Here is a 188,558-nt window from a genome sequence, read left to right as displayed (position 1 = left end):
GACGTCGCCACGAACACGATCCCGGCCAACACCTCACGATCCCCGAACCGCCGCCGGCCACCACCCTGCGGCCGGGTCGGCTTCGACGGCACCACCCGCTCGAACAACTCCCACAACTCGTCCGGCACCAACCGCTCCACAAGCGTCGTCACACACCCCAGAATAGCGAACACGCCAAATGAAACGACTTCTTAGGTCCGAACGTGGGCCGCCGTGTGACATCACTCGTGGGTGGGACAAGGGAAGTGGGCGCGCCCGAAGAAGCGACGAGGCTGATGCCGCTGACCGACCAGGTATGGGCGTTCTCGGCGGTGTTCGTGCTCTTCGGCTTCGGCCTGGGCTGGCGTTCGCCGCCATGCCAGCGACGCTGAACGCGATGTGCCGTCCGACATGACGGGCGTCGCCAACGGCATGAACGCCGTACTGCGCACCATCGGCAGTGCGATCGGCGCGGCGGTCCTTGGTGCGATCCTCGGGAGGTGTCGGCGTATGAGGTGATGTGCACAGGTACGTACACGGTGGCGTGCAGGCGGGATGACGCGTGTGCCCGTGGCGGGTGGAGATTCGGTGGGATGCTGGGTGCCCGCTGATCGCCTTGGGGGTGGCGTGGGTTCGGGGCGTGCGTTGGTGGTGGGGATCAGCCGGTTCGGTGCGCCGCTGCCGGACGGTGAAGAAGTGCCGGTCGGGGATGCCGGGTGGGACGACCTGCCGTTCGTCGAGGCGGTGGTGCCGCCGGTCGCCGCGGCGTTGGCGCGGTTGGGCTTCAAGCCTGATCTGCACCCGAACCCGGACGCGCGAGCGTTGCGTGGGGTGGTGCAGGACGCGCTGGGGTCGGCTCCGGTGGTGTATGTGGCCTCGCACGGCCGGCGTGGCGCCAGGCGCGACCGGGTGGACGTGGTGCCGTCGTGCGGGCTTCCGGGGGCGGGGACAAGTGCCTCGCAATGGGTGGAGGACGCCCAGGAACTGGGCGGCGCGCCTACGTTGTTCCTGTTCGACCTGTGCCACGCGGGACGCGCGGCGGAGAACCTGGTGCACCGCACCGGCGGCCCGTTGGGTGCGTGGGTGATGGCAGCGTGCGGCAGCGACCAGGTCGCCTATGACGGGGTGTTCAGCACGGTGCTGGCCGAGGTGCTCGAGGAAGTCGCCGTCAACGGGCTGGGCACCGACCCCGGGCAACGCTACGTGTACTTCTCCGAGGTGGCGCGCCACGTCCGCCAACGTGTCCAGGCTCGATCGCGGTTCGTGCAGGACGTGGTGTGTTCGGCGCTGGACGCCGGCGCCGACGAGCCCGAGCTGCCGTTCTTCCCCAACGGCGGCTACAAGACGGACGCTGCCGCGCTTGCGCGGGTGGCGCCGAGCCTGCGGGGCTTCCTGGACGCGGCGGACGCGGCGCACTTCAGGGACAAGGCCGGACCTCGTTTCACCGGCCGTACCCGTGAACTGGAGTTGCTGGGGCCGTGGTTGGACGACGTGGCTTCCGGCGGACTTCGGGTGGTGACCGGGGCGCCAGGGGCGGGGAAGTCCGCGCTGTTGGGGGTGCTGGTCTGCGCCGCCCATCCGGAACTCGCGGACCTGGTGCCGGAAGTGCGGGCACGGTTGTCAGGGGTTGGGCCGGGGGTGTGTCCGTCGGTCAACGAACGCCTGGCCGCAGTGCACGCGCGCGGGCGCACCGCCGCCGACGTCGCCGCTGCGATCGCCCGTCAGCTGGATCTGGCACCGCCCGCGACGGGCGGGGAGCGGGACGGGGCAGCACTCGCGGCGCTGCTGGCCGACGTGCCGGAGATCCCTGCGCTGGTGGTGGACGCGGTCGACGAGGCCGCCGACCCCCAAGGCGTGTGCGCCTTGCTCGTCGCATTGGCTGCGGCACGCCGCGCCGACGGGCGAACGGCTGTGCGGCTGCTTGTCGGCGCGCGGCCGTGGCCGATCTTTCGCGCCCTGTGGGACTGCGCACGCGCCGGGGACGGCAGCGAGCCGCTGGATTTGGACAACGCAGACCCGGACGGCCTGCGTCGGGACTTGTCCGCGTACCTGGAGGCGGTCCTCGGCGAGGAGACTGCCTACCGCACACCTGCAATGCGCCCGGTCCGTGCAGCCCTCGCCCGCGCAGCCGCCGCCCGCCTCGCGCCCGCAGGGCTGCCGGCCCCGCCGACTACTGGAGGGGTTCCGCAGGAGCCGGTGCGGGCCGAGTGGGGCGCTCACTTGGTGGCTGCAGTGTTCGCCCGGTACCTCAAGACCATCCCGCCGCCGGCCGACGCACCAGCTGCTGCCGTGCTGGGCGGGTCAATCCCGGACGGGCTGCCCGAGGTACTGGACCTGGACTTGGCCGCCCGCCCCAACGGCCACCGCATCCGCGCGGTCTTGGCCGCCCTCGCACTCGCCCGCGGCGACGGCATGCCCGTCGAGGTCGCCCTGCCCCTGGTCCGGCTGTTCGCGCCGGACCTCGCCGCCGACCAGGTCCGCGACACCCTCGACGGCCTCGCCCTGTTCTACCTGCGCACCACCCCCGACAGCCATGGAGTGCTGCACTACCGCCTCTTCCACCAAGGACTCGCCGACCACCTGACCCGGCACCCCGCCCCAGCAGGCGGTCCCTCGCCCGCTCCGACCGTGGTCTTCGACCACCTCCTGGCCACTCACGCGCCTACCGACCGCGACGGCCGCCGCCGCTGGGACGCGGCCCCCGAATACCTGCTGCGGCACGGCGTGGACCACGCCCGCGATGCCGACCGACTCGACGACCTGCTCACCGACCCCGAGTACCTCGTCCACGCCGAACCCGCAGCCCTGGCATCGGCCTTCCGAAGCACCGGCACCGACAGCGCACGGCGTGCCCGCGCGGTCTACCTCGCTTCTGTCAACCACCACCGCGCTGTATCCCCCCAGGCCCGGCGCCACGTCCTGGCCGTGGACGCCTGCCGCAACGGGCACCAGCCGCTGCGGGACGCGTTCACCCACGATCAGCTGTGGCGTCCGCGCTGGGCCACCAGCCGCGCTGCTGCGCACCCCGCCCTCCGCGACACACTCGGCCACCAGGGCCCGGTGTGGGCGGTGGCGTGTACCAGTCTCGACGGACGACCCATCGCCGTCACTGGCAGCGACGACGGCACGGTGCGGATCTGGGACCTGACCGACGGACACCCCCTCGGCAAGCCGCTCACCGGCCACCAGGGCTCGGTCCGGGCGGTGGCGTGTACCAGTCTTGACGGACGACCCGTCGCCATCTCCGGCGGCAATGACGGCACGGTGCGGATCTGGGACCTGACCGACGGACGGCAACTCCATGAACTCCGCCCCCGCCGCCGGAGGCCGGTACTGGCGGTGGCGTGCAGCAGTCTCGACGGACGACCCGTCGCCGTCACCGGCGGCAATGACGGCAGCGTGCGGATCTGGGACCTGACCGACGGTCGGCAACTCCGTCCCCCCCTTACCGGCCACCAGGGCTCGGTCCGGGCGGTCGCGTGCACCAGTCTCGACGGACGACCCGTCGCCGTCACCGGCGGCAAAGACGGCAGCGTGCGGATCTGGGACCTGACCGACGGACGGCAGCTCCATGAACTCCGCGCCCACCGCCGGAGCCCGGTACTGGCGGTGGCGTGCACCAGTCTCGACGGACGACCCGTCGCCGTCACCGGCAGCAACGACGGCACGGTGCAGATCTGGGACCTGACCGACGGACGCCCCCTCGGTGACCCCCTCACCGGACACCAAGGCTCGGTACTGGCGGTCGCATGCACCAGTCTCGACGGACGTCCTGCCGCCGTCGCCACCACGTATGACAACACCGTGCACATCTGGGACCTGACCGACGGACGCCCCCTCGGTGACCCCCTCACCGGCCATCTCGGGTCGGTGTGGGCAGTGGCGTGTACCCCGCTCGACGGTCGATCCGTCGCTGTCACCGGCAGCGACGACGGCACGGTGCGGATCTGGGACCTGACCGACGGACGCCCCCTCGGTAGACCGCTCACCGGCCACCGGGGCTCGGTACTGGCGGTGGCGTGCAGCAGTCTCGACGGTCGATCCGTCGCCGTCACCGGCAGCGACGACGGCACGGTGCGGATCTGGGACCTGACCGACGGTCGGCAACTCCGTGGTTCCCGCCGCCGGAGCCCGGTACTGGCGGTGGCCTGCACCAGTCTCGACGGACGACCCGTCGCCGTCACCGGCAGCAAGGACGGCACGGTGTGGATCTGGGACCTGACCGACGGACGGCGACTCCATGAACTCCGCACCCGCCGCCGGAGCCCGGCACTGGCGGTGGCCTGCACCAGTCTCGACGGACGACCCGTCGCCGTCACCGGCGGCAAAGACGGCAGCGTGTGGATCTGGGACCTGACCGACGGACAGCGACTCCATGCACTCCCCACCCACCGCCGGAGCCTGGCACTGGCAGTCGCGTGCACCAGTCTCGACGGACGACCCATCGCCGTCACCGGCGGCAACAGCAACGTCGTGCAGATTTGGGACCTGCGGACCCGGTGCCTGACCGCTGCTTACCTGATGCCGGGCGAGGCGCACACGTTGATGTCCGCCTCGCCCGGTGTGCTCGTGATCGGAAGCGGACCGGACGTCATCGCGATCGACTTTGGAGGGAACCCGTCGTGACAACGGTGCTGGGTGTGCACGGGGTCGGGAACTACCGCAACCGCGAATCCCCGGAACAGGCCGCCGAAGCCATCGCCCGCGTCTGGCAGACGTCCCTCGCCAAGGGAATGCACCGCGCCGATCCGGCAGTACCAGTTCCAGCCATCACCATGGCCTACTATGCCGACCTGCTGCGCCGCTTTGGCCGCCAATCCGGCGATGACGACTGGACCACCTCGACCCGGACGAGATCGAACTCGCCGACCAGTGGTTGCGCCACAGCGGCCTCCCCGACGATGCCGTCCCCGCCGGCTGGTCCACTATCGAGGTCCGCCAGGCCGTCGAGACCCTCGCCCGCACCCGTGGCCTAGGAGCTGTACGAAGGATCATGGTCTGAGCCAGATGCGAATGGCGGCGACCTGGACGGTTCCTCGGTGGACGTAGGCGCGCTTGTCGTACCGGGTTGCGACGGCTCGGAACTGTTTGAGGCGGTTGATCAGGCGTTCCGCCGTGTTGCGGGTCTTGTAGAGCTCCGCGTCGAATCCGGGTGGTCGACCGCCGGCCGGGCCCTTGGCCAGGCGGTTGTTCGCCTGATCCGCACGTTCGGGAATCGTGTGACGGATGGCGCGTCTGCGCAGATGGCCGCGAATCGCGCGGGAGGAATCCGCGGTGACCGTGTCCGGCCTGGTCCGCGGTCGGCCGGGGCCGGGACGCGGATGCCGCGCATGACCTGTTCGAACCGCGGGGCATCGCCCGCCTGTCCGGCCGTGACGACCGGGCTCAGCGGTCGTGCCCGGCCGTCGGCGGCGAGACGGAGCTTGGTGGTGAGCCCGCCTCGGGATCGGCCGAGGGCCTCGTCCGGTTCGTCCCCGACGACCGCCCCTTTTGACCGTGCGGGCGCCGGGGACGGGTGTGTCGAGCGCCTGCCGCGTGTTGATGCGCGCGATCGATCGTGGAGTCCACGGCCACGTCCCACACGATCGCCGCGAGGACGCGTCGGGAGTGGCGCGGTCCGCCTCACGTTGCAACGTGGTGAGGATCCGCTCCCACGTTCCGTCCGCCGACCAGCGACGATGCCGCTCGTAGACCGTGCTCCACGGACCGAACCGCTCGGGCGGATCCCGCCACGGCACACCCGTCCGCACCCGATACAGGATCCCGTTCAACACCACACGATGCGACGCCCACCGGCCGCCCCGCCCCGGATTCACCGGCAACAACGGCTCCGGCAAACCCCACTCGCGATCCGTCAGATCACCACGCCCCATGAACAGATCAACGACCCGATCAACGGATGGTCACAAGATCCTTCGTACAGCTCCTAGCCGAAGGGTCACCCATTTCCGCAGGTCCGGGGGCAGAGGGGCGCTGGACGTCATCTGGGGGTGCCTTCCGTCGAACGTAGGAGCGGGGTTGGGCCGGTGCACGGGAGTCGGGCTCGGGTCTCGGCGCCGCTCATGAGCAGCAGTGAGGGAGTCAGTGCCTCGAAGGAGCGTCCCGCGGCGGCGTGTCCGGGCAGGGTGTTCCACGCTTCACCTGCCGCGCGCCAGCGGGTGTAGGGCTCGTCCAGGTAGTAGCGGCCGGCTTGGGAGCGATGCTCGGCGAGGGCCTTGATCTTGTCGTCGAGATGCTCGGTGATGTCGATCAACACCGTCGGGGTGAATCCCTGGTGGGGTGCGTGTGGGCGGCCGTGGAGGATCGTCGTGCACGAGGGAACGCGGGTCGCGGCGTTGAGCGCGGCGCGGGCGACCGCGTGATGGTCCTGGTGGTCGTTTCCGCCGTGCGGGGCGTGGGTGAGCAGCACGGTGCACCGGTGGCGGGTCAGCGTGTCCTCGATCGCGGAAACCAGCTCGATGTCGGGGGTGAGTGTGCCGTCGTCCATTCCGAGACATTCCACCATGATCCCGGTGTCGCGGAACGACTTGGCGTTCTCCGCCGGTCGTTCGGACGGAACTCACCCAAGATCGTCTCTCCCTCGCAGCATGTGCCCCGCGGCACGCGGGGCCGATCGGCGCTCGCGCCCCGGGCGCAGGACGTCGGCGTGCACCTGGGCACAGCATGCCGCGGCCGACATGGAACGGGGAGTGGATTCGCCCAACGAGGGACGACGGCCGGCCGTAAGGAGGAGCCCAAGGCGGCCGACATCGACCCCGAGCTCCGACCGGTGAACTTCGCCGCCGCCGCGCGCGAGACGGTCACCGACGTCGTCACCGTCGGCGCCGCTACGGCTTCAAGGCCACGGAGGAGGCCGGCGACACGACCCGGCCGAGCGACGCCTGCGCCGAACGTCGGCCGAGACCGCCGCCGCGTTCACGGCGTTTCCGACAACGAGCGGGGCGGATCCGCCCGTCGCAGTCCCGGGATCTCGGCGAAGGCGTCCAGGTACGCCAGACCTTTGGGGGTGTTGGCCGCGATCGACACCTCCACGAACCCCGGCACAGGACGGGAGATACCGGGTCCCTCCAAGGGGAGGACCTCGGCCACCAAGCCGTCGTTCATGAAGATCCTGTGACCGGGCCCCGGCCACCGCCACGCGCCGAAGGCGACCTCGGTCATCGGGGCGAGGACGTCCTCGAGCCGATCCCGCGGCACCTCGCCCCATCGTCGCGCCGAGCCGACACACATCGCCTCCTGCACCACCGCGTGGCGCAGGAACACCGACAGGCTCTCGTCGACCTCCTCCCACCCCTCGTAGAGCTCGCGGTCGTAGACGACGTCGGGATCGTCGAGATCGAACGCCCACAACCAGTCCCCGGTGGGGTCCGACATGAACGTGACCGCCCGACCCTTCGCCTCGATCCCCTCGGGATCGCGCATGTTCAACAAGCCGAAGTACGGTCGCGGGCCCGGCCAACGCGACACCAGACGGTGCAAGTCCCGCAACGGCTCCGGCAACCACCGACACGAAGCGGGCAGGTCACGCGGCGGCGCCTGCGGCGGCCCGCACCAATCGATCAGAAACCCGTCCACGTCGATGGTCAAAGGATCGATCATCACGCACTCATTGTGCCCGGGCCCGGAAGCCGCCCCCGCAACCGCTCGAACCCGGCACCCTCCCGCGCCCGTTCCTCGCCGGCCGCGCGGCACTTCCGCGCCCGGGTCGCTTCGGTCGCTGCATGTGCCGCGGCCGGGCGCGCGTGTCACGTCGTCGACGCCCCAGTGCGCTTCGACGTCGATCGCCCACCCCACCGAGTGACGGCCCGTCATCGCCGGCGCTCGGTCAGGGCTTCAGCGCGGGGGCTCGTCGGACCACAGGCGCGTCGTCGGCACGAGCGGCGGCGGGGGGCTCGTGTACAACAGGACGGCCAGGGCCTCCTCGACGCGGCCGAGGTCGACGAGGTGACAGGCGAGGTCGTGGCTGTTCCCGCGGTCGTGCCCCTGGAGGACGGTGACGGCCTCCTCGGTGCGCCCGGCGCCGGCGAGCAGGCGTGCGATGTCCTCCGCCGCGTACCAGGTGTCGCCTTCGGGGTGGGCGCGGGCGTGTTCGACCGCCTCGTCGACGCCGCCGCAGGCGGCGATCAGCGGCAACCGTATCCGGTACAGCTCCCACTCGTCCTCACCCCCGCGTCGGGCGTGGAGGGCATCAAGGTGGGCCAGGCCGTCGGCGGGGCGGCCCCGGTCGAGGCACAGCGCGGACAAGGCGTACAGAATCCAGTCGTCGCCGGGGTGGGCGTCGGCCCGGGCGCGCATCACGGCGATCGCCTCCTCTCCCCGTCCGTGCCGGGTCAAGAGCCGCGCGAGATCGTAGGCCGCGTTCGGATCCCGGGCCGCCGGACCGTCGGTCGGCCCGTACACGGCGATCGCCCCGTCCACGTCGCCGCCCTTCTCCAGCACCTCCGCCAACTGCCGTACGGCCTCCTCGTGTCCGTCGCACGCGGCGTAGGCGCGTAGTTCCTCGACCCGGCCGTGCCGGGCCAACAGGTCGGCGAGCCGGTCTCGGCCGTTGACCGAGACGATCCGCCGCCGGCGGAGCAGGGCGGTGGCCTCGTCGATGCGGCCCTGGCGTTCGCGGATCGTCGCGAGCAGGCTCAACGCCGTGTCCGAATCGAGGCCGCGGCAGCCCCACGGCCCGTCGCAGCGGTGGTCGGCCCGCATCAGGCCGGCGAGCAGCGCGGCCGCCTCCTCGTCGCGGCCCGCGACGCAGGCGACGTCGACCAGGGCGGTGGCGAGCACCCGGTCGTCGACATGCGGCACGAGCAGGTCGAACGCCTCCTCGGCGCGGCCGTGCCGGGCGAGCAGCCTCGTGTAGGCGTCCAAGGCCATCGGGTGTCCGGCCTCCATGCGAATCCGGGTGATGTCGATCGCCTCGGCCACGCGGCCCCAGTCCTCCAGCAACTCGGACGCGGCAACAACGGCCGTCCACCAGCCCGTTGCCACATACGGAGCGAGCACCTCCCACGCATCGGCCTCTCGGCCCGATCACCCCATATTCGTGCCCACTCCAACGCGCAGAACCACTGCCCGCGCGCGGCCTGCGCCTCCACCACGTCGGCACGGCCTCGTTCGAGCAGCCGCGAAACCAGCGCCGGCGGAATGCAGCCGGACTGTGTCCGGGCCCGGAAGTCGAGATCGGTGGCGTCCACGACCGGGCACCGTAGCGCTCGACCCCGACACCGGACCGACACCACCGACGACTTCGCATCGGACCGGTGGCCATCGGATGGAGCCCGATGATCGGCCGTGCCCCTGGCCGTTGGCCGAGTTGATCACGTTGGCGATTCGTGTCGACGAGGGGCACGACGCGCGGTGGCGCCGCGGCGGTCGCCGGAGAGCGCGCAGCTCCCGGACGGGGGCGGACCGCCAGGATGTGGGTGGTCGAGGACGGCGTCCTCACCGACTACGGCAAAGTCGGCGCGGACCGGTCGTTCACGACCGGGGCACGCAACACGTTCCCCGCCCGCAGGGGTTCCGACGTCGCACGCCGGTCCCAGGGTGTGGGCATGAGCGTTGGGGACGGCATCGCGTGGCTGCGCGAGGCCCGCGAGTTCGAGTCCGACCGCTGCGTCACGTTCGCCCGGGGCCTGGAGCCGTTGGAGCTGCTGACCCGTCTGGGGTGCGATCCGTCGAGGGCGGCGCCGATGGGGCTCGTCGACGCCACCGAGACGTACTTCGACACCGGGGTCGAGACCATCCGGGCCGGCGCCTCGCGCGGATGGGCGTACGCCGTGGAGACCGCCGGAGCCCGCGGATTCGAGGACGGTGTCCTGGCCGCGGTCTCGGCTGCCACCGAGGCGGTGCTGGTGTACGGCAACTGCAATCCCGTCGCGTACCTGATCCACGCCGAGGACGGCGAGATCGTGTGCGGCTTCGAGGCATACACCCCCGGGAACCGCTTCGGAACGGCCCCGACCGGCTCCTCCCCCACATGATCGCCGCCGGGCTCCTCACCCCGACGGCCCCACACTCGACGACGGCACCCAGGCGCGGGGATGCGAACTGCGCATGGCCGAGACGGTGTTCGGCCTCGACCTGCCCCACCACGACGTCGTCCACGGTCTGCTCCTCGCGGCCGGACTCCGCGAAGGACTCTCCGAACCCCTACCCGTCGACACCTCACCACCACAACCGATCCCCGACACCGGACCCATCACCCTGACGGCCACCGCCGTCGCCGAACCACCCGTCGAGTAGACGACGGCAAGGCATTCCCCGCCTCCCTCGATGCCCGGACGCCGACGCGGACCGCCCCCGAGGCGCCCAATCGCCGCGGTCGCCACCGAGCCGTCAAAAGGGCGGATCGTCGGCGCAGCCCTCGGCCTCCGCCCAAAGGCGGCCGTCGGCCACCGAACGGCGGAACGGGTCCGGATCGAGCATCCCGCGCAGGATGTGGGTCAATCCGGCGCCGTCGTGATCAACCCGGCCCAGCCAGGGCACCGAGACCATCACACGGTCGAGTTCGGGGGTTGCGCACGCAGCAAGGACGGCACGCAGGGTGTCGGGCACGAGATCCTCGACCAGACACAACCACCCCAGGGCGGCGCCCACCCGGACCTCGGCCGGGCGCGCGGGGTCCGACCACAGGGCGCGGGTGAAGGCGGCGGCGTCCTCGTGGCGGTGTTCCCGGGCCAACTGCGCGATCGCCAGGACCAGGCTCGCGCATACACGCGCGTGATCCTCGATCCGGAAGCGGTCGTGCAGGGCGGCGGAGATCTCCCCGGCCACGAGGCCGCGGCCAGGGCGTACGCGGCCGCCACCCGGATCTCGGGTCCGGGCCGTCCAGGAGCGCAATCACAAGATGCGCGTCCGCGGCGATCGCGCCGCGCGCCGCCTCCACGGTCCAGTTCTGGAAGTAGCCGCCCACATCGAAGTGCCCGTGGTCGCCGTCGGAATCGGCCACCCGCAACAGATCCGCGCGGGAATCCTCCTGACAATCACAGCGCGCCACCATCGCGACCAGGAACAGCGCACCCACCCGGGGATGCGCGCAGCGATCCGCAGCGATCCGCAACAGGAACGGCACCACCAGCGGCGCCACCGAACCCCGCGAGCCCTGATGACAGATCGATCCCCACAACGACCCGAACGACCGCTCCGCCGTCACGGCGTCGACGGAACGCACCCCCTCCAGGAGGTCGGGGACGTCCGCACCCGAACCGTAGGCGTGGGCGAACCGACCCCACGGCACCCGGCCGTAAACGAAACCGTCCCACACCCCGACCGACATCCGCGCCACCACGGTGCGCACGTCCCTGTCGGTCCCCTCCCACCGCTCCGACCAGTGCTCGTCCACCTGCTCCGCAGCGTTCCATGTCTGACGCAACGACTCGCTCCATGCCTCGTGCAACGCCTTGACATCGGCCCAGTCGCCCATCCCGCGCCCATCCCGCGCCGTTCCCCCGAATCCCCGCCCGGCGCAACCTCGACCCTCGACACGCCGTCACACGCCCCCGGCCCTCCCCGGGCCGGCGGATGCGCAGCGTAGCCGGCGCCACCGACACTCGGCATCGGACCACGAGGGGCGCAATACGGGAAATCCGTCACCGGTCGCGAGGAGGTCCGGGTACGGCCGGGCACATGAATCAATGGCCGGTGAACAGGCACAACCGCAAGGAGCGGAGCGCCGTGAGCATGCTCTGCCGCGTCCTCACGGGCACCGGCTCCATCGGGGATCTCCCCTGAACTCGGTTCGCGCCCGGACATCGGTTCCGCAGGGGCAAATCGTGCTACTGGTCGGGGCGAGCGTCGCGGGGACGCCGCGGTGCCTCCGCAGAAGCCTACGGCGATCGCCCCGGCGGTACGCGGCGATGAGAACCCGTGTTCACGAGGGACAGAGCTGGGTCGGCAGGCCGTCTGGGAGGCTGCCGCGTTCGTCGTCGGTGAGGTCGCGGCCCACGACGTTGCACAGGTGTCGCTTCCACAGCGCGGGGTCGAGGCGGACCAACCCCAGAACGCCTCCCGACGCGGGGCTGCGGAGCAGTGCCCTGCCGTCCCTGATGGCCGCCAGAAAGCCCTGGTCCTCCCCGAATTCGTAGCTCTGCCGGTATCCGGGGTCGTCCGCCTTGAGAAATTGTACGGAACTCAGGTTGGCCACGAAGTACCCGGAGCCGCCGGTGGCGCCCCACACGAACCGGTTCTCCTTCAGCGGGCCGAACGGGCCCGCCACCCTCTTCGCCGGTTTCCCGGGTGGGGCCGACCACACCTCCATCATGCCGCCCGTGGTCATCACGGACGCGTAGCGCGCGTCCTCCAGGAACGCGGCTGCGACGAGGCCGTAGCCGAGGTCCACGCGAAGGGCCTCGTTCTCCCTGCCCGTGCGCAGGTCGATGGCGTGCACCACGGGTTCGCCCTGCACGGTGACGGCGAGGTGGCCCGGCTCGCGGTGGGGGCCCACCGCGTAGTTCGGCTCGGTTCGGGTGGTGAGCCGCAGGTCGCCGAGGTCGAACGGCTGGGACAGGGCGCGGCCCGCCCGCGCGTCCCAGTACTCGACGCGTGTCCCGGAGACGGTAAGGAATCGATCGTCGTCGAGGAAGCGGAATTGCAGTAGTTCCGGCTTTCCGTCCTTTCCGACGGGTGGTTGCGCCGTGGTGAACTCGGCCACCGGGCGCAGCGTGGGCAAGGCGCGGACGGTGATCCGATTGCCGTTCGACACGTCGGCCACCAGCGTCCGGGCACGGTTGACCGCGAGTTCCTGCCGCGCGTTCGGGGGTGTCCGCGCCTCGATCGCGACCTCGGCGAGGGTGTTTTGCTCGCCTTCGGTCTCCGAGACCCTCAGACTGTTCCCCTTTTCGCCCACGCGCACCACCATCGTGCCTCCGTCGCCGAGCAGCTTCGGGGGCTGAAGGCGGTGCCCCCCGTCATGCGCATCGGCCACCCGATCACCGCGTTCTCGTGTTGGGTGGTGGCCATGACGGGCTCGCGCGCGGTCCCCAGAAGCGGCAGACCCGCATACATGTCCACGCCCGAGAAGAGCGAGGGGCCGAGGAACCGCTGTGCGGGGCTGTCGTCGCGTGTGTCGACGAGGTCCCATTCGTCGTCCTCGGCATGCACCGCGAAGCGTTCGCCCTTCGCGTCGATGACGGCTCTCGTGCACGAGGCGTCAACGGCGTGCCGACGAAGCACTCGTCCGTCTGCCACACGTACGGCCTGATAGTTGGCTTTGCCCGAAGTTTTGGGGTCATCGGTCTTGGTCTTTTGGCAGACGACCGTCACGCCGCCGTCCCCGGACACGCCGACGCCCACGAAGTCGATGTCGCCCGCCAGTTCGCGTGTCGTGCCCGCTGCGATGTCGACCGCGACCATCGACGTCGTCGCCGATCGCGGGCTGCCGGGAGTCACCAACGTGTTCCCGTCGGGCCCGAACCACACCTCGCCGACGTCGACCTCGTTCGGCAGTGTCCGCGGCAACCCCGTCTCCAAGTCCCACATCAGGACCCTCGACGTCGCCGATACCCCGACCAATCGGCGGGCGTCCGGGGAGAAAGCCGAGACCTTCATGCCACCGCCGGTACCCGAGGGGCGGTCCCGGAGGGAACCCTGAAGCGGATGCGCCGGTCCCACCGGTCGCTCCCCCGAGGACGTCACGTCGTGCCAGAACACCGCCCCGTCGTCCTCTCGCAGATAGGCGATCCGTCGTCCGTCCCGGCTGACCACGGGGGACAGGACGTTGTCGGCGAGGCGGAGTTGCTGCTGTCGGACCCGGCCCTCGGCGGACCGAAGGAACAGCGTTGCGCGGCCCCTGTCGGTCGTCACGAGCGTCACCGCGCCGTCGGTGCTCATGGCCGTCGCGGCGATCTTCCCTTCGACGCCGGACAGGAGCCACGCCGTGTCCCTCAGGTTCTCGTATCGGCGCATCAGCGCGCTGCGGGCTTCCTGTGTCGGCGCGGTCTCGTACGCGGCGAGGGCCGCGAGGGCGGCCTGCCCCGGGTTGGTCTTGGTGAATTGGTCGGATTCCATGTCGAAGCAGGAGCGTGGCAGGAAGCATCGGACACCGCAGAAGCGGGCTCCGCGCCGCCCCTCGGTACCGCGACCGCGTACGGCGGCCCCGGTTCTGGCGGGCGGCGGGGTGCCGCTGCGCGGCAGTCTGGATCAGACGGCAACGCTCTTGGAGCATGCGAAGCCCGACCAACTGGTGGAGCTGGTGTTGCCCCGCACCTGTGGGCGGCCCTCGCGGACGGCAGGGTCCCGGCGAACGTGTGCGTGGACGCGTGCATGACACTGCGAAACGCCTACGGCCAACTCGGGGTCCGGGCCGAACTGTTGCCGGTCGACCTGACGGTTCGGCACGAGAACGGAGACGGGACCCGGTACGGCTCGCTCACACCGAGTTGGACCGGGACTTCCTGGAACGGGCACTGCGTACTGGTGCTGCCGGACTCCGAGCGGTTCGTGGACGCCACCGTCGAACAGTTCGACGAGGTCCGTGAGATCGGCGCCGGACCGATGATCGGCAAGGTCGCCCTGTCGACCCACGACGACGGCACGATGTTGGAGCCCGGAGCGCAGGTACTTCTCCAACGCGGCGACCTCGTGCTCAAGTACACGATCGCCGGGCCGGAGGTGGTGGCCTCCATCGTGGAGCACCCGGAGGCGATCGCCCACGCCGACGGCCACCATCGCACCGGCGTGAACGTCGCCTCCCTCACCCTGGCCGCCCTGCGCGCCGACGGCGTACGCGGCCGGGCGATGCAGGCCCCCCACCCGCGATTGCGGGCCCTGCTGCGGGCAATCGGGGATGCTGCGTACGATGCCGACGAGAGCGGGGACGTGAGGTTCCGCCTGACCGACCGGACCGGTCGCGAGCAGTGGCTGCGACTGGACGAGATCCCGCTGCCGCCCACCGTCCCGCCCGCCTGGCCACGCTCGTAGCGGGCCGACCGTGCCCCGGGAGCCGGACGAGGCCGCAAGCCGGTCCGGGTGCGAGCCGGGCCCGATCGGCGGTGCGGCGTTGCCGAGCGGGCGACGCCCCTCGGTGCCGGCGGCCGGGGGCACCGCCCTCACGGCCGGTCGCGGGGATACCTAGACTGCGCCTGGTCCGCAGCCGTCCTCGTGTTCCGCCGACGGCGCGCAAACCCGGGGAGGTCGCCGTGATCATTCTGGATACGTGTGTTCTGACCAAACAGGGCCCGAACAGCCCGTTCTGGGAGTGGTCGCATGCCCTCCGACAGGACGGCACCCGGCGCGTGGCCCTCCCTGAGATGGTGCTCTTCGAGCTCCTGGCCCAACGCGAACGCGAGTACGAAGGCGCGTTGTCGAAGGCACGCGAGGCGCACAAGGCCCTGTGGGCACTGGACTTCGACCCGGACGACGCCGGCGCCCGCTGGGCCGCGCCCGTGACGCCGGCCCAACACGTGAAGCAATGGGAAACGCTCTACCGTCGCACGTTCGAAATCCTGCCCCTGACGCCGGAGGCCGCCAGGGAGGGCCTGCGCCGCGAGGCATACCGCGTTCCGCCCGCCAAAGCGATCAACAACGGCAAGAGCGCGACGGGAAGTCGGGACGCCGCGATCTGGATGACCGTGCTCGAACAGGCGCGGGCCCTTCCGGAGCAGGGCGTCGTCTTCGTCAGCGGCAACGCCAACGATTTCGGCCCCAACGGCACCCTGCTCCCGAGCCTCGCGCAGGAGGTCACCCGTGCGGGAACGACGGTCGAGTACCTCACCGACCTGAACGAGGTACTCGCCGAGTTCGCGCGCAAGGACACGCTGCCCGACGACGACCCCCGCCTGACGGCACGGATCGGGCATCCCTCGACGCTCGAATGGCTGCGCCACCACGTACTCTCCGAACTGGCACCCGATCGGTTCGAGGGCTACGTCGTCGACTTCGACGACCACGAGGCTCCGATGTCCGCGTGGCGCGACTTCCGCACGTGGCTCGCCGCGCCGGCGGTGCGCGTCCTCGCCTGGCGCGACGCGGCGACCTACGCGATGGGCGACGATTCCGCCGTCGCCGTCACGGTCAGGATCGTCGTCGCGGGTGTCGCACACCGCCTCGACTCCCTATGGGGGGATACGCAGGCGATCACGGCCTTCACCACCGACGTTCGCCTGCTCTTCGGCACCGACTCGCTCACCGCCCTGTCCGCGACACCCGGTCGCCCGTTCACCGACGACGAGATCGACGACGCCGGCACCATCGTGTCGACGATGCTCGACGGCCTTCCGGGACGAACGGATTTCCCGCCTCGCTGACAAGCGGGCACACGGCCACCCGTATCCGTCCCCTGTGCGTCGTGCCGACCGACACGGCCCGCGACCGCCCGGTCGGCCCCGGGAACGGGCCGTCCGGCGCGGGCGGACCGCCCACGGGATGGACCGGGTGGGCCGCACCGGGCCGGTCGGTACACACGATGCCGGCCGGTTCCCGGGCCGGGCGCGACGTCACCGGGCTCGTGTGCCTCGCGGTGCCGTCTGGATCACGGGGTGGTCGTGGGTTCGGCGAGGCGAGCGAGGTGATCGCACAGCCCGTCCAGGCCCGTGACGTCCAAGGGCTGGGGAACCTCGTGCAGAGGCGCGATGTGCGGCCCGTCGAGCCACCAGTCGATCAGCGGCCGGTCCGGGTGGGTCACCGTGACCAGGCGGGTGTCCTCGCGCGCCCTGCCCCATCGCACCCCCGGCGAGTTCCCGGTCGCGGCGAACGTCACCCGCTCCCACACCCGGTGGCATCACGCCGACCCACGGCGCGCCATCACACCCCCGCCCTCCCCGGAGCGGCCGGATACGCCGATCTTCTCCGGGGAGGCGTGGGACCCGTTCGGCGGATCACAAGGGTGTGCCCGGGCGCAAGGATCTTGCGGGGCTTCCGCCTTCGTCGCCGCGGGAGCCCCGGCCGTGCACCGCGTCGGGGACGGTGGCGAGCGGCGTTGGTGGCCGACGCCGGGTCCCTCGCGCGGACGTCGGGGCGCCACGCCCGTGGCGGGCCGACCGTGCCTCGAGGGCCGGACGCCGAAGTATGGGATCCGTGCCGCTCCGGCCGCCCGCGTCACCGCGCATGGCTCACCGGCCCGGCGGACGTGGTGGGGTCGGTGTCACTGCGCGGCAACCAGGTGGACGTGCAGGCCGCCACCTCCGGTGATCGGGGGCACGGGCGTGTCCGCGACCTTGACCGGGGCGGCTCCGGCGGCGTCGAGACGGGCCTTACTGAGCTTTGCGGATCCGGTTGTTGGTGTTCATCGCGTCAGGGCGGTTGCTGCAAGGAAGCCGTTGAGGAGTGTGGGGCGATGTTGGATGTCCCGCAGCCCTTGGCGTGCGACGGCGACGAGCTCGTCGAGGGTGCGGGCGCCGAGGTTGGCCAGGGGCCCGCTCTTCAGGTGCGCCCAACTACCTTCCACCGGGTTGAGGTCGGGAGAGTACGGCGGCAGGAAGACCAGGGTGAGCCAGTCGACGCGGTCGGCGAAGGCGCGCATCCGGCGGCTGCGATGACTGCCGAGGTTGTCCCACACCAGAACGATCGAGCGATCGAAAGTCCTGTGTATGTCCGGAAGTTGCCGGATCAGGTCCCGGTCGGTGACCGAGCCCGGGACCATGCGATAGAGGAACTTCGGCAGCCCGTTCGGTGGGTAACAGCACCAGCCGACCAGCGAGGTCTTCGGCCGTTTCCCCATCCGCACCCGCAGTGTCGGCGTGCGGCCCCGCGGGACCCAAGTGGCGCGGACCGGAGGCAACAGGGACAACGCGGTCTCGTCCGCGAAGACGATCACCGCACCCGTCCTCCTTGCGGTGGTTTCACCCGGGGCCACACCGTGCTCCTCCAGGTCGTCACCGCCTCCTCGTCCCGTTCCAACGCACGCCGGGCGGGCCGCTGTCGCGACCAACCGTGCGCTCCCAACAGCCGCCACACGCTCGACGGGGACGCGTACACCACGCCCGTGACCTGCGTGATCACCCGCCCGACCCGCGCGAGCGTCCAGATCTGCCCGGTGAAACCCGCCGCCTCCGGTCCGGCTTCCAGCACCGTCGCCACCTCGGCGAACCCCTCGTCCGACACCCGCCGGTGGGCACCCGGCGGGCCCGCGGAGCGCAACGCGTCCGCCCCACCGTCCACCCACGCGCGATGCCACACCGACACCGCCTGCGGCGACACACCCGACCGACGCGCCACCTCCGCCTGCGACACACCCTCCGCGAACCAACCAGCCGCCCGCAACCGCAACTTCTCCCGGCGCTCCCGCTCCGCCGGGGTCATCCCCGAGTTCCCCATACAACGGGTATGCCCACATTTGACACACCGTCAATCGGACTCAGAAACCTCAGTAGGTCGCGGGCCTGGTCGGATTGATCCTGGGATGGTCGTCCTGGGGCGCGCTCGTGCGGGCCCTCGTCCTCGCGTACCTGTGCGCGGCGCTGTACCTCCTCGGCCGCAGAGCAGTAGCACGCGCCGCGAGTGGCACGGCGATCGCGTTCGGGCCGTTCCTGTTGGGCGCGGCAACGACCGTCATCCTGAGCTGATCCGAGTTTGGTGGAGTCCCGGAAGCCGGGTTATGGTGCCCGGCGTAAAGGAGCACCACAAGCTATGCCAGCACCATGTAAATACCCCGATGAGCTGCGGGAACGGGCGGTCCGCGAGGTTCGCACCTCCGGGCGGCCGGTCGCGCATGTCGCTCGGGACCTGGCATCCACAAGGAGGCCCTGCGGAACTGGGTCCGCCAAGCCGAGGCCGACGCCGGCGAGCGCGGCGACCGGATGACCACGGCGGAAAGCGAAGAACTCAAGCAACTGCGCAGGGAGAACGCGGAGTTGCGTCGGGCGAATGAGATCCTCAAGGCCGCGTCCGTGCTTTTTGCCCAGGAGATCGACCGTCCCCGGACGAGGCCGAGCAGGTGATCGACCACCTGCGCGAGCGTGGCCTCGGGGTCGATCCCGTATGCCGGGTGCTGGACTTGTCGCCGTCGACGTACTTCGCCCGCCGGAAGCGCCCGAAGTCCGCCCGCCGACTGCGCGACGAACAGCTGATGCCGCTGATCGAGCAGGAGCACGCCGACTCCGGCGGCACCTACGGCGCGAGGCGGATTACCCGCGCCCTGCGCCGCAAAGGCCACATCGCGGCCCGATGCACCGTGGAACGCCTGATGGCCGAACTCGGCATCGAGGGCGTCATCCGCGGCCGCCGCCGCACCACCGCCCTCGAGCCGGCCGCGCCGCGCCCGCCAGACCTGGTCGACCGCGTCTTCGCGGCCGACCGGCCCGACCGGTTGTGGGTCGCAGACCTGACGTATGTCCGGACCTGGTCGGGGTGGGCGTACGTCGCGTTCGTCCTGGACGTGCACTCCCGCATGATCGTCGGCTGGCAGGCGCCGAGCACATGCGCACCGAACTCCCGCTGGAGGCTTTGGAGATGGCGCTGTGGCGGCGCCGGATCAAGAAGGACTCCGGCCTGGTCCATCACAGCGACCGCGGGTCGCAATACGTATCGATTCGCTACACCGACCGGCTCGCCGACATCGGCGCGTCCGCGTCGGTGGGCTCGGTCGCGGACTCGTACGACAACGCCATGGCCGAGGCGCTCAACGGCACCTTCAAAGCAGAGCTCATCGAAATGCAGGGCCCATGGCGCGACTTCGCCCAGGTCGAACGCGCCGTGTCCGAGTGGGTGACCTGGTACAACGACGAGCGCCTGCACTCGGGGCTCGACTACGTGCCACCGGTCGAGTACGAACAGCAATATTGGGCGAGCCAGGAACAAGACACACAGACCGCCTGAACAACCACAAACCGACTCTATAAAACCCGGGTCAGCTCACAGAGATGGCCAATCGTCGTAATGCCATGAGGAAGTTGTTCCTTGTCCGTGGTTGGTTGAATGCCGGTTCGGCGGCGGCCGCGAGTTCGCCGGCGCGCCCTCCGGCATCCTCGCGGCAGGAGTCGGTACAGCGAAATCCCAGAATGTTGGGAGTTTTCGGCAGGCGCTCGCCGAGCCGAGCCCGGCAGTGCCATCCGTGGTGACCACCGCTCGGGCAACGCTCGTGGGCGATCCGGTCGGGTGGGGTATCGCGGGCCGTGCGCCTGTTCGTGGAGGTGGTGTTGTGCCGAGTCCGCGAGCTGTTGGTGGTGGCGGTGGTGCTTGACGTACAGGGCGTCGAGGAGGGCACCCGGGCCGTGGACGGCGGTCCACGTGCCCGTGGCGGTGTCGAGGGTGGCGTCGAAGAGCACGGGTGTGGGGAAGTCCACTCCGGGGTCGAGACGGACCACCGGGACACCTCGCCTGTTCAGGCAGGTCACGACGTCGTCGGCGGTGGTGTCGTCGCCCGCGGTCGGCACCGGGACCGGCGCGCCCCTCGCAGCAGTCGCGTCGGTTCGCGCGGGGCCGGAACAGTATCGCGGGTGCGCCGTCGAAAGTGTGCATCCCGGCGGCGTCCACCCCGTCGCGGCGCCGGATCCGGCCCGAGCGGGCACGCCCGCGGTGGACGTAGCGGCAAGAGGTATCCAGATCCTGCTCGGTGAACGTGATGGCGTCCGACTTCTCGTGGCCGAAGACTGCTCCTCTTCCTCCGTATTGGTGGTGAGTTCGTCCCCGCCGAGGTAGAGCGTGGTCTTGCCGGCCTGGCGGCGGACGATGCGGGTGCCGTCGGCGTCGCAGAGGTACTCGCTCGGGCTGCCGGCGGGGGCAACCGAGGTGAGCTCGTCCTCTTCGTTCCAGTTGGTCGTGTTCGCCGGGTCGTGGGCGGGTGGTGTCGTCTACCGATCACGTGGGGTGGATGTCACTCTGGAGCGGTCGTGCGGTTGCGAGGGAGAGAGTCGTGCGGCGCCATGGCCGATTCCCTGGCCGCGTTGTCCCGCAAGACGCGCCCGGGTCGCCGGCGGCGTTCTCGGCGGAGATGCGGTGCAGAGCGACGGTCGATCGGCCACGTGCGCGACGCCATCGGTGGGATCGTCGCACGCACCCTGTACTGCTCGCCGCACCGCCGCCGCCCGGAAAACCCGTTGTCCGCGATCGGGCGTACGTAAGAGGATTTCGACATGCCCGAGGCCGCGTCCCACGGTTCCGTTTGGAATCCTTACCCCAAGATCTCCGCGAAGGCACAGCTCGGGATGACCGGGGGTCGGGAGTGGCTCGCCCAGGAGAAAGTGCACGGGGCGCACTTCGCGGTGGTGTGCGACGGCCTTGGCATCCGGCCCGCGAAGCGGCGCGAACTGCTGTCCGACGACCTGCTCGACGACTTCTTCGGCGTCAGCAGGATCTGGCCGGGGTTGTCCGTGGCCGCCGCACGATTCGCCACCGCGCTGCGCAGTGGGTCGGGCGATACGGCCGTGGTGACCATCTACGGTGAACTGGCCGGCGGACACTACCCGCACCCTGATGTTCCCGCGGATTCCGCGGTCGAACCGGTGCAGACCGGCGTCTGGTACACACCGAACCTGACCTGGTTGCTGTTCGACACGACGGTCGAGACCGACAACGGGCGTTGCTGGATCTCCGACCGTGCTCTGCGCGCTGCCGCGGCCGGTGCCGGGCTGCACTGCGTACCGACTCTCGCGCACGGTTCGCTCAACTCGCTTCAGCAGTTGCCGCGCGCGTATCCGAGCCTGGTTCCGGGCCTGTTCGGGCTGCCCGCACTCGTGGGCAACCTCGCCGAGGGGTACGTACTCAAGCCCGCCGGGGACTGGTGGGAGCGCAGCGACGCCGGGACGAAGGCCCCCTGTGCCCGCCCGGTGGCCAAGGTCAAGCAGGACGGTTTCGCCGAGGACGAGCGCTTCGCCGGTTCCCGCCCGTACCTCGCGCCACCCGAGGGCGCGGCCGGCGTGCCCGGGTGGCTCCTGGTCCAGGCGGCGGCTCTGCTCACTCCCACCCGCGCGGCTGCGGCGGTGAGCAAGCTCGGGCCACGTGCTCCCGCCGACGCAGTGGTGGAGGAGATCACCTGCGACGCGGCACAGGAGATCGCCGACGCGTTGGGTGGCCTGCCCGACGCGGACCTTCGCACCCTGGCCCGCGCGCTCGAGCCGGGAGCACGCGCCCTCACCCGCTTCGACGCCGACGAACGCCGGGCCGCCCGCTGAGACTGTGATCGTTTCGACTGCCACAGGCGTGACCATCGACGGACGTCGGGTGCCTACTGAGGTTTTCGTCGTGATGTCGTGGACGGTTGAAGATCCCTGCGGTATGCCGTGGATATGCGGTATGCGCAGGGTGGTGGGTTGACTTCCAAAGAGCGGACGGCGCGGGAGCGGGTGCGTCTGGATGCCGCGGATCGGTTCGGGCGGGGTGAGTCCAACGCGGTGATCGCGTCCGAGTTACGAGTGGCGCGGCGATCGGTGGAGCGGTGGCGTCGGGCCTGGAGCGAGGCCGGCGTCGAGGGCCTGCGGTCCGCGGGCCCGGCCTCGCTCCCCGAACTCGATCCGGCGCAAGTCGCGGAATTGGAAAGGGAGTTGGATCTGGGTCCGAGGGCCCATGGTTGGGAGGATCGGCGCTGGACGTCGATGCGGGTGAGGGCGGTGATCCGGCGCCGTTTCGGGGTGACGTACTCGATCCACGGGGTGTGGGACGTGCTGCGTCGAGCGGGGTGGTCGTGTCAACAACCGGCCCGGCGGGCGACCGAGCGCGACGAGGACGCCGTGCGGGGTTGGGTTCGGGAGACGTGGCCGTCGGTGGAAGCACCGCGGCGGCGCTCGACGCGTGGATCGTCTTCGAGGACGAGGCCGGGATGTCGATGACGCCGCCGCGAGCGCGCACGTGGGGTCGACGCGGGACCACACCGGTGGTGCGGGTGCGCGGCGGCTCCCGCGGCCGGGTCTCCATCGCCGCCCTGGCCTGCCACAAACCGGGCGAACGCTCCCGTCTGATCCACCGGCCCCGCCTCCACACCCGCCGAAAGGGCGAACGGAAGAGCTTCGCCTGGAGGGACTACCGCGACCCGGCCGTGCGCGCGCACCTGCAACTCGGCGGCCCGATCGTCCTGATCCGGGACAACCTCAACACCCACCGCGCCGCGGACCTGCGGAAGTACGCCGCCGACCACGACTGGCCGACGGTCGTCCAACCGCCGAGCTACGCGCCGGACCTGAATCCGGTGGAGGGGATCTGGTCGCTGGTTCGTCGCGGCTTCACCGGAAACGTCGCGTTCACCGACGCCGACCACCTGGTCCGCACGATCAGACACGGCCTCCGCCACATCCAACGACGCCCCCACCTCATCGAGGGATGCCTCGCCGAAACCGGACTTGTCATCCGACCCAGAAAGTCAATTCCAACCAAGCGACATCACAACGAAAACCTCAGTAGCTCAACCGGACGGCGTGACCGAGGACCACACGCCGAACCATTGCTCGGCGCCGTACTCCTCGAACCGCTTCACCTCGGTGAACCCCAGCTTCGCCGCGAGGCGCATCGCGCGGTCGTTCGCGGTCTGGACGGTGAGCACCACCGGCTCGCTGGGAAGCGCAACGGCGAACCAGTCGAGTGCCGCTGCGCACGCCTCGGCGGCGTACCCGCATCCCCACGCCTCCGGCAGGAACAGGTAACCGAGCTCGGCCTCCCCGCCATCCGGACGGACGCGAACCTGACGCTCTGCGTCGCGCCGATCGAGCGTGATCATGCCGATCATCGCCCCGTCGAGATCGATCACGAAGAGGCCAGGGCGCCGGCCGGGCACCTCAGGCACTGCGCGTTCGAGCTCATCACGTGGTCGAGGGCCACCGATGTAGGTGCCCACCTCCGGCGACGCGAACAGTTCGATGAACACCGCACGGTCTCGGGCCTCGGACTCGCGGAGCACGAGCCGTTCGGTCCTTATCGGGGCAGGTGGCCAGGCGCCGGGTCCGAGGTCAGTCATGGCGGGCAACCTATCGCACGCCCGTGTGAGTGATCCGAAAGAGACGGCCTAGGAGGTCGTTTTCATCCTGATTGCTCTGTATTTATCTAGTTTTTTAGGTGCCAGATCGTGGTGCCGGTGAGGCGGTCGGTGCGGGTGAGCCGTGTCGGATGAATGGGGCGACCGGTGGGACGGGATGCAACTTGGGCCTGTCTCGTCCCAGGACGCCCCATTGTGTGACCGTGTGCTTCCATCGCTCCCGTCGTGCGCCTGGGCACAGGCGACTCGTGGCGGTACGTGTGGAGCATGAGTGCGCGACGCCCGTATCCGAGTGATCTGTCCGATGCCCGCTGGGAGTTGATCGAGCCGGTGCTCGCCGCCCGGCGCTTCGAGCGCCGCGGCGGGGCACTGGACTTCGGCCGCCCGCCCGAGCACGACCTGCGCGAGATCATGAACGCGATCCTGTACGTGGACCGCACCGGGGTCCAGTGGCGCTACCTGCCGCACGACTTCCCACCCCGGGAGACGGTTTACGGATACTTCGCGAAGTGGGCCAAGGAAGACGTGTTCGCCCAACTCAACGGCCTGCTCCGGGAGTTGGTGCGACGGAGGGAGGCGCGCAATGCGGAGCCGTCGGCCTGCGTGATCGACGCGCAGAGCGTCAAAACCTCCACCAACGTCCCCGTCTCCAGCCAGGGTGTCGACGCCGGGAAGAAGATCGTGGGCAGGAAGCGGAGCATCGTGATCGACACGATCGGCCTCCTGCTCGCCGTGTTGGTTACGGGGGCCGACGTGCGGGACTCCACGGCCGGTACCCGACTGCTCGACCGGGTCGCCGCCGATCACCCCCGCATCCGCAAGGTCTGGGTCGACGGCGGCTACCGCCAACACCTCGTCGAGCACGCGGCCACCCTCGGCATCGACATGGAAATCTCCGCGCGCACCCCCGGGACCAGGGGATTCACCCCGATACCGAAGAGATGGGCGGTGGAGCGAACCTACGGCTGGTTGATGTTCCACCGCCGACTGGCCCGCGACCACGAAACCCTCCCCACCCGCTCCGAAGCCATGATTCAACTCGCGATGACCGACCTGATGGCCCGGCGTCTCACCGGCGAGGCCACCATCTCCTGGCGCAACCCGCCATCACAGGACCAAACACCATTTTCTGGATGAAACACCGGGAGAAAACGACCTCTTACTCACGAAACGTGATGCGGGGGCAGGCTGCGGTGGGGCAGACGAGGCGGCGGAGCCGTGCCGAGACGACCACCCGGCAGGCGTCGACAGGCACGTCCGTCACCGTGCGTTCATGGAAGGAGTGCACCCGATCGATCCGACCGACGTAATCCGGGCAATCCGCCCGGGCGCCAGGCGCCCGGGCCCGCACCCGGATGACCTCGCCCTCGTCGGCAACCGCTTCGACCACCAGCGGCGCAAGCCCTGAAAACACCACACCCACAAGCTCGTTCGCACTCAACACCTGCACGTGATCACGGACTCACAGTCCGTCACCACCGGATGTGAGACAGAGCCGTAAGTTTTACAGTCCCTGCGGAAAGGGCGTGTACGCCCGTGAGGGTCGGTCCCGCAGCGTCCGGTCCGGCGCCGGGAGCAGGGAAGTGAGTCTGATGAGACGTGCCGCCGTGTTGGCGTCGGTAATCGCCATGGTTGGGTGGGGGTGAGTGGTTGCAGGATGGTGCGGCACGACGTGCAGATGAGCGCGGACGGCGCGGTAGAGGTGCCGACTACACGACACCGGCCCAGATCCCGCGAGCGTGTTTGAGGTGTGTGCTCATCAGTTCGGCGGCCTCGTCCGCTTCTCCGGCCTCGACAGCGTCGAGCAACGCGTCGTGTTCCTGTGTGGACTCGAGGAAGTCCTGGGTGCCCGCGACGTGGTTCAGGCCGTACAGGCGGCCTTGGTCGCGCAGCTGGCCGACGATGGCGACCAGCCGGGGATTGCCCAGGTGGCCGAGCAGGGTGAGGTGGAGTTCCCGGTCTGTACCGAGGAAGCCGACCCAGTCCCCGGCCAGCGCGGCCTCTTCGGTGCGCGCGGCCAGATCGCGCAGGGGAGCGAAGTCGTCGACAAGTCCGCGAGCGGCGATCTCGCGGACGGCGGAGACTTCGAGCATCAACCGGATCTGGATGATCTGATCGAGATCGGCTTCGGTCACGACGCGGATTTGGAAGCCCCGGTTGCGCACCATTTCGATCAGGCCTTCCTTGGCCAGATCGAGCAGTGCTTCCCGTACCGGGGTGATCGACACCTGCAGCTGTTCGGCCATCTGGCCGATCGCGTACAGCGTCCCGGGACGGATTTCACCCGCCACGATCTGGGCGCGGATCACTTGGCCGGCGTCGTCGCGAAGGCTTTGCCGCCGCAGCCCGGTGCCGGGTGTGACCGTGGTGCCGGGACGGGACATAGTGGACCCCTTGGTCGTCGAAGCCGCGCGAAACCCAGCCGCCGCGGCGTATCCAAGGTATAAGGTATCGCAGGTCTTGCTCAAAAGGCGGGCGACAGCCCGGTCCTGAGCGGCGATTCCCACGGTTTTGAAGAGCGTTCGCCCGGTGGTCTCCGGTGCGGTTTCGAGCATCCCGGCCGGCTCGTGGATCCGGTGACGGGTGAGTGTGCCGGTCTCGAGTGCGTGGATGATCTCGCCGGCTTCGTCGGTGGCCGCCTCGATCTGTTCGACGACGACCAGGTCCGCGGTCGCGAGCAACTCGTCCGGCAGTTCGCGCATCGTCGGCTGGAACGAGCCGATCGCGTTGACATGTACTCCGAGCCGGCAGGGCGTCGGCCGGGAACAAGGGAGTACTCGACGAGGTCGCACACGAGACGATCTCGACGGCGGTCAAGGCAGTCGTGACGTCATCAGCACTCCGCAGGTGTACCCCGGGCAGTTCGCCTTCCAGCTCGGACGGGAGCTTCTCGGCGCGGGGGCGGTCCCGGTCGAACACGGTCAACGCGGTCAGCGGCCGGACAGTGTGCACGGCCCGGACCTGGTCCGGGGCCTGGGCTCCGGCGCCGAACAAGGGCATCACGGACGCGTCGCGGGGAGCGAGCGCGTCGGTGGCCACACCGGCGATCGCACCGGTCCGCAGGGTGGTGATCGCCGAGGCGTCGGCGATGATGCGGCCGTTGGCGCCCATCCGGGTCACGGTGCCGATGATCGCAGGCATGCGGTCGAGTCGGGCTTCGAGCGCTTTCACGGCCGCGGTTCCGGTCTGTTGGTGGAACGCCGTCGTCACCAGGACCCGGCCGTCGCCCAAAGCCAGTCGCGGTGGGCGGACGAACGAGCCTGCGGCAACCTCGAGCAGAACCTCGCGCACGGCGTCGATCGCACGACGCATCGGCCCCTGGCGCCGGACGTCCTCCGCGCTCGGTACCTCCTCTGACGTGGTCGTCATCGTTTCTCCTCTCGTCGTGGACCTGCTAAGGCTTGACACCTGAGGTGTAAGGTATTACACCTATCGGCAACGCCAAGTGAGGTGAGAATGGGTTCGAATCAAGTGGACGTCGCCATCGTGGGCGGCGGGGTCATCGGCAGCGCGGCCGCCTACTACCTCGCACGTTCCGGTGCCGACGTCATGGTGGTGGACCCGGCTCCGGGGCGTGGTGCGTCGGCGGGGAACGCCGGCCTCGTCGTGCCGAGCTACAGCCTGCCCATGTCCAACCCCGGTGTTCTGCTGGCAGGGGTCCGGTCGTTGTGGGGCGCCGATCCGGCCGCCACCCTGAGTCGTCCGCTGTCTCTGCGCACCTTGCTGTGGCTCGGGCGCTTCACAGTGGCTTCCCGGCCGGGACGCGCTATGCGCGATGCGCGACGGCTTGGTGAACTCGCCGCCGCGAGTATGAGGCTCTACGACGATCTCCTCAACGACCTCGAAGTGTGCTCGCATTCGTCCGGGTTCCTGCACGTTGCCCGCGATCCGGCGATCTGGCAGGCCGAACGGAAGGCCGCTTCGCGGCTGGCGGGGTTGGGAATCCGGCATGAGGTGCTCGATGCCGCCGCCCTCGCGAACGCCGAACCGGGGATGGCCGACGGATTCGCCGGCGCTGTTCGATTCCCCGACGATCGAGCCCTCGACCCCGCAGCCGTGACGAACGCGGTCCTGGCGGCCGCCGTGAGGAGTGGCGCGGTCGTGCGCACCGACCGTGTGGTGGGGGTCCGGATGCGGGATCGTCGGGCGGACGCGATCGAAACCACCGGAGGACCTGTTCGTGCCAGGGCCTTCGTGCTCGCCGCCGGCGCGGACAGTGCCGCAGTCGGGCGGCTGTTCGGCCTCCGGCTGAAGGTCGAAGCCGGTTACGGCTGGAGCCTGACGCTTCCCGCTCCGAATCGGCTGCTCGACCACGCACTGATGTGCGCGGACGACCACGTGATCCTCACTTCCACACCCGGCCGGCTCCGCCTCACCGGCGGCATGGAATTCGGTGGGCCGCCGGGGGCGCCCAAGGCGGAAGCCATCGCGAGGCTTCGCGCCGTGGCCGAACGCGCGCTACCCGCAGTGCGTCGGATCACCGCAGACGGAACCGCATGGCGCGGCGCGCGCCCCATGACCCCGAGCGGGTTGCCCGTGATCCGTCGCTTCGGGGGCGACTCGGGCAACGTCGTCGTAGCCACCGGCCACGGCACGCTCGGTCTGACCCTCGCCCCGGCCACCGGCCGGATCGTCGCGCGGCTTCTGGCGCCCGCGCAGAAAGGCAGTGTCGGTACGTCGTCCCGTTTTCTGTGACCTTCCCACCGGAGGTTCTGCCATGACCGCTCCTTCTCCTTCGCCTTCTCCTGCCCGTGCCCGGCTCGTTCTCGCCGTCTTGGTCCTCGGTATTTTCGCTTACCAAGCACTGGAAACCATGCTGGCTCCCGCGTTGCCACTCATCCAGCAGGCCGTCGGCGCCTCGACCCCGGCGATCGCGTGGGTGTTCACCGGTGTCCTGCTCGCCGGGGCGGTCGCCGCTCCGGTCATCTGCCGACTGGCCGACATCCGCGACAAGCGCAGGGTCCTGCTCGCGGTACTGGCCATCGTCTGTGCCGGAACGCTGGTCGCCGCACTGGCGACGTCGGTCTGGGTCCTGACCGTCGGCCAGCTTCTGCAAGGAGCCGGACTGGGACTGATTCCGCTGGCCATCGGGATGATCCGTGACACCCAGTCGCCCGAGCGGGTGAAGTCCGCGAACGGCCTGATCATCGGGGTCGCGGCATTGTCGACAGCCGTCGGACTCCTCGCAGCCGGGCCGATCGTGGCGAGGATGCCCTACACATGGCTCTTCTGGCTGCCTTTCGTACTCCTCGTCATCACGTTCGCCGTCGCGTGGTTCGTCGTCCCGCCGTGCCCGCCGGGCGAAACAGGCAGGGTCGACCTCACCGGTGCGGTGTTGCTCGGCGGTGGCCTCGCCGCCCTGCTCGTGGCGATCACCGGAAGATCGAGGTGGGGCTGGGTATCTCTTGAGGTCCTGGGTCTCACCGCGGCTTCGCTCGTCCTGCTCGCCGTGTTCGTCGCGGTCGAACTGCGGACCGAGAAGCCTCTGGTCGACCTGCGAATGCTCGCCGGAAGGTCGGTGATGCTGGTCTCTGCCGTGTCGTTCGCGGTCGGCTTCAGCAGTTTCGCGGTCTTCGTGCTGGTCCCGATGTTGGTCCAGCTTCCGGCCGAAACCGGGTACGGTCTTGGCGCAACGGCCACCCTGACAGGTCTTTGCCTGGTGCCTCTCGGGCTGGTCGGGACCCTCGCCGCCCCGCTGACCGGACGGCTTGAGCGCCGGATCGGCTCCAGGGCGGTGATGGTGCTGGGAACCGGGGCCCTCGCCGGGGCCAGCGCCGTGCTCCTCGGCGCGGGCGAGCCGTGGGTGATCTTCGTGGCGACCGCCGTTGCCGGCGCCGGTACCGGCTTCGGCATGACTCAGGCGATGAACATCGTGGTCGCCACGGTCCCGGCTGAACGGACCGCGAGCCTCACCGGCGTGATCTTCGTGATCAAGGCCGTCGGCGGTGCGCTGGGTGCTCAAGTCGGCGCGAGCGTTCTCGCCGCGGGAGGCACGCCGATCCCGAGCTGGGGCGATTTCCGGACCGCGTTCCTTCTCAGTGCGGCGATCGGCCTGGTCGCCGTCGTGCTGAGCTGGGCACTACCGGCGAAGGTCAACAGGACAGCTCAGGACGACGTCGTCCTGGCCGGCTGAAATACAACGCAATGGATAGGAGACCCATGATTCCCGACGACATCACGCGGTACCTCACCACGATCCCGGACTGGGCCGAGATCCCCACCGTCGACGGCCTGATCGGCGACCTCGAAACGCTGGCGGCCTCGAACGGGGACCTGTGCCGATGGCGGCGTTACGGGACAAGCCGTCTCGGTGATCCGCTCCGTGTCCTGTCGATCGGGCACGGTGAGCGGAACGTCCTGATCCTGGGTGGCCCGCACGCGAACGAGCCGTTCGGCGCTCTGACGGTCAGCCATCTGTCCCGGCTCGTGACCGAGCACGCCGAACTGCGCGACGACCTGACGTGGCATTTCCTGCCCTGGGCCAACCCCGATGCCGCCAGGATGAACGAAGGGTGGTTCGCCGGCCCACGCTCCATTCGGGACTATCACGAGCACTTGTACCGCCCGGCGCCGGTGGACGACGTCGACTACACCTTCCCCAACCTCTCCGAGAATGGTTACTACGACAGGCCGTTGCCGGAAACCCAAGCGGTGATGCGGATCCTGGAAGACCTGCGTCCGGTGTTCCAGTACTCGCTGCACAACTGCGATTTCGGTGGCGTCTTCTACCTCCTCGACCATGACGTACCGGGGCTCGCCGAGGATCTGCTGGCGTTCACCGGCCAGAGTGCCGTTCCCCTTGCGATGGACTCCGTCGTCGTGACGGGGCTCGACAGCCCCGGTAAGGGGGTCTACCTCTTCCCGCCCGCGGAGCTGATCGATGGCGGGATCGCCGAACTCGGCGGAACCAGCGGGCACTGGGCCGCCCGGTACGGGACCACCACCCTGGTCGCCGAGATTCCGATGTGGAACGACCCGCGTGCGGCGGACGAAACCGATTCCGGCCGGACGGTAGGCGAGGTGTTCGGTCAGGCGGCCACGGAGATGGCCGAATCATCGGACCTGCTCGCCGACCTGATGGCGGCGGTCCGCCCAGCGCTGCGCAGCGGATCACCCCTCACGGCCTCGGTCGAGTCACTGGCCCGGCTCGGCCCCTCGTTGGCGCAAGGAATGCGGGCCGCGGCCGAAGCGATGGACGAGCGGCCCGCCGCGGTCGGCGAAGCCTTCGTCGGCGCGATAACCCCGATCATGATCCGGATGCGCGGTCTCGGGCAGCTGCGACGGCTGCTGCGGGCCGAACTCGCCACCGGTAACCACGCACCGGCCCTCCGGGCGACCGTCCGGAAAGCCGACGAGTTGTTCGACCATGCCTGCCACGCCGCGGGCACGGTATCGGAGGGGAATCCCTTTCCGCTGCGGGACGTGGTCGCCGTCCAGGTGGGCGCCGGGCTGGTCGCCCTGCGGAGGATTCTGCAGGAGACGGAGTGACCGGCTTCCATGACGAGGTGATCGTCGGTGACGCCCACAACGATCTCCTGGTGCTCGTCGCACGCCGTCCACGAGAGGTCTGGGCTTCCTACTTCCGCGAGCGCTGGTATCCGCAGCTGCGGGGCGGCGGGATCGACATCCAGGTTCTGCCTGTGTTCATCGACGACGAGTTCCGGCCCGAGGGCGCGCTGCGGGAGACGTTGCGGATGATCGAGGCCGCGCACCGGCTGGCCGAGGGCAATGCCGATGTCGTCGCCCTGTGCCGGACGGGCGACGAGGTCTCCGCGGCGGTCGCGTCCGGTCGCATCGCGCTGGTGCCGGCGTTGGAAGGCTGTCCCCAGGTGGACGACGACATCGAACTCTTCCAGACCCTGCACCGGCTCGGTGTACGGATGGCATCCTTCACCCACTACGGGCGCACGATGCTCGCCGACGGCTCGGCCGAGAACGCCACCGGGGGCAGGCTCACCCGCGCCGGGGTCGAAGCGGTCGGCCTGCTGGAAGAACTCGGGCTGCTGATCGACGTCTCGCACGTCGGCAGGGCGAGTGTCGAGCACATTCTCGAGCTGGCCACCAAACCGGTGATCGCCACCCATTCCTGTGCCGACGCGGTATACCCGCATCACCGCAACCTCACCGACGAGCAGGTGCGCGGGATCGCGGCGACCGGCGGGATCGTCTGTGTCAACTTCTTTGCCGGCTTCCTCACCGATGCGAAACCCACGATCGAGCACCTGGTGGAGCACATCGCTCACGTGATCGCCATCGCGGGAGAGGACCATGTCGGCCTCGGCAGTGACTTCGTCGCCGAGTTGTTCGACGAGAAGATCCCCACCTGCGACCGGCCGCTCATGATCGAAGGTGTCGACGCCGAGACCTTGGTACCCGGCCTCGAAGGACCTGCCGGCATGCCACTGGTCACCGAGGCACTCGTCAGGCACGGCATGCCCGAGCCCGTCGTGGCCAAGATCGTCGGCGGGAACCTGTTCCGAGTACTCAGGGAGCTCACGTGAAAAACCTGTACAACCTGACGGTCCCGCTGCGTGACGGCGTTACTCTCGCGGCCGACCGTTACGGGCCGGCCGGTGACGCCCCGGTGCCTGCGATCGTTCTCGGCACGCCCTATGGCAAGAACGACCCGAGGCGGCCCGCGCAGACAAAACTCCTGGCGGCGCGGGGCTACGCGGTCGTGATCTACGATGTCCGCGGCCGCGGCGATTCGGACGGCGTGTTCGAGCCGTACCGGAACGAAGGCCCGGATGGCTATGACGTGATCGAGTGGGTGGCCGCTCAGGACTGGTGCGATGGCAACGTCGCGAGCTGGGGTGGTTCCTACTCCGGCCACGCCCAATGGCTGACCGCGCTGGAGAAGCCGCCGCATCTGCGCGCGATCGTCGCCTACGCGACACCCTCGGATCCTTTCGTGGACTTCCCGACCGGAACCCGGGTTCCGCAGGAGGTCTGCTGGTACCGGATGGTCGACCGTCGCGCCATGCAGAACGTGGCCGGATTCGATTGGGGCGCCGTCTACAGCCATCTCCCGCTGTACACCATGGACGAGGCCGCCGGGTTCGTCAGCGCCAACTGGCGGGCGGACATCGGACATGCCCCTGGCGACACCGAGTACTGGGCCCCGCTCGTCTACCAGACGAAACTGTCCGAAGTAGACGTACCGGCGCTGCACGTCACCGGCTGGTACGACGACGTCCAACCGGGAACGCTGCGGAACTTCGCGGCGATGATCGCGAAGGCACCCACGGAGGCGACGCGGCGCGCGCAACGATTGGTGATGGGCCCCTGGGGGCACGACGCCGGCCGCGCGGGCGGCCGGAAAATCGGTGACGTCGACTTCGGTGACCATGCCGAGGACGTCGATGTGACCGAACTCGAGGTGCGGTTCCTGGATCACCATCTGCGGGGTGTCGACAACGGCGTGGACCGGGAAGCACGAGCACGGTTGTTCCTGATGGGACGCGGGGAATGGCGCGACGCCGATGAATGGCCGCTGTCGGAAACCGTGTGGACGTCGCTGTACCTGCACAGCGCGGGTGACGCCAACACCCGTGGCGGCGGCGGGCGATTGACCCCTGAGGCCCCGGCGTCGGAGGAGCCGGCGGACACCTACCGGTACGACCCGGCCGATCCGGTGCCGTTCCTCACCGAGCCGACGTCGATGCAGATCGGCGGCCCCGACGATTACGCCGAGGTCGAAGATCGTGACGATGTCCTCGTCTACCTCGGACCGCCGCTCGGGGAGCCGCTGACGGTAATCGGTCCGGTCCGCGCCGAGCTGTTCGTCGGCAGCGATGCCCCCGACACCGACTTCACCGCGAAGCTCGTCGACGTCGGACCCGACGGTGTGCGGCGCCGCCTCTGCGACGGGATCGTCCGCGCACGCTACCGGGAGGGCTTCGCCACGGAGCTCGCTCTGCGGCCGGGCGAGGTGTATCGCATCGAGATCGACATGTGGAGCACCGCGCACGAGTTCGCCGTCACGCACAGCGTCGGACTGGAGATCTCGTCGAGTGCCTTCCCGAAGTACGACCGGAACCAGAACACCGGCGGATCGATCGTCCACGGCACCGAACTGCGGGTGGCGCACAACGAGATCCGGCACAGCCCGGCGCATCCCTCCCGCCTGATCCTGCCGGTGATCCCCTGACCGGTCGGTCTTCGGCGCCTGGCAATGAGCCCGGCGTGGCCTGCCTGCTGACGTGTGGGGCCGACGGTTTCCAGGACACCCCGGGTCACCTCCGGACGCGGGTCGCAGACCTTGTAGGAGAGGCTGTCGTAGTCACGCCGCCAATCCACCCGGGCCGCGGCGGAGCCGGCGTGGATCTCCGCCGCGAACACCCTGCCCGCCACCACCGTCAGAGGACGTCTCGCTCGCCTGAGTGATAGTTCGTGGATTGTGCCAGATTATGGTGCTTTTGCCGGTTGCTCGCTTCGCGAGATTGGAAATCATGGCGAGGCGGATCATGCTTTCGGAGTGCTCGGGTCCGGTCTCGTAGTCGCGGGCCGGCCGGCGGTGCATCATGATCCAGCCGAAGCTGCGCTCGACGACCCACCTCCGCGGGACGACCGGGAAGCCCTTGACCGGTGTGTTTCTCGGCACGACGTCGACGTCGATGCCAAGCTTCGCTCGGTGTTCGACGGCCTGGGTCTTGTAGCCGGTGTCGACCCGGGCCTTGGTGATCGTGGGGTGGGTGGCGGCGAGTCGTGTGAGGAGTTGCTTTCCGGCGTCGTTGTCCGAGGCGCCCGCGGCGGTGACCGTGACGAGCAGGAGAAGGCCCGGGGTGTCGACGACGATGCTGCGCTTGCGGCCGACGATCTTCTTCGCCGCGTCGACGCCCTGGGTCGCACTGGGCACGCCGGGAGCGGTCTTGATGCTCTGCGCGTCGATCACGCAGGCGGTCGGCCCGGCCGACCGGCCTTCCTTCTCGCGGACCACGCGGTGGAGTCGGACGCCGAGCCGCTCGATCGTGCCGTCCGCCGTCCGGGCGCCGAAGTGGGCGAACACGGTGGTGTGGGGCGGGAAGTCGTGCGGAAGGTAGCGCCAGGCATCCCGGTCCGGTTCACGTACGGGATCGCGTTCATGATCTCCCGCAGGTCGGAGATCCTGCCGCCGAGGCCGAGCGAAGTCTTCTGCCGTTCGGCCCGCCACGCGGTCGGGACCGGCTCCACCAGTGCCCAGCGGGCGTCGGACAGATCACTCGGATAGGCTTTGCGCTGCGGCGGGTTCGTCATAACTCCACTGGTACATAAGGGAGTTGGAGTCCGCCATCGCTCGTCCGAATGAACCGCCACGGACAATCCGCGACCTTCTCGAACCGGACAGGAGCTTTCGGATCGAAACGTGACGGATCGCGGTGGCCATGGCGTCCGGGTAACTACGGCGTATTGGACGAAAGCTTCATTTACGAAGTCTTCAGGCGAGCGGCAAAACCAACCAAACCTGCACGTCAACGACATGAACGTCCTCTGAGTCATCTCGGCGAGATCTTGGCCCTGCGCGCCAACCACACGGCCGGCGGCCACACGCTGCCGCGCGACGACCACCCCCCGTGGACGGGGACGCGGCGGGGGCGATCGCGGCCTTCGACGCCGGCGCGGGGGCCTGGCGGAAGGTGCTGCTGGGGATCGACGACGCCGCGCTGGACACCGTGGGGCCACTGCACCTACCCGCACGGCAGCGACCCGGCGGAGCCCTTCGTCGACATCGTGTGGTGGGTCAACCAGGAACTGCTGCACGCCGGAGCCGAGATCGCACTGCTGCGCGACCTCTGTCACGCACGATCCCGCGGAGCCCCGGCAGCGGTGATGACCCGCCTGCCCGAGGAAGGCGGCTCCCGCCGCGTGCAGCCCAGCCACACAGGAAGCCTTCGTCGCCGCTCGCCGGCGAGCGGCGCTACGCCCTTCCCTTGCGCTGGTCCCGGTCCCGGACCCTCGCGCCGCAGACCCGGGTAGATCGCCTCGGCGCGTTCACGGGTGGCGCGGGGCCGGGACTCAGGGGCGGCTCACCCACGACTCACCGGTGGCTCAGCACGTTGACAACTCGGCCGTTGGGGTCGCGGACGAAGAAGCGGCGTACTCCCCACTCCTCGTCCTGCAACGGGTGCACGATCTCCGCGCCGCTCGCCCGTACCGCCGCATGGACCGCGTCCACGTCGTCGACCTCGACGCTCACGTCGGGGACGACCGGCGCGGTCTTGTCGTGGGTCATGAAGGTGACCTGTGCCGTGGGATTGGAAGAGGAGGCGAGCGTCATCACCCAGCCCTGATTCATCACCTCCTCGAATCCGAGGAGACCGTAGAAGTCCCGACTCTCCGCCATGGCCTGTGATGGAAAATCGGGCATCACGCGGCGAATGGACATGGGCGACTCCTGGTGAGACAGGCCGGGGAGGGCAGCGAGGACTGCTCGCCGGCGGGCGGACACCGACAAGAGTGCCCGAAACCGCCTTCGCGGTCTTGGACGAATGGGAACGCCACGCCCAGCGGCCGACGGCAGTCCGTCCCGGGTTCACCGACCGATGGGCGAGGGCGAATCCGGAGGACTGCGCCGGGGGCTCGGGCGGGCTCTCGGTCCGGGCAGATCCAAGGGAGTACTGCGGCAGCAGGTCGACGGTGCCGAACCCCGCCTCGGCCCCGCCCCGGGCCGGGCGGCGAAGGGCCTCGTGGGCAGCCGGCTCGCCGACCCGGATCTCTCTCCCCGTCGATGTTGGCCCGTGAACTCGGCGTCTCCGTACGGACGTTGCACCGGGCGTTCGCGGCGGCCGAGGAGAGCGCCGCCGGGTACATCCGCCACAGCAGGCTCGAACAGGCCCGGCTCGAACTCCGCACTCGACGACCCGGCCGAGCATCTCGGAACTCGCCGCCCACTGGCACTTCGCCGGAAGCAGCCACTTCACCCGGGCCTTCAGGAGCCAATACGGCCAAACCCCGGCCGAGTTCGCGCGCCGAGCACCGGGAGCGGCTCGGCCTCGGTAGCGGAGACGGGAGCCGTGGCACGTGGGTGCGCGTCGTCGGGCTCGTGGCCCAGTGTGCCGGCGCCGTGGCGAGCAACGCGCGGACCCCGTCCCGATGCCCGGTCAGGACGCGCTCGGCCCGTCCGGTCGCGGGGTCCTACAGACGCACCGTGCCGTCGTGGCTGCCGCTTGCCAGGCGAGCCACCTGCGTTCGCGCGTACAGGGTGTGGGGCGCCCCGAGGTGGGCCGACCTCAGGTAGCACTCGCGCGCCTCGGCGACGCGGTCGGTTCGGGCCAGGAGGTCGGCGAGTCGGACGTGGACCTTGGCGTCGAGCTCGTCGTGCGCCACGAGGGCGCGGTAGTAGCGCTCGGCCGCGTCGATGTCGCCGGATTCCCAGGCGGCGCGTCCCCTGGTCTCAAGGAGCAGATGCATGTTCTCCGCGGCCGGAATGCCCTCGACCTGCCCGGGGTCGGCCGATGCCGCGACGGCGGTGACGGCGTTCTCCTCGGCGGCGTCGAGCATGTCCCGGGTCGAGCCGTGGTCTCCGTGGAGAAAGGGAACGAAGCTCAATCCCCGCCAGTACGCGCTGCGCAGGATCGCGCTCAACTGTGCCGGGTCCGTCGCCTCGAACATTGCGGTGGCCCGTCGCCCCCAGTGGTCGACGGCGGCGATCTCGGACGCCGCGCGGGCGTGGCCGACGAGCAGATTGATCGCGGCACCGATTCTCGTGCTCGCCGGCAACGTCTCGTCATCGGTCAGTCGGGTGGTCGACTCCCGGATTCGCGTCGCCGCGCCCGTCGGGTCGACACCGATCCTCAGGAACGCGCTGTCGCGCACCTGTGCCAGGCGGCACACCTCGAGGTTCGACGGATCACCGTCGAGGTGATCGACGATCTCGGTGAGCAGTTGCCAGAACCCGAGCCGAGCGAGTACCCGCGCCACGCGCAGTTGTCGCGTCGACCCGAGCCCCGCCCAGTGGTCGAGTTGCTCGCACAGGAACGACCACGGATCGGATCGATCCTCGGGAGGACAATCCCTGGGATCCTCCAGGAAGGCGATCTCGGGCGCGTCGAGCGAGATGAGCGCCCGCAATGGGCCCGGCGTGGAGACCTGATAGGCCGGCAACGGGTGGTCGGTCGGCAGTCTTCGACCCAGGTCCGCGGTCGCACGGGCGTGAATCGGGCCGTAGTCGCTGCGCATGTCGTGGTATGCGGCCAGCAGTTCCCCAGCGCGCGTCGGGGGTGCGTCGGGTGCATGGGTGGGCGCACCCCGAGCACCGCGACCCCGGCCAACGCGGCCAGGAACCCGTGCCTCCCACCACGCGGCGTCGAAACCGTCTTCTCCATACCGAGCACGCCACGAGCACGCCCCACCCCAGAGAGTCCGTACACATACTCAGCCCAGTACTCAAACGACGCCGCCGGCCCGGCCGACTGCGGCCGAGCCCCCCGCGTCGGTCGGGGTTCGTCGGTCCCGCCGGGTCGGCGAGCGGCTCGACGGCCCGGATCAGGGTGGTGCCGTGGTGACCGCGTCGAGGTCGCGCGACAGGCGCCATTGCGCCGAATCCTTCGACGGCCACAAGGATTCGGCGTGGGCGTCACGGTCTTTCGCCGACGACGTGACCGCCGGGATCGTCGGCCGGCACGACACACGCGCTGATCCGCTTGCCCACCGTTTCACGGTGCACCGCGAAGCTCCGACACAGCGCCATCACGATCTCCAGACCGTGCCGACCGATCCCCATGGCCCCGCAGCCCGCAATTCACACTCCGCCCGGCACCCGGCCACAGCCACCTGCACCACCGCCCGCCCGCACCCTGCCTCTCACCGCCTCAGCCCCACCGCCGACCCGGCCGGCCCCACCCCCATCTCGGCGGCCCAACGCCCGAGTCGCCCGCACTAGAGTTCGCTCGCGACGGGCCGAACACGCTCCGTCCACCGATAAGGAGAACCATGACGAACCCGCTGATCGCCGCCGTGGGCGGGCAAGAGCCGCACATCGATCCCGCCGCCTTCGTCGCCGCGAACGCGACGGTGGTCGGTGCCGTCACGCTCGCCGCCGGCACGAGTATCTGGTACGGCGCGGTGCTGCGCGGCGACGCCGAATCGATCGCGGTGGGTCCGGACACCAACATCCAGGACAACTGCACCGTACACAGCGACCCGGACTTCCCGACCGTGATCGGCGCGCGTGTGTCCGTCGGCCACAACGCCGTGCTGCACGGCTGCACGATCGAGGACGACGTCCTGGTCGGCATGAACTCCACGGTCCTCAACGGTGCCCACATCGGTTCGGGCGCCCTGATCGCCGCCGGGGCCGTGGTGCCCCAGGGCATGCGCGTACCGCCCGGCGTCCTGGTCGCCGGCGTACCCGCCAAGGTCAAGCGCGAACTCACCGAGGACGAGCGCGCCGGCATCAAGGCCAACGGCGCCGGCTACCGGTTCCTGGCCCGGGCCCACGACGAGATCACCTTCGGCTGACCTCGGGGCGGCCCCGCCGCCTCGCGCAGCCCTCGCTCGACTGCGGACAGCACGTCGGTCGCGGTCGTCCGGGTCGGGTCGACGTCCGAGGCATGCCCGGCGCACAGTCGGCGCCGGAGCATGAAAGCGCCGCAACTCCTGCGGGTGCGGTGGCACATCGTCACGAAACGCGGGAGTCGCCTCCGTCGCCGCCCCCGACGATGACCGCCTGTCGGGCCCACACGCTGGGGCAAGGTCGTCGAGGTCCGGGGCTCGGTAGGGGGATCGGTAACCAACCGGTGACGGGGCCGGCTTTCGGTGCGGTGCGGGCCGAGAGTGGCGAACACCCGATGCTCGTGGGCCGATCGCGCAGGGATCAGGGCGTGGCGTCTCCGGGGTCGGCCTGGCGGGCGAGGTCACCGGGCACGTCGTCGAGACTCGTGACGTCCAGAGGTTGGGGGTGTCGTGCAGGAGCGCGATGTGCGGTCTGCCGGGCGGACGGGCGATCAGCGTCCGGCCCGGGTGGGTCGCCTTGACCTTCGTCGGCGATCCGGGCGGCCCGAACACGGTGGGACGCGGCTCGGGCGGCCTCGCCGCCGCGGGTGCAGGATCGGCCGGTGGCGTGGGCCGGCGGGCACGGTCGGCGGGTCCGCGGTCCGGTCGATGTCGACGTGCGCGGTCGGCACCCGATCCACCGGTGTTGCGGGCCGGGCCGCCTCCGTGCGCGGGTGTGGGCAGTGGCTTTGCGGGTGGTGGTGTGTGTGGTGGGTCGGTCGCCCTCGGTCCGCCCCGGTGTGGATCGCGGTTCGCGCTCCGGGTGGGTGTGGGTAATCGCCGTGAGCACGGCGACGGCCTACCGGGCCCGTTCGGGCCGGGTACGACGGTTTGGAAGGACTCCGGCATGCCGGTGGCGATGTCGAGTTCGGTACCGTACCTCGAGAGCTTGTCTCCCGTGAACTGCCGGTCGCCACCTGCGGATTCGTCTGCGCCGGTGGTGCCCTGCCGGGGTCGGCCCGGACGAAAGCGGGCCGACCTCGGCAGGGCACACCGTCCTGTGCTCCGTGCATGGGCCCACCGCCTCACCGCGATTCAGGAGCACGCGTGCCCCCATCCCTGCCCGCAGGTCGCAGTGTTTCCATGCTGTGGATGGCGAGTGCCCTGTCCGCCGGGTCGACCTGGGTGATGCAGATCAGTCTGTTCATCCAGGTGTTGCATGCCTCCTCGCCGGCTACTCTCGCGGTGGTGGAGTTGGTCGGCACCCTGCCCGCGTTGTTGTTCATGGTGGCCGCCGGCACGCTCGCCGATCGCTTCGATGTTCGGCGGCTGGGAATCGGTTCGATGATCGTGCAGGCGCTCTGTGTCCTCGGGGTGACCCTCGTCCTGAATACCGGTGTCTGGCCGGCTGCGGGACCAGGTTGCGCGGGCGCACCGCGGCCTGGTGCACGCGGGTCAGTACGCCGAGGCCGTCCAGGACCCGCAGGGCGTTGGGGGGCGAGTTGGATGCCCGCGCCGATCTCGGCGAACTCCGGGGCCTGTTCGACGATGTGCGCGTCGAAGCCGGCGCGGGCGAGCGCCAGACCGGCGGTCATGCCGCCGATGCCGCCGCCGACGACGAGGAGGGGTATGTGTCGCATGGTGCTCACGACTCCTTGGTCCAACCGGCGACGAGCGGGGTGTCCGCCCCGATGGTGCCGGTGTCGTAGGCACCGCCGGGGTTGCCCAGGGCGGTGTCGCGCCCGGGCAGCGGCAGGGTGAAGAACGCGGCGTTGTCCCGGATCCAGACGGGGTCCGGTCCGCTCGCGGAGGCGACGATGGCGTCGACCGGGCATTCCGGGAGACAGGCGCCGCAGTCGATGCACTCGTCGGGGTTGATGTAGCGCTTGGTGGCGCCCTCGTAGATGCAGTCGACGGGACACACGTCGACGCAGGACCCGTCCAGCTCGTCGATGCATTTCTCGTTGATCACGTACGCCATGGCATCTCCTTCTTCGAGGGTTGGACGGTGTTCGGGATCAGCCGACGATCGGGACGGGCGCCCGATCGCTGGAGTGGCCGGGGAAGAGGTCCTCGTCGGGGCGCAGGCGGACGGCGATGTTGTTGACGGCCGTCGCGGCCTCGCCGAAGCCGACGGCCATGAGCCGGACCTTGCCCCGGTAGGTGGTGACGTCCCCCGCGGCGTAGACGCGGTCGACGCCGGTGGACATGTCGGTGTCCACCTCGATCTGCTGCTTGTCGACGCGCAGCCCCCAACGCGTCAGTGGTCCCAGCGAGGCGACGTGGCCGAGCGCCGGGATCAGCACGTCCGCGTCGACCCGTTCGAGGCTTCGGGTTTCGCAGTCGCGAATGGTGACCGCGTACACCGCGTGCTCGCCATGCACCTCGGCGATCTCGCTGTCGGTGAGGATGCGCACCGGCGAGGCCGTCAACCGCGCCACCGAGTGCTCGTGGGCCCGGAGTCGTTGCCTTCGGTGCACCAGGGTGACTCGACGGGCATGGGGGGCAAGGGCGTTGGCCCAGTCGACGGCGCTGTCGCCGCCGCCGACCACGACCACGTCGCGCCCCGCGTAGGTGTGCGGCGCGGCGACCACGTGGTGCACGCCCTCGCCGGTGTAGCCGGTCAGTGCGGGCAGTGGGCGCGGCGTGAACCTGCCGATGCCCGCGGTGAGCAGCACGGCGCCGGCGCGGATCTCGTGGCCGGCGGTGGTGCTCACGGTGACCGCGTCGGGCTGGTGGCCGATTTCGGCGGCGCCGTCGCCGAGCAGGACGATCGGCTCGGCGGTCGACGCCTGTTCGGTCAGCCGCGCCACCAGGTCCCGGCCCCGGATCGCCGGATGGCCGGCGACGTCGAGGATCTCCTTGTCGGGGTACAGCGCGGCCACCTGTCCCCCGAGGTGCGGCAGCGAGTCGAGCACGGTCACGCGCAGACCCCGCATCCCCGCGTAGTAGCAGGCGAAGAGGCCGGCCGGGCCGGCACCGACAATCAGCAAGTCCGTCTCCGACAACCGTCGTTGCCGCGATGCCTCGAATAGGGGTTCGTGCACGGTCGATCCTCCGTCCGCTCGCTTTGCAAGCGATGTCGCATGATACGGAACAGTGTTCCGTAATGTGATTTAAATCAGGGAGAAGGCAAGGGTTGAAATCTCTGCGCTACTGTGATCTCCGTGGACGAAGACAGCGGTCAGGCCAAGGAAGAAGCCCAGCCAGGGCGCCCTGCGGGGCTCATCGGCGCAGTCGACAACGTGCTGCGCCTGCTGCGCATGTTCGAGGACCACGAGATGGTCCGGGTCAATCAGGTGGCCCGCGACATGGGACTGTCCCGCTCCACGGTGCACCGGATGCTCGCCACGCTCGCCCACCACCACTTCGTCGAACAGGATCCGCTCTCCCGCGCCTACCGACCGGGGCCGGCCCTGATCGACATCGGCCTGGCGGTCGTCGAGAAGATCGACGTCCGGGCGCTGTCGCACGGCGCCCTGACCCGGCTGCGCGACGAGACCGGCGAAACGGTCCACCTCGCGCATCTGCGCGGAACCGAGGTCGTCTACATCGACAGCGTGGAGAGCACGCACGTCATGCGCACCGGCAGCCGCGTGGGCTGGACCCTGCCCGCGCACACCACCGCCGCGGGCAAGGCGCTGCTCGCGGAGTTGTCCGACGACGACCTGACCGCGCTCTACCCTTCGGGCGAGCTCGCGGCCCCGACGCCGCGCGCGGTCACCACGGTCGGTCAGTTGCGGGTGCAACTGGACGAGACCCGGCGCCGGGGCTTCGCGACCAACAACGCGGAGAGCGAGGACGACGTGTACGCGGTCGCCACCGTCGTCCGTGACAAGCGGGGCCGTGCCCGCGCCGCCATCTCCACGACCGCGCCACGATCGAGGGCCGGCGATCCATGGGTCACCGCCACGGCGGAGGCCGTGGTGCGCGTGGCCAAGGAACTCGGCGACCGGATCGGCTGATTCGCTGCGGCCCGCCCACCGACCCGCCGGGGCACCACCTGGTCAGCTCCACATGAGCGGGCCGTCGAGCGCGTCGCCCGACGCGGCGGTTTCCGCGTACGCGCGCGCTGCGGCCGGATGCAGCGGAAGCGGCGTGGCCGCCATGTCCGCGGGCACCAACGGCCGGGTCACCGGCGAGCGGTCGGCCGGCAGGTGGCTGTACTGCGCCTCCAGCGCCCGCCGCGTCTTGACCATGCACCACGTCGCGAGATAGGCCACGTCGTCCGCGAGTTCCTCCCGGCACAGGACGACGAAGTCCGAGAAGTCCAAGGTGCGCAGGTCCTCGGTCAATCCCGGCAGGTACCCGGCCTCGACGACCGCCGACGGCCAGCCCTCGGCGGCGAAGCCACGTAGGACTTCGTCTCCCCACGGCAGGTACCTCACCGGCCGGACCCGGTCGAGGCGCTGCCAGGGCGGCGTCATGATCGCCTCCTGGATCAGGACGTTCGCCTCGCCCGCGGTGAACCGCTCCAGCGCCGGGAACGGGCGCTCGTCGTAGCGGAAGTCGAGTCGGTCCGCATCGACGCCGGCGAGCGCGAGCGCCTTGTGCGCCGCGTAACCGATCAGGTTGACGCCGTCGTCCGGCGCGGTCGCCACGATCAACTTGCCTGTGTAATGGGCGAGTTCAGCCACGGACCGCACCGGTAGAGCCGCGTCCGCAGCGACGATCAGGCGGTCTCGCCGACCGAGCACACCCAGCGCGCGCAAACCTTCGAGTCGCCCGGCCCGTCCGGCCGTCAGCACCGCGGCGACGGGTGTCATGACACTGATGTCCGCGCTCCCCTCCCGCAGCGCCGTGATCGCGTCCAGTCCGCCGCGCCCGTTCCAGATGGCGAAGCGAGATTCCGCCGGCGCACGGTCGCCCATCTCCTGGGCGATCCATCCGCATATCCGGTGCATGTTCGCCTGGCCCCAGTCCCCTCGCAGGTGAAGGGTCACCGGCGTCGCGAGCCTCGGTTCGTCGGTCATCCCGACCTCCTTGCAGCATCATGATCATGTTCCATTGTATGGAACACTGATCCGTACTCTGCACCTACCGATCGAAGAAACACAAGAAAGCACTGTCATTTGTCCAAATCAGGGGCATTTTCTGAATGGAAGCTTGCAAAAATACTGAGTGAAGTACCAGACTCCGAGATGCTGTTCCACATAGTGCAACATCTCAAGTCAGAGGAGTTGTCGTGAGCGCCACCCGACAGATATCCGTCGAGGAGACCAGGAAGATCCCGCCTCCGGACCCCGATCGCGAGCCCCTCAAGGCGAACGTGTACGAACGCATGGCCAAGGCCGCCGCGCAACTGACGCCGCTGTTCCCCTACGACCACGCCGGCGCCATCGTCCCGTGCGGCAGCGTGATCATCGGTGGTCCCGGGCAGGACTACGGTCACTTCTTCCACTGGAACACCGCGTGCGAAGTGATCGTGTCGTACGGGTCCCAGGGGTCGGCGCTCGACTCCGGACAGGTCATGGCGGCGCAGAAGCTGCATGGCGTGAACTCCTTCCTGCGCGACCAGGAGGACCCGGATTCGTTCGGCGTCATCGTGGTCACCCAGCACCAGTCCCGGGACGGCGACCAGTCCGAGGCGATGATCGCCCGCTGTGCGAAGTGCGCGTCGGAGATCGTGCGCCACGCGTACGACGCGACGCCGTCCGGCCTGCCGGGGTTCGACGCCGAGCACCACGGCGGCGAGGACGATCCCGTACGCCAGTTCGCCACCATGGTCGGTTCGGTCGAGTTCGCCCGGCTGCGCAACACCGACGTGGGCCGCACCTGCGCGGAATGCGGCCACGTCAACGACGAGTTCCCGGATACGCCGTGGGGATGGGCCCGCCAGGTGGCGCAGACCCGAACCGCCATCCAGGCGCATCGCGTCCTGCGGGGCGCCGCGCACCACACCACTGCGTCCGAGGAGGTCGCCCGCCCATGACCCGCCGACGTCGCATGCTCCAGGCCCTCGAGGTCGCGCCCGAACTCGGCGACTACGCCGACGCGGCGGTGCTCCCGGCCGACACCGACCCGCAGCTCTATCTCGCGTACAACCGGCTGGCGCAGCCCTTCCATCTGATCTGTCAACACGACACCGTCCTCAGCCAGTTGTCGGGCGCGGTCGACGTGCATCTGCGCGAGAGTTCGGTGAACCGGTTCCTGATGGCGACCGGCGACCACGTGTACGTCCCGGCCGGCACACCCCACCGGATCGTCCCCCGGGAGGAGGGCGTGACCCTGCGCTATCTGCCGTTGGACGCCGGACGTCTGGGGGCGGCCTGGTTCTGCGCCGACTGCGGGCACGAGCTTGCGCGGTACGAGTGGGAGCACGACAACGACGTGCCCCTGACCCACTTCTACGCGGCGGCCTGTGCGCGTTTCACCGCCGACGTGGGCGCCCGCACCTGCAAAGCGTGTTCGGCGGTACACCCGGAGATCGACCTCGCGGTGTTCGATCGATCCGAAGCGGTCACCGTCTGACCTCGTGGGGCGAGCGGTGTCGACACGCGGGCCACGTTCGGTCGGGCCGGCACCGCTTCCCACAGGGGCGTTCTCCGCGTGGAGGTACGAAGGAGCGTTCGGGGCAACCCGGCGCCGGATCCCGTCGAACGCCGACCCCGGGCGGCGAGGGCTCCCGAGACAACTCATGCATAGCACTATAGGTATTAAGTTATGGGTTTCACCAGGTTGCGGCTAGGATCGCGGCATGACCGCCGTGGAGATGCCCGCCGAACTCACCCGCCTGGTGTGGACCCTCCATCGGACGTTGCGCGCGACCGCCGAGCCGCCGGACGGGCAGCACGTGCGCCCTCCGGCGCAGGTCGAGATGCTTCAACTGGTGCTCGACAGACCGGGAATCAGTGTCCGCGAGGCGGCCGCCGCGCTGCGCATGATCCCGAACAACGTGAGCAATCTGGTCACCCTCCTGGTCCGCGACGGCCTGCTGGAACGCCGACCGGCACCGTCCGACCGACGTCTGGTCGAATTGCATCCGACGCCGGAGATGCTCACCGGGGGGCGACAGGTCCGGTCCGGCATGGCCTCCCGAATCGCGGAAGCACTCGCCGACCTGCCGCCGGAGTCGATCGAGCGCATCCGCGCGGCGCTCCCGGACCTGTGGTCCCTGACCGACGGTCTTGCGTCCCCCGCTCCCGACACCCGCTGAAAGAACGGCGGAACCGTCCGGCGCCCTCGGGACGAAGACCGGCTCGCCAAGGACGACCTCGTCCGGATCGGCCGGTCCGCCGGCCCGGCCGACACCGACGCCGATCGCACCGTCCCCGCGAACTCGTCGACCGCCGGCCACGTTTCGACACTCGCGGGCGTCGACGGTCGCCGTGCCTGAACTCCCTGTCCCATGACGATCGGGCGCGGTCGTTCGGCGGCGCCCCGTCCCGATCGGATGCCCCGCCGTTCCCACTCCGTCGCCGTTCCGGTGAACGGAACGCTTTGACCCGCGCCCGGACCATCGCCGGCACGGTGTCACCATGGCCATCCCCGAGGATCCGCCGTCCGCCTCTTCCGGTCGCCCGCTGTTCGCTCTGTGCGCCGCCGGGAAAGCGCCCCCACAGCGGCGAGCACCATCGGCTGCCCGGCCCCGAGATCGGCACGGTTGGCCGTGCCCCCGGTTGTTGGGCCGTGCTCGGCTTCGTCTTCGCCGGGCGGCAAATCGCCCGTCCCGCCACGGAGTCGGGTGTTTGCGCCATGCCTTGTCCGTCATGCCGCCGCAACCCGGGCCCGGGCGCCCAAGCACGATCCGGGACGTCCCGCGCGTACCCGAGGAGCGGCATCGAACACACAGCTATAGAGAAATAGCTATTTTGACATAGCTATCTCGTGGAACCTAAGGTCGTGGGGTGTCTTCGACGGATCCCGCAGCCGAGGAGCGCCGGCGCATCGCATCCGGCCTGGCTGCGATCCTGCCGGTGCCGCATCGGACCATGGAGCGGAGGCTGATGGCGGATTTCGGCCGTTCGATGCCGCAGGGGGTGCACTCGGCGCTCCTGCGGGTGGCCGACGAGCACGAAGGCATCACCGTGCGCGAAGCGGCCGAGGATCTGCTGATGAAGCCCAACAACGTGAGCGCACTGGTCACGAAGCTCGTCGACGAAGGCATGTTGGAGCGGCTGGTGGATCCGGGCGACAAGCGTCTCGTGCGGTTGCGACCGACGGCAAAGGCTCGTCGTCGTTCCGCGGCCGTCGACGCACTCGTGACCGGGTATGTCGTGGGCGCGCTGCCCACGATGACCGACGGCGAGGTCGCCGCTCTGGGATCCGCGGTCGGCGCGCTGGCCGAGCTCACCCGTCGGGTCCAGCCCGACACCATCTGACCCCCCGGCCGCATCGAGCCGACGTCCGGATGTGTCCGGACCCTGTCGGTCTCCCGGTCGCGGAGCCCCGTGCCCCGGCGCGCCCCGCGTCGTCGCGCACCGAGTCGTCCCCCTTTTCCCTGGTGTGAATGTTCGACGTGTGCGTCTTCTGACCCGACGCACACGTGCCCGCCTGATCAGGAAGTCTTCGTTTCGCATGTCTTCAACCCAAGTGGGCCGCTCCGCCGTGCCCTCCCCCGGCCCGTCGCCGACCGCCCACGGCCCCCGCGCCAATCCGTGGCTGACGCTGATAGCCGTGGCCTTCGGCCTGTTCATGGTCGGCCTGGACAGTTCGGTCGTGGCGATCGCCAACCCGGAGATCGGCCGCGACCTGAACGCCTCGACCGCCGACCTGCAATGGGTCACCAACTCCTACCTGCTGGCTCTGGCCGCCGCGCTGATCCTGGGCGGCAAGCTCGGCGACCGCTTCGGCCGCCGGACGTTCTACCTGGTGGGCGTGGTCGGCTTCACCCTCGCGTCGGTGGCCATCGGGCTGGCCGGCTCGATCGAAGGCGTGATCGCGTTCCGCGCGGCGCAAGGATTCTTCGGCGCGCTGCTGATGCCCAACACCCTCGGCCTGCTGCGCGCCGTCTTCCCGCCCAAGAAGTTCGGTATGGCGGTGGGCATTTGGGCGATGGTCTCGTCGGTGTCCACCGCGATCGGCCCGATCGTGGGCGGACTGCTCGTCGAACACGTCAACTGGGAGTCCGTGTTCTACATCAACGCCCCGATCGGCGTGGCCGCCGTCGCCTTCGGCCTCGTGGTGCTGCCGCAGAGCAAGAACCCCACCGGACACCACCGGTTCGACATCCCCGGCGTACTGATCCTTGCGCTCGGACTGCTGCTGCTCGTCTTCGGCGTCGTCAAGGGCGAAACCTGGGGCTGGAGCGATGCCTCGACCATCGGCGTGATCGGAGCGGGGGTCGTCGTGTTGCTCGTGTTCGGGTGGTACGAGACGCGCATCGCGCACCCCCTGCTGCCGATGCGACTGTTCCGCAACCGGGCACTGACCATCGGCACCATCGTCACCGCCGTGAACTTCTTCGTCCTGCTCGGCGTGATCTTCTTCGTCATGCTGTATCTGCAGAACGTGCGGGGCTTCACCCCGGTCGAAGCCGGCGTACGGACCCTGCCACTCAGCCTCGCCTCGGTCGTCTCCGCCCCACTCGGCGCGGCGATCACCGAACGCCTCGGCGCCCGGGTGAGCATGCCGACGGGCATGCTGCTCCAGGCCGCCGCCGCACTCGGAATCCTCGCGTGGAGCGTCGACAGCTCGTACACACTGATGTGGCCCCCGTTCGTCGCGCTCGGCCTCGGCACCGGCATGGTCATGGCGGCCTCCTCGGACGCGATCGTCGGCAACGCACCCGTCCAGGACGGCGGCGTGGCCGGTGGCCTGCAGGCCACCGCCCTACAGGTCGGCGGCGCCCTGGGCACGTCCGTACTCATGTCCGTCATCAGCAGTCGTGCCGGATCGACGATGAGCGACGAGTTCACCTCCGCCGGAGTCCCGGCGTCGACCACCGAGGCCATGCTCGCCGCCAAGGACGCCGTGGCAATGGGCGTGGCACCCGTCTCCCCCGACATGCCCGCCCAGTTGCGTACCCAGATCATCGAGGGCAGCGGCCAGGCCTTCATGAACGGCGTACACACGGCGGCGATCATCGCCGCGGTCGTGTGTGCGGCCAGCGCCGCGCTCGCCGCTGCGGGCCTCGGCCGGCGCGACCCGAACCAAGGACCGGTCGCGCCGGCCATGCACTGACCCACCAACCGCCCGCTCCGCCGCGGACACGCCACACGCGGCACGGACGGGCACGGCTTCCGTCCACACGGAAGGTGAGTCGTCGTAGTGGAGGCCGCCGTACGTGGTGGCCGCCGCGCACGATGACCGACGGCAGGGTCGCCGCTCCGGGATCCGCCGTCGGCCCGCCGGCCGAACTCGCGCGGCGGGGCCGGCCCGGCACCGCCTGATCCCGCCGTAGCGAGCCGATGTCCGGACGTCTTCGGACTCCGTGCATCCCCGGCCCCGGAAGCACTGTCCGTGCTGCGGGCGGCCGCGCGCCACGGATTCGTGAACGGCGTACACACCGCGGCGATCATCGCCGCGGTCGTGTGCCTGGCCGGCGCCGCCCTCGCCGCCGGGCGGGCCTCGGCCGGCGCGACCCGAACCGAGCCCCGGCCGCCCCGGCCATGCACCGACCCACCGACCGTCCCGGCCCGCCTGCGGGGCGGGACGGGACGGCGGCGTGCATTCCGACGTGCAGGAAGTGATCGTGGTGGCTGTGTACAGCGGCGTTTACACGCATGCGTCGTCGCGAGACGGCTGCCCGGAACCCGAAACTCGGGGCCGGTCAGCCCGCCCGGTCCTTCGACAGTCTCGGGAACCCGGTACGGCGGGCCGCCACCGCCACGCCCGTACCCGCCAGGATCAGGGCAAGCGCAATCCATGGCACCGCCGCGATCCCGACCGTCGCCAGGATCCGACCGCCGACGATCGCACCCGTACCTATGCCGATGTTGAAGCCGGAGTTCAGCACGGCGTCGGCGACTTCCGGCGTCGCGGGGGCCGCGCGTACCACCGCCGCGTGCAGGAGTGTGGGGAGTGCCCCGAACGCCAGGCCCCAGGCCGCGACCGCCGCGACCGCCGCGACCGTGTGCCGGCCGGCGAGGGCGAGCGCGAGGACACCGGCGGTCAGCACACCCAGAGTGGTCAGCAGGGCGCCGCGTGGGCGACGGTCGACCGATGCCGCCGCGGCTCCGACGCCCACCGCGCCGGCCGCACCGTAGGCGAGCAATACCCATCCGACCGTGGACTCGCCGAGGCCGGCGCGCTCCAGCAGTCGCACGATGTAGCTGTACGCGGCAAAATGCCCCAGCATCACGACCGTCGTGGTGCCCGCGACGACCACCACGCCGGGTGTCCGGAGCACGTCGATCACGCGTGCCCGCGCGATCGATCGGTCACCGGGCAACGCGGGCAGGGTGCGGGCCGCGAGTACCGCGAGGAGGAGGGCCGACACGGCCAGGCCCGCGAAAGCTGTTCTCCAGCCGACCGCGGTCCCGACGGCCGTGCCCAGCGGTATGCCGATCGTCAAAGCCGCCGCTTGGCCCGCGAACACGATCGCCACCGCGCGGCCGACCCGGTCGGGGGCGACCATGCGGACCGCGTACGCCGCCGCCGTCGACCAGAACACGCCCGCGAGCAGCCCTCCGACGGCCCGGGCCACGAGGGTGAGCGGATAACTCCCGGAAATCGCCGTTGCCGCGTTGACCACCACGAACCCGACCAACGTACCGATCATCAGCGAGCGCCGCGGCCGGCGCCGGGTGGCCGCGGTCAGTGGTATCGCGCCGAGCGCCATCGCGTACGCGAACGCGCTCACCAGGAACCCGGCCGCGACTTCGGACACACCCAGGTCACGGGCCGTCGTCGGAAGGAGCCCGGACGGTAGCATCTCGGTCGTCAAGGCGACGAACACCGCCGCCGACAGGGTGAGCAGCCCACCCAGCGGCCATCTGGGCTCCGAGGCGGTCGACATGGCCGAATCGGTGGGCGTTGCCGGATTGTTCGAAGCAGTGGCCGCGACGGGCGCGGTCGTCGAGGGTTGCACTTCACTGGACATGGTCGGAACGCTAGGAGTCTCACATCGGTGTGAAGGTCAAATCCGGCGACGTGGGGTGGTGCGGATGAGGATCGGCGAGTTGTCGCGACGCACCGGCGTCAGCGCGCGGCTGCTGCGCTATTACGAGGAGCAGGGCCTGCTCCGGCCGGCCCGCAGCGAGAACGGCTACCGCGACTATCCGGACAACGCCATAGCGTGCGTCCAACAGATCCGGGGGCTGATCGACGCGGGGCTGTCGACGCGTGCATTGCGCTCGGTCATCCCGTGTCTGCAGGGCGCCCTGACCCTGCCGCCTTCGCCCGGGCCGGAACTCGTGGCGCTCCTTGACAACGAGTTGGCGCAGCTCGAAGAACGCATAGCCTGCCTGACCCACAACCGCGACGCGATCCGGGACTACCTGACCACATCCCGGTGACGTCCGGGTCGCTCGACGGCGTGCGTTGCGACGCGACCACGGCGGGTTCCGCGATCGGGTTTCGTCGGCCGGGCGCGCGGCCGAGCCTCGGGCCCGCCGTGTGGACGCGGTCCTCTCGGGGTGACCGCGGGGCGCGGGCCGCGCCCTGCGGTCACCCCGCCCGCAGTGCCTTCTGGTCGACACTGCCGAGAGCGGTGAGCGGCAGGGTCTCGCGAAGGCCGATGTGTTCCGGCGTCCAGACGCCGCCCTCGGCCCGGCGTACGTGGTCGGCGAGTTCGGTGGCAAAGACGACGAGTTCCGCCGGTGCCCCGAGGGTGTGGCTCCTCTGCCGAAATGACCTCGGCGTGCGGCTCCGGCACCGGTCGCGGCGTGGCGAGCGGGTACGGCGACCGCCCCGCGCAGCGTACCCGTGCGCCCCGGCCTGGCCGTGCCCGGGCAACGTGGTCGGTCGCGCAGGGTTCCGCAGTCCGGGTGGACCGAGGCGTTCGCCGGACCGGGTCGGGGCGTCCGCGCGGCGAGAGTCCGACCGGTCGGGACACCACGCCGCGCGTCACCAGGGTCAGGACGGCGAGAAGTCGTGCAAGTCCTCGTCCCACCAGTCGGGTTCCGTGTCACCCTCGTCCGCCTCGACCGGGTCGCGCATCCCGTCCTCGGAAAGATCGTCCGCGGGGTCCATGATCGGACGCGCGATGACGGCCGGCCGCAAACCACCTGCGGACTATCGGAATCTCGTCCGTCGGAACCCAAATCGTGTCCGGCGCTGGTTGCACCGGACCCGCGGAACGTTCGCCGCCACGGCGGTGTCGGGACGTTCGGGTCCCGAGCAACCGGCCGGCGTCGGCAGCGAGGCGCTGTCCAGTGGCGGGTTGCCGCGGTGTGCGGGCCCATGGAGGAGAGGCTTTTCCCGGCCCGGTGGAGCACCGAGTGGCCGTCGGGGGTCCACAGCTCGTCCCCGACGTGTGTGGTCAGGGTGTCGGTATCGGTGCGGGGCGCCGGATGGCAACGCTGTTCCCGCCCATGACGACTCCTACCGCGGTGAGACCGGTGCCTCCCGGCCTCATCACCGACTGTCTGTTCGCCGGACGAGGTCGTTGGCACCATGAGTCCTGTCGGCCCCGCTGGGCTGCGTGATCGTGCGGCCGAAAGCATCGTGGAGCTTCCGCTGTCGACCAGACGGGCGGCGCGTGTAGGACACGGAGGCAATCTGAACGAGGCCGGCTGCGCAGCCGGGATACATAGCATGTATGGATGCTCGATCTTCGCCAGTTTCAGGTTCTCCGCGCCATCGCCTCGAGCGGTTCGTTGGCCGGAGCCGCCCGCGAACTCCACTACGGACAACCGACCATCAGCTACCACCTCGGAGCGCTGGAGGCGCACTTGGGGGCCAAGCTGGTGGAGCGCGGTCCCACCGGGGCGATCCTGACGGACCTCGGCACGACGGTTCTGGAGCATGCGGGCGCTGTCCTCGACCGGATCGAAGCGGTCGAGGCGGATGTCGAGGCCCGGATGAAACACGGCGTGTCGACGCTGCGCATCGGCGCCTTCCACTCCGCGGCCTCGCGGTTGCTCCCCCGGGCTGTACGGGACGCCGCGATCGGTTCGGGTGTGCGCGTCGAGTTGATCGAGGCCGAACCACTCGATCTGGTCGCACAGGTACGAGCCGGGTCGCTGCACTGCGCCGTGATCTACGACATCGGTGGAGCCGAGGCACGATACGGCGCCGACATACGGGCCGAAACCCTGTTCGACGATCCGTACCGGGTGTTGCTCCCCGCGTCGCACCCTCAGGCCCGGTCGGTGGGTCCTGTCGATATCGAACTGCTCGCCGACGACGGGTGGATCGTCTCTCGCGGCTCGTACGACCCCAGCGACCAGACTCTCTTCGCGACGTGCCAGTCCCTTGGGTTCCGCCCCCGGACGGTGCTCAGGACCGATGATTACGGTGTGGTCCACGGCTTCGTCGCAGCCGGCACCGCCGTCGCTCTCGTACCCGAACTCGCCGTGGAGGAGGGGTACGACGTCGTCGTCCGCCCCGCCGTGCAGGTCCTCGGCTCTCGCAGCGTCCGGTTCCTCACCCCCCAAGGCCCACGGCCTGCTCTGGTGGAGCGGGTACGAGAGGAATTGCACCGCGTGGCATCGATCCGAAGGGTGCCCTGACCGAACCGCCCCACCGGGCAGCCGAACAACCGGCGGGTGACGCGCAGCCTCCATAGACCATATGGAGCGCTGTCGAAAGCTCCTCCATACCTTGTGGTGGCGCAAGGCTGTGAGGATTTGGGCCTGCGCGGTGGGCGCCGCGACGGGTGGGCGGGTCGGGCAAAGCGTGGTGTGCGCACCCGCTTTGGCGTACCCGTTCGCCGATCGACGGACCTGCTCCCCGCTCCGCACGGCGCCGCACCGCAACAAGTCGGCCCGGCGGCCCGTTCCGCATGATGCAAAGGACTCCCCCATGACCCGCTATGGCGCGATGTACGGCCCCGACGTCACATTCCTCGGTGTCCCTCCCTGCAACCTGGACGAACGCTCCACGTGGGATGACGCCCAGGTGGTCATCCTCGGCGCACCCTACGACGGCGGCACCTCGTACCGTTCCGGCGCCCGCTTCGGGCCCAAGGCCATTCGGCAGGCCTGCTACCTCGAACACGACGGCAGCCGGCCCTCCCTCGCGCTGGGCGTGGACGGACTTCTCGACCTGCGCGTCATGGACGCCGGCGACGTCATGATGTTCAGCGGCAACGCACAGAAGGCACACGCCGCGTTGGAACGGGCCGTGAACACCGTCTCGGCCGCCGGCAAGACGCCCCTCATACTCGGCGGCGACCACTCGATCGCCCTCCCGAACGTCACCGGCGTCGCACGCGCGGTCGGCTGGGGCCGGGTCTCGGTCATCCACTTCGACGCACACGCCGACACCGGCGACATCTGCCACGGTTCCCTCATCGCCCACGGCCAGCCGATGCGCCGCCTCCTCGAATCGGGCGCGGCCCGCAGCGACCGTTTCCTGCAGTTGGGCCTGCGCGGCTACTGGCCCGGCCCCGACACTCTGGAGTGGATGGCCGAACAGGGCATGCGCTCCTACGAGATGACCGAGATCGTGGAACGCGGCCTGGAAACCTGCCTGGCCGAGGCGTCACGCACGGCACTGGACGACTGCGACGGCGTCTACCTCTCGGTGGACGTCGATGTCGTCGACCCCGGCATGGCCCCCGGGACCGGGACCCCGGAGCCCGGCGGCCTGACCTCGCGCCAACTCCTGGACAGCGTTCGCCGCCTGGCCTACGAACTACCCATCGTCGGTGTCGAGGTCGTCGAGGTCGCCCCCGGCCACGACCACGCCGACATCACCGCGATGCTCGGCAGCCGCATCGTCCTCGAAGCGCTGTCCGGCATCGCCCGCCGACAGGCCGAGCAGAACGGCCGCCTGGAGACGTGGGACCGCGGGCGCCCCCTCCTCGAGCAGTACGACTCCGCCCACCGCGACTCGAACCGCCGGCACCGCGGAGCGGCGCGCGGGTGAACCGATCCGTCACACCGTGGTCGGCCCCACCGGGCCCGCAGCCCGCGCGCTCGGGGCACCCGCCCATGGTGGTTCCGCACCGTCTCCGCGACGACGCCGGGCGAAATCACCAGTCCGCACGCCGATGGCGCGCCCGTCGTCACGCAACCGGTCCCGTGCCGCCGCGGACACCCCACGCCCCGCCTTCACGACCCCGCACGCCCCGCTCGTCGTCACCTCCGCCCGAAACCGCCCGAGAGGAACCGAGACCTTGGGCAAGAGGAAGAAGAAGCAGGGCCCGACAACCGACGAACTCCTCACCGCCGCCTGGGGATTCACCTGCCCGATGTCGACCCGCGCCACTACCGGGTCGCGGCGCTGCTGTTCGTGAAGAACGCTCCGTCGTCGTCCGCCCACAGGGCGCGGCTCAGCTCGGCCATCAACGCGCCGTGCTGCTCCCACGCGTCGTGTCCGATCTCCACCCCGCCTGCGCTCGGACCGGGTACTCCGGCTGCCGAAGCCGCCGCGCGTCCACGACCCGAAGGGCGGCAGGCCACCGAAGCACGGACCCGAGTTCCTATCGGTACGCGGGTTCTCCGGTGCCCTTCCAGATCCCGCCGCGGCCCGCGCAGTACGCGTAGGACCACGAGCCATTCATCGGTACCCAAGTCCCCCAGGCAGGATCGCCGTCTCGACACAGAACCGTCGCACGCATTTGACCGGGGTACCCCCAGCACTGGAAACCCCAGGTGTTTTGGTCCGACCACTCCCGGCACCCGGAGCTCGCAGCAGTGGGAGAACTCGCCGGCGGCGTGGACGCGGTTGGCGGGTCGGCACTGGCGGTCGGGGCGGCGAGGCCGGCGAATGCGAGGGCAACGATCGCCGTACCGACGGCGAATCCGCGTTTCATTTCTTCTCCTTGGAGGGTTGTCGAATGGTCCGGCACGGACGATGCCGGACCGGTGCTCCGCACCACCGCACGAGCACGGGTCGTCGTTCACGAGCGGCCCCACCGGCGGTGCATGCCAACCCTCGGCCGCACATGGCCGTCCACGCCAGCCCAAGTCCGTTCGGAACATGTCCCGAACAAGCCCGAACCGCCGCGCGGTCGCCGTCCAACCGGGGCCTGTGACGAAAACAGCGCCACTCGCCGCGTTGCTCGCAAACCCCGGCGGTTTCGAGTCTTGTAAGACCGTCCTCGCGTACGCGGGCGTGCGAAGTACCCAGGACACGCCGACCAGGGGCGGACGCGCGACCGACTGCCGTTTACTCAAGTACTCAACATCCGAATCTTGGCCAACGCGAGGTCGTGTCGTGCGCAGCGGACCCCGGGCCCGGCGGCGGGGTTTCCGGAATATTCGGACGGCCCTACGCGTGCGCGCGAGTGGAAACCGTAGGACCACCTCGACGGCTCGACCTACGGGCCCGACACCGCAACCGCCCAGCTCGCCCCACGGCCGAGTACCGACGGCCCGCCCCGATCAAGGGGGTTCGGCGGCCTGGCCGGGGAGTGACCTCGAAGCGATCTTCAGACGGGTTGCCCCGCCCCGGTCCCACCAGCGCGTTCGCGTCCTCGGTTTCGAGACCACCCGCGTTCTTCGTGCCTGTGGGGGTGGCCGCTCTCGACGTCCAGGGTGGGCTCGGATCCCGACCTCGGCATCGGCCTGATGCCCACCCGGCACGGACCGCCGGCCCGATCCGACCCAGACACGCCCGCCAGGCCTGGCATGCCCAGCACGCCTGGACGAAAGTGTCGGACGGGTCCTGGCTCGGACACCGTCCCGGACAGGCTCGGACACTGTCCCGGACAAGATCGGGACGGATCGGCCGTTGACGCTCCTCGACGCAGTCGCCAACCGTTGTCTCGCCCCGGCAGCCGGCAGGCGACAGGCGACAGGCGACAGGCGACGACAAGCTCACCCGACCTCTGGGGTCCCCTGCATTCCATCCACACGATCTCGAAGGAGACAGATGCGCATCCGCTTCTCTTCGGCGGCCGTCAGCGCCGCACTCGGCACGGCACTCGCCCTCGGCATCGTCGCCGTCCCGGCACAGGCCACCGAGACCGCCACCGGCAAGGCCCTCTACGACGGGGTCTTCCACTCCGCCAACGACTCCGCAAGCCTCTCGCTGGAGCAGTACGCGGGAGGCCGATGGAGGCTCTGCGACGACGACCCCGACGGCATGCGGGCCCGGGCGCAAGTGCGGAACTCCAGCGGCGCACTCCTCCTCGACCTGACGGACTCCAACGGCTCCAACAACGCATGTGCCGATGGGTACATCTACCCGACCCCCCTACCCAACACGCAGTTGCGAGTGGAGGTCTGGGTGCAGAACGGGGCAGGCGGATCCAAGCGATACCCGTCTGTTTACACCTATTACTGGTAGTCCGAACCGCACGCAGTCCCCGCCGCGACCACCACGGCGGGGATTGCTCTCCTCCCTGCCACCCGAGCGATCACGAAGGAGTCCATGAGTTTCCGCAAACGGTCGCCACCATCGCATTCGGCACAGCCCCCGCCCTCGGCATCGCCAGCCCCGGCGCAGGCGACCGAGATCGGCACCGAGAAGGCTCCGTACGACACAGTCCTCCACACGTCCGACCACTCGGCGAGCCTCAGCTGGAACAAGGCGAGCGGCGATTGGAAGCTCTGCGACAGGTACGCGGGATCCGATGGGAGGGGCGAACCGGTTGCCGGATCGGATGCTGTCTGCGGCATGGGAGGTTCCGAACATGGTGGGGAACGCGGTGGTGGAAATCCGGATCGTCTTCGGTCCCCGTCGTTCGCGCGGGATGGTGGCCGGCTCGGCCTGCATGACGGGCTGCGAGTGGCAGCGGGCCGACGTTGCCCGGGTCGAGGGCGCGCTCCAACGCCGGGAATTTTTCAGTGAGTCGGCTGCACAGGCGGTTGATGCGGCGGGTGCGGTCGGCAGTCGGGTTGGCTCTGCGGTTGGTGAGGATCCGCAGTTCGACGGCGTGTGCGTCGTCGGGCCGCGAGACCGTCGGGTCGCGGCGCGTGCGGGCTTGGTCGGCGATGACAATGGCGTCCTTGGCGTCCGTCTTCCCGGTGCCCCGATAGCCGGCCGATGCCGATTGACCGCGAGGCCGAGGATGTAAAGCAGCTGCCGGCCATGGTTGAGCAGCACGCTGACGGCAAGGTGGCCATGCCGTCGGCGACGTCGACCGCCGGTACGGTGCCCTCGTCGACGGCCGGCACATCGACGAGCAGAGCCGGGCAGTTCCGGCTCGTCGGTCAACACGCGGCGCGACAACAGCCGCTTGCCTCGGCGCCCAGGACCACACAGTGGTGGTGGGTCTTGCCGATGTCCACGCCCGCCCGGATCCGGGGCACGGGGTTCCCCCGGTTCGTCGGTGTGTACTCGCTCCCGAGCAACGGGCCGTTCACGAATGAGGTCGTCGCCCGGAAAGAGGTCGAACTGATGCTCGCTTCCCGCGCGTTCAGTGATCGCCTCCCGCCGACCGTGAGCCTGCTCAGAGTCCGCGAAGTGCGTTCCAGAGGTCGTCGTATGCGTCCCAGCACTCGACGGTGCCGTCACTGTTGAGAGTGCCCATGTACCAGTCGTCATCGTCGACGGCCTTCACGACACAGAGGCCGTGGAAACCCAGGACGATCTCCGGCTGTAGGACCTCGTCCGGACCGGGCCGGCCCAAGTACGTCACGACCGGTGCGCTGCCGCCCTCCGGCGCCGACCAAACCCTCGCCCGCCAGGCGCTCCAAGAGCAGGTCCGGCACACGCTCCTGCAAGCCGTGGCCGGCAGTCGTTGCCGGAACCCGGTGAGCACCGTGAAGTCGAAGCCGGGGTCGGTGAGCTCCATACCCGGCAGGTACTTCACGTCGATCCCGGCCCGCACCGCATGCGCCGCCTGCCGGTCCGTCAGGTTCTCGACGAACTGCAGCACACTGACCAGGGCGAGTTGCCCGGGCGAGATACCAGGACGGCCGCGATCTCCGAACGCTTTGCGGAACTCCTCGTTCGAGAACACGGACCCGAGTCGGTCGCGGATCCGCATCGCGAGACACCCCTTCGGGAATGCGGCATGTGCGACCGCACTCGTCGTCCGCCTGCGCGGAACCACCGCGCCGGCCGGTCGACTGACACGCCTCCCCGCGGCCCGCACCACCACGATCGGATCCTGCAGCCGACGCGGCATGCCGTCATCTCGGCCGCCTCACGACGAAATCGAACGGCGACACGGTGTCATGCCATGTGACGATATCCGCAGCCCACCGAGGTGAGTGGGGGATGAAGGAACGATGGATGCAGTACGTCAACCTCAACGCGACGTCGAGCGGGCCGGCAGGGGTCATCAGTCCGGAGCCTGGCTCCGGATGGTCCGTCAAGCCCCGCCCTCGATCCTCGCCGACGCCCTCGGCGTCAGCCCCGAGACCGCGCTGCGTTACGCCCAGCGCGCCGGGACCGACTACCTCGCCTACGCGACGTTGCGCGCGCCCGCCGGACCCGACGACCTCTGACCTTCGCAGCATGTCGACGGAGCAAGCCCCCGATTGTCCGCTCGCGTTGCCGTCCGAACAGGCCGATGGTGGCCCGATTCCTGCCGTGGTTGAGGGCTGCTCCGCCCGGAACTCGGATGGCTACGGCGAGATCCCAAGTAGCAATCCGTAGTGAGCGGAGCCGCAGGGCTGCGTCGCTGTCATCCGTCGGCGCCGGCGCCGTGGGCGGATGCGGGCGCCTGCCGGAGGTACAGCCGGAACCCTTCCGCCTCGGGTTGGAATCCCAACGACGAGTACAGGCGATGGGCCCCGTCGAAGGCATGGCGCTTGTGAGACAGCAGTTGGACCTTGTTGCACCCGACGGATCGCGCGTCCGCGAGCAGCTGTCGCAGCATGGCGCCGGCGATGCCCCGGCGCCGATGCTCCGCGGCGACCACCACGGCTTCGACGAACGCCGTCGGCGCACAGGCATACGTGACGTTCGGCATCACCATCATCGTTGCCGTCCCAACCGGGTCGCCGTCGGCCTCGGCGAGATAGACGGTCAATTCGTCGGACCGCACCACTCGATCCCAGGTCTGCCGTTCAAGGCCGGAGGCAGACCTCGGTACTTCACCGCCCGGATCGCGACGGGCGTGCACGCCCAAGACAGCCATCAAGTCCTCGGCGCCTGCCGTCCGGACAACCAGATCGAACATTCGAACAGCATGCCCGTTCCCGACCGTGTCACAGGGGGTTTCGCAGCGAAGCCCTCTGGGCGGCTCGGACGCGAACACCGGAAACCCCGACAAGGAAGCCGGAATCGGCTACAGGAAGCTACTTCGGACCTCGCTGTAGCAACACGAGCTCCGGACCTACTCACCCCACACGAATAGCCGTCCTTACCGATAACTTCGTCGCCACCTGCGGTGACGCTCTCCGGGCCGTACGTGAAGCGGCTGCCGATGGCGAAGTCGCGGCACAAGAAGCCGGAGAACGTCCGCCGCTGCTTCAAGCCCTCCCCGGAGGCGATCGCGGAACCGACCCGCCTGCTCGCCCCGGGTGGCAACCGTAGTCGAGGCGCCGCGCTGTCATGGTGCGGTGTTCGAGGGAGCCGAGCCTGCGGGGCAGGGGCCGGTTCGGCCCGTGCCCCGCAGGCTCTGGGGCGAGGGCGATGGGTCCGACTGCCCGGGCCACGGGTTCCTGTCCGCGTCCTGGGACGGCGGTTTCAGTTGAGGCCGGTGAGGAACTCGCCGAAGAGGCGGTTGGTGGTCTCCGAGTCGTAGAGTCGCTGGAACTCGGCGCGCGCCAGGCGGCGGCGAAACTCACCGCGGTAGGAGACGTCTCCCGCGTCGTGCATGAGATCGGTGAACCATGCGGCAAACGCCTGGTAGTTCCACACGTGCTTCAGGCAGGTGGCGGAGTATGCCTCCAGCAGGGTCGTGTCCTGCTCCTTGACCTGCTTCAGGACGGCCGCGGCGAACACGTCGGCATCGTGCAGGGCCAGGTTCATGCCCTTGGCGCTCATAGGCGGCACGATGTGCGCGGCATCGCCGAGCAGGTACAGGCGGCCGTGGCTCATCGGGGCGTGGACGACACTGCGCAGAGGCACCAGCGTTTTGCTGGAGATCCGCCCCTTCACAGCGACCGGTTCACCGAAGCGTGCCTCGATCTCCTCCCAGATACGGTCGTCCGTCCACTCCTCGACGGCGGTGTCCAGGGGGCACTGGAGGTAGAAGCGGCTCGCCTGCGGGCCGCGGGCGAACTGGCCGGCGAATCCACGGTCGTGGATCGCCATCAGGGACTGGTGCTTGGCCGGAGCATCCGCCAGTACGGTCAGCCAGGCGTACCCGTACTCGTGGGAGTGGCGCGTCAGTTCCTCCTCGGGGATGCTCGCCCGGCTGACGCCGTGGTCCCCGTCGCAGCCTGCGATGAAGTCACAGGCAATGGTGCGTGTCACGCCTGCACTGTCGCGGTAGCGCACGCGCGGCCGAGGGCCGGTGATGTCCTCGAGTTCCACGTTCTCGGCCTCGAAGCGGAGATCGCCGCCGTCGCCGACGAACACGTCCATGAGGTTGCGCACGAGCATCTGCTGGGGGCAGAAGCGTCCACCGCCGAGGTCGTCGGTCACGTACCTGAAGGGCCGTGTCTCGCCGTCGATGCGGAAGTTCAGCACCGGCTCGAAGGGGACGCCGCCGACGACCCGGTCCTCCAGACCCCACTCACGGAACATTTGCGCCGCCCGGGAGTCGATGACACCTGCGCGCTGGCGCTGCTCGACGTACTCACGGCGTTGCCGCTCCAGTACTACGCAGTCGATCCCGCTGCGCAGGAGGAAGTTACCGAGAGTGAGACCGGCGACACCCGAGCCGATGATCACGACGGTGGTGTTTTCGTCCGTTGGGGACATGGATGGTGCTCCTTGTGTCGTGGTTCCGGGCGAGCCGCCTACGTGCTCACCGCCGCGCGGCGGCGGCCTGCGGAGACGGTCCACTCCGCGTGTTTGGCGCACGAGGGCCCGGCGGCATACCCTTAAGCGAAGTCTTCACTACGCATCATACGTAGTGTTCACTACGTTTGCAAAAGGGGTCCGGTATGCGCCGCGATGGAGCCGCCAACAGGGAGAAGGTCCTGCTGGCCGCCGAGCACGTGTTCGCCGAGAAGGGGGCCGCAGCCTCCACCGACGAGGTCGCTCGGCGGGCCGGGGTCAGCATCGCCACGGTCTTCCGGAACTTCGCCACCAAGCAGGACCTGATCGAGGCCACCGCGGTGCGCTACCTGGAGAAGCTCACCGACGAGGCCGTGCAGCATGCCGACGCCCCGGACGCCGGCAAGGCATTCGCCTCCTTGCTGAGGACCCTCGCGGCAGCGGGACCGGTGAAGATGACCCTGCTGGACCTTCTGCCGCCCCACGACGACGATGGAGAGGGCCTGTCGCGGCCGGTCACCGAAGCGGCCGACGCCTTCCGTGCGGCCCTCGACGGTGCGCTCCACCGCGCCCAAGCGGCCGGCGCCGCCCGGCCCGAAGTCACCGGCGACGACGTCTCCCTCCTCCTGCGCGCCCTCGCATACGCCACGAACCTCGGTGAAGGCGAAGCGCTCGACCGGGCCGTGGGCATCGTCCTCGACGGCCTGGGCGTACCGCGCTGACACCGGCTGCCTCCCGCCCACCCGGATGACGCGCTCGGCCCGAAGCACGCGTGCCGAGTGCAATGGCCCACCGGGTCTACGCAACCCGCATCACGGCAGCCGAGTAGCCGTCGGGCAAGACGGGCCATCGAGCAAGATCAATCTCCTCACTGCGGGCGTGGGCCAGGGCGGACAGGACGGCGCGGACGGCGGGGCTGTGCGGGTGGAGGCCAGGCCGAGGTCGAGGTCCGCGGGCGGCGTCGTGGGCGCCGAGCGACCCAGCCGCTCGGCCGCTCGGCCGCATCCGGGTCGACCGGGGCGGGGGTTCGCGCCAGGTGGCGGGTGAAGATCCCGGCGACCAGGAACGCGCCCCACTCCGCGCGGCGTTCCGGATCCGGGGCGAGGCGGTCGGCGACCGCGTGGGCGAGACGCTTGCGGATCGCGCACATCCGGGGCGCGCCGTACGCGAGGGTGTCGGCCGGACGGGCACCCACGTGATCCGCCAGGTCCGCGCGGACCTCGTCCGGTCGGGCATCGTCGAGATCCAGCGCACTACCCGTCGCGGCGGCACGCTCGAGGAGCGCGGCGAACATCGGCCACGGCCGCGTTCCCACCAAGCACACCCCGTCCCCGGCCGAAGCAAGGCACCAGCCTGACAGGCGACACCGGCCCCCACCCGCGAAAGGACGCAACCCGCGAAGTTCGAGGGTTGCGGTCCGGCCGAGAAGCGCGGCGGAGACGGAGACCCCGCTGATGGGGCCGGTCTCCAGGGCGGTCTGTTTGTTGATCGTCGAGTGTGGGTTGGCGGTGTCGGGCCGGCCCCGTCGCCGGTGCTCCGGCCAAGCCGGGGCCGTCGGCAGGGTGAGCTCGTCCGGGGGCCGGACACGGCTGCCGGACGCGGCTGTTGATGACGAGCCGGCGGTTGCCGATGTCGAGGTCGTCGAGCTGGTTGCGGCGGATCGCACCGGGTCGGGCGGCGTGGACGGCCGGCGAGACTGCGTCGACAAGGGCTGGAACTTCGACCATCTGTGCCGCCGCCCGCTCGGTCAGCCTGGCATCCGCCACCGCGTTGCCCGCATGTGCGTGGAGTCCTCACAGCGACTCGGCCGCCATCGCCGGGTGTCGCGCGCCGGCTGCCGTCGGTTCCACCGGCGCTACGCACGCCCCCTCGTGGTCGTCAACGGACTGTTCACCGACCCTTTTCTCGTCCGTTGGTGTTCGGCAGAGCCTGATCGAGGAGAACCTGTGCCGCTGCCCGTGCGTGCCGGCCATAGTCCGCTTCGCCCAGCACCATTGCGCGACTGGCCGCGCCGTCCGCGAGAGTGGCCAACTGCTCGGCGAGTGCGTCGGGTTCACGACAGCCCAGCTCCGTCACCAAGGCGGCGATGAGCCGCACCATCCGCAGTTTCTGGTCGCGGGCGTAGGAGTGGACCGCGCTTTCCGGGTCCGGGAACTCCACAGCGGCATCGATGAACGGACACCCACGAACCGGACCCGCGTCCGTCGTGAACTGGTCGAAGAGCATCAGGACCCGCTCCCGAGGGGTGAGGTCCTCACGGTCCAGCACACTCTCCAAGGTGGCGCCCGTCAGCACGAGGCCCTGCAAGTGGGCGATGACCAGGTCGTTCTTGGTCCTGAAGTGCGCGTAGAGCGTCCGCTTCGACACCGGTGCCTTCTCTGCCACCTGTTCCATGCCGGTCGCGTTGATCCCCTGGGTCGCGAACAGCCGGGCGGCGGCGGCCAGAATGCGCTCCCTACCTCCACGTCCCCGCCGTTGAGGCGCAGTAGCCGTTGCACTCATACAGGAAGTGTACGTTCACGTTTACTTTAGTCAAGGGTCCCACCGGTGCGGCGCGTCGCAGGTCCCTTGCCGGCCGGGGTGGAGCGGCCTGGTTACTCGGTGTAGTCGGCAAGGTGGGCCAAGGCAGCGGTGTCGAAGGCGGCGATGGGGTGATCGGTGGGGGTTGCGGTGAACAGGAGAGCGTTGGTGTACGTGTCGGTGGCCGGGGAGTGGATCGCGAACCCGCCGACCCTGTCCAAGCCGTACTGCCTCGGCCCCTCCGGGCGTCCTGGAACGGGACTCGGAAGTCGTCCCGCCGCCGCAGACATCCACAACTGCCGCGATCGCAGTAGGCGAGCCGGTCCCGGGACCGGCGGAGGTGGCTGCGGCGACCGGTCCCGTCCGGGACGAGCCGGCCGTCGCAGCCTGCCGAGGAAGCCGAATCGCCACGAGGCTTTCGACGCTCCGTCCTCGCCTGGCCCGGGCTCGGTCAGCCCAGGTGTCGCTCGAGGAACGTGATGCCTTCGTGGACCACCGGGGCGATGTCCGCCAGGCCGACGAAGCAGTGGTCCGCGTCGGGTATCGATCGCAGGGTGACCTCGCTGCCGCATGCGGCCAGTCGAGCGGCGAGTTGCGCGCTGTGTTCGTGCGGGACCACGGTGTCCTTCGTGCCGTGTTGCAGCAACAGCGGTGCGGCCACGTGGTCCGCGTAGGTGAGCGGGCTCGCCGAGCGCGCCAGCAGCGGCCATTGTTCGGGGCGCCCGCCGAGCAGCGCCTCGCAGGGATCGGGGCGGTGGGCCGCGCCCGGGGGCGGCAGTTCGTGGAGGGTGGACAGCAGGCTGGGCACGTTCGACACCCCGTACCAGTCGACCGCGGCCCGAACGGCGCTGCTGGGGCCGGTGATTCCCACGCTGCCTTCGAGGGGATGGTCCGGGTCGTCGGACGGGGTCAGCGCGAGGAGCGCGGTGAGATGGCCGCCGGCGGACTCGCCCCAGACACCGATGCGCTCGGGGTCGATGCCCAGTACGCGGGAGTAGTGGCGAAGGTAGCGGACCGCCGATTTGGCGTCGTGGAGTTGGGCCGGGAAGGGCGCTTCCAGGCTGTGTCGGTAGTCGATGGAAACCAGTGCGAGGCCGGCGTCGAGGATGCCGCCGAACAACAACTCCGGGGTGACCGTCGGCGGCGGGTAGCGCCGGTCGCCGTCCTGCCATGCTCCGCCGTGGATCCACACCACCACCGGTGCGGGCCCATCGCCGGCGGGCACCGCGACGTCGAGCAGGCACGGACGGTACCCGGCGGTCGCCGCGTAGGTGAGGCCCTCGTACCGCCGCACGCCCGACTCGGTGACCACCGGGTCGCCGGGCGGCAGGTGGGTCGGTGGCCGCCAGTTGTTCTCCTTCGGGTCCCACGAGGTTTCGGGCCGGGTTTGGACCTGGGTTTCGGACCGGGTCTGGATCATCGGTGCATCCGTCTTTCTGCTCGACACGACAGGCGGGGAAGGAACAAGGAGGGAACGCGAGGGAGCCGTTCGCGGCCGGCTCACGGCGATGTGGTGGCCTCGGCGCGGGGGCCGCCGATCCGGAGCAGGTCGCGGTCCGTCTGCCGTTCGCGGGCTGCGAGCAGGGCTCCGTACAGGGGTCCGTCCCGCCCGAGCCGCGCCGTGCTCACCTCGATCGTGTAGGGCCTGAATCGGCCCAGGTAGTGCGCGAGTTGGGCTCGCACCCCGTCCAGCAGGAGGGTTTCGGCGCGGGCCAGGGCGCCGCCGATCACGACCAGGTCGAGATCCAGCGGCGTACTGACGGCGGCGACGAAGGTGCCGATCGCCAGACCCGCTTCGTGCACGGCGGCCCGATGCGCGCCGTCTCCGGCGAGCGTCGCCCGCACGACGTCGTCCACGGTGTGCGGCGCGGGCTCGGCCGTGCGCAGCGCGGCGAGCAGGGCCCGCTCCCCGATCAGCGTTTCCAGGCAGCCGCGCGCGCCGCACCAACAGGCCCGGCCGTGCGGCTCGACGACGGTGTGGCCGAACTCGCCCGCCATGCCGGTCGCGCCGCGGTAGATGCGCCCGTCGAGTACCAGCGCCCCGCCGACACCGGCGTCCACCGACAGGAACAGGAAGTCGCGGCTGTCCACGGCTGCGCCCCGGTGGAGTTCGGCCAGTGCCGATAGGTTGGCGTCGTTGTCCGCGTGGACGGGTACGCCCACCACTTCGCCGATGTCGTGGGCCAGCGGCACGCTTCCCCAGTTGGTCGTCTGGTGCCATCCCTGTGGGATCAGGTCGCGGCCGGCCCCGTCGTCCTCGGGACGGCGAACCGGGCCCGGGACCGACACCACGCCCGCGACCGGGTCGATCGAGGACGGATCGCGCACCGCCAGCAGGCCCCGGGTCAGCCGGCCGATCGTCTCCAGTGCCTCGGAGTACGCACACGGGTGGGGAATCGGCGCCCGCGCGTCGAGGATTTCGTCGGTCGAGGACATCAGGCCCACCCTGATCCAGGAGCGGGCGAGGTCCACCCCCAGCACCCATGAGGAACGATGCGCGGCGAGCCGCACCACGTTGGCGCGGCGACCGTTGCGCACGCTGTGTTCCAATACCACGTGTCGATCACGGACCAACAGTTTGACGAGGTTGGACACGGTGGCCTCGGACAGGCCCGAGGCCACCGCGAGTTCCGTCTGCGACAGCGGCTTGGGGGCCAGACACTCCAACAGCCGGCCCAGGTTGCCCGCTCGCGGCGAGATTCGCGGGCCGCCGGCACCGGCCCGCGCACCGCCCACCGCGGTCAACTTCCCACCGCCTCCCTCGAAACCCGCTCCGCGTCGATCTGCGTCCCGAGCGGGAAATGACAGGCCACCCGGTGGTGCGGACGCACCTGCAGCGGCTGCGGCTCCTCGACGGCGCAGCGCTCCCGGGCGAGTGGGCAGCGGGTCCGGAAGCGGCACCCGCCGGGCGGCTCGATCGGCGAGGGCAGTTCGCCCGTGAGCAGGCCGTGGCCTTGCGTGTTCGCGCCGCGGCCGGGGACCGAGGCGAGCAGTGCGCGCGTGTAGGGATGGGCCGGGGCCGCGTACAGGTCGTCCACCGGCGCCTCCTCGCACAGTCGGCCGAGGTACATGACGGCGACCCGGTCGGATACGTGGCGGACCACCGAGAGGTCGTGGGAGATGAAGAGCATCGCCAGGTGCCGCCGGTCCCTGATGTCCAGGAGCAGGTTGAGCACCTGGGCCTGGACCGAGACGTCGAGCGCGGAGACGATCTCGTCGCACAGCAGCAGGTCCGGGACTCGGGCCAGGGCCCGGGCGATGCTCACGCGTTGGCACTGGCCGCCGGACAGCTCGTGTGGGCGCCGATCGAGCAGCGCGGTGCGCAGGCCGACCTGGTCGGCCAGTTCCCCCACCCGGTCGGCGATGCGTGCACGGTCCGTGTCGCCGGCGAGTTCGAGCGGGGTCGCGATGATGTCGCGGATCCGACGACGTGGGTTCAGGGACGCGATGGGGTCCTGGAACACCATGCCCACTCGACGGCGGTACGGGTCCAGTGCCTTGCCGCGCAGCCGGGCCACGTCTTCGCCGTCGAACTCGATGCGCCCGGAGATCGAGGATTCCAGCCGTGCGACGGCACGCGCGACGGTCGATTTGCCGCAGCCGGATTCGCCGACCAGGCCCAGGGTCTCCCCGGCCTGCACGGTCAGGTCGACACCGGCGACCGCTTCGAACAGGCGGCCCGCGTTGCGATACCGCACCCGTAGGTCTCGAACCGTCAACAGGGCGCGGTCCGCGCCCGTTTCGCCGTCGGTGTCGTGCTGCGGGCGGGTGCGGTCGGGGGTGTCGATGCTGCTCATGGGGTACTCGCTTTCGATACGTCGACACCGCCGGCCCGGCCGGGGACGACATCGACCGCCGGGTGTGGCGCCGACGGCTCGGGGAGCCGGCAGGCGACCCGGTGCCCGCTCCCCGGCGGCACCACCAACGGTGGCCGGGCACTGCGACATCGGTGGTCGGCGCGTGGGCAGCGGCTCTCGAAGGCGCAGCCGTCGGCGGTGCGGGTCAGGTCCGGGGGTTCGCCGCCGATGGTCGGCAACCGTTCGGCGCGCACGGAGTGCAGTCGCGGCGCGGTGTCCAGGAGGGCCCGGGTGTACGGCATTCGGGGTGCGGTGAGCACCGCGTCGGTGGCGCCGAGTTCGGCTTGTCGTCCGGCGTACACGACCATGACGTCGTCGGCGTGATCCGCGACCAGGTCCAGGTCGTGACTGATCAGGATCATCGCCATGGCACGTTCGGCACGTTGGCGGTCGAGCAGGCGCAGGATCTGCGCCTGGACGGTGACGTCGAGTGCCGTGGTCGGCTCGTCGGCGATGAGCAGTTCGGGGTCGCAGGTCAGGGCCAGCGCGATCATCACGCGCTGGCGCATGCCGCCGGACATCTGCACGGGGTACTGCCGGGCGCGTCGGGCCGGGTCGGGAATGCCCACGGTGTCGAGCAGTTCGACCGCGCGGGCCCGGGCCGCCTTGCGGCCCAGACCCAGGTGGCGGCGCAGGGGCAGGGCCAGTTGGCGCCATACCGGCATCACCGGGTTGAGTGCGGTCATCGGGTCCTGGAAGACCATGCCGACCCGGCGACCGCGCAGCGCGCGCAGCCGTTGCTCGCTCAAGCCGGTGAGTTCGAGGTCGGCGAAGCGTGCGGTCCCGGTGCGGACGGCGATGGCGGCCGGCGGCAGCAGGCCCAGCAGGCTCCGACACAGCACACTTTTGCCGGACCCGGATTCGCCGACCACGGCCAGGGTGCGTCCGGCGGCCAGGGTGAAGCTCACGTCGTCGACGGCCCGTACGGCGCCGCGCGGCGAGTGGAGGTGGACCCGGTAGTCGCGCACGTCCAGCAACGGCTCGGGTCCGGTGTCGGCGCTCGGCTCTGGAGCGGTTCGCGGTGTCTTGTCGAGACGGTTCACAACATCGCTCCGCGGGAGTCGAAGACGGCGGTCAGTCGGTCGCCCAGGACGTTCGCGCACAGCACGACCAGCACGAGCACGGCGGTGGGCGTCAGGGTGACCACGGGGTGTTCGGCGAGGACCTGTCTGCCCTCGGAGATCATGCCGCCCCAGGTGGGCGCGGGTGGCGGGACGCTCATCCCGAGGAATCCCAGGCCGCCCTCGATCATCACGCCGAGGCCGAACATGGTCACCGCGTACGTGACGACCAGGCCGATGATGTTGGGCAGGATCTCGCGCAACATCAACCGCGTGGCGGACATCCCCATCGCCCGGCAGGCGAGGACGAACTCGCGTTGTGCCAGGCTCAGTACCGGCGCCTGCACGACGCGTACGAAGCCGGGTACGAACAGCACGCCCACCACGAGGGTGACGCTGGTTGCCGAGGGGCCCACCGCACCGATCACCGCGAGCGCGAGCACCAGCGCGGGGAAGGCGAGCAGGACGTCCGCGAGCCGCATCACGATCGCCTGCGCCCATCCGGTGCTCAGGCCCGCGATCATGCCGAGCAGGGTGCCGACGACCGCGCCGATGGCGGTGGCGCCGAGTCCGACGGTCAGGCTCACTCTGGCCCCGTACACGATGCGCGCGAGGGTGTCCCGGCCCAGTGCGTCGGTGCCGAGTGGGTGTTCGGCGCCGAATCCGGCGGACAGCGCGGAGACGTCGGTGTGTTCGGGATTCTCCAGCGGCAGGACGGGCGCCAGCAGTGCGGCCAGCACGATCGTGCCCAAGACCACCGACGCCGCCGCGGTAGCGGCCCCCGGGCGGGCTCGACGGGTCGTCACCTTGTCCCGGTGGGTGGCCTCGGCGGTGGGCACGAGGGTGTCAACGGGCATGGCGAATCCTCGGATCCAGGAGGCCGTAGAGCACTTCGACGGCGAGGTTGACCAGGACGTAGAGCGCGGCGATCAACAGCACGACGCTCTGCAGGACGACGAAGTCCTTGGCTCGTACGGCGCCCAACGCGTAGGTGCCCAGACCGGGGATGGCGAAGAGTTGCTCGATCACCACCGCGCCCCCGATCAGCACGCCGAAGTTGAGTCCGACCAGCGTGACCAGCGGTAGCAGGGCCGGGCGCAGCGCATGCCGCAGCAGGATCTCGCGCGGGGTCAGTCCTTGGGCTCGGGCCGCCAGGATGTAGTCCTGCCGGAGGGTCTCGATCACTCCGTTGCGCAGCACCCGGAAGTACACGGCGGCCAGTCCCAGGGCGAGCGTCACCGCCGGCAACATCAGGCTGCGCAGGGTCTCGCCGGCCCCCTGCGCCAGGGGTGTGTAGCCGGTGGCCGGGGCCCAGCCGAGGCGGACGGCGAAGACGTAGACCAACAGCACGGCGATGGCGAACTGTGGTGCGGCGAGCAGGAACGAGGATGCGCCGTTGGCGATCCGGTCGGCCGGTCGGCCGCGGCGGTAGGCGGCCCACAGCGCCGCCGGGACGGCGATGGCCAGGGCCAGTGCCTCGGCGAGGAGCATCAGCAGCAGGGAGGGTTCCGCACGGTCGCGCAGCGCGGCGGAGACGCTCTGGCCGTTGAGCGGCGAGGTGCCCAGATCTCCGGTGAGGGCGGCGGTGAGCCAGTCCAGGAATTGCTCGATCGCGCTGTGGTCGGCCCCGATGCGGTGGTTGAAGGCGGCGGTCTGCTCCGGGGTCGCGGTCGGCCCCAGGACTGCGGCGGCGAGGTCGCCGGGCAGGATTCGCCCCAGGACGAAGGTGACGACCGCGACCGCGGCCAGGACGATCGCCGCCTGGCCGAGTCGACCGGCGAGGTAGCGTGCGTTCATCGGCTCAGCCACACGTCGGTCATCGAGAAGATGTCCACGCCGCGCGAGTCGGCGGGCGGCAGGTGTACCCGGTCGGAGCCGATGAACATGCCCATCTTGCGCACGACGGGAATGACCGGCACCTCGCGCGCGAGAGTGCCGACGATCTCCCGCGCGGTGGACAGGGCCTGTGCGTCGTCGGCGATCGGGGCGAGCTTGGCGAACAAGGCGTCCGTGTGCGGGTTCGCATAGCCGCTGAGGTTGCTGAACCCGCCGGAGACGAAACTGGGTTGGAGTCCGGAGACCGTTGTGGTGTCCACGAAGAACGGCCCCAGGAGGACGTCGAAGTTCCTTTGCTGGATGGCCTGGTTGAGGGTGGGGCCGGCCGCGGTGACCTTCGCGTCGACGCCGACGTCCTTCCACATCTGTTGCAGCAGCAGCGCCTGGGTCAGGTAGGCGGGCAGGTCGGGGGCGAGGATGTCCACCGACACGGGTTTGCCGTACTCGGCGAGCAGTCGGCGGGCCGCGGCCGGGTCGTAATCCGGCACGGCGATGCCCTGTTGTGCCGGGTTGTCGTCGGCCAGCAGGGCCAGGGCGGGCTTGGAGCCGTTTCCGTAGGCGGCCTTGTTGATCGCCTTGCGGTCGATGGCCGCGCTCAGTGCCGCGCGCACCCGCGCGTCGTCGAGGCCGGGGCGCTTGGTGTTGACGTTGAGACCCTCCGGTGCGAAGCCCTCGTTGAGTTGCACCTGTAGGTTCGCGCCGCGCGCCTGTTCGGCCAGGGTGGGGGTGGTGGCGACGGCCATGTCCAGCGTGCCGGACTGGACGGATTGCACGGCGCTTTGGGTGTCCGGGACGATCTTGATGAGGATCTTGTCCAGGTTGGCCTTTTCCGGGCGCCAGTAGGTGTCGTTGCGGACGAGGATGATGGCGCTGCCGGGGGCGACCCGTTCGAGGCGATAGGCGCCGGCGCCCACCGCCGCTCGGCCGAAGTTGTCGCCCTGGGCCCGAACGGCGGTGGGCGACGGGATCAGCGCCGCGGTCTGGGTAAGGGCCAGGACCGGGAACTTCGCCCACGGCTGGGTGAGGTGGAACACCACGGTGTGGGTGCCGGCCGTGCTCAGCGAGGCGATGTCGGTGACCACGCGCGGATCGCAGCCCAGACAGGTCTTGGTTTCCTGGAGGCGTTTGTAGTGGTCGACGACGGCTTGCGCGTCCAGCGGCGTGCCGTCGGAGAAGCGCACGTTCTCGCGCAGGGCGACGGTGAACGTGCGGTCCGCGTCGGAGGAGGTCGCGGACAGGGCCAGGACGGGGACGAGATTGCCGCGCCGATCCAGGTCGAAGAGCGGATCCATGATGGCGCGGGCCGCCGTGTAGTCGGTCATCGAGGTGAAGTTGGGCGCGGTGGGGTCCAGGGTCTGGTAGTCGACCGGCATGCCCAGCAAAAGGGTGCCGCCACGGCGGGGCTCTCCGGTGGGCCCCGCCCCCGGGTGCGAGCCTGCACCGGGCCCGCCGCAGGCCGCGAGGAGCAAGGCCAGTGCGCCGGCGCCGGCCGCGATCGTGTGGCGTCTTCTCGGGTGGGTCAGGGGCGAACGGAGCATGAATTCCTCGCAGGGTCGTTCCGGGAAACCGGGATGGTCGATCGACCGGCGGCTCCGCACGGAATCGGGAAGCCGTCGGGACGGGTGCAAGAACGTCGACCGTCCGATCGGGTGTCGTTATGAATACTCGCTTTTCAGGTGTTCGACAAGAGTCGATTCCGCGGGGTTTCCCATCGAGACCGGAACGCAACATCAGGGCCGGTGAATTCGTTGCCTGAATTCAACGAGTGAATTCATCGATCGCACATCGGATCGCCGATTCTCGTGAAATGTGCAGGTCAGACGTGATCCTTGGGTGAACCCGGCGAGGTTTTCCGATTTGCGCCTTGAAGTCAAGGAGCGTCTTCGACGGCTCGCATCACAAAATTGTCGACATCCGTGAATTCGTGTGTTGTGCTGGTGGTCGAGCATTCAGAGGCAACCGGAGGTTCCCGTGTACGAGATTGATTTCGAGACCTCGTCCGGAAGGATTCGGGGAACATTCGAAGGCGGGCCCATTACTTTTCCCGGGATTCCGTACGGGTCGGCGATCGGCGGCGACAACGGCCCGCGGCTCGACGTTCGCACCCCGTTTGCGACGTGCGCGGCCCGGCGTCCGGTCCTGGTCTGGTTTCGCGGCGCGACCGCCCGGCCGGCGGACTGCGCCCGGCCGACCCACCATCCGGGGTTCGCGCTTCCCGCCGACGACGTGGTCCTGGTCGCCGTCGACCGGCACGGCCGCGCGCTCCGGAACCTGCTCGGGGCGCTGGATTGGGTCCGGAAAGACATCGCCGGGTTCGGTGGGGATCCGACGAACGTGACGATCCTCGGCGGCGGGCGTAACGCCCTGCGGGTCACCGACCTGTTGGCGGCACCGGACACCCGCGGCGCGTTCCACCGGGCGATCGTGCACGAGCGTCCCGCCTCGATCCCGCCGACCGCCTTCACAACGGACGTCCCCCTGCTGATCGGCGCGAGCACCGACGATGCCGGTGCGCGCGAGTGTTCCGGCCGCAGGGCGCGCAGCGCGACGCCGCCGGTCTTCCGCTACCGGTTCGACCTGCCCGCCACCGTGGGCGGCGTCGACGCACCATTCGCGCATGGCGACGGCGATCCGTCTCCGGGTGCGATCCTGCGATCGACGGACGGCGCGGCGCGCTCGCTGGCGCAGGCGTGGATCGAGTTCGCGCACACCGGCGATCCCAACCGCCCCGGCGCGTCGCCGTGGCCGCCGTATGACGTGGATCGGCGCACGACCATGGTGTTCGGCCGACACCGCGCCGGACCCGGCCCGAAGGCACCCGGCCATGCGTGGTCGGCGGCATCCGAGGCAACCGTCCCACCCGCGTCGGGCTCGGCTCCGCACGGACGGCTCTGCTCGGCTTGACGCACCGGGGCGGGCCCACAAACATGACCGCATGACGGCGCACCGAGGCGGCCCACAGGCGGCCATGCGGGCCGCGAACCTGCGGCGCCTCCTGGCTTGTCTGGAGCGTGGTCCGCTCTCCCAGGTCGAGTTGGCCCAGGCCGCCGGACTGTCCGAGGCGACGGTATCCAACCTGGTCCGGCTACTCCTGGCGGAGCGGCGGGTGATTCTGGCACGGGGCGTGCGCAACGGGCGGCGGACCAAGGTGGTTCGGCTCGGTGGTCACCGCTCGGCGTGGGTGCTCGGCCTGGATCTGGGCAGGTCCTCGATCCGGGTCGGCGTGATGTCGCCGACCGACGAGGTGTGGCAGATCGAGGGCCCCATCCCACCGTCGTGTCCGTATTCGGACGCGTTGGCCGTCGCCGGGCGGCTGTTCGAACGGCTGCTGGTGGAGCGCGAGCTCACCCGAGCCGATCTGGTTTCGGCGGTCGTCTCCGTCCCCGGCCTGGTCCGCTCCGCACAGCACCGGGCGGCCCACGGGTTGATCTCGCAGGGATTCCATCAGTTCGCGGGCTGGGGCAGCGTCCCGCTGTCCCACGACCTGTCCGAGGTGCTGGACTTCCCGGTCCGGGTCGAGAACGACGCGAATCTCGCCGCGCTTGCCGAGCATCGCCTGGGGGCGGCCCGCGGCAGCGGCGACTTCATGTACGTACTGGCCGAGGCGGGTATCGGCGGCGCGCTGGTTCTGGACGGACGGGTGTACCGGGGGGCCACGGGCGTGGCCGGGGAGTTCGGCCACACGCTCGTCGATCCCGACGGCGTCGCGTGCTGGTGCGGATCGCACGGTTGCCTGGAGACCCTGGTCAACGAGGAGGCGTTGGTGGCTCGACTGCGTGCCGCGAACCCCGCGCCGACCGATCTGGCGGACGTGGTGCGGGGCGCGCTGTCGGGGGAAGCCGCACACCGAGCGGCCGTTCACGCCGCGGGGCGGGCGATCGGGACGGTCGTGGTCGGGGTCACCACGCCGCTGGATCTCGATCTGGTGGTCGTCGGCGGTCGGCTGGCCGGCGCGGGCAACCTCCTCCTGGACGGGGTACGGGCCCGGCTGACCGAGTTCGTGAACGTGATGCGCCCCTACACGATCGAGGTCGCCCGGTCCGGTCTCGGTCCCGACGGCCCGTTGCGCGGCGCGCTGTCGGTCGCCCGGGAGCGGCACGTTTCCGGCGCACTCGCCGGCCCGAACGACCTTGCGCCCACCCGGCGCCGGTAGCGAACGACGACTCGTGGGCCGGGTTCGAACCGTGCCTTCGGCCTCTGTCGGGTCGTGCCGGAAGCCTCGGTGGCCGGCGAGAGATCGCCACCGAGGCTTCCGGTCACGCGCGGGGTCGGGCTTTGGTCGGGGCCGCGCCGCAGCGCCCTGCGGGCGGTGCCCGCTCAGAAGTACCAGCCGACGGGTTCGTGGCCGCGGTCGACGATGTCGCTGAATCGGCCGCCGAGGAAGCCGAGGGGCTCCCCCGCTCGTTCGCACACGTCGAGCACCCGTCCGATCACCACGACGTGGTCGCCGGCCGTGAAGTGGCGCTCCACATCGCACTCCGGATGCGCGAACGCGTCGGGAATGACCGGCACCCGGTGCCGTCCGCTGACCACGTCCAAGCCGGCGAAGTGGTCCTCGCCCCGACGCGCGAAGCGCAGCGCGAGGTGTTCCTGGCGAGCGGACAGGATGTTTCGAGATTGAACAGTTTCACCCGCTCCTCGGCCGGGGCGTTCGGGCTTCGGATATAGCGGTCGATGTCGGCGCGCGTCTCGGGGTTGATCATGTCCGCGACGCTGGACGGGAGTTGGAGCACCCCACCACCGGGTCGGCGGGTCGGCGCAGGACCGAGAGCGGTCCTTCCTGGTAGAGCCGCCCGTCCACCCAGGAGCGGGCGACGAGCGACTCCCAGTCGACCCCGGCCAGGTCGGGGCCGAGTTCGACGACGGCGGCGCCGACCGGCTTGGGGCAGGCGGCCTTGGCGGCGGCGATGTCGACGCGCTCGACCTCGCGATCGGTGTGGTCCGACCCCACCGCGAGGAAGAAGCGGCCGTCGTGTCGGATGATCACCGGCTCCACCTCCCCCGAGGTGCCGGCACCGTTCACCTCGATCGTCTCGGCGGCGGTGAGCAGGGCCGGATCGAGGTCTTGGAAGGCGGGAACGGTGGCCGGTGCCGGAATTCCGATGGCGGCGAGTTCCTCGATGTGCCGCGTCGCCGCGGCCTCGTCCCCGGCGGTGTAGCCGGCGACGATCAGGCGGGGCTGGGATATCTCCAACTGCTCTCGCGTGCCCACGACTTCCAGTCGCAGGCTACGCGTGCGGACGCTCAGTTGGGCAGTTCCTCCGTGTCGGGTTCGATCAAACGGGCCGCGGCAGGGAACACGCCGGACGGACGACGGTCGGCCAACACCGGGAACTCGGCCCGGACCTCGTCCACGACCGCCGGGTCGACATCGCAGAACGTCACGCCCTCGTCGGTCCCGGCCTCGACGAGCACATCGCCCCATGGGCCGACCACGCGGCTGTGTCCGGCAAGTTCGACGCCGTCGGCCTGGACCCCGACCGCATTGCAGGCGATCAGCAGGATCTGCTCCTCGACGGCCCGGCAGGAGGTGAACAGTCGCCAGTGCTCGCGGCGGGCGGCGGGCCACGCGGCGGGGACGACGACCGATTGCGCGCCGAGGTCCACCAGGTCGCGCCACATCTCCGGGAACCGCAGGTCGTAACAGGTGGTCGCGCCGAAGCGGCCGAACTCGGTGTCCACGACGTCCAGCCGCTCACCCGGCGTCAGCAACTCCGCCTCCCGCGAGGCGTATCCGAAGACGTGGATCTTGCGGTAGGTATGGCGAATCACGCCGTCCGGGGAGAGCAGGATCGCCGTGTTGAACAGTCGTCCCTCCCGGTCGCGTTCGACGATGCTGCCGAGGTGCACGTGGGAGTTCAACGCGCGGGCCCAGGCGCGGCCGGCGCTCACGGTGGCACCGCTCAACGATTCGGCCCGGTCGGCGTAGGCGTCGAACGCGAAGTAGCCGGCGGCCCACAACTCGGGCAGCACGACCAGATCGGCGCCGCGCGCGTCGGCCACCATGCGCCCCACCCGTGCCCTGCGCGCATCGGGCGCCTCGTCCGCCCCACTGGCCACCTGGACCAGGGCGATCCTCACGACTGCCCCACCACGGACGGGGCGCCGGCGACGCCGGACCAGTGCGCGGGCGCGGGCAGGTGCAGCGCGACCAGCGTGCTGGACAGGTGGGTCGCCAGCGAATCCCCCACCCGGTCGGCGTCGCCGGTGCGCAGCGCGGCCACGATGGCGGCGTGCTCGGTCAGGACCGTACCGGTCCGCGTCGCCTCGTTCGCCACGGCACGCAGACCCATCCGCACCTGCCGCTCGCGCAACGACTCGTAGAAGTCGGCGAGCACCGGGTTCCCGCCCTGCCGCACGATCGCGCGATGAAACGCGCGGTCGCAATCGATGAAGCCGACCGGATCGTCGATCAGGGCCTCCTGCTCGCCCAGCAATCGATCGAGTTCGTCGAAGAACTCCGGCGCGGCCGAAACCACCCTGCGCACGCACCAGTCCTCGATCAACGCGCGCGCCTCCATCACCGCCCGCACGTCGGCGTCCGAGACGGGCGGTACGAACGCACCCTTCTTCGGCATGATCTGCACGAAGCCCTCGGCCTCCAACCGCAGCAGCGCTTCACGCACCGGCGTCCGCGAGGTGCCCGCGGCGAGCGCCACCTCGGATTCGGTCAGGAACGTCCCGCCATCTCGCGGCAACTCCGAGATGTGCCGTTTCAACCAGCGGTACGTCACGTCCTGGGCGGTGCCGCCCTGGCTGTCCTGCTTGCGCACGCTACTCATGAACAACATGTATACAAGCTGACGACCAGACGTACAAGAACAGCATGCAAGCACGTCCACCGGCACGCCGGGGTGGGCAAACTCGTCGCGGGCTGCCGGCAGGGCGTGCGTCTGACCGGCGGCGGGGGCGAGGTCGCGGGCTGCCGCGGGCTTGGCCGTGTTGTCGGCCAGGTCGCGGCGCAGGGGGGTCAGTCGGTTGCGGAGCAGGGCCTGTTCACGGTCGACCACGCCCAGTTCGGCCGCCACCGCGTCGAGACACCATCGGGCGTGGTGGAGGTCGGTGACGTCCGGTCTCCGTACTGCCACTTCGACGCCCCGGTCGGCGGCCTCGGCGCGCAGACGGTCGGCCTTGGCGGTGTCCCGCATCGTCGCCACGACGCGGGTGCCCTCGGCGGCCAGGCCGATTGCGGTGTGCAGGCCGATGCCGCTGGATGTCCCCGTCACGAGTGCGGCTTCGTTGCCCATCGTGGACTCGTGTCCGACTTGGCTTCGTTTCGGGTCGTTTCGTTGGCGGTGATGGGTTCAGCAGGTTCGGCGTGCGTACCTGCCGTTCGGCGGGGCGCTGACGTCGTGGTCGCGGCGGATGATCGAGATGCGGGAGGCGAAGGACTTGCAGGCGGAGGCGAATCCGGCGTCGTCGTACTCGACGTCGACGACCCGGTTGCCGTACGCCGAGGCGTACTGGTCGCACTCGTCGGTCGCGCCGCACTGCTCGGCGACGGCGAAGTCGAATCCGATCGCCTGGTGCCGGTCGAGCAGTTCGGTGGCGTTCTTCTGGCCGATGGCCAAGCCGTCGCGGTGGGCACGTTGGGCCAACAGGGAGGCGAAGGCGATATTGTCCGCCGGTTTGAGCAGCCCGCCGGAACGGCCGTAGGAATCGAGGTTGTCGGGTTCGACCGCCTGGAACCCCTTGGCCGCGCAGCCGTCGATCCAGGGGTATTCGACCTGGGCGAGTCTGTCCCGCTTGGCGTCGGTGGACACGTCCAGCAGGGGCTCGTGCCAGTCCTTGTCGAGGACCAGGGCGCCGGAGGAGTCGCGGAGCAGCAGGTCGGGGTGGTTGCTCTGCCACCAGGCGGTGCTGCCGGGCTGGGCCTGGAAGGCGTTGATGTAACAGATGTTGTACAGGCCGGCCGCCGGGTCCGCGCCGCTGTCGCGTGAGACGATGCGCACGCCCGCGGCCGGTTGGTAGGCGCCGCCGATTTGGTAGTCCCATTGCGCGCCGATCGGCGGGAGGACCGGTTCGGCACCGCCGGCCGGAGGTTGTGCGGTCGGTGCGGCGGTGCCGGGGGTGGTGGAGGTGGGGCCCTGGGCGGTCGGGGTGTTGTCCTCGTCCTCGTCCGAGCCCGATGAGGAGCATGCCGCCGTCAGGAGGAGGGTCAGGGCAAGAGCCACGATCCGGGTGGCTGCGGTTGTGCGCATGGGAGTTCCAGCGTGTCTGTGGGTACGTCCCCGCCTCGGACACCGATGGGTCCTGGCGACTGGGTCCGGGCTTGCGGCCGCGCCGTCCTACCGGATGGGTGTACCTCTGGCGTCGGGGTGCAACGCGCTTTTACGCTACACCAATCGAATTGCCGGCCGGCCGGTTGCGGCGCGAGCGGTGCTCAGCGGCCGTCGAACAGGGCGACGGTGTCCGTGCCGGCGAAGCCGGGTGTTTCCGCTTCCGCGACCATGAGGGCGGCGATCCCGGCGCGTGGCGCCATCGGCGGGATCGTTCGAGGCTTGAACTCCGCGGCGCGTACGAGTCGCGGGCGCTCACGACGACGTCGGCACCCTCGACGGCGGTGGCGACACTGCCGGCGTCGGTCGCGTCGGCCCGGACCACTCGCAGGTTCGCGGCGGCGGGCGTCTCGATCTGTTCGGGCCGGCGGGCCAGGGCCATGACGTCGTGCCCTCGTTCCAACGCGTGTGCGAGGACAAGGCGGCCGGTCTGTCCGGTGGAGCCGAGTACTGCGATCTTCATGTTGACCTCCGGTGGTGCCGGGAGGGGTGAACAGGGTTGCGCGGCACGGTGGTTGGCGGTCCCAGGCGGCGGCTCGGTACGGTTCGGCGAGGACGGCGACGACGACGGCCTGGGCGTGCAGGGCGGGAGCGGAGGCCAGGAAGCCGCCGCCCACGCCAACGCCACGGCGCTACAGTTCGTCCGCCGGCCGGACCTCGTCGCGGCCGTTCCGCGAATCGTCGGCGGTCCCGCGCTGGACGACCCGGGTCTGCGCGGCCTGCCCCTGCCGCCGCCGCTGACCACGCCCGCCGTCTCGATCCATCTCGCGTGGCACCAGCGCTACGACAACGACCCGGCCCACGCCTGGCTGCGCGCAGAGGTCCGCAGCGCCCCGCACCATGCCTGCAACCCGGACGACGACGCCGCGTCGGGACCGGCGGGTGGCCCGATCCCGGACTGAACGAGACAGGCCGCCCCCGGTGGCCCCGCCGGCCGAAGTCACCTACGCCGTCCGCCGGTTACCGGGTCGCCGCCGTTGCCGCGTTTCGGATCCAACTGCGGAATTCGATCGCCAGGTGTTCGCAATGCCCCTCGATCATCGAGTCCGGAGCCGCAGACGGGTAGACCACGCGGACCACCACGTCCGCGCCGTCGGCGGTGTCCCTTGCCTGATGCAGGCAGTACGCGAAGGGGGTGCCGTCGTCCAGGCTCAACAGCGCGTTCATCAGCGTCACCGGGAAGGACCCGTCGAGGAACGCGGCGACCGACGGAGGCAGCTCGCCGGCCACCGACACCTTGAACCGGGTGAGGTGACCACCGATCGTCTCCACCATGCCGCCCGTGTAGTTCGGCGGCTCGACGTAGTGCTCGGGATGGGCGTCGAGGAGCAACGTCTTGTCCCGGAAGCGCCCGGTGCCGGCCTGTGACCGGAACCAGTCGGCCAGGTCGGTGCCACCGAGGCCGCGCACGGTGAACTCGGTGCGCGACTCGCGGAAGGTGCCGCCCGAAGCCTCGACGAGCCCCTTGTGAAAGCGATCCCCGGCGGCTATCTCCTCGGCGAGGAGATCCATCATCACCCGGCCGCCGGCCACGGTCTTGAGCTTCCTCAGGGCGCGGCGTGCGGCCTCGAGCTCCCACCGGTCCACGGCGGACTCGTCGAAGGTGCGGCCCATGGTGTGCACGTCGACCGTCACCTTGTCGGGCGACTGTGCGGGGGTATTGGTGCGCATCGTGTTGCCTCTCGTGATTCGGCGGACCGCGGCGGTCGCGTCGAAGCAACCGGCATACGGGGTGTGTCGACCCGTGTGGCGCAGCCTTGGCCACGAGCCTAAGATGCACTCATGCATCTTGCAAGCGAGGAGCCCGGACCCAAGCGCCGCCGACACGGCGCGGAACTGAAGGCCGCGGTGCTGGACGCCGCGTGGGACGAACTGAGGGAACACGGGTATGCCGCGCTCACGTTCGCCGCGGTCGCGCAACGCGCCGGCACCAGCCGGCCGGTCGTCAACCGCCACTGGGCCGCTCGGGAAACGCTCGTTCGGGACGCGATCATCCGCGCGAGCGACCGGTTCTCACTCGTCGACCCCGACACCGGGTCCCTCGGCGAGGACACCATCGCACTCCTCGAACAACTCAACGGCGCCTTCACCGTGTTCGCCGTGACGATGACCGCGCACCTGGCCGCCTATTTCGAGGAGACCGGGACCACCCCCGCCGAGCTGCGCACCTCTGTGATCGACCAGAGGTGGTCGGTGATCGAGTCCGTGACCCGGCGAGCCATCGAACGGGGTGAGATCGACGGTTCGAAACTGACCCCACGCATCGCGCGGTTGCCCTACGACCTGCTCAGACACGAAGTGCTGATGAACCTGGAACCGATGTCGTCCCCCGACATCCGAGAGATCGTCGAAACCATCTTCATCCCACTGATCACCTGACCCACCAGCCACCCATGGCTACCGCGAGAGTTGCAGAACCAACGAGGCACTACCGCGAGGGTTTCGGCAGGGAATCGAACCAGTGACGGACGACGTCGTCCCGGTCCACTCATACCGTGTTCGTAGGTGCCCGCCCACCGGCTGGTGCCATCGGCTCGTAGCAACGTGCCGGAACGTCACCGTGGTCACGAGAGGGGAACATTTTCATGCGCATGCGACGTGCACTGGTAGCAGCGGCCCTGGGGGGCGTGCTCGCTCTCGGAGGCGCGGCCACCACCGCCCAGGCAGCCGCGCCGGCACCGGTATCGAAGGTCTCGGCCGGCAAAACCAACGTCGAATTGAAGGCCGGTTGGCACTTCTACCGCGCCTACTGGACCAAGGCGGCATGTCTGGTAGAGGGCGACGCTCTCGGCGGCGTCACCAAGTGCCAATACCAGAGGGGCAACGACGGCAAGATGAAGTGGTTCCTGTACCGCTGGTACTAGAGAAGCCATGGGAAGGCCGCCGCAGAGCCCCGATCACGCCCGACCCGAAGACCGCGCCCCCGCAGCGTGAGACCGCCCACCGACCACCCGCCCCGATCACGCCCGATGTCCGAACGGCCTGATCGCCACGCGGAGACCCTGAGGCGCCGTCCCACACACCTCACTCGCACCGGCGTCGCCGCGCTGCGCCCGCACCAACGCGACGCGCTCGCCGCGATCGTCCGCGAACTGGAGAACCCGGACGGCGACGCGCCCGGCGCCAAGCCCCACGGCGGGCGCCGGGCCACCGCGGTGATGGCCTGCGGGACCGGAAAGACGCGGGTGGCGGCCGGGGCGGCCGTGGTTCAGGGCGGCATGGAGCGAGCCGTAGGGCCCGCTGCGGCGCTGTCCCGCGCAACGATCCAACGGTCGAAGTCCTCGCGCAGATGGTTGGGATCAACGGGCTTGAACCGGATTTGTGCGCGCCGATCGATCCACCAGATCTCGAACTCGCCGGACATGGATCTGTCACGCTCCACTGAGGGAGAGCGCTCCCAGGACCCGCACAGCGTCGGGACAAGCGGGCCGGCGCGTCACCGTGACCATGATCGAGATCAGGTGACCCGCCTTCGACCGCGCCCGACTGGAGACCCGACATTCGAATGAACTCCGACCGCAAGCGCGGGACGCCGAGTGTCGCGGGCCACCGAAGCGATCGAATAATTACCGTTCCGGTCATGGGTGATTCGAGGACGGTGACGGCATCAGGGGCGCTGATTCGGGACGACGCGGATCGCGTTCTGCTGGTGCGCCCGACGTACAAACCGGGTTGGGAGATTCCGGGGGGCGTAGCCGAGAAAGGGGAATCACCCCTTGAAGCGTGTCTCCGGGAACTCCGCGAGGAATTGGCCTTGGCGCCACCGGTGCCCCTGCGCCTACTCGTAGCGGACTGGGTGCCGGCCGGCGACCGTCCCGGCGGAATGCGGTGGATCTTCGATGCCGGAGTGCTGACGCCCGAACTGATCGGCGCGCTACGCCTTCCCCCCGCCGAGTTGAGCGGCTACGAGTTCGTGTCGGCGGACCAAGTGCCGGACTATATGCCACCACGACGGGCGCGCAGGGTGGAGACGGCGCTGAACGCGCTCAAGCGGGGGTGCCCGGTGTATCTGGAAGCGGGCGAGGAACCGGGGCTCTAGGGTCGTCGCGCGTCAGGGGAACCACGCGTTCGCGGAGGTCGGCGCACAGGCCGATGTGGCGATAGGGCGCGGTGGCGTCCGGGAGATCGCTCAGGCGCTGCCGGACGCGGAAGGAGTGCAGGCCGGCCGCGGCGTCGACGGCGGCATGGCCGGTCGCGCAAACCGCCGCAGCTCGTCCCGGAGCTCGGGGATGGGCGAGCGAGTACCGGCCGAGCATCCGGGCCACGGGCGGCAATTTGGTCCGTGCCGGCGTCGCGCGATTCGCGCCCGCGTGGGTGGGGCGTTTGAGTAGTTGTGCGGATGCCGGCCGAGGTGGGTCTGCGGGAGGGTCGAGGCATGATTCACGAAGGGGTTGCGAAGGATCGCCGTGCGGAGGACCCGAGTTGGGTGATGGCGGTGGCCGTCTCCGTAGGATTCTGCCTTCTCTCCGCGCCGCTGCCCGCGCTGATGTTGTTGTTCTCGACGTTGCCGACCGACGAGTGCCATCCGGGCCGGTGCGGTGGCGGCATGCGGGCGGCCACCGTCGTCATCGGACTCGGGCTCCTCGCGCAGATCGGCGCGCTCGTCGCCGCCGGATGCCTGCGATCGCGATCCCGGAGGGCGGCGCGCCTGCTGTGTGCCGTCGCCGCGCCGTTTCTTCCTTGGTTGGCCGTCGGCGCGGTCCTGCTGTAGGAGGTGCCGGGCACGGGCGGTATGGGCCCGCGCCGGACAGCGTGTTCGGCTTCTGGACCGTTGCACCCACAGGGCTGACCGGCCCCGGAAACCGTTGGACACTCGGTTCCGCGACTGGGCGAGCACGACCACCTCGTAGGCCGCCGGCACCACACCGGACCGCCCCACCGCATCGGCAACACGCATGTGGGGGAACGAGCTGCCCACCGCCCGCGCCGCGAACCGCGAGCTGATGGCACAGCTCAACCGCCACGCCGATCGATCCAGCAGTCCGTGATCAGCTGAAACGCGGGCGCCCGGGGCGGTGACAGTGGGACCGCCCCGGGCGTTCACTTGGAGGTATGGCGGCGCGACCGGTTGCCCGCCGCAGCGGCCATACCCGAACGCTACGGGATGCCGGGCGGTGCGCCGCCTGATGTCGCCAGGCTGAACGCGTCCTGGTCGATGACGCGTTCCTCGCCGTAGAACTTGCCCAGCAGACTGCCGCTGTGCGAGTTCTGTTTCGCGTCGATCATGCAGACGCTGTATCCGTCGGGGCCGGTGGTGATCGTCAGATCCTTGACATTGCAGTTGTCGTGAACGGTACGACCCAGGTCGGGATGGGCGGCTGCGCCTTCGTTGCTGGATGCGAACGGGTATTCGTCGCAGGACCGGCCTGTCAGGCGTCGGGCGTCAGCGATCGTGCCCTTGCGGGGGCAGGAGTACTGGCGGTTGATGTCGCGCTTGGACTTGTCGGCCTGCCGGTGAAGAGGTCTGCCGGCCGAACCGGGAAGGCCGGAGGCGATTGCCCCGGCGACGTGCCAGGTCTGCTCGGGGGTGGCGGACGTCAGCTTGAACTCGGGTGTCGCGCCGTGGAACACACACCCCTGACGGCCGTTCCGTTGGACAGTTTCATCGTGGAATCGCACAGTACGGTGGCGACTCGGGAGATCATCACCGAATGGGACAGCCCGGCCGACGACGACACGTTCCATCGACACCCTCGCCAAGAACGTGCACACGCCGATGATCCTGGGCCGCCACCAACGCACCACCGCCCGCCGGACGTTGATCGTCAGCGGCGCCGAAACCGCCGACCTGCCCGAAAGACCTCACCGAACGCATCGGCGCCACGTTCGTGGGGACGGACACGAAACGTTCCCACCCAACCTGCAACGCCCCAGCCCACGCCACCACCCGCGGAATCACAGGAGAGGCTCACCGGAGCAACCGGCCGCATCACCGGGGACTTCGGCCCACACCGTCTTGCCTCCTCGGTGGCGCTCGACGGTGAGCCGTCCACCCAGCTCATGGAGCAGGGCGCTGACGATGGCCGTGCCGCGGCCGCAGGTGGCGTCGGCGGAAGGGGCGACCTGCCGTGGGAAGGCCGTGCGGTTGTCCCGGACCCCGAGCCGCAGCCGTCCGCCGTCACCCGTCTCCAGGGTGATACGGATGCTCGGCGTCGACGCGCCGGCGTGCACGACCGCGTTCGTGATCAGCTCGGTGACCACCAGCCCCACGGTGTATACCGTCTCCGGCTCGACAAGGAAGCCCTGAGCAAGGACCCGGTCCATCACGCGCCGGCGCACCCGCGGGACAACAGAGAGGTGCGGTGGCACGTCGAACGTACTGGTCACGAGGCGAAACATGGTGTCCATGACGATCTCACTCGCAGAGATGAGGCGGATTGAGTACCTACTGAACCTGAACTCAAGTTCAGCACCGCGAGCCATCACTGTCAACATATTTAGGAAGAATCAGACAAATAAGAGCAGCTGCACGGCCTCCGAGAAGATGCGTTGCGGGAGCAGGGGGCCACTTGAACCGGCTGCGTGCGGAGCGGGGCAACCGTCCCTGTGCGTGATCGAGAAGGTGCGTGCCCACGGCGTGCCGAACAAAGGTCCTGTAGGAGGGCGGCCGTCCCGCTGCGAACGACCGCCCCCGCCGAGAAAGGCGCCCTCCACGGCACCGGACCCTAGGGGGTCCCGAGCGCCGCCAGCCCCGCGGCGACAAGTGGCTGGACCGCCTCTCCGACGGCGCCGAACGCTCCGCCGGGCGTCTTGCCCCCCGTGTACCGCCGGTGGATGCCTTCGCAGATGACCGCGAGTTTGTAGTGGGCGAGAGCCAGGTGGAAGGACAGGTCCTCGACCGAACGGCGGCTCTGGTCGGCGTAGCGGGCGATGGTCGCCTCGGGGCCCAGGTAGCCCGGAGCGCAGCTCGCGTCGCCCAGTTCCGGCACGTCGAAGATCTCCGTCATGGAGCTGTAGACGACGAGCAGCGCGAGATCCGTCAGGGGATCACCCAGCGTCGCCATCTCCCAGTCGAGAATCGCCGTGACCCGACCATCGTTGATCAACAGGTTGTCGAGCCGGTAATCGCCGTGCACGATCGCGGCGGTTCCGTCCTCGAGCGAGACGTCCGCGACCGTCCCCGCCCGCGCCCTGAGAGCATGCAGCAGTTCGTCCGCCCCCTCGATGGGGCGGCACAGGGACCCGGCCATTTGTCGTCCCCAGCGCGCGACTTGGCGGATGACGAACCCCTGCGGGCGTCCGAACTCGGCGAGGCCGATCTTTCTCGGATCGACCGCGTGCAGTCGGACCAGCGTGTCGACCATCACCTCGCAGATGCGACTTGTCGCGGCCGGCCCCTCGGCCGTCAGCTGCTCCGCTGTACGGAACGGTGTCCCCGCGACCCGCTCCATGACGTAGAACGGGGCGCCGATGACCTCGGAATCGTCGCAGTAGGCCATGGTTGCGGGAACGGGGACATCCGTGTGAGCGAGTGCCCTCATCGCCACGAACTCACGTCTCATGTCGTGCGCGGTCGCTTGGACGTGTCCGAGCGGGGGCCTGCGGAGGACACGCGCCTTCTCCCCGTCGGATATGGCGAAGGTCAGATTCGACCGACCGCCCGTGACGAGTTCGGCCGTCAGCTCAGGACCGAGATCGCCGGGGGCATGCCGCGCATACCACTTCGCAAAGCCCGCAAGATCCAGCCGTGGCATGGTTTCGGCTTCCCGGCTTCCGCCGCTCTCGGTCACCGGTGTCCCCACAACTCTTCGCTATCCGAACCTCTCGAAACGTCCGCGGCCTTGGCTGTTCGGTTTACCCCGATCGACACGGTCACGCCGAGAGGTTGAGGCCGTTGACCCACAACTTGGTACAGACGGCGACGATCTCCTCGAGATCGCGTGTCCCCTCCTCCAGTGCGAAGCACTCGAAGGCCAGCCGGCTCACCATCAGGGACAGCGCACGGGCCGCCAACTCCGCGTCCACAGTGGGGTCCGCGAGTCCGCGCTCCTGCAACTCCTTGATCCGACGGGCGTTCCGCTCGCCGAAGGCGCGTGCGCTGCGCGCCCTGACTTCCTCGAACCGGGGATCGATCATCGCCACTTGCTGCATCAGCTTCATGAGCTTGGCATTGCGCTTGTAGGCCACCAGATAGGCCCGATTGCTCGCCTCGATGACGGCGGCCGGCCCCTCGTCCTCCGGCACATGAGGCATACCGGGGTGGAGCATGTCGTGTCGTGCCGCCTCGATCACCGCCGCGAAGATTTCTTCCTTGCCCTCGAAGTAGGTGTAGAAGGTCCCGATCGCGAAGTTCGCTTCGGCGGTGATGTCGACGAGTCGAGCGTTGAGGAAGCCGTCGCGCTCGAAAACGACTCGAGCCGCCTTCACCAGTTCTTCACGGGTACGCATGCCCCGGCGGGTGGTGGGCATCTCCTTGGTCGAGGCGCCTCCGATCAGTGAGCCGATCGAGGCCATGGAGTCGCCGTCTGTCGCACTCACGAGATATCCATTGTCGAGTTCGGATTCATATTTGATGGTACCTCCACTCGGCGGTCGGTGCCGTCACGCGGTGACGAGGGAACGCTCGCGCGTCCGCCGTGCCAGCTCACGGCGTGCAACGGCACGCTTGTGGACCTCGTCCGGGCCGTCCGCGAGGCGCAGGGTGCGCAGTTCCGCGTACATGCTCGCGAGGGGGAAGTCGTCGGACAGCCCGCCTCCTCCGTGCACCTGGATGGCACGGTCGAGGACCTTCAGGGCCACGCCGGGTGCGGCTATCTTGATCGCGGAGATCTCGGTCCGCGCGGCCTTGTTTCCGACCGTGTCCATCAGCCAGGCCGTCTTGAGGGTCAGCAGCCGGACCATCTCCAGGTCCACGCGGGACTCGGCAATCCAGTCCTGGATGTTCCCCCGCTCCGACAGCGGCTGCCCGAAGGTGGTCCGGGTCTGCGCCCGGTCGACCATGAGGTCGAGCGCCCGCTCCGCCATGCCGATCGCCCGCATGCAGTGGTGGATCCGTCCCGGCCCCAGGCGGGCTTGGCTGATCATGAACCCGTCTCCCTCGCCGGCCAGCAGGGCCGACTTGGGGACCCGGACGTCCTCGAAGTGGATCTCGGCGTGGCCGACGCGGTCCTGGTAGCCGAAGACCGGCAGTCCGCGGACGATGCTTATCCCGGGTGTGTCGACCGGTACGACCAGCATGCTCTGTCGGCGGTACGGTTCGGCGCCGGGATCGGTCTTGCCCATGACGATGAGGACCCGGCACCTCTTGTGGAGGGCGTTCGAGATCCACCATTTGCGGCCGTTCAGGATGTAGTGGTCGCCGTCGGACTCCATGCGGAGCTCGATATTGGTGGCGTCGGAACTCGCCACGTCAGGTTCCGTCATCGCGAACGCCGAGGCGATCTCGCCGGCCAACAGCGGCCTGAGCCACCGCTCCTTCTGCTCATCGGTCCCGAACAGGGTGAGGATCTCCATGTTCCCCGTGTCGGGGGCGTTGGAGTTGGTTGCTTCCGGAGCCAGGTGCATGCTGCGGCCGAGAGTCTCGGCGAGTGGCGCGTATTCGACATTGGTCAGACCCGGGCCCCACTCGGCGTGGGGGTGGAACAGGTTCCACAGTCCGCGTCCACGAGCTTCGGCCTTGAGCTCCTCCAGGACGGGAGGATGGAAGTTGGGATCCCCCGACTCGCGCATCTGCTCCTCGTAGACGGCCTCGGCGGGATAGACGCAGCCGTCCATGAAGGACAGAAGCCTCTCGTGGTACGCGCGGCCGCGGTCACTGATCGAAAAGTCCACCTGGGGCACTTCCTTTGACTGGGCTCGAACTTGAACTTGACATCGCGACGGCTGCGTCGCGCAGCCCGGTCGCTTTCTTTGCGTAGTCGCTTCACCCGGTTGTCGAGTCGTCGGGCACGAGTTCGCCGCTCTGGAAGCACAGACGGGTCAACAGGGCCTTTGTGGCCCGGGCGCCGGGTACGTCGGCCACGAGTGCGCCGTGCCTCATCACCAGGACGCGGTCGCAGACCGCCAGTTCGTCGAAGTCACTGGAGATCAGCAGGATCGACGTGCCCTCGCGGGCGAGGCCGGCGATCGTCTCGTAGATCTCCGCGCGCGCTCCCACGTCGACGCCGACGGTCGGTTCGTCCAGGACGAGTACCGACGGGCCGGTACGGACGTACTTCGCGAGAACCACCTTCTGCTGGTTACCGCCACTGAGGCTGAGCACGGGCCGTGAGGTGTCATCGGTCTTCACCGCGAACCGTTCCGCGAGTTGCCGCCCGGTCCGCCGGGACGACCTGGGTGAGAAGCCCGTGAACAAGGTCCGGGCCCGGCCGTGCGCTGCGACCGCCAGGTTGGTGTCGATGGATGCGCCGAGCAGCAGCCCCTGGCTCCGACGCTCCTCGGGGACGAGGGCCACGCCGGAGCGAATCGCGTCGTGGGGTGAACGTGGCGCGTATCGTGCGCCGTCCAGCATCATCGTCCCGCTGCTCGGCCGGTCGGCGCCGATGAGGAGGCGCGCGAGCTCGGTACGCCCGGCCCCGGCCAGGCCCGCGACTCCGAGCACTTCCCCGACGTGCAGGTCGAAGGTCGCGCCGCTCACCTTGCCTTCCCGGCCCAACCCGCGCACGGCGAGCCGCACAGGGGCACGCGCCGCGCCCTCCGTGTCGGCATGGCGAATCGGCTCCTCGACCTCGTGTCCGACGATGTGACGCGTCAGCGACACGACGTCGAGCCGGTCGGATCGGTGCGAGCCCACGACCCGGCCGTCCCGCATGGTCGCCACCTCGTCGGAGATGAGGAGGATCTCTTCCAGACGGTGGGAGATGTAGAGCACCCCGACGCCACTCGTGGTGAGTTCCCGGATCACCCCGTACAGGAGATCCGCCTCGTCCTGAGTGAACGACGCGGTCGGTTCGTCCATCGCGATGAAACGGGCCGGTCTCATCAGTGAGCGTGCCAGCGAGACCATCCATCTGTCCGAGACGGACAGCTTCTCGACCGGCACATCGAGCGGGACGTCGTAGCCGAGGAGTTCCCTCACCTCTCCGGCACGCCTGCGCAGGGCCTTGGTGGCGACGAACCCCGCCCTCCCGGTCCCACTTCCCAGCGCCATGTTCTGCAGGCCGGTGAACTTCGGCACCAGATTGAGCTCCTGGTGTACAAAATTCAGCCCGAGATCGGCTGCCTGCTGGGGCGATTCGACCGAGACCACCCGACCGTCGAGGGTGATCTCTCCTCCGTCCGCCTGCTCGACTCCGGCCAGAATCCGGACCAGGGTCGACTTGCCGGCGCCGTTGGCACCGCACAGCGCCAACACCTCGCCCCCGCGCAGCGTGATCGAGACGTCGTCGAGCGCCTGAAGTCCTCCGAAGCGCTTGGAGATTCCCCGCATCTCCAGGAGTGAGGTGTGGTCGACCGGTTCGACGGGCTTGCTCCGTACGCTCTCGATCGTCACGAACGGGACCTTTCTTCGAGCAAGGAGCCTCGGTGCGAGGCCTCGGACACGTCCCGCTCAGTGCGAGGCGAAGAACTCCAGCAGGCGTGGAATGACGATGTCGGGGGCCTCGATCAGGGGGCTGTGCCCGACCTTGGGGAGCATCACCAGCTCGGAGTCGGGCAGTGCGTCCGCGAGTTCCGCGGCCCAGTCCGGCGGCCGCACCCAGCATTCCTCGCCGGAGACGACCAGCGTCGGCGCGGCGATGTCGCCGAGCAGTTCCACCGCGTCATGGCGCACCATCACGCCCAGCATCGCCGGTTTGAGGGACGTCGGCAGGGCCGCGAGGCGCTCGCTCCATAGACCGGCCGTGTCCTTCTTTGCCGGGTCGTTGCGCGTGGATTCGCCGAGCATGACCCGTTCGAGCATCGCCAGGCGCTCACCGGTGAAGCCGTTCTCACCGACGTCTTCGGTCCAGGCGACGTACTCGCCGAGTGCCTCGGGCGGCTCCCGGCGCACCGACGACCCCAGGAAGACGACCGAGCGCACCAGGTCCGGCCGGAATGCCGCCAGGCGCGCCGCGACGTCACCGCCCATCGAGGACGCGGCGACGTGTGCCGACGTGATGCCGAGCCTGTCCAGCAGGGCGGCCATGTCGCCTGCCGCCTGCTCCATCGTGAGGATGTCGCGGTCGGCGGCGGCGCTTCGGCCCTGACCTCGGTATTCGGGGCGCACGAACCGGAACCGTCCGCGGCCGGCCTCGACGAGGTCGTCGAACATGCGGTTGTCGAGGAACAGCGAGTGAAGGCACAACACCGGCAGGACATCGGGTTCGTCCGTGTCGTCGACGTGCAGGGTGGTGCCTGCTACGGAAATGGACTGTGAACTCATTTCGTCGACTCCTTTGTTGACATCGGGTATTGGGGGGTCAAGCGCCGGCGGTCTTGCGACGTGCGACGGTTCCGACGCCGACGCCGATGATCAGCAGCAGTCCTTGGAACAGGTATTGCCAGTAGGTCTCCATACCGATCAGTGCGATGGCGTTGAATCCCACCGCGACGGTGATCACGCCGACGAGGGTGCCGACGATGTGGAACTGACCGTCGCGGAGCACAGCGGAGCCGAAGAACGCGGCGGCGAAGGCGCTCAGGAGATAGGAGTCCCCTGCGGAGACCGCCGCGCCCGCGGTGCGGGTGGCGAGCAGGACACCGGTGAGTCCGGCCAGGGTTCCGCAAATCATGAAGCCGACGACACGAACGCGCTCGACCCGGATGCCGGACAGGCGCGCCGCGACGGGGTTTCCGCCCACCGCCTGCATGGACTGCCCCAGGACCGTGCGGTTCAACAGCAGCCAGAGCACTACCGCCAGGACGATCATGATCCACACGGGATACGGGATCCCGAGGAATCGTCCGAGACTGATGGCGAGGAAGCCGTCCGGATCCTTGAGCCCCACGGGTTGACCGTCCGCGACGGCATAGTTGACGCCGACCGCCATCGTCCCCACGCCCAGTGTGGCGACCAAGGCGTTCACGTTGAGCACCGTCACGATGAATCCGTTGAGCAGGCCGATCGCGGCGCCCACACCCACCGCAACGGCGAACGCGACGGGGATGGACGCTCCGGCGTCAATGATCAGCTTGCACGCGAGCACGCCACTGAGGCTGGCGATATTGCCGATGCTGAGGTCGAATTCGCCGGTGACCAGCGCGAAAGTCAGTCCCATCGCGATGACGGCCGACAGCGCACTCTGGTTGAGAATGTTGATGATGTTGTCGGAGGTGGCGAAGGTCGTCGGCGCCAGGGCGGCGACGATCGCGACGAGGATCGCCAGCATGCCGAGGGAGCCATAGCGGCCGACGACCTGCCAGGTCCGGGTTGTGCGTGCGGCCGGAGCCACCAGCGCGTGTCCTGATTCGGTGACTGCGGTCATGGGTGACTCCTCGGGACCGGACGAGACCGGCGGAGTGGGTTGGGCGGAGAGTGCGGGCCCTGCGGCGCGAGATGGCCGCCCGCCGTCTTCGTTCACCCGAGTGCGTTGGGGAACTTCTTGAGGAACTCGCCGACGCTTTCAGGCGTGACCAGGTACATCTCGGGTGCGAGGTCCCGAGGCTTGGCGTCGCTGCCGGCCTTGACGAACCCAGGAGTGAGTTCGCCCAGTTTGGCGCCCTCGGCCGTCGGATCGAAGTACGACGTGGCCCTGAGATCGCCCCGGCGCACAGCCTCGATCGCCGCCGGCGTCCCGTCGTGCCCGTAGACGAGCACGTCCTTTCGTCCTGCCGCTTGCAGCGCCGAGATCGCGCCGCGCGCCGGATCGCCGAAGCAGCCCCAGACCGCCAGCTTGCCCTTCCCCTCGGGGTGTGTGGTCAGCCATGCCCGCGTGAACTCGCTGCCGGCTTCCACCTGGCCCGGGATCGGGACCTCTTTGCGCGTGACGTGAATGTCCGTCGCTGTGAGCTGGTCGTCGAGCTCCTGCTCGCGACCGACGCAGGGCAGCCCGGACTTGTAGCCCAGCAGGAGCACGTCGCCCTTGCCGCCGAGATCGTCGGTCAGCAGCTTGCTGGTGTCCTTGGCGTTGCTGCGCCCGAAGTCCAAACTGGCTTGCACGCCTTCGGCGGTGCCGCCCCCCACGGAGACGACGGGGATCCCCGCCCCCTTCGCCTGCCGCACTCCGGCGGCGAGAGTGTCGCTGGGGAAGATGGCGATGACGATCAGGTCGACCTTCTTCTGCACGTAGTTGCCGATACCGCTGATCGCCTTGTCCGGCGCGCCCTGCGAGTCGACCGACGAGACCCTCCAGCCCTTCTTCTTGGCGTAGTCGACATAGGCGTTGAGGATCGACTCCGAGGCCGGGTCGCTCGATGCGAACCGCACGACGCCGACTGTGTAGGAGTCACCGCCGGCCTTCGTCGAAGCACTGTCGTCGCACGCGGCCATGGTCGTCGTCAGGACGGCGACGGCGACGGCCGACCCGATCTTCATGCGTCTTCGCACTGAGTTCTCCTTTGGTTCCCGGTCCGGCTGTGCAGACCGGTTCGGATGGCACCCGGAGCAGCTCTCGGGGGGCCGATGCGGAAGCCCCGAGGGCTCGCGCCGGTGCTCGATTCACCGGAAAGCCGGTCTGTGGGACCGCTCACGGCAGAATAGTTGAACCCGGACTCAAGTTCAAGTATGTCTGAAATCGATCAGGATTTCCGGGATGGTCCGTGTGCTGTGAAGCTGCCGTGTCGCGTCGGGCGGAGGAAAGGCCGGGTGGCGAGGGGGCGTCGTCGGCTGGATTTCGGCCATGGTTGAAGCCCGGCAGTAGCGACCGGAACTCATCCACCCGGGGCCGGGTGAGCGGACGGAGGAGTGCTGCGAACCGGCGACCTCAGCGGCCGGCGGCGGACTGCCTCAGGAGGCCGGGGTCGATCGACCGCTTGAGGATCTTGCCCGTCGACCCCTTGGGGAGCGCGTCCACGAAGGCGAGCAGATGCGGGACCTTGTAGGCGGACAGGTGGGACTTGGCCCAGGTCTTGAGACCTTCGGGGTCGGGGGTCGCACCGGGCCGCAGGACGATCGCGGCACCCACTTCCTCACCGTAGTAATCGTCCGGGACCCCGAGCACTGCCGCCTCCACGATGTCCGGATGCCGGTAGAGCACTTCCTCGACCTCGCGCGGGTAGACGTTGTAGCCGCCGCGGATGATCAGTTCCTTGAGCCGCCCGACGATGGTCAGATACCCCTCGGCGTCGATACATCCCAGGTCACCGGTCTGCAACCAGCCGTCGACCAGTTCCGACCGGGTGGCTTCGGGCCGGTTCCAATATCCCTTCATCACGGTCGTTCCCTTGACGTACACCTCGCCCACGTCATCGGGACCGAGTACGGTGCCGTCCTTGCGGATCTGCAACTCGATTCCGGGCATGGCGACGCCCACGGTCCCGGCCTTCTGTGGCTTGTGGATGTCGTTGAACGCGGCGACGCCCGTCGTCTCCGAGAGTCCGTAGCCTTCGAGGATCGTGCAGCCGAGTCGCTCCTTGTAGGCACGCAGGACCTCGACCGGGATGGTTGCGCCCCCGGATGTCCCGAACCTGAATTGCTCGAAGTCCGCCGACTGAAACGCACCGGCCTCCTGCAGCATCGCGATCCACATCGTGGGGACGGCCCCCAGTGCCGTCAGCCGTTTGTCGCGCACCAGTTCGAGCATGGTGCGCGGGTGGAACCTTTCACAGAGGGTCAGCGACCCGCCGGCCACCAGCGTCGTGTTCATGACGACCGCCTGCCCATAGACATGGAACAGCGGCAACGCCGTCCCGACGCGGTCCTCGCAACCGATCCCCGACACCTTCGCGAACTCCACGGCGTTGGCCACCATGTTGGCCGCCGTCAGCTCCGCGCCCTTGGGGCGGCCCGTCGTTCCCGAGGTGTAGAGAATGATCGCGGTGTCCTCGGGCCGATGCTCCCATGCCTCCATTCGGGGTGGGGCCTCGAAGTGCGCGCCGGGCCCGATCCCCCAGAACGGGACGCCGGCGGCGGCTGCGGCGACCTCGGCGGACTCCGACATGCCCTCCCAGGCGATGACGAGGGAAGGCCGGGCGTCCTGTAGGACGTAGCCGATCTCGGCCGGCGTCGCCATCGTGTTGAGGGTGACCACCGTGGCGCCGAGCGCGTGCAGGCCGTAGTAGACGATCGGGAACTCGGGCACTGTCGGGGCCACCAGGACGACGCGGTCCAGCGGACCGACACCGGCCCTGCGGACCGCCGTCGCCACACGTCCGCTCGCTTCGCGGAGTTGCCCGAAGGTGAGTTCCACCGATCCGGACCTGACGGCCAGGCTCTTCGGGCTCGCGACGGCCCTCTGCCACACAAGTGATGCCACATTGACCATGTCTGTCCTTTGTGCAAGCCGGGACGTGGGCCGTCATCTTGATTGAAGATGAATGCGGTGGTCACCCGCTCACAGGACCTCGAAGAGGCCGGCGGCGCCCATCCCGCCGCCGACGCACATCGTCACGACGACATACCTCGCGTTGCGGCGACGCCCTTCCAGGAGCGCGTGTCCGACCGCGCGAGCGCCGGTCATCCCGTACGGATGGCCGATGGCGATCGCGCCGCCGTTGACGTTGTACCGGTCCGGGTCGATCCCGAGAGCGTCCCGGCAGTGGACGGCCTGCGACGCGAATGCCTCGTTGAGCTCCCACAGGTCGATGTCATCGACGTCCAGTCCGTGTTGCTTGAGGAGCTTGGGTATCGCGAAGACGGGCCCGATACCCATCTCGTCGGGCTCACATCCGGCCACCGCGATGCCTCTGTAGAGCCCGAGTGGCTCCATGCCTCGGCGGCTTGCGAAGGACGACTCCATCAGGACCACCGCGGCCGCGCCGTCGGACAGTTGCGAAGCGTTTCCGGCCGTGACCGAGGCCGCCCGCGTGACCACGCCGTCTTCGAGCACGGTGCGCAGACCCGACAGACCCGCCGACGTCGTCGAGGGACGGTTGCCCTCGTCCAGCACCAGGTCGGGTGCCGACGGATGCGGAACGATCTCGTTCTCGAAGAGGCCCGACCGCTGCGCGTGTGCCGTTCGCATTTGGGAGGCCAGCGCGTACTCGTCCTGCTTCTCCCTGCTGACGCCGTAGCGCTCGGCCACGAGTTCAGCGGTGTGCAGCATCGGGATGTACATGGGGATCCCGGCTTGGTCGAACCACGGATCGTGCGCGCGGTACCGATTGGCGTGCTCGTTCCGGACCAGCGAGATGGACTCCACACCGCCGCCCACGACCACGTCCATGCCGTCGCTGATGATCTGCTTCGCCCCGATCGCGATCGCCATCAGCCCGGACGAACACTGCCGGTCGACCGTCATACCGGAAACCGTGACGGGTAGACCGGCTCGCAGCGCCGACTGCCGGGCCACGTTGTAGCCTGCCGCGCCTTCCGGAAGGCCCGAGCCCAGGATCACGTCGTCGACCTCGCCGGGTTCGAGACCCGCCCGGGTGATGGCGTGGCTGATCGCATGGCCCGCAAGGTCCTGCGGCTGTACTTCGCGGAAGGCGCCCTTGTACGCGCGGCCTATGGGAGTGCGCGCGGTTGCGACTACGACCGCCTCGCGGATGGGGATGTTCACGTTTCTGCTCCGGGATCTGCGCTCGATGCCGGCACCGAGTCGCTCGATACGGGTGATACGGGGGCGTACCGGCGGGGACTACCGGGGAGGCATGCGCAGCGCACCGTCCAGCCGGATCGTCTCGCCGTTGAGGTAGTCGTGCTCGATGATCATCCGTACGAGTTGGGCGTGCTCGCCGGGCGCGCACAGTCGTTTCGGGAAGGGAACGCTCTCCGCCAGGCCCGCGCGGTACTCGTCACTGACGGCCGCCAGCATCGGGGTGTCGACGATGCCCGGCGCGATGGTGCACACCCGGATGCCGTACTGCGCGAGATCCCGAGCCGCCGGGAGTGTGAGTCCCACGATGCCGCCCTTGCTCGAGGCGTACGCGGCCTGGCCGATCTGGCCGTCGAAGGCGGCGACCGAGGCGGTGTTGATGATGACGCCGCGCTGTCCGTCGCCGAGCGACTCCGTCCTGGCCATGCTTTCGGCGGCGAGCGCCAGGACCACGAACGAGCCAATGAGATTGATCCGGATGACCTTCGTGTAGAGACCCAGGTCGTGGGTTCCGCGCCGACCGAGGATGCGCGCCGAGGGCCCGATCCCCGCACAGTTGACGACGACCCGCAACGGCTCCCTCTCGCCGGCTTTGCCGATCGCGGTGCGAACCTGCTCCTCGTCGGTCACGTCGGCTTCCAGATAGACCACGCCCTCGATCTTCGGTGCCGCCGCGATGGAGGGAGCCAGGTCCAGGACGTGGACGGCCGCGCCGTGCTCGGCGAGCAACGCGGCAGTGGCTGCTCCCAGTCCCGAGGCACCGCCGGTGACGACGGCCGCTGTTCCCGCCAGTTTCATCCGTGTCTCCTTGCATTCCGCATTTCGGTCGGCCGGTTCGGGCGATGAGACGACGCGGCAGAGAAGGCGCCGACCGCGGCGTTGAACTCGACACCGTTCTCGAATCTCGGACAGTGCTGCCGGACGCCGTTCTCGCCGATCGCGATGACGGCGGTGGCGTCGGCCATGGCAACCTCCTCCACCGGCCGCAACACCCGACTCGCGCCGGCCGTGACCTGCCTGGCACTGGAACCGCTCGGATGCCACGATAGTGTTATCCGAATGCGAATTCAAGTTCAAGTTCGATGCAATGGGCTCGACGTTGCCCGCATACACCGACGCCCCGAAGGCCCCGGAGGCACCGCTGCCGCCCGGCCCGAGGCATCTCCGATCCGCGTTCGTAGTCGAGTTCGTTCCTGATGCGCTGTCCGACCGGCGACCAACCCCGCGCCGGCGGGAACGCGCGTGGGATCACCGGGCCGAGTTCGTCGGCGCACACGACCGTGACACCTTCGGGCGGGTTGGTGTGGAGCTCGACGATCCGCGTCCTTCTCCCGCGAAGTCCGGGTCCCGCGACCGAACCCACGACCGCGTGCGACGCCACCGCGCCCCCTCGGCGAGCAGGATCCTGCGGACCTGGGAACGGCTCACGCGGATGCCCAGCCGTCCGGCCCCGGCGGCCAGGGCGTGCAACGTCCACTCGGGCGGCCCGGCCTCGTCCGCCGCCCACGGGTCACCACACGGCTGCGTTTCCAAGCGTCCGGGTGGGGCCGTCCTCACCAGAGCCACGATCCGGGATCGGTAAGAAACGGCCTAGCCACCGGCGTCGGCCAACAACGCCCGACTGAGCCGGATGTCCGCGAGATCCTCGACCGTGCGAAACACGTCCGCGTAGGATTCCGGCCCGGGGTACGGGGCATCCTCCTCACCTTCCTGACGGACGACCCCGCCCAATCCGGCGGACTCGACGTAGGCGACCATCCCGTCGCACTCGTCGGTGAACGTCAACAACTCGTAGGCATCCCGAGGGCGTGGGTACAGTCCGGCCGTGAAGGGGAGGACCCGCACCGTGATGTTCGGCCACTCGGCCAGTTCTCGCAGGCGGGCGACCTGCCGCCGCATGACGGCCGGCCCGCCCACCATCCGGCGCACCACACTTTCGTCGAGGACGAAGTGCATCCGGGGCCCGTCCGGGCGCACCAATCGCTCTTGGCGCTGCATCCGCAGCTCGACCATCCCCGCCGAAGCGGCCACGCCTTCGAACCGATAGACCTCGTGGGTGTACTCCTCCGTCGCCAACAGGGCGGGAACCAGGTGTGGTTCGAAGGTGCGGATGAGTGTCGCGGACCCCTCGTAGCCGAGCAATATTTTGAACTCGGGTGAAATGAGATCGCGGTACGGGTACCACCAGGAGCGCTGCTTGGCCCGGCGGGCCAACTCCACCCACTCCGTGACCTGCTCCTCGTCCTCGATTTGGTACGCCTCGAGCAACGCCCGCAGGTCGGTGGTACTGATGTTCACCTGTCCGGTTTCGATGCGGATCAGCTTGGAGAGCGACCAGTCCATCTCCAGTGCGACATCGCGCTGGGTGAGCGCGTGGGACTCGCGCAATCTGCGCAAGGTCCTGGTCAGGGTCCGCGCGTACGTCGCGGGCGCGCGCTTTTGCGGGGTGATCCGTTCGACGTGGATCGGCTCCTCCGGACTCTCGACGTGCGGAGGTTGCGGTGGCGGGTCGCCCACCAACCGCCGAGACAGGGGCAGATCGGCCACCGCGAAGGGCCGGGCATCGGGCCCGAGCACGTGGAGGTTTCCGTGGCCTGCCCGCAACGCGGACGCACGTGCTCCACCCATGCCGTGTCGTCGCACGTAGCGCGTGACGGCCTCGACGGTTCGCTGCCCATCGGCCAGCGAAAGGGTGTCCAGCAGGCGCTCCCCCACGCCCGAGTCGAACGCGTACTCGGTGTGTTCGGGCCCGTGCGGGCTCGAACGGTGGACGACCAACAGGCCGCTCGCGAAGACCTCGGCCAGGTGCGCGGGGGTGGTGTCGGCGCCGGTGGCGTGCTGGACCAGGCGCATCAAGGGCAGGGTCAACGGTGCCACGGCGGCGAAGTGCCCGGCGAGGCGAAACGCCTCGTACGACGCGTGCCCGTGGAACTCACGAATCCTTTCCTCGGGCGAGGCCGGCGGGCGAAGCGGCGCCTGCGCACCGCCCCCGTCGCCGAGCCTCGTTCCGACCTCCGTCCCGAACATCGTGACGGGCACGGATCGCGCGTCCACGCCGTACGCGACCAGTTCCGCCCAAGCGCGCGGCGACACCGCCGGGAACTCCAGGACGGGAACCGCGATGTCGCCCTTGCCGCCGGCAAGCCCCGACCCGGCCGGCAGCAGCGGATGGTGCACGCTCAGCAGGCTGTTCGCGACCGCCGCTCCCGGCGCGCGCACGTCCAGCCGTGTACAGCGGATGCCGGTGGCGTCCCACAGTCGTGCGGGCATCGTGTGCAGGATGGCCAGGGGGCCCGTCAGGGCCCGAGGCGCCATCAGGCGCTGTGCGGCCCCCGAATGCCAGGCCGGGCCCACCCCGTCGGTCAGTATCAGGGTCAACCCGTCTCCCTCGACGGCGGGCGCCGCTCCCGAGCCGGCCGCGAAAGGCCGCGTCCGCAGCACCGGCCGTGTCTCGTCCGTGTCCAGGCCCGTCACCTTGATGCGCCGGAACGCACCGAGCCGGTGCAGTAGTCGGCGCAACTCGACGGTGAGCCGATTCCAAATCACCATGGAGGACCCCGTGTCGACCACGAGCGTCAGGTCCAGCCACGGTTCGGCCGCGGGGCGCAGGATCGCCGTGATCATTGCGGTCTCCGCGGCGGCATCCACGGTCGCGGTCTCGTCCAGTACATACGTGTGCGCCGACGGTCGGGTGCGCCGCAACGGGCGGAGCGCACGCGCCAGTTCGTTCGCGTGTGGAATCGCTCGCGGCACCGGCACGTCCGCCGGTTCGGCCGGCACGCCGTCGGTGCCGCCGGGATCCACCGAGGGGTAGAGGCCGCCGGCCGCCGAGGGTGGATCCGGTCGGGCGTCGAGGGGTGCGAACTCGGCGTCGTCCGCCGTCGGGGTCGAGTCCGCCGGTTGGGGGATCCGATCGTCCTCGGTCGGCGCGGAGACGGGCGTGCGCGGATCCGCGCGGCTCGGATCCCCTGCCGCCGGCCGAGGCAGGATGCGCGCCAGCCACAGTGCGTCCAGGCACTGGTCGATATCAGCCCCGGCATCGCGCAGTACCGCCCACAACGAGTCCTCACTCATGGCCGGGTCGGATCCAGCGATCGGAACAACGAGGCCAGGCGCTCCTCGTCGAGCACTACGCCCGCCATGCGCAGGTGCACGGCGTTCAGGAGTTGGTCGGTGGCCAGTTCCCCCGCGTGGCGCAGTTCCACGAAGCGCTCGATCAGGTCCTCCGCCGCGGCGTCGGGACCCAGTCGCGCCGCGACGATCTCGGCGAGCCGGTCGGGTCCGGGAGTGGGCAGGTCCAGGCGCACACACCGGCGCAGGAACGCCGGCGGAAAGTCGCGTTCCCCGTTGCTGGTCACCACGATCACCGGGAACTGCGTGCAGCGCACCCGGCCGGCGCGCACCGGGATGCGCTCCTCGGATCCCGACACCCCGATCGATACCGGGTCGGGGTCCGACATCCGCGCCAGTTCCGGGATTTCGAAGTTCCCCTCCTCGAACACGGTGAGGAGATCGTTGGGCAGGTCCAGGTCGCTCTTGTCGAGTTCGTCGATCAACAACACACGCGGTCGCTCGCTCGGTGCGAGGGCGGTGCCCAGTGGGCCCAGCCGTACGTAGCGGCCCACGTCGGGCGCGACGCGGTGTTCCTTGTCGGCGATCGCGCTGTCGTGCAGGCGGGCCACCGGGTCGTAGCGGTACAGCGCGCCGTCCAACGTACTGCGGCTGTTGACCGACCAGCGCAGGATCGGGCCCAGTTCCAGTTCGTGGGCGATCGCGTGGGCGAGGGTGGTCTTGCCGCTGCCGGGCCGCCCGGTCACCAACAGCGGGCGGCGCAGGTGTAGGGCGGTGTTGACGATGTCCACCTCCCGCGCACCGATGACATAGCGCTGCGGCGTCGTGTGGTCGGGGCCGAACCGTCGCCAGGGCGGACCATCGGGCAGTTCGGCTCGGCGCGGGGTGCCGTCACCGCGAAAGATCGTCCATGCGTCATGTGCGGCCGGGCTCATGTTCCTCCTTCGACAGGGCCGCGCAGCACCCGGAGCGGGGCCGCGCTCGTGGGGTCGTCCCACAGCAGCACGATCGCCGGCGCGTCCCCGCAGGCACGTCGACGTCGAATCGCCTCGGGCAGATCGCGCGGGCGGATCCGCTCCCGCGCGTGGGCGAGATCGACCTCGACACCGTCCCGATGCCACGTCGCCACCGGTACGCCCGCCATGAGGCACAGGGCAACGTGGTTGCGCACCTGCGCGGGGTCGCCCGCCAGATGTACGCAGCCGACGGCGGGGGTCCGGGTGAGCGCAAAACGCAGGGCGGGCTCGGTGTCGGCGCGCGCTTCGTGGAGCAGCCACAGGTGGTCGCCCGCGTCGTCTCGCGCGCACTCGCTCCAGCGCGAGAGCCAACTCTCGGCGGCGTGTTGGCGCAGTTCGCGACAGCGGACCACGACCGGCATCGTGGTGCCCACGGCGACCTGCTCGCAATCGTGGTGGTCCACGGCGATGCGTTCGACCTGAAGGTCGAGTTGACCGAGCTCGAGAAAGCACTCCAGGGCCGCCCGCATGCCCGGCCGGTCCACCACGGTCTGGAGGAACTCGGCAACGCGCGAACGCACGCAGGCCCACGGCCGATACACGTCGTCGGCCACGGACACGGTGGTGACGTCACCGCCTTCGCACACGCGGGCCGAGTAGCGGTATCGGGTGTCGACGGGTCGAGTCGCCGTCGCGTCCAGGGCCGCGATCTCCAGTCGAATCCAGACGTGTTCGCCTCCCGCCCACCAGGCCATCCGCTTCAACTCGACGCGCCGGGCCCGCAACAGGTCGCCGCGCGTTCCCTGACGCGCGGCCACGGCGGCGTTCCATGCGTGCAGTCGGGTCCGCGTCCGAGCATTCGGCGTGTGGCGCGCCACCGCTTCGACGAAGGCGAGCAGATGCGGCAGGCGGTCCCGCTCCGGAGGCGTACGTCCCTCCAGGATCGCTACCAGATCGATCGTGTCGAACGCGCCCGGCGGAAAGCCGGGTCCGCACACGGGGTCGCCCCGCAGGACCCCCTCCAGGTCGGCGACCTCGCACGCGTCCAACGCCGTGATCAGCGCGCGGTGCTCGGCGCGGGAGAGGAACTCGCCGGGTCGGACCACCCGGCACAGATATCGCAGGGAGTGCGCGGTCGCCGCAGGCATGTCCGGGGGCAGCAGGGACAGCAGTGTGGTCAGGCCGTGCCCGGCCTGCGCCGCGGTGGTGACGACGGTGTCCACGTCGGATCCGGGCACGTAGGTGTCCAGGTCCGCCCCCAGGGCGGTGGCCAGGCTCTCGCGCGCCCGCGTGTCGGGCAGGACCGACGCGAGCGTGCGGCCGATGTCGTGCAGGGCGCGCCGAATCTCCCGATCGCGGGGCAGGGCTGCCGCGTTGTCGTCCCAGTTCGTCCGTCCGTCCCAGTTGTGCTCGCTGCGGCCGGGGCGCTGACCGTAGCGAAATGTGCGGGTCTGCTCGTCGGCGATGAACAAGCGGGTCAGGTTGTCGTATACGCGGTTCAGGTCCGGCAGTATTCGGGCGTCGTCCTCGCCTTCGAGGGCGTCGAGAAAGCGGTGCGAGAAGAGTCCGGACCGCTCCGGATTGTGCGCGGCCTGCCCGGGCGCACACGCCTGGAGCAGGAACAGGCCGCGTTCGGGGTCGAGTTCGACCGAGCCGGCGATCGGGCGCGGTACGAGGTTGCCCTGCCCCGGGCGCAGTTGTGTCTGGCATGCGTCGAGCACGACAACCACTCGCGCGGTGCGTGCCACCCGGTCGGACGTACCCAGGAGAGTGCGCACGAGATTGCCCACGGGAATACCGCGCAGTCGACGCGGGTCGGAGTCGGCCGACAACAGCACCGCCGCGCCTTGGCTGTCGGTCACCCCGTGCCCGCCCCAGAACACCCAGAGCAGATCCGCGTCACGTTTCGCGACGGTGTCCAGGAACAGGTCGGCCAGTTCCTCGCCCGGGTATTCCCGGCACGGGACCGGTGGTTCGCGAGCGTCCCGCTCGGCCGGCGAAGCCACGAACGTGACGTTCTCGGCGGGTACTCCGCGCCCGAGCAGCCACTCGACGAAGCGGCAGCCGTCCGCATAGGGGCCGAGCAGGTCCAGATCGGGGTGGCGGTAGCGCTCCAGGGCGACGACGATCGCGTACGTACGCGCGGGATCCACGTCTTGTGCTCTCATCCGGGGATCTCCTGGGCCAGCCAGTCGTACAGCGGCGCGTGTGCCCAGTAGGCGCTGTGCGCGCGCAGCAGCGGTTGGCGAGTGTCGAACGCGTGGTCGATCACGCGCGGCCCGAAGACGGGGCCACCGACATAGGCGAGCGGGTCGCGCACGTCGTAGGCGTTGAGCCAGCGGGGGAAGTGGTCCGGCAGCGGCTCGTGCGCCCGCAGCGCTCGCAGCGCGTCCAGCTCGTACAGGAACGGCGCCTGGGAACCGGCTGTGACCAGCAGTTCCACCCCGTGTTGTGGACTGTCCGACGCCGCGAGCCAATCCACGCACGCGATACCGCCGAGGCTGTGCGCGAGCAGGGTGACGGGTCCGTTGTCGACGGCCGCCGCGACCGCCCGCGCGACACACTCGCGCACCGCGCTCCCGTCCACCTGATAGCGCAGAATGTCGCCCAGCGGCGGCACCGCGCCGTCGGTGAGCCGATCCCGTCCGTGCCGCACCCGCCACGACGCGAACCACAGGGCCGGGATCGCCAGGGGGCGGCCGACCGTCGCCCCGATGCCACGCGGGTCGCCCGAACCTCCGAGCGCACCGCGGATCGCGAGCACCAACGCGTCGCGCTCGGTCCCGTCCACGCAGCCGTCGCCCACGGCTCGCGTCGCGGCCCGGCGTTGGGTGGCGGCAACGATCGCGCGAGCGACGGCGGCGGGACCGGTGACGGCGTCCGCGTGATCGATCGCCAGCGCGGGCAGGGCCTCGGCGACCGTGTTCGCGCCCTCGGGAAGATCGGCCGCGAGTTCGGCGCGCCGCGCGGCCTCGACCACGTCGGGCCGGTCCGCCAACAGCCTCACCTCGTCGGCGAGTCGCTCACCGGGCGGCCTGCGTCCGGGCCGGTACGCGCGCGGCACGTGGTCGCCCAGGTCCGCCAAGGCCCGCAGTTCGGCCAGCGGGTCGACGTCCAGCACCGCCCAGATCTCGTCACCGGCCGCGCCCACCGGCCCGAGTTCGCCCGCCCGGAGCGCCCGCTCGGGCACCGACCCTCCGCCGTGGTGCAGGCGCGCGCCGTGCTCCTGACCCCACGAGCACGGCAGTACGTCCAGATCGGGTCGCAGCCGCGTCAACCGGGTCCGCACGCGATGGAGCAGCCGCTCGTATCCGTCCTGCCGAACTCCCGTGCCATGCACGAACACGACACTCGCCACACGGTCCCCCTCCGCGCTGCACCCGAGCAGCCCACGATATCGGCGGAGCCGAACCGAAGAGATGGATTCACCGGAGTCGCGGGCCGGGAGAGCACCCCCGCCGACCGTCCCCGCCGGGAGTCGCCTGCCGCGGCGGGTGGTGGGAGTGGTGGGAGTGGTGGCGGTCGGGATCGGGAGGGTGAGGGCGGCCGGGGTGTGTGCCCCGGCGGCGAGTGCGGCGCGGCGGTGCATGTCGTCGGCTCCCGGCGCGGCGAGATGGTCAACGGGGTCACCGTCCGACGGCACGGGCATCGCGGTACAGGGCGCGTCCGGCCATCCGGGGCCTCCGGCGGACGGATCGGTCGCGTCGAGCCTGCGCGCGAACGCTTCCACCACGAGCGCCCGTACGCGTTGCGGCGGAACCCTTGCCGGTGAGCCGGCGCGCGCACTTCGGCGGCGCAGGCGGCCCAGGTTCGGCCGGGGCGCGCGAGGGTGTCGGCGAACACGGTGTCGGTGACCGGACGGGTGCGCTGCCTCATCGCGAACTCCCCAGCGGCGAAAAGAAATCGGGCGGGGCCCGCCGGTGCGGGCGGTTCGATACGCGGCGCGCTGGAAGCCGGTGTGCGCGCGGCACACACGGTGGAGCCTGGACGCAAACGCCGACGCCGACGGCGTACCGGAACACCTCGAGGTGCACCGAGTACCGGAAGCATCCCGGCGCAGCGGTGGTGGTGCGGCCGGAATACGACTCGGCGCGGTGGGCGCCGGCTGAGCGGGAACGGGCCAGGTCTCGGGAGTTGACGGTGTGGGGCTTTGGGTGGGTGTCGCCGGCGACGGTGCGGCGCATGCGTGGTCGGGATCGGTGGCAGGCTCTGACGTCGGCTGATCCGCTGCCGGCGTTGAGACACTCGCGTAACTGTCCCGTTTCCGAGGCAAGTTCCATGTCTGCCTGACCCGGCGCGGCGACGCATTGTTCGAACTCGCGGATGCGGTATTGGGCGTGGACGGGCCGGTCAGGACGCTGGTCGGACTCTCCCTTGCATCCGAGTACCGGCGCGGACACGGAGCGTTGTACGACGCCGTGAACCACGGCCGGATCGACGTGGTACGCCTGCGGAAAGCGCTCGCGCGGCTGCCGCTGACCGGGTCGCGGACGGCCGGATCGTCCTCGGTCGACGTCGGCCCGCGGCTGCGCGGCCCAACGAATCGGTGGACACGGACGCCGCGCTCGAGTGGGCCCTGTCCGACGGGCGCCCCGGCTTGGGCGAACGCGCCGCCGCCACCTGCCCCGCCGCCGCGCAGGAGCCGGAGGAGCCGGCCGGGTCCGCCGAGTCGGAGCTGCCGGCGGCGGGCCCTGCGTCGCCTCGCGGGGGTGCGGGGATCCGGGGCCGACGGAACGGTTCGGGTCCTCGTTCCAGTTCTTGGCTCAGGCTCGGATTTCGGCTTCGAGGGCCCTTGGACGTTCCTGTATGCGCGGCGGCGGATCATCTGGTCGGTGCGGCGATTCGATCGTTGTCGACTCAGCCTTCCCACTGGCTGATTCGAAATCAGATGTCGAGGACGATCCGTTTGGTGCAGGCGCGCGAGACGCAGATCATGATGTACTCGCCGCTTTCTTTCTCCTCTTCCGTGAGAACGTGATCGCGGTGATCGGGCTTGCCCTCCACCACGAGCGTCTCGCAAGCCCCGCATATCCCTTCGGAGCAGGAGCTCAGCGTGTTCACGCCGGCGTCGTCGAGTGCCTTGAGGATGCTCCCGTCGGCGGGCACGGTCACCGTGATACCGCTGCGCTTGGCCAGGACCTCGAACGGTACGTCGCCGGCCACGGGCACGGCGGGCGGAGCCGAGAAGCGTTCCAGGTGGAGCGCGCCCTGCGGCCAGGAGGAGGCCCGCTCCTCGACGGCGTCGAGGAGCGAGCCCGGGCCACAGGTGTAGATCGCGGTGTCTTGGCAGGGGTCACCGAGTGCCGTGTCGAGGTCCATCGGCCCGGCCTCGTCGGCGGGATGCACGTGCACCCGCGAGGAGTCGAGCTCGTCGAGGAACGCCATCGAGGCCCGGCTGCGGCCGCCGTAGGTGAGCTTCCAGTCCAGTCCTCGGTACTCCGCGTCCCGAATCATCGGTATCAGCGGGGTGATGCCGATGCCGCCGGCCACGAAGCGGATGCGCGAAGGCGGGTCGAACGGGAAGTGGTTGCGAGGACCCGCCACGTCGATCAGTGCGCCGACGCGCAACCGGTCGTGGATGAACCGGGAACCGCCTCGGCCATCGGCCTCCCGCAGGACGCCGATGCGGTAGGACTTCCGGTCGTCCGGGTCACCGCACAGCGAATACTGCCGGACCGAGCCGTCGCCGACCGTCAGGTCGATATGTGCCCCCGGTTGCCATCCGGGCAGGTCCTGCCCGATCGGATCCACCAGGATGAGGGAGACGACCCCCGCGGCCTCCCATCGGATCTGTCTCACCAACAACTGCATGATTCTTTCCTCCATTTCCCTGCTCAGAAGGTCACACCGATGGGATCGAGCCGCCGTCGACACGCAATGCGGTGCCGGTGATACAGCCCGCGCGCGAACTCGCCGATAAGGCAACCGCCGCGGCGTACTCGGGGGGATCTCCGCAGCGGCCCGGCGGGATGGAGACGATCCTCGCCCGGGCGGCAGCGTCTGCGGAGATGCCCTCACGCTCCGCGCGGGAAGCATCCAGCCGGGGGATACGGGGAGTGTCGGTCCGGCCCGGCAGCACGACGTCGGCGGTGACGCCGTGGGGAGCCGCTTCCCGCGCGCGAGCCTTGTTCCATCCGGTCAGGGTCGACCGGAGCGTGTTCGGGAGCCTGCGGTCGAGGGCCGCTACGCCGCCGGACAGGTCCCGCGGTGTCGCCACAGAGGTGGTCGGATGCGGTGGTTCAGGCGAGGAGGAACTCGGTGACGACCGAGTCGTGTTCCTCGGGCTTCTCCCACTGCGGCCAGTGGCCGGCGTCCGCGATGCAGGCGTACTGCGCGTCGGGGATGAGCGAGGCGAGCTTGCGGCCGAACTCCGGACCGGTGCCGGGGTTGTGGTCGCTCCAGAGCACCAGGGTCGACTGTCGGATCCGGCCGAGCATCTGCGGGGTGATGCGGTGTGGAGAGTCGGACCGGAAGCTGTTCTGCATGACGTTCGTAAGGCCCTCGCGGGTTTCGGGGCGCTGGTAGAAGAACTGCCGCAGCGTGACGAGTTCCTCGGTGACGCGGTCCGGCTCGGCCATCAGCCACTCGAGCCGTTTGCGGACCGTCTCGCGGGTCGGGTCGCCGATCGCGGCGAGCGAGCGCGCCCGAAGGGCGTCGCCGGCCGCGAGCCGCTCCGGCGTGACGCGCCCATCCTCGACCTCGGCGCCGGCGGTCGTGTTGAGGATGATCTTTCCGACGCGGTCGGGGTAGTGCAGTGCCGCCCACATGCTCACCCAGCCACCCAGGGACTCGCCTTCGAGGTGGGCGGTGTCGGCGCCGATCGAGTCCATCAGGTCGATGAGCTGTTCGGCGTAGGTCGGCACCATCTCGGTGGTGAACGGTCGGCCCGAGGAGAAGCCGTGCCACAGCAGGTCGATGGCGATGACGTGGAAATGCTTGCTCAACCGCATGATGTTGCGGCTGTACGCCTCGGCGTGGCCGCCGTTCCCGTGCATGAGGATGAGCGGCTCCCCCTCGCCGGCCTCGATGACACGGGTCTTGAACTCCTTGCCTCGGTACCCGATCGAGGCACCGACCAGGTCGTTCCACATGCTGTTCACGGACATCGGTCCGCCTCTCTTGCTGCGAGAACTCGACGATCGACCCGTCGAGTCGGTCAGTAACGCTGGTGTCCCCACACCTTGTCGCCGGTGTGGTTGGTGGAAATGTGCGTCGCGGGGTCGATCAGCAGACCGCCTGCGCCGTACTCGAGCCTGAAGCCGGACGGCGTCTCGAGGTAGGAAGAGATCATCCGGTCGTTGACGTGCCGACCGAGTCCGACCACCGGCTTGGCACCCGAGGCGTATACGCGATCCAGCGCTCGGCCGACCATGTCGATGTGCGTCGGCTCGAGCATCAGGTGGCTGACCGAGGGCGCCGCAGGGTCACCCTGGATCAGGGCGAGGCTGTGATGGCGCTCGTTGACGTGCAGAAAGTTGATCAGCCGCGGCGGCGCGATCAGGTAGTCACTGAGCCCGAATCCGAGGACGTCGCGGTAGAACTCGTTGCAGGCATCGAACTCGACGGTGCGGAGCACGATGTGGCCCACCCCGAGCGTGCCGGCGACGAACTCCACTCCCGCGGGTGAGTGGAACGGATCCGGATCGGCGCTCGGGCCCCAGTAGAACTCCACCCGGTTGCCGTCCGGATCGTGGCTGCTGTAAAGCTCCGCGACCCCGCGGTGTCGAGCCACCTGCGGCGTCTCCTCGACCACGTCGAAGCCGTGCGTCGTGAGATGGTCGACGAGCGCCGCGAGTGCGTCATGTGACGCGGTCTCCCAGCCGAGGTACGCGAGTCCCTCCTCGGCGCCTGCCGCGACGGCGATCCGCCACGAGCGCTCGTCCATGCGAAGGCGCAGTTCCGTCTCGGCCGCGTCGGCCGTGGATACGTCTTGGAGTCCGAGAATGCCTGTGCCGAATGTTCGCCAGTCCTCGAGTCGGGCGCTGGTGAATCCGACGTAACCGAGCGCGCGAATATATCGGTCCTGTTTCATGACGGGTCCCCTATCCAACGATCAGACGATGTCGGTCATGTCATAGGGCTGCACGTCGGCGTCGAGAACCACCGCGTGGCGGAGGATCTCGAAGCCCTCGCCCTTCCCGGCCAGGAGGTCGTCGTACGTGCCGGCGGCGTGGACCCGGGAGTGTCCGTCGAGGCCGGTGCGAACCAACACCACACTCGCCTTCACGTTGAGAGTGCCGTCGCTCTCGACGAAGACGCGCAGGTTGCCGATCAGATGGACTCGGGGCTTCCGCTGCATGCGCCAGTACCCGGAGAGGTAGGCCGCGCGGACCTGAAGCGCGACGATCCCGCGCTCCTTCGTCAGGTACAGGCCCGTGTCGGTGTTCTCCCGATCCGTCACGGAGTACTCGGCGTTCTTGTGGAAAAGCCCCAGCCAGTCGCGGTAACGGTCCTCGTCCAGGCACGCCGCCCAATCGGCGTAGAAGGCACGCACCCGTTCCAGCAGGGCCGGGTCGTATGTGCGAGTGCCACTGGTCGGCGCCGTCGGCGGCTGCAGCACCTCATGCTCGAATACTTGCTGCTCACTCATGGACGAACCCCTTTTCCAACACGATGGGCTCTTCGTTGATGTAGGAATTCCAGAGCTTGTGGAAGCACCGCAGCGAGTACTCGTCGAACTTGTCGCCGACCTTGCCCGGCTTGAGACCGCGGCCCATGTGGGAGGTCTCGAGGCTGGTGCCCTGCAGTCCGCTCTGAGCGCGTACCGCCGCCTCGAGGTCGTCGGCGGTGATCTTGCCCCAGGAGCCCTGGGAATCGGCGCCGGTCTCCAGGCGGCGCCGGCGCTCCGCCGCCGACTCGCCGACCTTGCCCAGGACGATGAGTTCCACGACCGTGCTGTCCAGGCCGAGGGGAGTCGCAACCTCCAGGAAGATGCTGCTGCCGTCGGCGTCGTACTGCAGGTCGAAGTTCGGGAAGACCGCGAAGATCGTGTTGCCGTGTCGGACGTCCCGCTCCCACGCCGCGAGTCGGGCTTCCTGTTCCTGGGCGGTATGGCCGCGACTGGCGGAGTCCTCGACCGTCAGCGTGAGGTTCTCACCCAGTTCGGCGGACAGGCCGGCGGCGTACTTCTCGATGTTGAAGCCGCCGTACGCCGGGAACGTCAGCATCGAGTGGCCGCTGGCCAGCTCGTAATTCTTGCCGGGTTGCATGCCGCCGCGGCCGTCGGCAATCATGCGGTGCAGGAACTGCGGGTGATAGTTGTCCCGGAAGTTGTCGGTCCACAGCTTCCAATTGCCCGGGTAGTCCCATCGGGCACGACCGATGACCTCGGTGCCGTCCATGAATTCCCGGAGGTACCGCGCCGCCTCGCCCAGATAATCCTCGAAGTTCTCGACGGCCGGGTCGATGGCGGCGAAAACGAGTCCGGCGAACTCCGCGACCTTGACCGGTGTCAAGCCGTACTCGGATTTGTCGAGGCCCTCACCATAGGCCCGCGGGAACGGCACCCCGACGAGGTCGCCTTTGTCGCTGAAAGTCCAGGCGTGATACATGCACTTCACCGAACCCGGGCACGTGCCCTTGGCGCCGAGGAGTACCTCGACGCCGCGGTGGGTGCATGCGTTGTGGAAACCGCGAATGACCCCGTCGGTGCCGCGCCACACCGCAACCGGTTCTCCGGCGATCCTGGCCGTCCGGTAGCTGCCCGCCTCGGGGAGCTCGGAGGTATGGCAAATGAGCTGCCAGGTACGCCGGAAGATCTTGACCCGCTCCTCCTCGTAGAGGCCGGGATCGGTGTAGTTCCTCCGGGGCACGAGCATGGGCGAGGTGCGCGTGTGCTCGTCGACGGGTGGCGTCGGATGTTCTGCCTGCGCGGTCATGGGTTTGTCTCCCTTCGAGACAGTCGCATCGGGCTGTCACACATGTCCGAACCTCGCCGGGGCATCCGCGAGCGACGGTCCGGCCTCGAGCTCGAATGCGAGGTGGTTCGGCCGAGAACGAACTGCGGAGCGTGCGTCGAGCAGTTCGAGATCGTGGTGGGTGTTGCCGTTCGTGTAAGAGAACCCGCGTTCGCCTTGGCGATGGTGCACGCCCACACCCGCGATATCGCGATTGAAAGCGCTGACGTTCACGAGATTCACCCGGAGCAGGTCGACGTGTCCGAGCCGCCGCGCACGAAAATGCGACGAACGGTCCACGCTGTGCCCGAGGGTTTCTGCGATCGATGTCATGTGTGCTCACTTCAAGATCTCGCTCGGCGAAGACGGTGCTGTTTCCTTGCGCCGAGGATCCGGGACGGATTCGATCGTTCTGTGGTCGCGTAGACCGCGGTCGGTGCCCGGATCTCGTGTGCAGACAGATCTCGTCAGTTCAGGCGCCGAGGCGGTTGTGGTGCCGCACCGGAATCACCGGAAACTGGGTGGCTTTAGTGTGGCGGGAATTGCCCGCCGCGTGGCAGAGCCGGTCGTTACGCGGTCCAAGTAACGCGTACTGGCAGTACGTGTTCGGCCATCGCGGGCGTACAGTTTCGGACCATGGCAGCCGAAGACAGTGACCTGGGAGGTTTCCTCCGCTCCCGCCGTGCACGCGTGAACCCGACAAGCTTCAACGGTGCGACCGGCATCGGGCGGCGAGTACCCGGGCTCCGACGGGAAGAGGTGGCCGCGCTCGCCGGCATCAGCGTCGAGTACTACGCCCGCCTGGAACGCGGTCAGAAAGTGCGTGTCTCCGAGGCCGTCCTGGGCGCCATCGCGCGCGCCCTCGGCCTCAACGATCTCGAGGCCACGCACCTCCACGACCTCGCGCACTCCGTGGAGAAGATTCCGACGGCCGCCAGGGCACAGGATCACCACGGCGATGCCGTACGCCCGGCACTACAGGTGATCACCGATGCGCTCGGTCCACTGCCGGCGTGGATCACCAACTACCGCATGGACTTCCTTGCCGGGAACCGCGAAGCCCGCGCGGTCTACGCGCCCCTGTTCGCCAACCCCGAAGACAAGGGCAACCGGGCACGCTTCATCTTCCTCAACCCGGTCAGCCGAGCCTTCGAGTGCCGATGGGAGCGTGTCGCCGACGAAACAGTGGGAGCGCTCCGGTGGTACGCCACACGTCATCCCGACGATCTCGAACTCTCCAAGCTCATCCTCGATCTCAACTTGCGCAGCCCGGAGTTCAGGTCCCGCTGGGACGATCACAACATCGTCCACCATCGCTCGGGAGACGTGCATGTGAACCATCCGGCCATCGGTGACCTCAAGCTCCCCTACGAGCGCCTCGACGTCACACACGACCCGGGCTTGAGCCTGTTCATCCACGTGGTGGAAGCCGGTTCGACCCTCGCGCGAAGGCTCGCCGCCTTGGTTGCCGACGGCTTCCCGGCATCCCCGGGCGGCAGCGTCTGCGCGCCCCGGGGGTTGTGATGGCCGAGCTCCGTCCGCCGTGGGACGCGCCGCGGGTGCGGCTACTCGCCGCGCGTGGCGATGTCGGGGGTCTGGTGCGGATCGGACGGTTGGCGCGGAACTGGCGGCGGCGCGACATGGGTTCGATCGTGGGTTGCTCCGCGTCGAGGGTCTCCCGGTTGGAGTCGGGCGCGCGTTCGGGCGTGGACGTGGCGGTGTTGCGCGGGTCGGCCGGCGCCGTGGACATGCCGGCGGGGTACCGGGTGCGGTACTGGGAGTGAGCGCGCCGATACCGGTTGGGGTGGCCCGGACCGCCGTGCGGCGGGACGAGGAGGGCGATCGGATCCGCCGACGCTGCCCGCCGACCGCTTCGCTCGCGGCCGTCCCCGCGACCGTGCTCGGCGGGGTCGATCAGGCGCTCGCGTCCATCGCCGTCCGCTCCTCCCCACGACCGGGAGCGGATGTTCTCGTCGGGTTGGCGCAGGCTCGCGGGCTGTACGACAGATCACGCCCGACTGGGCGTGGCCCTGCCGGAGTTGGTCGCGGCCGGGCAGGCCCACGCCGACAGCGCGGCCGACCCGGACGCGTTCGCCCGTCCGGCCGCGTGCCACGACCTCACCACCGAGACCCTCTCCAAGATCGGCCGGTACCAGCGGGCGCGGACGGCCGCCGATCGGGCGACCGTGTACGCCCACCACAGCGGATCGCCGCCGGCCGCCTCGTCGGCGCGGATGCTCGGCATCGTGTTGCGTCACCAGGGACGGGAGGCCACGGCGCAACGCGGCACGCCGGACGCGGCACGCCGGACACGGCCACGCGCGGGGGAGACCACCGGGTTGACCACACCGCAACAGGCCGCCGCCTACGCGCAGATGCGATGCACCGCCGCCTATACGTGTGCCGGGGTCGGGGACCGGGCGAACGCGCTGGAGCTGATGGCCGACGCATCCCCACACCCCGGCGCGACGTCGGCCCCGGGCGGGCGCCCTCGCACACGCCGCGGTCCCGTCCCGGCGCGGCCACGCCGTCGCCCGGGCCCGGCGGCCGGGCAGCCCAGCGGGGCACACCGACACACGGCGTCGCATCGGCGGGGACGACAGGCACGGCCGTGGCCCGCCGCCCCCACGAAGCACAAGGAATCCTCGTGATGGAAACCCTGAGTGTCGTACATGCCGGAATGACCACACCGGGCGAGAAGACATCCCTCTCCGCGGCGGACCGACCCGACGATGACCACCCACCGCGCGGACATCGAACGGGACGCGCTGCGGGCGCTGAACACCAACACCGAGCCGTACCTGGCGATCATCACCCACGTCGTCGGCCGATCCATCCCGGTCGGGTGGTGTCGGCGCGCCCGACGCGGCCTCGCCCGCGAACACCGCGTCCAGCCGCTCGCGGTGACGCGGGCGATCCCGCCACGCAGGTTCTTGTAGTCCTGCACGGTGCTCACGGTGTCACCGCGCGATGTCCCGGAAGTCCCCGGTAACGTCCGTCCGTCGGCGCGTGTACCTTGCGAACACCGTTGCGCACCTTCGGTTTCGCGCTCCGGGGCCGTGCGGGCCGTCAGGCGGACAGGGTCAGGGCGATGTCGACGATCATGTCCTCCTGGCCGCCCACCAAGCCTCGCCGGCCGCACTCCATGAGGAGGTCGCGCACGTCCACGCCGTAGCGCGCGGAAGCGGCTTCGGCATGGCGCAGGAAGGACGAGTAGACGCCCGCGTAGCCCAGGGTGAGGGTTTCGCGATCGACCCGGACCGGGCGGTCCTGGAGCGGACGGACCAGGTCGTCGGCCGCGTCCTGGAGGGCGAACAGGTCACAGCCGTGGGCGAAGCCGGACAGGTCGGCGACCGCGATGAACGCCTCCAGCGGGCAGTTCCCGGCGCCCGCACCGTGCCCGGCCAACGAGGCGTCCACGCGGAAGCAGCCGTTCTCCACCGCGACCACCGAATTTGCCACCGAGAGCGAGAGGTTCTCGTGGGCGTGGATCCCGATCTCGGTCTCCGGCCGCAGCACGTCCCGATACGCCCGCACCCGGGCGGCGACGTCGTTCATGGTGAGCCGGCCGCCGGAGTCGGTGACGTAGACGCAGTGCGCGCCGTACGACTCCATCAGCCGGGCCTGTTCGGCAAGTGCCTCCGGCGGGGCCATGTGCGAGAGCATCAGGAATCCGGAGACGTCCATGCCGAGTTCGCGCGCCGCGGCGATGTGCTGCGCGGAGATGTCGGCCTCGGTGCAGTGCGTGGCGACGCGGACCGAGCGGACCCCCAGGTCGTAGGCGCGCCGCAGGTCGTGGATGGTGCCGACGCCGGGCAGCAGCAGGGTGGTCAGTCGGGCGCGCTCCAGGACGGAGGCGGCGGCTTCGATCCAGGCCCAGTCGCTGTGTGAGCCGGGGCCGTAGTTGAGCGAGCCGCCGGCGAGGCCGTCGCCGTGCGCCACTTCGATGGCGTCCACACCGGCCCGGTCGAGGGCGGCGACGATTCGCGCGACGTCCGCAGGGGTGATCCGGTGCCGGACGGCGTGCATGCCGTCCCGCAGGGTGACGTCCTGGACGAGGATCGGGGTGCTCACGAGGCGGCCTCCACGTGCCGGCGGGTGGTGCCGCGGCCGTTGTCGGCGTCCGGGCCGCGGGCCGCGTCGCGGGCCGCCATCCGTTCGCCGACGCGGAGCGCGGCCGAGGTCATGATGTCGAGGTTTCCGGCGTAGGCGGGCAGGTAGTGGGCGGCGCCCTCGACCTCCAGGAATACCGAGACCTGGTGGGTGGGGCGGTCCGTGCCGGAAGCCAGCAGGGTCTCCACCGGTAGGTCGGCGGGGACGGGGGTCACCTGGACCTCCTGCTTGAGCCGGTAGCCGGGCACGTACTCGGCGACGGCGGCGACCATCGTGGCCACCGACTCCCGGATCTCCTCCACCGTGTCGGGGCCGGGCGCGTGGACCAGCGCCAGAACGGTGTCGCGCATGATCAGCGGGGGCTCGGCGGGGTTGAGGACGATGATCGCCTTGCCGCGCCGGGCGCCGCCGACCTCGACGATCGCGGCCGAGGTGGTCTCGGTGAACTCGTCGATGTTGGCGCGCGTGCCCGGTCCGGCGGACTTCGAGGCGATGGAGGCCACGATCTCGGCGTAGGCGACCGGGGCCACTGCGCCGATCGCCGCGACCACCGGAATGGTGGCCTGGCCGCCGCAGGTGACCATGTTGACGTTGTCGGCGTCGAGATGCTGTTCGAGGTTGACCGCAGGGACGACGTACGGTCCCAGCGCCGCGGGCGTGAGGTCGATCAGCCGCTTGCCGTACGGCCGCAGCCGGGCCGCGTTGTGGACGTGCGCCTTGGCCGAGGTGGCGTCGAAGACGATCCCGATCTCGTCGAATCCGGGCATCGCGATCAGCCCCTCGACCCCGTCGTGGGTGGTCGGGACGCCGAGCCGGCGGGCGCGGGCCAGGCCGTCGGAGTCGGCGTCGATGCCGACCATCGCACCCATCTCCAGGTGTTCGGCGGTGCGCAGCACCTTGATCATCAAATCGGTGCCGATGTTGCCCGATCCGATGACGGCGACCTTGGTCCTGGTCATGAACCCTCCTCGTCGAAGTCCGGGCCGAAGTCGATCGCGACCGCGCCGAGCCCGGTGATGTCGGCGCGGACGTTGTCCCCGGGCGCCACGGGGTGCATCGGCCCCAGCGCTCCGGAGAGCACGAGCTGCCCGGCGCGCAGCGGATCGCCGAGGTCTCGGGCCTGCCGGGCCAGCCAGGCCACCGCCTCGATCGGGTCGCCCAGGCAGGCGGCGCCGGTGCCGGCGGAGACCACCTCTCCCCCGGCCGTCATGGTCATCCGCACCTCGCGCGGCACAAGTTCGTCGAGGCTCTTGCGGACCGTGCCCAGGACGTACGCGCCCGACGAGGCGTTGTCGGCCACGGTGTCGGCGAAGCGGATGTCCCAGTCGCGCACCCGGCTGCCGCAGATCTCCAGGGCCGCGACCGCGTAGTCGATGGCATCACGCACCTGGTCGAGGCCGAGCGGCCCGTCGGCGAGATCGGCGCCCAGTACGAACGCCACCTCCGCCTCGACCCGGGGTTGCAGCACCGTGCGGTACGGGATCACCTGGCCGTCGGCGTGGCCCATGTCGTCGAAGAGCACTCCGAAGTCGGGTCGGTCGACGCCCAGTTGCCGCTGGACGGCGGTGGAGGTGAGGCCGATCTTGCGGCCGACGACCCGGGCGCCGCGGGCCAGCCGGTCGGCGACGACGCGACGCTGGACGCCGTACGCCGCGGCCAGGTCGCCCGGACCGATCAGGTCGCGGACCGGGGCGCAGGGAATGCCGGTCTCGGCGGCCTCGAGCAGCCGTTCGGCGGCGGCTCGCACCGCGTCTTCGTCGTAGGGGGAAGTACTGGTCATGCCGGCATCGTCGCGGCCGCCGAGAGGCCACCACAATCGAAGCGTCTCGCTCAGCGATACACTGGGCGGATGCCCGCCGCCCCCGACCGCAACAGCGTCCTGAGCAAGGCGACCGCCATCCTGGAGGCGTTCACCGTCCACGACCGCGCCGTCCCGCTCGCGGAGTTGGTGCGCCGTACGGGCCTGCACAAGGCCACCGTGCACCGGCTCACCGGGGAGTTGGTGGCGCTGCGACTGCTGGACCGGCTGCCGGGGGGCTATCGGCTCAGCGGCGCCTTGTTCGAGCTCGGCATGCGGGCATCGGTCGAACGCGGATTGCTCGAATTGGCCATGCCGTTCCTCCAGGACCTGTACGAACGCACCCACGAGATCGTCCACCTCGGCGTGCGCGAGGGCACCGACGTCGTGTACATCGCCAAGATCGGCGGACATCGCCAGGCGCGCAGCCCCTCCCGGGTCGGCGGCCGGATGCCGATGCACTGCACCGCGATCGGCAAGGCGCTGCTCGCGTACGGCGACGACGACCTGCGGCGCACCGTGCTCGCCGGGCCGCCGGAGCGGCGCACCCCGCACACCGTGGTCGCGCCGGGGCTGCTGCGCCGGCAGTTGCACGCCGTGCTGGAAAACGGCGTCGCGTTCGAGTACGAGGAGTCCGCAGTCGGCCTGGTGTGCGTGGCCGCGCCCGTCCTGGGCCCGGACGACGAACCCATCGCGGCGATCAGCGTGGCCGGGCCCAGCCCCCGCTTCCGCCCCGAGACCCACATTGCCGCGCTGCGCGCTGCGGCAACCGCCTTGGGCGGCGTCCTCGCGCGCCGGGGCGCGCTGTCCTGACCCGTACCTGCCCGCAATCCGCCCGGGACGGCGGACCATACGGAATTCGGACGGTCCGCCCCGGGCGGATGGGACGCGCTCGGGGACCCTTGGGCACGGCTGGTGCAACAAGGCGGAGCGCCGCCGGCTCCTTGGGCGAGGGGCGCCGTTCTTCGATGGAGACACCCACAGGGTCTCGCCTACCGACGCTGCTGCTGCGCGATGGAGGCCCAGTCGTCCTCGCCGTGTCCGGCGGCGATGGCTTGCTCGAAGACCCCACGCAGCAGCTCACCCATGGGCAGCGGGACGTCGTGTTCCTGCGCCGCAGCAAGTGCGAGGTGGAGGTCCTTGCGACCGAGGATGGTCGTGAACCCGGCCGGCCGGTAGCGGCGCTCGGCGATCAGCGCGCCATAGGAGGAGTACACCGGGCCCGGGAACAGCGTCGAGGTCAGCAGCTCCACGAGGTGCCCGGAATCCACCCCGGTGCTCTCGGCGAGACTGATCGCCTCACCGAGGGATTGGATCGAACAGGCAATGAGGTAGTTGCCGAGGATCTTGACGAGGTTGGCCTGTTCCGGCTGGTCACCGAGGCGCCAGGTGCGGGAGCCGATCACGTTGAAGAACGGCTGCACCCGGTCGATCAGGGCGGGGGCGCCCGCGGCGAGAACATTGAGGGCTCCGGCTTCGGCGACGGGCACCCTGCCGAAAACCGGGGCCGCGACATAGCCGACACCGTGCTCGGCATGGATTTCGGCGGCACGACGGGCCAAGCGCGTACTCACCGTTGCCAGGTTGACGTGAACAGTGCCGGCCGGAGTGTCGGCGAGGACGCCGGGGTCGAGAAAGGTCTGGGCAACGGCCTGGTCGTTCGAGAGAACCGAGAAGACCACCGGTGCCTGGAGCGCATCGGAGACGGAAGCTGCTCGTCGGGCACCGGCGGCGACCAGCTCGTCGGCGGGCCCGTCGGAGCGGTTCCATACGGTGACCTCGTGGCCGGCCCGCAAGAGGTTGCGTGCGATGGGACGTCCCATCGCACCGAGGCCGATGACGGCGACGTCGCTCATGCGAATCTCCCCTTCGTTGAACCGCCTGAGACGGTTCAGATTCTGGCATGGGGATACGATCGTGTCGAACCGGCTGAGACGGTTCACTGGAGTGTTGATGGTCACGATGGAGGTCCGACATGAGCAAGGAAGCGCGGCGAGCCTTCCGGCTGGACAACGAGGTCCTGGCGTTCCGCTTCACCGCGACGGTCAGCGATCGCGCGAGCGACACTCCCGTGGAACGACTGCACGACCCCGCCCGGTTGGGGCTGTGGCTGGACGTCAACGGACTTGGCACAGGCAGCGAACTCACCTCGGCCGAACTGAGCCGGGCCCTTGAACTCCGTGAGACCATCTACCGAATCGGCGCCGCAACCGCACAGCGAACCAGCCCTGACGCCTCCGACATCGACACGATCAATGCCTCGGCCGCCGCTGGACACGCCACCATCGCCCTTGAAGGTGGCAACGCCCACTGGCGCCTGACCGAGACGGCTCCCGTCGCCGATGCCCTGGGCGTCTTGGCCAATGATGCGATCCAGGCCATCGGAGGCCCCCATCGCAGCCACATCAAGACCTGCGAGGGCTCCGGGTGTGCCGGCCTCTTCCTCGACACCAGCCGTGGAGCGAACCGCCGCTGGTGCTCCATGAACACCTGCGGCAACAAAGTCAAGAAGTCCCGCCTCGCCGCACGCTAGGCGCGGGCTCGCCGGGTTCGTACTCGCGCCAGCCTCGGCAGGGCTCGCGGACGGCACCATCCGCGGGGACGTCGGGCACCTGGACCGGATGCGGGCCTGGTTGGGTCGGCCGCCGTGGGATATGGAGCCGGCCGACGCCGACGGATGGTTCGGGAAGGTGCTGCGGGGTTCGCCGAGCGGCACCCGCCCGGCTCGCGCTCAGGCGCTGACTCCGGATGCTCGGCGACGGCCGGGCCCGCCGGTCAGTCGATGCTGTCGATGATGCGGAAGTCGCGCTCGACGCCGTCGGGGAGGGCCACCAGGGCCTTCTGGTATGCCTCGCTCTCGTATGCCGCGACGGCCTGTTCGAAGCTGTCGAACTCGATCAGGACGACGCGTTGCGTGATTCCGGCCTCGTGGGCGACGACTCGACTGCCGAGGGACAGGGTGCGCCCGCCCCCGGCCCGGACGGCCGGACCGGCCAGCTTGTCGTAGGCGGTCAGCGCCTCAGGGTCGGAAATGGCGGGGTAGACACTGACCCAGTAGCCCTTGGCCATGGAAACCTCCTGTGTTCGGCCGGACGCGTCCGACTTCGAATCGACACTCGGATCGATCGATCCCGCCGACCGGTACTGCGGTCGGCTGGATCGTCATATGCGCAGGTTAGGGCTCGATGTGCCATCGAGGGAAAGACCGGTGCGGGATAGACTCAGAACGGATCGTTATCAATCGGCAGGGAGGGCACGTGGCGCCGGATACGGTGAGCCTGCGCTACTTCCTGGTGCTGGCCCAGGAGTTGAACTTCACCCGCGCGGCCGCACGGATCGGAATCGCACAGCCCGCACTCAGCGCCCGGATGCGCCGATTGGAGGCGGAACTCGGTACGGCCCTGCTGGTCCGCAACACGCGTAGCGTCGTATTGACCACGGCCGGTGCGGCTTTGGCGGAGTCCGCGCCGCCCGCGCTGGCGGCACTGGACCGGGCGTGGGACACCGCCCGGAGCGCGGCGGCCGGTGAACTGGGCACGCTGCGCATCGGATACAGCCTCAGCACCGGGGCCGAGACGGCACCGGCCCTGGTGGACAGGCTCATTCGCGGCAACAGCGGACTCGAGGTCGGCGCGGTCCCGATGGCGACACCGGAGATCTCCCCCGCGGTCGCCGACGGCCGCATCGATGCCGGGATCACCCGCGGCGAACAGCCGGGCCGTGGTGTGCGCCGGTTCCTGCTGCGGCGTGAGCGCGTGGGGGTCCGGCTGGCGCAGCACCATCCGTTGGCCGAACACCCGGAGATCGAGATCGCCGAAGCGGCCGCGTATCCGCTGCGACTCCCGGACCGTACGGCCAACCCCGTGATCCACGATCAGCTGTCCGCACTGTTCCGGGACACTCGACCGCACCCCCGATTCCACACGCCCGCAGTCTCGTTCGACATGTCTCAGCGCGACCTGTGCGACGGGGTCACCCTCGCCCCGGCCGGCGAAGCCGCGGCCACCGCACAACCGGCCGATCTCACCTGGCGACCGCTGCGGGGCGCGCCCGGCCTGACGATCCACCTGGTCCTCCCACGCGAGCAGTCGCCACTACACCGCCGCATCCGTGACGTCGCCAAAACCCTGGCGCACGAGCTGCACTGGCTGCCGGACTGACGCGCAAGAAACAAAGCGAGACGGACGCCTGCGGTGGCGAGGCCGAAGACCCTGCGCCCGGCGGACTTCGCGGTGATGACGACGACGGCGGTCTTGCCGAATGTCCGACAACGACCTCGCTACGCCGGCGGGTCGGCATCCGATGATGGCCACGGGTCCGGTCCCCGAGTCGTACACCGCGGCGAAGACCACGAACTTGCCCAACGGACCCTTGGATATCAGTCAGGCAGGTTCGCTCCGGAGTACTTGCCTGACTTGCCTGACCCCTGCCGGGCACCCTGGATGATTGATCAGGACGAGGAACCATCGCTCTCAGGCTCAGGCACCTCGCCCTGGTCGTCGCGACGCGACCTTGTTCGACGCAGTTCGACTGCCGGGGTAATTGCAGAGCTCAGAGCTCTGCGGACGCCGGCAACCACCGAGAGGACATCCGCCACAGCGGGTCCCATCGGACAGAGTGCTCCGGCCTCTCGAAAAAGCCATGGCGAGGCTATGGACCACCGGAGGCGTGTCCGCCATCGCCATGAGCCGATTCCGTGCCGGGCCAACGCGATTCGTGCGCGGCACGTGCTCGAAGTTCGGTCTACCGGCAGCCGACGTAAGTCCTGACGTCGACGGGCCGAGGAAGCCGTCCGCGTGAGCGCTCCCTTGGGAGTGGGCGTTCCGCTTACGGCTCATGATGCCCCGGCACCTCGCCGCCCGTCTCCCGAACGTGGCCAACTCTTCGACCAGATCCTCTGGTTCGGAGAAGGCTTCTGCCGCGCGCACGCGGTCTCGTTCGCCGTGCCCGCCTTGCAGAGCGCGTGGCTCATGGTCGGCCACCCCGCGGCGCTGTACGCGGGGTAGCTCGAGCATGACCCGGGGATGTGGCCGCGCCGGGAAGCGGTCGGTCCTGCCGCGCCGGGCGGCGCCGTCGGGCGCGTCGGCGCTACCGCCGCGTGGTCACCGCGCCACGGCGGCTGCGGTTGCCCGGATTGCCCCGCCGGCCGCCGGTACGTACGACTCCGGCAGACTCTCGCGGGTCGTGGCCCAGTGGAGGAGGTCGGCGTCGGCCAGCGTGGGCACCCACAGGTCGACGAGCGCCAGTTCCTCGTCGCGAGGGTCGGGACCCACACCCAGGACGCGCAGGCCCGCACGCGTCGCGGAGAGGATGCCGCAGTACGAGTCCTCCACCGCCAGGGTCACGGCGGGAGCGGCGCCGCAGGCTCGGGTGGCCGCGAGATAGAGGTCCGGGTCGGGCTTGGGGCGAAGGTCCCCGTCCGGGACCAGGATGTCGACGAAGCGCGGGAGCAGTCCGGCGTGGGACAGCCCCGACTCCACCACGTCACGGGGACAGTTGCTCGCCACGGCAAGGGGTGCGAAGTGCGAGACCAGGCCCACGAATTCGGTCGCTCCGGGAATCGTCACGGGATCGGCCGCGACCAACTTGCGGAAGTGGTCGAGGAGTTGCTCCGTCACTTGGTCGGCACGGTCGGCCGACAGGCCCGCCACTTCGGACATGACCCGTCCGCATTCGGTGAAATGCAAACCTTTGGTGCGTTCGCCGAAGTCGCTCGGAGTCGTGACGCCGTATCCGCGAAGGACGAGTTCGCGCGCCTCCACCCAGTGGCATTCGCTGTCCATCAGGGTTCCGTCGCAGTCGAAGACGATGGCCGCCGGGGTCCAGGAGAGAAGGGAGTTGCCTGTCATCGATGAGCCGTCCGATCGAGAGGAGCGGGCCCCGAAGGCGCCCGCGCGAAGTCCAGAGGCGGCGGTGCGGGCACGTTCCTCCGAAGGGGCTCCCGCGTACGACGCCGGCCCGAAACATAACGATCATTACGCTAAGTCGAATACGCTTTGTATTCAAATAACCACGGTACGTCAGCGTGTCGCGGGTCGGCGTGGCCCGGCGTCGGCCTACCGGCCCCGGCCCCGGCCCCGATGCGAGCCGTCGAGCATGCGCGACACCGAGCGTTCCATCGCCTCGCGGGTGGCCGGGTCACCGAAAGCCGGCCCGTCCCCGAACCGGGTCATCGTCACATCGCCCCGTGCGACGCCGATGCCGGCAACGCGCCGAGGTCGAGGCGGCACCACGGGCGGACGTCGGCGTGCATGTTGCGGCGCATCATCCGCAGGGCCGCTCGGGCCGGTTCGGCGTCGATGTGGTCGACGGCGTCCTGTGCCACCGCCACCCGAAAACGTCGGATGTGGGCGTCGCACCGGGTCGCGGACTCCAGCGGGGTCTGATGGAAGTCCTTCCGGGAGCGCGGCATCACGGTCGACCGAGTCGCCCCTGGACCGGTGTGGACCCCGCTGATTCCCGCGACGTACCCCCCGGAACGGGATCACTTCCTTCGGACAACGGACTCCCGTGGGCCGCGCCGCGCACCCGGAAGAGATCGCGGCCTCCACGTGTTTCCTCGCGTCGAACCGGCTCTCCGCCTACTACTCGGGAGAGGTCCCGGCGGCCATCGGAGGAGGGACGTTGCCCGGCCGAACTCGGAGGAGGGACGTTGCCCGGCCGAACCGGGCACCGGCCCCGCAACCCGTGATCCCCGGCTATTCGGCCTCCACGCGAATCCTCGGTGCGGCCTCGCCCTCGGCGGCGCCCGTCGCACCGGCCAGGGCCTCCTCCGCGCGCCCCGGATCGGCGAGCAGGGCGGGCAGGAGCAGGCGCCACAGATCGGTCAGGTCGTCCTCGATGTCGGCACGGCCGGAGAGCGCGTCGGAGACGGTGTGCATACCGAAGAAGGCGTGGATGATCGAGCGGGCGGCCGCCGCCGGATCGACGCGCTCCGCCAACTCGCCCTCCTCCCGCGCCCGATCCAACAGCGCGCGGGCGTGGGCGATCCAGCCCACGAAGGGAGTCGGCAGTATCGCGTCGATGGCGTAGCGTTCTCCCCACAGCCGCGCTCCGCCGCGGACCACCGGATCGTCGCGATAGGCCCGGGCCACCGCGAAGCTCAGCCGCACCAGGCCCTCCAACGCGGGCGCGTCCGCCGGGCTTTGCCGTTCGATCAGCTCCGGCCAAGTGGCGAAGTGCGCCTCGACGACCGCGCGGGCGAGGGCGTCCTTGTTGGAGAAGTGAAAATAGATGGCGCCGCTGGTGAGCCCGGACGCGTTGCCGATGTCACTGATGCTCGTCCCGGCGAAGCCCCGCTCGTGGAACAGACGTGCCGCCGTCTCCAAAAGGGATTGGCGAGTCGTTCCTGCCCGTGCCTGCACGTGCCACCTCCGGCTCGGATATCTTCGTGGAAACTGGTGCTGTCGCGGCTCGTGTCCGCGGATGCCCGACGCCACACGACAGCACGTCGATCGCCGGCTGTTCCAGGCGCGTTCGATGCCGCGCGATGCACGGCGAGAGGACGACGTGCACCTTCCCGACCTGTGGGTTCTGCTTGTATTCATGACTACCTTTGGCGGCGGCGCGGCGTCCTCGGGTCTCTCGGTGAGACCGCTGAGCTGGTCGCGCACCGTGGCACGAGAGTCGGTACACCGGACCTCGGTGGCCGAGGTGTTGCTGACCGATGTGGTGCGCCTCGCGGAGGCGTCCTTTTTGACGGCGGCCCAATGGCCTCGCTCGCATCCCACGTTCCGGCCGGTCGGCGACGGCGGACACAGTCGGCTGATGATCGTGGAAACCCTTCGCCAACTGGGGATCTTCATCCCGTCGCAGTTCTTCTCGGTGCCCTTGGAAGCGCACTTTCTGATCAAGGACCTTTTCTACGGTGTCGACATCGCCATGGAGCCGCGTTTGCAGAGCGGCGCCACCGATATCACCTGTTTGGCGGAGGTCGACGACCTGCGCCCCGCCCACGACGGGCACGGACTGAGGGGGCTGCGACTGCGCATTCGCCTCTCGGCCGGCGTCACGACCTTCGCTCGCGCGGGAGGCAATGCGCGATTTCTGGACGCGGGTACGTACGCGGCTCTGCGCGGCGCGTACCCGAGGCCGCAAGCGCCTCGATCGCGCCGTAGACCGACGCCGGAGGCGGTGGACGCGGTCCTGCCCCGCGACGTGCTGCTCGCACACAGCGACGGCGGGACCCTGGAGCTGGATCCGGCCGACCACCTGCATCCGTTCTTCTTCGACCACACCGGCGACCACGTGCCCGGAATGGTGCTCGTCGAGGCCGCCCGGCAGGCGATCGCGTTCCTGAGCGACGGCGAGTTGTTGCGGCCGACCGCGTTTCGACTGCGTACCCCGCACTTCACCGAGTTCGATCCGCCGGCCCGGGTCGAGTGCCTCCTGCACCGCGGTCGGCAGGCATCGTTTCGTTTCCGGCAGGGAGCGAGCCACACGGCCGCGGGCGCACTGCGCTACCGATGAGGCGCCGCCCGACACCGCGTGACCGCCTCGCCACAGGGAACGGGTGCCGAGGCACCATTCCCGGCTTCGAGACAGGGTCACGGCGGCCGTACGTCACGGGAATCGCCGGACCCCGGAATGATTAACGCACCTGCGTTAACGTCCGCGACATGGAAAACGCGGCGGCCACCCGGCTCTGCGGGAAGCCCGTCGACCACGGGTTGAAGAAGCTCGACGCGTGTGCCCTGAACCTGCCGGGTGGCACTCTCTCGCACTGGCGCGCCCTCCGACACCGGCAACCTCTCGCCCGGCTTCGCCACGTGCGCGCTCGCCGAACGCGAGCTGCGCCAAGGCGCCGACTCCGACTCCGACTCCGTACCGGCCCCGCCGGCAGGCCCGGGTATGCGATCGAGCAAGCCCACGGGGCCGAGCCCGACGCCATCGCATTCGACGTCGAAGCAGCCTTGTTCGCAGGGCGGCCGTCGTTTCTCACCACGCCGCCGAACACCGCGACGAGGCAGGGCCGACGCGGCCCTGCCATCGCCCGGCCCGTCACCGCAGCCAGGCGTGCGGTGACGGGAACGACCCCGGGCCGCACCGCCCCGACACGACACCGACGTCGAACGCCGGCTCGGCGAAGGCGAGATGCGCGATACCGGCATCCATTCGAACCGCCGACGCCCCGACGCCGTCGTGACTCGGCAGCCCACGCCTACCTCGCACCGATCGTCGTACGGGCTCGGCCGTGTCCTCCCGCCGCCGAGCCACGCCGCCTCGGTCCGGTGGGCCGGGAATCGGGGTGGGCTCTCGTGCGGCTGCATTCTCGGCGGATTCGCTCACGTCGTCGGATTCCGGACGGTATGACAGAGCGGATGCGACGGACGAGGGCTGAGGAGGGGTGGGGTGGCAGGCGTGCGCGCGGTTCTGTTCGTGCTGCTCGGCGGTGCGGTTCTGGTGACCTGGTGGCGGAGCAGGTATCCCGGAGGGTGGGCTTTCGCCTTCGGCGCGGGTTACGCGAGCGATCGGGAGGATCTGGCCCGGGCACGGCGGGAGTTGCGTGACGTGGAGAAGGCGCTCGGCAGGTTGGAGACGGCCGCGCGGAAACGGGTCGAGGCGGAGAGCGCCCGGCACGACCGGCGGCTGGACACGCTGGAGCGCGCGGTCGAGGATCTTCGCGACCCGGGCCTGGGCGTGCACCGGAAGGAGCGAGTCGGGGAACTCGTGTTGTACGAGCACGCGGTGGTCTCGTCCCGCGCGGGGACGATTCCGCTCGCCGGCCTCCAGGCACGCTTCGAGTCCGGAGCACTGACCCATTCCGTCTACCTGACGCGGCCCGATGGCAGGGTGCACCGGGCCAAGTACCCCCATCGTCATGCACCCGGTTCGGTGGAGGAGGCGGAGAACGTGCGGCTCTTCGACGAGGAACGGGTGCGCGACTTCGCGGTGGCGATCCAGAACGCCGTGGCGGCCGAGAACGATTTCCGGTCCCACCTGCCCGCGTGGCTCGAACGGAGGCAGGAAAAGTTGGACGAGGCCCGGCAGGACACCGCGGCTCTGGAGGAGGCCCGTCGGCATCTGTCGCAGGTACTGACCGGTCGAGGCCGCGACAGCCGTCGCAAGGAGGCCCTGGCCGGGCTGAGCGAAGCGTGTGACCGGTGGCAGGAACTCACGGGGTGCCGGCCGTCGAGGTAACGGGACCCCGCGCCCGGACGCCCCGCCGGAGGCGGAGTCCGGCCGAATACGCTTGCGAGGGGACGACGGATTCCCGCACGCCGCAGTCGGTGGTCCCGCCGGCAACGACGTGGCGTCCATCCGGCGGGCGATACCGCCGCCGAGGTCGCGGACGGCGCCGTGCAGACGCGACGGTATTTGCGCCCGCCCGGCTGCCCCACCCTGCCCGACACCACACCCAGGGCACCGGCCGGGCGCGACCACGCAGTTACAACACCGACGCCCCTCGGCGCCGCCCTCTCGCATACCGATGGCCGCGTTCCGGTCCGGCTGGAAATGGGCGGTCGACATCGCGGAACGCCTGCTCCCCTGCCGCCGGCATACGGCCCGTCGACATCAACAGGTCCGCGATCGAGGCCGGTTCCACCGCTCAGCCGTCCTTGCAGCGACGGCCCCGCCCCGGCAGACGTCCCCGTCGGGGCTCGGCGGCACGCCTCGCCCCAAAGCGCCGAGGAGCACGTCGACGGCTGCCGGAGGTCAGGAAGCGGGCCTGCGGGTCAGCACGGTGGAGCGCAGAGCCGGGTGAGGTGGTCGGGGGTATGCAGCGGTCGGGTCTTGAGCACGAAGGCCCGGCGCAGCTCCGGGTGGCGTTCGCCCGGGCCGCCACGGAAGTTGCGGGCCATTTCATCGAGTTCGGCGGCGCGGTAGGACGCCAGCGGGCGGGTGCCCTCGTTCTCCTCGAGCCGTTGCTTCTTGCGACCCAGGCGGGCGGCTGTCGAGTCGGATGCGGCCAGTTCGGCGGCGTGACGGGCCACCCGGGTGCGGAACCCGGCCGGAGTGTCCCGGACCGAGGCTTCGATCAGGCCCAGGGACTCGGCCCGGGATGCGCTCAGCGGGAGGGCCTCGGTGGTCAATCGGTGGGCGGTCTCGGCGCCGACGCGGCGGGGCAGGGTGTAGGTCCAGTACTCCGATCCGTGCAGGCCCATCAGCCGATAGTGCGGGTTGAGGACGGCCGCTTCGCGGCACCAGACCTCGTCGGCGGCCAGAGCCAGCATCAGGCCGCCGGCCGCCGCGCTGCCGGGCAGGGCGGCGACGGTGAGCCGGTCGGTCGTGGTCAGGACGGCCTCGACCAGATCGTTCATGGCGGTGATGTTGGACCATGACTCGGACACGGGGTCGGTGGCGGCTTCGATCACGCCGAGGTGGATGCCGTTCGAGAAGATGTCCCGCTCGGGGCCGAGCACGAGCACCGAGGTGGGCCGGGTGCAAGCGGCGCGGTAGGCGGCCAGCAGGCGTCGGCACTGGCTCGTGCTCATGGCGCCGCCGGGGAAGGAGAACTCCAGGAAGCCGACCGGTCCTTCCTCGGTGTAGCGGATCTGCGCGTACGTGGCGCGATACGCGGCCTGCTCGGGGGACACCGGCACGTCCGGGACATCGGCCAGGTGCGCTGCCAGGACGTCTGCCGCCGGGAGCTTCCAGGCCGGTGGCGAGCCCTTCGCGCGGCTTCGTCGCAGTTCGGGGATCCAGACCGCGCCGTCGGTGGTGGCTCGGCAGATCGCCCCGTCGCGGGTGGCCAGGATCCGGCCCGGGGTCCCATCGCGGAGTTCGTCCTCGGGGTGACCGCCATGCAGGTAGTAGGCGGTGCCGTGGAGTTCGTCCAGGACTCCCGGGCGGGAGTCCGCCGCACGCAGTTTGCGCAGCACGGTCCGGGTGTCGTCGACGGCCCAGTCGATCCGGCGGTGGCTCTGGTCGTGGTACGGGCGCAGTCGGCCTCGGGCGTCCGGGGCGGAGGGATCGAGCGCCACGGGAGTCCGGTCCGGGTCGGCGAATCGTTCCACCGCAAGCAGCACTGCCTGAACCGCCGCATCCGCGACCTCGCCGCGGTACAGGTCGCTCTTCGCCACTCCGGTCGGCATGCGGAACGGTACGGAGGCCCATGCGTCGCCGGCGTCCATCTCGGCGGCCGCCTGGAGCACGGTGACGCCCCACTCCCGCGCTTCGTCGTGGAGCGCCCAGTCGAGGGACGAGGGGCCGCGGTCGCCGAGCGGTCCGGGGTGCACGATCAGGACGGGCCGGGCGGACCAGATGTCCTCCGGCACGGCGGTGGTCAACATGGGTGCGAGGACCAGGTCGGGACTCGTCCGGTCCACCCCCTCCCGCAGTGCGTGCTCGCCGAGCGCGAGTTGCACGCAGACGGTATGGCCCAGGTCCCGCAGGACCGTGTGCAGGCGCTGGGTCAGACTGTTGAACGCGTCGGCGATCAGCAGGATGCGCAAGGGAACCTCTCCTTCGATGCCGGTGCGGTCGGCACTTCCTGCCCGCGCCTGCGGACAGCCTGACTCCCGGGGCACGTCGGCGGGTCGAGGTGCCGCCGACCCGACCGGGGGCGTCCCTGCGGGAAGGGTGCTTCCGTGCAAGGCCCCAGGGTCTCGGACGACCCGCCGGCCATCACCGGGCGAAGGTGGGCCGCGCGGCTGCCGCCGCCCACCTTGTGCTGCGGTCCCACCGCAACGCCCGCAGCGGACATCCGACCGGCCACCCGCCGCGTGGGTCGTGCCACGGGACGCCCGAAGCCCGAGGACGTCGCCCGGGACGCTTCCGGGGCCGCACGCGTCGCAGCCGCGCCCGGACCGGCGGCGGTATGCGAGCGGTACGCGGCGTTCATGTCGATCACCGCAGACAGGCCCGACACCCTCGATCCCGCCTTCGCACCGGGAAGTCGGACCGCCGACCTGCGCGAGATCGTCCTGGACGACGCCCGCCGAGACGAACGCATGGCGCAGACGACCACCGTCACCGCCCGCTCCGTGCCCGGCAGGTCTTCGAGAGCGCCTCGGGCACCCGGCTGCTCCCCCGCGTCCTGGACAAGACGATCGAGACGAAGGTGTCGGTGCCCGAGGCAAACCCGAAGGCGACCACTCCCCGGACCATCGCACTCCTGGGCGGGGAAGGGCCCTTCCGGGAGATCAGGACCACGTTCCTGGCGTACGTCCTCGTCCCGGTGCCCGCCGCACCCGACGCTCCGGTCACGGTCGTGACCGACGAACTGGGCCACGTGGGTGGTGTCCACGGTCTCGGTGACCGCCGTTCGTTCCCCGACGTGCGCGGTGAAGGCGTCGACGACGCGCCGCGAGCTCCCTTCGACACAACGATCGGTGTTCCGCCGGCCCTGCCCCGGCAGGTTGGCGGCGGTGACGAGGGCGAGGAAGCGGGTGAATTCCTCGGCGGTCAAGAGATTTCGGATGCACCCCCACCTTCGACGGGCGGCGTCGAGCGTGGGCCCGCCGTCCCCGGGACACTCGAAGGCAAGCCCCGAGACCGCGAGTTCGTCGAAGCTTCGGCATCGCACGGCTATACGTGGTGACGGGACGCGCGAAGTGGGCGGCGTGTCGGTACCGGGTGTCGTCATGCCTCCTCGATAGCGCCCCCCGGTGTTCGAGCCCGGCGTGTCCCGCCCGGCGACATCACGTGTCGCGCCGACTTGCCCCGTTCGGAGCATCACCCCGCGCCCGCGGTGTACGCGGGTTCGGAACGTCGACGACCGCCCGACCGGCACACCTTGGGCCGGTGATCGGACATCGGTTGTGGTCCTCCCGGCGGTCACCCCGGCCCGGTCAAGACGGTGAGCGCGCGACGTCGTCCGCCGGTGCGGGACACGGTTCCCGGCCCGGGCCGTGTGGGATCACGGAAACGGGTGTGTCCACGGCGCACTTCTCGTCCCCCGGAAGCCGGGAGGGTGAGGTTGGGGGCGACGACCGCGAGTTCCTGAATCCTGGGTGCCGGCCACGAGGCGCAGAGCTGCCGGCAAGCCGTCCGGGAGGCTGCCGCATGTCGGCGCGTCGGGCTCCCTGTTGCGGTCGGTCTCACCAGCCGTCGCCGACTTGCCGGCGTCGAACCCACTCCGAGAAGCCGAAGGCTTCCGGCCCCGGATACGGGTAGGCGCCCGTCTCGCCGACCAGCCGGACCCGGCCCCGGTGGGGCCCGTTGACGACGAGCAACCAGTAGCAGAGTTCATCGTCGGTGCCCAACACGACGGAGCCATGGCCGTAGACGTCGGCGACACGCTCGTCGTGGTCCGCCGCGAGGGGCTCGCCCTCCCAGGCCCAGGTCTCCAGGAGCGGGAACGGCGCGGCAGGATCCCGGTCGCCCCAATGGGGCCAACCCGGCGTGAGCCATCCCAGGGGCAACAGGCCACCGTCCTCCGGCGGTCCGACCGAGGACCCGTTGGAAATCTCCGCGACCAGACTCCGATACGGCTCCGGAAGCACGGCTCCGTTCTCGGCTTCCCACGTCGAGACGGCCTCGTATCCGAGAGCCGGCTCCCGCCGACCCGGCTCGAACGCAGAGCGCAGGAAGTCCAGGACGGCCTCGTCGGGACGCTCGTCAGGCGATGCGATTGTCATGACGACACGCTCGCAAACGGGACCGACCAAGCCGCTGCGCGTATCCGTACCGGACTCCGGGACTCCGGGTCGCGCCCCACGAACAGCCGTCGTGGTAATGCGACTTGGCGACCGAACGACAGGGTCGGGTCGAGGCCATGGTTGCTCGGGCTGGGGCGCGGCGCCCCGGTGCGCGTCACCTCCGCACTACCCACCATCGTGGCCGGCCTTGCGATCGCCGCGCCCGCCGCGGTCGTGGGCACCATGCTCGGCGAGTACATGGGAAGCACCACGGGCCTGGGCGTGGCGATGGTGCAGGCCCAGTCCGCCCTGCAGGTCGAGCGCACCTGGGCACTGGGCGCAACCGCCACCGCGCTCGCCCTGATCGGCTACGTCGGTGTGCGCCTTCCGGGGCGGCTCGCCACCCCGTGGGCCCGGCGCCGGTCGCCGTCGCCGGCTCGTGGCTCCGGGTCGCGGTCGCCGCCTCCACGGTCGCGGCGGTCGTGGTGTCGCTGCTCGTCTACGCCGCGGTCACCGCATTGGAGACCCTCGCGTTGCGCCCCAAGGAAGCCCGATGACCGCGACAACTCCGAGGACCACCGGCCGACCACCACCCCGGACATGGCGGTGGTCGGCTCCCTCGACGTCGGCCTCACCCGCCACAGGGCACGGCTGCCGAGCCCGGGCGAGACCGTGTCCGGCCGCAACCTGCTGCGGCCGACCGGCGGCAAGGGCGTGAACCGGGCGGTCGCGGCCGCCCGACTGGGCCGCCGGGTCGCGATGTTCGGCCGGGTAGGCACCGACCCGGCCGGCTCGTGGCCCCGGGAGGCCGAGGAAGCCGAACAGGTCGAGCAGGATGTCGGTGTCGCCGATCGCGGCGTCCAACGCGGCCCAGGCGGCGCGGAGTTCGTCGACCGCGCGGCGCGGGTGAGGCAGCCGCTGCCGACCGCCTCGTCGTTGACTTGTCGCAAGCCTTGACGCACCATGTTGAGGCAAGAGATGAGACAAGGAGGCGTCATGCCGAAAGGAACGACTCCGAACAGTGCCCGGTCGATGCGCCCGGCGGATCTCGAGCGGGCCGGCGTGTGGCTGGCCGGGCACGGCCTAGCCGACGTCCGGCCGACACCCTTGCTGGCCATGCGTCTGGCGGCCCGGCGAGGTACCCGTCTGGCCGCCCACGTCCTGCTGGCGGCGTTCATCATCGTGGCGGCCCTCATCCACGTCACCCACCGGCCCGACGACGCCGCGGCCGACGGGTCCTGGCCCTACCGCCACTGGTCGTTGCTCGCCCTGACGGCGGCGGCGGCCGGGCTGGTACTGGCCCAGTCGCTGCTGGACCGGTGGGTACGGCGGGTCGACCGGCGGGCCGGCGCGACGTTGCCGCGGCGGGCCGCCCACCCGGTCCGGCTCGGCTGGCGCACCGTTCTCGGCGGGCCGCGCGCCGCGTTCGCGGTCGCCACGTTCGCTGGCGCGACGGCACTGGCGATCGCCGCCCTGACGATGCGGGACTCCACCGCGCGCTACGCGGCGCTCGTCCTGCTCATCGCCCTGTGCGGGGTCGCGGTCGGCATGGTCGTGCAGTTGCGCCATATCCTGACGCACCCGGTCGTGGCCGACGACGAGGTCTCGCTGACCGCCGACCTCATCATGCGGGTCGAGGACGCCCGCGAGGTCGCCGCGCCCACCGTGGTGTGGTGCCTGCCGATCGCGTCGGTGTTCGACACCGCGCTCGGCTGGTGGAACGCCGCCTGGCTCGTCTTCGTCGTCCTGGGCGCCGGCACGCTCGCCCTGATCACCGCGCGGACCGCACCGAGCGGCACGGTGGCGCGGCACGCCACGAGCGGCCGGTGAACCGGTGATCGTCATCGACTCGGCCTCGCCCGTCCCGCCGTTCGAGCAGCTCCGTGCGCAGCTCGCCCGGCAGATCCGAAGCCACACACTGGCCGTGGGCACCCGCCTGCCGACCATCCGCCGTCTGGCCGCCGACCTCGGCCTGGCCGCCAACACCGTCGGCCGGGCCTACCGGGAGCTGGAGGAGGCAGGGCTGATCGAGACCCGCCGAGCCGCCGGCTCGTTCGTGGCCGCGGCCGGCGAGAAGGGACGCGAACAGGCACGCCGCGCCGCCGCCGAGTACGCCGCCGTCATCGCCGGCGCCGGCATCGACACCGACGAGGCCATCCGCATCGTCCGAGCCGCGCTGACCAACGGCACCACGACACCATCCTCGCCGTAACCGGCCGGATCCGCCGACGAGGTGACGTCCACCGCCGGCACCGACGGGTCCCGTCGGCGCCGGTCAACGTGTTCACCACCCATGCGGGCGCTACGGTGCCGGGCGTGAGCGAGACGACCGTGCACCGGAGCAAGGTGACGCTGCCGCAGGAGTTCCGTGTGGGCTCAGCCCTCTGCTTCACCGAACTTCTCTGCGAGTTCGCGATGCCGGTCTGCGGCTTGTTTCGCCTGGACGGGGTCGACGGTCGATCCCGGCATGCCGCCCAAGCGCTCGACCCACGCCGCGACGCGCAGGTGCTCCCGCCGGGCATGCTCCCGGCAAGCGAGGCAGGTGACTTTGTCCGGGCGCGGCGAGGTCATCGCGTAAGCCACTCGCACTCCGCATCCGGTGGTGACGAGGCTCGGTAGGTCACCCACCGGACCGAACGTCGATGCCGGCACGTTGCGGACGGCGGCATCGTCGTGGCCCACCTTCGACTCGACATGGATGTGCGGATCGCTCCCACCCACGCGCCCTCCTCGCCCCGCACACCCCGTCGACCGGGGGTGCCACCGGCCGGCCGACTACTGCGGGATGAGCCTCTCATGCCACGGCCAACCCGTCGGGCAGGCCGCGTTGAACTCGTCACCCGCTCACCAATGTTATGGAGAAATCCACGCAGGATTCCCATGTTGCCGAAGACATCGGTGAATCGTGGCGAGAAGGGTGTCGATGGTCGAGGGGTACACCATGAATGGGTGTATCTCGTGCAGCACGCGGACGACGCCGAGGCGGAATGGTCGAAACTCTCCGCCGCGCGCGAACGTGAACTGCGGTCGACCGCGGAGAGCACCATCGGCCACGGCTCCCCTCAGGTGCGCGGGGAACGCGACCGCCGCGACGTCGACCTCGCCGGAGCCGTCCTGCGCTAGGAGATCAGCCGGAGCGTCCTGGCCCGACCACTGAGCCGTCACGACATTCGCCAGTCGGTCGGACGCGCCGGAGTGTGCCGGGAAAATTCGATGGGGGCTTGGGCGGCCGAGGCCGACAAGTAAGTCAAGCCTTACTTTTATGGAGACTTATTTGCATAGTGGAGGGCCGAGCCAGGAGGTGGACGACTTTGCCGCAGTTGAATGAATGTTCCGCATGGCAGGTCGAGGTGGAGCAGGCCCATGTATCGGCTATGTACAGGCTGCTCGACGAACGAGTGGCGGACGTGCGGGCCCGGTTGCATGACGTGCTGAAGTCGTCGGCCGACAGCGTGGGAGGGATGTACGCGCGCGATGTCGCCGCAGAGCGCCTGACAGGGCATGTCAACCGGCTCGCAGGGGCCGAGGAGGGGCTGGTGTTCGGCCGGATCGACGGCGCGGACGGCACCGTCCTGCGCATCGGACGGCTGGGCCTGCACGTGGACGACCGGGAGCTGCCGCTGCTCGTCGACTGGCGGGCGGAAGCGGCGCGGCCCTTCTATACGGCGACGACGGTCCATCCGATGGGGCTACGGCGACGCCGCCACCTGCGGGTGGAAGAACGCGTTGTGCGTGCGGTGAGTGACGAGTTGCTGGACGGATCCGCGCCCACAGCCGGCGACATCGTCGGCGACGGCCCGTTGACGGAGGCGCTGGAGGCGCGGCGGACGGGGCGGATGCGTGCAGCAGTGGCAACGTTGCAGGCGGAGCAGGACGCGATTGTTCGTTCCCCTCATCGAGGGGTGACGGTGGTCGAGGGCGGACCGGGCACGGGCAAGACCGTCGTGGCGCTACACCGGGCGGCGTACGTGCTGTATACGTTCCCGCGCGCCGCCAGGAGCGGTGTCCTGGTGCTCGGGCCGACCGCGCGGTTCCTCGACTACGTCTCGCGTGTACTCCCCTCGCTCGGGGAGAACGATGTAGTCCTGGCGACGTGCGGGGAGCTTGCCGGAGTGGTGCCCGCCGCTGTGGAGCCGTCCGATGTTGCACGGCTCAAGGGCAGCTCCGTCATGGCTGAGGCGCTCAAGGACCTGGTGCGCTCCCGCCAGGCGCCTCCGGGCTCCCGGGCCGCCGTACGTGTGGGGCAGGAGTGGGTCCGTTTGACGAGCGGGGATGTCGCGGCGGCCCGCGAGTCTGCGGTGGCGAGCGGCTTGGCGCACAACCGTGCGCGGGAGGTGTTCAAGGAGCACCTGATCGGCACGGTCACAAGCACGCTGGAGCGTGCTGCCACCGAGGCCCTCGCGCACATCGACGCCGAGATCACCGACGGCACGAGCCTCGACCTCGATGCCGCGGCCGAGGCCGACCTGCGGGCTCTCGGCTTCGATGGCGCGGCAACCGTCGATCCGGCCGAGTTGTTCGATGCGGAGGCGCTGCGCGCGAACCTCATGGGCGACGCCCACACCGAGGGTGTGGTGGAGTCCCTGTGGCCACGGCTGCCGCCCGAGACGGTGGTTCGGGACCTGCTCACGGATGCCCTCACCGCAGCCGTACACCTGCCGTCACTCACCGATGACGAACGCGCTCTGCTGCGCTCGGCCGACGCTCCGTGGACCGATGCCGATGTGGCGCTGCTGGACGAGGCGGCGAACCTGGTGGACGGTCCGACGGGCCGGACGTTCGGGCACATCGTCGTCGACGAGGCCCAGGAACTGACCGCCATGCAATGGCGGATGGTGCTGCGCCGATGCCCGGCCAGGTCGATGACGCTGGTGGGCGATTTTGCCCAAGCGGGCCCCGCGACGACAGCGAGCGGCTGGGCCCAGGCGCTGGGACCGCATCTCGGCACCCGGTTCACCGTGCACACACTGACGGTCAGCTACCGCACGACCAAGGAGATCCTGGCCGCCACCCGGGCCCTGCTCGCGCGGATCGCCCCCGGTAGCACGCCGAGCCGGTCCATCCGCCACGGCGAGCCTCCCCGCAGCCTCACCGCATCTCCGCACACTCTCGCCGCTACCGTGGCCGGGGAGCTCCGGGCCCAGGCCGCCGCCAATCCGGGCGACCTGCCGGCCGTGATCTGCGCGGATGCTCGACTCGACGAGCTGGCGTCGGCCGGCATCACGGAGTGGGCGCGGCTCGTACCCGCATCCGAGGCGCGCGGCCTGGAGTTCGATATGAGCATTGTTGTCGGCCCACAGGAGATTATCGAGGCCCGCCCCAGCGGCGAACGTGATCTGTATGTCGCTTTCACACGTGCCACCAAGAGGCTCTGTTTGATCGCCGTCCGCCCCGGGTGAACACCACGCCTCATGACGGCCCTTGAGGGCGTCACAACTTACTGACCTTTGCGGATCCGATGGTCGTCGTTCATTGCGTCGGGGAGGTTGCCGCGACGAAGCCGTTGACGAGTGCGGGGCCATGCTGGATGCGCCGCAGGCCTCGGCGGGCGACGGTGACGAACTCGTCGAGGGTACGGGCGCCGAGGTCGGCCGGAGGTCCGTTCTTCAGCTGCGCCCAACTGCCCTCGACCGGGTAGAGGTCGGGAGAGTACGGCGGCAGGACGACCGGGTCGGCCAGTCGACCAATACGACGGGTCGGCCGAAAGTCCGGTCGACGTGGAGGCGGCCTGGCGCTGGTGGGACGGGCAAGGCCGCCCCGCCGTCCGCGACTTCGGCCTCGCGGTCACCGTCGATACGAGCGCCGACGGGGCCGTCGTCGGGCAACAGGCGTGGTATGGCGAGCGGAACCACCTGCTCGCCGTGCAAAGGATCACCGCGATGCAGGACATGTGGCCGTGCATCCGGCCCGTGTCCATGAACGGGCAGGTGCGGCGCGGGCCTGGTCGGCCGTGGCGTCGCCTCGGGCAACAGCGTCGACGAGTTCGAGGGGGCAAGCAGTTCGATCGCCCCATCTGCGGCTTCGTCCAGGCGCGGGCAGGAGTGGCAGTGGGATCGCCTGCACCGTGGCGTACGCACCGGGGGTCGCCCGGGTCCGCGACGGCATGCCACCCGACGTCCGGCAACATTTCGACGCGGGCAGGGACCGGATCACCGCGGATCCGTACGGCCCCGGCTCCTCCGCGATCGGCGGCCATCGCGACTGTCCCCACGTCTCGCGGACAGCGTGCAGGCGCTCGCGAGAGTCCCCGATTCCGGTTCGCGTTCCCGGAGCCGAGCCGAGCCGAGGCGAGGTGAGGTGAGGTGAGGTGAGGTGAGGTGAGGTGAGGCGACCGTCGACCAAGGCTGCCGACCCGAGGTCGACCGGTGGACGCACACCGCGGAACCGTCCACCACATCCACTTCATGGCGTTCCCGATCGTGTCCCCGCTGGTGGCCCGACAACCGAAGACGGATTCGAGCGACGACTCAGTCGGTGGTGTCCCACGTCTTGAGGACCGCCGCGACGCTCGCCGCGGTGGAGGACGCGCTGGTCAACTCGTCGGCGAGCGCGGTGACTCCGGCCTGGGTGAGCTTGATCGGCACGCCGCACGCCGTGAGGTAGCCGTGGGCCACCGCGACGGCCACACGCAGGTTCGAGTGCTCCAGCCAGCGCATGCGGCCCAGGCTGTGCGCGAGCGCGGCGGCCTTGGCGTAGGGGCCGTGGTAGACGTCCTGTCCGGCGATCACCGCCCGATGCCGTTCCACGGCCGCGACCGGGACCCCGTAGTCGTCCGGGGCCGGATCGTCGCGCCCCGCGCGACGTGCCACCTCGAGGATCCACGCCAGATCCACGCCCACACTCACCCGCGTGCCTCGATCTCGTCCAGCAGGTCGCCGTAGCCGTCCAGGACCTCCTGGGCGCCCGCGAGGAACACCTCGCGCAGACGCTCGTTGTCCGTGCGGATCAACTGTTCGACGTACTCGTTCACCGGCATGCGCCGTGTCTCCGCAGCCTGCCGCGCCATTTCCGCCGCGGCCTCCTCCAACCGGAGGTTCACCTGTGTCTTCGCCATGACCCGCAAGCTACCACCTGATAGCAGCACGGGGAATCGGGAACGAGACACCCCGGCCCCGAACGCAGGACCGGGGGGCGGCACGCGAGCACGGCACGGACATGACCGAACACCACGACCAGGAGAGCGACCACCACGTTCGGGGCGGTCACCACGTCGACTTCCCTGGCGCCGGAATCACGCGCGAACGCGTATGGCCCCCTCCCCCACCATCGTCGACAGGGCACGGTCGAGCCACGGCCGTGGTCGCCGCGCTCGACCCGACAGCCGGCGATCACCTCGACGCCCGCCACCCGCGCGAGTCCGTCGTGGGCCCGGGCTCCGCGAACCGGGTGGCACGCACGCCTCGTCCCGCGTCGTCGACTGCTCGTGACGACACCTCCTCGGGCTTGGCGTGCGGCGGACCCCCACACGGACCACGATCGACGAGGCGTCCACGGCGACAGAGCCGGAAGGACCGCCGAGCAACCTCGGCGGTGACGAGCCGACCGACATCACCGCGTCGTCGGCGTCCCGCCCGAAACCGAAAACGGCCCAGCGGCGGACGACGGTGACGACACGGAGGACGGCAACGGCGTCGAGGACGGCGTGACGATGGTGGCGGTGCCGGTGAGACGGGCGACGCCGAGAGCCTCGTGACGGAGGGCGGCGCGGACACGGCCGGCGTCGGCGGGGCGCCTCGGGCGCACAGGCGCGGCCGGAGCGCCCGGGAAACCACGTTCGCCGCAGCCGTCACCTACCGCGAACGCAAAGAAGACCTCGAAGTACCCCGCACGCAAGGCGTCGCGCGGTTCGGACCCGGTCCCGTACATCAACCAGGGCGCGGAGGGGATCGGGCTGTTCGGCATCGAGGGGTCCAAGCCCGGCGCCGCTGCGGCGGGCGTGTTCCTGAGCCACCGCGTCGTCAGGCCCGACCAGTCCGGCTACGGCCGGATCCTGGGTCAGGCGATGTTCAACAGCAAACGCCTGTACGCCGCCATCGTCACCCTGGGCCTGGACCACGAGGACATCGTCGTCGCGCCCGCCCAGCGACTGCCCGCCGAGCGCGAACACCCCCACGACGAGAAGGCCCTGCGTGAGCAGTTGCGGTTCATCCACGACCGCATCGTGGTCAAGTCCAACGAACAGATCCTGGCCGACCCGGAGGCCATGAAACTGCTCGCCGAAATGGGCTCCGACCAGATCATCATCGGCTACGCGTTCAACGCCCGGATCGACGGGAAGCCCAACACGAGCCTCGACAAGGCCAACCGGCTCAACCGCAGGATCGTCGAGATCCTGAACGTGGCCCCGGCAAAGGCGGGTGCCAAGGGCCTGGTCGCCCCGAACGACCAGCCCGACGTCATCCTCAGCGGCTCGGCATTCGAACGGGAGCTGTACAAGAACCACTACCTGGCTCCCCTGCTGGCCCGCCTCGGTGTCCAGGACGACCCGAGGATCGACGCGGTCGACTACCTCGTCTCCTGCACGATGGACCCGTGGGTGACCGACACCTCGGAGGGTGACTTCATCGGCAAGGTCCTGCGCCCGGCGGTGGCCGCGGGTGTCCGCAAGGCGATCGCCGAGATCTTCCACAAGTAGACCCCACACTCCGGACCCGCGCCCGCCGCCGGGATCGGTCGGCGGCGGGCACGGGTCCGGGCGACGGACGTCCGGGTCGGGTCGCGACGGTGTGGGCGCGGCGGAGGCAATGGAGGTCCCCGACGTCGGCACGGTTCCGAGGGCCTGGGCCGCCCCCACGCTTGGGCGGGGGCGATGAACAGCACAACCCCACCACGAGACGACGCACCACCCAAGTGCGGCGCACGGCCCTCCCCCATCGACGCCCGGCTCGCCGCCGAGCAGAGCGGAGGCCCCACCCGGCCCACGTACGTGGGAGACCACGAAGTGGGGTGGAAGGAATCGCAGTCCGACGGCCGCCACGTCCTGATGCGATCCGTCGATCCCGCCACGCCGCAGGAGGTGCTGCCCCACAGAGCCTGTACGCAGCCGGGTCATCGACTACGGGGGCGGGACTGGCCGGCCCTGCCCGGCAGAAACGGCAAGCCCACGACCGTCGTCTTCTCCGACTTCGATGACCAACGCCCGTACTCCCACCGGCTCGGTTCCGTCCGCCGTACGCGGTGACTCCATCGGCCGGAGCAGGTCAGGCTGGGAAACGGCCATCGCGTCACCCCTCAACGAGCTTCGCTACTCGCAGAGTTGCGCAATGGCCGCCCCATGACCAGAGACATGCCGAGATCGCCGCTACGCCACTCGGCCCGACACCGTCCGCTCAGCTCTTCCGCTCACCCAGGACACAGAATTCGTTGCCCTCCGGGTCGAGGAGGGTCACCCAGTGCTGCTCGTCCTGCATGGTGCCGGCGCGCCGGGCACCGAGGGAGAGCAGCCGGGCGACCTCGGCCTCCTGGTCGTCGGGACGAAAGTCGGGGTGGAGGCGGTTCTTCGACGTCTTGCCCTCGGGGACAGGCACGAAGAGCAGCCCCGGCATCCGGTCCGGCTCGGGCCGGATCTCGATGATCTCCTCGGATTCGTCGACCACTACCCAGCCGAGAGCCTCGGCCCACCAGCGCCCGAGGGCGATGGGGTCGGAGGAGTCGACGATGATCTGTTCCCATTCGAGTGCCATGGGCGTGAGCATAAACAGGGTCGGCCGACTGCCGGGGCTGGGGGGTGACGGGCGTCGACTGCGGTCCGGTGTGCGGATCGCGTCCCCCGGCGCGGTGTAGCGGCGCGATGTGGTGGCAGCAAGTCGCGAGAAGTGATCGCTGCTACACCACTCCAGCGGACACCACCGTTGCCGGCATGCGGTGGGGAGTTGGCGATGTTGTTCTCGGCGCTGTCGGTGAACTGCACGCGGTACCGGGCCACGTGGTCTCCTCAGTGTGGGGGTGGGCCGGTCACCAGGCTGCCGTCGGCGTCGACGACACACACCGGTGTAGTCGCCCCGCCGGACGCGTCCCATGGCCTCCTCGGCCTCCGCGTGGCCCTCGGGCGGCAACGCCCAGTCCAGGACCACGCAATGCACCAGGCGCTCAAGGGGGTGTCGTGCGCGACCTCGTCGAAACCGAGGCCGGATCGAGGACCGCGCGGGGGTCGGCCCCCGGTTCGGCCGCCGGTGTGCCTCTCCGCGCTTCGGTCCTCCGGAAGCGCCGCGCGGATACCGCTCAACGTCCCCGGCAACGCGACGACTTCCCCCCGCACCACGTGCGCCCACTCCGCATCGACCATGGCAACCCGCGTGCCGGCGCCACCGCGAAGGTCGGTGGACGGCGCGGGTGGGGCGTGCCGATGTCGGCGTTCCCGCGTCGGCATCGCGCCCCGTGACGGTCGGGGCCCGCCCTCGGCGACGATCCGACGCAGGTGCGTGGGCGGGCCCGGCGGGGCTCCGTCGAGGGCGCGCGGTCGACACGGCAGGGGCCGAATCCGGCGGACCTCGCGGCGGCGTGCTCGAACTCGCGGACCGGGGGCAGCGTCGGATCGGGCCGTGGGCAGGTCCCCCGTCGACGTACCCGAAAGTCGTAAGGAGAACCGGAGACGAATCAGAGAGACATCGCAGACCCAACCACACCCACCCGGCGCAGCCGTGGGCGACCCGCACGGCGGTGCGGCACGGGCGACTCCCGCGCCGCATTGCGGAAGCCGAGCCGGCGCCGTGCGGCCGGTGGGTTCGTGCTACGGCGAGAGGATGTCGACGACGGTCACGAGCAGTTGGTGGGCGGTGATCCGGTAGACGTCCCCCGAAGGCCCACACCTCACCCGACCCCCCTCCACCCTCGACACTCGCATCCGGTGTGCCCCCGCCGCTCTCCCGGGGACACACACAACGACCGGACAACGACACCCCGCCGACGCCACGCCCACCGCTGCGCGCTGTGAGCCCACCGAGCGATACATCGGCAGGGTCGACGCGGACGAAACGCGGCGCAGCCACGGGCCCGGAGGGGCCGTACCCGAACTCGGCCCTCGAAGGTCGTCAGGAGAATCGGGCAGGAATCCCGAGCAGACCGCAGATCAAGCGAGGGGGTCGGCGCGTGGACGGGCCGACCCCCTCGGTGTGTTCTGCCGGCGCCGGGTTCTTCGACCGGCAAGGAGGATGCCTCGGGTCCGAGAGCGCGGCCCGGTCCGGTCCCGGTGGCCGGCGGCTCGGTTCCCACGACAATGCGACCGGCGCACACCGTGCCGGCGTTGCGGCGCTCCGCGGCGCGGAGTCGATGGTGCGGGGCGGGGTCGTCGGTCGGTCTTCAGCAGGAGAGGTTGCCGCCGCCGACGTCGGTGCCCAGGATGTCGACGAACTGCTTGTACAGGTTGATGCGGTCGTCGCGCTGGTCGGGGTTCTTGCCGTCGCATTCCAGGGCGCCGTTGATGCTGCGGATGGTCTCGCCGAATCCCTTGTCGTCGACCATCGCGTCGTGCGGGGTCGTGCGCCCGGCGCCCCTCTGGGTGTTCCAGAACCACAGACCGGTTTTCCAGGATGTGGCCGGGTTCTTCTCGACCTGCCACGGGTCGTGCAGGAGGTCGATGCCGAGGGCGTCGCCGGCGGCCTTGTAGTTGAAGTTCCAGCTGAGTTGCAGCGGGCCGCGGCCGTAGTACGCGGATTGTCCGGCCGGGCAGCCGTAGGGCTGTGATTGGTCGCAGTAGTGCGGGTAGTCGGCGGTGTTCTGCTCGACGACGTACCTCAGGCCACCGGTCTCGTGACCGACGTTGGCGAGGAAGGCCGCCGCCTCGCGCCTGCGGACGGCGTCGCTGCCGGAGGCGGCGAACCTCGGGTAGGCGCCGAGGGCGTCGACCAGGCCCTTGTGGGTGTAGAAGGGGTTCCGGTTCGGGAACATCCTCTCGAACTGGGCCTCGCCGACCACGAAGGAGTCGGCGGCGGACGCCGGTGTCGTCGGTACGGTCGCGAAGAAAGTGCCGACGACGGCAACCGCGGTCGCCGTCGACAGGGCACGGAAGAACTTCATGGATCCTCGGATCGGAAGTGGGCGAGTAGCGCTCCGGGAGCGAAGCGGCGGCATCATCATGATCACCGGATCCGGGTCGATCGCACGAACACGCCGAAATACCACCCGTTTGCTTCGCGCTCACCCAACCGCCCACAGAAGCCGCACAAAGTGGGAGGTCCGCCACACCCGCACGACGGCCGCCAGGTGTGAATCCGCCTGCCCGACGCGGAGTTGACGGAGATCCCCTGGATTCACCGTGACCACACCCACCACCACCCGTTCGACGGACGCCCCTGGCGGTACGTCAAAACGGTCACCGCCCACCACGCGGGCCGCGACCGGTACGAAGCCGACCTCGCCGACACCCTCGACCGGCTCATGCGCCGCACCCGCGCCGGACACGCCACCCGTGCCGAACAACACCTCCCGGCCCGCGCCACACCCATCCGGACTCCCCACCCACACGCTCGGTGCGCGAGGAGTGGGAACAAAACCTCGGCGAGACGGTCCGCGGAAGGGACGGGGACAGCCTCGATGAACTCGACGACAGTTGCGACAAGTCACCACTGCCGGGGTCGGACACCGCCGAAGACGAACTCGACTCCTCCGCCCCGCCGTACACGGGGTACAGGCTCCACGACGCACACGAGGAGGCCCTGACGCGGTGCCCCCGATCCGCAATCGGACGGCGACGAGTGGGGCGTCGGTGCGGAGACGACGGAACAGTCCCGGCCGGTGACCACCCAGCAGGACTGACAGAACTTCGCGGCCGCCGCGCCCCCGGCGCCACCCGAACCCGGTGTCCCGCCACGCAAGCCGGGACGAACGCCCGCCCTACCAACCCGCGTTCGTGACCGTCCGCTCCCCGGCCTTCGACACCCTCGCCACCAGCGTGCGCACCCCCGATGGTCCCTGAGCCGTCACCAAAAGACCACAGCCCGGCCGTCCCTGATCATCACCGGGCCCGCCGCGGCCGGAAAGACCACCACCCTGCACCTGCGGTCGGACGCGCCCGCCACCTCGCGGAGACCGCCCGACGGGCGGGAGGGCAAAGGGCCGGGTGCCGCTATCGGGCCGGCTGGATGAGGCCGAACAGAGCGCCGGTGGGATCGCGCAAGAACACGTCTCCGTTGGGCTCCCGGGACGGCGGTGGGGTTTCGGGTCCCCCTCTCCGGCGTCGGCGTGGGGCTGCGGCGCCGGAGCGTTCGTCGGCTCCCGTTCGGTGAACCCGTGCCCCACCCGGGCGGGGCAGGTTGGTGGCGAGACTCCAGATGGCCCTGGCCGGCGGCATCGCCGGGTCGGCGGTTGCCACCACCAATCGGGTCGTTCCGTCCGGCCCCACCAGCCCAGCGTCGCGTCGGCAGCCCGCCAGGTCTCGGTGCGGCCGTCGCGGAACGTGCGGGGCACCGCGCGCCAGTGGCCGGGATCCCGCCGTGCGCCCCAGGTCGGGATGCGGGCGCGGCGGCGACGGGAGAGTGGGCCTGATCGGCGTGTGCCCGGATCCCGCGCCGTGGCTTCATTTCGATCGAGGTCGACGGGCCGACCCGGATGCCCGTGGACGCGGGCGCAACGGAGTCGGCCGGCCGAGTGCCCTCGTACCGGCTTCACTTCGGGGGTAACGCGGCGCTCCGTCCTTCTCTATGGTCCAGACCTATGACAAGACGATTAGGCGATGCCATCCGCGGGGTTGTGGTAATCGCGCTCACGGCCACGCTGACCGCCGCCATCCCGGCCGAGGCCGCCCCTGCACGACCGCCGACGCTCACCTGGACGACCTGTCCGCCCGACCCCAACGGGGCCCCCGTCGACCCGCGACTACGATGCACGACGCTGCGCGTACCGATGGACTACCGCGCCCCGGCCGGCCGGACCATCGAGATCGCGGTGTCCCGACTGGCCACGGCCAAGCCGGGACTGCGCCGCGGCATCCTGCTGCACAACGCGGGCGGCCCCGGCGCGGCGAGCCTGAACCGGCCGAGCACGTCGGTCGGCCTCTATCCGCGGGACGTCCTGGACCGCTTCGACCTGATCGGCTTCGACCCGCGCGGTCTCGGCTACAGCACGCCGATCACGTGTGGACGCACCACCCAAATCACCAATGAGCGCCTCTTCCCGTACCCGGCCCCGGACGGATCGATCGCGGACAACGTGGACTTCGCCCGTGAGCTGGCGCGAGACTGTCTCGCCAACGGCGGCGCGCTGCTGCCACACGTGACCACGGCCAACACCGCGCGAGACATGGACCGGATCCGGATCGCCCTCGGCGAACGCAAGCTCTCCTACCTCAGCGCTTCCTACGGCAGCTACCTGGGAGCGGTGTACGCCGAACTCTTCCCCGACCGCACCGACCGGATCGTCCTCGACGCCAACGTCGACCCCAACGTCACGTGGCACGAACGATGGGCGTCCTGGGACCACGGATTCGATACGCGGTTCGGGGACTTCGCCGCCTGGGCGGCCGAACGGCACGACACCCTCGGCCTCGGAGCCACACCTGCCGCCGTACGCCGGGGCTACCTCGACATGGTCGAGCGTCTCGATCGCTCCCCGGTGCAACACCCCGGAGCGGGTCCCGTCACCGGCAACCTCTTCCGAGCCATCTATCAGGCGTACTCCTACCACACCCTCCAGTTCCCGGAAGTCGCCGCGTGGTGGCGGTTCCTCGCCGGCACCGGGCCGCCTCCCCAGTGGGGCGAGTGGCCGAGCACGCCCGGTATCCCCCGGGACAACGACACGGCCGTACTGCTCGCGGTGACCTGCGGAGACAGCCGCGCCCCGCGCGACATCGCCCACTACTGGCGCGAAGCCACGGTCAACCGGGCCCTGTTCCCGATCCTGGGCGGCATGGGTACCAACATCTGGCCATGCGCGTTCTGGCCGGACCCGGTCGAGCCGGCGGTGCGGATCACCGACCGCGGCGCGACCGACATCCTCCTGCTCCAGACCACCCGGGATCCGGCCACGCCCTATCCGGGTGCGCTGAGCATGCGCTCCGCCCTGGGCAAGCGGGCACGCATGATCACCGTGGACGGAGGAAACCACGGCGCCTACGACCCCGAGGCGCCGTCCTGCGCGGTCACCCGAGCGCACGACTTCCTGAGCACCGGAGCCCTGCCCGCGCGCGACCTCTTCTGCTTCCACGACCCGGCTCCCGCACAGGACGGGAACCGGCTTCCCTACGCCACCCTGCACGCGAATCGCCCACGGATCGGCCCCTTCTGACCCCAACTCCCCGAGTCCGCCTGCCACGTGCCCTCGACCGGGAGTCCGAGCGGCTCCCGCCGGGGGCACGACGCGGCGGAGGCGGCCGACGACATCGTCCGGGGCGTCGGCCTCCGCCGTCGTCGGCCCACGCACCATGGACCAACCGGTGGATCCGAGGGACGGTGCTGTGGATCGGCGTGACCCTGGCCGGCATCGGCTCGGTCACCGCCGCGCCGATCCCCCGGGCCTGCGCCGAGTCGGCGACGAACGACCCGTCCCGGAGATCCCGATCGGCGTCCGACCCCGCGGGCGCGCCCTCCCCGGACGCCGGGCCCGCGGGCGCACACGTCACCTCGGCCGCGCCGACCGGGACCCGGCCCGGCGGTCCCCGCTGCGCGCCCCGGCGGCGTTGTCCACACGCCTTCCACCGAGCCGTGCGGCTTCTCCCCCGACGCCGGAACGGCCTGCCCCGCTCGCTCGTCGTGACGCCATGAGCAGGTCCCCCCGTCGCTCGTCGGCCGAGAAGGTTCCTGAACGCCACGGTGGACGCGGCGGGATTCGGGCGCGCGGCCGGCTCACAAGATGCGTGTGGGGGGCGGGTTTGTCAGGCTGGAGAGAGGTCACGCGCGCCGCGGCGGCCGACGAGCGGCGAGGTGCGTCCCCGGCCGGTCGATCGGAAGGCGGGCAGTCATGACTGCCGACCCGTTCAGCATCCTGCGCATCGAGGACATGCTCGTCCTGGACGTCGAGGTGGTCAACCTCGAACGCGAGGGGGCACGGCTGGTTCGCGAGGACCCCGACGCACCGGCGTTGCTGCTGGTGCGGCTGCCCTCCCAGCACGTGAACGAAAGCGTGCTGTCCAACGGGCAGTTCCCGGAGACCGTGGCCGCCTTCGCGGCGGCACCGAGCACGTTGGTGTTCCTGCTCCCGGACGGGGAGGACGGCATCGACCTGACCATCGACGCACTGCTGGACTGGAACCGGTTGACCCCGTCGATCGCCCCGGCCAACCAGCCGCTGGACGACCCGAACCAAGCGACCGTGATCGGCGGACTCCCGCGTACCGCCATCGAGTTCCCCACCCGCGTGCTGCTGGGCCACGACCACGACGGTTCGCCGTTCGCGTGGTCGGAGCCACTGACCGAACCGGTCGCGCTCGACGGGCGGGCCGAACTGTGGCACGTCGAACTGCACGGCGACAACGGCGGGCCGGTGCACCTGAAGGCGTTCTCCACGCCGTCCCGACGCCCCGAGCGCACCGGAATGCCGCTGGGCCGGTTCATGCCCGGCGAGTTGCTCGTCCGCTCCAGCCTCGACGCGTTCGTCGACGTGGACGGGACTTCGCTGCGCCGGCCCCTGCTGGCCGACCCGTTCATGCTCACGCCGCTGGGCGCGACGGTGCACATCAGCGGCTCCTGGCCCAAGGCGCCGGAGTTCCTCGGGCTGAGTCTGGCCGGCTACGAGCAGATCTCCTCGCTCGGACGCGACGAGTTCGTACACACCGTGCGCCAGGGCTTCCTCAGCAGCGGTCACCGGGCGTCCCTCGTGGAGACCACCAAGCGGTCCTACGACGACCCGGGCGACCTCACCTCGGTCGCCTACCTGCGCAAGGAGGCGCACATCGTGGTGGACCAAGCCGAGGTCACCTACGGTGCGGAGGCCGGCTACGACCGGCACGAGGGACGGCAACTGCCGTTCCGGTCGATCCGGCTCACCGACCTGGTCACGCCGGCGATCGATCCGGGGGAGGGCGCGTTCTGGGTGACCGTCGGCGGCGTGCCGTTCCCGTTCCACGCCACCGCGACCGATGCCGAGGACCGGCACGTGAGCATGGACATGCCGCTCGTGTTCGCCTCCGTCGATGCCCTCGACCGGATGGCGCAGGTCTACAACGACCCGGCCACCGCCGACCGCGCGAACCTGGGGCTGGGCGGACAGACGGTCGCCCTGGCCGAGAACCCGAGCGCCGACGGCAGCACCGGCATGCCCGTAACCTCGGCGCGCTTCGCCCTGACACCGGCGTCCGGGCACCCGGCCCGGGCGCTGCCCGCCATGGTCGACGCGGTGGCGCGGGTGCCCGCGGTCGAGCAACTCACCGGTCTGGCCACCGAAACCGCCGTGCGGCTGCACGACGCCTACCTCGAACAGGGCCTGGACGGCCAGCCCACCGGCGCGTTCCTGCAACTGGTCGACGCGCTGCCGATGAACCTGTCCGCCGAGAAGGCGGGCGGTCTGGCCAAACCCAGCATGGCCGTGCAGGCCGTCACCACCCGCGCGGGGCTACTCGCACCACAGTTCCTCGGCGCGGCGGGCGACGCGGTGGGAGTCGACGCCGCCGCGTTGACGCGGATCTTCGGCGGCACGAAACTGCTGGGGCCCATCGATCTGGCCGCCCTGCTCGCGGACGTCCCGGCGACCTCCGTCGCGGAGTTGCGCGACCTCGGCGAGGACGAGATCCGCCGCCGGCTCGACGGTGTCTCCCAGGAACTGCTGCCGGTGCCGCTCATGCGGATCGGAAATCTGCCCGACGGGTCCGGCTCCGAACTACGGTACGTATGGAAACCCCGGCTGAGGAACGACCTGCCGCTGCTGGATCTGGGCGACGCGGCGCTCGTCCTGGAGGCGACCACCGTGCGCTCGCCGGACGCCCTGAGCAAGTCCGCGGTGCGCGGCGAACTCAGGCGCTTCGCCTTCGAATTCGCCGACATCGTGCGCGTCGACTTCGAACGCCTGACGTTCACCGCGCGCCCGGGCAACAAGCCGGACGTCACCGCCGCGGGCGTCGCGCTCACGTTCAGGAACGACCTCGAATTCGTCAACCGGCTCCGCGAGGCGCTGCCCGCGAACGTGTTCGGCACCGGCGCGTTCGTCGACGTGACCACCTCCGGCGTCACCGCCGGCTACTCGCTGACCCTGCCGACGCTCTCCCTGGGCCTGTTCAACCTGAGCAACGTCGCTCTGTCCGCGCGCCTGACCATCCCCTTCGACGATCGACCGGCGCGGTTCCGGTTCGCCGTCTGCGAACGGCAGAACCCGTTCAACATCAGCGTGTCGCTGTTCGGCGGCGGCGGCTTCTTCGCTCTCGAAGTGAGCACCCGCGGCATCGAACAGATCGAGGGTTCCCTGGAATTCGGCGGCAACGCCTCGCTCGACCTCGGCGTGGCCAGCGGCGGCGTGCACCTGATGGCGGGGATCGCGTTCCAGATGACCGGCGACGCGGTCGCGCTCACCGGATACCTGCGCTGCGGCGGCTACCTGTCCGTGTTGGGCATCGTCAGCGTCACGGTCGAGTTCTACCTGGCCCTCGCCTACCACAAGAACAACGGGATCTGCGAAGTGGTCGGCCAGGGCAGCGTCACCGTGAGCGTCCGCGTGGCGTTCTTCAGCAAATCCGTGAGCCTGTCGCTGGAGCGCCGCTTCGCCGGATCCGCCGGCGACCCGTCGTTCGCGGACTGCGTGGATCCCGACGACTGGGACGAGTACTGCCTGGCCTTCGCCCCGACCCCGTGAACCCGCGCCGCGGCCGGACCGATCCGCCGCGCCCACTCGATCCGAACCGCACCCCCGGGTGACCCCGCCAGGAAGGCAGGCCCATGACGACCACCCAGCACATCCAGTGGATCGTCCTGCCGGCCGGTCTGTCCTCCGACGGCACGCAGGCCCGCCTGTCCGTGTTCGTGGGACCTCGGCTGGCGAGTGACGGGCCCGGCACGCTCGCGGCGTTCCCGGACTTCCTGGACTGGCCGGCGCGGGTGACCGACGCCACGTTCGCCCTCGCCCTGGCGGACGCGTCCGGCACCCCCGACGGCGAGACTCCGCTCGTACCGCTCACGCGCACCGGGCCGCCGCCCGATTCCGCGTTGTGGCAACTGTTCTTCCCCGCCGACACCCCGGTGGAGCAGTTCGAGTTCGACGACCACCGGCAGAACACCATGGTGACCTACCCGGCCCGCGAACTCGCCGACACGACACGCCGGTCGTTCGCGGACACCGCGGCCGAGTCACCCGACAGCATGCCTCCGAGCCGACACATGAGCAGCCTGGCCGGGTTTGCCGCCGCCGCCGACATGCCGAGCACCATGCTGGGCATGCGCGAGAACATCGTCACGCAACTCGCCGCCGCCGACCAGCTGAACGTCGAGCAACCGGGCGAACTGGTCCGGCCGGACCTGAGCCCCCGGGAGGCGTTCCTCGCCTTCCACGAACCGCAGCCGCAGGTCCCCGGCCTGCTCGCGGACGGTGGCCCGCACATCGCGCCCTCACCGGAGGTACCGCGCGTCGACTTCCACCAATTGATGTCCTCGCTCGGCGACCACCCCACGCTGCTGCGACGCCTGGGGCTGGTACTGGACTTCGTCACGCCGGTCGGGCAGTTGCCGGCCGCGAGCGGCGAACTGACCGTCTTCCTCGTACCCGGCTGGGAACCGCTGCTCGGGCCGGACGCGTCGCACGATCACGCCGCCGCGACGCGCTACGCCCTGGCCCCGGGCCAGGGATTCTGCGCCGCCGCGGAGGGCGCCGACGCGTTCGGGCCGCCGGCGCGCGGACTCCTGGCCCTGCCGGAGGACCAGTACGCCATCGAGCAGGCCGACATCGACGGCGTCACCCTCAAGTTGCTGGCCGCCGCCGTGGCGACCGGCACGGACGATGAGGCCGAGGCCGCGCCGCCGACGGTACGCACCAAGGGGCTCACACTCGTGCTCGACGACCGCACCCGGCACGTGCACGACACCTTCCAGCGGGCCGCCGAGCGGCAGGACACGCTCGCCGGGGACGCCACGGTGGTGCTCACCGCCGAGGACCTCGTGCGCGGACACCGCCTGGACGTCTTCGACGAGCGTCGGCAGCAGTGGTTCTCGCTGCACGAGCGCGAAGTCACCTACGATCGGGCGGGCAGCCCCGGCGACCACCTGGACACCGCGTCCGACGAAGGATTCTTCCAGCTCAGCCTGGCCACGCCCACCGCCGCGCCGGGCGCCGGGCCGCGCGTACACGTGCACGAACACATGATCACCTGGGACGGGTGGGCGTTGTCCGCAGCGCACCCGGGCAAGGCCGTGGCGAACGGGGACGGCCCCGAGCGCGTCCCCAACGCGGCGGCCACGACACTGCCGTTGGAGATCGAGAGCCGGGTACGGCCGGGCTCGCTGCCGCGCCTGAGGTTCGGGAACTCCTACCGGATCCGGGTGCGCACCGTGGACTTGGCGGGCAACGGGCCGACCCTGGAGGAGGCCGACGGACTCCTCGATCAGGACGTCCTGGTGCTGCCCGCCTCGGGCGGACCGGTCTTCCGCAGGTTCGAGGCGGTCCCCGCGCCGCTGCTGTTGCCGCGTGTCGCGTTCACCGAGGGAACCTCGGCACACCGCCTGGTGATTCGCAGTACCGCCGATCTTTCCCCGGCGCAGTACGCCGAGACGTTCAACGCCTCGCCGTTGGTCTCCGGCGGGACCCATGAGCCGTATCACGAGGTCGACGAGCGGCACGTGGTCGCGCCCAAGGCGTCGCTGGAATGCGTCGAGCGGCACGGCAGGCTCGACGAGGCGATCGGCGCGGGCGACGCCGACGCCCGCCGGCGGCTGTACCGGATCGCGTCGCGGGAGAGCGGCTCGCTCGACGACGCCTCACTGCCCGGCATGGCGTCCGTGACCTATCCGTCGGCGACCCCGGACGGGGCATCGGGCCACTACGTGTTGTGCACGGGCGAGACGGTCGAACTGCCGTATCTGCCCGACCCGCTCGCCGATGGTGTGGTCTTCCACGAGCTCCCGGGCATGCCGGAGCGTCAGGCGTTCGAGGTGCCCTGGAACGGAGCGGCCTGGCATGCCCCGCAATCGTTGCGCCTGTGCATCCGGGAGGGCAGCGGGGCACCCGTCTTCGACCCGTCGACCCGGGTGCTGACCGTGCTCCTGCCGAAGGCGACGGTGGCCACCGTGCGGGTGTGCTCGCGGGTCAAGGTCAACGAGAAGACGATGGGCATGCTCAAGTGGTGCCGGGACGCGCTGGAGCCCGATCGATTCGAGAGCGTGATGGTCGCCGCCCGGGCCAACCGGCACTGGATGTTGACCCCGTGGCACGAGGTGACGCTGGTACACGCCGTGCAACGTCCCCTGACCGCACCGGTGTTGACGCTGCTCGACGAGTCCGACCGACCGCTCGGGGCGACCGGCGAACAGCTGGTCGGCTCGCTGGAGCTGAGCGCGGCGAGTACCGAACGCATCGACATGATCGCTTCGTGGAGCGAGAACGTGGACGACCTCACCATGCCGGGCCCGAGCGTCCTCGACGTCACCGCCCCGGTCTTCCGGCTGCCGCTCGCCGCCGCCGTCCCGCTCGACCCGGTCGCGACCGAGAACTCACCGAGCACCCTCGACGGTGACACCCTGACGTTCGACACCGCGGTGGCCGAGGAGCTCGCCTTCTCGGTGCCGCCGGACCAGCCGGCGGCGACACCGGTGCCGGCCAAGTGCGAGTTCGGCGACACCAAGCACCGCGAGGTGACCTTCACCCCCGTGGCGACCTCCCGGTTCGGCGACTGTTTCCCGCCGGAGTTCGCCCAGGACACCGACCGGGAACTGCTGAGCGTGCACGGCGATCCCGTCACGCACACCGTGCGCAGCAGCGCCAAACCCGCGGCGCCGCACGTGTCGGGCACCTTCCTCACCCTCGGGTTCGAGACCTCCGGAAGCCTGCCGGACGGCCTGGTCAGACGGCGCCGCGGCGGCGGCTTTCGGGTCTATCTGTCGCGGCCCTGGTACTCGTCGGGGGACGGCGAGCTGCTCGCCGTGGTGTTGGGCGTGGAAGGGGACGAACAGCCGCCCCAGGCACACCCGTTCATCACCCTGATGGGACGCGACCCGATCCGCGCCTCCGCACCGGTGTTCCTCCCGTCCGCGAGCAACTTCCCCGGCGCACAAATCACTTCGGACGTGGCACTGCCCGAGGTCTTCGACGGATTCACCGTCACCGCGGCCGGGTTCGAGCCCACCTTCGACGGACCGTCCGGCCGCTGGTTCTGCGACATCGACGTCGACACCGGGGACGGCTACCTCCCCTTCCTGCGGCCCGCGTTCGCCCGCCTGCAACAGCGCTCCCTGGAAGGTTGCCAACTGTCCCCGATCGTCCTCGCCGACACCCTGCGGCTGCTGCCCGAGCGCACCCTCACCGTCACCGGCACCGACCCGCTGACCGTGCAACTCACCGGGCCGACCTACCACGACGACAACAGCCCGCCCACCGTGCGCGCCGGCCTCCAACTGCGCGACCCCGCCGTCCCCGACCCCGTCCTGGGTTGGCTCGACCTCGACGAGACCGTCACCGAACTCTCCGCCGACGACGACACCAGCCTGTCCCCCACCTACTCCGCCGAAATCCCCCTCCCCAGCCCGCTCCCGGACCAGCCTCTGCGTCTGCTCGTCGTCGAAAGGGCCGTCATGCGCTCCGACTTCGCCCTCGACGAGTTCGGCCCCACCGAGGAAATCCCGGTCTACGCGGACGCGGTGGAGCTGCGATCCGGATAGGGCCCGACACACCGGCCGGTCGCTCGCGCGGGCACCGGCACGCGCGGGGGGCGGCATCGGGCCTGCGGGGCACGCTCGCGCGAGTGAGGCTCTCGGCCCTCAGCCGGCCTGAGGCTGCATCGTCGGGTGCCGCGGAGGATTCCCTGACCCATGGGACCCATGGGACCCGTGGGATCCATGGGACCTGTGGGATCTGTGGGACCCGTGGCCGGGTCGACCGGCGTGAGCGTCCGCAGGCTGCATCACATGACGAGATCGGGCCGCGGTCGGCGGCGGCATCATCCGAATGGCACGTTAGGTCGACGCGACAGCGGTAACCGGGCATTACGCGGCTCCGCCTTTTCGGACGCCGACCCACCACGTGGAAACCGTTGGACGGAGACGGCCGATGCCGGATGTATCAGTGGACGAGAAGCAGCGGATCAAGAACCTCAACGCCCGCATGGCGAACGTGGACCAGAATCTGTCCGCGGAATGCACCGTCATCGCCGGGGGCCTGGGACTGCTCGGGCTGGGGCCGCAGGCCGGGGCGTTCGCGGTGGGCGCCGGGCTGTTCCGGCTGCTGGCGAGCTACCGGCAGTCGGTGGCCAACGATCCGTCGCGCGACGACTTCGACCAGGTATGGATCAGTGCGGCGGAAGTCGACGAGAGTGCGCTGCCCGCCGACGAGCCCGTGCGGTCGCTGCACCGCGCGGGCGCGCACGTCCTCGTTCTCTCGGATCAATTGTGGGCGCTGCTCACGGCGATGGAGCGCCATGAGGGCGCGGTCGGCGCGGGGGACACGAATGCCGCGGACACCCAGGCGGACGCGGTCCGCCGGAATGCGAACGCGTGCGCATCCACGCAGGACGCACTCGCGGGGTTCGGGTCGGACCTCAACAACATCTGGGCCACCGTGCACGCCACGAACGGGTTCGATTGGAACGGGATCTCCGTCGACGACGCCCGACAACTGTTCACCGCGTCCTGGGGTGACCCGCCCGCCTCACCGGAAGCACCGCTCCAGGCGCTCATCGGCTGTGTAACGGGCACCGCGGACGATGTACTCACGCCGTTCGCGGACACGGGCCTGTCGGACCCCATCCTCGGGATGACCGAGCGTCCCGCCGAACCGACCGTCCTGTTCGACGACGGCTCCGCCACGGACTTGGCGGACCTGTCCGCCGCCCTGCGCAACCTCGTCACCGACTCCAACGCGTGACGAAGGCACCGACGCGGACGACATGCCGGGGAGCGACAGTCGGCGTCGGTGTCGAGGTTCGATGTGGGTGCCATGCCCGCCGGTGGGGAAGTCGGCTCCGACACACGGGTTGCGGAGTGTTCCACCGGCAGCGTGCCGGTTCGCCGACGGGCTGCTCCCGACAGGACAGACCTCGTGTTCTCGGGGGAACGCGGGCATGTCACTCGACCGTCCGCCGTGACATCCCTCCTGCGCCTGCTCGTGGCCACCTGCGACATCGCGCCGGCCACCGCCCCCTCCCGGTACGGCCGCAGGTTCGAGGGGTCGGCGTTCGGTCCTCCGAAAGCGCCGGGCAACTTGCAGGCCGCTTGAACCGGCTTGAAGCGTCCGTTGCACCGCGGTGCGTTCCGGATCCACGGCGGCAGGGCGACCGTCTCGGACCGGTGACCGGCCTGCGATCCGACACGTAGCCGCCCGGACCACGACCGCCGGCATGCGGGCCGGCGCAATCGAGCCGCAAGACGGGCAGCGGATGCTTGTTGCGTGAGCCGAGGACCGCGCCCCACCGTCTGCGAACGCGCTGGTGGGGGATGGGCGTTGTCCGTCCTCGGCGGCACCCGTCCCAGATCCACCGGGTCCTGCTCGGCACCCGGAGCGGGTCGATCATCCTTTGGAGAATCATGCGCGTCCGCGCTTTCACCGCTGCCCTGTCGGGAACTCTGACCATTTGCGCCTTCGGCGTCGCGCCGGCGCACGCCGGTCCCCTCAGCCCCACCACGATCATGGCCGTCACGGTCAACAATGGTCAGCCCATCGTGGTCGGCACCGCCACGAAGACCGTCAGCGCCGCCGTGCTCGGTACCAACGACTCCGGGATCGGCGCCGGGATCGTCTCCCTCTGGCACGGCGCCACCGACTACACGCACCGGGACGCCACCCTCTCGGATCCGAACCTGGGCGTGTGCTTCTCCCCCGGCGCCTTGGGGCACTGCACATCGACGATCGACATCACCCCGGCCCCGGGCACCGACAAGGCGCTGTACAGCAACTCCCTCGCCGGAACGTGGAAGGTGGCGACCTTCGTGTGGGGCAACAACCATCAGTTGGGCTACTCGTACCAGTACTCCACCGTCCAGGTGCTGAGGCAGGCGAAGCTGTCGGCCGACGCCGCTCCCGAGCCGGCGCACGTGGGCCAGACGATCAACGTCTCCGGCAGGCTCACCCGCGCAAACTGGGAGACCGGCACGGACGCGGGCTATGCAAACCAGCCTGTGAAGCTCCAGTTCCACAAGACGGGGAGCACCGGCTTCGTCACTCTCAAGACGGTGATGACCGGTTCGGGGGGCGTCCTCAACACCACGGTCGAGGTGTCCGCCAACGGCTCCTACCGGTTCGCGTTCGCCGGCGACGCCACCACCTCCGCGGTTCAGTCGGTCGAAGACGTCGTCAACCTCGATTAGCAGCCGGCCGCAACGGCCGTCTTGCCATCCACCGACGCAGGGCGCCGTCGGCGGGGCGGCCGCCCCGCCGCAGTTGCCGACACCGCGCATCATCGAATGTCTCCGCCCGTGACGCCGAGGGTCTGCCCGGCCGCTCCGAAGCCGTCATCCGTATCGCCCTGACCCCGAGCCCCACGGTCCGCCGCCGCACCGGCGAGAACACCGCATTCCGGCGCGATCCGACACCTCCTGCCGAACAGCGCGTTTCGGCGGTGGACACCGGGAGGGAACGACCTCCGGCAGCTCGCTGCCCCGTGCTCGAAACGGTCGCAGCCGTTGGCTCCTGTGGCGTGTCACCATGTGTGGATCACGACAGGGGGCGATGATGCGAGACGGGCTGCAGATCAGCGTGTTGGGCGAGGTGAGAGCCACGTTCCAGGACCAGGTCGTGGATCTGGGAGGGCTTCGGCAGCGCGCGGTGCTGGCCCTCCTGCTGGTGGCCCGGGGCGGGATCATCACCAGTGACCGGCTGGTCGACGGGGTGTGGGGCGGGTCGCCGCCACCGAGGGCGCAAGGCGCGCTGCACGCGTACGTCTCGCATCTGCGACGCCGGCTCGAACCCGGACGGGAGGCCAGGTCCCGCAGCGGCTTCATCGTCAGCGAGGGCTCCGGCTACGTCTTGCGGATACCGGACGAAGCAGTCGACGCGTGGCGCTTCGAACAGTCACTGCGGCATGCCGCCACGATCACCGACCCGGCCGAGGCGGTGGCGGTTCTCGAGGGCGGACTGGCGCTGTGGCGAGGACCGGCGTTCGCCGAGTACTCGGCGGAGCTGTGGGCCCGGGGGGAAACGGCACGGCTGGCGGAGTTGCGTGAGGTGGCTCGTGAGCGGCTGCTCGCCGCACGTCTCGAACGTGGTGAGGACGCGGTCCTCGTGCCGGAGATCGAGGCGCTGATCGCACAGGACCACCTGCGCGAGGAACGCTGGCGTCTGCTCGCCCTCGCCCTCTATCGCTCGCACCGGCAGGGCGACGCGCTCAGCGCGTTGCGGCGCGCCAGACAGGTCCTTGCCGAGGAACTCGGGACCGATCCCGGCCTCGCGCTGCGCACCCTCGAAGCGGACGTTCTCGCCCAGTCGCCCGCGCTCGACCGGCCTGCGGCTCCCGGATTCGCACACCGAGAGGCACCGGCTGCGGCCCCGGTGGGGACGCGAATACGGCCGGCCGCAGCCCGATCGGCTTCCCAGGGCGCGGATGTCCTGGTGGACCGGGACCGGCAGTTGACCGAACTGGGCGACTGCCTGGCCGGTGCGCTGAAGGGCAGGGCCGGTCTGGTCCTCGTGGAAGGCCCGGCCGGTATCGGCAAGAGCCGCCTGCTCGCCGAGGTTCGCCGGCTGGCCGCCGAACACGAGGTGCTGACGCTGACCGCACGCGGCAGCCAGCGGGAGAAGGACTACGGCTACGGTGCCGTGCGCCAACTCCTCGAACGCCTGGTCGTCAGACGCGGCGGCGAACTGATGACCGGAGCCGCCGCCGCGTCCACCGCGGTCTTCGACCCCGACGCAGCCGACCACGGCCACCATCCCGACAGCTACGCGGTCCTGAACGGCCTCCACCAGCTGACCCTCAGGCTCGCCGCCGAACGCCCCCTCCTCCTGGCCATCGACGACCTGCAGTGGTGCGACACCGGCTCGCTCCGCTTTCTGGCCCATCTCGCGGGCCGCCTCGAAGGACTCCCCATCCTCATCGCCGTCACCCTGCGTACCGGCGAACCGCACCATGACGGGGAGCTGTTGGCCGAACTCGCCGACAACGCCGCCGCCCTGCGGATCCATCCCACTCCGCTCACGCCGGCGGGCGTCGCCGATGTGGTCCGCGACGCGCTGGGCGAGCCTCCCGACGCGACGTTCGCCGACGCCTGCCATCGGGCCACGTCCGGCAACCCCCTGCTCCTGCGCCAGTTGGTACGGGCGCTCCAGTCACGCGGCATCCGGCCCGAGGCCGCCGAGGCCGGCACCGTCATCTCCGTAGGGTCCAGGGCCGTCTCCCAGCTCGTCCTCAGCCGCCTCGCCCGACTGCCCGCCGACGCGACGGCCGCGGCCCAGACGGTCGCCGTCCTCGGCGACGGCGCGACACTGCCCGACGTCGCCGCCGTCATGGACGTGTCCGAGAACGAGGCGGCGGACGCCATCGCGCCCTTGGTCCGCGCCGAAATCATCCGCGACCACTACCCGTTCGGCTTCGTTCACCCCCTCGTGGGAGACGCCGTCTACCGGGACCTGCCGCCCGGCGAAAGACAACTGCGGCACGAGCGGGCCGCCCGCATCCTGCACGCCGCAGCCTCACCCCCCGAGCAGACGGCGGCCCACCTGCTGCTCACCCCGCACCGCGGCGACCCCTGGGTCGTCGACGTGCTGTGCACAGCCGCCCGGGAAGCCGCGGGCCGCGGTGCCGCCGACGCCGCCGCCACCTACCTCACCCGCGCTCTGCGGGAGCCGCCCAGTCCCGCCCGACAGCCCGAGGTACTCCTCGAACTCGGCCGCGCCGAGACCCTCGGCAACGGCCCCGCCGCCGTGGAACACCTGCGTCAGGCCTACGAGACGCTGACCGACCCGCCGCGCCGGGCCGCTGCGGCGCTGCTCCTCTCCCGGATCCTGGTCTTCGCCGGCAGGCAGGGTCAGGCGACCGAGTTCGCCCAGCGTGCCGCGGCCCGGCTGCCCGCCGAACTGAAGGACGAACGGCAGGGCCTGCTGGCACTGGAGCGGATGAGCGCCTACATGCACGGCCTGGACCGGCAGCCGTGGCGCAGCCCGCAGGACCGCGTCGTCGACGGCGGCGGGTCCGGCGCCCGGATGCTCGCCGCCTACCTGTCCTGGGAAGCGGCCCAGGACGGGAGTGAACGCAGCGGGGCCGTGGCGCTCGCCCGCTCCGCCGTCGCCGACCGGGTACTGCTGGATGCCGGGGAAGAGCTGCTCTGGTACGCCGCCGCCATCGTCCTGCACCTGGCGGACGAGGAGGTCGGAGAGCTGTGGGGCGCGGCACTGGCCCGCGCCGACGAGCGCGGCTCGCTGTTCTCCGTCCTCTCGACCCACATGTGGCGGGGTTTCACACAGTGGGACCAGGGAGATCTCCGAGGGGCGCTGAAGTCCCTCACGATCTCCGTGGAGCAGCACCAGACCTGGGGCCTCGCACCCGGTGCCTCGCGAGGCTGGGACATCCTGACGGGAGTTCTGCTGGATCTGGGCGACACCGCAGGTGCCCGCGCGTGCGTGGATCGCATGCGCGCCTTGGCCGGGGATACCGAGGGCGACCTCCTCACCAGGGAGACGCAGGCCAGGGTGCTCATCGCGGAAGGGCGTCATGACGAAGCGCTCGCCGGCTTGGACGCCGTCCGGCAGCTGCGGCCGTCCGTGGTCAACCACGCCTGGCGGCCGTGGGCGCCGCTGCGCGTCCAGGCGCTGGCGGGTGTCGGCGAACGGGCCGAGGCGGAGACCCTTGCCGGGGAGCAACTCGCGCTGGCCCGCCGCTGGGGCGCGCCGAGCATGGTGGGTCGGTCCTTGCGGATGCTGGGCGAGCTGCGCGGTGCCCACGGGGTGCCCGAACTCCGGGAGGCGGTGACGCTGCTCGCGCCCGGACCCGCCCGTCTCGAACATGCCCGCGCCCTGTACTCCCTGGCGGTTCACGGCCCCTCCCGGGAGGCCGAGGCCGCCTTGCGCCAGGCGTACCCCATCGCTGAGCGCTGCGAGGCCGCCGGCCTCCTCCGGTCGATCGGCGACCTCATGGGCAGGCGTAGGTGAAGGTGGCCGACGCGTCTGTCGGGTCGGGCGACAGGATCTCCAGGGTGGCGGTCGCCTGCACGGTCCCGTGACCCTCGAAGGTCCAGCGCAGGACGACGTCCGTCCGGTGCGCGTCCTGGGCGACCCGCTGCCGGAGAATGCCGGAAACCGTGCCGTCGCTGCGCTTCCAGCGGTAGTTCACCGTGCCTTCACGGCCGTTGGTGTGCAGGGTGCCGACGACCGCGGCGGTGCCGTCGCAGGCCGGACCTGCGGCATCGGTGTGGACGGTGGCTCCGGTCACGGCGAGCGCGGGTGCAGGTGCGTACCGCTGCCAGGCGAGGTAGGCCACCACCGCGATCAGTACGACCGCCGGCAACAGCCAGCCGCCGAGGACGCCCCTGCGCGGTCGACGTCGGCGTGGGAGGTCCTGCGGCCTCGGGGCCCGGGACGCGGTGCCGTGCCAGACGCTCGCCATCCGGCCGTCGGCGGTGTCCGTCAGGGTGGGCACTCCGGGGCCGAAGCGGGGCGCCTCCTCCGACCCAGGTACGACGGGTTCCGGAGCGTGGGGCGTGGCGGCCAGGACAGCGGGCGTCAGTCGCACGGTGCCGACCTCGTTCGTGTGCGGAAGGCGCACCGTTGCCCCAGGTGAGACGGGTACCGGAGCGTGGGGCGTGGCGGCCAGGGCAGCGGGCGTCAGTCGTACGGTGCCGACCTCGTCCGCGTGGGGAAGGCGCACGGTGCTTTCCTCGGGGCTGTCCTGAGGCGTTTCCTGAGGTGTCGTCATCCGGCACCCTCTCCTTCGTACGGCGTGGATCCCCGGACTCTCAGCGGGGCGGGTTGCAGCCGGAGGGCGCCGAGACGGTCACGAAGGCACCGTTGCCGGAATCGGCGGCGGGGCCGGTCGAGACCTTGACACCGAGGTAGGGCGAGCGTTCCGGGGTGATGAACCTGTGGGTGTACCTGCCGGGGACCTGTGTGCGCCCCTTGGGAAGGGCGACCGCGTCGGTGGCGACCACCGTGCCGACCGCCCTGGCGGAGGAACCGGTGAACCAGGTCAGGTTGAGCGTTCCGTCGGCGGCCCCGTCGGTCAGTACGGTCACGGAAGCCACCAGGACGCACCCGGAGCCCAGCGGACCGCTCGCGTCGATCTTCACGGAGACGACATGGAGTCCCGGCGCCGGGGTGGTGGGCGGCACGGTGGTGCCCCCGCCCGAGGTACTGCCGCCGCTCGTTCCCCCCGAGGTGCTGGTGCCCCCGCCGGACGATCCGCCCGACGGCCCGCCCGATCCGCCCGACGGCCCGCCCGAGGTGCCTCCCCCGGTGGAGCCGGAACCGGACGAGTCGCCGCCTCCCCCGCCACTCGACGAACCACCGGGGAGGTCGTTCGGGCCCGCGGGGCCGTCCGTGCCCGGCGGCGCCTCGCCCTGGGCTGACGGCTCGTCAGTCGCCTCCTGAGCCGAAGCGGACACACCGGGTGCTCCGGTCGCCGACGGCTCGTCGCTCACGGCTGTGCTCGCGGAAGCACTGCCGGATGGGGAACCGGACGGGGAACCGGACGTCGAGGGGCCGGACATCGCCACCGGTTGGTTCACCGGGTGATCGCTGCCCACGGCCACCGCGGTCATTGCGAACCCACCGAGCAGCAGCGTGCCGGCGGCCGCCCCGGCCAGGGCCTTTCCTTTGCGGCTCAGCGGCGGACGACTGCGTTTGCCCCGTTCCAGGCCGCGCCCGGGGCTGGGGGTGACGCTTGAGCCGGGGCCGAGGTCGGTGGTGGCCAGCGCGGTGATGCCCGAGGCGCCGCCGGGGTTCGCCCAGGGGAACAGCAGGGGTAGCAGGGCCGCCAGTGCGGCGAGTTTGCGCTGCCCCCGTTCCTCCCAGTCCTCGCCGTAGGCGGCTGTCGCCACGGCTTCGAGTTCGGCTACGAAGTCCGCAGCGGTTGCCGGACGTTTCCCGGGCGTCTTGGCGAGACCGCTGCGGATCAACGGGCGCACCCGCTCGGGGGCGAGTGCGTCCGGGACGGGCGCCCCCATGTGCTGCATCGCCAGTTCCTTGACGGTGTCGCCGGCGTACGGCTTGGCGCCGGTGAGGCACTCGAAGAACGTGGCGGTCGCCGCGTACACATCCGTCGCGGGACTCGCCGGCCGGCCGGTCCACTGCTCGGGCGCCATGTACATGGGGGTACCGGCCGATTCCCCGGCTTCCCCACTGGGCACCGCGATGCCGAAGTCGACCAGCTTGGACGTCCCGTCGGCGGCGATCAGGACGTTGTCGGGCTTGTAGTCGCGGTGCACCACCCCCACCGCATGGGCGGCGGCAAGGCCGAGCAGCGATCCCTTGAGCACGGCGAGTGCCGCCTCGGGCTCGGTGGCGCCCTCCTGCTTGAGCAGTGCGCGGAGCGGAATACCGTCCACCAGTTCCATGACGATCGCCGCACCGAAGGACGTCTCCACGTACTCGTAGAACTCGACCACATGGGGGGACCGAAGGGTGCCCAGCAGCTTGGCCTCGGCGCGGAACCCGGCGAGGAACGTGCCGTCGCCACGCAGCCGTTCCGAGAGGAACTTGATCGCAACCGGCGACCCGGTCCCGTCATGTCGGGCGAGCATCACCCGGCCACTCGCGCCCGAACCCAGCTCCCTCGACGGCGTGTACCCGGGAACCATCCACGGGTCCGCGCCGGGTCCGTCGGCCGCGGGGAAGACCTGCGGCCCGCTCATGCGACACGTCCGGCCGCGGCGAGGCCGCCAAGGAGCCCCTCGGACACGTGGGAGCCGCACACGCGCGGGCCGTGAACGGGCGCCCCCTGAAGCACGCCGCCACGGTGGGCACCGACGACCGCCGGATTCAGCATTTCCTTCGTCCTCCTTCTGTCGGATGTACGTGAGCTGCTCTCCGTGCACATGCTTCGCTCTCGGTCTTGCGGCTCACTTGCATCCGCTCCGGAACGTCCGGAATTCCGGACGGTTCGGCTCGGTGGGCATGCCCTGATCGGCGCTTGTGGTTGCATTCCTGCCCTGGCACTCATTGCTGCGTTCCGGTCACGATCCGGAAATGATCGTGCAGGGCATATTCCGGGCGCAGTCAACATTGCGACGTCCGTCTTTCGGCGTACGGTGACAGGGCCGAACCGGCGATGGCCGGTGCCGGCGCCACGGTCCGCCGTGGGAGGCGGAGCCCGTCAACGCCTGCCCAGGATCCTTGCCTTGCCCCGCTCGAATTCCGCAGGCGTCAGGGCACCCGAGATCAGCAGCGCCTGCAGCCGTTCGAGTCGCACGAGTGGATCGCCGGTCGGTGCCGGAGGCTCGCCCGCAGAGGCCCGGTGGGGCCGCAGGAGGCGGAACATGCCCGCAGTGCGCCCGGCCGGCACGGTGTAGGGGCGGGCGGGGCGACGTCCGGCGATCCCGTCGTCCGGCGCGAACGGATCGAAAGCGCCGCCCCGGAGGCCGGACGCGAGCAGAAAGGCGCTCAGCATTCCCGTGATTGAAGATATCGGCAGCGCGAACGCCCATCGAGTGGTTTCCGCAGGGCATTCACGCTTCGACACGTAAACCCCACCACCCGACGAACAACTACCGGTGCGTGCCAGTTGATACAAACTGTACCCGGCGACTGCCAACGAGATGAGGAGCAAAAGGCCACCGATACCGGCGCGTAGAAAGGATTTCATGATCCCGGACCCCCTTGAAAGCGTAACTTGCGAGCCGGCGAAGGACGCCGGCGTCCCGTCCACAGAACACGGGGACGACACCTGGAGAGAAGAGATTCTTCGACGGCGCCATCGAATTGGCGACGCCGGGAATGCGTACGCCGGCTTCGCGTACCTCTCCGCGGCGTGATGGACCCTGGCCACGCCGTTCACGAGACGGACCCTCGCGCTGCGCGGTCCCTCCCCCTTGAGGTAGCGCAGGTCTGCGTCGTTCCGGGCTTCGGCCGGGCCCGTTCCGGTGGACGAACCCCCGACGCCAACTCTCCTCCGCCCCCTTGCGGTGGACTTGCGACCGACTAGCACCTCGGCCGGCCCGCCGGAGGCCGGGAACCTCCCGCCGGCCCGGACTTCCGCCGTCACCGACGAATGGGCGCCCGGCGGAATCCGCAACCACTTCGCACCGCCGGGTCCGCCCGAGGCTGCGCGGGGCGGGGGGGCGCGCAACGCACAGGCCACGCAAGAACGATGCAAGGCGTGTGCCGGAACTTTGGTGACGAGCGGCGAGGGACCGTGTGCACCAGCGCCGGAGAGCATTTCGCCTGCCCCTCACGCAACCGCGCCCCGAGCGACCCGGCAAGTCTGGACGCTCGCGGACCTATCTCTGGGAGAGTCATGCGAATACGCGCGATCACCGCCGCCCTGTCAGGCGTCCTGGCCCTCACCGTGCTCGGAGTCCCGGCAGCACACGCGGCCGGAAGCAACAACAACTCGACGGCCCGCACGACGACGCACAACCCGCCGATGTTCGCCGTGCCGCCGGACCCGTATGTCGTGTAGGAGACCGCACGGCGAACCGCACCCACGACGAGTTGAACGTGGTGATGTCGGTACTCGTACGTGGGTGGTCACGGTTTGGGTAGAGCCGGCCCCGGACCGCACCCGCACTCGCGGGAGGCGGCTTTCGGAGGAGGCTCGTTGTCCTCCTCCGCCGGAGGCTCGGCCCCGCATACGGAATGAAGTTGGCGAACGCGGGTTCTTTACTTCGCCCTGCCGGGTGTCACCCGGCGGGGCGAAGTGCTGCCCGGCTTGTGGGCCTCGACGTCCTGAAGGCGTGTTCGTCGGCGCGGGAGCGCAACGACGGCGGCGCGGGTGTGGGCGACGGGGGGCGTTGCGCATTGCGGTAGCGGGCGCTCGGCGGTTCACTCTGCTTACCGAGTGGTCGACCGACGCCGAGGCGCCGACCGGCCACTGGTTGACGAACCTGCCCTCGCTGTCGGACCGGCCCCGCCCCACCCGCCGCCGAGCACTGTCCCGACACCAACGACCACGAAGACCAACCACCGCCACCCGACAAAGCACCACTGGCGGCAGGCCGCATGGGGCGCGTCTCCCGCGCGTGTCGACGCTGTGGTCCGTTCGGAGCAGCGTGCGGCGGGGTTGCGCACCATGGGGCGAATCGCCTGTTCGAATGGTCGGCGGCACAACGTCCCGGATTCCCGGGCGGCCGAGTCCGGGAGTGATCGTGAGAAGTTCCCTGTCGCTGCGTACGCGTCTGGTCGCCGGTGTCGGCGCGGCCGTCCTGGCGTTCGGTGTGGCCGGTGCCGCGCCCGCGACCGCCACGGGCTGCCAGGGGTCGGCGTGTGGTGTGAACGACGACTACGTCGTCACCACCGATCACCTGACCGAGGAAGCCGCGACCACGGCCGCGCTCGCCGCCCTGGCCGCGGCGGAGGCCGCCGGGGAGCACGTGAGCGTCGCGGTCGTCGACCGTGACGGCAACGCCATCGTGCAGCTGCGCGGCGACGGCTCCGGGCCGCACACCTACGAGTCGGCGCGGCGGAAGGCCTACACCGCCGCGTCGTTCAACGCGCCCACCTCGGTCCTGGTCGGACGGCTGGAGCAGAACCCGACACTGGCCGACATCCCCGGCACCCTGTTCCTGGCCGGCGGGCTGCCGATCGTGTACCGCAACACCCCCATCGCCGGCATCGGCGTCGCGGGCGCGCCCAGCGGTCTGCTCGACGAGCAGTTCGCCCAGGCCGGCATCGACGCGATCAGCCACTGACGGCGTTTGCGACCGGGCTCGCCGGGGCGTCGAACAACGTCCCGGGCCCGGCCGCGAAGCACGATCCGGCCCGGCCGGCGGCCGGAAGTCCAGCGGGCGGGGCGGCTATTGTCGGGGCCATGAGCGCTTCGACGGTGTCACGGGTCGAGATCGACGGCCGACCCACCACGGTGGAACGGCTGCACGCCGTCGCCGTGGGCGGATACGGGCACTTCACCGCGATGCAGGTGCGCGGCGGTCGGGTGCGTGGCCTCGCCGATCATCTGCGTCGGCTCGACGCGGCCAACCGGGAGTTGTTCGGCAGCGCCCTGGACGGCGACCTGATTCGGCGTCACATCCGGCACGCGCTGGCCGACGACGTTTCCGACGCCTCGGTGCGGGTCCACGTGCTCGCCGCGGACGAGGTGGGGGCGACCGCGGTCCTGGTGACCGTGCGGCCACCGGGCGACATGCCGCCCACGCCACAGGCATTGCGGTCCGTCCCGTATCTGCGTGCCGTGCCGCACATCAAGCGGGTGGGGGACTTCGGGCAGGCGCACTTTCGCCGGCAGGCCACCCGCGAGGGCTTCGACGAGGCGCTCCTGACCGGGCCGGACCGGGTCGTCGCGGAGGGCGCGATCACCAACATCGTGTTCCACGACGGCACTTCGCTGCTGTGGCCCGACGCGCCGGTCCTCGAGGGCATCACCATGCAACTGCTGGAACGGGCCCTCGCCACCGGGCCGTCGCCCTCCCGACGCGGCCCGGTCCACCTATCCGACGTCGGCTCCTTCCGGGCGGCGTTCGTGACGAACTCGCGCGGCATCGCCCCGGTCCGACTGATCGACGACGTACCGATCCCGGTCGACACCGCACTGACGGCAACGCTCGGCCAACTCTACGCGTCGATCGTGTGGGACCGGATCTGACCATCCACAGACCCGCACATCAACGGACCAACGGCCCGCCAACGCACAGGCACCGCACCGACGATCCACCGGACACGGCCTGGTAAACGCTTCGGCAACGACATGAACAGCGTCGATCCGCACGGGAGTCGTGCTGCGACCCGCCGCGGGTGCCGGGGGGTGCAACGACACGGTCGAAGGCTTCGTCCCCGGAACGGACATCGCCGTCTGCTCCGGGATCACCCTTTGGAAGCGCCGCAGCGGCAACCCGTGTGACACATACGGCCCGTGCAATCGCCCGAGCGGCAGCGCGGGCGGACGCTCTGCTCCGGGACGCACCGTACGCCGAGGACCACTCCGCCCCCGCACTCCGATCAGGGCGGCGCAGCAGCGTGGTTCGACGTCGAAATCGTGGTTCGTGCCGGGCTCGTGGTCGGAGTGACCTCGGTGGTGTCGGTGCTCCGTTGCTTCCGTGGTGCTTCGAACCGGTTGTTCCCCTCGGGAGTTCCCTCTCCCGGCCGGAGCGCGCTCCCGCTCGAATAACCTCTGTCAATCGCCAACCGCTCGGGGTAAGTTGCCGCCGTCAACGGGATCCCGGGCGGGTGGGGAAGACGTCGCCGCCCGATCCCGGGCACCGCGCGTCGATTCGCCTGGATCCGTCTCATTCGCGTGCGCGGCACGCAACCTTCCAGGGAGTCCCACTTGTCTCCGGCATCCCCTTACGACCCGCCTGCCTCCGAGACGGCGCCGAGCCAAGTGCCGGCATCCGGCAATCCGGCCGCCGGCTACGACCAGGCCGGCCCACCCGTGTCCCAGGCTCACCTGGCGGGCCGGGGTTACGACTACAGCAGCTACAACTTCGGCTACGGCGTCCCGCAGGACCTCGGAGACTACTGCGCGAGCTGGGGCCGGCGTGCCGGCGGATACCTGATCGACGGCGTGATTTTCACCCTGGTCATGGCGCCCATGTACGGCGGCGTTCTGTGGGTGGGAAACAAGACCACGGAGTACGAAGACTTCGACGGCACGATCACCACCGAGTACGAGGGCGGTTCGGCACCGATATCCCTCATCGTGGCCGGCGCCGCACTGGTCCTGCTATTCGCCCTCTGGCAGTGCCACCGCCAGGGCAGGACCGGACAGACGATCGGCAAAAGCGTCGTGGACATTCGGGTGGTCCGCATCCGGGACGGACAGCCGACCGGCTTCTGGCTGTCCTTCGGGCGCTACTTCGCACACATGCTCGACACACTTCCGTGCTACCTCGGCTGGCTGTGGCCGGCGTGGGACGAGAAGAAGCAGACGTTCGCCGACAAGATCTGCTCGACCGTCGTGATCAAGAACTGAACGACGGCTGCGTCGGCGCGCCGCGAACAGCGCGCGCCGACCGCGCACCGGGCCGCGACCCACCGGGGTTGAGACCCGCGTCGCATGGCCGGCACCGCACCGGGCCACGAGCCGGGAGGCCGACACCGTGCAGCCCGCGGCAGCGCCCCAGTCGCGGGCGACGCAGCGGCGCCCCGCGTGGTCGCCAACACGACGGAGACGTGGACACGCGGGTGTCTGGAGGTGCCGACCTGGGGTGCTCTCGCGTCGGTTTTCTTGCGGTCGAGCCGGAACGAGGTTGATCGAGTCGGCCATGGCTTCCGGAATCCAACGAAGGTTGTAGTCCCGATGCGGCCATGCGACCAACCGCAAGATCTCCAAGCTGTGGGCCAGGTCGACCGATTCGGCGATCCGAGCCATGGCATCCAGCGCTTCGTCTCGTTCGTCCTGCGTCGAAGACTCGTCTCGGCGGGCAGCCAACGAATGCAGCCGGAGCCTTCACACTCTCGGAAGGTTCGTCCATGGGACACCAATCGCCGTACCAGCGGCGGTTGGGCCTTCCCCTCGAGTGAGGACACGTCTCATGCGGCGTTTGCGCGTGTAGGTGAGATCGTCCAAAGCTCGGCTCCGTAGGTGGTGGGCCGAGTTGGCCGCTGCGGGAGTGGCGGCGTCGGGTGTTGTAGCGGTTGGCCCCCAGCGGACGGTATCGAGTCGGGCCGGTGGGGCCGGTGTTTGGCGCCTTGATGGAGCGTCTCGCGTTCGAAGGCCGTGGTCGCTGTGGCAGATCGCGCCGCGCAGGTCGCCGTCGCGGGTGCGGGCCGCGGCGGGTGCGTAGGTGCTCGGCGGCGCGCCGCCGGACGATCCTGCGCGAAGGCCACGACGATTCGTTGCGCCATATTGCCGCGCACACCATGGCCCCACCCACGCAGGCTCGGACCTCACCGGGAAGATCCACACAACCGATGGCGGCAACACGCCCAGCCACTGACGGTCCCGCCCAGTACTCTCCGGCATCACCAAGACACCATGCCCCCGGCCGGCCCCACCGCCCCTTCATCGATCGGCAACGACCGCATGACAAGCAAAGACGCATCCACCCCACAACGCACTTACTCGTGGTCGCCGCCCACTGCAAGCACCCTCGGCGGGCCGCTCCTGATCTGCGACGCCGACGCCTTCCCGTACTGGAGCGGCGCGGTCCACCGACCCGACTACGAACTCGACCCCACCTGCGACTACGCCCGAGCCATGTCCGCGGCCGACGACGCGGACGCCGCCGTCATCCGTTTCGGCGACCACCATGAACACACCGGTCTCATATGGGACTTGGAGGGCGAGGGAACAGCCGAGATCGCAACCGCCGACGACGGTTTCCTCCTCGTACGCTCATGGATCCCCCTGGGCAGGACCCAGGCGCCCCGCCGGCGCGCAGCCACCGCAGCCGCGACGCAGGAGCCGGCCGCAGGCGACCTCCACATCCGCGGCGACCACATCGTGGTCGTCTGGGCGGCGGCAGCCGCCCACGAGACCGACATCGGCCCGTGGCCGCCGACCGTGCTCTCGGCCGAACCCGGCACGTACAAGGTGACCTGCGGATGGCACGAAGGGGCTCGCGGACGGTACATGCCCGAAGCAGAGATCCACACCCCCTCCCCACGGTCGGTCGAAGAAGACTGGACCTGCTTCTGGATCCGCCTCGTCCTCTCCGAAGCCCCGAACACCTGACTCTCCAGGACAGCGCACAACGCCCCCACGCAAAGGAAACCCCGCTTGCCGATGACGCGGCGCCCTTGCCACGCTTCCGGTCACGACCGCTGCCGGGCCGGGGCACCAAGCCGCCTCCTTGTGACGGGGACGGGTCGACGGGTCGGGTTCGCCGCGCCATGACTTGCGCAACCGCCTGCGCCACCCTCTGCGGGAACCCGGAGCGTGGCCGACCACCCCGTCGCCTGCGTGACCACCCGGACCGGCGGCCGGGATCACGCCGTTGCCGGCCCCGAGCGCGTTCCCGACAGCGTCGGGCCGCGCCGCGAGGGGTGTCGGGCTCACCCGATCGTGATCGGCGCGGGAGCGGGAAGGGCCCATCGGGAGCCGGACTCGGGGTCGCCCGCCCAGACGAACTGCTCATCGTCGGCCGTGACGGTCATGCCATGGTCGTACAGGCCGATCGCGCCGGCCTCGGTCCACGCGTCCCAGGCAGTCTCGACTTCGTCGACGAGGCGACGCGGTCCACCCTGGAAGGTGGTTGCGCGCCCGGCCGGCGGCGTGCAGATCGTCGCCCAGGACCCGGCGCCGTCGTGAAGGCGTGCGTGGACGCCGTGCGTGTCGGCGGTGGTGTCGAACAGCACGTCGGGCAGCCGCAGGCGTAGTGCCCACATCAGGTGGGCGTCGTCGTGCAAGGGCCGCAGGTCGCGGGTGAAGGGGCGTTCGTGGTCGGGATCGCGGTCGGCGCGAACCTCGCGGTGGGTGGGGGTGGTGGCGGTGCCTCGGGCGTTCATGAATTGAGCGAGGCCGTGGAGCCATCCGGTGGCCGAGCGGCCGTCTTTGCCGGTGGTGAGGGCGAAGTAGCCCAGGCGGGTCCACGGGAAGACGATGTCGCCACCGGGGCGGGTCTGTTCGATCCAGGCGCGGGGGACGCGGTCGACCGCGTAGGTGGCGATCAGCCGGTCGTAGGGGGCTGCCGGAACCCAGCCGAGGGTGCCGTCGCCGGCCCGGACGTCGACGCGCGCTGCGGCGCGGGTCAGGGTTGCGGCTGCGGTGGTGGCCAGGGTCGGGTCTGTCTCGACGCTGGTGACGTGACCGGTGGGGCCGACACGGTAGGCGATCAGGGCTGCGTTCCAGCCGGTGCCGGTGCCCAACTCCAGAACCCGGTGGCCGGGTTGGAGGTCGAGGGAGTCGAGCATGTCGACGACGATCGAGGTGCAGGACAGGGACGAGGACGGGACACCGCCGGTGATCTCGGTGATCGTCGCGTCGTCGGGGCCGGCGTGGACGAGCCGGGCCCAGACCCGCGGGTCGCCCGCGCGGTGCACGCGTTGCCAGGCGTGGCCGTCCCAGGTCCACAGGGCCTCGGGGGCGAACTCGTCGCGAGGCAGGGCCCGAACGGCTTCCCGCAGCCACGGGGAATCCTCCGGCCACGCCTTGCCGGTGTCCATCGCCGCGAGCGCACGGCGGCGATGGACACCGATGTCGTCGGGTCCGGCGCTCACTCCCGCCGGTCCTTCTTGTGCTTGCCCTTCGGATCCTCGGGCTTGGGAACACGACCATCCCCGTTCCCTGGAGGCGGGTCACCCTTGTCCAACGGCTGGTCCGGCTTGTTGTGCTCGCCCACCGCACACCTCCTCGGAATCGTCACGCTCCGGAGTCTCATGATGACGCAGAAACATCCCGAGGGGAACCGACGAACACCCGACGTCGCCGAAGCAACGCATGTCCTCGCCCCGCACCCGGACCCGTCCACGTCCACATCCACGTCCACGACGGCGCCACCACAACGTCGATCCACATTCGGCCCACGCAGTGGGGCCCTCTGGATCGCTGATGTGCCCGAACTCCCCCACCGAGCCGAGCCGTCGCCCCGTGCCCGCACCCCCGAAGGCGCGTGCACATCGGCCGCGCGCCACAGGATCATCGGGCGAGCAGCGAAAGTTCGGCGCAGGAGCGGGCGTGTGTCGTGGCCTGCGGCTCGCCCCAGGTCTCGGGCTGCCCGAAGACGAACTTGCCGCCGTGTTCGGGCAGTCGGCCTCCCTTCGGGTCGTAGACGCGCGAAGGTGTCGGCCGGCGCATGACGCGGTCGGTCCGAGCACATCCGGCCGAGCACCTCGACCGGCAGGCCCACAATGATCGGACCGCTCCCGTAACGTGGGGCCGACGGTGCGGGCCACGAGGGTGTCGGCGCAGCGGCGCTGCCTTTCGGCGACGGCGGCCCGGTCGGGTCTGGCGGCGTCGCAGGCCGACTCGAACAGGAACAGCCTGCTCGCGGCGGTCGGTTCGTAGACGCCGTTCTACTGGTGGACCACGCTGTGGAACCTGTCGAACACCCTCTCGCGGTCTTCTGCGTCGGCCGATCGCAGGGCCCGTAGGAGCACGGGAACCTCCGCAACGGAGCCGTACGCCTGCTCCATCGAAGCCCAGTCGACGTCATCGAGTCCGATCAACATGCGGGCTATGCGTCGGACGCGACCGACACATCGCGCCCCGATTGTCCTAGTCGACGGCTATTCCGTACGGCGGTTCGACAATGGCGAACGTATTGTCACGTGTCACCACGATCAACTTCGTTGCGCGCTGGTCGGTGGAATAGCGGGTGTTCGCGGGCCTGGTCCGCGGCCGATGGATCTGCTTCCCCCTTTTGTATTGACTTCGTTTATCGTCGCGGTTTTACTCGTCGCTGTCGACGTCCGGGGGGTGAATGGAGTCTCCGTGAACTCCGGTCACTGGCACGGCGATTCGGTGGGGGTCGACCGATTCGCGCGGGCCGAAGCAGGGGCCTGGTGTCGGTGTTTCGACCGTTCGTACGTACCGCTGCGCGTGCCCCTTTCGGGCATCGCGTGTATTACGGCACGACTTCTGGAATCCGCGCGCGGTGAGGGTGAGCGTGCGCGGATCCGTTTTCGGCAACGAATATTCGAAAGGATCGATTCATGTCTCGTCGCACGTTCACCGCCGGGGCGACGGCCGGTGTCGCGGGGGCGTTCGCCGCCGTTGTGGCCCTGTCCGGAACCGCCCAGGCGCTGCCGCCGGAAGCCCGCGGCATCTCCATGAACTGTCTCGATCTCCCCTCCGGCACGTCCGGCTGGTGGGGCACCAGTGCAACACTGGTCACGTCGGACCCCGCCGGCGCCCCATACCCGCAGCGAATGAAGGTCGCCGTCCCCACCTCCCCCGCGTCGTTCCCCCCGAACATCTTCACCACGACCGTGCGCACCGTGCAGACCGGGGCCGGGAATGGAACCGTGTGGGACTTCACCGGCACGTTCAACCCACCAGGCGTCCCCCAGACGTTCGGACCGCTGCGTACGGTCACCAGGATCCCGCCGGGCACCTCCGTACGGTTGAAGACCACCACCGGCACGCCCACCGCCACGAACTGGTCACTCAGGATGTCCGCCACCATCGACGGCTACTCACTCGACATTGCTTGTACCGGCGACCAGGGGTGGACCTCGCCCGACTTCACCTTCTGACCCGCCCGGGCCCGCCGCACGACCGCACCGCGCAACACGGCCCACCCCGCGCGGCACGGGCGTCGCCCCAGGGCGTGCCGAGCGCCGGGGAACTGCTGCGTCCGTCACCGCCTGAACCCCGACGTCCCGCAACGCGCGCCCCAAGTGGTCGTCGCCGTCGGGCGGTTCGGGCGGTGGTGACGGCGAGGCGCGCCATCGAGGTTTGCGGTGCCTGGTGCGGGGGTGACGAGTTCGTACGGTTCGAGAAAGCGGGCCGCTCCCGTCCGCCACGGGTGTCACGGTGACCCCGTGGACACGGACGACCTCGACCGGAACCGGACATTGCGCGAGCTACCGGAGGCGCGCTGGAACCATCAGCTCCGGGCCGTTCAGCGGGCGGAGCCCACCCGCCGGCCCGCAACCGAGGCGCCGGTGGGCCAACGGTGGTGGTGCCGATCGATGACGTAGTGGTGCCTGTGTCGCCAGCCGGCGTCGGACCGGACGGCGTCGGACAGGTGCGGATGCCCCGCAGGCAGATCGGGGTGGACGTGGCCGAGCCGTTCCGGGTCCCGGGAGGGCCAACTCGCCGCAGCGGCGGCGGTGGCGGACAGGGCGATGACTCCCAGGACGGCCGAGGTGGTCGACAGCCCCTTGCCGGCCGCGAGCCAACCGGCGAGGGGATACGTGAGCAGCCAGCAGCCGTGCGAGAGGGAGAACTGGGCGGCGAACGCGGCGGGCAGGTCCGCGTCGCCGGCGGAACGCCGTATCACCCGTCCGCCCGGTGTGAGGACCGCCGAACACGCCGCACCGACGGCCGCCCAGGCCAGGAGGATCAGGATCCACGACCGGGTGTCGGGTGCGCCGGCGGTGATCACCCCGACCGCGACCAGGACCACCGGCAGGGCGAGCGCCGCCGACAGCATCACCGCACGGTCGGTGAAGCGACGAAGGAGGCGGGGCAGAAGCAGGGCCGCAACCATGGACCCGGCACCGTAGGCCCCCAGAGCCACGGACACGGCTCCGGCGGAGCGGTGGAAGTGCCCGCGTGTCATCACCACCGTGTCGACGAACACGATCGCTCCGGCGGCCGCGACCGCCAGGTCCAGGGCGAGCAGGGCTCGCAGCCGAGGGGTGGCCCGGAACAGGCGGATGCCGAACGCGGCCCTGGCGTGGATGCCGCCGGTGCGCTCGACGGGAACGGGCTTGGGCAGCACGGCCGACACCACCAACGCGGCCGACGAGACGAATCCGACGGTGGTCCCGACGAAGAGCCAGTTGTAGGAGAGCAGGGCCAACAACCCGGCGGCCAGGGCCGGACTGAACAGGCTTTCCAGGTCGTAGGCGAGCCGGGACATCGACAGGGCGTTCGTGTAATCGCGTTCGGCGGGCAGCACCTCGGGGATGGTGGCCTGGAACACCGGGGTGAAGGCCGCCGACGCGGCTTGGAGCAGGAAGATCAGGAGGTGGATCTGCCAGACCTGGGTGACGAACGGCAGCGCGAGCGCGACGCCCGCACGGACGAGATCCGTCACCACCAACAACACGCGGCGCGGGATCCGGTCGGCGACCGCGCCGACCACCGGCGCGATGGCGACATAGGCGACCATCTTGATCGCCAACGCGGTGCCCAGCACCGCCGACGCGTCGTCCCCGGCTATGTCGTACGCGAGCAGACTCAACGCGACCGTGGCCAAGCCGGTGCCCAGCAGGGCGACGACCTGCGCGGTGAACAGGTGGCGGTAGGTGCGGTTGCGCAGTACGACCAGCATCGGCCCCGTCCCGGTCGGCGGTGTCGCAGGACGAAACCATCATAGTCATCACGTGCATACGTGTGCACATGTTGACGACGGCGCAGCGGGTCCCTTCGGTGAGGCGGCCGGGTCAGTCGTGGGGCGGAAGGGTCCGGATCTCGTGGTCGGCGACGTTCAGGGCCTCGTCCACCAGACGTCGCAGGTGGCCGTGGCGCAGGGAGTACACCACGCGGCGACCGTCCCTGCGGGTGGTGACCAAACCGGCCAGGCGCAGCTTGGCGAGGTGTTGGCTGACCGAGGGGCGGGGCGCCTCGCATGCCTCGATCAGGGTGGTGACGTCCGCCTCGCCCCGACCGAGTCGGTACAACAGCGCCAGGCGGGTGCGATCCGCGAGCAGGGCCAGGATGGACGCGGCGACGTCCAGCCTCTCGCCTTCGTCCGGCTTCTGCGCAGAGGTTGCATCTGCGAGACGTTCGTCCACGCTCATGTGCACATCGTAGGACGAATCGTCGCCGCTCCCGGTGCCGGCGGCCGGCCGTGGGGATAGGTCCGGTTCGCGCCCGGTCCCGGGCGACTTCGCGCAGCGGTCGTGGACGTTCGAGGCCGACGACGGTGGACCCCCCTCGTGCCCGGGACGTCGAGGGGCAACGGCAGGTCTCGCGCCGGGTTCCGGATCGCCGGCGTGGAAGGAGCACCGAGGCGATGACCGGGTTGTGCCGGGCCATCGGGCGCCGGGCCGCACGCGAGCACTGCGTAGGCAATGGTGCGTACGCCGATGCCCCGGTCGGTCGGGCCGTGGGCCGGCCCCGGGCGCGCGCGGGTCGCCGCGATCCGGGGACGAGCGTCCAGAAGGTCCACGTGCCCCCGCGCCTCCCTCCCTTCCGCAAGGGGAGCGTCGCATGTCGTGCCGGGGGCGGTCAGGTGCTAGGGGCGGCGGCCACCGGCTCCTCTTCCTCGGGCTCGGGGGCGTCGCTCGGGCCGAGCCGGAGGTGTTCGACGTGGTAGAGCGCCTGGTCGAGCAGTTCGCAGACGTGGTTGTCGTACAGGGAGTAGACCACCGAGCGGCCCTTGCGGGTGCCGACCATCAGGTCGAGGTTGCGCAGCAGGCGCAGTTGGTGGGAACAGGCGGACTGTTCCATACCGACCTCGCCCGCCAACTCGGTCGCCGGCAGCGGCCCCTCGCGCAGGCGGGCGAGAATCAGCAGCCGCGACGGGGTGGCCAACGCCTGCAACGTCGGCCCCATCGGCAGCGCCGGCCAAGGCGGCTGACCCACACGACGGATACACCGCGCTGCGGAATCGACACCGGCACGACGTCGATCGCGATCACCGCGACCCGTCCGGGTCCTACCTGTACTGCACCTGCGGCCTGTGGCGCGTCGGCCCCATCGACCCGGGCGACTTCGGGGAACCCAGTGACGAGCACAGGTACGACGTCCGGCAGTCAAGGCAAACTCCTCTTCTCCGTACGCGCGTTACCCCCGCGATGAGAACGCGAACGCCCGCAGCGTTCGCAGAGCACGGTGGTGGCGCCGCGCGCTCGGGCTGCGACGAACCCGTCCATGGAAGCCGCGAATTCGCCGATCCTCGTCCTGGGTCGCCCTGCATCGGGAGGGCTGCGGCATGGCGACGCTCTGCGGGCGGTTCGGGTGATCGGTAACCGTGCGTCGTACCGAGATGAAAGAGGGGACTCGATGGCTCGGCAGGCCCTCGTCACGGGGCGATGACCCGACGGCCACCGCCTTCCTCCTTCGGATCTCGGCGAACTCGGCCCCGCCGCGTTCCCTGGGATGACGGTTCACACATCACCGTCTCGAAGGGTCCGTCGTGGCATTGGACATGGAACCGGACCGCCTCAAGGCGGCCGTCGCCGACCAGCCGGACCCCCTCGTGTTCGCGACCGTGTCCGGCGCGCACCTGTACGGGTTCCCCTCCGAGGATTCGGACGTCGACCTGCGCGGCATACACGTGTTGCCCCTGGCCGAGTTGGTCGGGCTGCACGAGGGCGAACACACGCGCGCACGCACGTGGCAGGCCGACGGTGTCGAGTACGACCTCGTCACCCACGACGTGGGCAAGTTCGTCCGGCTGCTCCTGCGCCGCAACGGCTACGTCCTGGAACAGTTGCTCTCCCCACTGATCGTCCACACCACCCCGGCGCACGCCGAGTTGGTCGCCCTCGCCCCGGGACTCGTGACCCGACACCACGCGCACCACTACGCCGGGTTCGCCCGCACCCAGTCACGGCTGTTCGACCGCAACGGCGAACTCAAGCCGCTGCTCTACACGTTCCGCGTGCTGTTGACCGGGATCCATCTGATGAGGACGGGTCTGGTGATCGCCGACCTGCGCCAACTCGCCGACCTGCACCCGACCATCGCGCCGGCATACCTCGACGACCTGACGGCCGCGAAACGCGCGGCGGAGCACGGGGCCGTGCACGAACTGGTGGCGCCGGACACGATCCGGGCGGACATCGAACGACTGCAAGGAGCACTGGACGACGCACACCAGGCATCCACACTCGCGGATCGACCCCTGGGCCACGATGCCCTCCACGACCTGCTGGTGAAGGTACGCCTGGCCGAACTCTGAATCGACACCTCCGCAACAGGTGAAGCAACTCGGCCCATCAGGCTTCCCCTTGGTCGTCCACGCACTCAAGTGCACCACGTGCGGCGGCACCCCTACCCGACAGCGACGTCGCCGCGCCGGAACGCTTCCGCACCGGTGCATGGCCGGCTACGAAGGTACGCCGCTACACCCACGGCATACGCCACCACATTCGCGACGACGTCGAGCAGCGCCATCCACGCATCATCGGGCGCGGCAAGCAGCAACCCACTCCCGGCATCGTCCTGTCTCCGCGTGGCCCACTTCAGCGCCCGCTCGAACCGTCGGCACGACCCGGAGCCGCCCCGCAGGTCAAACAACCGTTGAAGGTCGGCATCGCTGAGACCCCGGTGAATCCCGCACCGCCGAGCGAGGTCCGCGTCCCCGTCACGGCGGATGGGGAAGCGGAAGCTCATGTCGTTGCCTTGGGCGCCCACGTAAGCGTGCGGTGTCAGGACCGTGCGGGGGACGACGATCGTCCAGTAGCGCGGCCCGGTTGCTCGGTCGAGGGGATCCGGAGGATCTCACTCCCGTGGACGACGGGCTGGATCCAATTGGCCAGAACGGACCGCATCCGTTCCGCCGCATGATCGGCGCCCTTGACGATCGGCTCCAAAGCCCCGGCGTGGCGAACAACTCCTCGCGGCGCTCCGGGGACAGCCGGTCCCACCACGCGGCGGCCGCTCCCCGGCCCGCTCACGGGCACGGCGCCCCTGATCGGCGGCTTGCCGAAGCCATGCCTGCTCGGCGCGGACGCGATCCTCCTCGTCCCCCGACGTCCGCCGGGCGCACGCGAGTTCGAGACGGCGCTCCCCTGCCGCTGCCGCTCTCCCGTGCCACGCCAGTGCGGCCTCGGCTTTGCTTCGCCTCAGTCGGGCGTCGCGTTTGGGCGACCGAGGGGGCGTCGGCGGTACGGCGGTGCCGGTCGGCTCGGGCCGAGAGCAGGGGCGGGCAGTACCGAGGGCAGCGTCGCCGGGACCACACCCGAGGCGAACCCGCCTGCCTCTCCCTCGGCAGCCCGACATGACGCTAGCCTGACGGTCATGCGTCCGATGACCCACGAGGAACGCGATGCCTTCCTCGCAGAGCCGCGTGTCGGAGTCCTGAGCGTCACGGCCGAAGCGGGGCGTGCTCCGCTGACCGTCCCGATCTGGTACGAGTACCGGCCGGGCGGACTCGTCAAGGTGATCACGGCCCCCGGCCTGCGCAAGGTCCGGCTCATCGAGGAGGCCGGCCGGTTCGCGCTGTGCGCGCAGGTGGCCGAAGTCGACGACTACCGGTACGTGTCGGTGGAGGGCCCGGTGACCGGGATCGCACCGACCCCGAGGCAGGAGCGCTTCGACCTGGCCGCCCGATACATGGGCCCGGACCGCGCCACCGACTACATCGACGCGACGGAAAAGACCGCTGCCGGCTACATCACGATCCACATGCGGCCGGAATGGTGGCACACCTTCGACTTCAGAGTGACGCACGAGGGCCGATAGGAGCGACTCCACGCCATCCGGTGGCGGGTCCGGTCGCGCCGTTGCGGACGACGGCAACTCCCCACGAGGTTCGCCTCGCTCGAACCGGGTGCGTCGAGGAATGCCGTGGCGCGTTGTACGTGACGGTCGAAATCGACGGCGAGCACGTCGTCCGGACGCATTGGCGCGACTCCGTCAAGGACAGGGGCGACCTGCCGGAACTCCGGTTCTCCGCAGGGCAGTACGAGAACGAGACCGGCGCTCCGGAGCCGAACATCGATGGGGAGCGGCCGACGGAAATGGTCGCGCGCCTGTTCGAGGCGGCGCCGACGGGACGCGACGACTGGCCGGCGCGGTGGGACTGCGACCTGGACGCCGTCCGGTCCACGCCGGCCGCGAGCCGACCGGCAGCAAACGACCCCGAACTCGGCGCTGCGGGCCGCGAACCCACCGACCTTCTCCCGCCGCTCGGGCTCACGCTGACGGCTGGGGACACGCAAGCCGCGCCGGACCTGGTGCCACCGGTATCCAGGACAACTCCCACCGCGTCCGGACTCGTCGGGGCCACGAGGTGGCCACCGCGGGTCGGTGCCGAACGCCGCGCGCAGCCCTTCGTACGCGGCGCGCGTCCTACCCGTGCAGGACGCGCCGCGCAGCACCACGAACAGCGCCGACCCCACTTCGAGGCCGTGTGCCGCGATCACCTTCTCAGTCCCGGCGCCGATCTCGCCGGCGCGCCCCTGGGGCACGTCAGCGCGTGAGCGGTCACCGACCCGTCCTCCCGCACCTCCGTCGAGATCGACGCGGCAGTCGTCGCGGCCGGCACCAGCGCCCACCCGTCCCAGGGTCGCGCTGCTCGGCGAAGTCGAATGGGGAACCACAACCGGGCTGCCTTACCTTCAACGCCTGACTCGTGCCCGCGACGTCCTCACCGGCCGCGGACTGGAAACAACCGGATGCGTCCTCGCGTGGTTCAGCGCCACACGCTTCACCGACCGCCTCCGTCACGAAGCCGACGCCCGCGACGACGTCCGCCTGATCGACCTCGACCGGTCGTACGCCTGATCCCATCCGGCCCGCACCAGCCGTCGCGGACCGAGTCGCAACCGGCACCCGACCCCCCGTGCGGCGTCGCGGTGTGATCCCGTGTGGGATGTTCCGCACCCCACCCTTGCAAAGCAAGACGTGACCGGCGTCCGAACCACGATCACCGTCGACGCCGACACGAACCGCAAGGTCGTCTCCGCCATAACCCGGACGACAGTCCTCGCATGTCCCGCGACCTCACGACCGCCGTCGACGACGCCGCCCACCGCCGCCTCCTGACACGCCACGAGCACGTGGACGATCACGGGGCGGATCCACGGATGACGCGGCTGCTGCCCGGTGCCACGATGGAGTGGAGAGACCTTTTCGCCCGGCGATCGGGGAAGGCGATCATGAGCCGCGAGTATCACTTTCACTGCGAGCACGCCGGTTGCTCGGTCACCGTGGGCCTGCGGATGGGCAGGACGCGGGAACTGGAGCTCCTCGTGGACGGGAAAGAGGTCGCCGCCGCCCGCGTCCACGGCCACCGCGCCCAAACGCAAGTGATGACCGCGATCCTGCCCACCGACCCGCCCTTCGGCATCGAGGTCGAAGTGACGCTCCCGGGCGCTCTCGGCGGCGATCCGGTGAGCATCCTGCTCGCTGATGGCGAACGCAAGCCCATGCCCGCCCGGGAGGTGCCCCGGCGGTCACGCCCAACGGAGGCGTCCTGGTACTCCTGACCTATCGGGGAGCCTGACAAGGCGTGTCGGCGACACCCGCGCCCCGCCGGGACACCCGGCCAGGCCCGAACGCTCCTACAGCGCCGCCCCCGACATCGGACAAGAACCTTCAGGCCGAGCTTCACGGTGGCGGCCTCCGCCGTGCCCGATACACGACACCACCGGTCTCGGGTGGACCGCTGGTCCGCAGGATGCGTCTCCGGCCGAACCCCTCCACCGACCGCACCCGGATCGGCGCGCCGCTCCGACACCCCTCATCGGCCGGCCGATGCCGGCGGCCCTGAAGATCAGCCGAAGTCGTATGCGTAGTCGCCATGGCCACCCCAGTACTGGAACGCACCGAGGACCGACGACCGACCGCACCGGAATGCAGCGCGCCCGGGAATGAGGCACGGGCAACCCGACCCCGGCCGATACGGCTTCCTGTCACCGCACATTCGGGAAAATGTGACCACGATCAGTCGCGCAAAACCCCTCTGACCGGCAGAGAACACCCCAACATCACCCGATGACACACGAAACCTAACAAAGCACCAATACGCCAACACACCCGTCGAACCTCACACCGGCGTCCGTACCCTCCTCCGCTGCCACCGCTTCGCCGACCGCGCGGTCCGCATCGCCGTGACCCGGGGTAGGGCGCCTTCGTTGTATGCGCGGAACATCCGTGCGATGCGAAGGACAGGAACACCGCCCCCCACCGGCCCGACACGGCGCCGCTTGCGGAAGGCGACGCCGGCACACGTGGACCCGCGACGCCGTCATCCGCCGCCCCGCCGGCCGTTCTCGGCTCGCTCGCCGCAGGATGGTTCACCCGATGGGTGCAACCGGGACTTTGCGGAGCGTGCTCGCGATGTGGTCGGATGACCAGACCCGCAAATCGGGCCGAACATCGTCGAGTTACCCGAAAGTGAAGGATTCGCCGTGGCAACCACACGCACCGCCCACACGGAGTGGGAAGGCAACCTCCTGGATGGGAAGGGCCTCGTCACCTTCGACTCCTCCGGCATCGGCGAATACCCCCTGTCGTGGCCGGCGCGCGCCGAGACCCCGAACGGGAAGACCAGCCCCGAGGAACTGATCGCCGCCGCCCACTCCGGCTGCTTCTCCATGGCCCTCTCCCACGGTCTGACCGGCGCCGGCACCCCGCCCACCAAACTCGAGACCAAGGCCGACGTCACCTTCCAGCCGGGCACCGGCATCACCGGCATCCACCTGACCGTCGTCGGCCGGGTGGCCGGACTGGACGAGGCCGCCTTCGTCAAGGCCGCCGAGGACGCCAAGGCCAACTGCCCCGTCAGCCAGGCCCTCACCGGAGTCGCGATCACCCTCACGGCCGGCCTCGCCTGAGCCGGATCCGAACCGAACGAACACCCGCTCCGACCGGCCCCGCGCAGGCGCGCGGGCGCCGCCCCACCCGATGACCCGACTCCGCACGGAGCCTGGGGACTTCGCCCCGACACGACACACACGTCTGCGGGTCACCAAGGGCGGCTCGTCGCGCCTGGCGGCGGGCCGCCGTTCCGCGTCACCCACGGCGCCGTGCGACCCGCACCGACATCGGGGCCTGTCCCGCCGCCCGGTCCCCGACGGGTCCGCCCCGGCCGTCCCGCCCGCGTCGGTGGACACCGCAGGGCGACGCAAGTCCGGGCCGCCACCTCTGCGCCCACGTTCGCCAACATCGTGAGGTGGGACCGGCACTTGCCGACCTGCTCGCGGGTGTCGCGGCGTCCGTCGGGAGCGGTGGGGATCGGATGACGACATTCCCGATGCCGCGTTGTTGCGGAACGTCGCCTCAAACCCCGGGGCCGGGCCGATCCCGACCGCGTCGCGCCCATGCCGCCCGGGTCGTAGATCCCCCCGAGCGGGGACAACACCGCCCCGGCCGTGTCGAGTTCGGGTTTCGACCGGCTGCACAGCGCCGCCCATGTGGCGATGGGCGCCACCGAACATCGGATGTACCCGATGCTGCAGGAGACCGTGGGCGCCTCGGGCGCGGGGCGAGATGGTCCAGCGGCTTGCCCCAGTGCCAGTCCTCGGCTCCGGCCGCATACTCCCCCGCCCCGCCGGCGCTGCAGCACGCCGAGCTTCTCGTCGATCCGCAGCCGAGCCTGCCTCACCGTGCGTGCGGCCCCGTCCCTGACCCGTTTCATCTCGACCTTCGAAAAGCTCTCCTTGGTAGGCACCGGCAACGATCGGCGCCGTTTCGAGGCATCCGCTCGGACATCCCCGGGCAGTTGGGAGAGCTCTCGAAGAACAAATAGCGACCTGCCCCGCGACACCACAACCCTGCGCCCGGTCTACGCCCGAGTCCCGCGCTCCGGCCGGATCCGCCGGGGTGGCACCGTGCGTCGGGCTTGACACCGACGGTGTGCTCCCGGCCGTGCGAGGTCAGTACACGTCGCGGCCGTAGCGCTTGTCGGCGGCGAGCTGCTTGACGTACGCGGCTGCCTCGTCCTCGTTCAGGCCGCCCTGGGCCATGGCGATCTCGCGCAGGGCGCGGTCGACGTCCTTGGCCATCCGGCCGGCGTCGCCGCAGACGTAGAAGTGGGCGCCGTCCTGGAGCCAGGACCACAGCTGGGCGGAGTGTTCGCGCATCTTGTCCTGGACGTAGATCTTGGCGCGCTGGTCGCGGGAGAAGGCCAGGTCGAGGCGGCTCAGGGTGCCGTGGCGGTGGAACTCCTCCAGTTCGTGGCGGTAGTAGAAGTCGGTGGCCTTGCGCTGCTCGCCGAAGAAGAGCCAGTTGCCGCCGTGGTGGCCGAGGGTCCGGCGCTGTTCCAGGAAGCCCATGAACGGGGCGATCCCGGTGCCGGGGCCGACCATGATCGCGGGGGTGCCGGGGTCGGCCGGCGGGCGGAAGTGGGTGGAGCGCTGGACGTACAGCGGCACCTCGCTGCCCGGTTCGGCGTCGGCGAGGAAGGTGGAGGCAACGCCCTTGCGCGGGCGGCCGGATGGGCCGTCGTAGCGCAGTACGGAGACGGTCAGGCCGACCTCGCGGGGGTTGGCGAGGGGGCTGGAGGAGATCGAGTACAGGCGCGGTTGCAGCCGCTTGAGCAGTTCGGTCCATTCCTGGGCACCGATCCGGACGGGGAACTCGGTGAGGACGTCGACGGCCTGCCGGCCCCAGGTCCACTTCGCGAGGCCGTCCTTGTTGTCCGGGCGGATCAGGTGCTTGAGTTCGCGGTCGCCGGTGCGCTCGGCGGTGAAACGCAGCAGGTCGGGGGTGATGCGGGTGATGTCCAGGTGGCGATGGAGCGCCTGGGCGAACGGCATGGGTACCGAGCCCGGGAGGAGGACCTCGGCGTCCGGGGACAGACCGGTGGCGGCCAGCCACTCCGCCACCAGGTCGGGGCAGTTGACCGGCCATATCCCCAGGGCGTCGCCGGCCTCGTACTCCACGCCGCTGTCGCCGAGGTCGAAGGTGAAGCGGCGGATCTCCTTGCCCGCGCCGGGCAGGCTGAGCAGCCGGTTGCCGGACAGCCGGGCGACGTACGGGGCGGCCTTGCTCGGCCGCACCGTGCTCGCAGCGCCCGCAGCGCCTTCCGTTGGCACAACAGGAGCTGCGACCGCAGGAGCCGCACTCGGCTCGGTGGGGGTCGCGAGGGCGGCGATCACCTGGTCCAGCCACCGTGCGGCGGGCTCTTCGTAGTCCGGCTCGCAATCCGCACAGGGCAGCAGACGCACGGCTCCGAGCTCGTCGAGGCGCTGGTCGAGACGGCGGCCGTGACCGCAGAAGTCGGCGTAGTCGGAGTCGCCGAAAGCCAGCACCGCGTACCGAACGTCCTCCAGGCGGGCGGCGTCGGCAGCGCTGAGGTCCCGCCAGAAATCGGACCCGTTGTCCGGCGCTTCTCCGTCGCCGAACGTGCTGGTGATCACCAGCAGGTCCGTGCCGGGCGACAGCGCGGCAGGACCGAGGTCCGCCATGCTGTGGAGGGTCATCGGACGGCCTGAGTCGGCCAGGCGCCCGCCGATGGTGCCGGCGAAGTCCTCGGCATTGCCGGTCTGGGAGGCCCACAACACCACGACCCGCCGCGTCGGCTCACTCGCGGCAGCGGGCGACGTCGGCTCCGTCGGCTGCGCCGCCGGCAGCCCCGGGGCCGCCGGCAACCCCGGCACCGGCACCGGCGTCCGGGAGAACGTACCGGCCAGGACGCCGTCGACCCACAGGAGGTTCGACGCCTCGAACGGGGCGCTGGCGGGGAGCGTCGGCACGGCCGTGCCGGGCGGTGCGGCGGCCACGCCCGCGAGGAAACCGGCCAGGTACCGGCGCTCGTGATCGGCGAGGGCCGGGGCGCTCAGGTCGGTCAGGCCGAACAGGCCCGCGATGCCGGAGACGGGCGAGGCGGCCGGACTCGCTTCCATACGCACCAGGGTCGTGACGGCACCTTGCTCGGCGGCGGGGGCGGGGGTGGCAGCGACGGGGGTAGCGGCGACGGGCGCGGGAGCCGGCGCCGGTCCTGCCGTCGCGGCGACCGGCCCGAGGACGGGCACCGGCGCCTTGGTCCTGGTGAGGGTCACCGCGCAGACCTTGAACTCGGGCTGGAAGGAGATCGGGTCGACGGCGTCGTTGGTGACCGCGTTGACGCTGAGGTACTCGCCGAACAGGTCGTTCCAGTGGAACGGCGCGAAGCAGTTGCCGGGCCGGACCCGGTCGGTGACCACCGCCGGCAGCACCGCCCGCCCGCGCCGCGAGGCCACCTCCACGCCGTCGCCGGCCACGATGCCCAGCGCGGTGGCGTCCTGCGGGTGCAGTTCGACGAAGGGTCCGGGGTTGAGCTTGTTGAGTTTGGCCACCCTCCCGGTCTTGGTCAGGGTGTGCCACTGGTGCTGCAGACGTCCGGTGTTGAGCACGAACGGGTACTCGTCGTCCGGGAGTTCGGAGGCGGGCAGGTGCGGACGGGCGAAAAAGGAGGCCCGCCCGGACGCGGTCGGGAACGCCAGGCGGGGCCGGCTGCCGTCCGGGCGCTCGACCAGGGTCTGGCTGACACCGTCGTTCAGGTAGCGGATCGGGTTGCGGTCCGGACCGTCCACCGTCGGCGCGGGCCACTGCACCGGCGTGCTGCGCAGCCGCTCGTAGGTGACGCCGCGCAGGTCCCAGCCGGTCTTCGGGTTCCACGCCCGCCGCAGCTCGTCGAAGACCTCCTCGACGGAGGCGTACGTGAACGCGTCGGCGAAGCCCATCTCGCACGCGACCCGGGCGATGAGCTGCCAGTCCGGCAGCGCCTGCCCCGGCGGGTCGACCGCCCCCTGGACGAGGGCGAGGTTCCGCTCGGAGTTGATCATCACCCCGTCGGACTCCGCCCATAGCGTGGCGGGCAGCACGATGTCGGCGTACGCGTTGGTCTCGGTCTCGGTGAACACGTCCTGGGTGATGACCAGTTCGGCCTTCTCCAGCGCCTCGATCACGGTACGCCGATTGGCCACCGAGGCCACCGGGTTGGTGCAGACGACCCAGCACGCCTTGATGTCACCGGCCGCCATGCGCTCGAACATCTCGATCGTGCCCTTGCCGACCTCCGTGCGCAGCGTGCCCTCCGGCACACCCCACAGGTCCTCGATGAAGAGGCGGTCCTCCTCGACCAGGACGCTTCGCTGCCCGGGCAGGCCCGGGCCCATGTAGCCCATCTCGCGCCCGCCCATGGCGTTGGGCTGGCCGGTGAGGGAGAAGGGGCCGCTGCCGGGGCGGCAGATCGCGCCGGTGGCGAGGTGGAGGTTGACCAGGGCGTTGGTGTTCCAGGTGCCGTGGGTGGACTGGTTGAGGCCCATGGTCCAGCAGCTCATCCACTCCCCGGCCTCGCCGATCCACCGAGCCGCCCGACGGATGTCGTCCTCCGGTATCCCGGTGACCTCGGCGACCTTCGCGGGCGGGTAATCCGCGAGGAAACCGGGCATCTCCTCCCAGCCCTCGGTGTACTCGGCGATGAACGCCGGGTCGGTCCAGCCGCCTTCGACCAGCAGGTGCAGCAGGCCATTGAGCAACGCCAGGTCGGTGCCGGGCTTGATCTGCAGAAACAGGTCGGCCCTGTCCGCGGTGGCGTTGCGCCTCGGGTCGACCACGATCAGCTTGGCGCCCGCGGACTTGACGCGGTCCATCATCCGCAGGAAGAGGATCGGGTGGCAGTCGGCCATGTTGGCGCCGATGACGAAGAACGCGTCCGCCTTCTCGAAGTCCTGGTACGAACCGGGCGGCCCGTCCGCGCCCAGGGAGAGCTTGTAGCCGGTGCCGGCGCTCGCCATGCACAGCCGGGAGTTCGACTCGATCCGGTTGGTGCGCAGGAAACCCTTGGCCAGCTTGTTGGCCAGG

The 188,558-nt window shown here is 70.2% G+C and carries 158 protein-coding genes and 13 pseudogenes (1 of these 171 running past the window's edge); 76 read left to right on the top strand and 95 right to left on the bottom strand.

Translation table 11 applies throughout. The features are described from left to right. Positions 1–152: pseudogene (locus ACH4U8_RS11030) on the bottom strand (IS5/IS1182 family transposase); the annotation flags it as partial. Between the two features lie 454 nt (positions 153–606). Between ACH4U8_RS11030 and ACH4U8_RS11025 the strand changes: the two are divergent. After that, the gene (locus ACH4U8_RS11025) at positions 607–4,605 is read left to right on the top strand and encodes a PQQ-binding-like beta-propeller repeat protein (RefSeq protein WP_395776973.1); all 3,999 of its coding nucleotides are present in this window, start codon (positions 607–609) and stop codon (positions 4,603–4,605) included. A 386-nt stretch (positions 4,606–4,991) separates the two neighbouring features. On the opposite strand, the pseudogene ACH4U8_RS11020 reads toward ACH4U8_RS11025, so the two are convergent. The 4 genes and pseudogenes from ACH4U8_RS11020 to ACH4U8_RS11005 all read right to left on the bottom strand — a co-directional run. Next, positions 4,992–5,852 (bottom strand): annotated as a pseudogene (locus tag ACH4U8_RS11020) (IS5 family transposase); the annotation flags it as partial. A gap of 107 nt (positions 5,853–5,959) precedes the next feature. After that, a pseudogene (locus ACH4U8_RS11015) lies at positions 5,960–6,514 on the bottom strand (PIG-L deacetylase family protein); the annotation flags it as partial. A gap of 380 nt (positions 6,515–6,894) precedes the next feature. Continuing rightward, positions 6,895–7,581: a hypothetical protein gene (locus ACH4U8_RS11010; protein ID WP_395776971.1), complete on the bottom strand. Its 687-nt coding sequence runs from the start codon at positions 7,579–7,581 to the stop codon at positions 6,895–6,897. A 231-nt stretch (positions 7,582–7,812) separates the two neighbouring features. Beyond that, complete coding sequence (locus ACH4U8_RS11005) at positions 7,813–8,961, bottom strand: tetratricopeptide repeat protein (RefSeq protein WP_395776969.1); 1,149 nt, start codon at positions 8,959–8,961, stop codon at positions 7,813–7,815. A gap of 563 nt (positions 8,962–9,524) precedes the next feature. Between ACH4U8_RS11005 and ACH4U8_RS11000 the strand changes: the two genes are divergently transcribed. After that, positions 9,525–9,953: a DUF6461 domain-containing protein gene (locus ACH4U8_RS11000; RefSeq protein WP_395776967.1), complete on the top strand. Its 429-nt coding sequence runs from the start codon at positions 9,525–9,527 to the stop codon at positions 9,951–9,953. Positions 9,954–10,026: 73 nt separating this feature from the next. Then, entirely contained in the window at positions 10,027–10,215 is a 189-nt protein-coding gene (locus ACH4U8_RS10995; protein ID WP_395776965.1) for a hypothetical protein, read from the top strand. A gap of 93 nt (positions 10,216–10,308) precedes the next feature. On the opposite strand, the gene ACH4U8_RS10990 is transcribed toward ACH4U8_RS10995, so the two are convergent. The 3 genes from ACH4U8_RS10990 to ACH4U8_RS10980 all read right to left on the bottom strand — a co-directional run bounded on the left by ACH4U8_RS10990 (position 10,309) and on the right by ACH4U8_RS10980 (position 13,977). Continuing rightward, complete coding sequence (locus ACH4U8_RS10990; RefSeq protein WP_395776963.1) at positions 10,309–10,746, bottom strand: hypothetical protein; 438 nt, start codon at positions 10,744–10,746, stop codon at positions 10,309–10,311. A 1,096-nt stretch (positions 10,747–11,842) separates the two neighbouring features. Next, positions 11,843–12,817 carry a hypothetical protein gene (locus tag ACH4U8_RS10985; RefSeq protein WP_395776961.1) on the bottom strand — a complete coding sequence of 325 codons (975 nt, stop codon included), beginning with the start codon at positions 12,815–12,817 and terminating at the stop codon, positions 11,843–11,845. Further along, a complete protein-coding gene (locus ACH4U8_RS10980) occupies positions 12,793–13,977 on the bottom strand; it encodes a WD40 repeat domain-containing protein (protein WP_395776959.1) in 1,185 nt (394 codons plus the stop codon). Before ACH4U8_RS10980 ends, ACH4U8_RS10985 begins: the two co-directional genes overlap by 25 nt. 255 nt (positions 13,978–14,232) lie before the next feature. Here ACH4U8_RS10980 and ACH4U8_RS10975 point away from each other — a divergent pair, with 255 nt between their 5' ends. Both ACH4U8_RS10975 and ACH4U8_RS10970 read left to right on the top strand, forming a co-directional pair. Beyond that, positions 14,233–14,889 (top strand): hypothetical protein, encoded by a 657-nt coding sequence (locus tag ACH4U8_RS10975; protein WP_395776957.1) that lies wholly within the window; start codon positions 14,233–14,235, stop codon positions 14,887–14,889. Between the two features lie 218 nt (positions 14,890–15,107). Then, positions 15,108–16,214, top strand: coding sequence for a PIN domain-containing protein (locus tag ACH4U8_RS10970; protein WP_395776955.1), 1,107 nt, complete (start codon positions 15,108–15,110; stop codon positions 16,212–16,214). A 224-nt stretch (positions 16,215–16,438) separates the two neighbouring features. Here ACH4U8_RS10970 and ACH4U8_RS10965 read toward each other — a convergent pair whose 3' ends face one another. The 3 genes from ACH4U8_RS10965 to ACH4U8_RS10955 all read right to left on the bottom strand — a co-directional run bounded on the left by ACH4U8_RS10965 (position 16,439) and on the right by ACH4U8_RS10955 (position 18,207). Then, the gene (locus ACH4U8_RS10965; RefSeq protein WP_395776953.1) at positions 16,439–16,666 is read right to left on the bottom strand and encodes a hypothetical protein; all 228 of its coding nucleotides are present in this window, start codon (positions 16,664–16,666) and stop codon (positions 16,439–16,441) included. A 525-nt stretch (positions 16,667–17,191) separates the two neighbouring features. Next, the gene (locus ACH4U8_RS10960) at positions 17,192–17,722 is read right to left on the bottom strand and encodes an IS630 family transposase (RefSeq protein ID WP_395776951.1); all 531 of its coding nucleotides are present in this window, start codon (positions 17,720–17,722) and stop codon (positions 17,192–17,194) included. Continuing rightward, a complete protein-coding gene (locus ACH4U8_RS10955) occupies positions 17,719–18,207 on the bottom strand; it encodes a winged helix-turn-helix domain-containing protein (protein ID WP_395776949.1) in 489 nt (162 codons plus the stop codon). Before ACH4U8_RS10955 ends, ACH4U8_RS10960 begins: the two co-directional genes overlap by 4 nt. A gap of 89 nt (positions 18,208–18,296) precedes the next feature. On the opposite strand from ACH4U8_RS10955, the gene ACH4U8_RS10950 reads away from it, so the two are divergent. From ACH4U8_RS10950 to ACH4U8_RS10930, 5 genes and pseudogenes are all read left to right on the top strand, one after another. Beyond that, complete coding sequence (locus ACH4U8_RS10950) at positions 18,297–18,470, top strand: hypothetical protein (protein ID WP_395776947.1); 174 nt, start codon at positions 18,297–18,299, stop codon at positions 18,468–18,470. 64 nt (positions 18,471–18,534) lie between these two features. Continuing rightward, positions 18,535–19,722, top strand: a pseudogene (locus tag ACH4U8_RS10945) (IS3 family transposase). 1,256 nt (positions 19,723–20,978) lie between these two features. Then, the gene (locus tag ACH4U8_RS10940) at positions 20,979–22,016 is read left to right on the top strand and encodes an RNA ligase family protein (protein ID WP_395776945.1); all 1,038 of its coding nucleotides are present in this window, start codon (positions 20,979–20,981) and stop codon (positions 22,014–22,016) included. 114 nt (positions 22,017–22,130) lie between these two features. Continuing rightward, entirely contained in the window at positions 22,131–22,670 is a 540-nt protein-coding gene (locus tag ACH4U8_RS10935; protein ID WP_395776943.1) for a winged helix-turn-helix domain-containing protein, read from the top strand. After that, positions 22,667–23,191, top strand: a pseudogene (locus tag ACH4U8_RS10930) (transposase); the annotation flags it as partial. The gene ACH4U8_RS10935 and the pseudogene ACH4U8_RS10930, both read left to right, overlap by 4 nt. A 48-nt stretch (positions 23,192–23,239) precedes the next feature. On the opposite strand, the gene ACH4U8_RS10925 reads toward ACH4U8_RS10930, so the two are convergent. Beyond that, complete coding sequence (locus ACH4U8_RS10925) at positions 23,240–23,788, bottom strand: GNAT family N-acetyltransferase (protein ID WP_379989111.1); 549 nt, start codon at positions 23,786–23,788, stop codon at positions 23,240–23,242. Positions 23,789–24,073: 285 nt separating this feature from the next. On the opposite strand from ACH4U8_RS10925, the gene ACH4U8_RS10920 reads away from it, so the two are divergent. Next, positions 24,074–24,943: an IS5 family transposase gene (locus ACH4U8_RS10920; RefSeq protein WP_395776941.1), complete on the top strand. Its 870-nt coding sequence runs from the start codon at positions 24,074–24,076 to the stop codon at positions 24,941–24,943. A 22-nt stretch (positions 24,944–24,965) separates the two neighbouring features. Here the strand turns inward: ACH4U8_RS10920 and ACH4U8_RS10915 are convergent, their stop codons facing one another. From ACH4U8_RS10915 to ACH4U8_RS10905, 3 genes and pseudogenes are all read right to left on the bottom strand, one after another. Continuing rightward, a complete protein-coding gene (locus tag ACH4U8_RS10915) occupies positions 24,966–25,256 on the bottom strand; it encodes a hypothetical protein (RefSeq protein WP_395776939.1) in 291 nt (96 codons plus the stop codon). A 259-nt stretch (positions 25,257–25,515) separates the two neighbouring features. Further along, positions 25,516–26,508, bottom strand: a complete 993-nt coding sequence (locus ACH4U8_RS10910; protein WP_395776937.1) for an FCD domain-containing protein — start codon at positions 26,506–26,508, stop codon at positions 25,516–25,518. A gap of 112 nt (positions 26,509–26,620) precedes the next feature. Continuing rightward, positions 26,621–27,118: pseudogene (locus ACH4U8_RS10905) on the bottom strand (ornithine cyclodeaminase family protein); the annotation flags it as partial. A 159-nt stretch (positions 27,119–27,277) separates the two neighbouring features. Here ACH4U8_RS10905 and ACH4U8_RS10900 point away from each other — a divergent pair. The 5 genes from ACH4U8_RS10900 to ACH4U8_RS10880 are packed head-to-tail and all read left to right on the top strand — an operon-like array spanning position 27,278 to position 33,956. Further along, complete coding sequence (locus ACH4U8_RS10900; RefSeq protein ID WP_395776935.1) at positions 27,278–28,501, top strand: NAD(P)/FAD-dependent oxidoreductase; 1,224 nt, start codon at positions 27,278–27,280, stop codon at positions 28,499–28,501. Positions 28,502–28,523: 22 nt separating this feature from the next. After that, positions 28,524–29,939 (top strand): MFS transporter, encoded by a 1,416-nt coding sequence (locus ACH4U8_RS10895; RefSeq protein WP_395776933.1) that lies wholly within the window; start codon positions 28,524–28,526, stop codon positions 29,937–29,939. Between the two features lie 26 nt (positions 29,940–29,965). Next, complete coding sequence (locus ACH4U8_RS10890; protein ID WP_395776931.1) at positions 29,966–31,294, top strand: M14 family zinc carboxypeptidase; 1,329 nt, start codon at positions 29,966–29,968, stop codon at positions 31,292–31,294. After that, the gene (locus ACH4U8_RS10885) at positions 31,291–32,307 is read left to right on the top strand and encodes a membrane dipeptidase (protein WP_360313568.1); all 1,017 of its coding nucleotides are present in this window, start codon (positions 31,291–31,293) and stop codon (positions 32,305–32,307) included. Before ACH4U8_RS10890 ends, ACH4U8_RS10885 begins: the two co-directional genes overlap by 4 nt. Then, positions 32,304–33,956, top strand: a complete 1,653-nt coding sequence (locus ACH4U8_RS10880) for a CocE/NonD family hydrolase (RefSeq protein WP_395776929.1) — start codon at positions 32,304–32,306, stop codon at positions 33,954–33,956. Before ACH4U8_RS10885 ends, ACH4U8_RS10880 begins: the two co-directional genes overlap by 4 nt. A 252-nt stretch (positions 33,957–34,208) precedes the next feature. Here ACH4U8_RS10880 and ACH4U8_RS10875 read toward each other — a convergent pair. Beyond that, positions 34,209–35,041 (bottom strand): annotated as a pseudogene (locus ACH4U8_RS10875) (IS5 family transposase); the annotation flags it as partial. Positions 35,042–35,089: 48 nt separating this feature from the next. Here ACH4U8_RS10875 and ACH4U8_RS10870 point away from each other — a divergent pair. Further along, positions 35,090–35,590: pseudogene (locus ACH4U8_RS10870) on the top strand (hypothetical protein); the annotation flags it as partial. A gap of 232 nt (positions 35,591–35,822) precedes the next feature. Here the strand turns inward: ACH4U8_RS10870 and ACH4U8_RS10865 are convergent. Then, entirely contained in the window at positions 35,823–36,170 is a 348-nt protein-coding gene (locus ACH4U8_RS10865; RefSeq protein ID WP_360313564.1) for a VOC family protein, read from the bottom strand. 485 nt (positions 36,171–36,655) lie between these two features. Here ACH4U8_RS10865 and ACH4U8_RS10860 point away from each other — a divergent pair, with 485 nt between their 5' ends. After that, positions 36,656–36,784: an AraC family transcriptional regulator gene (locus ACH4U8_RS10860; RefSeq protein WP_395777019.1), complete on the top strand. Its 129-nt coding sequence runs from the start codon at positions 36,656–36,658 to the stop codon at positions 36,782–36,784. 135 nt (positions 36,785–36,919) lie between these two features. Here the strand turns inward: ACH4U8_RS10860 and ACH4U8_RS10855 are convergent, their stop codons facing one another. Further along, positions 36,920–37,963 carry a tetratricopeptide repeat protein gene (locus ACH4U8_RS10855; RefSeq protein WP_395776927.1) on the bottom strand — a complete coding sequence of 348 codons (1,044 nt, stop codon included), beginning with the start codon at positions 37,961–37,963 and terminating at the stop codon, positions 36,920–36,922. 753 nt (positions 37,964–38,716) lie between these two features. Between ACH4U8_RS10855 and ACH4U8_RS10850 the strand changes: the two genes are divergently transcribed. Beyond that, positions 38,717–39,244, top strand: coding sequence for a gamma carbonic anhydrase family protein (locus ACH4U8_RS10850; RefSeq protein WP_395776925.1), 528 nt, complete (start codon positions 38,717–38,719; stop codon positions 39,242–39,244). 1,058 nt (positions 39,245–40,302) lie between these two features. On the opposite strand, the gene ACH4U8_RS10845 is transcribed toward ACH4U8_RS10850, so the two are convergent. From ACH4U8_RS10845 to ACH4U8_RS10835, 3 genes are read right to left on the bottom strand one after another with little or no spacing between them, the layout of a single operon-like run. After that, a complete protein-coding gene (locus tag ACH4U8_RS10845) occupies positions 40,303–40,857 on the bottom strand; it encodes an FAD-binding protein (protein WP_395776923.1) in 555 nt (184 codons plus the stop codon). Between the two features lie 5 nt (positions 40,858–40,862). After that, a complete protein-coding gene (locus ACH4U8_RS10840) occupies positions 40,863–41,198 on the bottom strand; it encodes an indolepyruvate ferredoxin oxidoreductase subunit alpha (protein ID WP_395776921.1) in 336 nt (111 codons plus the stop codon). A gap of 37 nt (positions 41,199–41,235) precedes the next feature. After that, the gene (locus ACH4U8_RS10835; RefSeq protein WP_395776919.1) at positions 41,236–42,210 is read right to left on the bottom strand and encodes an NAD(P)/FAD-dependent oxidoreductase; all 975 of its coding nucleotides are present in this window, start codon (positions 42,208–42,210) and stop codon (positions 41,236–41,238) included. A gap of 174 nt (positions 42,211–42,384) precedes the next feature. On the opposite strand from ACH4U8_RS10835, the gene ACH4U8_RS10830 reads away from it, so the two are divergent. Then, entirely contained in the window at positions 42,385–43,182 is a 798-nt protein-coding gene (locus ACH4U8_RS10830) for an IclR family transcriptional regulator (RefSeq protein ID WP_395776917.1), read from the top strand. A gap of 42 nt (positions 43,183–43,224) precedes the next feature. Here ACH4U8_RS10830 and ACH4U8_RS10825 read toward each other — a convergent pair whose 3' ends face one another. Further along, positions 43,225–44,190, bottom strand: a complete 966-nt coding sequence (locus ACH4U8_RS10825; protein WP_395776915.1) for a TAXI family TRAP transporter solute-binding subunit — start codon at positions 44,188–44,190, stop codon at positions 43,225–43,227. Between the two features lie 212 nt (positions 44,191–44,402). Here ACH4U8_RS10825 and ACH4U8_RS10820 point away from each other — a divergent pair, with 212 nt between their 5' ends. From ACH4U8_RS10820 to ACH4U8_RS10800, 5 genes are all read left to right on the top strand, one after another. Then, complete coding sequence (locus ACH4U8_RS10820; protein ID WP_395776913.1) at positions 44,403–45,149, top strand: hypothetical protein; 747 nt, start codon at positions 44,403–44,405, stop codon at positions 45,147–45,149. Further along, positions 45,146–45,688, top strand: coding sequence for a hypothetical protein (locus ACH4U8_RS10815; RefSeq protein ID WP_395776911.1), 543 nt, complete (start codon positions 45,146–45,148; stop codon positions 45,686–45,688). Before ACH4U8_RS10820 ends, ACH4U8_RS10815 begins: the two co-directional genes overlap by 4 nt. A 226-nt stretch (positions 45,689–45,914) precedes the next feature. Beyond that, the gene (locus ACH4U8_RS10810) at positions 45,915–46,373 is read left to right on the top strand and encodes a MarR family winged helix-turn-helix transcriptional regulator (protein WP_395776909.1); all 459 of its coding nucleotides are present in this window, start codon (positions 45,915–45,917) and stop codon (positions 46,371–46,373) included. Positions 46,374–47,064: 691 nt separating this feature from the next. Continuing rightward, the gene (locus ACH4U8_RS10805; RefSeq protein WP_395776907.1) at positions 47,065–47,538 is read left to right on the top strand and encodes a MarR family winged helix-turn-helix transcriptional regulator; all 474 of its coding nucleotides are present in this window, start codon (positions 47,065–47,067) and stop codon (positions 47,536–47,538) included. Positions 47,539–47,734: 196 nt separating this feature from the next. Beyond that, on the top strand, positions 47,735–49,339 hold the full coding sequence (locus tag ACH4U8_RS10800; protein WP_395776905.1) for an MFS transporter: 1,605 nt from the start codon (positions 47,735–47,737) through the stop codon (positions 49,337–49,339). Between the two features lie 589 nt (positions 49,340–49,928). Here the strand turns inward: ACH4U8_RS10800 and ACH4U8_RS10795 are convergent. Further along, entirely contained in the window at positions 49,929–51,200 is a 1,272-nt protein-coding gene (locus ACH4U8_RS10795) for an MFS transporter (RefSeq protein ID WP_395776903.1), read from the bottom strand. A 64-nt stretch (positions 51,201–51,264) separates the two neighbouring features. Here ACH4U8_RS10795 and ACH4U8_RS10790 point away from each other — a divergent pair, with 64 nt between their 5' ends. The 4 genes from ACH4U8_RS10790 to ACH4U8_RS10775 all read left to right on the top strand — a co-directional run bounded on the left by ACH4U8_RS10790 (position 51,265) and on the right by ACH4U8_RS10775 (position 57,499). Continuing rightward, positions 51,265–51,615 (top strand): MerR family transcriptional regulator, encoded by a 351-nt coding sequence (locus tag ACH4U8_RS10790; protein ID WP_360313526.1) that lies wholly within the window; start codon positions 51,265–51,267, stop codon positions 51,613–51,615. 1,248 nt (positions 51,616–52,863) lie between these two features. Further along, a complete protein-coding gene (locus tag ACH4U8_RS10785; RefSeq protein WP_379988227.1) occupies positions 52,864–53,772 on the top strand; it encodes a LysR family transcriptional regulator in 909 nt (302 codons plus the stop codon). A 292-nt stretch (positions 53,773–54,064) separates the two neighbouring features. After that, positions 54,065–55,132: an agmatinase gene (speB, locus tag ACH4U8_RS10780; protein ID WP_395776901.1), complete on the top strand. Its 1,068-nt coding sequence runs from the start codon at positions 54,065–54,067 to the stop codon at positions 55,130–55,132. Between the two features lie 1,950 nt (positions 55,133–57,082). After that, entirely contained in the window at positions 57,083–57,499 is a 417-nt protein-coding gene (locus ACH4U8_RS10775) for a hypothetical protein (protein ID WP_395776899.1), read from the top strand. Positions 57,500–57,728: 229 nt separating this feature from the next. Here ACH4U8_RS10775 and ACH4U8_RS10770 read toward each other — a convergent pair whose 3' ends face one another. The 3 genes from ACH4U8_RS10770 to ACH4U8_RS10760 all read right to left on the bottom strand — a co-directional run bounded on the left by ACH4U8_RS10770 (position 57,729) and on the right by ACH4U8_RS10760 (position 59,144). Then, positions 57,729–58,331, bottom strand: coding sequence for a transposase (locus ACH4U8_RS10770; RefSeq protein ID WP_395776897.1), 603 nt, complete (start codon positions 58,329–58,331; stop codon positions 57,729–57,731). Positions 58,332–58,365: 34 nt separating this feature from the next. Further along, entirely contained in the window at positions 58,366–58,518 is a 153-nt protein-coding gene (locus ACH4U8_RS10765) for a hypothetical protein (RefSeq protein ID WP_395776895.1), read from the bottom strand. A gap of 86 nt (positions 58,519–58,604) precedes the next feature. Continuing rightward, positions 58,605–59,144, bottom strand: a complete 540-nt coding sequence (locus ACH4U8_RS10760) for a transposase (protein ID WP_395776893.1) — start codon at positions 59,142–59,144, stop codon at positions 58,605–58,607. 319 nt (positions 59,145–59,463) lie between these two features. Between ACH4U8_RS10760 and ACH4U8_RS10755 the strand changes: the two genes are divergently transcribed. After that, a complete protein-coding gene (locus tag ACH4U8_RS10755) occupies positions 59,464–59,607 on the top strand; it encodes a hypothetical protein (protein WP_395776891.1) in 144 nt (47 codons plus the stop codon). Positions 59,608–59,786: 179 nt separating this feature from the next. Here the strand turns inward: ACH4U8_RS10755 and ACH4U8_RS10750 are convergent, their stop codons facing one another. Next, entirely contained in the window at positions 59,787–60,284 is a 498-nt protein-coding gene (locus ACH4U8_RS10750) for a GNAT family N-acetyltransferase (protein ID WP_395776889.1), read from the bottom strand. 246 nt (positions 60,285–60,530) lie between these two features. Here ACH4U8_RS10750 and ACH4U8_RS10745 point away from each other — a divergent pair. Then, a pseudogene (locus ACH4U8_RS10745) lies at positions 60,531–60,638 on the top strand (site-specific integrase); the annotation flags it as partial. Between the two features lie 155 nt (positions 60,639–60,793). On the opposite strand, the gene ACH4U8_RS10740 reads toward ACH4U8_RS10745, so the two are convergent. Beyond that, positions 60,794–61,975 (bottom strand): 4-hydroxybenzoate 3-monooxygenase, encoded by a 1,182-nt coding sequence (locus ACH4U8_RS10740; protein WP_395776887.1) that lies wholly within the window; start codon positions 61,973–61,975, stop codon positions 60,794–60,796. A gap of 185 nt (positions 61,976–62,160) precedes the next feature. Here ACH4U8_RS10740 and ACH4U8_RS10735 point away from each other — a divergent pair, with 185 nt between their 5' ends. After that, entirely contained in the window at positions 62,161–62,715 is a 555-nt protein-coding gene (locus ACH4U8_RS10735; protein WP_395776885.1) for a TetR/AcrR family transcriptional regulator, read from the top strand. A 146-nt stretch (positions 62,716–62,861) separates the two neighbouring features. Here the strand turns inward: ACH4U8_RS10735 and ACH4U8_RS10730 are convergent, their stop codons facing one another. From ACH4U8_RS10730 to ACH4U8_RS10685, 10 genes are all read right to left on the bottom strand, one after another. After that, entirely contained in the window at positions 62,862–63,308 is a 447-nt protein-coding gene (locus tag ACH4U8_RS10730) for a hypothetical protein (protein WP_395776883.1), read from the bottom strand. Positions 63,309–63,883: 575 nt separating this feature from the next. Beyond that, entirely contained in the window at positions 63,884–64,495 is a 612-nt protein-coding gene (locus tag ACH4U8_RS10725; protein ID WP_379988231.1) for a TetR/AcrR family transcriptional regulator, read from the bottom strand. A gap of 92 nt (positions 64,496–64,587) precedes the next feature. After that, a complete protein-coding gene (locus ACH4U8_RS10720; protein ID WP_395776881.1) occupies positions 64,588–64,734 on the bottom strand; it encodes a hypothetical protein in 147 nt (48 codons plus the stop codon). 230 nt (positions 64,735–64,964) lie between these two features. After that, positions 64,965–65,933: an alpha/beta hydrolase fold domain-containing protein gene (locus tag ACH4U8_RS10715; protein ID WP_395776879.1), complete on the bottom strand. Its 969-nt coding sequence runs from the start codon at positions 65,931–65,933 to the stop codon at positions 64,965–64,967. An 80-nt stretch (positions 65,934–66,013) separates the two neighbouring features. Next, the gene (locus ACH4U8_RS10710) at positions 66,014–67,249 is read right to left on the bottom strand and encodes an ROK family protein (protein ID WP_395777017.1); all 1,236 of its coding nucleotides are present in this window, start codon (positions 67,247–67,249) and stop codon (positions 66,014–66,016) included. Positions 67,250–67,254: 5 nt separating this feature from the next. Then, the gene (locus ACH4U8_RS10705) at positions 67,255–68,310 is read right to left on the bottom strand and encodes an ABC transporter ATP-binding protein (RefSeq protein WP_395776877.1); all 1,056 of its coding nucleotides are present in this window, start codon (positions 68,308–68,310) and stop codon (positions 67,255–67,257) included. Next, positions 68,307–69,413, bottom strand: a complete 1,107-nt coding sequence (locus ACH4U8_RS10700; protein WP_395776875.1) for an ABC transporter ATP-binding protein — start codon at positions 69,411–69,413, stop codon at positions 68,307–68,309. The genes ACH4U8_RS10705 and ACH4U8_RS10700 overlap by 4 nt, the downstream gene beginning before the upstream one ends. Then, on the bottom strand, positions 69,410–70,288 hold the full coding sequence (locus ACH4U8_RS10695) for an ABC transporter permease (RefSeq protein ID WP_395776873.1): 879 nt from the start codon (positions 70,286–70,288) through the stop codon (positions 69,410–69,412). Before ACH4U8_RS10695 ends, ACH4U8_RS10700 begins: the two co-directional genes overlap by 4 nt. Further along, positions 70,278–71,228, bottom strand: a complete 951-nt coding sequence (locus tag ACH4U8_RS10690; protein ID WP_360313500.1) for an ABC transporter permease — start codon at positions 71,226–71,228, stop codon at positions 70,278–70,280. Before ACH4U8_RS10690 ends, ACH4U8_RS10695 begins: the two co-directional genes overlap by 11 nt. Beyond that, on the bottom strand, positions 71,225–72,640 hold the full coding sequence (locus ACH4U8_RS10685; protein ID WP_360313498.1) for an ABC transporter substrate-binding protein: 1,416 nt from the start codon (positions 72,638–72,640) through the stop codon (positions 71,225–71,227). The genes ACH4U8_RS10690 and ACH4U8_RS10685 overlap by 4 nt, the downstream gene beginning before the upstream one ends. A 598-nt stretch (positions 72,641–73,238) precedes the next feature. On the opposite strand from ACH4U8_RS10685, the gene ACH4U8_RS10680 reads away from it, so the two are divergent. Next, positions 73,239–74,171: a carboxylesterase family protein gene (locus ACH4U8_RS10680; RefSeq protein ID WP_395776871.1), complete on the top strand. Its 933-nt coding sequence runs from the start codon at positions 73,239–73,241 to the stop codon at positions 74,169–74,171. Between the two features lie 31 nt (positions 74,172–74,202). Next, positions 74,203–75,420 carry an ROK family protein gene (locus ACH4U8_RS10675; protein ID WP_395776869.1) on the top strand — a complete coding sequence of 406 codons (1,218 nt, stop codon included), beginning with the start codon at positions 74,203–74,205 and terminating at the stop codon, positions 75,418–75,420. Positions 75,421–75,584: 164 nt separating this feature from the next. On the opposite strand, the gene ACH4U8_RS10670 is transcribed toward ACH4U8_RS10675, so the two are convergent. The 6 genes and pseudogenes from ACH4U8_RS10670 to ACH4U8_RS10645 form a co-directional block, all read right to left on the bottom strand. Continuing rightward, positions 75,585–75,872: a flavin reductase gene (locus tag ACH4U8_RS10670; protein ID WP_395777015.1), complete on the bottom strand. Its 288-nt coding sequence runs from the start codon at positions 75,870–75,872 to the stop codon at positions 75,585–75,587. Between the two features lie 94 nt (positions 75,873–75,966). Beyond that, entirely contained in the window at positions 75,967–76,479 is a 513-nt protein-coding gene (locus ACH4U8_RS10665; RefSeq protein WP_395776867.1) for a DUF2848 family protein, read from the bottom strand. 32 nt (positions 76,480–76,511) lie between these two features. Continuing rightward, positions 76,512–77,348 carry a carbon-nitrogen family hydrolase gene (locus tag ACH4U8_RS10660; RefSeq protein WP_395776865.1) on the bottom strand — a complete coding sequence of 279 codons (837 nt, stop codon included), beginning with the start codon at positions 77,346–77,348 and terminating at the stop codon, positions 76,512–76,514. Continuing rightward, complete coding sequence (locus ACH4U8_RS10655; protein ID WP_395776863.1) at positions 77,345–78,514, bottom strand: SDR family NAD(P)-dependent oxidoreductase; 1,170 nt, start codon at positions 78,512–78,514, stop codon at positions 77,345–77,347. Before ACH4U8_RS10655 ends, ACH4U8_RS10660 begins: the two co-directional genes overlap by 4 nt. A gap of 57 nt (positions 78,515–78,571) precedes the next feature. Beyond that, positions 78,572–79,468 (bottom strand): endo alpha-1,4 polygalactosaminidase, encoded by an 897-nt coding sequence (locus ACH4U8_RS10650; protein WP_395776861.1) that lies wholly within the window; start codon positions 79,466–79,468, stop codon positions 78,572–78,574. Between the two features lie 328 nt (positions 79,469–79,796). Beyond that, positions 79,797–80,009 (bottom strand): annotated as a pseudogene (locus ACH4U8_RS10645) (NAD(P)H-binding protein); the annotation flags it as partial. 52 nt (positions 80,010–80,061) lie between these two features. On the opposite strand from ACH4U8_RS10645, the gene ACH4U8_RS10640 reads away from it, so the two are divergent. Further along, complete coding sequence (locus ACH4U8_RS10640) at positions 80,062–80,448, top strand: LysR substrate-binding domain-containing protein (RefSeq protein ID WP_395776859.1); 387 nt, start codon at positions 80,062–80,064, stop codon at positions 80,446–80,448. Between the two features lie 58 nt (positions 80,449–80,506). On the opposite strand, the gene ACH4U8_RS10635 is transcribed toward ACH4U8_RS10640, so the two are convergent. Beyond that, positions 80,507–81,217 (bottom strand): hypothetical protein, encoded by a 711-nt coding sequence (locus tag ACH4U8_RS10635; protein WP_360313482.1) that lies wholly within the window; start codon positions 81,215–81,217, stop codon positions 80,507–80,509. A gap of 111 nt (positions 81,218–81,328) precedes the next feature. Here ACH4U8_RS10635 and ACH4U8_RS10630 point away from each other — a divergent pair, with 111 nt between their 5' ends. The 3 genes and pseudogenes from ACH4U8_RS10630 to ACH4U8_RS10620 all read left to right on the top strand — a co-directional run. Continuing rightward, positions 81,329–81,925, top strand: coding sequence for a TetR/AcrR family transcriptional regulator (locus tag ACH4U8_RS10630; RefSeq protein WP_395776857.1), 597 nt, complete (start codon positions 81,329–81,331; stop codon positions 81,923–81,925). Positions 81,926–82,173: 248 nt separating this feature from the next. Continuing rightward, positions 82,174–82,410, top strand: coding sequence for a hypothetical protein (locus ACH4U8_RS10625; RefSeq protein ID WP_360313478.1), 237 nt, complete (start codon positions 82,174–82,176; stop codon positions 82,408–82,410). Positions 82,411–82,515: 105 nt separating this feature from the next. After that, positions 82,516–82,734, top strand: a pseudogene (locus ACH4U8_RS10620) (DEAD/DEAH box helicase family protein); the annotation flags it as partial. A gap of 20 nt (positions 82,735–82,754) precedes the next feature. Here the strand turns inward: ACH4U8_RS10620 and ACH4U8_RS10615 are convergent. Beyond that, positions 82,755–82,910: a hypothetical protein gene (locus ACH4U8_RS10615; RefSeq protein ID WP_395777023.1), complete on the bottom strand. Its 156-nt coding sequence runs from the start codon at positions 82,908–82,910 to the stop codon at positions 82,755–82,757. A 216-nt stretch (positions 82,911–83,126) separates the two neighbouring features. Between ACH4U8_RS10615 and ACH4U8_RS10610 the strand changes: the two genes are divergently transcribed. Both ACH4U8_RS10610 and ACH4U8_RS10605 read left to right on the top strand, forming a co-directional pair. After that, the gene (locus tag ACH4U8_RS10610; protein WP_395776856.1) at positions 83,127–83,585 is read left to right on the top strand and encodes an NUDIX domain-containing protein; all 459 of its coding nucleotides are present in this window, start codon (positions 83,127–83,129) and stop codon (positions 83,583–83,585) included. 300 nt (positions 83,586–83,885) lie between these two features. Then, complete coding sequence (locus ACH4U8_RS10605; RefSeq protein ID WP_395776855.1) at positions 83,886–84,257, top strand: hypothetical protein; 372 nt, start codon at positions 83,886–83,888, stop codon at positions 84,255–84,257. A 386-nt stretch (positions 84,258–84,643) separates the two neighbouring features. On the opposite strand, the gene ACH4U8_RS10600 is transcribed toward ACH4U8_RS10605, so the two are convergent. The 17 genes from ACH4U8_RS10600 to ACH4U8_RS10520 form a co-directional block, all read right to left on the bottom strand. Further along, a complete protein-coding gene (locus ACH4U8_RS10600; protein ID WP_395776853.1) occupies positions 84,644–85,117 on the bottom strand; it encodes a hypothetical protein in 474 nt (157 codons plus the stop codon). A gap of 324 nt (positions 85,118–85,441) precedes the next feature. After that, positions 85,442–85,969, bottom strand: coding sequence for an ATP-binding protein (locus tag ACH4U8_RS10595; RefSeq protein WP_395776851.1), 528 nt, complete (start codon positions 85,967–85,969; stop codon positions 85,442–85,444). Positions 85,970–86,211: 242 nt separating this feature from the next. After that, positions 86,212–87,276, bottom strand: a complete 1,065-nt coding sequence (locus tag ACH4U8_RS10590) for a phosphotransferase family protein (protein WP_395776849.1) — start codon at positions 87,274–87,276, stop codon at positions 86,212–86,214. 82 nt (positions 87,277–87,358) lie between these two features. Then, positions 87,359–88,000: a TetR/AcrR family transcriptional regulator gene (locus ACH4U8_RS10585; RefSeq protein WP_395776847.1), complete on the bottom strand. Its 642-nt coding sequence runs from the start codon at positions 87,998–88,000 to the stop codon at positions 87,359–87,361. A gap of 87 nt (positions 88,001–88,087) precedes the next feature. Beyond that, the gene (locus tag ACH4U8_RS10580; protein ID WP_395776845.1) at positions 88,088–89,317 is read right to left on the bottom strand and encodes an acyl-CoA dehydrogenase family protein; all 1,230 of its coding nucleotides are present in this window, start codon (positions 89,315–89,317) and stop codon (positions 88,088–88,090) included. 91 nt (positions 89,318–89,408) lie between these two features. Beyond that, on the bottom strand, positions 89,409–90,977 hold the full coding sequence (locus tag ACH4U8_RS10575) for a sugar ABC transporter ATP-binding protein (protein WP_395776843.1): 1,569 nt from the start codon (positions 90,975–90,977) through the stop codon (positions 89,409–89,411). 57 nt (positions 90,978–91,034) lie between these two features. Then, a complete protein-coding gene (locus ACH4U8_RS10570) occupies positions 91,035–91,847 on the bottom strand; it encodes an alpha/beta fold hydrolase (RefSeq protein ID WP_395776841.1) in 813 nt (270 codons plus the stop codon). 37 nt (positions 91,848–91,884) lie between these two features. Beyond that, positions 91,885–92,889, bottom strand: a complete 1,005-nt coding sequence (locus tag ACH4U8_RS10565; RefSeq protein WP_395776839.1) for an ABC transporter permease — start codon at positions 92,887–92,889, stop codon at positions 91,885–91,887. A 92-nt stretch (positions 92,890–92,981) separates the two neighbouring features. After that, positions 92,982–93,950: a sugar ABC transporter substrate-binding protein gene (locus tag ACH4U8_RS10560; RefSeq protein ID WP_395776837.1), complete on the bottom strand. Its 969-nt coding sequence runs from the start codon at positions 93,948–93,950 to the stop codon at positions 92,982–92,984. A 376-nt stretch (positions 93,951–94,326) separates the two neighbouring features. After that, positions 94,327–95,826: an AMP-binding protein gene (locus tag ACH4U8_RS10555; RefSeq protein WP_395776835.1), complete on the bottom strand. Its 1,500-nt coding sequence runs from the start codon at positions 95,824–95,826 to the stop codon at positions 94,327–94,329. A gap of 69 nt (positions 95,827–95,895) precedes the next feature. Beyond that, a complete protein-coding gene (locus ACH4U8_RS10550) occupies positions 95,896–97,050 on the bottom strand; it encodes an acetyl-CoA C-acyltransferase (RefSeq protein ID WP_395777013.1) in 1,155 nt (384 codons plus the stop codon). Positions 97,051–97,140: 90 nt separating this feature from the next. Next, a complete protein-coding gene (locus tag ACH4U8_RS10545; RefSeq protein WP_395776833.1) occupies positions 97,141–97,896 on the bottom strand; it encodes an SDR family NAD(P)-dependent oxidoreductase in 756 nt (251 codons plus the stop codon). Further along, the gene (locus ACH4U8_RS10540) at positions 97,893–98,063 is read right to left on the bottom strand and encodes a hypothetical protein (protein WP_395776831.1); all 171 of its coding nucleotides are present in this window, start codon (positions 98,061–98,063) and stop codon (positions 97,893–97,895) included. The genes ACH4U8_RS10545 and ACH4U8_RS10540 overlap by 4 nt, the downstream gene beginning before the upstream one ends. 625 nt (positions 98,064–98,688) lie before the next feature. Next, complete coding sequence (locus ACH4U8_RS10535) at positions 98,689–101,172, bottom strand: Scr1 family TA system antitoxin-like transcriptional regulator (protein ID WP_395776829.1); 2,484 nt, start codon at positions 101,170–101,172, stop codon at positions 98,689–98,691. Then, positions 101,169–102,104, bottom strand: coding sequence for an AAA family ATPase (locus ACH4U8_RS10530; RefSeq protein WP_395776827.1), 936 nt, complete (start codon positions 102,102–102,104; stop codon positions 101,169–101,171). The genes ACH4U8_RS10535 and ACH4U8_RS10530 overlap by 4 nt, the downstream gene beginning before the upstream one ends. After that, on the bottom strand, positions 102,101–104,293 hold the full coding sequence (locus ACH4U8_RS10525) for a hypothetical protein (RefSeq protein ID WP_395776825.1): 2,193 nt from the start codon (positions 104,291–104,293) through the stop codon (positions 102,101–102,103). The genes ACH4U8_RS10530 and ACH4U8_RS10525 overlap by 4 nt, the downstream gene beginning before the upstream one ends. After that, on the bottom strand, positions 104,290–105,483 hold the full coding sequence (locus tag ACH4U8_RS10520) for a hypothetical protein (protein ID WP_395776823.1): 1,194 nt from the start codon (positions 105,481–105,483) through the stop codon (positions 104,290–104,292). Before ACH4U8_RS10520 ends, ACH4U8_RS10525 begins: the two co-directional genes overlap by 4 nt. Positions 105,484–106,378: 895 nt before the next feature. Here ACH4U8_RS10520 and ACH4U8_RS10515 point away from each other — a divergent pair. Next, positions 106,379–106,665, top strand: a pseudogene (locus ACH4U8_RS10515) (transposase); the annotation flags it as partial. A gap of 344 nt (positions 106,666–107,009) precedes the next feature. Here ACH4U8_RS10515 and ACH4U8_RS10510 read toward each other — a convergent pair. Genes ACH4U8_RS10510 through ACH4U8_RS10480 form a run of 7 tightly spaced genes read right to left on the bottom strand, consistent with a single transcriptional unit; the run spans position 107,010 to position 112,354 of the window. Next, positions 107,010–107,936: a PDR/VanB family oxidoreductase gene (locus ACH4U8_RS10510; RefSeq protein WP_360313474.1), complete on the bottom strand. Its 927-nt coding sequence runs from the start codon at positions 107,934–107,936 to the stop codon at positions 107,010–107,012. 31 nt (positions 107,937–107,967) lie between these two features. Next, positions 107,968–108,342, bottom strand: a complete 375-nt coding sequence (locus ACH4U8_RS10505) for an SDR family oxidoreductase (protein WP_395776821.1) — start codon at positions 108,340–108,342, stop codon at positions 107,968–107,970. A 22-nt stretch (positions 108,343–108,364) separates the two neighbouring features. Next, the gene (locus ACH4U8_RS10500; RefSeq protein ID WP_379989041.1) at positions 108,365–109,231 is read right to left on the bottom strand and encodes an alpha/beta fold hydrolase; all 867 of its coding nucleotides are present in this window, start codon (positions 109,229–109,231) and stop codon (positions 108,365–108,367) included. Positions 109,232–109,281: 50 nt separating this feature from the next. Beyond that, positions 109,282–110,157, bottom strand: coding sequence for a VOC family protein (locus tag ACH4U8_RS10495; protein ID WP_360313470.1), 876 nt, complete (start codon positions 110,155–110,157; stop codon positions 109,282–109,284). A 21-nt stretch (positions 110,158–110,178) separates the two neighbouring features. Next, positions 110,179–110,715: an aromatic-ring-hydroxylating dioxygenase subunit beta gene (locus ACH4U8_RS10490; protein ID WP_395776819.1), complete on the bottom strand. Its 537-nt coding sequence runs from the start codon at positions 110,713–110,715 to the stop codon at positions 110,179–110,181. Next, positions 110,708–112,003 (bottom strand): Rieske 2Fe-2S domain-containing protein, encoded by a 1,296-nt coding sequence (locus ACH4U8_RS10485; RefSeq protein ID WP_360313466.1) that lies wholly within the window; start codon positions 112,001–112,003, stop codon positions 110,708–110,710. The genes ACH4U8_RS10490 and ACH4U8_RS10485 overlap by 8 nt, the downstream gene beginning before the upstream one ends. Positions 112,004–112,039: 36 nt before the next feature. Then, positions 112,040–112,354 carry a hypothetical protein gene (locus ACH4U8_RS10480; protein ID WP_395776817.1) on the bottom strand — a complete coding sequence of 105 codons (315 nt, stop codon included), beginning with the start codon at positions 112,352–112,354 and terminating at the stop codon, positions 112,040–112,042. A 303-nt stretch (positions 112,355–112,657) separates the two neighbouring features. On the opposite strand from ACH4U8_RS10480, the gene ACH4U8_RS10475 reads away from it, so the two are divergent. The 4 genes from ACH4U8_RS10475 (at position 112,658) to ACH4U8_RS10460 (ending at position 114,960) form a co-directional block, all read left to right on the top strand. Continuing rightward, a complete protein-coding gene (locus ACH4U8_RS10475; protein WP_395776815.1) occupies positions 112,658–113,545 on the top strand; it encodes a helix-turn-helix transcriptional regulator in 888 nt (295 codons plus the stop codon). Then, positions 113,545–113,805 (top strand): helix-turn-helix domain-containing protein, encoded by a 261-nt coding sequence (locus ACH4U8_RS10470; protein WP_395776813.1) that lies wholly within the window; start codon positions 113,545–113,547, stop codon positions 113,803–113,805. Before ACH4U8_RS10475 ends, ACH4U8_RS10470 begins: the two co-directional genes overlap by 1 nt. Positions 113,806–113,985: 180 nt before the next feature. Beyond that, on the top strand, positions 113,986–114,672 hold the full coding sequence (locus ACH4U8_RS10465) for a hypothetical protein (RefSeq protein ID WP_395776811.1): 687 nt from the start codon (positions 113,986–113,988) through the stop codon (positions 114,670–114,672). A gap of 81 nt (positions 114,673–114,753) precedes the next feature. Next, positions 114,754–114,960, top strand: a complete 207-nt coding sequence (locus tag ACH4U8_RS10460; RefSeq protein WP_395776809.1) for a hypothetical protein — start codon at positions 114,754–114,756, stop codon at positions 114,958–114,960. 130 nt (positions 114,961–115,090) lie between these two features. On the opposite strand, the gene dmpG is transcribed toward ACH4U8_RS10460, so the two are convergent. Genes dmpG through ACH4U8_RS10445 form a run of 3 tightly spaced genes read right to left on the bottom strand, consistent with a single transcriptional unit; the run spans position 115,091 to position 117,914 of the window. After that, positions 115,091–116,095 (bottom strand): 4-hydroxy-2-oxovalerate aldolase, encoded by a 1,005-nt coding sequence (gene dmpG / locus ACH4U8_RS10455; protein ID WP_360313459.1) that lies wholly within the window; start codon positions 116,093–116,095, stop codon positions 115,091–115,093. Further along, on the bottom strand, positions 116,092–117,093 hold the full coding sequence (locus ACH4U8_RS10450; RefSeq protein WP_395776807.1) for an acetaldehyde dehydrogenase (acetylating): 1,002 nt from the start codon (positions 117,091–117,093) through the stop codon (positions 116,092–116,094). The genes dmpG and ACH4U8_RS10450 overlap by 4 nt, the downstream gene beginning before the upstream one ends. Further along, complete coding sequence (locus ACH4U8_RS10445) at positions 117,090–117,914, bottom strand: 2-keto-4-pentenoate hydratase (RefSeq protein ID WP_379989043.1); 825 nt, start codon at positions 117,912–117,914, stop codon at positions 117,090–117,092. Before ACH4U8_RS10445 ends, ACH4U8_RS10450 begins: the two co-directional genes overlap by 4 nt. A gap of 69 nt (positions 117,915–117,983) precedes the next feature. Between ACH4U8_RS10445 and ACH4U8_RS10440 the strand changes: the two genes are divergently transcribed. Then, on the top strand, positions 117,984–118,745 hold the full coding sequence (locus ACH4U8_RS10440; protein WP_360313453.1) for an IclR family transcriptional regulator: 762 nt from the start codon (positions 117,984–117,986) through the stop codon (positions 118,743–118,745). A 179-nt stretch (positions 118,746–118,924) separates the two neighbouring features. Here the strand turns inward: ACH4U8_RS10440 and ACH4U8_RS10435 are convergent, their stop codons facing one another. Then, the gene (locus tag ACH4U8_RS10435) at positions 118,925–119,893 is read right to left on the bottom strand and encodes an NAD(P)-dependent oxidoreductase (protein ID WP_395776805.1); all 969 of its coding nucleotides are present in this window, start codon (positions 119,891–119,893) and stop codon (positions 118,925–118,927) included. 14 nt (positions 119,894–119,907) lie between these two features. On the opposite strand from ACH4U8_RS10435, the gene ACH4U8_RS10430 reads away from it, so the two are divergent. Beyond that, the gene (locus ACH4U8_RS10430; RefSeq protein WP_379989047.1) at positions 119,908–120,465 is read left to right on the top strand and encodes a CGNR zinc finger domain-containing protein; all 558 of its coding nucleotides are present in this window, start codon (positions 119,908–119,910) and stop codon (positions 120,463–120,465) included. A 242-nt stretch (positions 120,466–120,707) separates the two neighbouring features. Here the strand turns inward: ACH4U8_RS10430 and ACH4U8_RS10425 are convergent, their stop codons facing one another. Then, on the bottom strand, positions 120,708–121,001 hold the full coding sequence (locus ACH4U8_RS10425; protein WP_395776803.1) for a DUF1330 domain-containing protein: 294 nt from the start codon (positions 120,999–121,001) through the stop codon (positions 120,708–120,710). 188 nt (positions 121,002–121,189) lie between these two features. Between ACH4U8_RS10425 and ACH4U8_RS10420 the strand changes: the two genes are divergently transcribed. Continuing rightward, positions 121,190–122,092, top strand: coding sequence for a LysR family transcriptional regulator (locus ACH4U8_RS10420; RefSeq protein WP_395776801.1), 903 nt, complete (start codon positions 121,190–121,192; stop codon positions 122,090–122,092). Positions 122,093–122,728: 636 nt separating this feature from the next. Further along, complete coding sequence (locus ACH4U8_RS10415) at positions 122,729–122,938, top strand: hypothetical protein (protein ID WP_395776799.1); 210 nt, start codon at positions 122,729–122,731, stop codon at positions 122,936–122,938. A 96-nt stretch (positions 122,939–123,034) separates the two neighbouring features. Here the strand turns inward: ACH4U8_RS10415 and ACH4U8_RS10410 are convergent, their stop codons facing one another. From ACH4U8_RS10410 to ACH4U8_RS10400, 3 genes are all read right to left on the bottom strand, one after another. Further along, positions 123,035–123,781: an HAD family phosphatase gene (locus tag ACH4U8_RS10410; protein ID WP_360315300.1), complete on the bottom strand. Its 747-nt coding sequence runs from the start codon at positions 123,779–123,781 to the stop codon at positions 123,035–123,037. 326 nt (positions 123,782–124,107) lie between these two features. After that, entirely contained in the window at positions 124,108–124,344 is a 237-nt protein-coding gene (locus ACH4U8_RS10405; RefSeq protein WP_395776797.1) for a hypothetical protein, read from the bottom strand. 286 nt (positions 124,345–124,630) lie between these two features. Continuing rightward, a complete protein-coding gene (locus ACH4U8_RS10400; RefSeq protein ID WP_360315304.1) occupies positions 124,631–125,296 on the bottom strand; it encodes a ScbR family autoregulator-binding transcription factor in 666 nt (221 codons plus the stop codon). Between the two features lie 181 nt (positions 125,297–125,477). On the opposite strand from ACH4U8_RS10400, the gene ACH4U8_RS10395 reads away from it, so the two are divergent. Further along, positions 125,478–126,401 carry a ScbA/BarX family gamma-butyrolactone biosynthesis protein gene (locus ACH4U8_RS10395; RefSeq protein WP_360315306.1) on the top strand — a complete coding sequence of 308 codons (924 nt, stop codon included), beginning with the start codon at positions 125,478–125,480 and terminating at the stop codon, positions 126,399–126,401. 891 nt (positions 126,402–127,292) lie between these two features. Next, the gene (locus tag ACH4U8_RS10390; protein WP_395776795.1) at positions 127,293–128,072 is read left to right on the top strand and encodes a hypothetical protein; all 780 of its coding nucleotides are present in this window, start codon (positions 127,293–127,295) and stop codon (positions 128,070–128,072) included. A gap of 536 nt (positions 128,073–128,608) precedes the next feature. Here the strand turns inward: ACH4U8_RS10390 and ACH4U8_RS10385 are convergent. Further along, entirely contained in the window at positions 128,609–130,327 is a 1,719-nt protein-coding gene (locus tag ACH4U8_RS10385; RefSeq protein WP_395776793.1) for a hydrogenase maturation protein, read from the bottom strand. A gap of 758 nt (positions 130,328–131,085) precedes the next feature. On the opposite strand from ACH4U8_RS10385, the gene ACH4U8_RS10380 reads away from it, so the two are divergent. Beyond that, on the top strand, positions 131,086–131,415 hold the full coding sequence (locus tag ACH4U8_RS10380) for a hypothetical protein (protein ID WP_395776791.1): 330 nt from the start codon (positions 131,086–131,088) through the stop codon (positions 131,413–131,415). A 499-nt stretch (positions 131,416–131,914) separates the two neighbouring features. Here ACH4U8_RS10380 and ACH4U8_RS10375 read toward each other — a convergent pair whose 3' ends face one another. Continuing rightward, positions 131,915–132,454, bottom strand: a complete 540-nt coding sequence (locus tag ACH4U8_RS10375; protein WP_395776789.1) for an SMI1/KNR4 family protein — start codon at positions 132,452–132,454, stop codon at positions 131,915–131,917. A 407-nt stretch (positions 132,455–132,861) separates the two neighbouring features. Here ACH4U8_RS10375 and ACH4U8_RS10370 point away from each other — a divergent pair, with 407 nt between their 5' ends. Genes ACH4U8_RS10370 through ACH4U8_RS10355 form a run of 4 tightly spaced genes read left to right on the top strand, consistent with a single transcriptional unit; the run spans position 132,862 to position 134,666 of the window. Further along, entirely contained in the window at positions 132,862–133,011 is a 150-nt protein-coding gene (locus ACH4U8_RS10370; protein WP_395776787.1) for a hypothetical protein, read from the top strand. A 43-nt stretch (positions 133,012–133,054) separates the two neighbouring features. Continuing rightward, on the top strand, positions 133,055–133,411 hold the full coding sequence (locus tag ACH4U8_RS10365; protein WP_395776785.1) for a PfkB family carbohydrate kinase: 357 nt from the start codon (positions 133,055–133,057) through the stop codon (positions 133,409–133,411). A gap of 39 nt (positions 133,412–133,450) precedes the next feature. Then, positions 133,451–134,284, top strand: a complete 834-nt coding sequence (locus ACH4U8_RS10360) for a hypothetical protein (RefSeq protein ID WP_395776783.1) — start codon at positions 133,451–133,453, stop codon at positions 134,282–134,284. 4 nt (positions 134,285–134,288) lie between these two features. Then, the gene (locus tag ACH4U8_RS10355) at positions 134,289–134,666 is read left to right on the top strand and encodes a GntR family transcriptional regulator (protein WP_379989059.1); all 378 of its coding nucleotides are present in this window, start codon (positions 134,289–134,291) and stop codon (positions 134,664–134,666) included. 164 nt (positions 134,667–134,830) lie between these two features. On the opposite strand, the gene ACH4U8_RS10350 is transcribed toward ACH4U8_RS10355, so the two are convergent. Then, positions 134,831–135,175: a hypothetical protein gene (locus ACH4U8_RS10350; protein WP_395776781.1), complete on the bottom strand. Its 345-nt coding sequence runs from the start codon at positions 135,173–135,175 to the stop codon at positions 134,831–134,833. Positions 135,176–135,403: 228 nt separating this feature from the next. On the opposite strand from ACH4U8_RS10350, the gene ACH4U8_RS10345 reads away from it, so the two are divergent. Continuing rightward, positions 135,404–135,577: a hypothetical protein gene (locus ACH4U8_RS10345; RefSeq protein ID WP_395776779.1), complete on the top strand. Its 174-nt coding sequence runs from the start codon at positions 135,404–135,406 to the stop codon at positions 135,575–135,577. A gap of 251 nt (positions 135,578–135,828) precedes the next feature. After that, complete coding sequence (locus ACH4U8_RS10340; RefSeq protein WP_395777011.1) at positions 135,829–137,853, top strand: HelD family protein; 2,025 nt, start codon at positions 135,829–135,831, stop codon at positions 137,851–137,853. Between the two features lie 1,068 nt (positions 137,854–138,921). Here the strand turns inward: ACH4U8_RS10340 and ACH4U8_RS10335 are convergent. Then, complete coding sequence (locus ACH4U8_RS10335) at positions 138,922–139,263, bottom strand: fic family toxin-antitoxin system, toxin component (protein ID WP_395776777.1); 342 nt, start codon at positions 139,261–139,263, stop codon at positions 138,922–138,924. A gap of 32 nt (positions 139,264–139,295) precedes the next feature. After that, positions 139,296–139,508: a hypothetical protein gene (locus tag ACH4U8_RS10330; protein ID WP_360315326.1), complete on the bottom strand. Its 213-nt coding sequence runs from the start codon at positions 139,506–139,508 to the stop codon at positions 139,296–139,298. An 882-nt stretch (positions 139,509–140,390) separates the two neighbouring features. Here ACH4U8_RS10330 and ACH4U8_RS10325 point away from each other — a divergent pair. After that, positions 140,391–141,089 (top strand): hypothetical protein, encoded by a 699-nt coding sequence (locus tag ACH4U8_RS10325; protein WP_395776775.1) that lies wholly within the window; start codon positions 140,391–140,393, stop codon positions 141,087–141,089. A gap of 694 nt (positions 141,090–141,783) precedes the next feature. Here the strand turns inward: ACH4U8_RS10325 and ACH4U8_RS10320 are convergent. Together ACH4U8_RS10320 and ACH4U8_RS10315 are read right to left on the bottom strand one after the other, a co-directional pair. Next, on the bottom strand, positions 141,784–142,137 hold the full coding sequence (locus ACH4U8_RS10320; protein WP_395776773.1) for a VOC family protein: 354 nt from the start codon (positions 142,135–142,137) through the stop codon (positions 141,784–141,786). 1,615 nt (positions 142,138–143,752) lie between these two features. Next, positions 143,753–144,469: a chitinase gene (locus ACH4U8_RS10315; protein WP_395776771.1), complete on the bottom strand. Its 717-nt coding sequence runs from the start codon at positions 144,467–144,469 to the stop codon at positions 143,753–143,755. 1,635 nt (positions 144,470–146,104) lie between these two features. Between ACH4U8_RS10315 and ACH4U8_RS10310 the strand changes: the two genes are divergently transcribed. The 6 genes from ACH4U8_RS10310 to ACH4U8_RS10285 all read left to right on the top strand — a co-directional run bounded on the left by ACH4U8_RS10310 (position 146,105) and on the right by ACH4U8_RS10285 (position 161,587). Next, positions 146,105–147,673, top strand: a complete 1,569-nt coding sequence (locus ACH4U8_RS10310) for an alpha/beta hydrolase (RefSeq protein WP_395776769.1) — start codon at positions 146,105–146,107, stop codon at positions 147,671–147,673. 672 nt (positions 147,674–148,345) lie between these two features. Next, complete coding sequence (locus ACH4U8_RS10305; protein WP_395776767.1) at positions 148,346–151,165, top strand: hypothetical protein; 2,820 nt, start codon at positions 148,346–148,348, stop codon at positions 151,163–151,165. Positions 151,166–151,248: 83 nt separating this feature from the next. Next, positions 151,249–155,172, top strand: coding sequence for a hypothetical protein (locus tag ACH4U8_RS10300; protein WP_395776765.1), 3,924 nt, complete (start codon positions 151,249–151,251; stop codon positions 155,170–155,172). A 388-nt stretch (positions 155,173–155,560) separates the two neighbouring features. Continuing rightward, positions 155,561–156,373, top strand: a complete 813-nt coding sequence (locus tag ACH4U8_RS10295; RefSeq protein ID WP_360315344.1) for a hypothetical protein — start codon at positions 155,561–155,563, stop codon at positions 156,371–156,373. A gap of 659 nt (positions 156,374–157,032) precedes the next feature. Further along, positions 157,033–157,812: a calcium-binding protein gene (locus tag ACH4U8_RS10290; RefSeq protein WP_395776763.1), complete on the top strand. Its 780-nt coding sequence runs from the start codon at positions 157,033–157,035 to the stop codon at positions 157,810–157,812. 361 nt (positions 157,813–158,173) lie between these two features. Beyond that, complete coding sequence (locus ACH4U8_RS10285; RefSeq protein WP_395776761.1) at positions 158,174–161,587, top strand: BTAD domain-containing putative transcriptional regulator; 3,414 nt, start codon at positions 158,174–158,176, stop codon at positions 161,585–161,587. Here ACH4U8_RS10285 and ACH4U8_RS10280 read toward each other — a convergent pair. The 3 genes from ACH4U8_RS10280 to ACH4U8_RS10270 form a co-directional block, all read right to left on the bottom strand. Then, positions 161,568–162,350, bottom strand: coding sequence for a hypothetical protein (locus ACH4U8_RS10280; protein ID WP_395776759.1), 783 nt, complete (start codon positions 162,348–162,350; stop codon positions 161,568–161,570). The two genes, ACH4U8_RS10285 and ACH4U8_RS10280, sit on opposite strands and share 20 nt — an antisense overlap. A 40-nt stretch (positions 162,351–162,390) precedes the next feature. Further along, complete coding sequence (locus tag ACH4U8_RS10275) at positions 162,391–164,283, bottom strand: serine/threonine-protein kinase (protein ID WP_395776757.1); 1,893 nt, start codon at positions 164,281–164,283, stop codon at positions 162,391–162,393. 461 nt (positions 164,284–164,744) lie between these two features. Further along, on the bottom strand, positions 164,745–165,233 hold the full coding sequence (locus ACH4U8_RS10270) for an SHOCT domain-containing protein (RefSeq protein ID WP_395776755.1): 489 nt from the start codon (positions 165,231–165,233) through the stop codon (positions 164,745–164,747). A 651-nt stretch (positions 165,234–165,884) separates the two neighbouring features. Here ACH4U8_RS10270 and ACH4U8_RS10265 point away from each other — a divergent pair. From ACH4U8_RS10265 to ACH4U8_RS10245, 5 genes are all read left to right on the top strand, one after another. Continuing rightward, entirely contained in the window at positions 165,885–166,049 is a 165-nt protein-coding gene (locus tag ACH4U8_RS10265) for a hypothetical protein (protein WP_395776753.1), read from the top strand. Positions 166,050–166,734: 685 nt separating this feature from the next. Further along, a complete protein-coding gene (locus ACH4U8_RS10260; RefSeq protein WP_360315358.1) occupies positions 166,735–167,277 on the top strand; it encodes a heme-binding protein in 543 nt (180 codons plus the stop codon). A 119-nt stretch (positions 167,278–167,396) separates the two neighbouring features. After that, positions 167,397–168,185, top strand: coding sequence for an aminotransferase class IV family protein (locus tag ACH4U8_RS10255; RefSeq protein ID WP_395776751.1), 789 nt, complete (start codon positions 167,397–167,399; stop codon positions 168,183–168,185). 681 nt (positions 168,186–168,866) lie between these two features. Next, positions 168,867–169,511, top strand: a complete 645-nt coding sequence (locus ACH4U8_RS10250) for an RDD family protein (protein WP_395776749.1) — start codon at positions 168,867–168,869, stop codon at positions 169,509–169,511. A 1,053-nt stretch (positions 169,512–170,564) separates the two neighbouring features. Beyond that, a complete protein-coding gene (locus ACH4U8_RS10245; RefSeq protein WP_395776747.1) occupies positions 170,565–171,215 on the top strand; it encodes a hypothetical protein in 651 nt (216 codons plus the stop codon). A gap of 320 nt (positions 171,216–171,535) precedes the next feature. On the opposite strand, the gene ACH4U8_RS10240 is transcribed toward ACH4U8_RS10245, so the two are convergent. The 3 genes and pseudogenes from ACH4U8_RS10240 to ACH4U8_RS10230 form a co-directional block, all read right to left on the bottom strand. Further along, positions 171,536–172,699, bottom strand: a complete 1,164-nt coding sequence (locus ACH4U8_RS10240) for a methyltransferase domain-containing protein (RefSeq protein ID WP_395776745.1) — start codon at positions 172,697–172,699, stop codon at positions 171,536–171,538. Beyond that, positions 172,696–172,845 (bottom strand): hypothetical protein, encoded by a 150-nt coding sequence (locus tag ACH4U8_RS10235; protein ID WP_395776743.1) that lies wholly within the window; start codon positions 172,843–172,845, stop codon positions 172,696–172,698. Before ACH4U8_RS10235 ends, ACH4U8_RS10240 begins: the two co-directional genes overlap by 4 nt. Positions 172,846–173,159: 314 nt before the next feature. Beyond that, positions 173,160–173,334: pseudogene (locus ACH4U8_RS10230) on the bottom strand (transposase); the annotation flags it as partial. Between the two features lie 799 nt (positions 173,335–174,133). Between ACH4U8_RS10230 and ACH4U8_RS10225 the strand changes: the two are divergent. After that, positions 174,134–174,676, top strand: coding sequence for a hypothetical protein (locus tag ACH4U8_RS10225; protein ID WP_395776741.1), 543 nt, complete (start codon positions 174,134–174,136; stop codon positions 174,674–174,676). 368 nt (positions 174,677–175,044) lie between these two features. On the opposite strand, the gene ACH4U8_RS10220 is transcribed toward ACH4U8_RS10225, so the two are convergent. From ACH4U8_RS10220 to ACH4U8_RS10210, 3 genes are all read right to left on the bottom strand, one after another. Beyond that, positions 175,045–176,424, bottom strand: coding sequence for an MFS transporter (locus tag ACH4U8_RS10220; protein WP_395776739.1), 1,380 nt, complete (start codon positions 176,422–176,424; stop codon positions 175,045–175,047). A gap of 112 nt (positions 176,425–176,536) precedes the next feature. Further along, positions 176,537–176,893: a metalloregulator ArsR/SmtB family transcription factor gene (locus ACH4U8_RS10215; protein ID WP_360315384.1), complete on the bottom strand. Its 357-nt coding sequence runs from the start codon at positions 176,891–176,893 to the stop codon at positions 176,537–176,539. 430 nt (positions 176,894–177,323) lie between these two features. Then, positions 177,324–177,650 carry an ArsR/SmtB family transcription factor gene (locus tag ACH4U8_RS10210; protein ID WP_395777009.1) on the bottom strand — a complete coding sequence of 109 codons (327 nt, stop codon included), beginning with the start codon at positions 177,648–177,650 and terminating at the stop codon, positions 177,324–177,326. Between the two features lie 595 nt (positions 177,651–178,245). Between ACH4U8_RS10210 and ACH4U8_RS10205 the strand changes: the two genes are divergently transcribed. The 5 genes from ACH4U8_RS10205 to ACH4U8_RS10185 all read left to right on the top strand — a co-directional run bounded on the left by ACH4U8_RS10205 (position 178,246) and on the right by ACH4U8_RS10185 (position 183,604). After that, a complete protein-coding gene (locus ACH4U8_RS10205) occupies positions 178,246–179,001 on the top strand; it encodes a DNA polymerase beta superfamily protein (protein ID WP_395777008.1) in 756 nt (251 codons plus the stop codon). A gap of 1,061 nt (positions 179,002–180,062) precedes the next feature. Then, entirely contained in the window at positions 180,063–180,506 is a 444-nt protein-coding gene (locus ACH4U8_RS10200; RefSeq protein WP_360315390.1) for a pyridoxamine 5'-phosphate oxidase family protein, read from the top strand. Positions 180,507–180,625: 119 nt separating this feature from the next. Continuing rightward, positions 180,626–181,246, top strand: a complete 621-nt coding sequence (locus ACH4U8_RS10195) for a hypothetical protein (RefSeq protein WP_395776737.1) — start codon at positions 180,626–180,628, stop codon at positions 181,244–181,246. A 510-nt stretch (positions 181,247–181,756) separates the two neighbouring features. Next, positions 181,757–182,254: a hypothetical protein gene (locus ACH4U8_RS10190; protein WP_395776735.1), complete on the top strand. Its 498-nt coding sequence runs from the start codon at positions 181,757–181,759 to the stop codon at positions 182,252–182,254. Between the two features lie 924 nt (positions 182,255–183,178). Beyond that, a complete protein-coding gene (locus ACH4U8_RS10185) occupies positions 183,179–183,604 on the top strand; it encodes an OsmC family protein (RefSeq protein WP_379988131.1) in 426 nt (141 codons plus the stop codon). A gap of 1,041 nt (positions 183,605–184,645) precedes the next feature. Here the strand turns inward: ACH4U8_RS10185 and ACH4U8_RS10180 are convergent. Further along, positions 184,646–188,558, bottom strand: partial view of a molybdopterin-dependent oxidoreductase gene (locus ACH4U8_RS10180; RefSeq protein ID WP_395776733.1) — the 3' portion only. The gene runs 377 nt beyond the window's last position; only the last 3,913 of its 4,290 coding nucleotides appear in the window; its start codon lies off the right edge, out of view — the gene reads right to left on this strand; its stop codon occupies positions 184,646–184,648.

It is taken from the genome of Embleya sp. NPDC020886, assembly GCF_044333915.1.
Taxonomy (GTDB): domain Bacteria; phylum Actinomycetota; class Actinomycetes; order Streptomycetales; family Streptomycetaceae; genus Embleya.
This window is presented reverse-complemented; position numbering and strand designations above follow the sequence as displayed.

Excerpts from the sequence above, each read along its gene's own strand:
- ACH4U8_RS10475 (WP_395776815.1), top strand. The coding sequence starts at position 112,658 with ATGGCAGCCGAAGACAGTGACCTGGGAGGTTTCCTCCGCTCCCGCCGT.
- ACH4U8_RS10330 (WP_360315326.1), bottom strand. The coding sequence starts at position 139,508 with ATGGCGAAGACACAGGTGAACCTCCGGTTGGAGGAGGCCGCGGCGGAA.
- ACH4U8_RS10940 (WP_395776945.1), top strand. The coding sequence starts at position 20,979 with ATGCCCGAGGCCGCGTCCCACGGTTCCGTTTGGAATCCTTACCCCAAG.
- ACH4U8_RS10225 (WP_395776741.1), top strand. The coding sequence starts at position 174,134 with ATGTCTCGTCGCACGTTCACCGCCGGGGCGACGGCCGGTGTCGCGGGG.
- ACH4U8_RS10510 (WP_360313474.1), bottom strand. The coding sequence starts at position 107,936 with ATGCAGTTGTTGGTGAGACAGATCCGATGGGAGGCCGCGGGGGTCGTC.
- ACH4U8_RS10655 (WP_395776863.1), bottom strand. The coding sequence starts at position 78,514 with ATGGGCAACGAAGCCGCACTCGTGACGGGGACATCCAGCGGCATCGGC.
- ACH4U8_RS10855 (WP_395776927.1), bottom strand. The coding sequence starts at position 37,963 with ATGCGCAGCGACTACGGCCCGATTCACGCCCGTGCGACCGCGGACCTG.
- ACH4U8_RS10320 (WP_395776773.1), bottom strand. The coding sequence starts at position 142,137 with ATGGCACTCGAATGGGAACAGATCATCGTCGACTCCTCCGACCCCATC.
- ACH4U8_RS10275 (WP_395776757.1), bottom strand. The coding sequence starts at position 164,283 with ATGAGCGGGCCGCAGGTCTTCCCCGCGGCCGACGGACCCGGCGCGGAC.
- ACH4U8_RS10205 (WP_395777008.1), top strand. The coding sequence starts at position 178,246 with ATGGAACCGGACCGCCTCAAGGCGGCCGTCGCCGACCAGCCGGACCCC.
- ACH4U8_RS10790 (WP_360313526.1), top strand. The coding sequence starts at position 51,265 with ATGAGGATCGGCGAGTTGTCGCGACGCACCGGCGTCAGCGCGCGGCTG.
- ACH4U8_RS10810 (WP_395776909.1), top strand. The coding sequence starts at position 45,915 with ATGACCGCCGTGGAGATGCCCGCCGAACTCACCCGCCTGGTGTGGACC.
- ACH4U8_RS10220 (WP_395776739.1), bottom strand. The coding sequence starts at position 176,424 with ATGCTGGTCGTACTGCGCAACCGCACCTACCGCCACCTGTTCACCGCG.
- ACH4U8_RS10545 (WP_395776833.1), bottom strand. The coding sequence starts at position 97,896 with ATGAAACTGGCGGGAACAGCGGCCGTCGTCACCGGCGGTGCCTCGGGA.
- ACH4U8_RS10445 (WP_379989043.1), bottom strand. The coding sequence starts at position 117,914 with ATGACCAGTACTTCCCCCTACGACGAAGACGCGGTGCGAGCCGCCGCC.
- ACH4U8_RS10695 (WP_395776873.1), bottom strand. The coding sequence starts at position 70,288 with ATGCCCGTTGACACCCTCGTGCCCACCGCCGAGGCCACCCACCGGGAC.
- ACH4U8_RS10750 (WP_395776889.1), bottom strand. The coding sequence starts at position 60,284 with ATGTTCGATCTGGTTGTCCGGACGGCAGGCGCCGAGGACTTGATGGCT.
- ACH4U8_RS10215 (WP_360315384.1), bottom strand. The coding sequence starts at position 176,893 with ATGAGCGTGGACGAACGTCTCGCAGATGCAACCTCTGCGCAGAAGCCG.
- ACH4U8_RS10795 (WP_395776903.1), bottom strand. The coding sequence starts at position 51,200 with ATGTCCAGTGAAGTGCAACCCTCGACGACCGCGCCCGTCGCGGCCACT.
- ACH4U8_RS10760 (WP_395776893.1), bottom strand. The coding sequence starts at position 59,144 with ATGCGGATCCGCGACCGACTCGGGTCCGTGTTCTCGAACGAGGAGTTC.
- ACH4U8_RS10245 (WP_395776747.1), top strand. The coding sequence starts at position 170,565 with ATGACAAGCAAAGACGCATCCACCCCACAACGCACTTACTCGTGGTCG.
- ACH4U8_RS10305 (WP_395776767.1), top strand. The coding sequence starts at position 148,346 with ATGACTGCCGACCCGTTCAGCATCCTGCGCATCGAGGACATGCTCGTC.
- ACH4U8_RS10440 (WP_360313453.1), top strand. The coding sequence starts at position 117,984 with ATGCCCGCCGCCCCCGACCGCAACAGCGTCCTGAGCAAGGCGACCGCC.
- ACH4U8_RS10775 (WP_395776899.1), top strand. The coding sequence starts at position 57,083 with ATGCGCATCCGCTTCTCTTCGGCGGCCGTCAGCGCCGCACTCGGCACG.
- ACH4U8_RS10480 (WP_395776817.1), bottom strand. The coding sequence starts at position 112,354 with ATGACATCGATCGCAGAAACCCTCGGGCACAGCGTGGACCGTTCGTCG.
- ACH4U8_RS10755 (WP_395776891.1), top strand. The coding sequence starts at position 59,464 with ATGGTCCGTCAAGCCCCGCCCTCGATCCTCGCCGACGCCCTCGGCGTC.
- ACH4U8_RS10265 (WP_395776753.1), top strand. The coding sequence starts at position 165,885 with ATGCGAATACGCGCGATCACCGCCGCCCTGTCAGGCGTCCTGGCCCTC.
- ACH4U8_RS10925 (WP_379989111.1), bottom strand. The coding sequence starts at position 23,788 with ATGACTGACCTCGGACCCGGCGCCTGGCCACCTGCCCCGATAAGGACC.
- ACH4U8_RS10785 (WP_379988227.1), top strand. The coding sequence starts at position 52,864 with ATGCTCGATCTTCGCCAGTTTCAGGTTCTCCGCGCCATCGCCTCGAGC.
- ACH4U8_RS10270 (WP_395776755.1), bottom strand. The coding sequence starts at position 165,233 with ATGAAATCCTTTCTACGCGCCGGTATCGGTGGCCTTTTGCTCCTCATC.
- ACH4U8_RS10300 (WP_395776765.1), top strand. The coding sequence starts at position 151,249 with ATGACGACCACCCAGCACATCCAGTGGATCGTCCTGCCGGCCGGTCTG.
- ACH4U8_RS10410 (WP_360315300.1), bottom strand. The coding sequence starts at position 123,781 with ATGACAGGCAACTCCCTTCTCTCCTGGACCCCGGCGGCCATCGTCTTC.
- ACH4U8_RS10535 (WP_395776829.1), bottom strand. The coding sequence starts at position 101,172 with ATGAGTGAGGACTCGTTGTGGGCGGTACTGCGCGATGCCGGGGCTGAT.
- ACH4U8_RS10630 (WP_395776857.1), top strand. The coding sequence starts at position 81,329 with ATGCATCTTGCAAGCGAGGAGCCCGGACCCAAGCGCCGCCGACACGGC.
- ACH4U8_RS10210 (WP_395777009.1), bottom strand. The coding sequence starts at position 177,650 with ATGGGGCCGACGTTGCAGGCGTTGGCCACCCCGTCGCGGCTGCTGATT.
- ACH4U8_RS10770 (WP_395776897.1), bottom strand. The coding sequence starts at position 58,331 with ATGTGCCGGCCGTCGACGAGGGCACCGTACCGGCGGTCGACGTCGCCG.
- ACH4U8_RS10295 (WP_360315344.1), top strand. The coding sequence starts at position 155,561 with ATGCCGGATGTATCAGTGGACGAGAAGCAGCGGATCAAGAACCTCAAC.
- ACH4U8_RS10190 (WP_395776735.1), top strand. The coding sequence starts at position 181,757 with ATGTCCCGCGACCTCACGACCGCCGTCGACGACGCCGCCCACCGCCGC.
- ACH4U8_RS10815 (WP_395776911.1), top strand. The coding sequence starts at position 45,146 with ATGACCCGCCGACGTCGCATGCTCCAGGCCCTCGAGGTCGCGCCCGAA.
- ACH4U8_RS10740 (WP_395776887.1), bottom strand. The coding sequence starts at position 61,975 with ATGTCCCCAACGGACGAAAACACCACCGTCGTGATCATCGGCTCGGGT.
- ACH4U8_RS10975 (WP_395776957.1), top strand. The coding sequence starts at position 14,233 with ATGACACTGCGAAACGCCTACGGCCAACTCGGGGTCCGGGCCGAACTG.
- ACH4U8_RS10610 (WP_395776856.1), top strand. The coding sequence starts at position 83,127 with ATGGGTGATTCGAGGACGGTGACGGCATCAGGGGCGCTGATTCGGGAC.
- ACH4U8_RS10825 (WP_395776915.1), bottom strand. The coding sequence starts at position 44,190 with ATGACCGACGAACCGAGGCTCGCGACGCCGGTGACCCTTCACCTGCGA.
- ACH4U8_RS10570 (WP_395776841.1), bottom strand. The coding sequence starts at position 91,847 with ATGAGTTCACAGTCCATTTCCGTAGCAGGCACCACCCTGCACGTCGAC.
- ACH4U8_RS10920 (WP_395776941.1), top strand. The coding sequence starts at position 24,074 with ATGAGTGCGCGACGCCCGTATCCGAGTGATCTGTCCGATGCCCGCTGG.
- ACH4U8_RS10615 (WP_395777023.1), bottom strand. The coding sequence starts at position 82,910 with ATGTCCGGCGAGTTCGAGATCTGGTGGATCGATCGGCGCGCACAAATC.
- ACH4U8_RS10375 (WP_395776789.1), bottom strand. The coding sequence starts at position 132,454 with ATGACAATCGCATCGCCTGACGAGCGTCCCGACGAGGCCGTCCTGGAC.
- ACH4U8_RS10910 (WP_395776937.1), bottom strand. The coding sequence starts at position 26,508 with ATGCGCGAACTGCCGGACGAGTTGCTCGCGACCGCGGACCTGGTCGTC.
- ACH4U8_RS10460 (WP_395776809.1), top strand. The coding sequence starts at position 114,754 with ATGACCACCCACCGCGCGGACATCGAACGGGACGCGCTGCGGGCGCTG.
- ACH4U8_RS10255 (WP_395776751.1), top strand. The coding sequence starts at position 167,397 with ATGAGCGCTTCGACGGTGTCACGGGTCGAGATCGACGGCCGACCCACC.
- ACH4U8_RS10500 (WP_379989041.1), bottom strand. The coding sequence starts at position 109,231 with ATGTCCGTGAACAGCATGTGGAACGACCTGGTCGGTGCCTCGATCGGG.
- ACH4U8_RS10360 (WP_395776783.1), top strand. The coding sequence starts at position 133,451 with ATGCCGAAAGGAACGACTCCGAACAGTGCCCGGTCGATGCGCCCGGCG.
- ACH4U8_RS10540 (WP_395776831.1), bottom strand. The coding sequence starts at position 98,063 with ATGGCCGACGCCACCGCCGTCATCGCGATCGGCGAGAACGGCGTCCGG.
- ACH4U8_RS10585 (WP_395776847.1), bottom strand. The coding sequence starts at position 88,000 with ATGGCCTCGATCGGCTCACTGATCGGAGGCGCCTCGACCAAGGAGATG.
- ACH4U8_RS10675 (WP_395776869.1), top strand. The coding sequence starts at position 74,203 with ATGACGGCGCACCGAGGCGGCCCACAGGCGGCCATGCGGGCCGCGAAC.
- ACH4U8_RS10490 (WP_395776819.1), bottom strand. The coding sequence starts at position 110,715 with ATGAGTGAGCAGCAAGTATTCGAGCATGAGGTGCTGCAGCCGCCGACG.
- ACH4U8_RS10525 (WP_395776825.1), bottom strand. The coding sequence starts at position 104,293 with ATGAGAGCACAAGACGTGGATCCCGCGCGTACGTACGCGATCGTCGTC.
- ACH4U8_RS10715 (WP_395776879.1), bottom strand. The coding sequence starts at position 65,933 with ATGATCCAGACCCGGTCCGAAACCCAGGTCCAAACCCGGCCCGAAACC.
- ACH4U8_RS10850 (WP_395776925.1), top strand. The coding sequence starts at position 38,717 with ATGACGAACCCGCTGATCGCCGCCGTGGGCGGGCAAGAGCCGCACATC.
- ACH4U8_RS10200 (WP_360315390.1), top strand. The coding sequence starts at position 180,063 with ATGCGTCCGATGACCCACGAGGAACGCGATGCCTTCCTCGCAGAGCCG.
- ACH4U8_RS10705 (WP_395776877.1), bottom strand. The coding sequence starts at position 68,310 with ATGAGCAGCATCGACACCCCCGACCGCACCCGCCCGCAGCACGACACC.
- ACH4U8_RS10605 (WP_395776855.1), top strand. The coding sequence starts at position 83,886 with ATGCCGGCCGAGGTGGGTCTGCGGGAGGGTCGAGGCATGATTCACGAA.
- ACH4U8_RS10430 (WP_379989047.1), top strand. The coding sequence starts at position 119,908 with ATGAGCAAGGAAGCGCGGCGAGCCTTCCGGCTGGACAACGAGGTCCTG.
- ACH4U8_RS10280 (WP_395776759.1), bottom strand. The coding sequence starts at position 162,350 with ATGACGACACCTCAGGAAACGCCTCAGGACAGCCCCGAGGAAAGCACC.
- ACH4U8_RS10285 (WP_395776761.1), top strand. The coding sequence starts at position 158,174 with ATGATGCGAGACGGGCTGCAGATCAGCGTGTTGGGCGAGGTGAGAGCC.
- ACH4U8_RS10470 (WP_395776813.1), top strand. The coding sequence starts at position 113,545 with ATGGCCGAGCTCCGTCCGCCGTGGGACGCGCCGCGGGTGCGGCTACTC.
- ACH4U8_RS10840 (WP_395776921.1), bottom strand. The coding sequence starts at position 41,198 with ATGGCGTACGTGATCAACGAGAAATGCATCGACGAGCTGGACGGGTCC.
- ACH4U8_RS10290 (WP_395776763.1), top strand. The coding sequence starts at position 157,033 with ATGCGCGTCCGCGCTTTCACCGCTGCCCTGTCGGGAACTCTGACCATT.
- ACH4U8_RS10845 (WP_395776923.1), bottom strand. The coding sequence starts at position 40,857 with ATGCGACACATACCCCTCCTCGTCGTCGGCGGCGGCATCGGCGGCATG.
- ACH4U8_RS10800 (WP_395776905.1), top strand. The coding sequence starts at position 47,735 with ATGTCTTCAACCCAAGTGGGCCGCTCCGCCGTGCCCTCCCCCGGCCCG.
- ACH4U8_RS10890 (WP_395776931.1), top strand. The coding sequence starts at position 29,966 with ATGATTCCCGACGACATCACGCGGTACCTCACCACGATCCCGGACTGG.
- ACH4U8_RS10935 (WP_395776943.1), top strand. The coding sequence starts at position 22,131 with ATGCGGTATGCGCAGGGTGGTGGGTTGACTTCCAAAGAGCGGACGGCG.
- ACH4U8_RS10725 (WP_379988231.1), bottom strand. The coding sequence starts at position 64,495 with ATGAGTGCAACGGCTACTGCGCCTCAACGGCGGGGACGTGGAGGTAGG.
- ACH4U8_RS10865 (WP_360313564.1), bottom strand. The coding sequence starts at position 36,170 with ATGTCCATTCGCCGCGTGATGCCCGATTTTCCATCACAGGCCATGGCG.
- ACH4U8_RS10340 (WP_395777011.1), top strand. The coding sequence starts at position 135,829 with ATGTACAGGCTGCTCGACGAACGAGTGGCGGACGTGCGGGCCCGGTTG.
- ACH4U8_RS10980 (WP_395776959.1), bottom strand. The coding sequence starts at position 13,977 with ATGGAATCCGACCAATTCACCAAGACCAACCCGGGGCAGGCCGCCCTC.
- ACH4U8_RS10530 (WP_395776827.1), bottom strand. The coding sequence starts at position 102,104 with ATGAGCCCGGCCGCACATGACGCATGGACGATCTTTCGCGGTGACGGC.
- speB (WP_395776901.1), top strand. The coding sequence starts at position 54,065 with ATGACCCGCTATGGCGCGATGTACGGCCCCGACGTCACATTCCTCGGT.
- ACH4U8_RS10635 (WP_360313482.1), bottom strand. The coding sequence starts at position 81,217 with ATGCGCACCAATACCCCCGCACAGTCGCCCGACAAGGTGACGGTCGAC.
- ACH4U8_RS10690 (WP_360313500.1), bottom strand. The coding sequence starts at position 71,228 with ATGAACGCACGCTACCTCGCCGGTCGACTCGGCCAGGCGGCGATCGTC.
- ACH4U8_RS10555 (WP_395776835.1), bottom strand. The coding sequence starts at position 95,826 with ATGGTCAATGTGGCATCACTTGTGTGGCAGAGGGCCGTCGCGAGCCCG.
- ACH4U8_RS11000 (WP_395776967.1), top strand. The coding sequence starts at position 9,525 with ATGAGCGTTGGGGACGGCATCGCGTGGCTGCGCGAGGCCCGCGAGTTC.
- ACH4U8_RS10995 (WP_395776965.1), top strand. The coding sequence starts at position 10,027 with ATGGCCGAGACGGTGTTCGGCCTCGACCTGCCCCACCACGACGTCGTC.
- ACH4U8_RS10565 (WP_395776839.1), bottom strand. The coding sequence starts at position 92,889 with ATGACCGCAGTCACCGAATCAGGACACGCGCTGGTGGCTCCGGCCGCA.
- ACH4U8_RS10485 (WP_360313466.1), bottom strand. The coding sequence starts at position 112,003 with ATGACCGCGCAGGCAGAACATCCGACGCCACCCGTCGACGAGCACACG.
- ACH4U8_RS10405 (WP_395776797.1), bottom strand. The coding sequence starts at position 124,344 with ATGCCGCGCTCCCGGAAGGACTTCCATCAGACCCCGCTGGAGTCCGCG.
- ACH4U8_RS10955 (WP_395776949.1), bottom strand. The coding sequence starts at position 18,207 with ATGACCCCGGCGGAGCGGGAGCGCCGGGAGAAGTTGCGGTTGCGGGCG.
- ACH4U8_RS10465 (WP_395776811.1), top strand. The coding sequence starts at position 113,986 with ATGTTCTCGTCGGGTTGGCGCAGGCTCGCGGGCTGTACGACAGATCAC.
- ACH4U8_RS10450 (WP_395776807.1), bottom strand. The coding sequence starts at position 117,093 with ATGACCAGGACCAAGGTCGCCGTCATCGGATCGGGCAACATCGGCACC.
- ACH4U8_RS10310 (WP_395776769.1), top strand. The coding sequence starts at position 146,105 with ATGACAAGACGATTAGGCGATGCCATCCGCGGGGTTGTGGTAATCGCG.
- ACH4U8_RS10735 (WP_395776885.1), top strand. The coding sequence starts at position 62,161 with ATGCGCCGCGATGGAGCCGCCAACAGGGAGAAGGTCCTGCTGGCCGCC.
- ACH4U8_RS10595 (WP_395776851.1), bottom strand. The coding sequence starts at position 85,969 with ATGGCTCGCGGTGCTGAACTTGAGTTCAGGTTCAGTAGGTACTCAATC.
- ACH4U8_RS10895 (WP_395776933.1), top strand. The coding sequence starts at position 28,524 with ATGACCGCTCCTTCTCCTTCGCCTTCTCCTGCCCGTGCCCGGCTCGTT.
- ACH4U8_RS10685 (WP_360313498.1), bottom strand. The coding sequence starts at position 72,640 with ATGCCGGTCGACTACCAGACCCTGGACCCCACCGCGCCCAACTTCACC.
- ACH4U8_RS10395 (WP_360315306.1), top strand. The coding sequence starts at position 125,478 with ATGACTACCTTTGGCGGCGGCGCGGCGTCCTCGGGTCTCTCGGTGAGA.
- ACH4U8_RS10425 (WP_395776803.1), bottom strand. The coding sequence starts at position 121,001 with ATGGCCAAGGGCTACTGGGTCAGTGTCTACCCCGCCATTTCCGACCCT.
- ACH4U8_RS10315 (WP_395776771.1), bottom strand. The coding sequence starts at position 144,469 with ATGAAGTTCTTCCGTGCCCTGTCGACGGCGACCGCGGTTGCCGTCGTC.
- ACH4U8_RS10495 (WP_360313470.1), bottom strand. The coding sequence starts at position 110,157 with ATGAAACAGGACCGATATATTCGCGCGCTCGGTTACGTCGGATTCACC.
- ACH4U8_RS10650 (WP_395776861.1), bottom strand. The coding sequence starts at position 79,468 with ATGCGCACAACCGCAGCCACCCGGATCGTGGCTCTTGCCCTGACCCTC.
- ACH4U8_RS10365 (WP_395776785.1), top strand. The coding sequence starts at position 133,055 with ATGGCGGTGGTCGGCTCCCTCGACGTCGGCCTCACCCGCCACAGGGCA.